Here is a 230,686-nt window from a genome sequence, read left to right as displayed (position 1 = left end):
GCTTGCTGTGCAGGCCGCCGAAAAGCTAGGCAAGTGCTTTATCGCACGCACATTCGAGATAAATGTTGAATAGCGGGATTTACTAAGAAATTAAGGTTTCTAGCATATCATATTTCTATGGATAAAATTGTAAGGCAGAGCTTAATGGGTAATAAAAGCACGGTACACAACAAAGCACTATCAAGTCTATCCGTAAACCGCTGTGTCGCACTACGTTTGGGAGGGGAATTTTTGGTTTAATAGGGCCTTATGCATTTCCCTGCCTTATAGGATGGCCTTACTTAGATTGTCAAGTTAAGAGAGCTTAAAGGCTCTTGCATGGCGGCACCCACCTTCATGCGCGGGCTTATTAGTAAAGCGCTTACTACATAAGATCAACTTTTTCAGTTTCAAGCTACAATTAGTAATTCTTGACTACTTGTTCGACTAGATATTCAAGTACCTGAACGGTATGTTCTAGGCTATTTGTTACTGCTGGACCAGTTTTATATTTGCCCTGAACAACTATTGTGGGCACGTTATCTATTTTATAGTCTTGCGCTAGCTGCAAGACACGCTGCAGTTCTGTTTTGACAAAGGATGAATGGTATGCATCCAGATACTTCTTTTCATTTACGCTTTTCTTGATTAGGAAATTTACTTGCTCATCCAGATTTAGAAGTCTATTTTTATTAATGTGAATCTCTCTAAAAATCGCTGGTGCAAGTTCATCACTTAGGCCAAGTACGTCAAGCGCGAGCAGCATTTTTGAATGTGGAATGAATCGCTTATTAAGCGCAACTGGTACACGCCGGAACACGATATTTGTACATTTCTGAGTTTTCCACTTCTCAAGATATAAGTCAAACTCCCTGCAATGCGGGCAGCTATACGACATGAATTCTATCACCTCTACTTTGCCTACCGGAACTTTGGCTGGCCGGGCTTGCGAAAGCATTATATAGTCTTTCTTACTAACTAGCGCTGAGGGTGATGCTTGAACAAGCGAGACTGTATTAGAGGCAGCAGCAGCAATCACAAGCAAAGCGACGCTAAAGATTTTTTTCATAGTGAATAGAAAAACAGAAATTAAATGTCTTTAAGCTGATACAAATACCGTTATTTAAGAGAGTGCGATACACCCGTATAACACAGGAGATAAGTCTATTATTTTGCAATGCGGATTATAATGCTATTAATATCAGCATCAGATAGTCGACGCTGGGCGTTATTCATATCTTCAAAAACTAAAAACGGGCCAATACGCACGCGGTAGTATACGACGTCTCCGGAAGTGCGCCGAGTGACCTTAGGCTCAAATCCCCTTAGCACTAGCTCTGCACGCTGTTTCTCGGCAGCCTGTTCCGTATGAAATGCGCCAACCTGCAGAAAATAGATAGTGTTAGATTTACTTGCATCATCTATATTTTGTGAGGTAACTGGGGGTTTAGCCAATGCAGAAAAGGCATGTGGTTTACTAATGCTACAAGACGCCGTCGGTTCGTCTGGACCCAAAAGTTCTTGGGATTTCGGCTGTGCTACAGTAACACTAGCTATAGATGGAATTTCAATAATCTGTGGTTCTGCTAGCAGCGCATTTGTAAGCTGTGATTGCAACTCTGTCTTACCTCGCGCCGTATTCGGCGGTACTGGTATAGCTGATAGAGTAGACAGCTGGCTAGGCCATTTACTAGCTAATGCCAGGTTCGGATCAAAAGACTCATTATTATTCACTATGCCGAACGTTGTTTCGGGTGCTTTGACTGTGGACATGAAGGGCGTTGGCGCTTCTCTAAAAAATATCTCTACGATAATTGCAATCGCTAGTCCGATGATCAATCCAAACACGATTCCAAGGAGCATACTACTATGCCTCCTCGAAGGTATCGAGGAGGCTCGTCGTGATTTTTGCATCGTGTTGATTAACCTATTTGCTTAAACCATACTCGTCGTGTCACTGTCACGGCTACATTAGCTGTATTAGAAAGAACCGATGTATACATTCTCTACATTTTGGTAGGCGCTGACACTCCGATTATTGCTAGTCCATTAGCTAATACTTGACGCGTCGCAGCCAAGAGTGCAGCCCTAGCTAGGCGCTCATGCGCATTGTCTACAAGCACCCGCTCCGCTCGGTCATTATAGAATGCATGAAACTCGCTTGCTAGATCGCGTAGATAAAATGCAACCATATGGGGGGCCAGTTCATTTGCTGCGTGTTCCAGCATCTGGGGATATTCAGATAGTTTTTGGAGCAATCTCTTAGATCGCTGAGTACTAAGAGGTGTTAATTTAACTTGCAACCAATCCTTAAGATCGTTTGCATAGCGCGCGCGTAATTCTGATAAAATCGAGCAGATTCGAGCATGAGCATATTGTATATAATATACTGGATTTTCTTCATTTTGCTTCAGTGCGAGATCGATATCAAACGAAAATTCGGTATCGGCTTTACGTGAAATAAGGAAGAATCTCACCATATCTCGACCCTTGCGTAGCAAGTTGTCATCTAGTTGCTTTATACTTAGCACGGAGGTAAGATGCTCCGGGCTTCCGCTACCAGACCAGACGATTAGATCTCGTACCGTTACGTAGCTACCCGCTCGCTTTGAGATCTTAATTTCGTGACCGTTTCGTATCACTGTGACCATCTTGTGCAGCACGTATTCTGGATAGCCACTTGGAATACCAATATCTAGCGCCTGTAGGCCAGCGCGTACACGCCCGATTGTTCCATGATGATCTGAGCCCTGCACGTTTATTGCTTTCGTGAAGCCACGCTCCCACTTCGTGACGTGATATACGATGTCAGGTACAAAATAAGTATAGGTTCCATCTTTTTTACGCATCACTCGGTTTTTATCATCACTGTAATCCGTAGTGCGTAGCCATAGAGCGCCATCGTCTTCATAGGTCTTACCGGTGGCGATAAGTGCGCGGACCGTGTGGTCGACGCGACCTTCGTCGTACAGTGACGACTCTAGGTAGTACTGATCAAATTGGACACCAAGTGCCTTCAAATCGATGTCTTGCTCATGTCGTAGGTAAGTTATAGAAAAACGGCAGATTTCATTAAGATTATAGATGTCACCTGTACCTGTCACAGGTGAACCATCGCTGGCTAATACTGTTTTTTGAGCGATATAGTCACGCGCGATATCGGCGATGTAGTTGCCATTATAGGCTGCTTCTGGCCACTGCGCATCGCCTGGCTTGAATCCGCGCGCTCGCGCCTGTACCGAAATTGCAAGCATGTTTATCTGCGCGCCGGCATCATTATAGTAAAACTCGCGGTATACGGTCCAGCCCTGCGTCTGCATTAGTTCGCCGAGCGCGTCGCCAAGCGCCGCCTGGCGGCCGTGTCCTACGTGTAGCGGCCCAGTTGGATTAGCTGATACGAATTCTATTAATACCTTCTTGCCGTGGCCGCAGTGGCCTGGCGGGGCGTATCCAAAGTGCTCGCGTTTTGCCAGTACAGCACGTACAGTTTCCTGTTTCGCAGTGTCGGTTAGGCATAAGTTTAGAAAACCCGCTCCGGCCACTTTCGCACTAGCAATTAGTCCTGGGGAAAGGGGGTGCGCAAGAGCGGCTTCGGCTAGTTGTTTTGCTAACACGCGTGAATCCGCGCCTAGGCGCTTGGCTAGCTGCATTGCTAAGTTCGATGCGACATCGCCATGCGTACTAATCTTAGGTCGCTGCAATGTAATGATTGGCAGTACGAAGGCTGAATCGTTGTTTTCTGACAACGTCTTGGTAATACTAGTGACAGCATCTGCCAGAATCGATTTAATGATGTGTTTCTGTGCGGGTAGCATGGAATAGTGGCAGTTCTCTAAATGGGCGAAAATAGAAGATTTGTTAGCCGCCCATTTCCGAGGCACGCTTTGAAGAAAATTAAAGATTTTAACAGGTGTTAAACTTCTTAATAGAGTGTTTGCTAGTGCGGTGAGCATGCAATGCCATGTTTCTACGTTATCGACGAAGCGGATAAAAGCCGCCATCTTCGTAAGATTTAATTCTAGGGTGATCGATTATGTAACGATGCTGAAAACTATATAGAAATTTCTTGTGATCAATAGTAAAAGCTACCTCAGCAAGCATAGTTCTACTGTATATAACAAATTGTGGTTAGCGGGGTTAGGTATTATAAGGATAAGTAATACAGCATTATCTGCTCAAACGGTAGGAGCATGCTGATTTCAGTCGGCTGTAGTGCTAAAATAAGCTACATTTAATTAGATGGTTCTAACACTTCTGGATATCAGAATATGCACTGATTTTTGGCCTGTAATGCTATAAACACTTGAGAGAGTTGCTTTATAAGTCTACTCTTAGCTTAATCATAAGTTTCTATAAATTCTATCGTGCTAGAAAAATAGAGGGAGAGGGGTCTAGAGGTAATTAGTATATGTTTTGACGTCTACACAAGACTTAAGTAAGAATCATATTGATACCACCAATTATCTTTATGGGTAATTCTTCTGAGATATACTCGATTATTTTTGAAGTTTAGAAGAATATACTTACGATCAGAGTGTGTCTTGTTAACCCTGTCTGATCTCAGTATTTTTACAAAGCTATGATGTTTTCATCGAGTCCTATATTTAACGTGCAAGATATACAACGCATAGTATTGCGTAACTTGGTAATGTATAGGTTTATTAACGCTGTTTGGAGTGCGTATTTTACTCAAAAGTTAAGAGCTTGATGCAGTGCTTTTTAAAAAGTCTAGATAGAGTATGTCTTAGACAAGATTAATTTAAGCTCTTACGTTCACCATGCTAGAAATCACGACGATAACACCTTGCTGCTATCAGCAAAAATTGATTAGGTGTAAAGAATGTGGTTTTTACTCGCTGATAAAAGTTTCTATTATCTAGAAGTTAGCTTGTGTATCGAACCTACTATAGCGTGATCAAGCGCTACTCCGGAATCTGTCAATGATCCAAAGCTGCATAATAGACATTGCTTATTGTAAAATTTATATGAAGACTAGTATAGAGAACTGTTTGCTACCAAATTAGACTTAGAATATCTTGTTTTGATAAATCAGAGCGCCCATTAGACTAGTTAGTGGAAGAATACTACATAATGTAGTAGAGTAGGCGGTCTGCAAATAACATAAAATTGATGCATAAATTTTGGCGGGTTGTAACGCCTTATTATGATGATTAATAGTACGTACACTAAAATATAATAGTGATCCAAATTAATGTATAACGACAGGTTGATTCATAAGCAAATTGAATTGCTCGAGAAATTCATCAACCTCCTCTAGCGAGGGTTGCTTTTGGAGAAGCTGATGTATGTTTTTACGAAAGCGAGCTGCTATCAGGCCTTCAATGAAAATCTCTCGCTGTGTATTTTTGTTAACAATCTCAAATCCGCCAGATAGCATAGTGCCGTGTTCAGCTTGAGGGGCGAATTCGACAACGCAATAGTTTGGGCTGTTGTAGATCATTTGCATGACGATACTCCTCAATACTATTGTTCTGCAACGGTTAGTACCGTAGAAATAGATCGGATCAGATATTTCAGGGGCCGATCAGGAAAAGATATATATGAGGGACATTACATTATGTTGTGTTTTAAACTAATGGACATTCTAAATTTACTGATTTGATTGTCAGTGTGAAAAATAAAGCTCTGATAGCAGCAACTAGAATAATTTCGTTACGACCCGCCCTGTTTTCATAGCAAAAATTTGGTGCAGCTAATGCTTAGCACGAGCAGTTATGCATCTAGAAATCTGAGATCTCTGGATGTATCTAAGCTAGCAGCTTGTTGTGCTACAGTAATTTGCTTACTAAGCTATTTAGCTTAGTATGTAATACATATGCGTATCGATTCGCTGCCAAGCAGCTCGATCGAGAAAATTGATTTAGTTGAAGAGAAGCCAGCATGTGACGCCCAGTATACAGATCGACACATACTTCTACACAAGGTTAGCTAATTACTGCCCAATGTTGAGAAGTCCTATGCACTGTCCGACAGTGGCGTAATTTAAAACGAGCATATAAATGAAATATCTTCCAGTAGGCGATCTTACTCAAGATATAACGCATCTATTCTCAATGCCCACATTCTTTTATACAGAGTTACAGTGCTCGCCCGGATAGAGTACCCGGAGCTCATTTATAATAAGGCCTGTATGAAAGCAGCCCCATCTATCGAGACAACTATCTGTTTATGGGTGCTATCAATAGTCTGATGTAAGGTGTTAGCATAAATTTTGCGTGCTGTTAAAAGCAGCATGCTGGATGTCTGTATATACGTGCCTTAAGCTTACGTAAAAATGGCGTTATTTGCTGGGTCGAACTATGCGGCGTCATGATGTTCATGACGAGTGCACAAGACAGTTTATGCTTTTAGGTTGATAGGTGGTATTTATGAACACCATGCTTTATCCAGAACTCTACCACTCACTCGAGGCAGTTCGCTGGAATATGGAACAAGATATTCCGTGGAACAAGTTCGCTGTCTCAAGTTTAACAGACATACAGGCAAATACGATTAAAATGAATGCTATCACCGAATGGTCGGCATTACCGGCAACGGAAATGTTCCTACGTGATAACTATAACGATAGCGACTTCTGCGCATTTATAAGTGTCTGGTTCTTCGAGGAACAAAAGCATGCGCTAGTATTAATGGAATATTTACGGCGCTTCCGACCAGAGTTCGTGCCAACTGAGCAGGAGTTGCACGCAGTACGCTTCCCATTTGATCCTGCGCCCCCTCTAGAAACACTGATGCTACATTTCTGCGGCGAGATCCGATTAAATCACTGGTACCGCCGTGCGGCTGTGTGGCATACGGAGCCGGTAATTAAGCATATCTACGAGACAATTTCACGTGATGAGGCTCGGCATGGTGGCGCCTATCTTCGATATATGAAGAAGGCTCTATCTACGGCTGGTGACGCAGCTCAAGCTGCATTTGCAAAGATCGGAGTACTGATGGCCTCGGCTCGACGTACAGAGAAGCCACTACACCCGACGAACTTACATGTGAACCAGAAATTGTTTCCGCGAGATACTGTTCAATCGCGACTTCCTGATCCTAAATGGTTAGAACGCTGGTTAGACGAACAGATAAAATTTGATAATATATGGGAAAAAAAGGTAATCGATCTGATTCTGTACAACCTCTCGCTTCTATTTGGGCGCACGTTTAAAACAGCACAGGAATTGAATCATTACCGCAAAGAGTTAGCGATGCGACTACAGAGTAATGCTGATATGAGCAAAAAAGTCTAGCGAGCGTAGGTTAATGTCAGCTTCATTCGAACGTAAAATTGTCAATTGTCAGGCCTTGCTTGCTCGCCGAGCTTCACTTGGCTCGGGCATCTTGTTCACTAACGGTGTGTTTGATATCCTACATCGTGGGCATGTGACGTATTTAGATAGTGCTCGATCGTTAGGCACATCTTTAGTGGTAGGCGTCAACAGCGATGCCTCTGCGCGCCAGCTCGGTAAAGGTTCTGATCGCCCAATCAACTTAGAGACAGACCGAATGGCGTTGCTTGCCGCGTTAGAAAGCGTTAATTATGTCGTGATGTTTAACGACTTAACACCGATTGAGTTGATACGCTCGTTACGTCCAGATATTCTAGTGAAAGGTGGCGACTACAGTATGGACGAGTTGCCAGAAGCAGTATTGGTACGCAGCTGGGGCGGCCGCACACTAGTAATTCCCTTCGAGCATGACCATTCGACAACAAAACTGTTGTGGCGTATATGCTCTACGGATTGCAGGAGTTAAGAGCATGGATAGCAACGACAGAGTCCCAGCTTACTCTACTAATAATAGGCTTCTACCTGCGCTGGGTCAAAAATCTAGACGGGCATTGCATCTAAACAAGCTATGAATCCTAATGCATTCAGCTCTAAAAATTCTAGCAATTAAACAGCGTATTATGTACGATTCCAGTTTCCAGAGAAGGTCTGAATCAGGCACCATGCTTATGAGTTTTTACCTCATCCTGTGCAATTAGCGCAAGACCGGATAATATCAAATGATCATGCCGCGTATATGGTACAGTTAACAGCGCTGCTACTACGTCGCCACCGCCTCCACCAAGAACTATACGTATCGGCGCACCATCTAGTTCGGCACGCCATATTAAATAAGCATGTTCAATTAAACCAGCTTGCGCAAGCGCGCATCCAGTAGACAGAGACGCTGGCGTATCCGTTCCAAATATCAGCTTTGGCTTGATAACTAGAGCCGAGCGTGCACTTGCTGGTGTCAGCGTCGGCAACTGTGCGGTATGCTCTCCAAGCGCGCGCATCATTAATGACCACCCCGGTGCAATTAAGCCGCCAATAAAAATTCCATCGGCACATAGTGCCTCAATCGTTGTTGCAGTGCCGAGTGTGACAATTAGCAGATGCTCATGCGGATAAGCTGCATGAGCACCAATCATACCAGCCCAACGATCTGTACCCAGTTGTGTCGGTTCGCTATATCCATTCCTCACTCCACACTGAGATGAGCGCGACACAATAGTAGTGCGTGTAATTCCTGGCCAGTGCGCATCAAGCATTGCCGACAACTGCCCAGCGACGTGCTTTCCGGCAGCGTTGGAGATCCAAATATCGGTTGGTGCTGGAAAATTGGACTCCTGTAGTCCGGCCATGCGCGCCCGGAAGTCTCCCGGCGTGTTTTCATACGAGAATGCACCGAGTTGTTGTAGATTACCATCAGCATGCACTAGTGCCCATTTAGTACGGCTATTGCCCGCATCGATTACTAGACGGTGACTAGTTGTGCCAGCAAGATTAGGATCGATCATTAGTCGATTACGCGTCATCGTTATACGTCTTTTTCGTGCGCGCATCTAGTAACTGGTAGCGCTCTGGGACTCGGGAGCACCGTGACTGATGGATGGGGCGCAGACGCGCCGCAGATAGGTAATCTAGGTGCATGCTGTTCTACTATGGATGCGTTAGCTGTCGACAGTCTATTTATATGCGCCTTATAAGAAAATAGATCAGAAGCTGGATGCGATAATGTAGTGATGTTTTGGGAAAGCCGTAGCGACACGTCGCCTGTAGTAATAGCCCGAATTTCTTGTGGCGTACGTATTAACAGTCGTCCCTTTTCATCAATGCCGTATGCGATACCTTGCGCTACTTCCCCTCCCTGTCCTAAGACGAGTACTTCCTGTCCTATATACGCATGCACGGCAATCCAGGTATCAAGGAACGGCTCGAAGCCATACTGGCCAAATCGCTCTAGACCAATTGCTAATGCATTAAGCACCGCGCCGAGTACGGGGGTCAGCGTAGCATGTGGCCATGCGCTAGATAGTGCGCTAGGCATAAGCGGGGAAGTAGTGCTAAACGCTTTATGCGACAATGCAATCTGCTGCGCTAAACTATCGGTACTAGTAATGTTCAGGCCAACTCCCACTACCAGTGCGGTAGCGTCGCAAGTATTCCATACGGTTTCTACTAGAACACCCGCTAGCTTCGCCCCATCTAACAAGATGTCATTTGGCCACTTGATCAAGAGCCGGCGGACATCATTGAGCGGTAAAGTACGTAATCCGTCTACGATTGTTGCGCCGAGAGCTAGGCTCAGCCCAGAAAGTTGATCTGGTGTGCGTGGCATCAAGTGACTAATGGAAAACAGCAGCGCATTACCCGGGGTAGCCAACCATGGCCGGCTGCGCCGGCCTCGTCCTGCTGTCTGAGAATAGGCAACACGTACATGGGGATCGAACGGTATCCTGCGTGCGGCTTTTAGCCGTGCAGCGAGATCTGCATTAGTCGATCCGGTCTCATAGACTACTTCAAGTGCCCAGCTAGAAGGCTGCGGGTCAAGCAGTTCGAGAAGCTGTTTATATTCTATACCGCCGGCTATTGCTAGTGGCAATCCATAACCAGCGCCGCTCTCGCCTAGAAGGCTAGACAGTTTTTTTGGGGAAGGATGATTGGACATTTTTCTATTGTAGCGAGGCGGTACTATGCCTTGCGATACATTGATAAAAGTTGGCACTTTGTTGTACCCGATTTAGACTTTGATCGCTGCTACTTAATCGCCAATTATCTTATAACCGTAGTCATTCTATGCTTCCCCAAATTCGATGATTTCTTCTATGAAGAATAGAAAGCTTTCTCTAGTGCTAGAACTAGATCCAAGTAGAAACAGCGTTGTGCTCAATGCTAAGCTCGATGCGAGACATATCATACCTACGCCGATGAACGTTGATACTTGTTGCCTTATTTAGCTAAGGAACTATTTCGGTATATATACTTTATAGTATTAAAATAACTATTTACTACTTAGACTCAGCTTGACTCGTATGTAGTGGAAATCTTTAGTCGGATCATGCTGCTGTAGGCAATATACGAATACCCCTGAGGGGGCGGTGGAAATTACTCCAATTGCATGGCTTTTCATATTTATGTTTCTAGGCACTGAAGCACTGCAATTATGCTGTGCAGTGTTTATGATAGAGAAACTAGGCTCTGTTATTCAATCTGCACTACATTGTGTACTACGAAATTTAAACGGGGTATCCCCTATATCGTCCTTTTATTCCGAGCGTTATTCTAGTGCCGGTGGCGAATTTAAATTGGCCTAGGCACGAGCGTAATAGAGTATAGTCAATCGCAAACTAATTATTGAAGAGACCGCTCCTCATAAATATCCATTACTCGTATGTATCACCCCCTTGATCTTGTATATTGTATAGTTAGTGTGTCTCACAGACTTTAATGTACCTTAATTTGCTTGATAAGCTACAATAGCGTAGCTGCATTTATACGCTAGCGAGAGCTGTCATGTACAATAAGCATTGCCCTCTGTGTGAAACACGCGGGGTTTGATCTGCCTATCAGTTTAATTGATTGCTACTATGCCTCCATAGCAGTTGGCTACTCGAACTCCTTATGTTTAATGTTAATTCGATTGCTATGCGTTTGATCTTTATCCGGAATGTTGCTGGACGCGCTGCAACGTTTACATGTGTGCTAGCTGCTGTACTCACCGCATCTGCTCCTATTATTTCGCAAGATGTGTTCGCGCAGGTGTCGCTTCCGACGGTTAATACGAGCTCCTGGGTACTTATTGATGTTAGCAGTATGCAGACACTCGCATCGGCTAATGCTAATAAGCGAGTTGAGCCCGCTTCGTTAACGAAATTGATGACGGCGTACTTGGTTTTCGATATGTTGAAGACCAAGAAAATTTCGATGGAGCAGATGGTAATACCAAGCCAGTCAGTCTACCAAATGCATACAGACGAATCACGCATGTTTATCGAGGCACAAAAGCCGGTGACTGTGCATGACCTAGTGTATGGAATGATCGTACAGTCTGGAAACGACGCGGCGATTGTGCTAGCAGAACTCATTGGCGGTAGCGAAGTAAACTTCGTGCGGATGATGAACGAGACAGCGCAGAAGCTGGGCATGAAAAATACGCATTATGCTGACGTAAGTGGCATGCCTCACTCTCTGCACTATACGAGTGCGGCTGACCTAGCTCTGCTATCGGCGCATTTAATGCTGGACTATCCTGAATATTATTCTATTTTTGCAGTCAAGGATTTTACTTACAATAAGATTAAACAGCTAAACCGCAATCGGTTACTGTGGATTGATCCAACAGTGGATGGAGTTAAGACTGGCTATACTAAGGCAGCAGGCTACTGCCTAATTGCCAGTGCAAAACGATTACTGCCAGGAGCATCAGGTGTACCGCGCCGGCTTTTAAGTGTGATTATGGGAGAATTAAAAGAACATGATCGCACGCAAGATAGCCTGAATATGCTTAATTACGGCTACACCGCGTATGACATGATAAGATTATATACAGCTAACCAGATTATTAGTTCGCCCCGCGTGTATAAAAGTCAAAAATATACGGTACCAGTTGGAGTTAAAAAAGACCAGTACATAACAGTTCCCCATGGTATGGGTGATAGAGTCCTATCGGTACTAGAGTGCTATCATCCGCTTGTTAGCCCGATTACTAATGGGCAAGTAGTAGGTACAGTAAAGGTTATCGTCGGAGATAAGGTGCTAAAGAAGTTCCCGGCTATAGCTCTGCAGACTGCTCCAGAAGCTGGTATCTTTAGACGCTTGTTAGATACAGTACTACTGATGTTTGCTAAGAAAACCTAAAGGTAGGAATAAAGTAATCAATCATTGAAACTACTGAGAGTACGCGTTGCATAAGTCAGAAAATTAGAGAACTGCAGTTATAAATTCACCGAATAAATCGCTATTGCAGTTCCCGTGTGACTTTCTAATAAAGATAATGAGCAAGTCACACCCGCAGTTTAAGCAAACTATTATTGAGGTAATTTGGAAAAATTCGAAAATCTAGTTTTAAATGCTGATGATGTACAAGTGCAAAGCCAAAAACGCCAACCATGTTAGCCTCACGGTGACTGTACGTGCGACTAGCCGTATGCAGCTAGATAATTTTACCATCTGCCTATCAGGCATCCGAAGTAAAATTCGTACTATGATAATAAAACTATCAAATTTTATATCGATAGCTTATAGCCCCTTATTCCTCCAACTTTATAGCGAGACCCGACGAGTCTCAAAATAGGTTTATTGCCACTATCACCTACTCTATCTAATTAGATCTGCCTACATGATGGTAGCTGGGTACTTTATATCTTGATACATAATGCAGATAGTATACGCTTATTAAGCCTATCAGTATTTTATGGTATGTGTAATGCCACGAAAGATTGCATCTAGAAAAGATGCTTTATTAAGCGATGTCCGGTGAGATATATAATCTGTGTCGTTATTTACTATACGGAAATCGGAAGGAGAAAATACCAATTTTTGGCTGGGATTACAGATCACTGACTCGACTTATATTATCAGTAGCTAGCGACATGTTAGCTTAGACTTTTAATGTGCAGACTTAATTTACTGATTATAGTATATATTAGAAAGCGCTTGTGTGAATTATGAAACAGTTTTGAGCTATAGAGGTGCATCTGGAAAGCCTTTAGCTTATCTAAGTTGATAATTAAGTTATCTATAGCAATTCTTCACTGAGAAACTACTTGTACATAGTGCTAGCATGTTCTTTATTAGCTATATTTTCAGCTAGCTGAAAATATAGTTTTTCGCTGTGACCGGCTATCGCCATGATTTTAGTTATCCCGATATATATTAAGCACAAGAATAATTGAATGATAAATCCTCTTGATTTCGGTATTAAATGCGCGATATAACTCGTTCAGATCATGTGGCTGTATGCTAGATGGCCTAGTTTCGAAAAGCATACTCACTTTAAGCTCGACTACTATATTTGCTCTGTATACATTATAACTATAGTAGTCGAGCTTGCTGTTCTAGACGGGATTATCTGGTATACTCAAATAGACTCCAAACTTTATCGGCGTAGTCGCTTGTAGCTAAAGCTAGTTTTCTGAAAACTAACGAAGTCATATCTGTGCCCTCGACTGATTTCAGCATAAAGCCGACCGTCTTAACAGAGATGTTAAATAATGTTATCGTGCGTTGGCGTAGTGTCGAGTCCTACGAGGTGAGCCTGCGCGCGATGCGTGTCTTCACTGCCGAACGCACACCGTGTACCCCAGACGAAATTTGGCTAGTCGAGCACCTTCCAGTCTACACGCTAGGCCAAGCAGGGAATCCTGCCCATCTACTTGCTTTACATAGTGGTATAGTGCTTATCCAGACCGATCGTGGTGGACAGATTACTTATCATGGGCCAGGCCAAGTTATTGCCTATCTTTTGGTTGATCTGCGACGCAGGCGGCTATGGGTTCGTGACCTTGTAATGCATATTGAGCAAGCGGTTATTGACACTCTGGCGACGTATGGTTTGGCTGGTAAGCGACAAGCCGGTGCGCCCGGCATCTATGTAGAGATCATATCTTCAAATCAAAATACTCTTGCGAAGATTGCCGCGATCGGTCTAAAAATCCGAAATAGTTGTTCATATCACGGTGTGAGCCTTAATCTGAAAATGGATCTCGAACCATTCCGCGATATCAACCCATGTGGCTACGTTGGTCTTGAAACGGTTGATATGGCCTCGTTTGGAGTATTACCAGATTGGCATGAAGTGGCGCAGACGCTTGCTAATCAACTGACTATTAATCTACCTCCGATCACTGTTGTTTCAGCCCCCTAATGGGGGGCATGCGAACATGCTAACTCCATAGATAGCTGAGTAAGACGTGGCCGCTAACCGAACTGAATTCAATATGACAACCGTCTCTTCCGATTCATTTCTTCCCTTATCCGCACCCAAGGTCAAGGTGCATATCTCTTACACCGCATCTAATCAGAGCGTGAAGCAAAAAGCTTGGGATAAAACCTCAAGAATTCCAATCAAGATTGTACCAATTAAGAAGCTGCAGAAGCCGGATTGGATCCGCGTGAAAGCAACAACTGACAACTCCCGCTTTTATGAGATTAAACATATCCTGCGCGAGCATAAGCTGCATACGGTCTGCGAAGAAGGTAGTTGCCCAAACATTGGAGAATGCTTTGGTAAGGGAACAGCAACATTCATGATCATGGGAGATAAATGCACGCGCCGCTGCCCGTTCTGTGATGTTGGGCATGGACGACCGAATCCTCTGGATGCAGACGAACCCCTGAAATTAGCGAGCATTATTACTATGCTGAAGCTGCGCTATATTGTGATTACTAGTGTGGACCGCGATGACTTACGAGACGGCGGCGCTGAACATTTTTCGGAATGTATCAGGCAGATTCGAAAGCTGTCGCCGAAAACCCAGATCGAGATACTAACCCCAGATTTCCGGGGGCGGTTAGAGCGTGCGTTAACCATTCTTAAGACGGCGCCGCCAGATGTAATGAATCATAATCTTGAAACCGTACCACGACTATATAAAGAAGCACGTCCAGGTTCTGACTATGCCCATTCTTTGAAGCTATTACGAGACTTTAAGACAATATATCCGAACATTGTAACAAAGTCTGGATTAATGGTTGGGCTGGGAGAAACTGAAGAAGAGATCTTACAGGTTATGCGCGATTTACGGGCACATGATGTTGATATGCTGACAATCGGTCAGTATTTACAACCTTCGGAATATCATCTTCCGGTGCGTGCCTATGTCCATCCAGATATATTTAAGATGTACGAGCAAGAAGCGTATACGATGGGTTTCTCACATGCGGCTGTGGGTGCAATGGTCCGCTCCAGTTATCACGCGGACATACAGGCACAGAGCGCAAGTATCGTCAAAGTTGATGGACGAGCGCAAATAGAACGCAGAAACCTATAGAAGTAGTGCTAAGCTAACCATTCGTTGTCTTAAAAATAGGCGAAAACGCGTCTGATTATAGTTACTTATTCTCTTGTGAGTCTATCGTAAGCTACTTCAGCTAATTGATAGCCAGATTAATAGTAATTATTCCGGGAATTAGCTAAATCTTTTCCACCTCGCTGGGACCAGGATGTATATTTTCCGCCAGGTTTAGTTAGAGGTTAATATAAATAAACATTAATAAATTTTGAGAAAAATATTATATATTGCCGGTTTAAACGGTGATTACTACATTTTTACAGGGCTAGATACATACATGTAATCGTATTCTGCTGTGTTAGCAACAAATTCAAATTTTAAAATAGGCGCGACAAATGTCAACCTCTCACTAATCGGATGGCAGTGTAAATTCGCTACGTGCTTGCCAGATATAAAGAAATGGGCAACTTAATATAGGTAAGTGCTACGCAATCTAAGTATAAGTTAGCTGAATCTAATAGAGCCGAATTATAATTATGCTTTTACATATATAGCCTACCATTTTAAATGAGTTGTAATAACTATGCAATTTTTATTCTTTTTTAAAAGAATCCACAGCGTGGTATAAATAATTCTTGAAAAATGCTCTGCGTACCATTACTTAGAAGTATTCTAGCTACAGAGATTCCCTATAATGTCAGATATTATATATTTTAATAAAGTTTTTCTAAAATTAAACGTATACTACTTTTAAAAGTAGTATATAAGTCAACTCTTTCTTTCTCTAAAAGCATAGCCTTCAGGATGAAATGTTGACGTGCTGTTACGTATAATAAAATGCGTATTTTCGAGGGTGTGCTCTTTTATCCCAAGTCAAATTAGATGGTTAATACCATACATAGCCACGCATACGGCTGGTCTTGTATAAACGTACCACCCCATATCTCTTCATCAAAAACATCAAAATTTGGATAGGTGAGTGCTGCTGGAACCTACTTAAGACTTCTATGTACTTTGTAATATTAAGTATCCTAATAATCAGAGGCTATCCGGGTGCAGATAGCCTGTTCTATAGCTCTGCCACCCCCCGCCCTAGATATTCGGATCTAAGACGAGGTGGGTTTTTGATATTTAGCCTAAGTTAGCTTTTAAATCACTGAACACGCTATTAGATTGTTTTAATGCTATTCCTTCCTAAAATGTGTCGCACAATTACATATTACCCCTAATTCTCTTAGATGTAATGATGAAGAGGTTAATAGCCTTAGTTTTCAAAAGGAGATGCTATGCTGTAAAGTCAGTATAATCTGTAGTCAAAGAAAACCATTCGGGTAGGAATTACATGCGATAGCAGATTTAATCTTGATGATAAATCTATCTTACTAATCTATTTAGTGGCATCAGTATATTGAGCATACCCATTATTGGTATTGCGGTCTACATACATTATTTTCAATGTCATTGAGCTTAAGAATAAGGTAGATTATGATAATCTGCCTAATCTAGTCAATCTATATCGCATTAATACGCATCATCAAAGCATTATCGGATCGGTAGCGTGAATTTTACAGCTTAAGATCGTAACTAACGCTAATTTATACACAACGGTCCATAGGTCCATATATAACTAGTAAGAAGAAATGCGGTCTTTAACCTGCTATTAATCAGGTTTTTATCTAATGTATATCAAGCAGGATTTAAGCCGTGTGGAATACTAGTACTCTCTTAAATCTCTAGGGGGGCTAGCTATACGTGCGCCCTAACTTAGTTCGTTGCTAAGTGAACCTAGCGCGTAACTTGGCACGTTGGAGAGTTTGTTAGGTTAGGGCTATCTGCTACTAGAATCCAGTAAGCAAGAGTACTCTAGCCTACGACAGAGAATCTATATGAGTAGTTCTAAGGGGCATCTCTGTGTGATAGACGAACGATAGAGTAAAAATCACACCATATTAAAATAAGTAAGAAGTTTTTCAGGTTTATCGGCGCTTTACCGAGCAGCTATCCCATCTAGTTCATACGCGTGTCCAATATAGATTGGACTTGTTGCTCACATAACGAAACGGTGTTAAAGCGTGTAGTATTCATATACGAGTGATTTCTGATTAGTTTATATCTTGTACTGTATCTATACGCTTATGTTCCTGATTAAAATCAGTACATATCAGATGTGCACCTCATATTGTTAATTTCGGCTCATTAGCGGATGTATGTGCCAGATATTCTGTTACACCATCGAATCGTCTCTATACATACGTTGTTACTGCGTTCCTAGCGCTACACTAGACACACCAAGTAAATTGGAGAGCACTAACGCGGCAGGTAGCCGCGCGTAACCTATTAAGTACGAAAGTATTTCGCTGTACGACAATACATCTAGATAGCTGTTTGCCGCTGGAACAATCCATGGATATTTTATTTATTTCTGACCCACTACTGCAGTTTAAAATTTATAAAGACACGACATACGCTATGATGGCTGAAATTGCACGCCGCGGCTATATTCTTTATACATGCGAGCCTCGGCAAATCGTATATACAGGGTGCAGTATCGAGGCTCAGGTACAGCGCTTTTCAATTATTGGCGATTATACAAACCCAGGCCAGTGGTACGATATAAAACGCTCGGAAAATCGTAGCCTAAGCACGTTTAGTTTCATTCTGATGCGAAAAAACCCGCCATTTGATATGGAGTATGTAACATCGACATGGCTTTTAGAAATTGCTGAGAGGCAGGGCGCGCGGATCTTTAATAAGCCAGGCGCTATCCGAGATCATTCTGAAAAGATAGCAATCAGTGAGTTCACGCAGTTCGCTGCCCCCACGCTAGTTACATGTGATATGGCGCGTCTACGGGCATTTCACAGAGAGCACTGCGATGTAATCTTTAAGCCATTAGATGGTATGGGCGGTAGAGGTGTATTCCGAATATGTGAGGACAGTATGAACTTAGGTTCAACGATTGAGATGCTTAGTAGAAATGGTACACGTACTGTGATGGCACAGAAGTATATTCCTCAAATTAAGGACGGTGATAAACGGATTCTATTAATCGGGGGGGAGCCAGTGCCCTATTCACTTGCTCGGATTCCTCAAGGCACCGAAATCCGGGGAAATCTAGCTGTTGGTGGGGTTGGGCGAGGGCAGTTGCTAGGGTCGCATGACCTTAAGATTGCCAGGGCGATAGGTCCTGTGCTGGCTGATCGCGGTCTTCTTCTAGTTGGTCTAGACGTGATTGGAGAATGGCTCACTGAGATTAATATCACAAGTCCAACATGTTTTCGGGAGATTACCGAGCAAACAGGGCTTGATGTCGCAGCAATATTTGTCGACGCTCTGGAACATTCAGTTAACTAACATAGGGTCCTAGACGATCCAAGTCAACCTAGTTAACTATTTATTATAGTGTACGGGTATTAATAACAATGTTAGGCAAGAAACGGCTAACATTAAGTCTAACCAGAGTCATTACTGTGTGTTCGATTGTAGGGGGGATAATCTGCCGATTCTAGTGCGCATAGTGTACCACTGTATGTGTTTTTGTAAGATAAAGCATTAAAGGTGGGTCGAAAGGCATATCTTACTGCCGCAGGTGTTTCCTACAGTACATGAATGCTATGCACTGTAATAGTTTTGACTACCCTAAATCTGCGTTGACATCGTATAGCCTCTGCCCGTCAGCAGATGCTGCGATGAGTGGGCTATGCTGGGATTACGTTTTCCCGATGTAAGCTCTCTGTCTTTTCAATTTTAACTAGCACATGATTCAAAAAAAAGCAACGATCGTTAATAAATTGGGGCTCCATGCACGAGCATCCGCTAAGTTGACTCAACTAGCGGGTAGCTTTCATTGTCAGATCTGGATAGCGCGTAATGACAGACGGATCAACGCAAAGAGCATTATAGGGGTCATGATGCTCGCAGTAGGTATTGGTAGTTCAATTACTATTGAGACTTCAGGTTCCGATGAGCAAGAGGCGATGGATGCGATCCTAGCACTAATCTCGGGCAAGTTCGGCGAATATCAATAATGATAGAGCTAATCGGCGATAATAGTTAAGTCACCTAGAAATATGTGCAGATTTCTGTCTGTGAAATTGTCGGCTGCGAAAGAATATAGAGTGGAACTTATGATGAGCCTAACCAGGTGAAGCTATATTAAATAGCTAATAGGCGTAAGTGGTAGCGGTCAGCGCGGGTGAATTTCTAAACACGTGTTCGATATTTTTAATTGCTCCAACATAAATAACTAGAGGAGGTGCGCGTGTCATTCACGCTGCATGGAATCCCTATATCTGGAGGTGTCGCGATCGGTCGAGCGTACCTGATTACACGTGCCGCATTAGATGTTATCTATTATCTAGTTGAGCCTAACTGTATTGAGGCCGAAGTGACCCGATTTATCGCTGCACAACAGTCCGTTTACAACGAACTAGTTATGTTGCATTCTGAGCTACCAGCAGATACGCCAGGTGAGATAGACGCATTCCTTAATGTTCAGATACTAATCCTCGTCGATGAAATGCTAGTAGAGGCGGTAATTGAATTAATACGTGTACGGGGCTACAACGCTGAGTGGGCGCTTACTGAGCAACTGGAACGTTTATCTAAGCACTTTGATAATATTAATGATGAGTATCTTCGAACACGCAAGACAGATCTAGAGCAAATTATCGAGCGCATACTGCAGGCTTTAGTCGCGTCAACGACAGACGACATAATGACCAACAGCGTACAGCATAACGCTGACAAGATGATTGTGGTCGCGCATGATATTGCACCATCAGATATATTAAAATTCAAAGCGCAGAAGTTTCTTGGGTTTGTCACAGACCTGGGTGGATGTACATCGCATACTGCGATTGTCGCGCGCAGCTTAGGCATTCCAGCAACAGTAGGTGTGCAGCAGGCAAGCTCGTTGATTCAGCAGAACGATATGATTATCGTCGATGGCGATCGTGGGGTAGTAATTGTTGATCCGACACCACTTGTTCTGGAGGAATATACATGTCGACAAAGCGAACAGTGGTTTGCACAACATAAACTGCAGCGCTTAAAGTTTTTGCCGGCACGGACTATATGCGGTACGAAGATAAATTTACTAGCAAATATTGAGATGCCAGATGATGCATGCGCCGCGTTAGATGCTGGCGCAGTTGGAATCGGGCTGTTCCGTACCGAATTTTTGTTTATGAACCCGATCGGCGAGCTGCCTCAAGAAGAGCAGCAATTCAACTCGTATCGGCGTGTTGTTCAGACGATGAATGGTTGGCCGGTGACAATCCGAACAATCGATATTGGTGCCGATAAATTAATCGATTCGACAAATGGGTTAGAAATAGCCTCTCACTCAGCACTTGGATTGCGTGCGATCCGATGGAGTTTATCTAAGCCGCAAATATTTCTCGCCCAGCTACGGCCTATTCTGCGTGCCTCAGCTTTTGGACCCGTTAGGATTCTTATCCCGATGCTCGCTCATGCATTGGAGATTGATCAAACACTAAATCTAATTGCCCAAGCTAAGAGGCAACTCGACGACGCAGGACTGGCATTTGATCCGAACGTACGAATTGGCGCAATGATTGAGATCCCAGCTGCCGTTATTGCGCTGCCCTTATTTCTGAAGCGGCTCGATTTCTTATCAATCGGTACTAATGACTTAATTCAATATACCTTAGCAATTGATAGAACAGACAATACGGTTACACATCTGTATGACCCACTGCATCCTGGAGTACTACAACTGATTAGTATGATACTTCGCGAGACCAAACAAGCTGGCGTGCCGGTATCAGTATGTGGAGAAATGGCGGGAGATCCAGCGCTAACACGGCTATTCCTAGGGATGGGGCTCACCGAGTTTTCGATGCATCCGAGTCAGTTACTTTTAGTTAAGAAAGAAGTATTACGCGCGCGGTTAAAAAGTCTGAGAAAGCCGGTTGAGGACGTATTAGCCTCATACGAGCCACAAGAAATCCGGGCGGCGCTCGACCGCTTGCTAAAAGTGTGACACGAGGCGCATTGAGCCACAAACGAGACAATCAGCTTGGCGGCCGATGCGTATCGTCTGCCAATGCATTATCATTGCGTCAAGCATCATTAACCGTCCAACTAACGTACATCCAACTTCTGCGATTACGCGCAATGCCTCAGCTGCTTGCATTGCCCCGATAATGCCGACTAACGGGGAAAAAATACCCATTGTCGAACACGCGACTTCATTAAAAAATAGTCGGTCTGTTGGAAAAATACACGCATAGCACGGTGAGGCTGGGTCGCGTGCATCGAAAGTACTAATCTGCCCGTCAAAGCGTAGTGCCGCACCAGATACTAGCGGTACTCGATGCTGAACGCATGCTCGATTTATTATATGACGAGTTATATAATTATCAGTGCAGTCAAGCACGATGTGAGCGCGGGACACCCATTTTTGTAGCAAAGTATCATCCGCGTGCGAATTGATTGCGTTAACACACACCTCTGGATTAAGGTGTGCAAGCGTTGCGCGCCCGGATTCAACCTTAGTTTGCCCGATGCTGTCGCTTGGATGCAGGATCTGGCGTTGAAGATTAGTTAGTTCGACAGTATCAGCATCGACTAGGGTTAGCGTACCAATGCCTGCCGCAGCCAAGTACATCGCTGCCGGAGAACCTAGTCCACCAACCCCGACAATCAATACATGTGCATTTAGAAAGCGATGTTGTGCCTCAATGCCAATTTCATCAAGCAGAATATGGCGCGAATAGCGCAGCAGTTGATCGTCGTTCAATATAGAGTTTATCACAGTTTACACCGCGGCGTGTTAGCGGTATCCACTCATAATATGAGCCCGGTGTGGCACAGATATTCCAAATTCTACATATAGCGTCTTCACTTCGACAAGCTTGGACGTGGAATGGCGGTCGATTTATTTTCGGACACTTCTTGCTCGGTCTGTAAGTTGGGGACTTGAACTGGTTCATTTTTGAGCTGGTGTATTGCTTGATGAAGCATGAAATCATTGCTCGTGCCGAATTCGATCGGTAAGCGATTGCATCCTTTATCGCATTGTTCGTGCGACTTCCTCAAATTCTGCTCCTCGAGCTGACGTAATTGATCGAGCCGGTTCTGCTTGTATTTTTCTTGCCCAGCTATTTCATTCGCATCCTGCTTATTAGCCAGGTGATTCGCATAATCGACCTCACGCATGATTAGAGCATCGTCCGGATCGCCATCTTTGAACTGGTCGACTAGAATGTCAGGAGAGATACCCTTATTTTGGATCGACCGCCCGCTCGGCGTATAATAGTAAGCAGTCGTTAGACGGAGTGCAGTATCAGCAGTCATCGGACGTACAGTCTGTACCGAGCCTTTTCCAAACGTAGTTTTACCCATAATCAGCGCACGATGCTGGTCTTGTAGTGCACCAGCAACAATTTCAGAGGCTGATGCTGAATATGCGTTAACCAATACTACTAACGGCACTGTCTTATATATGTTAGGTAGATTCTTCAGTGGGTCAACGCTGATAGTTGATAATCGATAGTTCTCAAACGTAGCATGATAGATCTGCTTAGCATCGGCTATCTGTCCATTAGTTGACACAATTACCGAATTTGGAATCAAGAAAACGCTAGCTACGCCAATCGCGCTCTGTAATAGGCCACCACCGTTATTACGTAGGTCAAGAATTAGACCATTGAGCTGCGGTTGCTGGAATGCAATTTTTTTAAGCTGGGTCGCTAACTCTGATACCGTGCGCTCTTGGAAGCTTGTGATTCGTACCCATGCATAGCCAGGCTGCACAATCTTAGCCTTCACACTTTGAACTTTGATCATCGCCCGGGTGATGGTGACTGGGAATATGCGCGCGTCACTTTTACGATAAAGCGTTAACGTGACCTTGCTATCCAGCTCACCGCGCATATATTTGACTGCTCGATCAAGCGTCATACCACGTACCGGCCTATCATTAATCTGTGTAATCAAGTCGCCAGGACGAATGCCAGCGCGAAACGCTGGTGTATCCTCGATCGGCGAGATAACTCTTATTAAGCCATCTTCTTGGGAGACTTCAATGCCTAACCCTATGAATTTCCCCTTAGTCTGCTCCTGTAGTTCTTGATAGTCAGTTTTATCTAGGTACGATGAATGTGGGTCTAAGCTCGACACCATACCTTTAATCGCTGGAATCCACAGCTTTCTATCATCGACCGGTTCAACATATTCGCGCTTAATCTGCTCGAATACTGCAGCGAATAGCCTCAACTGATCTAGCGGCAATAGTGCGGTCGTGCTGATTTCTGCCGATGCAGAGATTTGGAGCATAATAAACATGCCGATTATAAGACCGGCAGCAATTAACCCTGCGTTTTTCAGAGTCTTACGCATAAAGTAAGCAACAATTAATGGTATGTGCTATAAAACCTAGCTAGTAAGCAAATTAGTGTAAGTATAACCGTCTCTTAGAGAAGCTGCCGGCAGCATAGTTAATAAAAACCTACTTTCCGATATATCAGCTAGATAGTAAGTAGTGATTAATAGGTTTAAGCGCTTCATCTAGCTTATAGATGAGTGGTATACCGTTTGGGATATTTAGCCCAATAATATTGATATCCGATATTTCACTCAGGTACTTAACCAGTGCTCGTATTGAGTTTCCATGCGCAGTGATTAAAACGTTGCGGCCAGCCCGGATCGTTGGCGCAATAGATTTGTTCCAGATCGGTAGTACACGCACAACTGTGTCTTTAAGACTTTCTGTGAGGGGCAACAATTCGCGTGACACATTAGCATAGCGTACGTCATCGTACGACGTACGCGGATCAGACGGATCAAGTGCTGGTGGAGGTGTATCGTAGCTACGCCGCCATATTAAAACCTGTTTATCACCGTATTGGGCTGCCGTTTCAGCTTTGTTTAATCCGGAAAGCGCCCCATAGTGCCGTTCGTTCAGGCGCCATGAATGTACAACGGGAATATACATCAGATCCATTTCGTCCTGCACATGCCAAAGCGTACGGATAGCGCGCTTGAGTACGGAGGTATATGCAATATCAAAAGTATAGCCGGCCCGCTTAAGCAACACACCAGCTTGTCGCGCTTCGGCTATGCCTTTGTTAGTAAGGTCAACGTCGACCCAGCCAGTAAAGCGGTTTTCGTTGTTCCATGTCGATTGACCATGTCGGATAAAGATAAGCTTATACATAGCAATATAGACAGACTAGTAAGAAATTAGTTAACCGCCATCGTACGCAGACAATGTATTTTATAATAGATAAATTCTTTTCTTTTAATAAATTCTATCCGTGAAGTTTGTTACTGAACCAGCTAACCTTATATTGATCGCTACCGTTGTTATCTCCGGTATTCTATTACTATGGCCGTGTTGGTTATCACTCGGCTCGACCGGCGCATGTCCGCCGCAAGAGGCTGTACAGCTTATTAATCGTCGTAATGCGATTATCATTGACTTGCGAGACGATGATGAATTCGTGCGGGGCCATCTACCGCAGGCGCGGCATCTACTATTCCATGAATTGGAAAATAAAGTTGCTCAGATGGTCAAAAATAAGAAGACACCAGTACTTCTGGTCTGCCAAGATGGCAAGCATTCTGCCCAGGCGCGGAAGATTATGAGAGAAACTGGCTACGCAGAAGTGTTCACTTTGCAGGGCGGTATCAAAACCTGGCAGCACTCTAACATGCCAGTCATCAAGCAAGGAGCGGCGAAATGAGTAGAGTGGTAGTGTATAGCACACAAGTCTGCCCGTACTGCCAGATGGCAGTACGGTTATTACAGTCATACGGTGTTATACATGTCGAGAAAGTACTAATAGATCTCGATCCTAAGCGCCGGATAGAAATGATAGAACGTACTGGGCAACGTACAGTGCCGCAAATTTTTATAGGTTCGACCCATATCGGCGGCTATGCTGACTTAGCTGAGCTCGACCGTATCGGTAAGCTAACGCTTCTGCTTGAGGTAACCTGCACCTCTTTTAGACTAGACACTCCTTGCTAATAACTCTATAGCACCGTAGGGGGTAATATATACCCGCGCTCTCCTTTACGAGCTATACCCCCTACTCGCATAATGAGCAGTAGCAGCTCCGAATCGGGCATAATTGCCTTTTTCACTAAAGGAAAGCTTATGTCCGATCGACAGAACAAGCAATCGCACTTTAACATTCAGCGTATTTACTTGAAGGATTTATCACTCGAGCAGCCGAATTCGCCAACGATCTTCTTGGAACAGGAAATACCCGATGTTGAAGTTGAGGTAGACGTAGGCGTAGAGCGGCTTGCTGAGAGCATATTTGAGGTAGTTCTAACAAGCACTGTTACTGCAAAGCTATCCACTAGGATAGTCTTCCTGGTCGAAGCTAAGCAAGCCGGTATATTCGACATAAGCAATATGCTAAATGAGCAAATTGATACGTTGATGGGCATCGTTTGTCCGACGATTATTTTTCCATATTTACGCGCAAACATCGCTGATGTGATTACTCGTGCCGGCTTTCCCCCGATCCATTTATCTGAAATAAACTTTCAGGCGCTATATGAGCAGGACCTAGCTCAGGCTAATGACTAATAAGCGATAGCGAGTTTAATAGGGGTTCTTAAATTATACGTAAACACAGTGTAGACAATTTACAGTCTACTGCTTACTAGGTTGTAGTTAACAAAATCTTGTTCTATTATCTACGGGTCAGTTTTCTCTGCAAGAAATCATTTTACGTATGATTGTATTCGTATTTATAATTTATGACTTCAAAATATTTTAAAGTCGTACGTTCTATCTTAGCGATAATTGATTTACATTTAGCCTCAAACTGTCAGGTCTATGCAGCATAAGACTTTACTGCGGATTAGCAAGCCTAATACTAACCTAGGCAGTTTCATAAACACGCCTCATAAGCGCCACTCTAGTATTCAAAGCGTAGCAGCATGCATAGCTCTGATATGTTTAGCATACCATATCTCATGATATAATTAGTACGCTCACGGTCTAAGTATCATAATATGATCCCGTTAATCTGGAATTCGTACTCTAGAATCTGCTGTGAATTTTAAATTAGTTATGGTAGTTATAAGCATATTCTAGACTGGCACTTCCATTCTTAATATTAATATTTAACTCTAAAATAGAAAAGCTTATTTGATCAAATGTCTATGCTGTGTTTACGTTTAATTTAAGAACCTCCATTAAACTCGCTATCGCCTATTAGTCATTAGCCTGAATTTAGTCATAGCTTGCATCAGTAAACAGAGCCAGGCTGTACAGCATAGCTGCCCGAAGCGTTGCTAGATTGTTAATCAGATATATTATTGCAGATAAGAGTAGTCTATGAACAGCTCACCTCATTAAAGATGAAAGGACACTACTCATCTCAATAGTATGAGTAGACTGTGACTTTTCCTGCAAACCTTTTTATGTTAATCGATCACGACTATACAGAAGACCAAGATACAGATTTGTGTGCGGAGCGCATCCTAAGGTTGCGACAGCTCAGGATGATTTTTGATCGTCATGCAGCGCAATTCCCAGATGTAGCGTTTCTGTCACGCGAAATCGCACATCGCATGCATGAACGATTGCAATATATTAACCCTCAACTGAATCGGATACTCGACGCGGGGTGTGGCATGGGCGAAGATATAGCTGTACTACGCACGCGCTGCGTTCAGGCAACTATCTATGGAGTAGATCTATCGCGCTCAATGCTTCTTGGTGCAGGGCATGTATCGGATTGCAGTAATATCCCGAGATGGCGTCGTTTGTTGCTAGCCCCACTACGTTATTTTACGCTGGGACGCGTTCAACTACGAGACCTCGTACAGGCTGACTTTGGCGAACTCCCGTTTGCACCGGAATACTTTGATTTACTATGGTCAAATCTAGCGCTGCAGTGGAATGAGCGCCTTGATCTAGTGTTCCAAGAATGGAATCGGGTACTAAAAGCTGACGGGATGATGATGTTTTCTACGCTTGGCCCTGATACGCTGCGCGAGTTACGTAAAGCAAGAGAAGTTGCAGATGGTAGAGAATCGCCAAATATGCTTAACTTTGTCGATATGCATGACTACGGTGATATGCTAGTTGCTAACGGATTCGAAATTCCAGTGATAGATGCAGACACACTGATAATTATGTATTCGTCTCCAAAATCTTTGCTAGCGGATGTGCGCCGATGGGGAACAATGCCGAGGCAGAATCGATATAGCGACACATCATGCCATTCTATTTCACGAGGTACATATTATCGTCTAATCGATGCGCTAGAAGCGCAGCGTCGGCCTGACGGCACAATACCACTCACTTTTGAGGTGCTCTACGGTTATGCACGAAAAGCGGCAGCTAACATGACGCATGAAGGCTATAGCATCATTCGAATTAACGAGATTGGCCATAAGTTGCGTAATCCACACGTAAGCTCTTCCTGATGTATGAGATGCTTGAACAAGCGGCGAGAGCTAATACTGTATTCCCTCTGAAAGTACTACATAAACAACTTACGCATTCTCAAATAGAATGACGTAGATGCTTGTGAGATAAAATGCGAAACAGCTTAAGATTAATAATAGGGGGGGGTGAAGGCTATGAATATATTGAATGCACAGATATGATAAGCTGATGTAACTGTCCTCAAGCATACTAATATAACTCATTCCAAAGTTTATAACCCAAAAAGATCAGTAGCTTAGTGCTAAGAGCAGTGATAAATAAATCATATGCTTAGCCCGAGTGTCAAAGAATAAAATATAGAGCCTCATATAGAAGTGCTTTTGCAGCATTGTACTCTTCGGTAGGTAGTATAATTCTAAGAATCCTGGCATCGCATTAGAAGGTTCTTGGCCGAGTTATTAGATAGCTAGAGCGTGACTATTTAAACATGGATACGAACCTAGCAAGGAGAAGTTAGCACGCAAGGATTAATAACATGCCAGAGCCGATCTAGTAAATACTAGCTGTTTCCCCATTTACTAAATTAGCTAGATCGCACTAAGGACCTCTGCAACCTAGATACAAATCATCTACTAGACAATCTTTGTCGTTGTATGATGCCTCTATACTCCTATTTCATACATTTTATCTCTTAAATTTGGAGGCGAATACATAATTTCGAGAAGCCCCAAAACCTGCGTTTTATTAAAAAACCACATCACTCTACTTGGACTATTTCAATCTATTCTAACATCCATCACACTAATTAGTGTAACCTGCAAACAACGATCTCAGAAATTAAAATTACTAGCTGCCTTATAAATAAGATTGCGACTATATAAGAGGAATAATGAAAAGATCAGATGTTCTCATTTCAAATGAAATTACACTTTTTTATTAAGGTCGGGAAACTTTTTCCTAATATCTATAATCTATATTTCAGAAAAATAATTTTTCTTATATTGAATATTCAATAAATAGAATTATCATTTTTTATAAAAAAGTGATGATTTTTTGAGTGAGTATATCTCTACTCTGTAATCTGCAGACTCTATTTTATAAGTTTTACATCTATAAAAGATATGTATATATGCCAATTATTAAAATTCAGAATAAAAATGACTATATAAAATAAATCTCTTATAAAAAGGAATAAGCGAGTTTGTAAATAAATTACATAATAACCTCTTCGGAAGATAGAGCGAGCTCTCAGAAGACTTAAATACAATTGACTCTGATAGAATCTTACGAAGTATCTAAACAGATTACAGTTACTAGATTATATTCAAACGATAGATGAGCATCCCTAATCTTGTCCAAATAGGTTTTAGATTACTAACGTTTGTAATTACCATGCATTATATACCGGATTACTTAGTAACTGATCGGTTATATCTGGATCGCATAGCGTGTGCAATACTCATCTAATAACAGTCGATCACAAGCTGGTTCTTGACACTACAGCGCCGTACACCTCAGTAGTGAATATCTATTAGATTAATTTTCTTTATAAGATATTGGGTAACTTGCGAAGTTCTTTAGAATCATAACAGCGTAGAAGGGCTTAATATCTCGCATTGCTTCTGAGAAGCTTGACGTCATATCCTAAGCGCCGAATGAAAACGCTAGCAACCTAGCGTTAAATATACATGTGCTGTATACTTTTAGGAGTGATAATATCTAAAGTCTAGTAGCTATTTAAATCCGCACAACTTACCCAAGCGGATATAACTAGTTAGTATGAGGCGACATCTCTTCTGCTTTTTTGGACTCTCTTAGTTTTTCTGCGTCGTAATACGATTCAAACCACATCCCGTTAATGATGCCAAACGCAAGTGCAACATTAATGCCTAATATCCAGATAAAGTACCACATATTTTTTATTAGATGAGTCGGTTTAAATGGACGTTAATACATTAAGTGTGTATTCGTTTTTACTCCTTGTTCGGTTATTTTTCCTCGCATTACGCGATAGACCCAGCTAGTGTACAGGATGATTAGTGGCACGAATATAATTACCACACATAGCATAATACCTAGCGTTCGGTAGCTTGATGTTGAATCCCACAGTGTTAGGCTACTATTTGGATTAATTGAGGATGGCATAATAAACGGAAACATCGAGATACCTGCAGTAAGAATTATACCTATAACTAGTAGCCCCGTCATAATAAAATTTAATATCGTGAAGCACGACAAGGCAAGCAACAATGCAAGAATTCCGGCTACGATGCCAATCGTGGGAGCGAGCATCGTCCACGGATATACAATATAGTTAGACATCCATAAGCCAGGGGCAGTAACTACGCGCTTAAGCAGTGGGTTAGCTAATGCGTCTAGCGGTGCTGCCTGGGTAATCTTAAAGCCAGTGATCTGAGTAGCTACGAGGATACCAGCTATTATAAATAATATGACCGTAGTTAGTGCTGCTATAAATAACACATGCGCCGCACGGTCAGCTATTACCCCATCAGTTTTTATACGTAGAAATGCAGCGCCGTGGGCGACTAGCATACCGAGGCTAGTTGCCCCACATAGCAATGCAAACGGATTTAGGAGACCAAAAAAATTGCCCTGATAACTTGCACGCATCTCTTCGTCTAAATAAAATGGTACGCCTTGCAGCAGGTTGCCAAACGCGATACCAAACACTAGTGCCGGAATTGCGCTACCAGAGAATAAAGCCCAGTCCCAACTCGCACGCCACCGTGGATCATCGCGCTTAGCGCGATATTCAAAACCGACGGGTCGCATAAACAAGGCAAATAATACTAGAAGCATTGCGAAATAGAAGCCCGAAAAAGAGGCGGCATATACTAGTGGCCACGCAGCGAACATTGCGGCGCCAGCTGTAATCAGCCACACCTGGTTGCCTTCCCAGGTAGGACCAATTGCATTAATAATTACACGACGTTCGGTATCTGTCTTGCCAATAAAAGGTAGTAGTGTGCCGACACCCATATCAAATCCATCGGTGAGCGCAAAGCCAAGAAGCAAAAAGCCGATTAACGCCCACCAAATAATCTTCAAAGTTGGATAATCAATCATAGTTATTTTTTAGTAACAAAATTTGATCCATGACTATATAATTTTTGTTGTACCTATGTAAGATAACTGTTTAGTGTGGTTGTTCGTAGAAGTACCGTCCAGTATGTAATGCTGATGGTCCGAGCTTTGCATACTTAAACATTAGCATTATCTCAATAATAAATAATGCTGTGTAAAATAGGATGAACCCGCTAATACTAAGATATAGATCCAAAGGCGCTAGGCTAGAGGCTGATGAAAAAGTGGGTAGTACACCAGTAATCGTCCACGGCTGGCGTCCCATTTCAGCTACAATCCACCCAAACTCAGAGGCAAACCATGGCAACGGAATTGCCCAAACACACCAGCGTAGAAACCAGCGTCGGTTCTTCTGCTCTAGGCTACGCGTAGCACAAAACCAAAAAGCAAGTATAAATGTTATAAGGAATAAGATTCCTAGACCGACCATCAGACGGAATGACCAGAATACTGGTGCTACAAGAGGGATTGAATGCTTAGCCGTCTCGGCAATTTGTGCATTAGTCGCATTTAGTACATCCGGCGCATATTGCCTGACAAGCAGCCCGTAGCCGAGATTTTTCTTATGGGCATTAAACACTGCAAGTGTTGTATCAGACGTGTCGCCTTGTTTCATCTTTTTCAATGCCTGGTACGCGATGATGCCATCGCGTATACGTTCTTCATTCTGAGATATCACATCGCGAAGCCCAATAACAGGTTTATCGAGCGAGCGAGTAGCAATTAATCCTAGAACGTAAGGTATGCGCAGCGCGTAATCCGTGCATTGCTTTTCCTGGTTTGGAAGTCCAAATATAGTAAGCGTAGCTGGGGGCGTCTCAGTAGTCCATTCAGATTCAATTGCAGCAAGCTTCGCTTGCTGCACTTCGCCAATCGTGTAGCCCGACTCATCACCAAGCATAATCACGCTCAGAGTTGAAGCTAGGCCAAATCCAGCTGCGACGGCAAACGAGCGCAATGCAAAATTGACATCACGCTTTTTCAACAGGTACCACGAGGATACGCCGAGCACGAATATAGCTGCCGTTACATAGCCTGCAGACACGGTATGAACGAATTTAACCTGAGCAACTGGATTGAATACTACCTTAGATAGGCTAGTTAGTTCCATACGCATGGTCTCATAATTAAAGGCAGCACCAACTGGATTATTCATCCAACCATTAGCGATTAGAATCCACAATGCAGATAAGTTCGAGCCCAGTGCGACGAGGAAAGTGATAATCAGATGTCCGACGCGCGACAACCGGTTCCAGCTAAAGAACATTAGCCCAACGAAAGTCGATTCGAGGAAAAAAGCCATCAGACCCTCTACCGCGAGAGGTACTCCGAAAATATCTCCAACATAGTGCGAGTAATAAGACCAATTCGTACCGAACTGAAACTCTAATGTGATACCAGTCACTACACCCATCGCAAAGTTAATGCCGAACAGTTTAGACCAGAACTGAGACATGTCTTTGTAGACTTGTTTTTGGGTCATTACATACAGAGTTTCCATGATAACTAACAGCCAGGATAAACCCAGCGTTAGCGGAACGAAAAGGAAATGGTACAGCGCAGTAATAGCGAACTGCAGCCGCGAAAGATCAACGACTTCACTACTTATCATGATAATTACCTGAAGCTATCGGATGTAAGGCTGAGACAGACAACAGCGCTTGCGCGACCTGGGCTGGCGGCAGTTCCATATGAAGCGCCTGGGGATGACCAAACAACGTATACTTGAAGGCGAGCAAAATGATGAATTTAGCTATTACTACCGCCGTTAACTCGCAAACTAATCTGTAACGTTGCTGTATCCGTGTTAGCACACTAGGCCACCGCGAAAGGGCGGTATGATTGATATTAATATTATGACGGATATCATGACTGAGAATAGTATCTCGCGGACCGCTCGGCAAGCGCAACTTTAAAGAAACTTATTTTATAGCTAGGGTAGCAAAAGGTGGTGACTCTAACGCGTTAAACTACAGCATTTTTACAAAATTACGCTAGGCACCCATGCACTGTTGTTCTCTTAACTTATTGCAGCGCAAACAAAATCTTAGCTGAAGCTGATTCTAAAGAGAGAGCATGGAAAATGCTTATGCATAGTGCTGCAGCGCACTGCGCATCTTTTTCATCGCACTTGCTTCAATTTGACGGATACGCTCAGCAGAGACACCGAACTCATGAGCTAGCTCGTGTAGCGTCGCTCCGCCTGAACCGTCGTCCTTCACATGTAGCCAGCGTGCCTCTATAATACGACGGCTACGTGTATCAAGGGATTTCAGGGCATCAGACAGACCTTCAGTTTGTAGTAAGTCGCCATGTCGTGAGGCAAGCACCGTAGTTGGCTCAGTACGTGAGTCAGCTAAATAAGCAATCGGTGCGAATGATTCTTCACTGTTCTCGAACTGAATTTCAAGAGCGATATCGCCACCAGCCAGACGCGCCTCCATTTCGGTTACTTCTTCACGTTTGACGTTCAGCTCTTTCGCAAGTCCTGTGATCTCGTCCGGTGTGAATGGTTGAGTGCCTTGCTTATGGCTGCGCAGGTTAAAGAATAGCTTGCGTTGTGCTTTCGTCGTTGCAACTTTTACTATGCGCCAGTTACGCAGAATATATTCGTGGATCTCAGCTTTAATCCAATGAATCGCATAAGATACCAGCCGTACGTTTTGGCGCGGATCGAAACGTTTAACAGCTTTCATCAGACCAATATTGCCTTCTTGAATTAGGTCCGCATGAGGCAACCCGTAACCCATATAATTACGCGCAACTGACACAACTAGACGTAGATGTGATAACACAAGCTTACTTGCACTATCTAGATTGTTTTTCTCACGATATTCATTTGCAAGGCGTGTTTCATCAGCTTGAGATAGCAGCGAGATACGGTTGACAGCCTGAATATAAGAGTCCAAATTACCTAATGCACCCGGAAATATTGACTGCGTAGCAAGCGCTCGGCCCACTGGTACTAGGCTTTCGGAGGTTGTCGGTAGGGTCATCTCGTTGCTCACTCGTGTATTCCTTGTATGGTCAGCTTTCATGCTGCTAAGAAACGGGGCTTCCAGACATTTTAACACTCAATGCCACGGGGTTGCTAAACCGTTAGATAAATAAGGGTGTAGCAGGTTTTGCTTGCCAAGCATATAGAATTCTGGTGGTTATTATTTAAGGTACGGTCATAAGTACAAGCTCCTCTTTGCGTAGTCTGATAAAGAATATATAGCCTATAGATGCTTTTGTTATAATATGTTCATCATGCAAAAGCTGATACTAAGAAACTTAGGGCGTTGTGTAACTAATCTATAGTGATTAAAATACCTATTAATTCCATTCTTATCGTCTAGCCTGAGCTGCTTATGTCTATGTACGCCTCTCGTACTATATATATCTCCCCCAGCACCTAAAGAATATGATGAAAGTTAATGTATCCAAAAGATACGCGGTACCTCTGCTAAGCGCGAGCACGTTTAGCATAATAAGTATGTAATTACGAGAGTGCCCCTGTGTGGATAAATTAGCGATTAGCTATAGTCCAATTCCACACTATACATTTATGCAGCTAGAATAATATTCAGTATTTCTATGATTTAGCCTCGATTTAGAGTATTCCTCATAAGAGGATGTACACTGTATTATTTCTCTGTATTGCAATAAAGTTTTCTAGCGCTGTTGTTAAGATAGTTATAGAAATTTGCGAATGGATTAAAAATAAGTCTACACTAATATTTAATTTAGATAATTAATAGAAAGTTATATTTTTAGCGCTACACGCTTACCCGAGCAGTGCCTCAGCAAATTCGGTGGCGACGAAGGGTTGCAGATCTTCTGGATTTTCGCCAACGCCGATGAAATATACCGGCATAGGGCATTGGCGAGCAATTGCAGCTAATATTCCACCCTTAGCAGTGCCGTCTAACTTCGTGATAATAAGCCCGGTCAAACCCAGTGACTCATTGAACGCTTTTACTTGGGCTAGCGTATTTTGACCAGTATTTGCATCGAGCACTAGCAGTATTTCATGAGGAGCATTCTCCATCGCATTTCCAATAACTCGCTTAATTTTACGAAGTTCCCCCATCAGATGAGGCTGGGTGGGTAAGCGTCCAGCGGTATCCGCTAGCAGTACGTCTATACCGCGAGCACGCGCAGCATGGACTGCGTCGAAGATGACTGCAGCAGGGTCAGCGCTTTCCTGATGGATCACGGCGACATGATTGTGCTGACCCCAGATTACTAACTGTTCGCGTGCAGCAGCACGGAATGTATCGCCAGCAGCTAGCATTACTGACTGGTTAAACAACTGTAGGTGCTTAGTGAGCTTTCCAATACTCGTAGTCTTACCAGCCCCATTGACGCCAGCAATCATTATTACTAGTGGTTGTGCACGGCCAAGAACTATAGATAGTTCAAGTGGCATAAGCAATTCTATTAACAGTTGGCGCAATGCTTCTTTGACTTGTTGTGCGTCAGTTAGTTTCTCAATTCGAACCTTCTGGCGTAGCGCATTAAGTAAGTAGGTAGTAGCATCCAAACCGGTATCAGCTATCAATAACGCGGTTTCGAGCTCCTCGAATAACGATTCATTAAACTTTATACCAACAAAAATTCCGCTTAAGCTTGAGCTGGTTTTATTCAGCCCCGATTTCAATCGTTTAAACCACGATCGCTTCATAGATGATGCTGTAGCGGGGGGTGGAACGATCTTAATGATATCTTCATTTATACTGCTAACAGGTTGCTGCTCAGGAGTGTTGGATATTTTAAGGTGTGCGCCTTGCGGTACCACACTAGATGTTGATTGGATCGAGCCTTCTATAAGAGGCACTGAGAGTACAGACTTTATGTTTATAGTATTAGGTAAAGCGATAGGTGCTACGGTATCGGTAAAGGCTAAAGAGTCTAATGACGATGTAGAGGCTGCTGGTAGCGATGTAGGGTTAAGCGCTTGTGCGGCTATAGATTTAGATAACGTCTCTGATTCTAATAAGACATTTGGAGGCGTTGATCTGAGGGAGGAGGGCTTAGGTTCCAACGTTCCAGATGTGCAAAAGATCGAAGTAGAGTGCGATGTAGATACAGCTTTCTGTTCGGTAGATGTGTTATTTTTTCTAAAACGTTTTAGAAAACTAAACATATTTAATATAGGACGTATACGTATAGGTGAGAGATATCAAGTCCAGAAGCAGAGCACTAGAGGGCTAGAGTACGCATTTTAGTAGAGCACCAGAATTTTGGGCTTGATGCTAGGATGGTAAAGTTATCTCCTCTTAACGCTACGGCGTGAAAATAGTGACTTAATTTATGCTAGGATGGTAGTACATGCTTAAGAGCTACAACAGCAGAATGTAATAAATCCAGAGCCCTATGTTCCGTATGCACGGTTGTGTACCTTTTACTGCTTCTCCCACACCGCATAAGCACGTTTTGGATTCTCCGGGATCACGTCGTATTGCTATAACGCGTCATGTGCCCCAGAAGGTCCGTATTATTGGCGGTATCTGGAAGCGCACGCCTCTTCCAGTCCTTGATCTAGCGGTACTGAGGCCAACGCCGAATCACGTGCGTGAAACCCTATTTAACTGGCTAGGTCAGCAGCTGAGGGGTTTTGTATGCTTAGATCTATTTGCTGGCACTGGGGCTCTGGGCTTCGAAGCCGCCTCTCGGGGCGCACAGCGTGTGGTGATGGTTGAACACCATACGCAAATAATTACACAAATAAGCTCAATCCGAAAAAAATTGAATGCGCAGACAATTGAAATTGTACATGCTGACGCATTGCAGTTCTTAGCCAGATTGCCCTCAGCCGAGTTTGACATTGTATTCCTAGATCCACCATTCGATAGCAATTTGCTTAGGCACGCGCTACCATTTATATTCCCGCTTATAACACCTCGCGGTTCGATCTACGTCGAATCTAATGCCCCATTAGAGGAGGTATGGAACACTCAAACACAGCCAAAGCTTAGCTGGTCGCCCCCACAGGGGTGGCACATCGTACACTATGCACATACTGGCGCGGTGCATTATCATTTGCTTCGGCGCAAAAATAGTGAATAATGCCCATCTCCCCGAAAATAGGTTAGCTATATTTATATAGATGTTAGCTAGTTACCATTATTCTAGTTTTGCTTATACCTGTGTGTTGCCGTTAAACGCTAGCGTAACCACGTACATTATAACACTAGTTTATTAGGGGAGAGGAAGATATTGATGATAGTCGCCGTCTATCCCGGTACTTTTGATCCGCTTACCCGTGGTCACGAAGATCTTGTGCGCCGCGCTTCTAGCATTTTCGACATGTTAGTGGTTGGGGTGTCCGATAATCGAAACAAGAGGCCATTTTTCTTGTTGCGGGAGCGTTTAGAGATCGCGCAGGAAGTATTGGGTCATCATACAAACGTAAAAGTAATGAGTTTCTCTGGATTGCTTAAAGACTTTGTTCGTTCTAACAATGCCCGAGTAATTGTGCGTGGCTTGCGTGCTGTTTCAGACTTTGAGTATGAGTTCCAGATGGCGGGAATGAATCGCTATCTGCTGCCTGACGTTGAAATGATGTTTATGACGCCATCAGATCAATACCAATTTATTTCGGGTACACTTGTGCGCGAAATCGCACAATTAGGCGGAGACGTTAGTAAGTTTGTATTTCCTTCAGTTGAAAAGTGGCTTAAAAAGAAATGTACTCAAGCTTCTCATACCACAGCCCCTCATCCTAAGATCACTATTACCTCTTAACGCTATGCCCGCGCAGATTATTTAAACAGACAGATTTATCATACCTGCTTTGTAAGCCACTCAGAAAAATAATAACATTTGTATTTTTCTAGAAAGTTTGTGACTGTATGGCTTTGATGATTACCGACGAATGCATCAATTGCGATGTTTGTGAGCTAGAATGCCCCAATAGTGCTATTTCGATGGGTCCAGAGATCTATTTTATTAATCCAAATAAATGTACTGAGTGTGTTGGTCACTTCGATGAACCACAGTGTGTTCAGGTGTGTCCCGTCGAATGTATTCCAAAGAATCCACAGTGGATTGAAACTAACGATCAGCTACTAGAAAAGTACTACACGTTACTTACAGATAATGAGTAAGCTGCCAAAAAGCATTGAAATGCCCCCACAAACTATAGTCGCATAAGCACATACTATGTATGTGGCCTCTCTATTTTGTACTATGCGCGATGCATGGCGTGCGTCACGAGCGTTCTAACTTTCCGTTAACGATTAATGGCATTAGTTTAAGACTATCGTCAATAGCTGCGTCGATAAGTTTTTTTTCTTCTAAGCGAGGTGCTTTTAGCACGAAATCGACTACATCAAGTTTAGAGCTTGCGTGTGTGTTTTCTGAATCTGGAATTAGAGCTCGTGGATGGCCAATACCGATACGTAGCCGCCAATATTGCCAAGTTGATAGATGCGCAGCAATATTCTTCAAGCCATTATGGCCGCCACTGCTACCGCCTAACTTTAATTTAGCAGTGCCTGGCGGAAAATCTAACTCATCATGAACAATGAGAATAGATTGGGGCAAAATCTTGAAGAATTTTGCTAACGCCATCACAGATAGCCCAGACCGGTTCATAAATGTTTTAGGTTTTAACAAATAAACATCGTTTCTGTGCAGACGTATTTTTACATAATTGCCATGAAAACGATGATCATTATGTAGCTCTGCGCTAAGTTCTTGTGCAAGCCGATCAACAAACCAGAAGCCTATATTATGCCGCGTAGTTACATATTCGGCGCCTGGATTTCCAATTCCGACAATCAATTTTATCATGAAGGTTTTAGGTTTTGATATTCATGAATTTTGTCAAGATATTTTGACTACATGCAGCTATCAGACGGAACACCTAGCATCACTAATTAAATAAATCGCATTGCGCTAACGGATTAAAAGATCAATTTTTATATGATAAGCCTTACTACTAAGTCTTTATATAATACGAAGTATGCATAGACTATGCGACTGGTATGTTGCTTTTCAATGACTCACCTACGTTATCTGATACTGTATCGGCAGGCAGAGTCGCGGATACAATCACCGGATTTTCCTGCTCAGAATGCGGTGTTAGTTCGACACCAGATGGTAGCTTAATATTTTTTGCATGTAACGATTGGTTTAACTCAAAGTTGGTTAAGTCTACCTCGATAAACTCGGGCAGGTTGCTTGGAAAGCATGTTGCTTCAATTTCATTTAACACATGCATAATCACGCCACCACCAAGTCTTACTGCTGGTGATATTTCTTGGTTTATATAATGTAGCGGAACTTTTACTGTAATTTTTTTCTTTTCGTCAACACGTTGGAAGTCTACATGGAGAACTAGCCGACGGAATGGATGATACTGAACATCTCGCAATAGAACTTTTTCAGTTACACCAGAAATTTCTAGATCAAGGATCGATGAATGAAACGCTTCTTTATGCATTGCATAATACAGCGTATTATGATCTAACTCAATTAACTTCGGTTCAGTGCCCGCACCATATACAACACCCGGCATTTTTCCCGAATTTCGAAGACGGCGGCTTGCGCTCGTTCCCTGCTGACTACGCTCGAAAGCGACTACTTTCATGTTATCTCTCCAATAACTACCTAAGACTATTTAGTAGGTCCAGGCAAATTGCATGAGTTATTAAAATAGGCTATTTAATCTAGAGCGAACTTAATTCACCCTAAAATACATAGATAGAACAACATACTCTGGATTGAATATATTGGCTTTAATAGCAAACTCGCTGGCCTACTTGATAAAGTTTAGTGCTCAGCAAAGAGTGACATTACTGACTCACCCCGGCGAATTCGTGAGAAAGTTTCGGCAAGTAGGCCAGCGCATGATAAGGTACGAACCCGTAAGCACGCCAGCGCATGCCTGCTGAGTGGGATTGTATCTGTAACGACTAGCTCATCGAGTGCTGAGTCAGCAATGCTCTCGATCGCGCTACCAGACAGCACTGGATGCGTCGCATATGCAAAGACCTTCTTCGTGCCACGTTCTTTCAGTACTTGAGCGGCTTTGCATAGTGTACCGGCGGTGTCGACCATATCGTCCATAATCACACACGTGCGGCCCTCAACCTCACCGATGATGTTCATCACTTTAGCAACATTTGCTTTGGGGCGGCGTTTATCGATAATTGCTAGATCTGTATCGAGCTGCTTTGCTAGAGCACGCGCGCGTACTACGCCGCCGACATCTGGTGACACGACCAGAAGATCATCGTATGCCTGCTTGCGTAGATCGCCGAGCAGCATCGGTGTCGCATAAATATTATCGACTGGAATATCGAAAAAACCTTGAATCTGATCAGCATGTAGATCCATAGTGATGATTCGTTCAACACCAGCGATTTCCAGCATATTAGCAATAACTTTTGCAGAAATTGCAACGCGAGCTGAGCGTGGTCGGCGATCTTGTCGGGCATAACCAAAATATGGAATAGCTGCCGTGATCCGTCCAGCCGATGCACGCTTGAGTGCATCGACCATAATCATTAACTCCATCAGATTATCGTTCGTCGGCGCACAGGTCGATTGCAAAACAAATACATCTTTGCCACGAACGTTTTCTTGTATCTCGACTTGAATTTCTCCATCTGAGAAGCGACTAATCATCGCTTTACCAAGAGGAATACCCAAGATTTTGACAACCTCCTGCGCAAGCGATGGATTTGCGTTTCCAGTAAATACCATTAGGCCGTCACTATTCATCGTACATCCGCTACTCGGTAGGCGTGGCTATTGGCAGGGGAGGAAGGATTCGAACCTTCGAATGCCGGAATCAAAATCCGGTGCCTTAACCAACTTGGCGACTCCCCTCTACATACACATTATTTTCGCTACGAAAACTCTTGAGCTTAATACGGTGAAATCTTTATCAGGTTCCAGCGTGTTTACGGCATTTTATTAATCGACTATGAAGTATAATCATACAACGGATGGCAGTCCAGACTTGATACTATTATACTCTCCCAGCTAGTAGGAAGCTTTGCTTGTATTATCTTAGCCCCGCTAGAAAATGCTGTAAACACGCTGGAACCTGATCCAGTCATACGTGCTGGCCTGATTGTTGAAAACCAATCTAATACTTGCGCTACTTCTACGTATTTTTTAGAGACAACAGACTGCATATCGTTTTGGCCAAAATTATCTGGCCAACTTCCTTTGTGTGCTTGACTTGCATGAGCAGTGTTTTGTTGCGCAAGAAAGTCTATAATTTTTATGCGTTTGGTGTTTCTTGTCAACGCTTCGGAGCGGAAAATTTCAGCGGTTAGCACATGCACCGACGGTTTAACTACTAAGAACGTGCGTTTCGGCAGCTGCACTGATTGTAGTTTTTCACCTATTCCTTGTGCAAATGCATTTCGCCCAAATATAAAGAATGGAACATCTGCACCGAGTTTTAGTGCTAGAGCTTGTAGTGTCGTGCGCGGTAAGTACAGTCGCCACAGCTGGTTTAACGCAAGCAGCGTAGTTGCCGCATCCGAACTACCTCCGCCAATTCCCGCTCCTATCGGCAAGTACTTATCAATGTCGATCTCTACACCATAATGGCAACCGCTATGCTGTTGCAATAGCTTTGCTGCTCGAATACTAAGGTCAGTCTGCTCAGGGATTCCGTTCAGTGGTCGAAGATGGTGAACTTTCCCATCATTGCGGCGCCGGAAATGCAGCACGTCGCTCCAGTCCAGCAACTGGAATACGGTCTGCAATTCATGGTACCCATCGCCTCGCTGGCCAGTTATATGTAAGAAAAGATTAAGTTTCGCTGGAGCTGCACAGTTTCGCAGTGTCTCTTCAGTTTCAGTCATAGGAGTCTACGCTACATCGATCTACATTCAATTTATTAGTCGAGTACTAGCTTAATTGATAATCGTAATGCTTTCTGCGTCAGATGTATAATTTTGATACGGTTTTCCGGCGCGTCGGTGTAGGCTAAATATTTAATATTCCAACCGTCCTGATCAATACGCCTTAGGTGGTTGGCGCTGTCAGTTGACGTTAATGCATGCGAATCTGGCGACGCTAATGGCCGTAACCAATATCGAAGATCTTTAACTGGCAGTAAAAAGCCTAGCGTACTTCGCATTAGCTCCGATATGCTTGGCGCTATCTGTGGCCTCTCATTAGGCAACTCGAGAGAAGCTAGTTCTGATCCAGCTACAACAATAGCTAATACTTCATTGAACGGGTCTAGCAATTTCAGAGTAATAGTCTGATCGTTTTCATACCAATTAAAATTTCCATAGGCAGTGCGCGAGTTCCTACTCTGATCCTGGTATCTGACCGTGAAGCGTCCATGATACGTATACACAGTTTGCCTCGATTTCGCATCGCCTGTATCGGAAACTGTCTGAGCAGATTGTTGTAGGGTTGCGCATGAGGCTAGCAGCGCAATGAGACTGAGACTGAGCGTAACGCACGAGTAGCGCATGACAATCAACTACCCCAAGCCGCTATTAGTAAGTAGCGATACATAATGTACATTGTATAGACAAAATAATAAGCAATCGATGGCATACACTAGTCAGTAGTAGAGTACTATTTTCACAGGTTGTCGATGGGGTATCGCTGTAGTTTTTTTAGGTAACACCAATATTCACTTAATCTTCGTGATTGCTGCTATGCTGCCTGTGGCTTGCTCTAATCGCCGCTCTCTCGGTGCTTTGTATAAACGCGACCTGATCTCCAAATTTAGTTGAAAGTTATATGCGCGACACATTCAGTTCAACGCGTTAACCTTATCCACCTTAATCCAGATAGTGCTTTTCACTACGAAATTAGTGTCCTACGGCAATGATAATGCTTCCATGATCTATTATTACCCAGTTTTTGCTTGAGGATGCGCGAGCTTACTATAAGCCACCGGACTCTTCGGTTGCAGCAGAACCTGCATTCTAGTTACATTTTGGCCCTAACGTAATTTATACGATGCTAGATAGAGATATGTTTAACCTGGATTTAGTTCTATCCAGGCTTTTCCGTTGCGAGGTGCTATTGTGTAAGCTTTACCTCGAGTTTAATAATTTTCTCTAATCAAGCTTAATTAGTGAGAGCTGATTAATGAATTCTGACTTACATACGAATCCGAAGTGCAGTCTGCACTATACGTTATCAGAATTTTTGATGGGTAGCTTAATTCGGGGAAGACCTAGCAAATTTCTGATTTAAGTAGATAGAAAGTTTATATTTTAGCGCTTTCAGAACAATAAATAGTTAGGAATTACTTTGTATAGCTTGACTCGAGTATGTACTGTTTCAAATAGGTGTTGCATTGCACAGCAATAGAGATTTACGAGAGTAAAGCAATTTCTGCGACCTTGTCTATGCCTAGCAGGCTAACGTTTTTTAGCTTCGATTTCTGTAGAGTGATTAGAAGTCAATAGTCAACTTAATCTCGAACTTAAGCATAATCTCCAAAGTAGAAGGATGCGGAGGATATTCACTACTCACACTCGAGGATAAACAGCTTAATTACGCATTAATTTAAAGACTGGTTGATATCCAGCCCGCCGTGATTTCTTCGTAACTTGCTAGCAATTCCTACCCGCGCTTATTGAGTAGTAAGCTTAAGTATCAGGTACTGGTCAGGCTTAGGGTTAAGCTTTTTCAAGTGCGGCGCTGTCTAGATTACGGTATTGATAAAGAAAATGCTTATGACAACAATGAGATCATATCCTCATGGATACAACATCTATTAGATAGCCTGTTTACGCCTTCGTTTAAAGGGAAGGGCAGCGAGATAGAGGAAACAGTGAGAGAGAAGTTATTCTAAATTCATCTATTTTGTTTATATCCAACCTCTTATCTTATCCCTCATTTACATGGGCTTGCATATCGCGGGCAAAGTAGAACTATTGCTATTATTATAGAGTCTACTAGTACTAAATAAATATATTTAAGGGGACTAATATAGAACCATCTAACTTTGCACCGCATCTAATTGCATGGCAGCTTGCACATGGGCGGCATAACCTGCCGTGGCAACGCAGTCGAGATCCGTATCAAGTATGGTTATCCGAGATAATGTTGCAGCAAACGCAGGTCTCGACAGTGATTCCGTATTATGCTAGGTTCCTTACCCGGTTTCCGAATGTTCACGTATTAGCGGCTGCCTCATCTGATGACGTGATGACACTATGGAGTGGACTAGGCTACTACGCACGCGCGAGAAACTTACACCACTGCGCTCAGATAATTGTTCAGCCACAGTATGGCGGTTTGTTTCCGAAGACTGTTGAGCAACTTGCATTACTACCGGGAATCGGGCGATCAACGGCAGCGGCGATTGCTGCATTCTCATTTGGCATATACTCGCCTATTTTGGACGGCAATGTCAAACGAGTACTTGCACGGATTTTTGGGATTAATGGCTTTCCAGGAGATAAGCGCGTGGAGACTGAAATGTGGGCGCTGGCCGAATCATTGCTGCCCACAGTTCATAAAGTATCCAGGAGAGTATTCAATGAGGTAGAGAAATTCCATAATACACCGATTGAGCCTATCGTTTCGTATACTCAAGGGCTTATGGATCTAGGGGCAATACTATGTCTACGTATTCGCCCAGTTTGCGCTCGCTGCCCGTTCGAACACGTGTGCATAGCTAATTTAACGAACCGGCAGCACGAGTTACCGGTTTCTAGGCCAAGGAAGTCCATACCAATACGTCGTATAATGCTGCTAGTATTGCGCAGTGCTGATCAGGTTCTACTCGAAAAACGACCACCGTCTGGTATCTGGGGCGGGCTCTGGAGTTTGCCCGAGGCATATGACGTGAATAGGCTTGCTGCCCGTGCCGAGCAACTTGGAGGCGCGCCAGTCGTGCTATCGCCGCTTGCTTCGTTAGCGCACGCGTTTACACATTTTCTCTTAGAGATTGAAGTGCAGTCTGCAAAACTATCCAATAAACCACCCGCTATTGCTAACGCCGATACAGCATGGGTACGACTTGACGCTATTAGCAACTATGGCTTGCCGGCGCCGGTTCGAAAGCTTCTTAATAGAATTCTATCATAATCTACCATGGTAGTTTGTTCCGCAGCATGTGGTACGACCTTAATTTTGAACGTCTGACTAAGCCGGGTTCAAGCCAAAGAGATACCCAGATTAGATTGTTAAGCAAGCGTGCACAGTTTGATGAATATCGTGAACTAAGTTATTTATTATAGGGGAGCGATGATTTGTAGTCTAGGAAAGAGTACTGAAGTCGAAGGCAGTTGTCAAATAATAATTATACGTACAGCGAGTTATTGCAGTCTGTTTATCGGGTTTAGTCTGTTAAATTTAGCCTGATAAGACAACCGGAAGTGACGCATAACTCGCTTGGTACTAAATGATCTGAAATGCTCCGATTCAGGTGAGTAGGAGAGATACCTTCTAATCATATAGAAAAGTCGGGTATTATATGTGTCGGACTACTACAACACCACACGAAATCGAATCAGGAGAAATGCTTGGTTACATTTCTCGTTTTGTTACTAAACCGTTCGATAAAATTTTCTAAAAGCGATACTTCACAGCTATACAGGCCAAAAATATTGAGATGGCATAGCAGCACATCTGCCTCACGCGCGAAGCGGGCACTAAGCACCTTGGTGATATAAATGATCGATTCTATCTGACAATACACATGATTGATATGCTTAAGTAAGCGCGATTGTCATCTTGGAAATACGGCAACTACTTAGCTAGATATTCAGAAGTATTGTTCATCATCACGCCGACTAGTGGCGTAGCAGCAAGAAAGTCAACGCCGTCTAGTCGAGCCCAGTTAGTAAATAAAGCTGCTTATCCTAATAAGGATTAAGCAAATCCATATATCAAATGCTATCGGCATCTAGCGGAATACCGCATTTGAAGCTGGCTTATTGGAACATAAGCGTAAGACTAGTTTTGCTCATGCCTATAAACAGCCTAAACTAGGCACGCAGCCTATTTTCCGTTTATGTTTAGATTGCATCGGCTAACAAAGCCCTCGTGTCATTGAGCATGTTAGCTAAATATTAACGCAGATATAGGTGCTTACAGCGCGTCTCGGAAGGGTGTTGTATCAGAGATTGCCTGCTTATATTTAAGAAATGCACGCGAATGGTGTAGCTACCACTATTCATTACTAATTTTTAGTATTACATCTAGATGACGGTTTCTGATCGCACATTAATAGCAACACTGATTTGCCCTCGTTTTTTTATGCATTTCATGCTACAGTAGTGCTTTAGTCTGATTCGGGCAGCTTACTTAGAAGGTATCCGCCTAGATTCTGCCCTGTATAATTCATTGCCAACGTCTCATAAAATCGTGTAGCGCATCAGTATCGTACCATTTCAGAAATAGTATCTTTATCTAGCACGATCTGGGTTTTATCCAGCTGTAACCCAGATCGCGACCCTACTGATCGAAAAGCGAAGCATCTTAAAGTGACTCTAAAATTCAGTATCGGGGCAGCGTACTAGCTATACAATTAGCTTAAGCCTTGTTTTATTGGCATACCTCGGCTCCACAGAATATCGTTTTGATATTAAGCAGCCTAAGACTGCGTACTTCTATAGATTTTGTGGTAGCGGGGGGTAGCGGTCTTTTAAAATTCTAGACTAGGTTCGAGACTCATTAGCTTTAGCTATAGCTCGCTCTTGATAAGCCTTGAGTCGCTTATCAGCAGTACTTCTATGATAAGGATATCTAGGAACACACTATATAGTATCATATGCAGCGCATGGATGGGTAACATATATAATCGAGAGTTGTCGATTACTATAATAAAGTGCTAATTCTAGCAATGAAGATGTACCTCTTCTACAACAAGGAACGTTCGGGTGAACCTCATCGATTTGCAGCTGATGGCAATTGACCTCAATCCCGGGGAAATCCTAGATCCCGGTTAGATAGATTGGATTCTAAATAACCGGCCAGATCAGTTCTGGAAGTTACATTTTAGCGATTTCCATCGAAACACAACACAACCTCTCAGCCCTGATGACCCGTAAGATGACTTAGCTTAGTAGGGGTGGTATTTATTGAAGAGTTGGACGTATACATGTTTTTAGGGTTGTTTAATCTAGTTCTGCTTATTGTGATTACGTATATAATTAAATTTGTTGTATAAAACGTAAGAGTTTTAGAGGTCAGGGTTTACTAGGTGAGAATTAAATGTAGCGCACCAGGGTTTGTACCCTGAAGTTAGATTTGTACGTATAGGATAACTTTAATAACAACAATAGTGCTAGATAGAATTTAGAGATGTTCTTACAGGACTTCTCTAGCGAAGGCGGGAATATCAGAAATTTAGACTGCCGACCATCTTGCGACCTAAAAAACGATGCTATCAGGTAGATTTTGTTGTACAAGACAACTAAGTAAATGCCTAAAGTGGGCCTGATGCTTACCTGTAACACAATCGCCTTATAAACTAATTATTGCTTCAGAAGAATATTCTGCCAATGCCGTTTATTACGGGCAGTTTTCTATATCAGTTTAGCTTTCCGAGCAGGCGTTTTTATTTTTTACTCTTTTTACTTCTTCGAGCGAATTAGGATACGGCATTCACCCCTAGCCACCGAGATGGTGTGTTGCTAGGCTGATTCTTTTTAAAGAAGGAGTCAGGTCTAGAAATAGATTACATATGAAAATTTTCACCCAAGTAAACACGGCGTACACTTTCATTCGTAATAATCTCCTTGGGCGCGCCGGCCGCAAGCACACTACCGTCACTGATGATGTACGCGTGATTACAGATGCCGAGTGTCTCGCGCACATTATGATCTGTAATTAATACGCCAATGCCGCGCTCTTTCAAAAAGCTCACTATCTTCTGGATTTCTAGAACAGCTATAGGGTCTACGCCAGCAAAAGGTTCGTCTAACAGGATAAAAGTTGGGCGGGTGGCGAGAGCGCGTGCAATCTCGACACGACGTCGCTCGCCACCCGATAGCGAAACAGCAGAATTGTCGCGCAAGTGGCTGATTTGTAGCTCTTCAAGCAACGCGGTAGTGCGCATCGATACTTCTTGGTTAGACAGTAATTTTTTATTTTCGTCTAATTGAAACTCTAAAATAGCGCGGATGTTGTCGTTGACAGACAGTTTACGAAATACTGACGCTTCTTGAGGTAAATAAGACAATCCCAGTCGGGCACGCTTATGGATCGGTAGAAAGCTAATTGATTGGTCGTTTAGCATAATTTCACCAGCATCGATCGGCACCAGACCAACTATCATATAAAATGAGGTTGTCTTACCTGCACCGTTTGGTCCAAGTAGCCCGACTACTTCGCCACTTTTTACATTAAGCGAAACGTCCTTGACGACGGTGCGAGCGCCGTAACGTTTGCGCAAGTTTCGTACCGACAGCGTGCTTACTATAGTCTTATCAGATCCCGATGGAACTGATGTATTCATATGCGTTTATGTTTCTTGTGGAGTCTGGGTATAGGCATAAGCGCTATGTACTAGCCAGGTATATTGGCATGCTGTCTCCCCGTTTTAGGCGTAAGCATGGCGCGTACACGGCCACTTAAATTTCCTGGCCCTACGACATCCCTGCCTGATTGGGCGGTATAAAAATTCGTCTGGCAATTATAGGTTATTATACTGCCGTGTACTTCATCAAGGACTTCAGATAATCTATGTAAGCGTCGCACAGTGGCGCGCGTGGTTAGCGTCGTTAGGTTTTTATTGCTATCATAGTTGATGCGTACTGCAGTACCCTCAATATATTCATCTATATCGTCACGCTTTTTGCGGAAATATGACAGTATGTTGCCGTTACTGGTACCAGTAGCATTCTGGTTGCCTTTTGGATCTTGCCGAACATCTATTCGATCTGCGCGAATTAAAATCGAACCCTTAGTCGCGACAACATGGCCAGTGAAAACTGCTAGATGCTTTAGATCATCATATGTCATATAGTCCGCTTCGATATTAATCGTCTTATCACGATCTATATGTTCCGCGTGCGCAATTAGCGGCACTGTTGTAAGTAGTAGCAAGCTAATCAGCGCTCTTATAATCGATTTACTTACAGAGCTGGTACAGCTCATCGTGGCGAATTTCTTGGGGTATAGTGTATGCGTAAGGATCGGTTGATTAAAAATCAGATTCATGCATGTCGCGCGAGAAAAAAACCCCACTCACTAATTGAAGCGGTTTAGTAGCCGATAAGTTAGATGCGGAAATCATACCGTGTACTTTATTGAGTAGACGTATTTTCTGACTTACGTTGTCGTAGATCATGCCATAGGCTCTCATTTTTAATGGGCCCCGCTGCAGTTTAACTAACTTGTCTGTTTTAATAATATTATCATGCATAAGTACACGGAAATGTTGAGAGTTAGCTTGTATTGGAGGATCAGTCTGACTCGCTTCGCGCATAATACATGCGTCGTTATATAGATCTAAAATCAAACTATCTGCATTGATCAGCGCATACTTGCCAGTGGTGGTAACAACTGGCTGGCCTGGCGAGAACGCTCGTATTGAGAGTAGTGTCGCATGCGTTTCCGCATCGTTCTCATAATGGACCGCTGATGTAGCTGAAATTCGGTACTGCGTTATGCCACTTTCATCTAGTATCGAGATTGAGAACTGCTTAGCAAAGTAATCTGGCGCATGCGCCTTATTAGCGGATATTGCCTGTGGCGATCGCAATAGCGTATTTTGTAGAAGCCAGTACGTACCGGCGGTAAGAAATCCCATTAGTACAAGTGAAAACCAGGTATAGTTGCGTATCTCTAGCATTCTTTAATATATGATACGTGGATCTTACGTATTCGTCATTTCACGATTTTTTGCTGCGAGAGCTAATAATTACAGCCTCGCTGGCGTCCTATTCGAATGCTTTTAACTTATAGCTATCGATCAAGTTAAAACTTTTTCTTTTTTCGAAAATCACAAGATTTAGTCAGTTAACATGTCGTCCGATTACATCGAAGATTATAAGTTTGATACGAGTAATGCATTTAATCCCAGTGAAGACTGATAGTAGAATTAGATAACTTTAGCCGAGAAAAGATCGTGCATATTTAGCGCTCCGATTAGAGTGTCATCGGTAGCGGCAACTAAAATCTGGCTAATATGAAATCGCTCCATCAGTTCTACGGCCTCCACAGCTAGCCGTTCGACGCTGATTGTGCGTGGATTATGTGTCATCGTATCAGTAATTGGCAAATTACAAATATCACTTGTATTCGCTAACACACGCCGTAAATCACCATCGGTAAAAATGCCTAAAATCCGTGAATTTTCGTCCACGATTGCTGTCATACCTAGCCGTTTTTCCGTGATCTCAAACAGCGCGTCCCTTACCGTCGCAGATAGTGGCACGCTCGGTACCTGGTCGCCAGTGCGCATTATGTCGCTTACATAAGTGAGCAAACGCCGGCCTAATCTCCCACCGGGATGCGAGCGTGCAAAATCATCTCCGGAGAAGCCGCGTGCATCGAGCACTGCTATAGCTAACGCGTCACTAAGCGCGAGTTTAGCTGTAGTGCTAGCTGTTGGCGCTAGATTCAGTGGACAGGCTTCTTTATCCACATGTGCATTTAAGTGCGCGTCGGCCAACTTAGCCAGACTTGACTCTGGCTGTCCTGTTACCGCGATCAATTTTGCGCCAATCCTCTTAATTAGAGGCAAAATCGTAACTAGTTCCTCTGATTCTCCAGAATTAGACAAGCCGATAAATACGTCGTCAGCTGTAACCATGCCCAGATCACCATGACTCGCTTCGGCTGGATGTACAAAGAACGCAGGTGTACCAGTGCTCGCCAGCGTAGCTGCTAGTTTACGTGCAATATGCCCTGACTTACCAATACCGGAGACTACTACACGCCCTTTACAAGCTAGTAACATTTCCACGGCAACAACAAACTCGCAGTCTAGACGCGTACTTAAGCTGCGGATAGCATGTGCTTCGATATCAAGTACGTGCCGAGCTAGTCGCAACGCTCTATTTTCATCGATTTCTACTATCATATTTAGGGCATAGAAAACGTGTATTTAACATATATTACCTACAGAACACGAGAGCATTTAGATGAGGTTAGAGAGTACTAACTCACGTTTGATGTAGGCATAGAAGATCGGTGCGGCAATTACTCCAAACAGCCCAAACGCTGCTTCCATTACTAGCATTGCAATCAGCAGTTCCCATGCATTAGCCTCAATCTCGCTACCAACGATGCGCGCGCTTAAGAAGTATTCTAGCTTGTGGATTAGAATCAGGAACGCGAGTGAAGAAATCGCGATTCCGATCCCGGAGGCTAAAGAGATCATCACAATCACAGTATTCGAGATTAAGTTGCCAACAACCGGTAATAATCCGACTAGGAATGTGAAAATAACTAACGTCTTAGATAGAGGCAACCTCGAATGAAATAGAGGTAATACAACAAGCAGGTAAAGACCGGTAAAGATAGTATTGAGCGCTGAAACCTTAGCTTGTGCGAACACAATTCGCCGAAACGCATCAGAGAAACGCGACACTCTCGTGACTAGAGCCTCGGGTAGCGGTGCACGAGGCGCATTATGCTGTGTTCCAACGGCTACGATCGCGCCAAGAACCATACCGACTAGAACATGTACAATACCCCTCATCGCGGTCTTACCACTCTCCTGTAGCTGCGTTGCATGAGAGTACAGCAAGACAGCAATTTTCGATTCTATTTCAGAAGCATTGCTCGGTAGATATGTCAACATCCAGGCCGGAAATCGCGCACGACTCTTCTCGAAAAACCATACTGCATGCTCGAACATGCTCCGAAGGCAAGTAATATTTTTTTCGAGATGCTGAGAGATTCCCAGTGAGATACCAGTGAAGCTAGCAACTACAGCGCAGGCGACGAAGACGACTGCGAACCACCGAGAGCGCTGGCTAGATAGGTGACGCTCTAGGCTTGGTGAGATCTGAAGAACAACCTGATAGACAAGTAGCCCAGAAAGCAGCGCACCAAGCAGTTTTAGCTTAATGATCAATAGCATTGCTGCGATCATGAACAGGTGGCTAACAATATCTACTACAGCAACTTTATGTAACGGAAAGCCCAATGAATTTACATTTTTCGCTGGAAGTAGCCCTACTGAACGCTCGTGCAGTGAATTGTCTTGATCATTGCTTAAGTGCTTCGTTTCATATTCTGTTGCCATCCCCAATCCTATTTGTCTGCATACGCGTTGGCAGCTGCATAACGCGTGCGTCAGGCCTGCGTCTGCTGTGTATCAAGCCCGAGGCGCCAGGTTTTCTTCGGTAAAGCTTACCTGAGATTGTGCTACGTATTCGGATGTGCCTTGCGCAACAATCTAACCACCCCTGACGCTACCCTTTAATCCAAGGACCATAATCCAACCTACCGTCTTGATTACATCGAGACTGTGCTCGACAATAACAATCATATTTCTATAATCGCGCAAGCAGTAAATGACCTCTAGAGGAAGAGCGCTATCGTGGAAGTATAGGCCTGTCGTTAGCTTAACTAAATATATGAGCGTATGATCGGTATCGCACTTGTTTAGTTCCAGTGAAAGCTAGATTCATTAAGCTTCGCCACCAAATAATATGGTTGAGAACCAGCCCAGCTGGATGTAGTTGAGTCCCACATCGGGTAGCGTTTTGGGTTTGTGCGCAATTATTTATATCATTTGAAAAAAACTGATATGTGTGTTCAACTGTCATGTCAAGAACTTCCTTTACGTTTCTGACTTTGTAGTGAATTTCAGGCGCTTTCTGATTGTATTGATTGATATAGCATGATCGCATGGCCCGTAAATATTATGTACAGTACACCTCTACCTTGAGAGTACTGCCATTTAGTAAAGCTATTAGTTTCTAGTCTTGATATTGAACGAAAATCGTCCCGGATCATAGCTATGCTTTTTAGTCGTGGCATACTATAGAACAAGTTCTGAATTGGAGTGAACAGACCAGTGTAGGGAGTAGAGTTTGAACGAGGGGTATAGCTGATAGGAGAATAGTTAACATTTATTACCTTGTTAAGGGTACATCAACGGCATCATGCGGAATGGGTTCGACCGCTAAGCTGTATGATAAGTCTCCTTAATCAGCAAGCCCTTCCTGAGCCGGACACACCGAGTGCAATGGGTAGACCAACCGGTAGACCTAACGTTGTTCTTTAGGTTATCGCTATAGGCTTTCATGATTCTCGGACAGCTCACATTTCGTACATGACGCTGTCGTAGTACCACAATCTGCTCCACGCTATATAGTACTGTCTAATGCTCGCAGCAATACTATCCGAAATCTGTTGTAATATGCTCTGCGCAACTACTATACCACCGTGGTTCGTTAGCGCCCGGGCTATATCCACGATGTACTCGACTACTTTTATCATGATAACGTTGTACTCCCCGACGCCCACCGAGCTACCTAGATCGTGCACGCGCTTTAGTGTCTCGATTAACTGGTCATTGCTGTGTTTATGCAATCCGAGTGATAACTTATCTAGGGTATACCACACCGATTAGCTCCGAGCCTATCTATGACGCAAGGCAGATTTTCTGCGCTTCTCCACAAACAGCGTATTCATGCCACGATCTAATGATAGGCAATTAAGTCTAACATTTTTTATAAACATAAAGCATGCGATAATTTTTTAATTACTATATTAGTAATTTCGCGCTTGGTGCAATCTAGCCTAAGCGCCTAGAAATAATTTAGTGCATTACGCAGAAGTCAGCTGCCTACCTCGAAGATTACCCACGCATTGCCATCGCAGTCAATCTCCATATAGCGCCTCGCGCCATAGTCGGGCACCCCCGCATGCGGAGTACACTCAGGTATTTTAGTACTTAGCTAGTACTATCACTACCCCTGAATCGGTCTCTAGGTAGTGGCGCTCTAAGTTGCGAATCATACCTTCGAATGCATATTCTCGCGCTGCTGCACTGTCATACTGATTTATATATGTGAATTTAATCACTTGTTTGTCAGGGCTATCCAGTATGGATTTACGTACTGGATCAAGTAGACCCTCAAAAGCTGTTTCGATATCAATTTATAGAATGCTGCTAGGTTTTCTCCAATCTCTAAAAATAGAGATGATTTTTATATTTCACCGTACTAGAAGCTAATAATAGTGGGTTCGAATCACTAGCTTCGGGTCAAAAAAGTGATCTATTCTAGGCTATCGCATTTTTTACATGCACCTATCAGATTATTGAATGAGAACGAGCACAGCTTGAGTTCTTATAGTGAATACAAACAAACTGGGCATGCGAACTTAGCACTAAAGAGATGCTCTGAGTTGCTATCTATCTCTAGAAAGATCATTCGACCGGCGGCCAAGCTGCATCGTGATCTCAAACTACTCCGTAAAACGCTACTTCATTTTTGAGCACACCTTGAGCTAAGCCACGCCGATCTTGACCGTATGTTTGTCATTATTTTTAGATAGCGTGCCGACTTCATAGATTTGAGCTGCGCTTTTATGCATAGTACCAATTCCGGATTGCACGCGAAATCGGATAAAGATTTTCGCCCGTATCTAGTCGAACTGCTCAGCGTTTTCGCCCCTACGGTTAGTCACAGCCGGCAAGAAAATTATCAACCTTATGTTCTTAAGCAGTGCTAGCGCGGTGCTGACCATTTCAAATATGCTTTGTGCTTGCAAAGAGATGTAGTAACTTAGGCAGTATGGCGCATCTATAATCGCAGAAATCGTACATTTCTGTGACAGCACTAACCGTGAAGGTCAGACTATGGGATGCTTCTTTTGCTCGATCGAAATAGTTGGTGACAGACCCTCAATTAGATCAATATCAGACTTTTCCGTCAATTGTAGGAACTATCAAGCATACGTAGATAGGCTTTCGACATAGTGTCACTGGTTTTTCCGCGTATATGAAGACAAGCGACGACTTGTTAGAACCCAATAATCTAGTGACATATTTGGTTAAATCCGATTAAGGCCAACGTTTTTTAGATTATAGGTACGCGCTTTACGGATATAGTTTTTCCATTGAGCAATGGCGCCAGCTCTGCAAGCAGCCCGCCAAATCCGATACTATAATCATCCTGATTAGTCTATGCCACCTGTTGCTGCGCACAACCGCTTCACTTGCCCCAGTTTTTTCCTTATGTAGGCTCGGTTTATTTATAATTATTCCTGTATTCTCGATCTATGCCCGTACGATACCAAGGAGCGACAACGAAGTGTTTGTCAAGGTTGCGTTGAGCATCTATGGTCTTGCGCAGTCGTCGTTGTATATTTTCTACGGATAGTTATCGGATCGTATTGGGCATAAGCCAGTGATCGTTTCCGCATTGGCGATCTGACTGTATCATCGAACAAAAGAAATGATGATGATTAGCGGTAGCATTAGGAGCCCCCCCTTGGGGTAGCTATGATCGTCGCTCCATTGCAATATGTTGTCATCGGAATGAGAGGAATTTTTGCCGCATACGGGGTACTATCGGTGTTAATAATTGCGGTTGTGGGGGGGGTGGGATTATACCCAATCCCGTGTCACCGCCAGCCCCGTTAAAGCATTTTTCTTTGAGGTTTTACATCATTGAGAACTGCTAGGAATAAACTTCAGTGTGTTCGCGCTACATACGACACAAAGCGCATTGTTTGTTGTTGTGCCACAGATCCCAGTCAGTGCGGGATTGCCGGTCGCAGCGCACTGGAAGATTGATGTGCCGGTCATAGTATTAGCGTTCACATTAATGATGTCGACGATTATTGCTGCCGAGCAGCAAGGTTGTATGAAGGGAAGACTATGGTGCTTGGGAGCATCGTCGCTCTCTTGATCAGCCTTTTGCGCTATCTAAGGTCGTTCATACAATGATAGCTGTGGCTATTACATTGTTTATCTACTTTACTGGATTTAATCTCCTAGAGGTATTGCAATCGTCAATTCTGTTAAAGCTCGTACTAAGTACGAGCCAGGGCGCTGCGACGGGTGTCTATAATACAATGCAAGCTTTTAGGCTGGTGCTAGGTAGCCTAATCTAATAGGTGGTTGTCCATTCAAGCTGTATGGCGATATAGCGGTATTCTCCGCTTGTTCTATTCTAGAATTTGTATGGCTTATAATTACCTTCCCGATAAAAGTGCCACTAAAAAAGTAGCCATAGCGTAGCGTATTAATCGTGTATCCGATATCTTGTATAACAGGTTTCGAATGAAACTGGAGAAAAGTATAATATGGCATCCGTTAACAAAATAATTATCCTCGGCAATCTCGGCGCTGACCCAGAAACGCGCTATCTGTCAAGCGGAGATGCTATGACTAATATTCGTCTAGCAACAACAGAGCGGTATAAAGACAAGGCATCCGGTGAATTCAAGGAGCTAACCGAGTGGCACCGTGTAGTTTTTTTTGGCCGTTTGGCGGAGGTTGCTGCCGAATATTTAAAGAAGGGCTCATCCGTCTACGTTGAGGGACGTATCCGAACCCGAAAATGGCAGGATCAGAGTGGGCAAGATCGTTACTCGACGGAAATTATTGCGGATAATATGCAGTTGTTGGGTAGCCGGGGAGGGGATAAACTAAGTGGTGTTACTTCGAGTGGGCCTCCCCAGAGCGGGAGTGTGGCCTCTTCCTCTCGGGGAGGTAGCGCGCACCAAGGCGTGAACGTTGACAGAGGCCGGCCTGGCTCGACTGTCACCAGTGGATTTGAGGAGATGGATGATGATATTCCATTCTAAATGATTACCTTTCGTACCCCGCCTCTGTACAGAAAACCTGTAAACCCCGGGGTTAGAGGTTTACATAGCCTGCGACAAACCTGGCTTTGATGGCCCGGAAAAGATATAGGAGCTCAAAAAAGTAGCTTGTAACACGATCTATATACGATACTTATAAAAAATCGTGGGGTTGTAAAACTGAAAAAACGATCCGCTTTTCAACACTACACAAAGAGGTTCTATTCTGTACCTGAAGAATAACCTCTTTGATAATTCGAAGCCCCAAGCAATGCTAACCAATCTGCTAAATAATTGAGTCAATGAAGTTAGCATATATCAGCATGCGATCTGTGTGAGCCTGAAGACGGACTAGGATAGTTTCGATAGTCGGGCTCCCTGAGAACTATATTTGCTAATAAGTTCTTCTGCGTAACTAATGTGTCCGATGGCGTATTATATCTGTTTATATTTTCAGTAGTTTTCAACACTGAGAATATCTCCAGGGAGGCTTAGCTCAATCGAGATAACGAGCTGCTAGACGTATTAAGCAGGGTCTTCAATAATCTTTTAGAAAAACTTCGTGACGTGCAAGTTTATATAAAACGCCGCACTGGCTGGGTATATATTCCCTGTAGATCTAGCATGGTCCGATAGATTGAGAGTGGACAGTAATATCATGCGAATGTCAAAGAAAGAGGTGATATCGTGTAGAGCTACGCCTAATAGTCTTGTACAGTGGGAGGAGGATCGATCTGGATAGAATCTTATAAGGAGTTAGATGCAATAGTGTTAGCAGATGACATTTTAGATAAAGACTCGGGACAAGTTATACAGATATCACATCGCCAGAATCAAGAATAGCGAGGGTATTTAGAAATCTCACATATTGCTGTAGAGATATTAAGACTATAGAAGGGGCCGTCAAGCTAATCAGCGATCAAAAGCAGGGCTTTAGATCAATAAAAACGTGTCAAATCAAGAAGGATATCGACTATCTATCCTAAGGTATCTATGTAAGTATGATTTCGTAGGGGGGGGTGATGGGTAGCACACGTTACATAGTACTCTAGTCTAATCTAGCATCGCGGCCCGTTACGGTCGAATCGCTTGATAGTACTTAAGCTTTTCGAATCGCAATACGTAACCTACTGAGGCTTATGCATATAGTAATCTCGATCTAGTTTCTAGTATATCGCTAGATCAATATAAGACGCCAGTGCAGTTCTATGCAGAGAGCATTGATCAGGCAAACATCGAACCCGATAGAAAGGTATGCCATGGCGCAGATTCGAGAATCCTCGATATTACTGAGATGCCCGCTAACTTTAACATCGATGCATTTACGCGAGAAGCAAAGGTAGTATTCCTGCGGCCGCAAGCCGCTTGAGACGCCGGCAATCTTAGTGACATTTTCGAGTTTACGACACCTGAATGTTCGCTAAGATTAAACTAGTCTTGATGCCAGAAATAGCGTAAATCATACTGATGTAGTACAGCTGAACGCTGATTTAATGGGTATAGAAGACCGTGGTGATAATGAGTATGCTGCGTCGGTACGATTCCATAGTTTGCTACACGAAGTTCAGGATGGCGCGGCTGAGCCAGTAACTGAAATATGGAATTTAAGTCGTAATACGCGCAGCGTAAAATCTGGGTACTGGCCGGTATTCAGTAACTATCCTGACGACTAGGCATCAGGCTGTAAGGGCGATTCTGCAATAGGTATTGCAATATAACCGACGCGTAAGTATCGTTTTCGAAAATATTTCTTTCCACCCCCGATGACTATTGCTGCTAAATATTTTATTATCTTCGTCGACCGTTTGTTGATCCGTAAAGTGTGGGTGCGCCAGTGTTTACTTCCGTACACTGGAGAAACTGTACGCCTAGTGTTATTTCCGGGCTGTGCTCGAGGTTGACTGTGTGCGCCGATGGTACGCTAGATGAGCTAGCCGCTCGCTTTAACCTATTGGTCCTGCTACGGCGATATTAGTTGCGTTTTCCCTTGCACGATGCGAGTGAGATACTACAGGCCACAGTGCCTTTAACAGCTGATGTACTGATTACAGTATCAATATCAGCGATTCTTAAATACATTCGGATCTATGCTGACGCAGAATTCGAAGCGACGCTTGCGAAGCTTACAAAGTATTTGCGCTAGAATCTGGAGAATAATCTTTCATATCACCGCAGTGACGTGCCCGCTCACCATATTGCGTTGGTGGTGCGTTTATTGGTCTGCGTGTGCGGTGCTAGATCGGGCTTATCGGGTCATTAATTGAATATTTTCTGGATAAAAATCTACAACTAGTTCACCGCACACGATTTAATCGATTCAGTAGTGAACTCGCAGGTGTATGCGACACGCTTTTTAGGATAGAGCAGCATATTGCATATGTCATTACAGATACCGGAGTACAGTTATATTGTCCACGAGAGCACTCTTCTGCGCAACTGACGATAGCACTAATCCGGTCGCCCATGAGAGTCCTGCGCCTATTCAAAATATTATGAACTGTCTATCGCTTCGCCCCTTAAGAGGTCAGGCTGAGCTATATTGCTGACTAGTGTATGAAACTGCTGGTATACGTGATGACGTTCTGCCGCTCGATGCTAATTCCTCGCACGCAATGGCTTTGCCTAGTGGCATTGGAATGCCTGGAGCCGATTTTGTGAAGTTCTGGAAAGCCCTATCCACTCGACACGACTTGTTGCCGATGGATATTACAATCGACCTGTCAAGCCGCAGGAATCAGGTCCTACTATTTGATTCTGCAGTAGAAATTGCGTTGATTAAACACTCGCTAGGCCAGCTAGTTGATGTGTTATCAAAGAGTTTGAGCAAGTACCGGTGGCCACTGCTTCGATCGCATAGGTGTACTTTGTAAGTGCTAAAGAGTGGTACACACGCCGGTCAGCTTATAGCCATCAAGGTTCCACACCCAGGGATGTCTCCAATCATCGACTTGATCTCACGGATCCTATCTGAGCAGTGTATCAGCTATACTTTAGACGCGCTCTAAAGGATATTTCGCTTTGCGAAGTTCTGACACGACTGTTTTGCAACGTTGCAGCGCTTTAGCGTTGAAATTCAACCGCAATTGGTACTGCCTCAAAAGACGATGCTTAATGTCGGGGGGGCTGGGCTGTGCTCTTAATCTGGAACTTGATCTGTGGAAAACAGCTAAGCTGTATCTTGAGCACTGGATAAATGATCAGATCAGCTAGAGAGGTTAGGTGGATTGACTAAAAATAGAAACTTCTCAATAGAGAAAGATACTACCGCAAGTACCATACCTGATTCATCATATATTTTCTAAAAATTATGATGATTCGTCACATATAACTGCAGACATAATGCTTCAAATACTAGCTGAGCAGTGCAGGACTAACTATTTTATACAGGGATTATTAGTATTCGGGGTAGTATTTTCTGGTGCGTTTTAGCTCACTTTGGACTCGAGCCCCCAGGCAATATCGAGTCATGCATAAGAAGATTTCAATAGAACATGTAATATGTACTGAAGGATCTGGTCGATAAGGAGACATGCCATATTATAACTAGCGTTCCGAGTCTAAAGAGCGACTGAGTACAGCTTATGGCATTTCTTGTGAAGTTTTATTATTTAGTTTACTAGATTGACGAGCATACATTCTAAATAAGCATAGTATTGGTATAGGTCATAAGAAGACGAAATTATTCCAAGCCTTAATTACATAAAACTCTTTATAGATGACAAAGAAATAACAATTTGTATATTTTATTAAAGTTCTTCTTTTGTTGAGAAAGATGCATTGAAAGATTAATAACACTGCGACGTGTCTACATTTACAATGTAGCTGTAAGATATATTTTAGAAAGTTGCTAAAATTAGGGTCTTAATTGAAGATCCATGAGGCTAGTTTATAATAGTTTTCTAGGCTAGTAACATGGGTGACAAAATAGATCTAAAGTGAGCGATACGGAAAAACTAATAGGTAGAGATTTTATTGAGCGTCAATTCATAAAAATTATGATAACAAAGAAAGTAAATGTTCTTGTTCCTAATTTCTACTTTATACAGATGCATTTGGTGAGTTATCGACGGTATGTGATAAATAAAGTTCGATAACTGATAAAACGAGTGTTTATACACTATCTAGATGTATTGATCCTTAAATATGCGTTTATGATCGGTATATTGACTAGAATATAGTTAGAAGTAGATTCTCGTCAACCTATAGGAAAATCTGCTAGATTATATCCTAGGTACTGATACTGGTTACACCAGAGTCAATAGAAAAAGCATCTTCTAGCATGGAACCGTTATCGAGTGGTTATGTGTTCTATTAAATTTTTAGATTAAATATCCGCACATGTGATGCATGTGTCATTGATTTCCCGTTTGAGGTTCTGAGCGGCGATGTCTTCTATCGTTGAATTCAAAATGAAATAAGCATCTATATGTATGCCAAACTTAACTTAGCCTAGGGGCTACCATTTAAATAGGACCGAAAAGTGACCCAATAACTTTAGCTATGATGGTGCGTGTCATAAGCAAATAGATCATGGTAGTAAGGTGTGGTATGCGCCTACTATTTAATAACCTTAATAAAGCTAGCTTGTTGCAGCTGCTAATCTAATTATACGAATGCATCCCACGCTTATCATTAGGAATAAAAGATAAATATCATGTCCATGAGATCTGAGTATTGCGGTCTAGTGACTGAAAAACTGCTAGGTCAGTTAGTATCGCTATGTGGCTGGGTGCATCGCCGCCGCGATCATGGTGGTGTCATCTTTATCGACCTTCGCGATCGAGAAGGGTTTGTTCAGGTAGTGTGCGACCCCGATTATCCAGATATGTTTAAAACCGCCGAAGGAGTGCGGAATGAGTTTTGTGTACGCGTGGTTGGCGTTGTACTAGCACGTCCAGAAAACGCCTTTAATACGCATCTAACAAATGGGCAAATTGAGGTTCTCTGCCACGAGTTATCCGTGCTTAATACATCAATTACGCCACCAGTACAACTAGACGATGATAACCCGTCTGAGAGTGCGCGTTTGATACATCGTGTACTAGACTTACGCCGGCCGCAAATGCAGCATAATCTACGCCTGCGTTATCATGTTGCAATGGAATCGCGTAAGTACTTAGATGAGCAGGGGTTCATTGACATTGAGACACCGATGCTCACAAAGAGCACACCAGAGGGAGCGCGCGATTATCTGGTACCGTCGCGCGTGAATGCCGGGATGTTCTTTGCATTGCCGCAGTCACCGCAGCTGTTTAAACAGCTGCTGATGGTAGCAAATTTTGATCGGTATTATCAAATTACGAAGTGCTTTCGAGACGAAGATTTGCGCGCGGACCGGCAGCCAGAATTCACACAAATTGACTGTGAGACGTCATTTTTAGATGAACAGGAGATCCGTGATCTATTCGAGGCGATGATTCGCCATGTATTTAGGGCAACGATTAAAGTCCAACTTGCCGATCCATTTCCGGTTATGCAGCACGCGGAAGCGCTATGCCGATTCGGCTCAGATAAACCTGACCTGCGTGTGAAGCTAGAACTTACTGAGCTGACTGATGCTATGAGGGACGTCAATTTTAAAGTATTTAGTGTACCGGCAAATATGAAAGACGGCCGTGTGGCTGCGCTACGCGTGCCACACGGAGTAGAATTAACACGTCGAGATATTGATAACTATACAAATTTCGTAGGCATCTATGGCGCAAAAGGGCTTGCGTGGATTATCGTTAACGAAGTTGCTAAAGGACGCGAAGGCTTGCAAAGCACCATTATAAAAAACCTGCATAACACGTGTATTGCTACGATCCTTGAGCGTACTGGTGCGAAAGACGGCGATATTATTTTCTTCGGCGCGGGCCGTGCTAAGGTTGTTAACGATAGTCTTAGCGCTCTGCGGTTGAAAATTGGTCATTCAGAGTTTGGGCGCACTGTTGGACTTTTCAAAGAGGGTTGGGAACCGATTTGGATCAAAGATTTTCCAATGTTCGAGTATAACGAGGAGGAAAATCGCTGGGTTGCCACGCATCATCCGTTTACTAGTCCGAAAGATGAATACCTCAAATATCTGGAGATCGACCCAGGTCGTTGCCTTGCAAAGGCGTACGATATAGTCCTTAACGGCTGGGAAATTGGTGGTGGTTCAGTACGAATACATCGTGAAGACGTACAGAGCCGAGTATTCAGAGCGATGAAGATCAGTTCTGAAGAAGCGCATGCGAAATTTGGATTTTTTCTTGATGCATTGCAATATGGAGCGCCACCACACGGTGGTATTGCCTTCGGCCTAGATCGGATCGTTACGATCATGGCTGGTGTAGATTCTATTCGAGACGTGATTGCATTTCCGAAGACGCAACGCGCGCAGTGCCTGCTCACGCAGGCACCAAGCCAAGTAGATGAGCATCAGTTGCATGATTTGCATATTCGGTTTCGGAACACCGAGCTAGAAAATGTATAGTATGACGCGCGCCGAAGATTTAAATATCTCTGATGTCTTGCCCGTTTAAGATACCGGAATCAGTGTTGGTGGTGATTCATACTGTTACGCTTGACGTATTGCTTATCAAGCGTGCGGATTTCCCTTGTTTTTGGCAATCTGTGACTGGTTCAATCGATATCTCTGATGAACCGCTTCTACTAGCTGTAGGACGAGAAGTTTTTGAGGAGACGGGTATCGTAGTTAATACGGCTCAGATGCCGGATACACTACTTGATTGGCGGCATTCTGTCGAGTATGAAATCTACCCACAATGGCGCCATCGCTATGCGCCTGACGTCAGGCGTAATACTGAGCACTGGTTTAGCTTCTGCGTACCGGAAGATATCAATATCACGCTGTCACCATTCGAGCATGTCTCATATGCGTGGCTGCCCTATCGAGACGCGGCGGCGCGTTGTTTTTCCCAATCGAATAGGGATGCGATCCTACAGTTACCCGGGAGACTTACTACCAGGTAAACTAAATACTACTTAGTAGCGTATATGTTCAAGCTTTATTCGGCTGCACAAGGAAAATTTGTACGCTTGAAAATAAGATCTCGTTCTACAAGAATATTTTCTACGTGGTGCCGACACTTTTTCTCTATAAGAGAGGAAGCGTTCGCATGTAGCTGAGCTGCGAGCTAATATGGGTTTCCAGCGAAAAAACTGGTACGCGTATAGTATGCTTTAGCATTAAATGCTATACTTTTGCCTGAGTTCTGGCTTGGAATTGCATGATGTTTATTGTACTCTATTTAGAGTCAGCTTTACTCTTTCGATAAAAGAGTAAAAGGTTGATAAAAAGAAATAAGCTGCTTATTTCTTTTTATCAACCTTATAAACTAGCACCCATTCACTCAACATGCCCTATCTAATCAATAGGGTTATATAATGCTCAATAATACCTCTAACCGGCTACCGAATATAAGTCGCATAGCAGGTTGTAATGCATGAGTATTACTAATTATACGCAATACATTTACCCTGCTGGGTATGCGGTAGCGTTTTATAGTCATCGATACGTGTGGTTGTCTAGCTCACTATCGGTACTCGTATTTTAGTATCAGTGCATTAGCAGCTGGGCATCACATAAAATGTGTATGTACACATGTATCATGCAGATATGTTCAAGATCTAGTTAAATGCTAGTGGCACTTCTACTGGAAAGTAGATCTTATTATTTTACTCACTTCGAGTTTACAGATATATAATAGTAAACTAAATTTACTGACATCATAATTGATTTTATATTTAAATGCGTATCTGTATTAACATCTGAGTTAGCGCTCTTCAGCTAGAAAGAGTATTATTATCGGCAATAGCAGCTGTTTACCTCTAGCACTGCCTATAATATCCACATCTATCCTAGACCAGAAGAGTACAATATTAGGCTTAGCGCATAGGATAAATAAAGAAGGATTAATATAAAAATTATAGGTCTATCTCCCTATAGTACCTAAACATATGCTGCTGGCTATAGCACTGCGCATCTATACGTTATCTGTGCTATGTATTTATAACGTTCTATCCCCCCCCTAATACTTTGCGGGGCTCTACGCTATATCTGTTGCTTAATACTTTACTATTTTCGTAACCTTAAGATGATATGTTGCAAGAACTTTAGTGTATTTTCAGTCTACGCAGACTAGACCGCCTAAGTACGTGAATCTTGCTAACGTAATAAAGATATTGCGCTATGCAGATCGCTAACTACTGGCACACTACCCGCTAGACAGCGAATAGTGTATCCACACCACTTTGATAAAAAGCTTGATGATATACTTACTATACTCAATAGGATAGTACTATCCGAATAGTAATCTCGTTCTAGCGCATAACACAGTCGTCATAATAACATAAAAAAAATTTCTATTGGGCTGCTGTGTCATGGTGTAAACGCTATTTATTTAGTGCGGAGCATTAGTCGCAGAGGTAGTTTAATTGGTTTTTTAATATTTATTGCTAGGAAAGCTGACAAATCGATCGGCCGTGACTGTTGTTGATGCTAAGCTAGGGTAGCTTACAAGCTATTTTCTAAAATAGATCACTTTCTACTAGAAAGTGATCTAGAATATGCCAATATGCTGACTTTACTATATACCTAAGTCAGATGTACTAAAAATTGTCCCCCTTTTAAAGGGAGATGCCGGATTACACTACTAATAATTTTACATATACTAGAACAACTGTCGACGCCGAAGCACAATAAACTACATGCATTCACATTACTTAAGATAGCTCTAAACTATAGTTACGATATATCGTCGGTTCGAATGTGAGTGAGGCGACATAATTTCTACTAAACCGTATAATAAATACGGCGCGGTATGCGTCCCGAGTATGGCTATAATGGAGTCGCGCGATGCAACTAAAATAAAAAGTTATTTTATATTTCTGCGATCGTGTACCTAACATGCTCAATAGGATTTATGCTAATCAGACAAATGTTCATAAGTAAGCGACAATTAATCACGATAGCCGCTTTTATTGAGGCGCCTGCCGTGTTACCCTGCCGTGTTACATCACTCCAAGCGACCGGCGGCTGCGAGGATAAAATTTTACACTATATGAACTATGCACGATCTGTGTGAGATACAGTACTGTTACTAGTGTAGAATAGTACGACCTCATGGTAAGCTATCGCTGTTATATTCAATCTTATATTCTTATGGAATACCTATTCCAAGAGTCAACCTAATTAGCTAGCACGTCACAACCATATGCGCTTCACACTACGAAGCACAAGGGTATAGCCAGTTATTTATCTAAACAAGTATATAAACCGAAATGGATGATGGGATCAAAGCGATAATGCTTACTAGGTGCAACAGCGAGTTCCTGCTAGATAATATAGTGTTGGCTAAGCGACCCACGCAGTTCGACCGATTACCGCGAGGTGCGATAGCTGACTAGTTGACGCCTCGATAGAGAGCTGGTTAAATTACAGTAAGCTAGCGCGCTGTACAGGGATACAGTACGCAGCTAGCGGGAGGACACATTATAGTGTGTCACGCCTAGAATAATACGCCGCTGCATATTATTGCAAGAAAAAAATAGAGCATAATAATTCGGCATTAAAATCTTGCCGCTTTCTTACAATGGCGGCCTTCTTAATCGAAGAGGACCATTCATGTCCGCGCAGCAAACCGCTTTAAACGATTTATCAGTGCTTTATAAGCATACTTTACCTTCGTATTTACATACTGATTCGTTGGGCCCATGGAACTCTTACTTACAGCAAATTGATCGTGTAGCGCCTTATCTAGGTTCACTGTCTCGATGGATCGAGACACTTAAGCGACCTAAGCGTATATTGATCGTTGATGTACCAATTAAGATGGATGACGGTACGACATCTCATTTTGAGGGATATCGAGTCCAGCACAATACAGCGCGTGGCCCCGGAAAAGGTGGAGTTCGATATCACGAGGATGTGACGCTATCCGAAGTGATGGCGCTCTCCGCGTGGATGTCGATTAAGAATGCTGCGGTTAACGTGCCGTATGGCGGCGCGAAAGGTGGTATCCGCGTTAATCCACGTAAACTCTCTCGCAGTGAACTAGAGCGAGTTACGCGCCGGTATACAAGCGAAATTGGCATTATCATTGGTCCAAATACTGATATTCCAGCAACCGACGTTAACACCGATGAGCAGGTGATGGCATGGATGATGGATACGTACTCAATGAATATTGGCCAAATAACAACAGGTGTTGTAACCGGTAAGCCAGTCTCATTGGGTGGCTCACTAGGCCGTCGCGAAGCGACGGGGCGGGGAGTATTCACCGTTGGTTGCGAGGCAGCACGGCGTATCGGATTAAATATAAAATCGGCACGCACCGCGGTGCAAGGATTCGGTAACGTCGGCGGGATCGCTGCAAAGCTATTCGTCGAGGCGGGTGCAAAAGTAGTTGCCGTCCAGGATCATACTGGTACGCTCTATAAGCCATCCGGAATCGATGCGTATGCGTTGCTCGAGCATGTCACGGAAAAAGGTGGTGTAACTGGCTTCGCCGGCGCGGAGTCGATTGCCGATGATGATTTCTGGGGTATTGAAAGCGATATCTTAATTCCTGCAGCGCTCGAGAGTCAAATCAACGAGAAGAATGCATCGCGCATTCGAACAAAGATTGTAATAGAAGGAGCGAATGGCCCGACAACGCCTATTGCTGACGATATCCTTCGCGAGAATAATGTACTAGTCATCCCTGACGTAGTCGCTAATGCTGGTGGTGTTACAGTCTCTTACTTTGAATGGGTTCAGAATTTCTCTAATTTCTTTTGGACCGAGGATAAGATAAATAAGCGACTAGAGTGTGTAATGCGTGAAGCATTTTCTAGTGTCTGGCAGGTTGCACAGGAAAATAATGTATCCATTCGAACTGCAGCTTATATCATCGCATGTAAACGCATCTTGCTAACGTGTGAGATGCGCGGCTTATATCCGTGATTGACTAATTTTTACTTTACTGCTGTCATTAAAGGCAAACGTAGCGGTATAGCACCGTATAAAATGGTACAAGTAATTGGTGAAACTAAGGAATATAAGAGTTTCAGATTAATAACTTAGATCCTTTTATTTGTTTCTAGTTATTTTCTAATATTTAAACTAAAACAGAAGACATCCTATCTCTAGGCATGTCTTCTGTTTTTTCTATGAAGGTTCGGTCAGATGATAGCGTTACCATCGTAATTTGCATATTTCTATAATCTAATTCTAATTGATAAGTTAATAAATTTATCTAGACTAGCTAACATAAGACTAGGAATACGATTGTAGTGTTATTTATCTGTGTGAGTAATCTCGTCTTTTATTTGATGTTAATAGACGTCTGCATGAACAAATGGCTAACCGGGGATTATATGGCAGCCTAAGTAAATCTGGGCGCGTCGCGCGACGTACGCTTAGCGGTAGGTATTTTACCTTGCTACAGACCCTCAAATTTTAAAAATTTATTCATCATTCAAATATAGCGTTAACTATTGATTTTTGGATCTGCTATTTCGGAAAATGCTAAATATGTTTCTAACATTAATATTTATCTTATATCGACGATAGTTACCACTTCATAGGTCGAGATAAAGCATGACTGAAAATATCCAGCTTATTGCTAAGATATATAGTATAAAAGAAAGTGATGTTTGCTCAGCCTAGTATGCCTCGTGCTCGATAGCGCCTCCTTTACTGATGCTTGACATGTTGAAGGTGTTTTTCTGTCTTATATGATTGACGCTATAGATTTTTCGAGCTTCTGAAAATTATGAGCATCATAATAAGTATTATCGTCAAGATAATGCTGATATTTTGTGATTTTCATGGTGAAATCGGGGGTTACATAAAAGATCAATAGATGATTTCGATTAAGAATGTTTCAAAATGGTATAGCACTTTCCAGGTACTAAAAAATTGCTCGGCTGAGATCAAGAAAGGAGAGGTGATTGTTGTGTGTGGCCCGTCAGGATCAGGAAAATCGACGTTAATTAAGACATTTAATGGACTAGAACCTTTTCAGAGAGGCGAGATTAGAATCAATGAGCAATCAGTTAGTGATTCTAAGATAAGCCTATCAAGGCTACGCACAAAAATCGGGATGGTATTCCAGAATTTTGAACTGTTCCCGCACCTATCAATCACCGAAAATCTTGTGCTTGCTCAGATTAAGGTGCTTGGTCGATCGAAAGACAAAGCGATCTCTAAAGGACTAAAGTTGCTCGATCGCGTTGGTCTAAAGATGCATGCTAACAAATATCCCGGGAAATTATCGGGTGGTCAGCAGCAGCGCGTAGCGATCGCACGTGCTTTATCGATGGACCCGATCGCAATGTTGTTCGATGAACCGACCTCGGCTCTTTATACAGAGATAATCAATGAAGTCCTGGATGTGATAGTCGAACTAGCGCAAGAGGGAATGACAATGATATGCGTAACACACGAAATGGCCTTCGCAAAAAAGGTTGCGCATCGAGTTATTTTTATGGATCAAGGGATGATTGTTGAGGATAATCGTAAAGAAGACTTTTTTGCACATCCTAAATCAGCTCGCGCGAAAAGTTTTCTAGCTAAGATCCTAAATTAATTGTTATATCTTATGTGTATTCAGGTCAAGCATTAATGAGCTGAATATGATGCAATTAACAGGTGATAACTAGCTAATGAGTCTTGGCATACTGATGACAAATTTTCCTAATTTTCTGAATTTAGTATAGTGTACGGAACACAAACTACTGTTGCATTACTTCATCTAAATGAAGTAATAGCTGTTCGTCCGTTTAAATGCACGCTATAGGACCTTTATTAAAGATAATCCTATGTCGATTTTAGTATACCGTCACCCCCCCACTTCTATTTTACTAAAGAGAAATTAGGTGGAGTATTCTTAAGCGAATATTTGTATTGATCTAATTTTCTGAATAAAACTTATGTCTGTGTTATTCCTCAGTCTTCTTAAGCTGTTCTAAATTAAAACCATTGTTTTAGTCAAGTTTCCACTTGATGTAATGTGGGGCGATGCTGAACCGTGCGTAAAAATAGGAAAATTTTATATAGTGCTGATATTACTTGAAAATATAAAAAACGAGTAGAGACGCATCTGCTTCTAACAACGTATAAATCCGACAGCGCTGATATCCTCTAAGGAGTTTTTATCAGTAATTTTAAAACAGTGTCATACCACGCAAAATCTATAACCCTAAGGGCGTACTATTAGGATCGTGTCTTTAGTGATGAACTCTCGTTCCTGGTATTTCGCTACTTTAGTAGCACTGTTTGTTCGGCAGCTCTCTGAGCTTGTCTACTAGGCTGGTAAATACTATTTACTTTATGTCATATAGTAGTATCGATCTTCTAGTCTAAATACTCTATTAAATAAGCCGCTATATATGAGGTAATTTAATCATTTGAAATATCTACTACTTTAACATCGAGAAGTTAAATATGCTGCGATAAGAAATAGAGCGTATAAGATGTTTGAAATGTCTCAAACGACTTTTTTATAGTTTATTAGGATGATAAAACTCTTTCTTAGGTGCTGCAGAATCTGTATATAAAGCGCGTGTTTAATATTTGTATTGCATGCCGATTAACAAGTACATATAGAAAAGTTCTGACACATACTCTATAGATCACATTTGTGTCCGGAATATAATTCCTTGGCTTAATAGATCAAGCTAAAACAGATAATAGTGTAGTAAAGCTCTAACTAAATTCTTAGTAGCCATGAAATATGCGTGCTTCCATTTTATTTGTCAACCCGAAAGGTCTCTAACACCTGCAAGTCCATGAAGATTCTACAAAGATGCTCAATCCTTAAAACATAATGCCGAAAAACTTAAGACCTGCTAAAGTTACGTCTTGTAAAGCGCCGACAATACTCAATTTAAGGAGCCTAAGCTAGGGTGGCAGTATATGTTGCATGAGCAAAAGCGGGCCTTAGCACGCTCAATTGCAGATCGATATGAATAGCCTAGACCAATCCATCAAAGCTAGTTTCAGCTCCTCGGGCATGTCTGTGTTAAATCTCGCCCGTCCTGATGATTGGCATGTACATGTGCGTGATGGCGCGCTGCTTGAGACAGTGCTACCCCACACTGCTCGGCAGTTCGGCCGAGCGATTATCATGCCGAATCTAAATCCGCCAGTTACTACGACTGCGCAGGCTGCCTCTTATCGGCAGAGGATCCTTGCTGCGCGTCCCGCGCAAGGACCTGGTGTTGCGTTCGAACCTCTGATGACGCTATATCTGACTGATAATATGTCGCCGGATGAAGTGCGGCGAGCTTGCGAAAGTGGCTTCGTGCATGGCGTAAAGCTCTATCCGGCTGGCACAACAACTAATTCAAATGCCGGTGTCACAGACTTACGACACTGTGTAGTGACACTAGAGGCAATGCAGCAAAATAGTCTACCTTTACTAATTCATGGTGAGGTGACGGACCCGTCAATCGACGTGTTTGATCGTGAAGAGGTGTTTATAGACCAAGTACTTGAGCCATTGCGGCGTGATTTTCCTGCGCTTAAAGTAGTATTTGAACATATTACGACACGCAGCGCAGTGGAGTATGTGCGCGACGCAGATGCAGAACCGGGCATGCTAGGCGCAACTATAACCGCTCATCACTTACTACTAAATCGCAATGCAATACTAGTCGGTGGTATTCGACCACATTATTACTGTCTTCCCGTCTTTAAGAGAGAAACGCACCGCTTAGCACTCGTCGAGGCGGCTATTTCGGGTCATCCGAGATTTTTCCTTGGAACTGACAGCGCGCCACACCCGCAGAGCCTGAAGGAAAACCCATGTGGCTGTGCTGGTTGTTATACAGCACCACACGCGCTTGAGCTATACGCACAAGCCTTTGATAAAGCTGGTGCCTTACGTCGCTTAGAGGGTTTTGCAAGCTTTTATGGCTCCGACTTTTATGGATTACCACGCTCTACGGATACAGTAACTCTTGAGCGTACGAGTTGGGTATTGCCCGAAGATGTCGACGCAGATAGCCTTGGCGTGGTGGTGTTTAAGCCCGGTAAAGATCTCAGCTGGAAGTTGCGATAATAAGTATGTTGGTTAGTTATTGCTATGCAATATATAGAAAAATCTATGTCAAGACTATAGTTTAAGTTGTCTAAGATAGCATAGAGGCTTCTCCGGAAAAATGCCTAATATTCATAGATCAGCTTATTATTACTAGAATATACGAGATAAAAGCCGGAATAATCCCCCTGTGGCAATGTGGGTACCATGTAGATGTACTCTAAAGTCCGATATGTCGCATTTGACTACTTCTGCCGCGCTAGACTTAAATTCGCAGTTCTGCTTAGCTGTTAAGATATTTTTCATCAGCTAGGGCTAACTTATCCTATCTGTGTTAAAATGGAGGCTTGCAAAGTAGGCTAGACAGTCGCGTCTTCCACGCATCAAGTGAAGACGAGGAAAGTCCGGACTCCATAGGGCAGGGTGATGGCTAACAGCCATCCGTGGCAACACGCGGAATAGGGCAACAGAAAGCAAACCGCCGATGGCCTAGCAGGTTAGGATCAGGTAAGGGTGAAACGGTGCGGTAAAAGCGCACCGCGGCTGCGGCAACGCATTTCGGCAGTGTAACCTCCACCTGGAGCAATTCCAAATAAGCAGGTGCGCGCTACAGCAAAGCGCAAGAATAGGCCCTATTCTAGTCTGTGGGTAGGAAGCTTGAGCGCCTCAGTAATGAGGCGCCTAGAGGAATGGCTGTCACGCGCATTGGAATATTACTGGTGCGCGCACAGAATCCGGCTTACCGGTCTGCTTTGTGTCTTTTAAAAAAGTGCCGTCTTCATAAAAACTAAACTTTGCTTTCAGCGTGAAATTATACTTCTCTTATATAAGAGAAGTTGATAGTGTACTTCGTGATTGTTAGATGTAAGTATGGGATACATGGCCCTAACTATGATATTACAAACGCTAAAATCTAATGGCTTTTTGAAATTAATAATGTCGTACGTTATTTAACCCTAGCACTTTGGTTGAACTATTTCCATCTCTTAATTAATTTATAGGCGCTTTTAAAAAAGCGAATATCTGTTATTTGCTTCCATTTAGGAGGCATTAGTTACTTATTTTATCACGCATTTTGTGCTTTATTTACGTACTTTATAATTCTTAGTAATAAAGAACAAATTTTTATTATAGTTGCTATAAGCTAGGCTCTTTAAAAAAAGATGCCGCTCTACTATTAGAGTTTGAAATTTTTAGAGAAAAGCTTTACTTAGGGCCGCTCTATTGAGTGGAATTATTAGGTGGTTAATTAAAGATAAAACATTATATTTTTAGAGTAATACTCTAATATTACGCGTGATATCAGCAAGTCGAAATATAGTTTTTCTTGCGACTGCTTAGCGTAGGTTCTATAATGTCTAATATTAGTTAACCTAAAGTTTTTACCTTTGGTAAATCCAACGAAAGCGTTAAGGCCCTCTTTTATTTTCTAAGAAAGATTATAGCTGGGGTAGCAAATAACTTTCAATTTCCTTTATAGAACTTTTCCCTAAATTCCCATGGGGAAAATTATAGAAAACCTGAGCCATGCCATAATGCGCATCTATCAGTAGGACTAAAGAAAAGCAAAGCATCTAATTTGGAACGATCATGAAAACGTTTTCCGCCAAAGCCCATGAGGTAAAGCGTGAATGGTACGTGATTGACGCGACGGATAAGGTACTCGGCCGTATTGCTAGTAAGGTAGCACATCGCCTTCGTGGCAAGCATAAGCCTGAGTTCACGCCGCACGTTGATACCGGTGATTTTATTGTCGTCGTTAATGCTAGAAAGATAAAAGTTACTGGCAAAAAAATGACTAGCAAGAAGTACTACTGCCACTCTGGCTATCCGGGTGGCATCTATGAAACAGTTTTTAGCAAGATGCAAGAGCGTTTTCCGGGCAGAGCACTGGAAAAAGCTGTCAAGGGTATGCTACCGAGAGGTCCACTTGGATACGCAATGATTAAAAAATTAAAGGTCTACGCAGACGTGACGCACCCACATACCGCGCAACAACCGCAAGCACTCGAGATCTAAGGAGCCAAGGTCAGATGATCGGAAATTGGAACTACGGTACCGGCCGCAGAAAAAGCGCGGTGGCTCGCGTGTTTATTAAGTCGGGTAAAGGTGATATCGTTGTTAACGGCCAGCTTATTGCTGATTATTTCTCACGAGAGACATCGTTAATGATCGTATGTCAACCACTAAATCTTGTAAACTATATAAATACTTTTGATATTAAAGTCAACGTCATTGGTGGTGGTGAAACCGGCCAGGCTGGCGCTGTGCGCCATGGTATTACCCGGGCATTAATCGATTACGACGAGACGCTAAAGCCAATTTTGTCAAAAGCCGGCTTTGTGACCCGAGATGCGCGTGAAGTCGAACGTAAAAAAGTAGGTTTGCATAAAGCGCGGCGTCGTAAGCAGTTTTCTAAGCGCTAAGTAAGTACGCGTGCCATAATAAATCGCACGCAAAATTCTGGCGTCGCGTAAAAACTGCTGGTTTTATAGTCTAAATCGCTGTTATATAACAGCTCTAGACTAGAACAGCATTAAGACATTGGAGGAAGAGTTAATGAAAGCTATGACTGATATCCCCGTAATTGAGATACCAGTCCCACTTTTTTTTACAGATGCAGCCGCCGATAAAGTAAAACAGTTAATTGATGAAGAAGCTAACCCAGAACTAAAGCTTCGAGTATTTGTTCGAGGTGGTGGCTGTTCTGGGTTTCAATACGGTTTTACATTCGACGAGCAGGTTAACGAGGATGATACTGTAATAGATAAAAACGGTGTTCAACTGTTAATTGACTCGATGAGTTATCAGTACTTGATAGGTGCCGAAATCGATTATAAAGACGACTTAAACGGAGCTCAATTTATAATTAAGAACCCAAATGCGATCACTACTTGTGGTTGTGGTTCATCGTTCTCAGTATGATATACCTGCTTTACAGCAATAAGTCAGTCGGGCTATTTCGGTAAAAAAGATGTATACACCAAAGTTAAATTATCCTTAATGTTTTAATTTGGTCAAGAACACGTATTGTATAGAAAAGTTTATCAAGTAACGTCTTTAGCTACATAATATATAGCGTGAGTGCCCCCAAGTCTTATTTGGGGGCACTGTCCATTATCTCCTAGTGCTAAAAGTTTTACTTAGTTTTTTAAGAAAAAAGGCTTTAGAACTAATCTAGTGAATTCAAGTTCGCGCAAGATGCTGTGCTAATATCTAATGCCCTTCAATTCTGCTAGACATTAAGACTGTGAGCATTCTGGTGTAATATGCGACCGTGATAGGATATTGCTATCAGATAAAAGATTAGCTAAATATCGCTTAAATGCATGTAATGTAGTACCTCTCAATGCTGCAGGTTTACCAACTGATGCTGAGAGCGGGTTCAAGCGATGGCCTTGATGCCGTACCTCATAATGTAGATGCGGGCCAGTTGCGCGGCCAGTATTGCCAACGTAGCCAATCACATCACCACGAGCAATCTTCTTGCCAGCTTTTAGATTTAGAGGAGTTCGAGATAGATGGGCATACATAGTCTCGTATTGTTGAATATGGCGTATGACAACTGTCTTACCATAACCATGTCGCCACCCTAAAAATGTAACGATTCCAGATCCGCTTGCCCGTACTGGTGTACCACTTGGCGCAGCCCAATCAACACCACTGTGAAATGCGTGGCGTCCAGAAATTGGATGCATGCGCTCGCCGAAGCGCGATGACAATCTCGCCTTCGCAACAGGGCAGGGATTGAGTGCTCGCTGCAATGAGTGCCCATTAGTACTATAAAAACTGCCGTCACACTTGTTCGGTAGGCAGTACCAAATAGCGCGGATAGGCGGGCCGTTAATTGCCTTGGCCTCAAGAACGAGGATGCGTCGATGATAAGGTGGTTCACCGGCTACCGCACCAACTAGTACGCGATAGTGCTGCCCGCGAAAGGGTCCAGCTAGTGTACGTATGTTTGGCAGTGCGTCAATCGCAGCGTCGATCGAGCTACTTAAAACGCCAGCTTGCCTCATCACGCTAGCAAACCGACTATCAAGTACGCCAGATAAAATCTGTTTAGTCGGGAAAGTTAGTTTGGCGAGTGTGTAATCATAATACAAGCTTGGTGCTGCACTATGTTTGCTAATATTACATAACATGCTACTGTTAACTTGAGCTGGCATAGCTATTGAGTAAGCCGACGTATATACCGTATACGCGGGTATCGATAGCGTAGATGCCGCGGCGAAAAAATATGGGATTATTGTGTTTAAGCTCACGGATGCGGGGATATTTAAGTTAAAAATTATTTAATAGTGCTATGAAGTGAAGTAGAGTTGCAAATGCAATACTGTTGCACGTAAGTATAAGAACCTACCAAAAGCGGTGCTACATCACGTAGAATTTAGTTTCTATACGATAATACCCTTAAAAATTATGAGAGACGGGGTTGCGAGGTGCGATAGGTGACGCGACTCTGTACGTTATATTATGTATGTAATGAGTGCCGAGACCAATATTTCTGTTCCATACCTATCTATTCCCGATGAAATTCGCGCTATGCTAGCCGTGGCACAACATGGCTGCGAAGAGCTCCTTATTAAGGATGAATTTGCATGGAAACTAGCAAAGAGTGTCCAAACGGGAAGGCCGTTGCGCATCAAGCTTGGACTCGATCCAACTGCACCAGATATCCATATCGGACACACTGTAGTGCTTAACAAGCTGCGACAGTTTCAGGATCTTGGTCATACTATTATCTTCCTAATTGGTGACTTCACTTCGTTAATTGGTGATCCATCCGGGCGCAATCAGACGCGTCCGCCACTCACTTGTGAACAAATTGAGATCAATGCTAAAACTTATCTAGAACAAGCTGTGCGAGTTCTAGATTCTGAAAAAACAGAGATTCGCTATAATAGTGAATGGTCAATGCCACTAGGCGCTAATGGTATGATTAAGCTTGCATCTCGCTATACTGTAGCGCGTATGCTAGAACGTGAGGATTTTACTAAGCGCTTTAAAAGCGGAGTGCCAATTTCTATCCATGAATTTTTATATCCTCTGATGCAGGGGTATGATTCAGTTGTGCTACAGTCAGACCTTGAGATAGGCGGTACCGATCAGAAGTTTAATCTATTAATGGGCCGAGAATTGCAGAGGCAGTATGGGCAGGAGCCACAATGTATTATGACGATGCCGCTGCTCGAGGGGCTAGACGGTGTCAATAAAATGTCTAAATCTAAGAACAACTATATCGGTATTAATGAGAAACCATCTGAGATATTTGGAAAGCTAATGAGTATCTCAGATGCGCTAATGTGGCGTTATATTAAGCTTCTTTCATTTCGCAGTCTTGATGAGATTGTAGACCTCCAGAACAAGGTACGATCTGGTTATAACCCGCGCATACTAAAGGTTCTGTTCGCGCAAGAAATTGTTGCTCGTTTCCACTCTCAAGCTGCTGCACAGCGTGCTCTAGAAGACTTTAATCTTCGTGCAAAGGGGGGGATACCCGACGATATTTCGGAAATAAAGTTGAGTGGTGCACCCTTACTGATCGGACATTTACTCAAAAAAACTGGTCTAGTTTTATCTATCAGTGAAGCATTTCGAAATATAGAACAGTCTGGTGTAAAAATAAATGGCACTACGATTATTGACAAAGGGCTAAAGCTTGGGGCGGGCATATATATCATTCAGGTCGGAAAGCGACGTTTTATGCGTGTAATCCTATGCACCTAGTGCGCATTTTCGAAGAACATAATAACTTGAAATAAGATAAATAATCTACTGGGGCAGTATATATAGCAGATTACACAAAGCTTAATAATATTAAGCGTAGCAGAGTATGCATGGCTAGTTATATACGACTAGAGACTAAATACTTGCAAGTTTTGATAGCATTCTTACTTCGTAAGAAGAGAGGCAATACTGACTATTGAGGCATCATCAGTTACACTGTTAACCAGTAGCTAATAATCGATATCTTACTGTTCAAATTTTTAAAGCAGTCTATATATTGCTTACCACTCTCTAACTAGAGTCTGATAGTTCGTAAGGCCTGTAAGTTATGGATGTATCTTATGTGCGTCTAGTTCGCTAGGCCGAAATAACGATAGGCAAGTAATGTTGCAACCCGTCCTCGTGGCGTACGTTGAAGATAGCCCTGCTGAATCAGATAAGGTTCAACCATATCTTCAATCGTGTCGCGTTCTTCACCAATGGCGGCAGCCAAGTTATCTAAACCCACTGGTCCGCCATCAAACTTATGAAGGATCGAGTCCAGCAACTTACGATCCATTAAATCGAAACCAACCGGATCAACATCAAGCATCGTCAATCCGGCATCAGCTGTTAGTGCTGTGATGCAGCCATTAGACTTGACTTCAGCATAATCTCGTACACGACGCAATAGCCGGTTTGCAATACGTGGTGTACCACGCGAACGCTGTGCGATTTCTAGCGCGCCCTCGGGCTCAATTTTCGTACCCAGTAGGTAAGCCGATCGCTCGACGATTCGCGCTAACTCGCTCGCAGTATAAAACTCAAGTCGAGCACTAATACCAAAGCGATCCCGCAGCGGATTAGTAAGCATGCCAGCACGCGTAGTAGCCCCTACTAGTGTAAATGGCTTCAGGTCTAATTTGACGCTGCGTGCTGTCGGCCCTTCTCCGATCATAATATCGATTTGATAGTCTTCAAGCGCTGGATACAAGATTTCTTCAACGACTGGCGACAACCGGTGGATCTCGTCAATAAACAATATATCGTTCATCTCAAGATGGGTCAATAGCGCAGCTAAGTCGCCGGCTCGTTCAAGTATTGGCCCTGATGTCTGGCGTAGGTTGACGCCCATTTCTCGAGCTATTATATGTGCAAGTGTAGTCTTTCCTAGCCCTGGTGGAGCAAATAGTAGTACATGATCAAGCGCTTCTGAGCGACGCTTTGCCGCTTCGATAAAAATCTCGAGCTGCATGCAAACTTTTTCTTGCCCAATATATTCAGCTAAGAGCTGCGGGCGTAAAGCTCGTTCGAATATTTCTTCGTTAGGCGACGCAGGGATTTCTGAAATCAGGCGCTTTGAGACAATTTTATCAGTTTCGATCATGTATCGATTGTACTGCATACAGCCATTATTTATGCTAGTGTGCTGTAGTTATACTCACCTAGAATAAAGTTCATGTTTTCGATAAAACTTTTAAAGCGAGTTTGATACCGTCCGATATATCAATGCTAATTGGTATATTCTTGACTGCGGAAAGCGACTCTTTCTCAGAATAGCCAAGAGAAATAAGGGCGTGTAAAATGTCCGGCGTATAGTTGATTGATGATACACCCGAGGTAACTATACTGATATCGTTGGTCAATTTTCCCTTCAACTCGAGCAATAGTCGCTCGGCGATTTTCTTGCCAATACCCGGCACCCGTGTTAGGCGGGCAGTATCTTGCGATGCAACCGTATGCGAAAGATCAACTACACTCATCCCAGAGAGCACCGCGAGCGCTATGCGAGCTCCAATGCCACTAATTTTTAGTAGTTCTCGAAAGAGATGGCGCTCCTGTTGCGTGAGAAAACCATACAATAGGTGCGCGTCCTCACGTACAATTAGTTGAGTAAATAACGTAACTTTACTGCCAATTCCGGGTAGGTTATAAAACGTGCTCATCGGCACGTCAATCTCGTATCCGATACCACTGCAATCAGCTAATAGATGAGGTGGGGTTTTCTCAAGCAAGATGCCTGTAATACGCCCGATCATAGCAAATCAATATAAAGTTAGTGTGCAAGTATAGTGCATAGTAGAATGAAAAGTGTTCCAGATTATTCTATAAATCGCCCCAGGCGTATCCGACAACTTTTCTTTGTTAATATGGATGAAAACGCGCTGAGTGTATTTATTAACTTTCCACTATGTGCGTGGCAAATTGCTATACCGAGAGCGTCAGCAGCATCGGTACCGGGCAAGCCGATCAAGTTCAACAACCGAGCTACCATCTTCTGTACCTGGTCTTTGGTCGCACGTCCGTAACCAACTACTGCTTGCTTAAGCTGTAACGCAGTATATTCAGCTATCGGCATACGGCCAGCTACAAGTCCGCAAATTGCCGCACCACGTGCCTGACCCAGCAAAAGCGTCGACTGAGGATTAACATTGACGAATATTTTTTCGATCGCGGCCTGGTCAGGGCAATGCTCATGAATTAGTGTTACAACACCATCGAATATGGTACCTAACCGACTCGGTAGGTCAGCATTCGTAGTGCGAATAACCCCGCTAGTTACATAGGTAAGTATGTCTTTATGCTTGTCGATAATACCAAATCCAGTGATGCGTAATCCCGGATCAATTCCAATTATTCTCATACTACCACTATAATTGATTAGCATTATCTAAATGCAGCTTGCATCGTAAAACTTACTCGGCGTCAGTGACGGAAATGTCGTATGCCAGTAATAACCATCGCAATATTATACTCATTAGCTGCTGCAATTATCTGATTATCGCGCATCGAGCCGCCAGGTTGAATAACACAGGTCGCGCCAGCTGAAACGACGACATCAAGCCCATCTCGAAATGGAAAAAATGCATCAGAGGCAACCGCTGAGCCTCTCAATGAGAGATTTGCACTTTTCGCCTTAATGCCAGCAATGCGAGCTGAATCAACGCGACTCATTTGACCCGCACCAATACCCAGAGTCATACCATTCGCGCAAAATACTATCGCATTAGACTTAACAAACTTTGCGACACGCCAGGCGAATAACAGGTCATCCATTTCTTTAGAAATTGGATGCCGTTTCGTGACTACGCGTAACTCATGCGGCTGCACATTCTTTATATCCGGTGACTGCACTAATAAGCCACCTCCGACACGCTTTAAGTCATACGCGTTAGCTGTATTACTTAGCGGTATCTGAAGAATGCGTAAGTTCCGATTTTCGGTAAATACTTGGCGTGCTGAATCTGTCAAAGAGGGCGCAAGTAGAACTTCAACAAATTGACTGGAAACCTCCCGCGCTGTTGCCTCGTCAATTTCTCGATTAAACGCTATAACGCCGCCGAATGCAGAAGTTGGATCAGTCTGACACGCTTTAGCGTAGGCGTCGTATGGCGTCATCGCTACGCCGACCCCGCACGGGTTCATATGCTTGATAATCACGCATGTTGGGATATCAAATGCCTTAACGCATTCCCATGCAGTGTCGGCATCAGCAATATTATTGTAGGACAGTGCTTTACCTTGCAGTTGCCGATAGTTCGCTAGAGAGCTTTTAGCCGATTGCGGGTCGCGATAGAACGCTGCACTTTCATGCGGGTTTTCCCCATAGCGCAGGTCCTGCACTTTCGTGAAGGAAAGATTCAGCGTAGTTGGATATGTACTACGTGTTGCATGCTGCAGATCCTCGTTGAGGCTAGTTAGGTAGTTCGTAATTGCGCCGTCATATTGAGCGGTGTATGTAAAGACCTTAGTCGCTAGCCGGAAATTGGTTATGTAGCTGACTGCATTTCCATGCTCTCGCATTTCATCAAGAATCACTGCATAGTCGGCTGGATCAGTGATTACCGTTACATCACGGTGGTTTTTCGCAGCTGAGCGAAGCATAGTTGAGCCACCGATGTCGATGTTTTCAATGGCTTCATCTAATGAGCATTTTTCTCGCGAGACGGTTTCCGAAAACGGATAGAGATTAACTACAAGCATATCGATCGTTAGAATCCCATGCTGATCAAGTGTAGCTATATGGGCAGGTATATTGCGTCTTGCAAGAATGCCACCATGAACCTTAGGGTGTAGTGTTTTAACGCGGCCATCGAGTATTTCGGGGAATCCCGTATAGTCGGCTACCTCAGTAAATGGCAAGCCCACACTAGCAAACAGCTTTGATGTTCCCCCTGTAGACAATAAGATAACGCCAAGTTGACATAAGTTTTTAGCGAAATCAACAATACCTGTTTTATCAGAAACAGAAATCAGAGCGTGCTTAATCATGTTGAAAAAACCTTAAATCTACGCTCACGCGAGAATAAAAATATTCGAAAAGGCGGACACTGTGCTATGACAGGCCATACCCTTTCAGCTTTTTACAAATCGTGTCTCGATTAATATCGAAGACTTAGTCTCTAGAGACTGCTCGCCTAGCGACTATTCTAGAACGATTTCTAGCATAGGTTTCTAGAAACGGAATATCTCTATTTGATGGATATCGTGTGATCGGGATCTATCCAGATCACAGAAATATGTGCCGAGACTAGCGCGAATACATTGTTTAATATTATGCTCGCTCATGCAAATAATTGGTCAGTAGCGAAAGCATATCATGTGTCCGAGATTGCTTGTTCAAGATAGACGCTCTAATTGCGTCTTTTGGATGTTGCGGGGCGTAACTAATCCAGGCTAGTTGTTCGTAGATCGAATCTATTGTATTTATTCGACTTTAGAATATATTTTCTGCCGGAAAGACCGTGAGTGTACCTAGGCAATGTGCTTGGTATGCAGCGCGTACATTGGTAAACTGTTGCTAAATATACATAGTAACTCGTCTAGCTATTGGACATCGGATAGTAGCATACCTGTGCAGCTTGCGCTGGATTGTAACACTAGACGAGCACATAGTTTGTCTGCTGTGTTACCAAGAAGTAGTAGTGCAAGCATATACGATATGCCTTAGTGAACTGCGTAGTCGAATGCTGTATACCCTGCTTAACACAATCGATTATAGTGCGGCCGAAGTAACCTCTGTGCGACATATAGATATGCCTGATTATCGTTGTTTCGACTGGCTAAACAAGCGGTTCGAGTAGCATGAGTCTACCATGCGACAACGCAAGAATACGCGAATCGTCTAGCGCTGAATCCTGTTTGTGCTTACCGATTAACGCAATGCGTAGGTGCGCCTGCAGCGTGTGAATAAACTAGCAAGTGCAGTCCAGTTAGTCAGCGCCCACAATGCCATATCATAATCTTATCGCGCCTCCTCATTTGGAGGCGCATTCATACCGTATCATGCTTGAATAAAGTATTATTTGTTCTGTTGAGAGCTATCTTCCCGACAACATCTAGTGTATTAGGGTTCCAATATCGTCAACAAGAGCCCGAATATTTTCGGGTCATTAGCTCTGATTTAGAGGGTAGTACACTACTATAGTGCTCATTCATCTGTGCATATTCATATATCCCGCCACCGATATTGGGACATTAAGCTAACCTTAGTCCCGCACTAATCTTTTAGTACGCTTATTTCTGAAAAAGCAAGTTTATGGGCAGCAGTATATCCCCCTGGGAAGGACTGCCGTCTAAACCGTAGGGCGATGTTCTAATTTTAGACGGCCAGGATAGACTTTACCTTGTAATAGTCTTAGTTACTATAATCACGCACATTTATATCAATCTAGTAAATAGTTTTATACATATAGAAGTATGCATTAGGAGTAGCTAGCGCTCATATCATTAAAATACTCTTTGTGCCAGAACTCGCACCACTAACTTTGTACTGTATATTAAGTAGCAATCTAATACGTGTCGCCTTAATCTCAGTTTTCTGTGCCGATAATAAAAGCAAGCAGACCCTAATATCTTAAGCCGCTCTAATCAAATAGAGCCAGTAATGAAGCAAGCCCAGCTAGAGAGTAGAAGGAGTGAAAGAGTTGGATCAAATCATGCGAGTTATGATGATGCGAAAGGGTTTTACCGTATAATAATTTACGACTTTCTGATGCGACTGCCTGACACAGGGTAAGGATTTTGGGTGGAGTAGATAGCTTCCAAGAAATTACTAAGCCGGCCGTTTATGCCGATATAGTGTCGGCTCTGTCTATTGCATCTATGCAGACCAACATAGCTCGATCAAAAGAATTTGTCATCAGTCCTTAATTTAAGACATGTACCTCGCCTGATACGCACCGCTGCGTTGCTCGCGGTGCCGGGATTTTTTTCAGCGCTCTCTCATGCCCAATTGATAAATATAAGCACACCGCCGACTCAGTTGGATGTTCCCCGGGAACTGCGTATCGCACCTCAGCTTGAAAAGCATACTTTGCCATCAGGTGCACTACCCACAATGTTCGGGTTGAGTGAGATGGCTAGAGGCACAGTGGGTCATGACTCATTACTCGAGGGTAATGCTGAATTGCGGCGCTATATGTCAGTTATAAAAGCTGATTCAATCTATTACAACGCAGAGGCCGATCTCGCTGAGGCATTTGGGAATGTGCATATTATCAACAATGATAATGAATTCTCTGGATCGGATGCCCACTTAAAAATAGGATCCTCTACTGGCTATATCATGAAGCCAAAGTACTATTTTTATCTAACTGGTGGCTCTGGTTCAGCCGACAAGATCGACATAATTGACGATACACATCTGGTAGTGCACCATGGTACCTATACAGCATGCCCGTGCGACAGTGATCCAGATTGGTATGTGAAGGCTACGCGATTTAGCATAGATATCAAGACGGATCTGTGTATTGCACGCAATAGTGTGTTGTTCTTCCAAGGTGTTCCTATTTTTGCTAGTCCTTGGCTGTTGTTTTCGCTCTCTAAAAACCGCCACAGCGGTTTCACGATACCGCATGTCTCGATAAATTCGAGAGCTGGCATCATGATATCGATGCCGTATTCTTTCAATATTACACCTGATTATGATCTGGTGCTTACGCCCTGTATTATGTCGCAGCGTGGTGTACTAATTGCATCTAATTTTCACTACTCATCCCCAGCCTACTCGAGTAATTTCCTCGTCGAGTATCTGCCGCATGACTATATCATGAACACTAGTCGTTACAATGTGTTTTTCAACCATATCCAGAACTTTGGCAATGGTTTTGGTGGGTATATTTATTATAACCGAGTGTCCGATAAGACCTATCTAGAGGATCTTGCGTTGAGCAATTCGTTCCTATTGCGCGCTCAGATTTTATATCAGCAGGAGGTTGGTTTAACTTACAACAGCGGACCATGGTCTACATTTCTACGCTGGCAGAACTGGCAGACGTTTCGATCATCGATAGCACCATATGGCCGTGTACCACAGATAAATATGAAGTACAGTCGCTATAACATTGGTGGACTAGACTTCGGCGCTGAAGTTGACGCAACTTGTTTTTTAGTTAACACAACTGGTGCAGCGGAGGGTGCTCGCTTTGTTCTTAACCCTTACGTTTTATATCCAATTGTGCGACCCGGCTACTTTTTTACACCTAAAATACAGTGGCATTTTGCATTATATGATTTGTCTACGACAGACGTTAACACAGATAGTAGCCAGTTAAAGAGTTTCAATATCAATATACCGACACTAAGCCTCGACTCTGGCTTAATATTAAATCGCAGCCTTCGCCTCTTTAGCCGGGACTACATTCAGACTTTAGAACCGCGCCTGTACTATGTGTATACACCGTACCGAAATCAGCAGTTTGTACCATTTTTTGATACCGCCGAGGCAGATTTTAGTCTGACTCAGATTTTTACAGAGCGGGGTTTCATCGGCAATGATCGCATTGCCGATGCAAATCGGCTGACTGCAGCACTCACATCATGTTTTATAGATGCGGAATCTGGAGAGAAACGGGCATGCTTCGTGATCGCACAGCAATATTTTTTCAGAAACCAACGCGTAGTATTCACGCCATCTCGTTTAGCAGCGCAGACCCCGCACTCCGATGTGATTGTTGGCTCCTCATTTAAGATCGGCGACAGTTTTTCGACTGAACAGTCCTTCCAGTATAGTCAGAGTACCAATCGACTCATGCAAACGACCCTCGGGTTTTCATGGAAACCAGCGGAGCGTCGCGTGCTGAACGCGAGGTACTGGTATACGCGCTCGAATACACAGCTGTCTTACGAACCGATCAACCAGTTAGTAGTCTCGGCGCAGTGGCCGTTTACAAACCGTCTGTACGGAGTTGCTCGGGTGAATTATGACATTATCCAGAACCGCCTAATTGACGCGTTGACTGGATTCAAGTACGACGCGAAGTGCTGGTCATTAGGTATTGGATTGCAGAAATGCATAAACAGCACAAATATTTCGAATCAGGCGTTTCCCGGAGTACGGATACTTGCACAACTGCAACTCAAGGGTTTTTCAACAATAGAGAACAAGCTAGAGTCACAATTTCGGACGAATATACCAGGTTACGAGCCAGCGCCGTCTCTATCTGCTCCTCAGAGCCGATTTATCGACTATCAATAAAACTTTAATTAGTAGGAAACTATATTTCACGCGCGCCAGTTTTTAATTGAACGGAGTAACAATAGAAATGATAAGGCCGATACGTTCGGCACTGTTTCAATGCACGTTTTTACTTATTAACAGCGTATACGCACAAGCACTGCCGTCGCATCAAATTTCGCAGAAGATAGATCATATTGTTGCAGTCGTAAATAATGACGTAATAACGAGCCATGAGCTTGATTTACAGATGGAGTTAATTACACGGCGCCTGAAAAATCAGAATGCGCCATTACCAGCACCACATCAGATGCGACTACGGGTACTGAATCAGATGGTTCTTGGGTATATCCAATTACAGCAAGCAAGGGATAACGGCATCGTGGTTGATAATGCGACGCTACAAAACACACTAATACAACTCGCTCAGGTGAACAATATGTCGCTCGCCCAGTACCGTGCGCAACTAGAGAGTAAGGGTATTACCTGGTCGGCATTTAGTACCGATGTGCGTAATGAGTTAATGCTTTCGAAGCTTCACAATCAAGAAGTTAACAGCAGAATCATAGTATCAGATGCAGAAGTGCACGATTATATCGCTAGCCAGAATGGAATGATGGGGCGTATACAGCAGGACCAGGACTTGTGCTTTGAGCATATTCTAATTAAAGTCCGGCCGGACGCGTCGCCAACTGAAATTAGAGCCGCTCAGGAAAAAGCACTCGATCTTCTAAAGTACGCACTGTCTAACAAAGACTTCGAGCAGCTCGCAAAAGCTAATTCGCAGGCGCCTGATGCTTTACAAGGAGGGAATCTTGGCTTCCGTCCAGTTTCTTCGTTACCTAAAGTGATGACGCAGGCTGCGTTTCAGCTGCGGCCGGGACAGGTTAATCCAGAGGTATTACGCACTGCAGAAGGCTTCGAGATCGTTCGGCTTATAGATCGCCGGATGTCAAGCAATACCCACATAGACATGCCGAAGCTCGTGCAAACACATGCTCGGCATATTCTCATCCGAGTTAACGAGAAGCAGTCGGAGCTTTCGGTACAGCAGAAACTACTGAAACTGCGATCTCAGATTGAGGCAGGTGGCGACTTCGCAAATTTCGCCCGTATCTACTCGCAGGATAGTTCGGCGTCTCAGGGGGGGGACTTAGGATGGATTAACCCGGGTGAGACTGTACCGGAATTTGAGCAAGCGATGAACAACCTAGAGGATAACAAAATAAGCCAGCCGATCCATAGTAACTATGGTTATCACCTAGTTCAAGTAATTGAACGTCGAGTGGCACAAGGCTTCATTTCGAAACAAGAGGAAATTGTATATCAGATAATTGGCCAGCGTAAAGCAGAACAGGTCTATACAGACTGGCTTCTTCGGCTGTGCGATAGCTCATATGTACGATATAACTTAGATGAACCAACCTAAGACGACTGTCGGCACGGAGCATGACAATACCTATTAGCATTGCCATCACGACTGGTGAACCTGCCGGTATCGGTCCGGAACTGACTGCAGAGGTATTTGCATGCGGGACTAGCCGCTGGCACCATGAAATTTGTTTCACAGTTTTCGGAGACCGACGGCTGCTGATCGAGCGCGCGGAACAGATAGGTGTAGACTCTACCATATGGTCAACGGGAGTGGGGAGGAATATCGTACTGCGCGATGTGCCCCTCAGTGTGCCGAGTGTAGCTGGTGTGTTAGACGCGGCAAACGGACGCTATGTGCTCACAATGTTAGATGCGGCTATTGATGGCGCGCTCGATGGTATGTTCCACGCCATCGTAACTGCGCCGCTTCAAAAAAGTATTATTAACGACGCTGGCATGCTATTTACTGGCCATACCGAATATCTGGCTCAGCGTACTGGTGCGTCGCGTGTTGTGATGATGCTATCTGGAACCGGTAAGCAGCCACTGCGAGTGGCTCTTGCAACTACACATTTGTCACTTCGAGATGTGCCTGACGCATTAAGTATTGACGGTCTAGTAGACACTTTAGCTATTATTGATAGGGACTTACGTACACGTTTTTGTATTGCATCGCCTCGCATTCTTGTTACAGGCCTAAATCCCCATGCAGGTGAAAATGGCTATCTAGGTCGCGAAGAAATTGAGGTAATCACACCGGCGGTGCAGCGCTCATACGCATCCGGTATCCAGGTGCGCGGGCCGTATCCAGCCGATACACTCTTTCATCCACGCTACTTACGCGATGCTGAATGTGTATTAGTAATGTATCATGATCAAGGTTTACCAGTGCTTAAGTTTTCTACATTTGGTAAGAGTATCAATATTACACTAGGATTGCCTATCGTACGAACCTCCGTTGATCATGGCACGGCACTCGACTTAGCGGGTACTGGACGTGCCGATTGTGGTAGTTTAATAGCCGCGATTGAGGCCGCTATTTCAATGGCTTTTGCTATAGGCGGTCATGCATCTCACTGTACCTGATTCTTAATGAGTGACTTTATGAATCATAATAAGTACCAAGGCCACTTGGCACGAAAGCGATTTGGCCAGCATTTCCTTACCGATATAAACGTGATTGACAAAATCGTGGAAATAATCCGTCCGCAACCCGAAGATCGGATCGTTGAAATCGGTCCAGGCCTAGGCGCATTGACCGCTCCACTCCTCAACTACGTGAAAATATTGCACGCGATTGAACTAGATAACGATCTAATCACGCGTCTACGGCAGCGTTTTAGTAGTAGACTTGTTTTGTATGCAGGCGATACTCTAGCGTTTAATTTTTCTTCACTAGCTAATTTAGCACATATTGGTGCATCGCTCCGGGTGGTTGGGAATCTGCCGTATAACATTTCAAGCCCGCTATTATTCCATCTAGCATTATTTTCTGATAAGATAATTGATCAACACTTCATGCTTCAAGATGAAGTAGTAAATCGGATGATTGCTAAACCGGGCGGTAGAAACTACAGCCGCCTCACTGTAATGTTACAGTATCGATATACGATCAATAAATTAATTGAGGTATCTCCTGAATCATTCAGGCCATCGCCAAAGGTGGCTTCGTCAGTAGTACGGATGATTCCACGCACGACTGGCGACGTACCGTCAGTTAATATTTACCGCCTGAGTGAAATTGTGACGGCCGCTTTTTCAAAGCGGCGTAAGATATTACGAAATGCGCTTGCAGCTTATGGTAGTCAAGTCAATTTTGAAGCGCTTGGCTTTGATCTTACACGTCGCGCCGAGGATGTACCGCTGCTCGAATATGTTGCGCTGGCACAGCAGCTTAAAGATAATTCTGGACCTCAGGCTAGAAGGTTAGATCTCAGATCTATTAGTACGTTACTGCCTACGGCGTGCTGTGACTAACGGTTTATCTTAACGCGCTCTTATGAATATATAAATTAGATGAACTACGATTTCATATCAATCGATATGAAATAGATATCTGACATTAGACATAGGAATATCTTTGTTTATTCAAGAGGCCGCTCTATAGTCTAATAATTCAATTAGAGCTTACTGAGATTGCCTCAAATGACTACATCGAATTTCGGCATGCATTAAACGTTTACGATTGTGATAGATATGCATGCGTAGAAATACGACACATCTCAGTTTCAATCCACTCTTCAACGCGCATCATAACCTCATCAGCATTCAGATTAAAAGTATTAATTTGTTTACCAATTGAGACCGTAATTATCCCCGAATATTTTAGAAAAGAGTTGCGCGGCCACACGTATCCAGCATTGTGCGCAATTGGAACTACAGGTACTCCAGCAGATACCGCAAATCGTGTTCCACCGGTTTTATACGTGCCGCGCTCGCCCACTGGCATTCGTGTTCCCTCTGGAAATATGACCACCCATAAGCCTTCGGCTACCCGCTCTTTACCTTGCCGAATGACTGATCTAAATGAGCTATACCCTTTGTTGCGGTCAATGTGCAACATCTTTAGCCCTTTGAGGACCCATCCAAAAAATGGAATATACAGTAACTCACGCTTGAAGATATAACACAACGGATGGGGTATAATTACCGGGAGCGCTAGCGTTTCCCAGGCAGACTGGTGCTTTGGAAGAAGTACTGCCGGGCCTTTAGGAAGATTGCTTAAGCCTTCAATTCGCCAACCTATACCAACTAGGTAACGCAGCACCCATAGTGTCGAGTAGCACCAACCAATAGCCATTTGGTAGCGCCGGTATGCGTTTAAGAACGGGAAACAAATGCAGCATACGCATGCATACGGGACTGTATAGATAATTAGATAAATAAAAAATAGTATTGAGCGAATCACGTGCATGATAGTGCTATATAAATCTTTAAATAGTACTGGAGTCGTTAACTCAATTGCCTACGGTAGTACAAAAGTCGAGTACGAACGCATGCAAATCTGAATAGACTGTTGTACCTACTGGCAAATTACCTGTACCTAGTGTTTTAGAGCCTTTTCCGGTTAGCACTAGGTTCCGTCTGAGTCCTAGAGCCAAAGCAGCTTGTAAATCGTGTTGAGAATCACCTACCATCGGTGTACTAGCAGAATCGATCTGAAAGCGCTGGATGATCTGTATAAATAAGCCGAGTTTCGGTTTGCGGCAATCACAATGGTCGGCTGGAGTATGTGGACAAAAAAAGATAGCGGCGACTTGCCCACCCAGTGCTGCTAACTCATGATTCATCTTCTTATGTATTTCATTGAGTGTAGCCATGTTAAATAAGCCACGACCGATAGCCGACTGGTTGCTCGCAACTACAACATGGTAACCTGACTGATTCAGCCGTACGATTGCCTCTAGGCTACCTGGGATTGGGACCCACTCATCAGGTGACTTTATAAATGCGTCGGAGTCGTAATTAATAACACCGTCACGATCAAGGATCACAAGTTTTTTGGGCGTGGTTAATTTGCGTGGTCTACTAGAAAAAATGAAGCCCTCACTCATGATGCAAGCTTAGAAATATCAGCTACGCAGTTCATCTGAATATGCAACTGCATTAATAAGCTCAGTCGATTCTCTCGCAACGCGCTATTACTATCATTGACCAACACGTTATTGAAAAATATATCGACTGCATCACGCATTGACGCAAGCGCTAACAAAGCGCCTGTGTAGTCGCGTAAGCTTAATCGCTCCTGCACAATTGGCGTAATGCTCCGTAGCCGTTCGAACAGCATACGCTCTTCTAACTCTACTAATAGTTTTGTCTCGATGTGCCGGGGTGTGCTTCCCGTTTTTTTTAAAAAATTTATGATTCGCTTGTTAGCTACTGCTAGAGATACCGCTGCAGGTAGAGCAGAAAATTTGCGTACTGCATCGAGTCGACTAATGATGTCATCAATACGGGTCGGATTTTGGCTTAGTACTGCCTCTACCTCTTTCGCATTGTAGCCGTACTCATATAATAAACCGCGTAGGCGTTCGATAAAGAAGTCGTATAGTGCACTAGTAGGATCGGTAATTTGTATCTGAGTCGAAAATTGGGCATAGGCATATCGCAGCAAGTCTATCAGGTCTAGAGGTAGTTTCTTTTCAAGAATGATACGTAACAGGCCGAGTGCATGTCGTCGAAGTGCGTAGGGGTCTTTCTCCCCTGTGGGCTGTAAGCCAATACCCCAAATTCCTACTAGCATTTCAATCTTGTCGGCAACTGCGACCACGGTACTAATTTCGGTAGATGGTAGTGTGTCGCCTGAAAAGCGGGGCTGATAGTGCTCCAAGCACCCGATCGCAACATCTTCGGGCTCACCATTATATCGAGCGTAATAGGCGCCTATCGTACCCTGTAATTCTGGGAACTCGGTCACCATACTTGTAAGTAAGTCTGCCTTAGCTAGCCTCGCAGCGCGTGCAGTTAGCTTCGCATCTACGCCGACGATAAGTGCGATGAGTACTGATAGCGCCTCGAGGCGCTCAACACGCTGTAGTTGGGAGCCGAGTTTATTGTGGTATACGACGTTAGCTAGTAACGGCACGCGTTGCTCAAGTGTCTTTTTCTTATCCTGTTCGAAGAAAAACTGTGCATCTGTTAGTCGTGAGTGCACAACGCGTTCATTTCCCATTATGATCTGCTGTGGCGTGTCTGTCTGTAAATTCGAGACAACTAAAAAGCGTGATTTTAATTTACCGAAAGCATCAGTCAGCATAAAATGTTTATGGTTTGTTTGCATTGTTAGAATTAAGCATTCTTGGGGGATTTGCAAAAATGCTTGATCAAAATGGCACTCATAGACAATCGGCCACTCAACCAATGCATTCACTTCGTTAAGTAGTGCTTCAGGCATTAGTACATAGTCCATACCTGCACGCTCAAGCAATTGCATGCGAATCGTCTCTTTACGTTCCCGCATACTCGCAATAACCTTACCCCGATTCTTAAGCGTGTGACTATAGCTGTCTGCATGCAGGACGATATGACCCTCAGACAGAAACCTATGCCCAAGCGTGATACCACTAGCATCTAGCCCAAGTGCTGTAATCGGAACAATACAATTCGCGTGTAGTGCAACAATTCGGTGTATTGGGCGTACGAACTGAACGTTCGTACCATCTGCTCGCTGATATCTTAATACCTTCTGAGTGGGAAGGTTAGTAAGAGTTTCGTCCAGTGTGGCCTGTAGCCCATCTTTTAGGGTTATACCCGGCGCAACATACTTTAAAAAAAACGCTTCGATCTTGCCATCCATTATGCGCTCTAGTCTCTTGAGTGGCATATTTGGGAAGCCAAGAGCTGCGAGCTTTTTTATTAGTTGAGCACTTGGCCGCCCATTGGCGTCGAGCGCTACAGAAACTGGTAATACTCTTTTATGCACCTGCTGTTTCACCCCTACTGTTCGTACATTGTGGATTGCAACCGCTAGCCGACGTGGCGTGCTAAACGGCTCAAACGAAGGTGACCCGCTGTTGGGGATATCGATCAGGTCGCGTGCAGTAAGTCCTGTAACAAGACCTTCAGAAAAGACACTGGATAAGCGAGCAAGGGTTTTCGGCGGAAGCTCTTCAGTTAGTAGTTCAACGAGTAGAGTGTGTGATTGACTCATCAGGATAGCGTCTCTTCTATTGTTTTAAGTGTTGTCCTTAAGCTTATGTCTAAACCTTTATGGTATCTACTCAATCGAGTAAGCGGCGTTCTGCTAAGAAGCGATAGTATCGTGTTCATGCAAACGAGACCCCTTACCTAGCATCGGGAATCCAAGTGCTTTCCGTGAAAAATAGTATGCTTGCGCAACTAGTCTCGACAATGCACGAATTCGGCCAATATATGTAGTGCGCTCAGTTACAGAAATCGCCCCACGTGCCTCAAGCAAGTTAAAGATATGTGCGATTTTTAGGACTAATTCGTAGGCTGGTATCGAAAGGCGTTTTTCAACAATGCGTCGGGCTTCTCTCTCATAGGCATTAAAGAGCGTAAACAGCAGCTCGGCGTTCGATTGCTCAAAGTTGTATATCGATTGTTCGACTTCGTTTTGTCGAAACACGTCTCCATAGGTTAGCCTGTGTAGAATTTTGCCGGTTGGATGATTTTCTTCCCATTCGGACCATACTAAATCAAAAACATTCTCGACTTGCTGAACATACATAGCTAGGCGCTCGACACCATAAGTTATTTCGCTAAGCACTGGCTTACAGTCGAGCCCGCCAACTTGCTGGAAGTAAGTGAACTGCGTGATCTCCATCCCGTTAAGCCATACTTCCCATCCAAGTCCCCAAGCACCTAGAGTTGGGTTTTCCCAGTCATCTTCAACAAAGCGTACGTCGTTCTGTTTCAGGTTGAGTCCAAGTGCTTGGAGCGAGCCTAAGTACAGGTCCAGGATATCTTCTGGAGCTGGTTTAAATACTACCTGGTACTGGTAGTAGTGTTGTATTCGATTAGGATTCTCACCGTAGCGTCCATCTTTTGGGCGCCGGGAGGGCTGCACATAAGAGGCTCGCCATGGCTCAGGGCCAATCGCTCGCAGGAATGTAGCGGTATGCGACGTTCCTGCACCGACTTCCATATCGTACGGCTGTAGGAGCACACAGCCTTGTTTATTCCAATAGGACTGTAATATCAAAATGATTTTCTGGAACGTGAGCACGAAATTACCTTCAGAGAAAGCGAGTGGATATATATGCACTAACACACGCCGCTGCTCCAAAGTAAAAAGCACTAAAGGGGCAAATTTTATCGGAAAAATCATAAAATCGAGCCATGTTTGTGCATAACAGGGTTTGCTATTGATGCTAGTGAAACGTGGTGGTCACCTGAAGTGAATTGCCAGAAAGCACTTAATCAATTAATGCGCCAGCCACACCCTGTAGTTCAGTGTATATAGCACATAGGTTGATCGAGTAAAATCAGGTCAACCCTACTAAGAATGGCTCGAAAAATAAACGACTTCACAATTAGGAAAAATTATACTGCGCGTATCATCTGTTTAAACTTTTCTTATTGTCTTACAGTTTTTTTATCGTTTTATCCAGGTCAGATGATGCTGAGAGTTAAGAAGTGGAAGGCCTTGTAAGCCGACTATTGCCCGATATTATTTTAGAGAAAGGTTTTGCCGATCTGAGTAATATAGGCAATTCCTTTCCTTCTGAGGGATCAGTCAATAGACTGTAATTGATGATAAGCGTTTTACATAACCCGATATACCCCATATCGGAGCTTAAATAACAACCTCTAGAATAATTCACCTAGGCTACTTAGGTTTATAACTTCGCTTACAGAAGGGTGAGTTCAAGGGGGTTTTAAGTGTATTCTTGTAGACAAATAGTATAAAAGTGCGATAGTAACGAATATAATTAAGCTTATGCTTGATTCTCAAATAATATAATAATATTGTATTTTATAAAAATTTTTGTTTTCCGAAAGAGTATTATTAGACTCTTTCTAACTAACCTGTATCGGCGTATGGGGTATACAGGACTTTGATACTATCAAGGGCTACGGCATAGCTTCTGCACAGAGTAGAATCCTCATTGCTTTATTTTATGCCTCGAAAAGATTATGCACTTTCCAGCAGTGTAACTCAGCACAAAATTGCTTTACGTAATAGGGTACAGGTAATGCTAGATCAGGATTTATGTTAACCTGGTTTGGTGTTTAAAAAGCTTCGAAATTTTACTGTAGTCTCCTATCTCTCTTGCGGGAATAAATTAAGTGAATTTAACTTATTAAGTTACAAAAAATTTTTATAAAAAGGGGAGGGAACAACTTGAAATTCAAATTATTCTTGTATGGATAAAATATTATTGCTTGTTCGTGTACGGGAGTCTCTCACTCTGATTTCTGTCCAAAATGCGATCGGTAGTCCGACTAATGATGCTATTAATATAGTTATATTGCCAGTAACGATATAGGGTGTTGTACCACTGCGGCCCTGTATGCGCACATCGAGCGCACCTACAGTGAAGCGGTGTAACTGGGCTATTACCGAACCGTTTGTATCAATCATCGCGGTCACGCCGGTATTAGTAGCGCACAACATCGGCCGGCCAGTTTCCAGCGCCCGCATTTGTGCAATCTGTAGGTGATGTTCCTGCGCAATCGTATTACCAAACCAACCAAGATTTGTTGAATTAACTAGCAGATTAGCTTGGTACGGATTTCTGCGTAGCATGAGAGCGATCTCTTCGCCAAAGATATTCTCGTAGCAGATGTTCGGCGAGATTGACTGCCCGTGAACAATAAATGGCAATTGTATTGAATCGCCCCGTGAGCAGTTGCCTAATGGAATCTTCATCATATTTACAAACCATTGAAAGCCATACGGAACAAACTCACCGAACGGTACTAAATGATGTTTCTCATACTGGTACGGGATCGATGATCCGGGTATAATACCGTACAGTATATTTGTGAAATTTATTGACTCGTTTAAGCCTGTTTTTATCCCAACTGCACCGAATAAAACCGATGTGTGCGTAGTGTCTGCGAAGTTCTGTATCGCTCTGCAGAATTCGGGTGATACTTCATACGGCGGAAATGGAATGCTAGTTTCAGGTGTTATGATCAAATCGGCCGGCTTTTCTGTTATAAGCCTCTGATACAGCGAAATAGCGTGACACATACTAAGCATCTCAAATTTCGAATGCTGCTCGATATTGCCTTGAAGCAAACGCACTGAAAGCACAGGCCCGCACGGCTGGGTCCATATCACGTGCAAGAGTAGTGCGCCCCCAAAGAGCAGCGCGGCTGCAGCACTAGCGGGCAGGAACCACGTAGCTACGTCAGCTCCACTGAGAATACGTGTGGTTGTCTGTATAATCAATGCGCTGAAAAAAGCGAGGATCCAGCCAACTCCGTAAACGCCAAAGAGTGGAGCAAACCCGGCTAGCGGACCGTTAACCTGCGCATACCCACTGGCGAGCCAGGGAAATCCGGTAAAGAGGGTCCCGCGTAACCACTCTCCTAGTGTCCACGAACAGGCAAATGCTATGCTTGCATGCCAACTAGGCATAAATGTCGCCCACCTTCTACTCGGTGCACAGCATATATAACATAGTCCCGCCGAAAGCGCGGTATAAAGTGCTAGATAGAGTGAAAACAGAACAACTATGATAGCAGCTATAAGCGCAGGCGTATTGCCATAGAAGTGCATACTCACGTATAACCACCATACCCCGCTGACAAACTGCCCGAAACCAAATGTACCACCCACTAGTATTGCACTGCGCAGTGTACTGGTTTGTGAGAGCAGCCAGAACATACAGGGAAAGATTATTAACTCTAGCCAGCTTCCATATTGTGCGGGCGCAAATGCAAGTGTATTTAGTCCGCCTAGTATGCCTGCTAATGTTAAGTGCAGCCACATAGAATGGTATTTGCGTGCAGCGTGCTTTAACAACGTAGAATTAGGCAAGGAAGCCCACCGCACAAAATCGGAGATTCGCTTCTTAAGCATCTATCGATATAATGAAGCGCGCATGTGCACTGCTTTATATTTAATGATCATCACAATCTCGACGTGTGATTACACCAGATAGTATGCGCTTAGCGAGCAGCATATGAACCTGTCGCGCATCGCTTCGTAAAATCACGAATACGAAATCATCGATCCGCACCTTTTCGCCACGGTGGGGTACGCGACCTAAACGATGTGTGACTAAGCCACCGATCGTATCAGCCTCGTCATCGCAGTATCGCGTACTAAATGTCTCATTAAACTGTTCGATTTCAGTGAGTGCACGTACCCGGTAGCTACCATCTGGTGTTGCGATAATATTACCCTCCTCTTCGTCGAAATCATATTCGTCCTCGATATCACCAACAATTTGCTCGAGTACATCCTCGATGGTTATCAATCCGGCGACACCACCGTATTCATCTACGACGATAGCAATATGGTTATGGTTCTCACGAAAGTCGTGCAAGAGCACGTTCAGACGCTTTGATTCAGGAATAAACACAGCAGGACGTAACATGCCGCGCACGTCAAATTCCTCTTCTGCGTAGTAGCGCAAAAGGTCTTTCGCGAGCATGATGCCAATCACATTGTCGCGGTTTCCATCATATACTGGGTAGCGCGAGTGCGCTTTCTCTAGCACGAATGGAATGAACTGATCAGGTTTATCAGCGATATTAATCGCATCCATCTGGGCCCGAGGTACCATTACATCGCGCGCACATAAGTCAGCGACCTGAAATACACCCTCAATCATCGATAGCGAGTCGGCATCAATCAAGTTTCGTGTATGTGCATCCTGCAGAATTGCGAGTAACTGCGCACGAGATTCCGGCTCGGGCGAAATAAGATCAGTCAAGCGCTCAAGTAATGAGCGCGGTTTATCTGGATGTTTCGGGTGACTTTTCCGGGTAGGATACGGGTCGTTCATTTTCAAGCGTCCTGCGAGACCGGGCGCGCGATAAGGATAATCAAGGATACACTAAATGGCATATATATCTTCACGTTGCACGGTTTTGCTAGACGGGCAACCTAGTTTAATCATTATAAATAATATCGGAGGTCTCCGTTCTCGTGCAGAGTCTCGAGCACAATACGCGTACATTTCCGTAATACAGCCGGTATAAGCACGCTTTTTTATAATGTATATATAAATTACATCTCTGAAACTTTATTCTGTTGTATTCATAGATTCAGAACGCTCTCCCTAAGGGGGTCACTTTAGTGTTTTTAGCATAAGTACCGAGCTAGGGAGTTCAAGGGTTCTACTGTCTACATACGACTATAGATGTGTGTGATGGACCTAATGCGTGCACTATGCATAATGCGGATATTATTGGGCTGATGATTAAATATAACCGGCAGGTCATAAGCTGCTCATACAAGAGCGCGACGCTAGTACATGTAGAACCGATGCGCTAATTCTGCATCTTTTCATGACTAGACAAGGTTCACAGTGTGAAGGAATTAAACATAGAACTACGCCGGCAGAAGAAATGCTAACTCATCTAGCACGCCACGCGGTCAGCATATTCTCTGTAGTTTCAGCCTGTTTAGCCTGGTTGCATATATGGATCTAAATAACCCAGCTTAGCGAGAATATTTTTCTCAATTGACTCCATCTCATGAGCTAGCTTGTCATTCTTATGATCGAAACCTTGTGCGTGCAGCACACCGTGCACGATTAGATGTGCGTAATGGGCATCTAGTTGTTTATACTGTTCATATGCCTCTCTTTCAACTACCGGACAACAAATTATCAGATCCCCGCTGATTGCTTTATTGTGCAATCTTCCATATGAGAATGTAAGCACGTTAGTCGGGTAATTTTTGCCTCGGTAGCTATAATTTAGCAAGCGGCTTTCTTGCTCATCGACGAAACGGATTGTCAACACGGCATGTGCTAAGAGCGCGCTGCGGACCCAACTAGAGATCCTAGCGCGCGGTAACAATAGCTTATGGGTATCGAACATCTTAGCCTGGAACTGCACGCTGAGCGTAAGCTTCGGAAAACGGGGTGTATTCATACCAAATTTATCCCACTAGGTAGGATATATACTGCATTAGCGTATATGACATGCCTTAGCGCAATGTTGTACGCGTTGTACAATAACTGTAGTCGCATCGAGGTATATCAAACTTGATAGTATCGTCAGTAATTACCGACCGCGACCCAAAACTAATACATGTCACGAATATCGGAATCTGCTCAGGGCTGATGTTTTGTACCCTACTTAGAATGAGGAAAAGATAATACAGCTCGCATAAATTCCACGCGATCTTGATCATTCAGTATCCAAACATTTTTGTTATTTTATTCAAATTAAGCAAGTTTATGCAGTCATATAACATAGCAAGATTCTTTTTTGCCTCGTATGTAGTTTACTATTATAATAGCTACAACTTGCCGTAACCTTCTGTGACAACAGAAATTCGATAGGCTTTAATACTATGCAGCCATTAGACTATCCTAATTACGATAGTAATAGCCAATACATGGTTACATGGCGAATAAAGGGTCAGCGTAAATTTTTAAAATTAATAGTAGTAAGTTAGGTCCAGAGAGATCTTCAGTGACTTTAATCAATTTTATCACCCTACTTTGTATATGGAAGCCTTAGATCTTAATGTAGACTTTTGGTAAGGTAATATCTCTTGCAACTATTTATTATAAGAATAAGCTGAAACCAGCATTTTAGCTTAATGCCGCTGACGTTCTTTATGTCGGTTAAAGTTTGACTAAAACCATCTAGTAGAAAATTAACGGCACACATAGCCGTGACCGAAAGTAGTCGTGTTATAGCGATACTCAATCGTGTTTAGTACAAATTAAATAGCCAAGTTGCGCGCACATCAATATTTATAGGCTGCGCTGAGTCTAATTCTCATTGTAGATATCAATGAACTATCAACTCCAATTTAGATTAGACTATAGTCCTTCAGAAGCAAGGCCAGGCCTGATTCGCCTATAGCTCAGGCAAGCCTATAATCGCCCAGTTAAGAATAAAAATATAGAGATTCTTGTATCTTCCATTAGATGATTAGTTGGGTTATCACATGCATTGTTCGGTTAAAGGCGCTATAGATCTAGTGGTAGGAATGATCGCATAAGAATAGTTGCCAACTCGCTCGAACTAGGAGCGAACTTTAGTTACTTCCTGGGCGCTAAGTCGTAGACCAATATTAGGGCGACGCTATAGCGTATCGTCCGCACTATATGCCCATTCTTTTTCGTGTAAATAGGACAATTCAACTTCGTATAACCCAGGCGCAATTTCCATGCTTAGGTCGGATAACTCTTTCGCACCGTGCAAAAACCGTTCAACACGCGTGCCATATGTGTGTGCGTAGCTCAATGCAAGCGTATTAGGCAGCCACCGATAACGCTCTGAGAATTGTTTAGAAAACGCTGTAAAATTCGAGCCAGGAATATCGCCATCAGATAATGGCGTATCGCGGGTCCAGGTCGATCGTGTGATTGCTAGGGTCCTGTGAAGGCGATCTATTGCTTCTTCCGCAAGCTTTCGGAAAGTTGTAATCTTTCCATCAAGTACAGATAGGGTTGGCGCTTACCCTAGAGATATATTTAGATCTAATCGATAATCGTACGCGACCCCAGGGGCATCGCTGCCCTTATTGCCCTCTAGGAGAGGGCGTACACCGTCGTATGTCCATACGACGCAATTATGTGAGATTGAGATCTTGAAATAGCGGTTTACAGATTCGCATAAATATGTGATTTTGCTTTCATTGATCTGCACATGCGAGGTATTGTTATGGTATTCAACGTTAGTCGTTCTAATTAGCGTAAAGTCTTTCTGGTAGGGAATCGCGAAGATGATTCGTTTGTCTGCATTCTAGAAGATATAGGCGAAATTACGATCGAATAACTTTCTAGTAGCAACACGACTACCCTAACAAGACGAACGCGATGCTGTGCGCCTAGCTTTAATATATCAGTTAGCAACTAACCGTCCTACGGACCAGTGGCATTGACGATAGCACATGCGCGTATCTGTTTCAACCGTCCATTGTATAAGCGTAGTTTTGCGTTCCACCATGTGCTACAGCGCTGCGCGTTCATTAGACCTGTGCGCGTTAGAATGGATGCGCCGCGAATCTTCGCATCGAGTGCGTTAAGAACCACTAATCGTGCATCGTCGACGCAGCAATCCGAATAGATGGAGCCGCGTATGATTAAGTCTATCAGCGGTTCGCCGCCTGGATGAGTGCGTAGATCGACGCTTTTGAGCCTGATAGTATCTCTCGCCTAGCGAGGTAATAATATAGAAATAAACCGGCGCGGATTAGCTATGCTGGCCGTAGGTGAGGCATATGCGGCATTACGAAATTTATCGGGCGAATGATATGCAGGGCAATACGCAGAAGGACCTCTCTCCTGCAGAGCTTTTCTAACTAGACCAAGCTTATAGTATTCGAGATAGCGCAGACCACTATGAATCAATTTTGTACTAGCTGAAGGGGTATGGGCCGCAAGATCGTCTTGCTCACATAGCAGCACTCTCAGGCCGCGGCCTGTCGCTTCTCTAGCAATGCTCGCGCCATTGATTCCACCACCCCTGACCAGATAGATCGTAGTGATCTATCTCCTCCACTTTATTCCTCCGAATATAACGGCGCTGCTGTGCAAGCTTCACACTCTTTCTGTGCGCGTTTAGTAATATTAATGCTCAAATGAGAGTAGGACTAAGTCTGACAAACTCCCGCTTATCGGGTGGCTGTAAATACTAAGATAAGTAGGGGTCTAGCGGATTGCATTCTAGTTGAAGCTACAGTATTAGAATTTGAGGCGCAACAATAAAAGTCATTGAAAGTAGACCAGTAGATAGTGGTTATATAAGCGTAAAGCACTTATAGTGCATCTCGCTAAGTTCAGCTAGTCTGCATCTCGCCGGACGTCTGGCATTGGTAGTTGGTGAATATGGCATCACCTAGTTCAATGAACAAGGTGAACTAGAAAAGAGAGTCCAAACTTTGAGTAGCAGACCGCTAGGATTCGAATATTGCGCGTTCTACAATTGCGCAACGTGCCGTCTAATTCAATACTTCATACGTCAATTAGTACAGATCAATCTTATATTGAGGAATATAATTGATCTGCATTTTGTCAACCCTGCTTTAGTCTCGACGGTAATGATGCCTCCAGTAGATGACAAGAATCTCGCCCTTAACATACTTCCTCATGATCGCTGTAACGTTTAAGTCATTTTTATTACGCTTAGCTTACAAGTGCGGTAATACGTCGCCTCTTATAAGGAGGATGCTGTCGGGTGTTATATGGTACGTTTTCAAGATAATAGGAAAAATAATCCACACATAGTGGAATGCAGCTAATTAATTTTTCTGGGCTAGTTTGTATCCCATTAGATTGTCTAGAGCACGATATGAAAACGTGTCGCAAAGCGCGATACAATACAGAACTTTTTTGATAAACACAATTTAGTGATTTTTGCTGGCATGTATTCAATATTATCGAAGGTCTTGAGTATCTTCTTATCAAGAAGAGTCGCAAAGCGGGCCGGGTCTATGTGTATTATCAAGATCTAAATAATAATTTGTAGCGAATGTTTTTGCTTAGTATATTAGAACTCCCTATCAAATGTCTGGTCTTATTCGGGATAAGTAGCATTAGACGCGGCACGTTAAACTGCAATTGATGCTACGTAGTTTAACAGAAGCCTTAAACCTATACTCGGACTTACTACTTTGCGCATAGCGCGGTGATAACCGGGTACGCGCGCTTCGGAGGAAAAATGGAAGCCGATACTCAAACCATATTATCGTGGCGTATCGAGGATATCGATTTGTCACAGATTGTTCGTTTGCGTGCTGCCGTGAATGAGGATTTGCTGCTTCTGTTATGTGCGGCGTCGTTTATTGAAAGCGGCTCAGATTTGTATACTAGCAATCTCAGCGCATTTTTTGAAAGCGATCCAGAAGTGTTCGGCTGGTTGAACCAGCATTGGGAAAATGAGGAGTTGCAACACGGTCGTGCTCTGAAAGCTTATATCAATAATGTCTGGCCAGACTTTGATTGGGGTCTAGGATTTAAGAATTTTTTAGATGAGTATTCAAAAATATGCTCTTTGGAAGCTTTTGAAAAGACCTGGGCTCTGGAGATGGTCGCGCGTTGTGTTGTAGAGACTGGTACAGCTACATTATATCGCGCTATTAACGAGTATTCAGACGAGCCAGTTCTAAAGACGATCACTGATAATATCCGTAATGACGAGGTGCGGCATTATAAATACTTTCTTAAATTTTTTAAGAAGTACAACCAGATTGAGGGCAATAGTCGCTTTTCTGTATTAAGTGCATTAATACGCCGTGCGATGGAGATCAAGAATGAAGACTCGGAAATCGCGCTAAGACATGTGTTCTTAGTTAGATATCCCGCACAGGTTTATAATAAAACCTATATGCGCGAGAAAATAGCACGCGTGAATAAACTGATGCGCACACACATATCAATAGATATGTGTGTGAAAATGCTACTTAAGCCACTCGATCTACCTTCTAATATACAAACCGTTCTGCAGTATCCACTAGTTAAGATCGCTCGACATATATTCTTTCGTTAATTATTCCCGCTTATACTTATAAAATAATTATTAACAATCTGTTAGGCATACGAATACCTATCATTTTCTCCCGTAATAAGCTACCCGATGTAGCATTAAACAGTACATAAGCGCTTCGCGCTGACATTACAGGGAGACCTGTATGAGCTGTCTGTATTTACTACTTGATAGTGCGGCCTAGTTTTTCGGTGTGTGTCGACACAGACTTACATGTTTGTTCAGATCGTGTCTTAGTAATTATCTAAGACAGTAGTTTTTCTGATTTACTTGTTTGTAGTTGAAAGACTGCACGACAGAGTTTGCATGATAGCATACTCCGAATCGGATAACTAGGTTGCTGGATTAACGATAAATTAATACAGGATTGGAGGCATAAAGCTCGTAGTTTTGATAGTGCCAGTTTGTGCACTGGCCAACAGGTCACCGCCGCTAAGTACAGCTGGAATAGCTTTCTGCTGGATCGGCGTTAGTGTCGTATAACTGAGTTTATTGACTGCGCGTACTAAAGGTTCAGATAAGCCAAGATAATAAAATGACATATTAGGTGACATCATTACCGGCCCGCCCGGCGTGGAATGCGCATCAGTCTCGAACCATGTGGTAGAGGCCAAGAGATAGAAGGGGGGGTCAGACTGTCGCAATGCCCAAAGAAAATATCAGCATGTGATAACAAAGATAATGCCTAGTCTTTGATTTAGACCAACCCCATGAATATAGCATCGTATAGGAATGCTAATCGATAGGCACAGAGAATAGCTTCTTAACTTCCTATAGAGGACTTCTTAGTTTGACATTGATTGCTCAATCGGCAGCATATTAAATAGCTTATATGCTCGCTTATCAGACAGCTAGCCGTTTTCTATATAGCATATTACGCAATTAGTATATATCTCTTTACTATTAATAGAACAGTCTTTGCTAATCTATAGCTATCTTTTTAGTATAGATTTCAATAGAAGCCGACTATGATAGTACTATTCCCTCTGGGGTCGAGCCCCGAGACGGCCGAGATCAAAAAATTAAAAATGCTTATCATTGATAAGCCTAGAATGAAAAATATTTCATTGGTAAGATAAATATTTTATATTTAACCAATCAAGTCAATACTATTAAGTAACTGGGTACCGCGCTGCTCGAAATAGCTTCAGATTATAGATTAGCTTAATCGACATTCTAATATAACTTAGTAGAACAGCTTGCCTACGCTAAAATGCATGATAAATTAGGTAAGTTAAATTTTATCGTTACCACAACATCAGCAACGAATTGAATATTACTCTAACGGAAAGTATCTTATTCGTATAGAGACGCTTTTACTAGTTTTTGATCGTGTTTCGAACAAGTTGAATAACTTCGTAGCATTAATCGAAATGGTTTAAATCAGATTTAAGCATATAGAAATATGCTCGGCTAAGTTTCTTTTCCTCAATAAAACTCATTGTTTTTATCGAAAAAACTTAGAACATAGGTTTTCTAATAATGGAACATAAATTCAAACTCAAATGATATAGAGAACTAAAAATGAAATTATAGGGCTGTGTTTTTATATGTTCTAGTATATATTAGCTATTATACATTTCCAGATGAATAATCACGTAAATATTCATATTTCAAGAAAATATATAGCACAGAGTAAATTAAGAAATATATGTAATCAGCTCTCCCCATGAATGTAGGGGCATGATTGGAGAAATCTAGCAAAGATATCCCCGTGATAGAACAACGTACAGATGCATGAAGAAGAAAGGGTATATAGCGCCTAGTCAGCCAAGAAAAATAAGAAAGGTAGCGAAAATGGTAGCGAATCAGGGACTTGAACCCCGGACCTTCGGATTATGATTCCGCTGCTCTAACCGGCTGAGCTAATTCGCCAAAATGAAGTGAATTATGGGCATATAAAAATGTATTGTCAACTGTCTCCGCTTTTCTAGTTATTGGCCGGTTCAATAAACTATCTCGATATTTTTACACTTTCTATCTTGTTCTTTAATACTCATATCCCGAGTCTTTGTGTGAAAGTGAAAGCGGGTAATAACAAGATGCCGCACGCCTAAGTAGATGCGTAGTATCTTATATATTATATAATATACTACGTTCATATTAAAAATATAATAGAATTAAGACATCTAATCTATAATATTTTTTTATATAAAAATATCCCTAGCTTAACCATAGATCGTCGTCGCGTGGGCAGGTTAGACTATTAGAATAGTAACGTACTCATCAGTAAAATAAATCTGTGCTAGGTCCATTAGAAACAGGTAATTCCACTGAATTTGACTTATAAGTTCGAATTAATCATCATAGGGTCATTTTTTACTAAACAGAAATAGCTTAGTTAAGCTGTCATAATAATTTACATTAAAAAATAGATTGAATTGATAGAAAGCTCTTAAAATATAACAAGCGGATGCTTCCAAAAAGCCGGGGAGAAAATAGGGGGGGTAGAGTATTAATTTTCTATTTGTGGTAAGTTCCCACTTAAAATTGGGCGATATGCTCAGATACTGTTTCTATTAAATAGTTATTTCGATTAATACAGAAACGAATAATTTTAGCTTATTCCATGCCTTAATACTTTCGTAAGCAGTAACTTTGAAGGCTTAATTTTGCTGAGTAAAAAGCAATACTAGTGATTTATTCAACCACAGCAAAATTTACCCTGATATACCGCTCAGGGTGAGCGATGTATAGAGCAGTACGTGCTAATCCTAGTGCCTAGGGCTCTAATTTTGAACGCTTACTACAGTATAGTGATGAAAAAGCGCAGATCTAGCGCAGTTGTCTTCTAGACTTTATGCGAGCTTAATTTTGATAAATAGGGCCGATTTTGTTATTGAGTAACGCATGTATAGCAATAGTTAAGTCATACTTTAGATAATCTCTGAAAATTCTATTCTAGCTGCAAAGTTTACCCAGTCTTCAGCCCAAAAAGAATGTATAGAACAGATAAATCAACAGAGTAATTAAGCTATGTAAAGATAACATTCCACCCATAATCTATGTTCGGCATCTGAAAGCTTGATTTAAAGAGTTTACCATCTAGTCTAGTTTTCATAGTTTAGTTATCAGCACTGAAATTGACTTTATTCCGCAAATAGATGCAGATGGATGTCGATATTTATCGCTGCGTTAGTTGGACCAATATATAGTATTTACAGCATAAGAGTTATTGTATGCGCACAATTCATAGTAATGTGAGCCGATATGGGTAGGCTTTGAAACATTACACAGTCCTGTGATAAGTAATGACTAAATAAGATTCAGTTGTGTAACGGGTACTACGCGCTAATTATGCTTAGCAATATATAGCGCTCTTGATTTTTTAGCGTTGCAGAACCGCTAGAAAAGACGTATGTCTAGATTAGTTTCCAAGCTTAATACCGTGCATTATTATTATCTGCGTGATAGCTCACCTAAGCTTCTTATACAACTGCTATGTATATCATCGACTGCATTGTTATTTACGTCCTAACTCCCTTATCAGAAGTTATAGATGAGTTATTCTTTAGATATAAGACTTCCTATCTACTGCGGTAAGCTTTTTAGTAAGCCGATCCCCCACGAATAGATAAATTATCTAATTTAGATAGTTTTAGTCAATCTAAGTAAATAATAGCGAGCTGTTTAGTTAGTATAGTCACCGCCTACACTGCGTCAGTGGGCGTACAATACCTATTTAACTATCTATACAAGTCGCATAATGACAACTTTAGGTCTCTAAATTTACTTCTCGACTACTATTAATGGCAATTTAGATTAAACTAAGTGAATCAAAATCACACTATGCAATAGTACAGACAATCTGCCAATTCTACACATAGGACAGTACATGATTAACACTCGATAAGTCGAATAATTTTATCAACAATATAAAGTTATCCTTGGTCTTATTTAAGATAGACGACCACAGAAAGCTCGAATAGTAGACTAATTGTACTTAGTCATCGAGCAAGTATAAGCATAGACGTGTTCCGGTAAGAGCAGTACAAGTCTATCGCATTTTTTATAGGGTTCCATTATCCCAAATATAATGCAACAACACCTAGTATCTAGGGCACAATTTACGCTGATCTCTTCCACAAGTCTCAAGAAGTGCGCGCGGAATTAGGCATTCTAGCTGTGAGAAAGGTTTATGTATTGCATGCTTGCAAATAACATTATTCTTTTATACGGCATAGAAAGTCGGGCGGAGACAGCAGTGTCATTCAAGGATAGCCGGAATAGACACATGCAACCTAATGCCGTACAAGTAATGGACTGTCGCTCATCATAGCAAAGGACGATCCATGGAAGAAAAAAAGAAAGCCTCAGCTGGATTAGCTGCGGAGAAGAGCAAGGCACTAGCTGCCGCGCTATTGCAGATCGAGAAGCAGTTCGGAAAAGGGTCAATCATGCGGCTGGGTGATGGTGAGGTAGCCGAAGATATTCAGGTAGTATCAACAGGTTCACTAGGCTTGGATGTAGCCCTAGGCGTCGGTGGACTACCTCGTGGACGCGTTGTCGAGATCTACGGACCGGAATCATCCGGTAAGACTACGCTAACTCTACAGGTGATCGCAGAAATGCAGAAAATCGGTGGAATCTGTGCGTTCATTGATGCAGAACATGCACTCGATATTCATTATGCATCTAAGCTTGGTATCAGCGTGCCAGAATTGCTAATTTCTCAGCCTGATACCGGTGAGCAAGCGCTAGAAATCGCCGATGCACTTGTGCGTTCTGGATCAATTGATATGATCGTTATTGACTCGGTCGCAGCGCTTGTTCCAAAAGCTGAAATCGAGGGTGAAATGGGTGATACACTGCCCGGCCTACAGGCGAGGCTAATGTCGCAGGCGCTGCGTAAGCTGACTGGAACGATCAAGCGGGCTAATTGCCTGGTCATTTTTATTAATCAGATCCGCATGAAGATCGGCATAATATTTGGCAACCCAGAAACTACTACTGGTGGTAATGCGCTGAAATTCTACGCTTCAGTTCGACTTGATATCCGCCGGATTGGATCTATCAAGAAGAACGACGCAATTATTGGCAATGAAACGCGGGTTAAGGTCGTTAAAAATAAAGTATCTCCACCATTCCGCGAAGCAATTTTTGATATTTTATATGGTGAGGGGATTTCACGACAAGGTGAGATTATCGATCTTGGTGTACAAGCAAAGATTATTGACAAGGCCGGTGCGTGGTATAGCTACAACGGCGAGAAGATTGGGCAGGGTAGGGATAATGCGCGAGAATTCCTGCGTGAAAATATAAATCTTGCGCGAGAAATAGAAAATCGGGTCCGCGAGTCGCTCGGTGTCGTAACAATGCCGGCCTATGGGGTCGTTATTGATGGATAATCTTGATATTCTAGGGGTGTTTTAGCCTGCTGAAACAGTGTGCATCGTCTATATTTTTACCGCTTTATCGATATACAGACTATTTATAAATTAATGTGTTAGAGGAATAGATGGGGTAATCTAAGAAATTTGGGGGGTGTTTTCGTAAATTACTTTACCTACTTAGCGTATTACGCGCTGCTACCGATGTGCTACTTAAGCAGTAGTGCATTTTAGGGTGAATAGGGCCACCATCAATCTGATTAATCTGTATATTTAACTTGGCGAGCATACATTTTCATTACTTTTTTATATGCTATTTCCCTTTCCTCACTCATTATCGCTGTGCTATTAACAATATACGAGCGTTTAAGTGCGAAAAACCTTTTATCGAACTGGGAGTAGTTCTAACCGATTAGATCAGGAGTATTAGCCTGGAGGGGCTATCTACAAATTTCGGATACGTGTATCGATTAAGCGTCGAATAAAGACCGTCAATATGAGGTTATTGTCAGAATAAATCTCTTATCTTGAGGTGTTAAAAATACCAATCTAAGCTGTTTCGTATTGATTAGCATTGACCTACGATATAGCCCCGGCATGCAACTGCTAAGCAGTTTAGTGGTAAAAAGTATAGATCTAAGTGATCTCCACGTATTATTACTAGGGCAATTATTAAAGTTTACCTCTATGGGGTATTGTAAACAGACGTGTGTAGAATGTCAGCATTGCTTGCGAATCCGAGCAGCCTCTGCTTAATCGCAAACACGCAGGTTCATACCCTGCACGAGAAGGCTATCACCGCACTAAGTCTAGCCCCCCTTGCCAGGAACGAAGCTACGCCAATCTCAGCGTTACTCATTCTAACTCTCAGACTAAAGAGAACCGCGCATGAAGATTCACGAGTACCAGAGTAAAGAGATCCTGAGGAAATTTGGGGTCGCAGTGCCTATGGGTAAACCGGCTTTTTCAGCAGATGAAGCCGTTAACGTAGCTGAGGAACTTGGCGGCCGGGTTTGGGTAGTGAAGGCTCAGATCCATGCTGGTGGCCGCGGGAAAGGCGGTGGCATTAAAGTCGCCAGATCGCTAGATCAGGTGTATGCGTATTCGAACCAGATTCTGGGTATGCAACTTAAGACTAACCAGACTAGCCCTGAAGGCCAAAAAGTTAATCGGTTATTAATTGAAGAAAGCATAGAGATTAAAAAGGAACTGTATATTAGCTTCGTCGTCGATCGTACTTTACAGAGGGTTATGCTAATAGCCTCTAGCAGAGGAGGGGTAGATATTGAGGAAGTAGCTTTGAAGACACCCGATCTAATTCATAGGGTTACGGTTGATCCAACTAAGGGCTTACAGGATGAAAAATCAGACGACATTGCTAAAAAAATCGGCGTGCCGAGTACATCACTCAAGCAAGCTCGCTCAAATTTACAGGCTTTGTATAAGACGTTTTGGGAGACAGACGCATCACTAGTTGAAATCAATCCTTTAATCTTGAGCGGTGATAGCAAGGTCATTGCTCTAGATGCGAAGTTTAGCTTTGATCCGAATGCGCTATTCCGTCACCCGGAGATTGTTACATATCGTGACTTCGACGAAGAAGATCCCTCGGAAATCGAGGCATCAAAGTTCGATCTCGCGTATATCTCTCTTGACGGTAATATTGGCTGTTTAGTCAACGGCGCCGGCCTAGCGATGGCGACTATGGATGCAATTAAATTATTCGGCGGTGAGCCGGCTAATTTTCTCGATGTTGGTGGTGGTGCAACGACTGAAAAAGTAACTGAAGCATTTAAACTGATGCTGAAAAACCAAAAGCTAAAAGCTATTCTCGTGAATATCTTTGGGGGAATTATGCGTTGCGATATCATTGCGGAGGGTGTGATTGCAGCATCAAGAGCGCTACACTTGCGAGTACCGCTGATCGTGCGGATGAAGGGTACAAATGAGGACTGTGGTAAGAAAATGCTTTCTGATTCAAGATTACCAATTATTTCTGTGAACACCATGGAAGAGGCCGCACAGAAAGTAGTCTCCGCAGCGAAAGGCAACTAAGCTGTGTCTCTGATATTGAGGTATAAATGGTGGTATGCATCTTCTGAATTTGCGACACCGAATAAAAAAAATTAATAATGTCAATTCTAATCAATAAAAATACAAGAGTTATTACGCAAGGTATCACCGGTAAGAGCGGTCAGTTTCATACTCGTGCTTGCCGTGAGTACGCGAACGGCCGTGCCGCATATGTTGCTGGCGTGAACCCAAAGAAAGCTTGCGAAGATTTTGAGGGTATTCCAATTTTCGGAACCGTTAAAGAAGCTAGAGCACAGACAGGCGCGACCGTTTCAGTAGTTTATGTGCCTCCAGCTGCTGCAGCAGCTGCAATTTGGGAGGCGGTTGAAGCTGATCTAGATCTAGTAATCTGTATTACTGAAGGCATTCCGGTTCGGGATATGATCGAGGTACGCGACCGGATGCGACACGAAGATCGTAAGACGTTGCTGATTGGTCCAAATTGTCCTGGCGTGATTACGCCGGATGAGCTGAAGATTGGTATCATGCCCGGACACATTCATAAGAAAGGTCGGATTGGTGTTGTCTCTCGATCAGGTACACTGACATATGAAGCAGTTGCCCAACTGACGGATCTTGGCCTTGGACAATCGTCAGCTGTTGGAATCGGCGGTGACCCGATCAACGGGCTAAAACACATCGATATAATAAAGTTATTTAATAACGATCCAGCTACAGATGCTGTCATTATGATTGGCGAAATCGGCGGGCCAGACGAGGCAAATGCTTCGTATTGGATCAAAGATAATATGAAGAAGCCTGTCGTAGGCTTTATTGCTGGCGTGACAGCGCTTCCTGGTAAGCGAATGGGTCATGCTGGAGCGTTAATTTCGGGCGATGCCGATACTGCTGAAGCAAAACTCGAGATTATGAGGTCGTGCGGTATCAAGGTAACAAAAAATCCGTCTGAGATAGGCTGCTTATTGAAATCAGCACTTTAAGCAAAGTTGATATACACATATTATCTCCAGCGCTATTTTTTCAGCAGTGAAGCGAAAAATAACAGTAATAAATTTTATTAAACTAATTTCATTTGCTATGCTATGGCGCGAAACGCCTTTCTTGAGCCAAGTTGAAGTTATACTTATAAGTGCTATATCTTAGTAAGATTGATATAGCCTTAGCATGAGTTATACGCATATTAAATCTGTAAATGAAATATAGTTGTTCGCATCATCACCGTTATTAATTCCAAAATAAACCCGGATAACACATCACGGATGGCTAGCGTGCACACCCAATTCTGATGAGCTATGGTACAATTAGTCTGCTAGACTTCAGTTTTTTACTGTGAGGGCATGTTAATTATATCAAGCAAGCGTCTCGCTAACTTAGCTTTTTAGATATTTTTCTATCGGAATTAGCATGTTCTATATGTTTGGCTAGATTACTAGCTACTTTAGTATCACTTATGTTCCTTAAGGAGAGTTTTTTGGGGGGTATGCCAACGAGATTACGACGCTGCTTTCGTTGTTCAAATTAGAAAGTTTTTTTAGTATATCGACGCCGCTTTTTAGATAACTACTATGCTGGGTATAGTGAAACAAAAATTTAGATATGGTATGCGTCGAAAACTCGATAGATGTTAAACAGGCTGTTATATTTTAACTTATTCCAGCAGAACTAGGGCGTAAGCAATACAAAAGAGAGTTAGCATGCTTATGCTGCAGTGGTTACATTACTACTAATACACGTTTATATCTAGCGCAGACCAATATTGTACTAGGTAATGTAATCAGTGATATGATGCCCTTAAGCAGAGATGCGAGAACTTAAAATTCTCCATTAGAAAGAGTAAAGCGCGTCAAAATCTAGTTGACAGATCTCTCTTGGTTAGTTAATCGTAACTACGCGTATGCTACGTACTTGCGGTAAATCAGTTAAATTTTCTAAACTATATAAACCACGGCCTCTGAGGCTTATTACACGGGCACTATAAACTCTTATTTATCTAGGGTACCACATCTTTATATTTTATTCAGTTAGCCAGTCAGCATACCTTAATAAGGGTGTCGAAAAGCTACTGTGCTTTCAAGCTCTGATTTAACGAATATTAACTAATTCGATCGACACGCATGCCACCTCAAAGGGCTTTGAGCGAAATATGCAGTATAGTATCTTGTTGATAGATTCAATTTTTTCGTAGCGCTTATTTTGCATAGAAACCGCGTTGCGGCTTAGGTACAGTTCAGTAGTTATCAACTAGAATTGCACGAAGGTCATTAAATACTTGGTCAACAGACAGCTCGTGAAGACAATTTAAGTGATATAGCGGGCACTCGCGTGCAAAGCATGGGCTACATGCGAGATGCAACCACTGCACCTTCGCAAGACTGGATAGTGGGGGAGTGTATCGAGGATCAGTTGATCCGTAGAGTGCGACGAGTGGTCGGCACAATGCTGCAGCTACATGCATCAAGCCAGAGTCGTTTGTGACCACTACGCTCGCGATTGCAATTAGTGCACAGGCCTCGTCAAGTGACGTCTGGCCGCATAGATTGTAGATATTTGGCGCATTTTCTACGATAGCTTGAGCGGCTATCCGATCTTTAAATGAGCCAAGTGCAATAACTTGCATATACGGAAATGACTGTCTGATCATGTTAGCTAGTGCTGCAAAGTAATTTGGCGGCCAACGCTTAGCCGGTCCATATTCTGCGCCAGGGCAAAACACGATCAGGGGCGCCCGTGTATCAAGATTAAACCGGTGCAACACGCGAATCGACTCGTTTAAATCAATTGCCAGCTGCGGCGGTGGCAAATTGCTTGGCACCTTGGCGCCCGGGGCGTAGGCGAGAGCTGCATAATACAGAACCATCGATGCTCGCTTACCTCTTAGCGGATTAGGATGCCTGATATTTAGCAGCATATAGCGGCCCTCTCCGGTATAGCCGATACGCAGCGGAATACCGGAAAACCACGGAATAAGCCCTGATTTTAGCGAGTTTGGTAAAACATATGCTACGTTATAGACAGACTTTCGAAGATTGCCTGCTAATTTCCATCGTTGGTATAGCTGTAGCTTACTGTGTGTAAAGTTAGCTGAATAGATTTGGCGAATCTCTGGCATTCTCGCAAGAATCGGTGCTACCCACGCGGGCGCGACAGCATCGAGGATAATCCCCGGATATAGTCGCTTGATCAGTGCAAACAGTGGCTGAGCCATTAATGCATCGCCAATCCAATTGGGCGCGATTATAAGCGCGCAGCGCATCGAATTAGATCTATTTAATTGAGCTGCTATTTCAACTAGCTTACGCCGGCCGCATAGAGTGGTTTAACAAGCCTCAAGCGCTTTTTCATTTCGAAGTTTATAGCGTGTACCACAGTAAGGGCAACTCGACTCGCCATGCGTAACATCAATAAAAATACGCGGGTGAGCGCTCCAGCGAGGCATCGTCGCATTTGGGCAACAAGCGGGGAGCTCTTTCGCATTTAGTTCGTGAATCGGCATTTCTTTTAGTTCACTCATGAGATAGAGATTTTAAATTCGACAGTGGAAGACTTAGATTGGGGTTAGCCAGTGTGCATACCGCTTATTTTTTCCTGAGACGATATTGAAAAACGAGGACTGCAGCTTTTCGGTGACTGGTCCGCGGCGGCCAGTACTAATTATACGGTTGTCTAGTTCACGGATCGGTGTAACCTCCGCTGCGGTTCCGGTAAAAAATGCCTCGTCTGCTGTATATACTTCGTCGCGCGTGATTCGCTTTTCGATGATCTCGATACTAAGATCTTTCGCTAGCCTAATAATCGTATCACGTGTGATGCCGTTTAGGCATGATGATAGATCCGGAGTATATAATTTGTCGTTGTTGACGAGGAAGAAATTCTCGCCTGCGCCCTCAGATACATAGCCGTCTACATCTAGAAGTAGTGCTTCATCGTAACCATCAGAAATTGCTTCCTGGTTAGCAAGGATTGAATTTACATACCAGCCTGACGCCTTGGCACGTACCATCGATACGTTAACATGATGGCGTGTGAATGATGAAGTTTTTACACGAATGCCGTGAGATAGCCCTGTGGCGCCAAGGTAGGTACCCCATGGCCATGCTGCAATTGCAACATGGATTATGTTGCCTCTCGCTGAGAGGCCGAGCTTTTCGGAGCCGATCCAGATAATCGGACGCAAGTAACATGACTGGAGTTTATTCTCCCGTACGACGTTGCAGTGTGCATCGATAATTGTTCTTTGGTCAAATGGCACATTCATCTGGAAAATTTTTGCGGAGTTGAACAGGCGATTTGTATGTTCCCTTAGCCGGAAGATTGCAGTACCCTCACTAATCTGGTACGCACGCACTCCCTCGAATACACCCATGCCATAATGCAGTGTATGTGTTAGCACATGGATCTTCGCATTGCGCCAGTCAATTAGCTTGCCGTCCATCCAGATCTTACCCTCGCGGTCGGCCATAGACATAGAGATTTTTCTCCTAGCGATATCTGTCGTCGGCCGCATGCACAGAAAGTGCGATAGATCAGCCAAAAAATGTTATTTTAGCTTTAATTCGAGTCATTATGTACACAAGATACATATCTTGTGATGGCTGGCAAGCTGCCACTAGACTAGTTACAGATAATAAACTCATGGATGTATAAGCAAGCTGGTCATATAATCTATATTGTGACGTAGAAAAGACGCGCTGCAATTTCCTAGCGCTAGCTCGTTTCACTCAATTCACCGATGCTACCATGTTCTATCGCTTGTCCGATGTCGACCGCCCTGCCTTTTTAGATGGAATGCGCATTTATGCGCCGACGTGTGCTGCGATATTTTCTTGGGGGCTAGTGACCGGTATCGCTATGGGTAAGTCGATACTAACTGTGCCGCAGGCGCTTGGGATGTCCTTGCTCGTGTATGCTGGTTCCGCACAACTTGCAGTATTGCCATTGCTAGCCGTGAAGCTACCGATATGGACTGTATTATTAACTGCAGCGATGGTTAATACACGGTTTATCGTGTTCAGTGCTGGTTTAGCGCCACATTTTTCACATCTATCAATGCTGCGCCGTATCCTATTAGGCTACTTTAATAGCGACGTGCTCTATTTACTGTTCCAAGCGCGTAACTTCAGGCCAGGGTATGAGCCTGGTAAGGAAGCGTTTTTCTGGGGTATGGCACTATCAAGCTGGATTATATGGCAGTCGGCCTCAATTATCGGTATCCTGCTTTCTAGTCTTTTTCTAGACGTCTGGGGCTTAAGCTTAGCAGGCTCCCTCGCTTTAATTCCAATTATAGTATCAGCAATTATTGAGCGCTCGATGCTGGTGGCTGTGGTCATCGCAGCTGTTGTCGCACTTATTGGTAGCGATCTACCATATCGTCTGTCGCTACCGCTGGCGATTCTAGCTGCACTTCTCGCCGGGGTCGTCAGTGATGCCTGTGCCAATAATAAGTGGGTAAAGATTCTGCAATGCGCTAGACGAAACAGCAAGGCTTCAAAATGAGTTCAACCGAGATTTGGCTCACAATCATCGGATTGATGATTGTGACCGCTGTGACCCGTGCAGCTTTTTTGTTGGGTGGCAACAGAATTATGTTGCCAGAGCGTATGCTGCGTGCATTGCGTTATGCACCCGCAGCAGCTCTAATCGCGGTAGTTATTCCTGACGTTGCGATGACACCGAAAGGGCTATCTTTCGGGCTTGAAAACCATGCATGGTATAGCATGGTTGCCGGCACGTTTTGGTTTTTATGGCGTCGGAGTATGGTTCAAACAATCATTGTTGGAATGATAGTCTTTACAGCGCTTCGGTTAGGGTGTCTCTAACGAGACTACACTCTTATAGCCGAGCTAAGTAATATTTCTTAGAGAAAACCGCCGATATATAAATAAATGACTATTTTACAGGTGCCCTGTCTTGGGTAGGGGGGTATCAGTAGATATGCGATGGTTTAGTACTTTTTTACGCAAAAAATTTCGATATTTTCGAGGCATGTGCGATGCGATACGCATAACATGATATGCTTTCGGCTGGACACGTCTAGTTTGCTTTATCCGTTTGTCTAGTTGTCTAGTGGTTTCTGAGCACCTATCATGCGATGAACGGCATAATATACGTTGCTATATCCATGTAGCAGGTTTACTTTTTCTTAGCTTTATCAATTTAATCTCATGACTCAAGTTCTACGTCTAACTGATGTTATTGTGGACGGAAGGCTGCGTGGTCAGCGTGTATTTATCCGTGCAGATCTGAACGTACCCCAAGACAATGCCGGTAATATTACTGAGGATACTCGTATCCAGGCAGCGATCCCGGCAATCCGCCAGTCGCTTAATGCCGGTGCAGCGGTAATGGTAACATCGCATCTAGGGCGACCTATAGAGGGTCAGTTTAAGCCAGAGGACTCTCTCGCACCTGTGGCTAAGCGTCTTAGTAAGTTAATCGGTCTCGATGTGCCCTTAGTAGCTAACTGGGTTGAGCATGGTGTAAGCGTGTCGCCTGGCAGTGTCATTCTGCTCGAGAATTGCCGTGTTAATCTAGGCGAGAAAAACAATTCGGATGCGCTCGCGCAGAGGATGGCTTCACTATGTGACATCTATGTTAATGACGCATTCGGAACCGCGCACCGCGCAGAGGCAACTACATACGGTATCGCAAAGTACGTAAAAATTGCCTGTGCTGGCCCACTACTCATGGCGGAACTCGATGCGCTAGGTAAAGCCCTAGCTAATCCGAAACGCCCGCTTGTAGCAATCATTGCGGGTGCGAAAGTTTCGACAAAACTAAAAATTCTAAGATCGCTAGCTAAAAAAGTTGACCAACTAATCGTAGGTGGGGGCATCGCAAACACGTTTATGTTAGCAGCCGGGCTACCGATCGGAAAATCTCTAGCTGACGCGGCTTTAGTTATTGAGAGCAGATTGATCGTCGATGCTGCAAATACGCGAGGGGCGTCAGTGCCGATTCCGACTGATGTGGTAACCGCAAAGGCGCTTACACCCAGCGCCCAGGCAGAGACTAAACTGGTAAGCGAAGTAGCTGATAACGATATAATCTTAGATATTGGTCCGAAAACTGCAACTGAGCTAGCTCTGCAGCTAGAAAAAGCTGGCACCATCTTATGGAATGGGCCCGTCGGCGTGTTCGAGTTTGATCAGTTTGGAAACGGTACGAAAATACTTGCACAGGCCATTGCCAAGTCAAAAGCTTTCTCCATTGCTGGCGGGGGTGATACGCTGGCGGCAATTGCGAAGTATGGCATTCATAACAAGGTTAATTATATCTCAACCGGCGGTGGGGCTTTTCTTACATTCCTCGAGGGTGAAACGCTGCCTGCGATTGAGATTCTAAAAAGCCTTCATAATCTAGGAACGCTAGTGTATAACTAAAATCATCCCCCATACATAGTATGGGGGATGTAGTTGTTTGCGCACTCCATAGTGTTGCCCTAGTATTGTCTCGTTCGTTTTGGGTATCTCCCAGCGACGCAAATTTAATTCGGTTGAGAAAAACTTATGCATCGTGCCACTAAGATTGTTGCCACCATCGGACCCGCATCTAGCTCACTAGAGATCTTGTCAAAGATGATCGCAGCAGGATTAGATGTTGTGCGGCTGAATTTTTCGCACGGTACTGCAGATGATCATCGCCAGCGCGCTAAGTTTGTACGGGAAGCTGCGCGCCAAATAGGCCGTGAAGTAGCAATTATGGCGGACCTGCAAGGTCCGAAAATCCGCATCGGAAAGTTTAAGAACGGAAGTGCAATACTTACGCGTGGTGCCGCATTTATTCTAGATGCCACATGTAGATTAGGCGATAAAAATCGAGTCGGCTTAGACTATAAAGATCTACCGCATGATTTAAACGCTGGTGATATCTTGTTACTCAATGACGGTTTAATTGTGTTAAGCGTGCGGCGGGTGATAGGAAAAGAAATCTATACAAATGTGGAGGTTGGCGGTGAATTGTCAAATAACAAGGGGATTAACCGTCAGGGCGGTGGGTTGTCAGCTCCAGCTCTAACAGAGAAAGATAGGGAGGATATATCTATTGCCATGGCGCTAGGCGCAGATTTTATTGCTGTATCGTTCCCCAAAAATGCGACGGATATGGAAATGGCGCGGCAGCTCGCGGACGCTGCTGGTGCGCCATTCGGCTATAAGCCGAAGATGATAGCCAAAATCGAGCGTGCTGAGGCAATCCCATTATTACAGGAAATTCTTAACGCATCCGATGGCATCATGGTAGCACGGGGCGATTTGGCTGTAGAGGTTGGTAACGCAGCAGTGCCCGCACTGCAAAAGCGCATGATTCGGATGGCACGAGAGGCAAATAAGACTGTGATTACTGCTACACAGATGATGGAGTCAATGATTCAGAACCCGGTGCCAACACGGGCCGAAGTCTCGGACGTAGCTAATGCAGTACTAGACGGTACTGATGCGGTGATGTTGTCCGCAGAAACTGCGTCTGGCCGGTACCCGATCTCAACAATCGAGACGATGGCAGTCATCTGCCTAGAAGCGGAAAAGTCTGGGCGGGTCGAGCTAGATAAATACTTCTTAGATCACACGTTCACTCATATTGAGCAGTCAATTGCGATGGGGGCATTGTTTACTGCGTTTCACCTCGGTGCTAGAGCAATTGTTGCTCTAACTGAATCAGGCACTACTGCACTATGGATGAGCCGGCACTGGTTGCATATTCCCGTCTATGCTTTAACGCCATGTCTAGCTAGCGAGCGAATGATGGCGCTATATCGCAATGTAGTGCCACTTCATCTAGAATCGATTCGTGACCGCGATACAGCACTACGGGAGGCACTAAAAGTTTTAGTGAAGAATAACTATGCGGTGATCGGCGATGTTGTCGTCTTAACCATGGGTGAGCCTATGGGACAGACTGGAAGTACTAACACGCTAAAAATTGTTAAGGTTAGCGAGTGCGCTTAAGGTTTTAGTTGCTGCATCATGATTGTTTCCTCGGTCAACGTCTAATTATCTGAGATAAACCCAATACGATAGCATCTTATCTAAGGCAGTGCAGGCGCACAGCGTAATAGAAGAAAGCATAGGATCTATAATGGCGCGTCTAGTTCAGGGAAAATTATCATTAAAGGAGTAAAATATGCCTCTCGTATCTATGCGTCAGCTGTTGGACCATGCGGCTGAAAACGATTATGGATTGCCGGCGTTCAACGTTAATAATCTCGAGCAGGTTCAGGCGATCCTAGCGGCTGCAGATGAGGTAAATGCTCCAGTGATTATGCAAGCGTCAGCGGGTGCGCGTCGATATACAGGTAGCGTTTTCTTACGTCACTTAATTGAGGCAGCAGTCGAATCTTATCCTCATTTGCCGATTGTAATGCACCAGGACCACGGGAAATCGCCAGAAGTTTGTATAGCAGCAATTTGCAGTGGCTTTACTAGTGTGATGATGGATGGATCGCTACAGGCTGATGGCAAGACAGTCGCCAGTTATGAGTATAATGTTGCGGTGTCACGACAAGTAGTCGAATTTTCGCACTCGGTCGGCGTGACAACCGAGTGCGAACTTGGTGTACTCGGTTCGCTTGAAACGATGAAAGGCGACAAAGAAGATGGCCACGGTGCGGAAGGAGCAATGACACGAGATCAATTGCTCACTAATGTCGAACAGGCGGAAGACTTCGTGCGTGCGACGCAGTGCGATGCGCTAGCTATAGCAATTGGTACGTCCCACGGGGCTTATAAGTTTACGCAGAAGCCGACTGGCGATGTTTTAGCTATTGATCGAATTAAAAAAATTCATGCACGGATCCCAAATACGCATCTAGTGATGCATGGCTCTTCATCAGTACCACAAGAGCTACTAGCGGAGATCCGAGAATTTGGCGGCGATATAAAAGAGACGTATGGTGTGCCTATCGAAGAAATTCAAGAAGGTATCAAACACGGTGTACGTAAGATTAATATCGATACAGATCTACGCTTAGCAATCACAGGTGCAATTCGACGCTATTTTATCGAAAACCCGAGTAAGTTCGATCCGAGAGATTACCTGAAGCCAGCGCGTGAAGCCGCTAAAAAAGTATGCTTAGCACGCTATCGGCAGTTCGGCTGCGAAGGGCAAGCTAGCAAGATTAAACCGTTGCCACTGAATAAGATCGCCGAGAAATATAAGTTAGGTTTGCTCAAACAAACATAAGTTAATTTTCTGCTAAGAAAACCTATATATGTTGCATAGATTCCTTCGGCGCGTTCACAGGTCATTAACAGTATCATCATCTATATTGTTCCTGTATTGTAGCGGAATAGCTTTTTGCTTTATGGGACTCGACGATGCCTACTGTGCTCTATAAATCTACGCTGAAATCTCTATTACTAATAGATCGTGGTAAGGTTCGTGATAATTATGCAGTTGGTGATGATAAATATTTGATGGTAACAACTGACCGGTTATCGGCATTTGACGTGCTCATGAGCGAGCCGATTCCAGGTAAAGGTTGCGTGCTAAACCAAATGACTAATTTTTGGTTTGATAAGCTAGCTCACGTTGTACCAAACCACTTAACTGGTATAGCACCAGAAAGCATTGTTGCTCTTGATGAGGTGCCACAAGTTGTTGGCCGCGCAGTAGTAGTCCGTCGTCTCCAGCCAATTTTATTGGAGGCCGTGGTACGTGGATATCTTGCTGGTCGTATCTGGAAGGATTATCAAGCTAGCGGTTCGCTGTTCGGAATTGCGCTGCCAGCAGGTTTAAAAAACGCGCAACGGCTACCGGTGCCAATTTTTACTCCAACGTTGAAAGCGGATATCGGTTATCACGATGAAAATATAACATTTTCTGAAGTTGAGCGGCGTATTGGTACTGAACTAGCAGCATCCATTCGAGATGTTAGCATTTCGCTATACAAGATAGCTTCAGACTACGCAGCTACACGCGGGATTATTATTGCAGATACTAAATTTGAGTTCGGGCTCGATAACGACGGAACATTGTGTCTAATGGACGAAGTGTTAACCGCCGATTCTTCTCGATTTTGGCCTATAGATCAATACCGAGTAGGAAGCAATCCCCGGTCGTTCGATAAGCAGTTCGTACGTGACTGGCTAGAGAAGCAGCCTTGGAATAAGTTGCCACCGGCACCAATACTTCCGAATGAGATTATCAATAAGACTGCAGCGAAATACCGTGAAGCCCTTGAGCGGCTTACAGGTCGGTCACTGTTTCAATAGTGTAAGCGCGTAATGAATGAGGTTCAACCACAAGAAAAACAGCTAGCACAACCTAGCAGTGCACATCATAATCCAAGACCACTGGTTAGTGTAGTTATGGGGTCTTCATCAGACTGGGATACAATGCGGGATGCCGTAGCGATCCTGCGCGATTTCGGTGTTCCATACGAGGCACACGTTTTGTCTGCGCATCGAATGCCCGATGAGATGTTTAAGTATGCACAGGCCGCTCGGGCTCGCGGCTTATGTGCGATCATTGCAGGGGCGGGTTCTGCTGCCCATCTGCCCGGTATGCTTGCGGCTAAAACAACGGTACCAGTGCTGGGTGTGCCGGTAGATAGTAAATATATGCGAGGCGTAGACTCTTTATACTCAATCGTGCAGATGCCTAAAGGTGTGCCTGTTGCTACATTTGCTATTGGAGCAGCTGGTGCAGCCAATGCCGCGTTGTTCGCTGTTGCGTTGCTCGCGAACGTGCATAACGCTAATGTACTACTGGAGTCAGAAGACTTTGCATTTAAACTCGAGGAGTTCCGTGTGCGTCAGAATAATGAGGCACGGGCCATCATATTGCCATTAGATTGAGGTATTGCATAATACTGGTACTCGCTTTTGATTGATATCTCTATCTAGAGGTGGTTCTTTTGCCAACTTTCTTCTCTTAATAAGATGACAGATGCTCCTCTTTCTATGAGCAGCGCAAATTTGTTCTCGACAGAGAATGCCAGTGTGTCAATATTCGGCGCGCCAGCGTATGCTCATGAACCAATTATGCCGGGAAAATGGCTAGGTATAGTTGGCGGTGGGCAGCTTGGCCGGATGTTCTGTTTCGCTGCACAAGCGATGGGTTACCGTGTCGCTGTGTTAGATCCAGAGAGCACTTGTCCAGCAGGTGGCGTTGTTGATCGCCATCTGTGTGCTGAATATAATAATCGTGAGGCGCTTTCTGACATGGCGGGGTTATGCGCAGCAGTATCAACCGAGTTTGAGAATGTACCAGCCGCTAGCTTAGATTGGCTTGCGCGCTCAACCTGTGTGAGTCCGTCCGCGCAGTGTGTCGCTATCGCGCAGGATCGTATAGCAGAAAAGCGCTGTATTGAGCAGGCTGGCGTACCAGTTGCGCCATATATAGTGATCGAGTCGTCGGATGTTCTTCAGACTCTCTGCGACAAAGCCTTATTAGCAGTATTGCCGAGTATCCTGAAGACAGCAAGACTAGGCTATGATGGCAGGGGACAAAGAAACGTATGCAATCCAGATGAGGTGCGCGCCGCGTATATCGCTCTGGGCAGTGTTGCATGTATACTTGAACAGCGCTTGCCACTCGCGTACGAAATTTCGGTTATCATTGCTCGAAGCGCGGATGGCACGGCAGTAATGTTTCCAGTGGCGCAAAATATTCATCGTACTGGTATTTTGTCGCAGACAATTTCTCCGACCCCAGTTGGAGATGCCGCCCTTATCAAACGAGTGCAGGCTGCGGCACTATCAATTGCGATCAAACTAGATCATGTTGGCGTGCTATGTGTGGAGTTCTTTGTATTGCAAGACGGCTCACTCGTAGCCAATGAAATTGCGCCTCGCCCACACAACTCTGGCCACTATACAATTAATGCATGTGTATCTAACCAGTTTGAGCAGCAGGTTCGTGCGATGACTGGCATGCCTTTGGGTTGCACGCGCCAACATTCGCCTGCAGTCATGCTGAATTTACTTGGTGATGTATGGTTTTCAGATAAGATACTGCGCGTCCCACCATGGCATAAAGTTGCGGAGATACCAGGAGCACACCTGCATCTATATGCAAAGGCAGAAGTCCGTATTGGGCGCAAGATGGGTCATTTGACGCTGACTGCACCAACATTGTGCGAAGCACAGACAGCTGCTCGAACTTGCATGCATCTTTTGCATATCCCATCTGAATGAGTGATATCCAAAAACATAACGATGGATGCTGCACTCCACTGTTAATATCTGCTGACAGCAATGTATCTAATAGTCACCCGTTGGCTGAGATTAACAATGCCGTATATCGGCTGGATGCTGGGGAATTGGTTGCATTCCCGACTGAAACAGTGTACGGGTTAGGCGCAGATGCTTGTAATCCACAAGCCGTGGCGCGTATCTATGCAGCTAAGAATCGGCCTACCACCCATCCAATTATTGTGCATCTAGCGCTAGGTGACGATCCTGGTAATTGGGTTCGATCGATGGGTTTGGAGGCACAACGTCTGATTGATGCATTTTGGCCCGGGCCGTTAACGTTGATTCTAAAGAAAGCTATCGCGTTTACAAATGCGGTAAGCGGTGATCAGGACTCGATTGGGTTACGGTGTCCATCACATCCAGTCGCTCAAGCATTACTACGTGCATTCTCCGACTTACGGCGCGGTCATGGCAGCATAGCTGCGCCTTCTGCGAATAAGTTCGGCTATGTAAGCCCGACGACTGCGCAGCATGTACGCGATGAGTTTGGAGATAGCGTTTACCTGCTAGACGGTGGGGTATGCAATATTGGTATTGAGTCGACGATCATCGACCTATCTCGTGGCTTTCCAACACTGTTACGCCCCGGGAGAATTACACCACAACAGATTACAGACGTACTAGGCGTAGCACCGAGGCTGCCTGATAAAAATGATATTACGGAGCCACGCCCATCAGGTACGTTAAGAGCACACTATGCGACGCGTACACCGATCGTACTACTACCGTTGGAGAAAATTCTGAATGAAGTCGAGATGCATGCATCGCATAATCGACTAGCGGTTATCGCACGAGATAGCCTACCACAGGCTGATGTGCTGCGTATGAGGCCTAACTTATGGTTTATTATCGCCCCCAATGATCCGTATACATATGAGTACAAACTCTACGGGATGCTGCGAAGACTAGATAGTTTGAATATTCTGCGCATATTTATCGAACTGTTACCAGATACCTCTGAATGGATCGCAGTTAACGACCGATTGCACCGTGCAGAAGCAGCATTTAAAGTCGGCGTCTAATTATGCTTAGGCAGCTTAATTCGATGCTCAATAGCTGTCGATGGCAGCACTGAATAAATTTAAATTTCGAGAATAAATCGTGTGTGAGTTTTTAAATAAATTAAATCTTTAAATCTTAGCACAGCTATATTACGTGTCGGACTATTTCGCCCGTTAATCACTTTTATTGAGAATTGTCTTTAACACCATCTTGAATCCAGTGAGTTGCTGTTATGAGAACGGGTCTTTGCTATTGAATCTGAACAACTTGAGCAATTTTATACTAAGATAAATATAGTTTGAGATAGATTACTTTAGGTATAGTCGGTCAGTCTTCAAAATGTTAGAGCATAGAGATAATCTGTATAATGTTTTATATCGCCTCTAATTAAGTGATTTACTAGCTGCCAGTGCTTCCGCTCTGCTTGTCAACTTTAGCTTAGGTATATACAGGGTAGTATATTAAAGCCGCTATGCTCCTATAACTTAACTATGTCGGATAAAACTACGACCTATTGCAGGCGATTTTAGTCGAATCGCCGTAATGAAGTGCAATTGTATTTTATGCGTCATCCAAATACCCGTCGTGACTGAGGTCTATGTATGAGATTGAGAGCTAGCGTATAAGATATGTATCGCGCATTAGTGCCTATACTGAACGGGCATTTTCCATAAAATGTTGATACTAACAAGTTACCGTATAGATAACAGTATTGAAATTACTTTAATAAAATAATCGGATTTATATCCGAATATCCCTTGCCAAGGTCTATATTCATGGGGCGCAGCTAGTACAAAACATTTACTGAGAATTTGATATATAAAATTTCTGTACACGCAGAATGCTGAAATATGTTTTGTTGATTCTTGATTGAGTCTTTTGATGCCATGTTGTTAAGTAAGATAGGCTTGAGCTTCTGCGCTTTGAGAAGGGATGTTATTTTGGGCGGGATCTCGCTAATGCTATTCTTTCTCCATTTTCGACGGAAATATTTCTAGCAATCGCATACATATCGCGTGGTGTGCTAGTCTTAATATGCGTATGCTATTCACCATCTCTCCAAGGGAGCCTGTAATTTATTAATGTATTTGTTGCACGACAAACTAGAGCTATTAACCAGTTGTAACTCCGGTATCTCTAGCCCGTTTCTAGCTAGAAAGTTACAAACTAACTTAGCACTACGAGCAGTCGTAGAGTGCACCAGTAGAATAGAAGCAACAAAGATCTGCAATGTAATTAGGCATGTTCCAATTACACCGATATAGATTGCGCGTCATTATGTTATTGGAGGGCTGATTAATATCTTTAATTTTATGGATAATCCTATGCTGTGATGAATAACTCTAGCTGAGCGTTAACCGGTGTCACACTTTCTAGTGTAGTGCTAGGAAAGTACCCCCGCTTGCTTGCAAAGTGCTATGAAACTATTCGAAAAAGAGTGATAGTTGAAGATATACTTTGAAATAGTTCAGAACTATCTGCTGTCTGTCTTGCGTAACTGGTTAACAATTTTTAGATGTACAAGCGCAGGTGTCACCTGAATAAAAGATCTGGGTAGACATTGTCTGGTAAATCAGTTTAGTCGTCGAACACAGGTGTATACATCAAACTATTGCTTATCTAAGACTAGATCACCGTCTAGGGTAGTGATGCCTTGTTTATGAATCTTATCTACCAGATCAATTAATTTTTCTGGAATGAGTTTCCGATTGATTGCACCTTGAATATATAGGTTTCCGTGTAACCTATTCGTTTAGACAAAGAATCTAAAAAATGATAACGGTACTCTCACATATGAGAGACTAGCTATAACAGACGTAGATAGCAGATTAGCCTGCTATTCCTCATTCTGAGGCTTTGAATTGGTGTGGGTTAGCACTGACTTAACGAAAGTAGAATAAGCGCGTAGGATTAAGAGTGACGATGTATTTATAGTTTAATTATAGATTAATAAATAGTTTATACTACTAGCGTTTTACTGATTGAAGATGACTCTGAGGTCACCCAAAACTTAATACGCTATATATCTGCTTATCTGATTAAGCATGACCAATTTAGATTGTCTTGACCATGGTGGCCTACATGTATAAAAGGCAGTGAGCTATAAACAATATAAGTTCGCTCTGATTGCGATATAGTTACATACGACTATTTCCTTGGGTCCTTAATCTAAATAAAATTGAGGCGACATGCGTATGTTAGTAGGCCGCTAGACCAGTAAAACTGCAAAGATAACCTAGTATTAATGGCCGATTTGAGAGGTGCACGAGTATAGTTTACACGCTTTCTAATTTGTGCGACTTGTTGATGCGGCGCTAATCTATATTGAGAAAAATTTTTTTAAAATAGAGAGTTACATGGGTCGACAGCAGCTATTTTTAGAAGCTAATTTTTCTGATCGCAGTGTTGCTAATAAGTTCTGACGTAGAAAATCTACCTAATCTGAGAATAGTAAACCTGAGAATAGTAAACTTGCCAATTTTAATTATTAAGAACCCCTGCTGCGAGAGAGAACCTGATTAACTCTACACTTTACACTGAGCGTACAAACCGTTTACTCAGGAGAGTACGTTGAATCAGCAGTTAATCTAGTAATTTTTAGATAAGCAATTTCTGGCGTTTTATGCGTGTTGAACTATGAGATAACTCGAACAAGACATGTTGATAAATGTCGACGGATTCTGCTCAACAGTTAGCGTATGTATCTCCTGATACCCCAAAGTTGGCATTGTAACATAAAGCATGATCGTTTGCAGTCGCTTCTATGTATACACTCATACACAACAAAATCAGCCCCTGACGAATTTATAGTAGCGGGTTTTCTGTAAGAAGAGAGTTTTTATTCAACGGAATAAAAGTATATATTGCGCTTGCGATTAAACAATACATCGGGGTTTAATATATACCACTCTAACTGAATCGAGTGCCAATAGTTCGCGATTTAAGCGCATGATTCAAGAATGTTTCTTGCGTACCAGGGTACTAGCAGTACAAAATCTCGCTTGAGGGCGGCATCTTACAACGCACTCACAAGTTAAGCTATTTTATAGCCGCCGCAGTAGTACAAATCAGCTAATACATAGTTAAGTTATTTTTTATTAACAGGTATTATAGATCACTGGCTTTAGATAAGATGGTAAATCTTAACTCATAGTCTAAATTATGTCAGAAAAACAGAGATATATTGCCCTTATATAGAACACAGACAATATTAGATGTAATGTACAGGGGCTAACTTACATAAAACACTTAATCTTTAGCAGTCAATAGCTATTAACATATTTTCAGCTGCTACTAAAAATTGGAGTGATTCTAGTAATTAGATTGAGACGTCGATTGCAATCTGTTATAGCGGACGTCTATCATCGCACTAGTAGACTAGCACTATATACTATAGCAGATAGCGCACTGATCCAAAAGCTCGTTGGCCAGTCAGTATAGAATGCTAACGTAATGCCGATCCATGCCTGCGCAAGCGCGAACAGAGCTGCACACACCATACCGGAACCGATTCGTGTTGTGAGGTTCTGTGCGGCAGCAGCTGGCCCTACCATCAGTGTAAACACAAGTAGCATACCAACAATTTGTGTACATTGTGCAGCTGCTATAGCAACAATTGCCAGGAATAGCATCGACACTATGCGTAGAGACACGCCCTTAGCTTCAGCTAATTCAGGTTGTAAGCTTGAGAAGATTAGAGGCCGTGCAATTGTCGCTAACGCGGCTAGGACTAACAGTGCTAGCCAGCTGAGCGATATAAGCATACTGGTGCTTACACCCAGCACATTGCCAAAGAGCAGCATAGTAACCTGCGTCGCATAGGCGGTGAAGAAGTGCAGAAAAAGCAGGCCAGAGCCAAGAGACAATGATAGCGTAATACTAATAGCAGTGTCGCATCTAGACAAACGACTGCCGAACGCACCCATTGCAATGCCGGCCATGACCGTGAAAGCAAGCATACCCCAAAGCGGTGAAATACCAAGTAGTGCTGCACCAGTAGCGCCAGTAAATCCGAGATGCGCCAACGCATGTCCAGCAAAAGTCTGCTGACGCAGTACCAGAAAGAAGCCAACGATTCCGGAAATAATCGCAGTGATACCAGACGCTACGAAAGCGTTAATCATGAACTCATATTCAAACATTGTATACTCTACATCCCGTGATATGATGTCGATCTAGCACGCTATCTCGACAAGTGATCGGAGTCCGGGACTGATGTAGTGCTATGCCGATCATCGTAGCCGCCGTTATTATTGTGCGAATGATGAGATTTCTCTATTTCTATGCCGCCCAACATTACAAAGATCCGCCCAGAAAGTCGCATGACGTCGATTGGTACGTCTCCGTACAACCGTGATAGTATTGGTGGCGTAATGACTTCATCAACGGTGCCCAGCGCGGCACGACCGTTACCCAAGTAGAGAACACGATCAATAACATTAAGTAGTGGATTAAGTTCATGAGCACTAAACAATACGGTGATGCCTAATTGACGTTGTACTCGCCGTACTAATTCGACTACGCTAGCTTGGTGGTTGAGATCTAAACTTATCAATGGCTCATCTAGCAATAGCAGTCTGGGTTGGCCAAGCAGGCATTGGGCTAGAAGGAGGCGCTGACGTTCTCCACCAGATAATTCTATAAGGGGGCGATCAGCTAGTGATAACGCACCGACAATCGATAGCACGTCATTTATTATTCTACGTTTTCGGCCCCGAGCTAGCGTAATTCCCCAGCGATTCCCATCAAACGCGCATGCTATAAAGTCCCGACCGGAAAGACGTCGTGCCGTTGATATATTACGCACTTGCGGCATGTAGCCGATTTCCGCATTACCGGGTGTGACTGGCTTCCTAAGCACGCGTAGCCTGCCGCAAGAAAGAGGCGAGAGCCCGAGTAACGCACGCATTAGAGTGGTTTTTCCTGCACCGTTAGGACCTAATACACCGATAAATTCGCCCGCACTCACAGTAAAGCTAATATCGTTAAGCACACACCGTGTGCCTAATTTGAGCGTCACGCAATTTAGCTCAATCGCCAGCTCACTCATTGAACTTGTCCTTCCAATGCTCGTTGCAAGGCATTGAGTTGCTCCAGCATCCATTGATGATACGTTTTGCCATCTGGCTCTGTTTCGGTAACATGCACTATTGGTACATGTGACTGCTGTGCAATCTTTAGCATCCGTTGAGTTGACATATCGCTAGCTTGATTGTTATAAATCAGTACCCTCACTTGCCGTGTTCTTAAGTCGTGCTCGAAGGCCGCGACATCGGCCGCGCTAGGCTCCGTTTCGTTCATTGCAGCAAGCTGAAAACGTTTGTTATGCATTGTTAGGCCAATAGCCTCAGCCATATAACCGAATACAGATTCGGTAGCTGTAACGGGCTCACCTTGATAGTATTGCCTCAATTCTGCAATTTTTTGATCAATCGGCTTTATCGAGTCGATAAAGCGGGTTAACCGGACAGCGTAGTCAGCTTTATGCGCTGGATCTGTTTGTACGAGGAATGCGCTAACTGCACGAGCTACTGCCGGCATAGTCGCAGGTAAATACCACAGATGTGGATTGTCGCCTGGCTTCTTACCAACTAGATCGGCAGCAACAATTTCTGTATGCGGCTTACGGTTTTTTCGTGAGCTAGAAAGTAGCCTAGGCAACCATGGATTATAGTTTGCTCCGTTGTAAACAAGTAGTTGTGCAGAGGCGTATGTGCGTGCAATCTTAGGGCTAGCCTCCAGAAGATGTGGATCTTGGTTAGGGTTGCTGAGGATGCTTATAACCGACACATAGGGGCCGCCTAGCATTTTTACTAGTTCTCCATAAAAATTTTCGACCGCAATAACTTGGATCGTCTGATGGCTAGTAGCCTGTGACGACGTCGGGGAGAATAGTGAAATATAGAGAATGATTAATGCACTGACGGTTGCAATAAGGCGTTTCATAAAACGGTTCAAAACGGTTCCAGGGAGATCCGCATCATAATAGTAAGAAGGCTAGTATAAGTGTATATTATAATATAACAATGTGCTATTTTCTCGTATCGAAATTACAGATGATGTGTTTTCGAAGAGAGTTGAGGCTGAAAAAAACAATAGCTTCTGCTATTGTCCAGGGCATGCAAACGATTCTTTCTATATCTAACCTCTCAAAGACGTATGCGTCCGGATTCCGAGCGCTGAACGATATTAACCTTGATATCCAACGTAGCGAGATCTTCGCGCTTCTTGGATCAAACGGTGCTGGCAAGACGACGCTAATCAGTATTATCTGCGGCATTGTCAATCCTAGCGAAGGGCGCGTTACGGTTGACGGCCATGACATAATTACCAATTACCGTGCTGCCCGCTCAACTATTGGATTATTGCCACAAGAGTTGACTACCGATACATTCGAATCGGTATGGCGTACAGTGTCATTTAGTCGCGGTTTGTTCGGTAAGCCAGCTAATCCTGTATATATTGAAAAAGTGCTAAAGGCACTATCGCTCTGGGATAAGAAAGATAATAAGATCCGCACGTTATCCGGCGGTATGAAGCGCCGCGTAATGATCGCTAAGGCACTGTCGCACGAACCGCGTATATTATTCCTAGATGAGCCAACTGCTGGTGTAGATGTCGAGTTACGACGTGATATGTGGAGACTTGTGCGCTCTTTGCGAGACAGCGGTGTGACAATTATCTTAACCACACACTATATTGATGAAGCTGAAGAGATGGCTGATCGCATTGGCGTCATCCGTAATGGTGAGATCATTCTTGTTGACCAGAAAACCGAGTTGATACGTAAGCTGGGTAAAAAGCGACTTACACTTCAGTTACATGTGGCACTACAGCGTATTCCGCGCCGGCTTGCTGTATACGGGCTCGAGCTAGCTCGTGGAGGTAACGAGCTCATCTACACCTATGATAAGCGAGCAGAGCATGCCGGTATCATCGAATTACTGCGAGATCTAGATAACGAAAATATCGCTTTTAAAGACTTACAAACGACACAAAGCTCCTTGGAAGATATCTTCGTGAACCTCATGGAAGAGTGTCGCGAACCACCCAGAAAGGAAGCGCCATAATGAATATATATGCAATTCGTGCAATTTACTGCTTTGAGATGGCGCGCACGTGGCGGACTCTGATGCAAAGTGTCGTGTCACCTGTAATTTCGACGTCACTGTATTTTATCGTGTTTGGTACAACCATCGGCTCGCGCATACAATATGTTAACGGCATAAGCTACGGAGCATTTATTGTGCCCGGACTAATCATGCTATCACTTCTTACGCAAAGTATCTCAAATGCCTCGTTCGGTATCTACTTCCCGCGTTTCACTGGAACTATATACGAGCTTCTATCTGCACCAGTATCTTATATCGAGATTGTAATTGGCTATGTCGGCGCGGCTTCTACTAAGTCGGTTATGTTGGGACTGATCATCCTCGCTACGGCTCATCTGTTTGTTCCAGTCCAGATTAATCATCCTGGTTTCATGCTACTGTTTTTGCTTCTGACTGCATTCACATTTGCATTATTCGGCTTTATTATCGGCGTGTGGGCCGATAACTTTGAGAAGTTACAGTTTGTGCCATTGCTAATTATTACGCCGTTGACGTTTCTTGGGGGCAGTTTTTATTCGATTGACATGCTACCGGCGTTTTGGCGCACGGTAGCACTATTTAACCCGGTAGTGTACCTAGTGAATGGATTTCGCTGGAGCTTCCAAGCCGAAACTCAAGTGAATATTAGAATCTGCCTAGGTGTGACATTCTCATGTCTAGCTCTATTTATAGGCATTGTCGCGTGGATCTTCAAGACTGGATATCGGTTAAAAAGCTAGGCATTCTGGTTGCTAGTTAGTCATAGATACTCATGAATATATATATAATGCACCACGAACAACGTCTTAATTATTTAGCACACTAAATAGCTACCCTCTATACTAGATCAAACCTCAGATCATTCACGCCCCACCTCGTAGAAGCTGCTATAGGTATAGTATGCTTAGAACTTCTACGCTGAAGCTAAAAATCGCTGGGGTATGTTTCTTAAATAGAGATGTTATTTTTGCGGTAAGAGCCTGCACTTAGATAACAGAATCCCACGGCTCGGAAAGCCGCATTGCACAATTAATAATACCAACCATTGAATAGGTTTGCGGAAAGTTTCCCCACATCTCGCCAGTAATTGGATGTGTATCTTCAGATAGCAAACCTAGGTGGTTCCGCGCTGCTAGCATTGCCTCAAAAATTGAGCGTGCTTCTTTACGACGACCAATTCTAGCTAATGCATCGATACGCCAAAATGTGCAGATATTAAATGCAGTTTCTGGTTTACCAAAGTCGTCCGGTGCTTCATAGCGTCGCATGTAGGGGCCATCGCATAGCGATTTCTCTAGTGCTTCAACAGTGGATATGAAGCGCGGATCTTGAGCATTAATTATATTGACCTCAGCCATCAATAGCACGCTTGCGTCCAGATCTCGTCCGCCAATGCTTTCAGCAAATGCGCCTCGCTCTTTATTCCATGCGTTATTTAGCAGATATTCTCGGATTGAGTCAGCGCGCTTACGCCATAGCATTTCACGCTCAGGTAGCCTAAGCGTACTCGCGATTTTTGAAAGCCGATCGCAAGCTGCCCAGTTCATTAGTACCGACGAGGTATGGATTCGAGCGCGCGAGCGCAGCTCCCACATACCTGCATCTGGTTTTCTATATATTTGATAGGCATTCTCTCCAACAGCCTCTAGATGCTTAAACTCAAATAGACCGGCGGGGCGTATTAAACGTCGATCATAAAAAGCCTGTGCTGCACCCAGGATAATATTACCGTACACATCATGCTGGAAGTGTTCGTATGCCTGATTCCCTACGCGTACTGGTGTCTGGCCGCGGTATCCACTCAGATGCTGGACAATCGATTCTGGAAGTGATTCTTCCAGACCAATACCATAGAGTGGTTTGATATGCCCTCCTTTAGAACGCAATATGATATTGCGTAACCAGCGTAGGTAGTCTTCCATAGTGCTAACTTCAGATAAACTATTTAGAGCGCGCACGACAAAAAATGCATCGCGGAGCCAGCAATAGCGGTAGTCCCAGTTACGACTACTATTTGGCGCTTCCGGGATGCTAGTGGTCATTGCAGCGATGATTGCACCAGTATCCTCAAAAAGTGATAGCTTTAGCGTGATCGCTGCACGTATTACTGCATCCTGCCATTCAAGTGATATCGCAAGCCGGCTGCTCCACATTCGCCAGTACTGAATAGTGTCTTGCTCAAAATCGTGTGCCGTATTCTCGATGCTTTTGGCGAGTACTTCATCCGAACCCAGAATAAAATTAACTTTACGATCAAGTAGAAACTTCTGTTCTGAGACGATGTACGACAAGGGTGCGTCAGTCGTGAGCCGTAGCATTTGGGAGGAGCCAACATAGCGGATATGCTGGCTGTCTTGCGTAATCATGGGTATCAAGCGGCCCCAGTTAAAACGAGGGCGTAGCTGAATCGTAATGCGCACTGCGCCTTCTAACGGCTTCACACGGCGCACAATTGTTATAGGGCGGAAATGCTGACCGCGTGAATAGAAGCGTGGTGCGAAGTCAGTAATTTCAATACCCTGTCCCTTGGTATCGTACAAACGCGTCCGCAGCACAGCGGTGTTTGGTTCGTAAAACTGCTCGCTATATGCATAGTTCTCGAGCTTAATACTCCATAAGCCAGCGTGATCTGAAGTATCGATTAGTGCATTGAAGACTGGATCGCTATCAAAGCGCGGCAGGCAGCTCCAGACAACACAGCCCATCTTATCGATCAGAGCGCTAAACGCGCAATTGCCGATAACGCCGAGATCAAGCGAGTGATAGGAGGCGGCACAGAGGGGAGGGGTCGGGGATGACTCGGTAGAAGACAGGATCATCGTGAAATACCTTAGCGTTCTAAGTTTGGATGGGGCGGATGCGTCCGAGATACGTGAAGCTATACCGCGTGCAGTGTGCTGTCTGTGCTAACTCTACAGTGTTGCACAAGATTGCACACTGTATCGATTGTAAAACTGACATGCATACGCACGATGCACACTTGATATATATAGAACGAATGTACTACTAACACAGCACAAAGCCACTACTAGCGACGGTGACGACACGATAATCGTGGGGGGCACGTTGAGTCGCACTATGCCGACGCTTTGTACCCTATTCAAAGAGCATCAGCAAGTATTCAGACTTATGAAAGCAGATTATCATTGACATAAATATGATAGGCTATTTAGCTGTTTCGATGAAGCGAAGAGTCAAAGTCTATTGTACCGGCCCTGTATCTTTGTACAAGGATATAACAATATCCAGTTAATTAAGTAAGCTGGCCATACAGCAGCTAGGCAATTAGGAAGAATCCAGGGAAATAAGAGAAGTTGCTGTAATTCTTAAACCGAAAAAATTGATGCTCCTAAGAATTTTGCGTGGTCTAATAAAGCTTAGAATCAAGTTTGGTTTCGGGGGGGATATGTATGACATAGAGACTAATCTGACTCGAAAGTCGCCGATATCAGCACTTTCTTTTCGAGCTAATAACTGAGAAGGCTATTTAGAAGTTTTTATAGCCTCGTATTGCAAGCTCGTGCAGCATACTGTTCCCATAAATGTGCACAAATAAACAGGCTGATACCAGCAAACAGCACGAGAACTAGCATGTCGGGGCTATTCATGCGCATTAGCGTGCCAGAAACTATCATCCCCAAGAAACTCGCTACGCCCCATGATGCGCTGATTAAAGAGCTAGCAGCAACTAGCGATGGACCACGAAAACGCTCTCCAATTGTCGATAGAGACAGCGTGTAGACTCCCCCTGAAGCTGCACCAAGAATAATCAGAACGGGCCAACATAGACACGGCTGCGCGGCTACCGCCGGCAATGTTGGTAGCAACAGAGTAACAACCAGTGCAGCACCAAAGTGTATACGTTCTCGGCCGAACTGATCAGCCAGCCACCCAAGGAAGAATGTACACAGCGTGTCGCCAAGAAGGATTGCGGACCCAAACATGACAGCTAGTTCTGTTGAGATGCCATGATAGAGCGCAAACAATGGCAGCAATGATAGGGATAAAGTATCAAATAATGCAAAAAATCCTACACCGATTACGGGTGCAAGCATGCGTGGTAATATCGTCTTCCAGATCCCATGAGAATTTTCATCGGCTGGACTAATAGCGTGGGTGATGCGCATCATTGACAGACCTGGCAGAGCTAGCAGGAAAATTACAGCGCATAATGCAAAACGTAATCCAGGATATCGAGCGATTAAAGTAACTAGTAGCGGGCCAGCCATTTGGAACAGGGTAAAGTTAGTCGTATATAGCGCGACGATGCGCCCACGCGATCGATCCTGAGTGAGTTGATGTACCCAGACTTCAGTGATCGTGAACAACAGCATCAAAGCGGCACCTGAGATCGCCCTCAGGAGGGTCCACGCAATAAGGTTAACAGTCAATTGCATCGCAAGCGTTGCAATCGATATTATCCACACCATGCTGATAATAGCGCGATGTGCGCCAATGCGAGATGTGATGCGCCCTACGAATGGAATGATTGCGAGTCCCCCGCCCGCCTGCGCAGCGGTCAGAACACCAATTACATGTGAACCATAGCCGGCTTGCATTAACGCTATGGCTGTGAGCGGCAACGTAGTGCCAATGCCTAGTCCAACGATAGCAACGCTAGTGATTAACGCGTAGAAGTCGCGTGTAAAGATAACTTTCATTCGAGTATGATAAGGTTAGTGCACCAGTAGTGAAATCTCTATTTTTGTCACGCTGCGTTCGTATATAATCGCACTAACCTTCGCGGGTTACTTGAGTGCTGATGTGTATTTACACTAGAAAAACAGTTGCTGTTTCAAGTGTATTCACTATAAAACCAACCTAAGTACACTGATCTCTATCAGGTAATCATGTAGAGTAAGCTAGCGTAATAATTAGCCCTCGAAAATCATATTAGTGTTCGCAGTAGCTTCACCCCCAATAAGTAAACTAGCAGAACATTGCAGAATCAAAGTTACTTTAAAAAAGTGCTCTAGCCAGAAGACACGACTAGTACGCCAGTAACTGGCAAGTCATAGACCAAATAGTAAAAATATCAATATTATTGAATGCAGCGTTAGCCTAATTATGTCTTTGAAGACCGCTCTTTTTATCTAGATTTACGATAGTAAGTTATACCTAGCGCGCGCCCCCATCAGATTCGCTAATCTGATGGAAGTTAAGGTCTAAACAGCCGACTATGTTCAGCTGTTTGTAGTGATGCGTCATGAAGAAAAAAGTCGAAGTGACATTACTAAATGCGATCAGATATAAACACACTGAGTACGATTATTATCGTACTTGCTAAGTAAGTTTGCTATTATGAGCATCGATACGATCAATCTCCCTAATTGCAATGTCAGCACATATCTAATGACAGCATGCTAACAACTGTAATCTATTCAACAGGTCAAGTACAAATTTAGAAAAATCTAGTAATTGCTAAGTTCATGGTATCAAGAACGATAAGTGCTAGAGACATAGGTGAACCGGAAAGTCTGAAAGCTCAATGCGTAGCGGTAAAACCGTGTATGACACGGGTATACGCGTGTGCCGTTTATCGATTAGTATACCCAAATAGGTGCCTGTCTCTTTACGTATAAGTATAACTCAGTTCTAGTGGCGGTAGGGCATTATAAGCTAAATTGTAGTCCGCGTACGGTATGACCAGTAGAAAAATATAATATCTGTAGAGGAAGCAGCGTCTTTATTATGTAATAAACATAAATTGTTAATGTTTGTAATGCGTATTAGAAATGCTAGTAGAGCTGGACATTTAGATTATGCTATTGATATACACTATAGGTTCACTGTAAGTGGACATTTATCGAAATCGCTTACGGGTATTGAGGAGGACGTAACAGTATTTTCGCCGTATCGATTTTAGTCTAGGGGGGGTACACGGGGGATATACCAGCCAAGTACCGAGGCTCTTACGCTGATGCTGAGGCTACTTGCTGCCATCACATCACGAATTAGCGCGGCTATTTTAGTACACTGGGTATGACTTTGTTATACGCAGAACAGTGGATAAACTGACTTGCTATTCCGTTATCTCAAAAAATTAACAACGCTGTAACGAGCAGACTCTCGTCCTATCGGATAATCTACCTTAAGTAGCTGTATTTCATTTTATCGCATTGGACAAATGTTTGATTTGAGCATGCTGGTATCTTGTGTTGTAAGGGTGCTTTTAGAGAAGTGTGGCTCTTAATATCATCTGACATCTCATCGATGTTGTGTCAGTTAACACTTACCGTATACGGTCTAGACAACAAAATACTAGAAAGCAAATCTCGGCATTGGTGGTGCGTTTTAGCTAACGCTGAATCGCGCTATATAGAGATCTCTCTCTAAATAACAAAGACTAAAACAGCAGAGGCTAGATATGAACCATAGCAGAGAATAGGCAAGACTTATAACATCTTCGTTTGATTAATTTGCGTGCCGTGCCGATAACATTTATATGCCAAAATCAGCATGAGTTATTGGTTTAACCGTATATGTATAAAGGAGGCCTTAATAGTACTCCAGTGTTAAAGCTGCTCGCCGAGTTAATTTTTGACAGCTTAGATTGAGATTTACTGAGATTACATGTCATAAACATGACACTTTGCATGAATGAGATCTACTATAAGCTTCTTGGCTACCTAAGGCTAGATTGCTCATTCAGATAATTTTTTATCGATTGAAAATATCAGATCCGATTAACTGTATTCTTGAGCAGGACAGCGCTAGCTGTACAAAAGATTGCCAGGTGTAAAATGAGTTCGAACTATAATAAAAAGTGATAGGTATGGTTTTCTATTTAAGGTGCTAAAAATGAACCAGTAAATCGGTAAGTTAGGTACCTTAATTAAGATGTGTTTTAATAATGAGTGCTCAGCAACATATTAGAAAGCTACGGGCTTGTATTTTACAGAAAAAATATACTAGAAATACTCCAGTACCCTGGCTATATGTATTTGAGCGTTATGTTTGGTTGATGCGGCTTATTCGTCAGTTTTAATCTTTGTATTACGCATGAATAAGTAATCAGGTTAAAGTACTATCATTTTTTCTGCAACTAATTTTATCGGTAGCTATCACTTAAAAAGTGAACGTCATGCTAACGTTAGATAACTTATTTGAGTATCATCATACTATGATGAAAAATTCCCATGTAAAGATTGTAATATTTCTACATAAGCTTTGTACAATAACAGTCACGTTTTTAACGTATGGCATCTATAAGTGCTTTCTGTTCTCTAGAGAAAGTTTGGGTTCTTGAAATAGTCTTCACCTGTCCATATAATTGGCTCTATCCGCACGTGAGTACTAACAACCCGTGCCACCAAGGCGCCTAGTTTATCGGGCGTCAACGTTAAAGCGTTCTTTAGCCTAAAACACAAAAGGAGTGTGTATGAACCTTCGTCCTTTGCACGATCGCGTTATCGTCAAGCGTCTGGATCAGGAAACCAAGACGGCGTCGGGCATCGTAATTCCCGATGCAGCGGCTGAAAAGCCTGATCAAGGTGAAGTCCTGGCTATTGGTCCAGGAAAACGTGATGACAAGGGCGCGAAAATTGCGCTTGATATTAAAGTGGGCGACCGTGTGTTATTCGGTAAGTATGCCGGTCAGACGGTCAAAGTTGATGGGCAAGAGTTGCTCGTCATGCGCGAAGAAGACATTATGGCAGCCGTCCAGAAGTAACGGTCGTCGTTCGTTCGACTTTTCAGAGATTTTAAGGAGTAAAAAATGGCAGCTAAAGACGTCGTATTTGGCGATTCCGCTCGTGCAAAGATGGTTGAGGGTGTGAATATTCTTGCCAATGCAGTGAAAGTGACGCTTGGCCCAAAAGGCCGCAATGTTGTGTTAGAACGCAGCTTTGGCGGTCCGATGGTGACTAAGGATGGTGTGTCTGTTGCGAAAGAAATCGAGCTAAAAGACAAGCTACAGAACATGGGCGCCCAAATGGTGAAGGAAGTAGCTTCCAAAACTAGCGACAATGCCGGAGATGGTACGACTACAGCGACTGTACTTGCACAGTCAATTGTGCGCGAAGGTATGAGGTATGTTGCATCGGGCATGAATCCGATGGATTTAAAGCGTGGTATCGATAAAGCAGTTACAGCTACAGTCAATGAACTGCGTAAGATCAGTAAGCCATGTACAACGAGTAAAGAAATTGCGCAGGTCGGTTCAATCTCTGCTAACAGCGATACATCAATCGGTGAGCGTATCGCCGAAGCGATGAATAAAGTCGGTAAAGAAGGTGTAATCACCGTCGAAGACGGGAAATCACTTGCCGACGAGCTTGAGGTAGTCGAAGGTATGCAGTTTGATCGCGGATACCTGTCACCGTACTTCATTAATAATCCGGATAAGCAGGTTGCTATTCTAGAGAACCCGTATGTATTGCTTTTCGATAAAAAGATTTCGAATATTCGTGACCTGTTAGCTATACTTGAGCAAGTAGCTAAGGCTAGCCGTCCATTGTTAATTATTGCAGAGGACGTCGAAGGTGAAGCTCTTGCGACACTAGTAGTAAACAATATACGCGGTATTTTAAAGACTGTAGCAGTAAAAGCACCTGGTTTTGGCGATCGCCGCAAAGCGATGCTAGAAGATATTGCGATCCTAACTGGTGGTCAAGTTATTGCTGAAGAAACCGGCCTATCTCTTGAAAAAGCTACGCTGCAAGAGTTAGGTCAAGCTAAGCGGATCGAAGTTGCAAAGGAAAACACAACAATTATAGATGGAGCTGGCGAAGCGAAAAACATTGAAGGGCGTGTGAAACAAATCCGCACGCAAATCGAAGAATCAACCTCAGACTACGATCGCGAAAAACTGCAAGAACGTGTCGCAAAGCTCGCGGGCGGTGTAGCAGTAATTAAGGTAGGTGCGGCCACTGAAGTCGAAATGAAAGAAAAAAAGGCGCGTGTTGAAGACGCACTACATGCTACACGTGCAGCCGTTGAGGAAGGAATCGTAGCAGGTGGCGGCGTTGCACTAATCCGTGCCCGCACTGCAATCACCAGTATTAAAGGCGAAAATGCTGATCAAGAAGCCGGCATTAAAATCGTGCTGCGTGCGATAGAAGAGCCGCTTCGTCAAATTGTACTAAATGGCGGAGAAGAAGGCAGTGTGGTGGTCGCTGCTGTAGCTGCTGGTAAAGGTAACTATGGCTACAATGCGACAAAAGGCGAGTACGGTGACCTTGTTGAAGCCGGGGTTGTTGATCCAACGAAAGTTACGCGAACCGCGCTGCAAAATGCGGCTTCCGTTGCTGGTCTGCTACTTACAACTGACGCAGCAGTATGTGAGCTAGCGAAAGAGGACGCACCAGCACCAGCTGGTATGCCAGGCGGTATGGGTGGTATGGGTATGGACATGTAATTCAGCCTGTTCCTCAGATAGGTCTTGAACAACGCGCCCCTAGACGCGTTGTTCATTGGACTCTAAAATCCAAGTATGTAAATTAATTGTTGCTAACAGACCCTATGTTTTTATAAACATAGGGTCTGTTTTTATAGAGCTAAGCTCTGAGTATGTGATATGGTGATGATCTATTTAAATAGCTAGCGAGATCTATAATGAGTCGCTACAAAGGTAGATAATACATAGATCACTATTCTTGGCTTGCTCACAAAGCCTGAAATGCAGGAACAGTTTATCTCGTCTGAGCTCGCCTAGTTTCATCTTAAAAAGTAATCTAAAAATTATCTGCTTATACTTGCTATAGATATAGATTACTTAGTATATATCCTTCTGTGATGTCTTAAGAATTTCCGTGCCCCATCAAAGTAGAATCGTATATCGATGGTTATATTGATAAGCCTGATTGGTTGCTGAGTAGTGATAAAAATCATGTATCTTGGTACGTAATGTATATTCGCAGCCCAGACGCTAATAACAAGGCAGAATTACTAGGCATAATTAGATAGTGCCGCACAAACTAACTAATTTGTATCTTTAAATGGATAGACTATGTTGAATAACCCCTGCTAGGTAATGATGCACTGACCAAGTGTTATATCTTACATTTTATTCTAATAGGCTATTGTTTCGACGCGGCAATAAGATGGAATACAAAAGTTGGATGTGTTTGATTTGTGGTTGGATTTATAACGAGGCAGCGGGTTTTCCTGAAGAGGGGCTATCGCCTGGTACACGTTGGGAGAATATTCCCATTAATTGGACATGCCCTGAGTGCGGAGCACGAAAGGAAGATTTCGAGATGGTTCAAATTTGAATTATCGAATGGTAATTCAGTAGCTTTTCTACAACTAAACAGAGTTGTCTGGATATAGGGTTCCATCTAAGCATGTAATTAATGTGTCTGATTGACTAATGCTCTTCAAGAATACTGGCGTATACCTAAACAAGTTGTAGGAATACGTTATAGAAGTGATATCTTGGAGGATTTAACCTGAGCAGTTAGTTTCCGATACCTTATGTGCGCCTCTACTTTCTATCTTAGTAGGATAAATAGTTTTTAAGCGCATCACATTAACTTACTGTAAGTTTGTATGTGCGGTGTTGATAATATTTTTAATACTTTAATGTAAAAGTGAATTAGACGCAGTTAGCTGTACGTTACTAGGTGTTACGTATTTATTATACTATTTTGACATAGAAAAGCGAGCTATTTGGAATGTGATGGGGGCTTGTGCGACGGATACGTTTCTAGTCTAGAGACGTACATACTGCTTGTGAATTGTACTTTGGTAAGCTAAGAATATCTGCTGTGTCGTAAGCAGGTGAAGCTCTTAACCGGCTGTTGCTTCGGGTCTTTTTAGGTATTTCTCTTAATTAATTCGGCTTACTATCCTAGTAGAGCTAAGCAACTTAAAGGAAGCAGGCTACTGGTAGCCGGATTATAGTAAAGGTGCTATCGGTGAAATCTCTAGAGATCTACCAGGTCTTTTCTAAAATTTCAAACATGTTAAAGACCATGGATCCCATAAACTTAACTAACCAGTTCCTGATTGCTATGCCGCGTATAGCCGATTCTACTTTTTTTAAGACAGTAGTATATCTCTGTGAGCACAATGAGCGCGGGGCGTTCGGGCTTGTGATTAACAGGCCAACTAATATTGACCTTCAAACATTGTTTTCTCGTATAGAGCTAAATCTAGAAATAGAGCCGCTATTGCATATACCTGTTTATTTTGGTGGGCCGGTTCAGACTGAACGCGGGTTTGTGCTACATGACTCCGTTCGTGATGCTAACTATACCTCGTCAATATCAATGCCTAGTGGGCTTGATATGACCACATCAAAGGATGTGCTTGAATCAGTCGCAAATGGTAATGGGCCTAAGCGCTTTTTGCTAACGCTGGGGCATGCTGGTTGGAGTGCGGGCCAGCTGGAAGAAGAGATTTCGAGAAATAGCTGGCTAACTGTCGAAGGGGACCCAAAGATTGTGTTCGATGTACCAGCTGAGCAACGTTTTGATGCGGCACTCGAGTTGCTAGGTATCTCGTCAATGATGCTTTCTGGCGAAGCAGGGAATGCATGAATATAGCAGAGGGGACACTTCTTGCGTTCGATTACGGGCACAAGCGTATCGGCGTGGCGATTGGAAATACACTGACTCGTTGCGCACGAGCACTTACCACTGTTGAAAACCGAAATCGAGAACACCGTTTTGTAGTAGTAGGTAAATTAATTAACACATGGCAGCCGCTATGGCTGGTTGTAGGGATGCCAATGCACCCCGACGGGACGCCACATAAGCTGACACAGCAAGCGCTACGTTTTGGCAATCAGCTCCGTGGGCGCTTTAACTTACCAGTAATTTGGGTTGACGAACGATATTCATCAGTTGAAGCTGAATCGACAGGCGCCCGCGGCCCTGTTCTAGACAAACTAGCGGCATGTATTATTCTCCAGCAGTATTTTCATGAAAATTTATTTGAGTGCTGATAATAAGTATTGCAATACTATTACTTTATGGAGAATAGTGCGTAGCACGCAATGCCCGATCTAGACGATGCGATATGCTCGAGCGTAACCCATCTAGCTAGGGGGGGTATATGGTAACGGCGCCTAGGATGTAGGTCAGCCTGCATTTGGCATAGTTAATATTGTACTACGTCGCCCATACAAAAAGAGGACTCTATGGCCAGCTATGCGTAGCCTACTTCATTGCTTTGTCGGGTTGAGAGATATACTACATTATGTTAGCAAATGACGTACTATTTATGAGCGACCGGCATGCATTAAATTAATTGTACTAGTTAACTGAGGTTGCTAAAAGCTATCCATTACTGTTCTTTTTGTTGATGCGGTACTTAATATGCCAGAGACAGAAAGGCTTATACTCTAGTGTGATAGTCGAGGTGTACTAGCTTTTGTCACCGAAGCACCTGCGTGATAATACTATAGCGCTTCAGCTGGTATTGCATTGCTTATTCCATCTGTTGTGATGGCGAAGTGATTATTATCACCTTTATGACAGGAACGGGTTACCTATGAATACCGCCTCCCCAGAGCGCGCTGAACCGACATGCGAAGCTGTATTGCATAATGCTAATGAGCAAGGTCCGCCTTTGCCTAAATCTGCGGTTTTCCGGCCAAGTTTTCTGCGCGGCCACCCACAGTTAAACAATCACGGCGAACTTAAGCATCTATTAACTATTGAAGGTCTTCCCCACGCAGTGATTACATATATTCTAGATACTGCGGGGCAGTTTCTAAGTATGGCAGACCGCGATATAAAAAAAGTGCCATTGTTACGTGGAAAATCGGTATTTAATCTATTCTTTGAGAATTCAACGCGAACTCGAACAACGTTTGAAATTGCTGCAAAACGGCTATTTGCAGACGTGCTTAATTTTAATATTAACGCATTATCTACAAGCAAAGGAGAATCGCTACTAGACACAATTAATAATTTGTCAGCAATGCACGCAGATATGTTTATTGTTCGACATGCACAAAGCGGTGCGCCGTACCTGATTGCACAGCACTGCGCCCCGCATGTGCATGTTATTAATGCTGGAGATGGTCGTCATGCACATCCAACACAAGGACTGTTAGATATGTATACGATTCGCCACTACAAGCGTGACTTTACGAAGTTACGGGTAGCTATTGTCGGCGACATCTTACATTCGCGAGTCGCACGCTCTGATATTCATGCACTAACTGCGCTTGGTGTGCCTGAGATTCATGCAATTGGACCCCGAACACTTTTGCCTTCTGGGTTAGAGCATCTTGGCGTACGCGTTTTTCATAGCACACAGCAGGGCTTACGAGACGTCGACGTGATTATTGTGTTGCGTCTACAAAACGAGCGCATGAACGGTGCATTAATGCCATCTGCGCAGGAGTATTTCAAGACATGGGGCCTAACATCGGAGCGACTTTCGTATGCTAAGCCTGATGCAATTGTAATGCACCCAGGACCGATGAACCGTGGCGTCGAGATCGAATCGAGTGTTGCGGATGGACCACAGGCTGTAATTCTGCATCAAGTCACATTTGGTATAGCGGTACGTATGGCAGTAATGAGTATTATCGCGGGTAACAACGACTAAAATGCATTAGTGGGCATTGTAAATATCTACAAGAATGAAGATTTATATCAAAGGCGGGCGTGTCGTTGACCCGGTAGCCGGAACCGAGCAGCAGGCAGACATCTGGATTGCTAATGGTCGTATTGTATCAATCGGCGACACTACAGCGCCGATATGTGATGCTAAAACCTTTGACGCTACGGGACTAGTGATCACCCCTGGACTAGTTGATTTATGCGCGCGGCTACGCGAGCCAGGATATGAGTATCGAGCGACGCTAGAGTCGGAGATATCGGCAGCATTAGCCGGGGGTGTAACAAGCCTTGTATGTCCACCCGATACTGAACCGCCACTAGATGAGCCAGGGTTAGTCGAGATGCTTAAGTTTCGTGCTCATAACTTAGACCAAGTCCACGTATACCCTCTGGGGGCATTAACAGTAGACCTGAAAGGTGAGGTTATCACCGAAATGGCCGAATTAACTGAGGCAGGGTGCATCGGTTTCACGCAAGCGGGCCGGCCGATCATCGATACTATGGTGCTGCTTCGGGCTCTACAATATGCAAACACATTTGGCTATATGGTCTGGTTTCGGCCGCAAGATCCGCACTTGCGACGCGGGGGTATCGCTGCTAGCGGACCGGTCGCGTCTCGGCTCGGACTACCGGGAGTGCCCGTAGCCTCGGAGACGATTGCGCTGCATACTATTTTCGAGTTGATACGAGCGACAGGTGCGCGGGTTCATATTCAGCATTTATCTTCGTCAGCAGGCCTTGAACTAGTACGCGCAGCCCGGCGTGAAGAGCTGCCGATCACATGCGATGTGACAATTAATCATGTTCACCTAATCGATGTAGATATTGGTTACTTCGACGCTCAGTTCCGTGTTGATCCGCCTCTACGGGCACGACGTGATCGCGATGCAATTCGCGCTGCGCTCGCTGACGGTACTATCGATGCAATTTGCTCAGATCATACGCCCTTAGATGACGACGAAAAACTAAGGCCATTCGGTGAAGCATCTCCTGGAGCGACTGGGCTAGAGCTATTGTTATCGTTAACACTTAAGTGGGCAGTCGAGGAGAGGCAGTCACTAGCACGCGCGCTAGCCAAGATTACCTGTGCACCAGCTTCACTACTAGGGTTACCAGCGGGCAGGCTTGAGCCCGGCGCTATTGCAGACCTCTGCGTATTTGATCCTACTGCATATTGGCATGTTGAGCCCCAGACGTTAAAAAGCCAGGGACACAATACGCCGTTTCTAGGCTGCAAATTGCCAGCAAGGGTACGCGCTACAATTATAGCCGGGCGTGTTGCGTATGATAGCCACAACCAGCAGGCGTGACTCACTTTTAGACAAGATAGTTAATCCTATTTAATAGAGAACACGACACCCCAAGATCTAAAGTTATTTCTTTCACTGTGCACCCATTCTCAGCTAGAACGTTGAAATAAGTAATGTATAAAGCCTGATAAGTAATGTGCAGAAAGAATTACGGAAAAGTATAAGAGGATACCGATGACTTATATAAAATAATAAGTATGACGCGGAATCATGCGATCTAGTGTCGGACGAGTTTTTCTATAAATGCATTAGCGTTTCTTGCTACAGTCAACCTGAGCTATGATGACTCGGTTTTCTGGGGTGACATCTAATCGTACGGCGGATAGCTTCCCCCCCCAGATACAGCCCGAATCTAATGCAATTAGAGAATTATTCATTACTAGCCCAAGCGCTGCCCAGTGGCCGAACACCACTAACGTGTCAGCGCTGCGGCGCTGTGGTACATCGAACCATGGCATAAACCCAGATGGTGCTGTATTTGGAGATCCTTTTGCTTTAAACTCCATTCGCCCATGTTCATCGCAGAAGCGTATGCGTGTCATAGCATTAACAACTACACGCGCACGCGCTTCACCTTGTAGTGAATTATGCCATGTGTCCGGCTCGTTGCCACGCAGCGCCCGCAGGAATATTTTCCAATCTTTACCTCGTAGCTTCGTCTCAATCTCTCGGGCTAGCCGGAGAGTTACATCGATATTCCATTGAGGCAGCACGCCGGCATGTACAAGTAATCGCCATCCATCATAGTAAGCAAGTGGCCGATATCGCAACCAGTCGATCAAATCAATAGCATCTGGTGCAGCAAGGATCTCATCAAGCGTATCGTTGTGTTTAGGACGATTTCCGCTAGCCGCGATCGCTAACAAGTGAATATCATGATTACCAAGTACGGTCACAGCACGTTCACCGAGTCCGATAATACGGCGCAGTACAGCAAGCGATGTAGGGCCACGATTGACCAGGTCGCCAGTGAACCAAAGTGGTGTTTCTTTTGTCAGTTCAAGCTTAATAAGAAGCCGATCTAGCGCATTGCAGCAACCCTGAATATCGCCAATTCCTATTGGTACGGGGCTAATAACGTTAGAACGAAATCCAGAAACGGTATTCGCCTTGACTACGTAGTGCATCAGAGATGATGATTGGTATGTGTAAATACTTTATCAAGAGGCTGCTGCATAAGCGCTAGAACACTGATTTGTTGCTTATTTTAAATAATGTGAGATATAAGTATCTCGTATTTCTATATCTTCCTCAAGCAGACAGCACTAGCACTCTTACTTTATTGTTAGAAAGGCTTCATATAACTCAATAACTAGCATGCTGTTTTCAACTCTTTATTAGGAAGGAACGGTGACATAATAAAACACGCTAAAACTTTTAAAACACTATATAAATTTGTAGAATACGGTGCATCCTAAATTTTAGGCTGTTATTGATTTAAATATAGTTTGATATTAATCGTTCATCCTAGCTGTCTTAGACAAGAGTAGCCGCACAACTCTAAAAGAGCATTAAAAATTTTGCTTCATTGAGATCTTTATGATGCACAAGATATCCTTAGCTTGTGCAAGCCCTTTCAAGTTCGAAAATATCGACATATATTCACACTGTGTAATTACTTACGGAACTTTTTTCGGGCCAAGTAAATTACTTTCTCGCTCTTTTATAATCTACACTTGAATATTTATTTCGTGTATTGATTCACATTCAAACTTTGATAGAAGTGGCTGGATCACGCACGTCTATTAGCACTCAAATCAAAGGTGGTTCAATGATCCTTGTAACGGGAGGTGCTGGTTTTATTGGTGCTAATTTTGTCCTTGATTGGCTACAACACAGCGAAGAAGCTGTAATTAATGTAGATAAATTAACGTATGCCGGAAATCTGTGCACACTGAAGTCTCTCCAAGGAAACTCATTGCATTGCTTTGCCCAAGTCGATATTAATGATCGATGTGCATTGGATGCGTTGTTTTTGCGCTATGAGCCACGTGCAGTGATCCATTTTGCCGCAGAAAGCCATGTAGACCGATCTATCCATAGTCCAGAAGTGTTTATACAAACTAACGTAATGGGTACATTTACGCTGCTCGATGCGGCGCGTGCATATTGGGATCGACTTGACGATGATGCGAGGACTGCATTTCGTTTTCTGCATATATCAACTGACGAAGTATTCGGGTCATTGTTGCCAGGTGATCCACATTTCTGTGAAATAACGCCATATGCGCCGAATAGTCCGTATTCGGCTACTAAAGCTGCGTCGGATCATCTTGTACGTGCATATCATTACACATATGGCCTACCTGTTCTTACAGTTCACTGTTCAAACAATTACGGGCCTTATCATTTTCCAGAAAAGCTTATTCCATTGACAATTGTAAAAGCACTAGAAAGTGAATCCATTCCCGTTTATGGGAATGGACAGAACACGCGTGACTGGCTGTATGTTTATGACCACTGTTCGGCGATACGCAAGGTGCTTTCACATGGTAAGCCTGGCCAAACCTATAATATAGGTGGCCAGAACGAAAAGAAGAATATTGAAGTCGTACAGACTGTATGCGACTTGCTTGATTTATTGAATCCAAGGCCTAGTAGTTCATATCGTGATCTGATTGTATCCGTTTCAGATCGCCTAGGCCACGATCAGAGATATGCAGTCAACTCGAGTAAAATTAAGACCGAACTTAGCTGGGAACCTGCAGAGACATTCGAAACCGGTTTGAGAAAAACGGTTCAGTGGTACCTTGATAACAAGAATTGGGTCAAAGAAGTACAGTCCGGCGAGTACCAAAAGCAGGTCAAGTTAAAAAGTAGGTTGAGTTAAAACATACCAATACGTGTAAGAGTCGGGGTAGTTAAGCATGAGGAAAATTAAACGCAAGGGAATTATTCTTGCCGGCGGATTTGGAACACGTCTATATCCTATTACGCTTGCGCTTTCCAAACAATTGTTACCGGTGTATGACAAGCCAATGATCTACTATCCGCTCTCGACACTGATGATGTCTGGAATCCGAGATGTACTTTTAATTTTATCGCCCAATGATACGGCGCATTTCGAGGTTTTGCTGGGAGACGGTAGACAGTGGGGGATAAATATACAGTATGCCGTACAACCATTCCCCGGTGGCCTCGCTCAAGCGTTTGTTATCGGTCGACGTTTTATTGGTAATGATGATTCGGCCCTCATTCTAGGTGACAATATTTTTTATGGTCATGACCTAATGAAGAAATTAGCGTGTGCTAATGCACATCAGGAAGGGGCTACGGTGTTTGCGTATCATGTACATGCTCCGGAACGTTATGGTGTTGTAGACTTTGATAGTAACTTCCGTGCACTGTCAATCGAAGAGAAGCCAGCAAAACCTCGTTCTCACTATGCTGTTACTGGGTTATATTTCTATGACAATAATGTCTGCGATATTGCAGCATCAATCAGGCCTTCGGCGCGCCGTGAGCTTGAAATTACTGATGTGAATTGTGCATATCTTAACTCTGGTAAGCTTAACGTTGAAGTAATGGGACGTGGTTTTGCGTGGCTTGATGCCGGAACGCACGAGTCGCTTATCGACGCTTCGACATTCGTCGCGATGGTGCAAAAGCGTCAGGGGTTGATTGTTGCATGCTTAGAAGAGATTGCATATCGGCTAGGATGGATTGAAAAAGAGCAATTGAATAAGCTAGCAGAAACTCTTTCTAACAACGAGTATGGGCAATATTTACGAACAGTACTGAATGATGAGATCGTATGGCAATCCAAGTAAGTCCTACTTCACTACCCGATGTCAAACTTATTGACATGCAAGTTTTTAATGACGAGCGTGGTTTTTTATTTGAGAGTTTCAATACGCGTGATTTTGAACGGCTAGTTGATGCTAACGTAGTTTTCGTACAGGATAATCACTCTCATTCAGTAAAAGATGTTTTACGCGGACTGCATTACCAGATTAAGCATATGCAGGGAAAACTTGTACGTGTTGTGTATGGAGAAGTCTTTGACGTCGCGGTAGATATTCGGCAAAGCTCTCCTACATTTGGCCAATGGGTTGGGGTATACTTGTCCGCCGTTAATCGGCGACAACTATGGGTTCCTCCTGGGTTTGCTCATGGTTTTTTAACGCTGTCAGACAGAGCCGAATGTTTATATAAGACTACCGATTACCGGTATCCTAATTTTGAGCGCAGCATTTTGTGGAACGACCCTGAACTGTGGATTAAATGGCCCCTACAAGGTAGGCCTATTGTTTCCCAAAAAGATGCAGATGGTCAGCGATTAAGCAAAGCAGATTTATATGTATGATAGTCGGTAAGCAAAAACAGCATGACAGATCGGCGATTTTGGTAACAGGTGCGATGGGGCAGATTGGCTTTGAATTAGTCCGCACTATGCAGAATATAGGAAAAGTTATTGCCCTTGACAGGGCTGCTTTTGATTTATGCCAACCAGATCAAATATGTGCTGTCATACGCACCATTAAACCAGTGATAATTATAAACGCGGCCGCCTACACGGACGTCAATGCAGCGGAAAACAATCCCGACTTAGCAATGCAGATCAATGCGCAAGCTCTCAGTGTGTTAGTTGACGAAGCAAAGCGGGTAAGAGCTTCGATAATTCACTATTCTACAGACTATGTTTTCAATGGAAAAAAAGACCTGCCATACACCGAGGAAGATAAAGCTGATCCGATAAATTTCTATGGAGTAAGTAAGCTAGCTGGGGAACAGGTGATTTCAAGCGCTGGCGGGCATCATATAATCCTACGCACGAGCTGGGTCTACGGAATGCGTGGAAAAAATTTTTTATTGAAAATACTTCGTCTTGGAAAAGAACAAGATACAATTAAAGTTGTATCTGATCAGATTGGCTCGCCAACGTGGAGTAATACTGTTGCGACGATGACTACACATATTGTAGTTCAAGCGCTGCATGCACGTGATATACGACAATGGTGGCAAGAGAATTCAGGGATCTATCATTTGACTGCAGCTGGATCGACTTCATGGTATGGTTTTGCCAAAGCTATTTTTGATATGATAGCTATAGGGAGTGTACCTACTATCATACCAACGCTTACATCAGAATTTCCTGCACAGGTAGAGCGCCCTACCAATTCTTGTTTGTCTAATGATAAATTGGAGCGCGTTTTTTGCTTGCGACCACCGAGATGGGATCAAGCTTTAAAGGTGTTTCTTCGATTTTGTAGAAAGTACAAAATAAGTTACTACAATAACCCCTAACAAAGTTCCTTCATAGGAGCGTAGCAATTCTCTTAGATTTATTAAAAAGATAAATTTACAAAGGCCCTTTAAGGGCGGGGTGTGGTATGTAGACTGTGAAAGTACCGCATTATGCAATAAAAGTTCGATAATAGTGCATAAACATACGGTACACTGTGAAGCTATTTTTTAATATCATCGTTCTTTCATTATTATGTTAGTCGGCAGTCGTTTCTATGAAACTACATAATGTAGATGACAGTATGGTGCAAAGTCGAACATAGCTGTAGTAAATGTTTTAAAGGCATATAGTTCTTTAACTGTCTTTTCTCTAATCTCTTATATTATATTTCTAGTGGTTCTTAAAGTTGGTTATACAGATATGGTTAGTCTATATCTGTCAACTAGCTCTAACTGATTGCATGCCTGGATTATTAGTAGCTTCAGAAGTTATAGACTGGCACTAAATAGTTCAGATGAATTGTCATCGGGTTAAGTTAAACCAGGATGATCGCCAAGTACTATCAGCTATAACTCTTGTATTTAAGAGTACGTTCACTCTTAACTTCTTCATGGAGAAGAAGTGCCAAAATGAGAAAATTATATATCTATTGCTTTTTTTCTTTCAAGGAGGAAAGACGTTTATGTCTAGCTGTCATGTCAAATAGCAATTTCTATCTAGATAATCTATAAGGTATGCTTAATAAGATATTCTGGCATACTCAACAGTATTAAACCCGTCAAGAGGATCTACGACGAGCAGAATAATCTATATATTATTGAAATTAATGCTTATCTCGATTTCGATTGTTATTTATTGGCCACAAAAGCAGAGGCTTTATGAGACTTTAAGAAGTTTAGGTGTTGCTCTTAAGTTCTTAAAAGCATTAATTTCTGAAACGGGTAATCAGCTCTGTTCAATCTTGAGACTTGTTGATAATGGCTCAGATTTAAGCAAGCGTGATTATTGTGAGGCTCTTGCAAATTCAGATGTTGAGATTATAGTCTTATCTGGACATGGTAATGTGGGTTACGGACAGGGCCATAACCTTGCAATTGCTGGGGTTCAATCACAATATCATTTAGTATTGAATCCTGATGTTAGGATCGACAAGAATGCGCTGTGGAGAGCAATCCATTTTTTCAATAATCATGTAGATATAGGTCTTGTCACGCCACTTATCCTTGATGACGAAGGAAACTTACAGCACCTTTGTCGACAGTACCCTACTGTCGCAGATCTTCTTCTTCGTGGTTTTATTCCAGAGCCGCTTAAGAAGCACTTCTATTCGAGGCTTGCGCGTTATGAAATGCACGATGCTCTCGGCGGATATAACATTGTCTGGGACCCCCTGATAGTTAGCGGTTGTTTTATGCTATTTCGTACGGATGTTTTTAAAAAACTCCACGGTTTTGACTCGAGATATTTCTTATATTTTGAAGATTATGATCTGAGTTTGCGCACTCATGCTGTTACGCGTATAGCTTACGTGCCATCAGTTCGAATAGTGCACTACGGTGGAAGAGCAACACGCAAGGGTTTTAAACATATTAGAATGTTTGCTTTATCGGCCTTTAAATTCTTTAATCGATTTGGCTGGAAGTGGTTATGACCCGTTTTATTGTCACTGGTGCGAAAGGTTTTATTGGTCAAAGACTATGCCATATGCTGGTCTCACACGGTGGATTTGTTATCGGTCTAACGCGCCGAAGACAGCTCCCCTGCAAGGGAATTCACAAATGGGTGAAAGTTAGCGCGGATTTTGTCGGTCTTGATCGTGCGTGGCCCCGTAATATATATGGCGACTGCGTGATTCATTTAGCAGCCCGTGTTCATGTGATGCGAGATAAAATCACCGATCCATTGTCAGTCTATCGAAAAACTAATGTTGATGGTACGTTGCGCATCGCTAAGATTGCCTATGATACTGGTGGGCGTCGCTTTGTTTTCGTTAGTAGTATAAAAGCAGTGGCAGAAACTGACCGTGGTAAACCATTGAAGGAAACAGATTCGCCGTTGCCGAGTGATCCTTATGGTTTATCTAAGCTTGAGGCTGAGCGCGCTCTCCTCCAATTTGGCCACGATACTGGAATGGAGATTGTGATCGTAAGATCGCCATTGGTTTATGGACCAGAAGTGCGTGCCAACTTCTTAAAATTAATACATGCTGTTGCTCGGAGTATTCCATTACCACTAGGTGCAATTAATACCCGTCGCAGTATGGTATTCGTGGATAATCTCGCGCATGCACTCATGTGCTGTGCAATTCATCCGCTTGCGTCTGGTCAGACGTTTCATGTAAGCGATGGTCAGGATCTTACACTCAGAGAGTTGATCCAAATACTATCGCGGCAATTAAACGTGACTATGCGACTTATTTCTGTACCAGTGCCAGTATTAAAAGCCACTGGCTGGTTAGTGGGACGATCTGCAGCAATTGACCGTCTGGTCAATAGCCTACAGCTTGATACATCGCATCTTATGGGCAAGCTTGGTTGGAATCCTCCGCACTCAGTTGAAGAAGGGTTACTACAAACTATCTTATGGTATTGCACAGCGCACAGAAAAAATAATGAACTATGCCGATCCTAATTCTGCATTATGCGGTCGTATGTCTGTTTCTTGCGGCAATAGCATTTGCCGGCGTAGTTACACTTCTGTCTTTTCTTCTCAAGACCGGATTAGCATGGTATCTGGCTACTGATCTACCAAACGAGCGAACATTGCACTTTAAACCAACACCACGAATCGGTGGATTAGGTGTTGTTCCAGTGGTAGCAGTCCTTATTTGGCTAGTCGCGCCCATATTGTGGCTAATAGCGCTCGCCGCTTTACTGCTTTCGGCTTTGTCTCAAATTGATGACTGTCGTGGATTGTCTGCTCGCGTACGTTTCGCAGCACATCTGGTTGCCGTTTCTATGCTAGTAATTACTTATCGCGTGCCTATGCCAGGATTAATACTGATAATTATCGTATTCTTCTTAGCCTGGACAGTTAATTTATATAATTTTATGGATGGAGCCGACGGATTAGCGGGGGGTATGACATTGTTAGGTTTTGGAGGTTATACCGTTGGAGCTCTTATTAGTAAACAATCTGACGTTCAGCTTTCGATGGCTTGCAGTGCTGTTACGGGGGCGGCAGCGGGATTTCTACTTTTCAATTTTCATCCAGCTAAGGTTTTCCTGGGAGATTCCGGATCTATTCCATTAGGTTTTCTTGCGGGGGCATTTGGCTACTGGGGCTATAAAGGGGGAGTGTGGCCCGCCTGGTTCCCAATGCTTACATTTTTACCATTTATAGGAGATGCTTCTGTTACTTTAATAAAACGTGTTATGCGTAGAGAGTTATTCTGGATTCCACACCGAGAGCACTACTATCAACGGATGGTGCGTTCCGGACTGGGGCATACTATTACAGTATTAATTTGGTATTGCGTGATAGCGGTTGGCATAATATTCTCAGTAATTGCTTTGCGCTTTGACCCTATTTATCAGTGGATTATTGTGATGGGTTGGATATTGGTGATTATTGTGATCGGGGTTGAAATTGATAGGCGCTGGCACTGCCATATGTCTAAATTTAGCCACCGAATATAGACGCTGATGCTTAACCTTAAAGCTCGATGTCTTTCGTTTACCGTTTTTGCATTTGATTTATGCTCGGTAGTGCTTGCTTGGACTTGCGCATATATTATTCGGTTTAATGGGGCGGTGCCTCTAGAAGTTGTGGCTGGTGGGCTGCGCGCTTTAGTCTGGGTTCTACCGTTCTACGCCAGCATGTTTTGCCTGCTTGGTTTATATCGTGGTATGTGGGTTTTTGCTAGCTTGCCAGATTTGGTACGTATTGCTAAAGCAATCTTAGCTGGATCTCTTCTGGTTATGATCAGCTCTATAATTATTCAACCACTATCGATTATTCCACATTTAGTATTAGTGATTTCTCCAATGCCGCTTTTTCTTAGCATGGGTGGCGCCCGGGCCATCTATCGCGCGTCAAAAGAGTTTTTCCTATATGGCGGGCTAGTAGGACTAGGTAAACCTATTTTCGTGTTAGGTGCAGGTAATGCCGGTGCCAGCATTGTACGTGAGTTAAAGCATTCTGGAGAGTGGCGTCTTGTAGGTTTGCTAGACGATGATCCAATTAAGCACGGCCGAGAATTGTATGGTTATCAGGTACTCGGTTCAATTAGTGAACTACAAAAATTTTCTCATAACTTTAAAGTTGAACACGTCATTATTGCGATTCCATCTGCATCTGTAGAAGCCCATCGGCGCATTGCCACAATCTGTGTGCGCGCCGGGGTTCGTACGCTAGTGCTACCTCGGCTCACTACATTGACTCAGGGTCAAGCATCGTTGTCTAGAGTTCGTCAAATCGATCTCGAAGACTTGCTTGGACGGGAGCCGATATTGATTGATTCACTGAACGTAGAGCCTCTTCTAAAAGGACGTGTCGTAATGGTAAGCGGCGCTGGCGGCTCAATAGGTTCAGAACTTTGCCGCCAAATTCTTCGGTTTAAACCCATGAAATTAGTAGCTGTAGATATATCAGAATATGCAATCTACAGACTTAATGAGGAGTTATGCGAGCAATATCCTGGGGTGTCATTCATAGCGGTAGTAGGTGATGCAAAAGATTCTTTATTTATTGAACAAGTGATGTCTCTTTATATGCCTCAGATTGTGTTCCATGCAGCCGCATATAAACATGTTCCACTAATGGAAGAGCTGAACGTATGGCAAGCTGTACGAAATAATGTGTTAGGAACATACCGCGTTGCACGCGCGGCTATTCAGCATGGAGCGCACCGTTTCGTACTAATCTCAACCGACAAAGCGGTTAATCCCACGAGTGTAATGGGAGCAAGTAAGAGAATGGCAGAGATGGTTTGCCAGGCAATGCAACAAGAAACTAAGCTAACGAAGCTTGAAACAGTGCGTTTTGGCAATGTTCTCGGCAGCACTGGTAGCGTTATTCCCAAATTCCAGGATCAGATTACAAGCGGTGGCCCAGTAACAGTAACACATCCTAAAGTGACACGCTTTTTCATGACTATTCCCGAGGCATCTCAGCTTGTGCTTCAGGCTTCCAGCATGGGACAAGGTGGGGAGATTTTCTTACTCGATATGGGCCAACCAGTACGAATTGTCGATTTGGCACGCGATCTAATTCGGCTGTATGGCTTTAGTGAGGAGCAGATTAAAATTGTTTTCACAGGTTTGAGACCCGGTGAAAAACTTTATGAGGAACTTCTTGCTGATGAAGAAACAACAGCCCGCACACCTCACCCGAAGCTGCGAATTGCTAAGGCGCGCGAAGTACCCGCAAATTTTCTAGATACACTACTCCCGTGGTTGACACAACATCGCGTGCCGTCTGATGACGAGGTACGTTGGGATTTGCGATACTGGATACCCGAATATTGCTCAACGCCAAACTCCGCAGTTAATTACTTTATTACTCCCCCTAGTGGGGAGGGCTCTATCATAACGTGATATTAAATGCATCCAGTAGAAGCGACTTTATATTGCTGTAGCAATAAAATAAAGTGCTATTAATATAGTAGCCTTCTTTTTCTATTTTAGCCGAACATAGAATAATAAATATCTTGTAGCTAAAGTAGTTATGTTTTATATCTATTTTACTTTTAATCGAAACTTTTTCGTGTGTTTGCTTTTTTAGGTATTATTTAGAGACTTTAGCGCTGAAGTATACAAATATAATCGACCGATAACAGACTGTAAGGATTAAGGTTTACCTCGAGCAATGGCAAGGTTGATGCGCTTAATTATGCTATCTAGATTTAGATTAGGTGGTAATATCTCTTTTCGCTTATATGCGTGATACACTTTTGTATAAATTGAAGCGCTCCTATGTGCTGATAAAAGCTGTGTTCATTTTATAAGTAATATAGATGTTAGGAACCCTTAAGGCTAAGTTAATAATGTTTATAAATTACACTACATTTTAAATGTGATACTAGTTAATTTATATTCTAGCTGATTCAGCAAACTATCTAGTGTCGTCATTTAGCGATGCTAATTCTCTTTTTTGGCTAGCGATAGTCGCGAGTAAAACAGCTGATATAAGAGCAAAGAATGTTGCATTCATCACGATCGGCAGTACATCAATTGTCAGTCCAAAAATGACTGTTCCACCAACTAAAACTAGACCAAGATAAGCAGCTGTAGAAATTGTCGTGTTGTTATGTTTACGCTCACGCCAAAACGATAGGAATGTTCCGACGTAGAGTAACAATAATGATATTGTGCCAAATATTCCAGTTTCTGCCAACATTGATAAAAGCTCATTATGCGCATGTTCATTGGCAATAATACGTGAAGCTTTACCGTGATTAGCTAGTATAATCAATGCGGGTTTCAGGTGGCCTTTTCCGACTCCAAGTATCGGGTGTTCAACAAAAATCTGCAGTGAAGCCCGCCATAGTGCGAGACGTTGCCCCGTCGAGGTCATCACTTGACCTTGCTTAAATTTATATAGATCAGTACCAATTTCTTTGAATCGTTCACGGATTAACGGGGTCATGCTAGTTGCTATAAGGCAGCTAGCCAAAACAGCTCCAATAACAATGCGCGAGCGTATGGATAACATCCAGCGCCGGCCACTTACAGTTGCCCAGATTAGCCACGGCAGCGCGATCCATCCGCCCCGCGAGCCAGAGAAATACGATGCTAAGCATCCCGCTAAAAGAGCTAGTATCTTCAGACTTAGTTCTAGGCCGTCTACAGAATTACCCCGGTCAATCGACGCAAATGCTAGGAATCCCAGGAGAAGGGCTGTATCACCAAATGGAATTGGGTTTGTAAACGTATTACTAAGGCGCCCAGGTTGCTGCCATGCGCCGGGATTAACTAACATGTATAGTACCCACACGCCAGTGAGCAGCGCACCAGCTACGAAACCCCATTCAATACGGCGTAGAAAGTGCGCCGGCAAGGATGTAAGGAATAGAAAGCTGGGGATGACGAACACAAGACGTAGCATCGGATCGAGAGCAGCAAGTCGGCCCTCATGCAGCAGGAGTATCTGGAGCGTAATAACTACTGGTAAGGCAGACATACCGACAGCATAAAATCGATATGTCTGTAGCATTGTTAGCGCATATCGGCGATTTTCTGCTATGACTAGATGGGTTAGCGCTATTGCAAGAATAGCAAAGAAGCAGTAACCTGTTCCGCCTTGTATTGATAGTATCAGGGTCGCGGAAAGAATAATCGCAATTGTATTAACCCATATGATAAATCTGTTTGGGTTCATTAATACGAGTGAATTGTGTTTTTCGGCATGGAATGCGTATACTAAATACGTCTGACTTACGCATTCCTCGAGTACTTATTATAACTAAGGCTAATATCTATACCCCGTAGCAAGTTTTCTTTATTGAAAGTGCTGATATACTCCAGCATTTTTCAATGCCTTAAGCATTAAGTAATACATGCATACGCATGCATTACTAGGTTTAGTTTTTAAAGTTACGCTAAGGATAGATATAACCTAGCGCATGCAATACGCAAAACTACAGCTCGCGCAGATTGTAACACTTTTCTTAGAAGAAGTTCGTATGTATACATATGTATAATATATACATTAGCTAGTATCTATTATTCTTAAGCTAAGAAATCTTACTTTACTCAAAGCAATACTAATTATTATTAGTAATAAGTTTTATAGAGTACAGATTATGCAATTAGTACCATACAGACTAGATATAACAGCCCGTGCTGGAAACATTGTTACGCATAAATTAAAAAAGCAACTTTTTATTTAAATTACAAACCGCTGGAGAATAGTAGGGCAGGGTAGTGTTTGTAGCTAGACTGCTAATAAGTTGCATTCTATAGTGTAATCACTATACGTATTAGACGCATCGCTTTGCGATCGTGTATTCAAAGAATTATAAAACATCAGATAGATACGAGAAAATAACGGCCACATTGCAGCATAGCGATCGGCTTAGGGTGCGCATGAGTGTGTACTCATGTATAACCATATATAAGTGAACACGAATTACCTGATAGAATAGGCAAGCATATATTAACAGCACAATGTTTCTAAGATCACAGCTATCAGGCAAAATAACTAACCATAAATATAATGGGATTAAGAAATTTCTCTAGATCAATTCTTGTGGTACATACATCGCTCACTAAGTGTATAAGCCGTCTATTAGAAAGGTAGAGTACCAAGTAAAAGATTTTTGATTGTGTGTTAAGAAGAACACTTGCACATAAAGCTAAAGAAATACGTGCCGCTGTTACCCAAAAAGTAAGTCTACCTAGAAAGTTCCATAAAAAGCCAATAATTTTTCCCCATTATAGCTATCGAGCCGCATAGAACGATTAAGGCATAAACTTAGTAGCGACATATGCAATGGAAGCAAACATTATGAAGCTAATCATTAAGTCGAGCCTGTTAAAGCTATTAATCATGGATCGTATTGGAAAGTCTGGAGACTGCAAGTATCTAGATTGTCATAAATATAAACGGACACGCAAATACAAAATATAAAACAGTAAGCTAATATAAGTAATAGCTACCGAGTAGCTAAATACGAGAGCTGCGGCAAGGATTGTTGAAACGAGCTGTATTAAAGCGCTTGCGCGATTAGTCAAATCTTAATCAACCCAGATGTGAACACTGGAAGGCCGCCGACGGCGAGCAGTAAAATGCTATCGGCTACCGACGGATATACACTATAAAGCTGCTCAGCTCTTCCGGATAGCCTGGATACAATGGCAAAATGCTGATATGTAGAACGGGGCAAATATAGAATTTAGCGCCCCTATAAATTAGTCTCTGTCGAGAAACAGACAGTTCCCGTTTGCGTAATAGACAATGACAAGTGTGATTAATAAAAAAATTAAGCAAAAATCAAAATTTGAATAGATATTTCGTAGGGCTTAGGAATAGCCATTTGGGTTTTTTTCCTGCCAACGCCAATGATCTATACACATTCTTTCGATGCCATACGCTGAACGCCAACCTATTATTCGCTCGGCAGCTTCGGAATTAGCATAACAAACAGCAACGTCTCCGAAGCGTCGGTTAACGATCTCATACGGAACCTCGCGTTTGCTGGCTCGCGAAAAAGCGCTCACAACTTCTAGTACACTATACCCTTTTCCAGTGCCCAAGTTTACAGTAAAACTAATGCCTTGATTGAACAGGGTATCAAGTGCAGCAAGATGCCCCCGTGCAATGTCAACCACATGAATGTAATCGCGGACGCCAGTTCCGTCTGGCGTATCATAGTCTCCACCGAAGACCAAAAGGCGCGGTAACTTACCGACCGCCACCTGTGCGACAAACGGCATCAGGTTATTCGGGATGCCGTTTGGATCTTCACCAATTAACCCGCTTTTATGCGCACCGACCGGATTGAAATAGCGTAGCGTAGCGACTTTCCAGCTAGCATTAGCACACACCAAATCACGTAGAATCTGTTCGGCTATTATTTTCGTGTGTCCGTACGGATTAGTTGCAGATAACGGGAATGACTCGTTAATCGGCACGCTTTGTGGCTTTCCGTATACAGTAGCTGATGAACTAAACACGATATATTGTACGTTATACTCATTCATTACGCGCAGCAGCGCCAGCAGACTGTTTAAGTTGTTCGAATAGTACTCTAGTGGTTTTTTTGTCGATTCACTGACTGCTTTGAACGCCGCAATATGAATTGCCGCATGGATTGGGCATTGTTCAAACACTTTTCGAAGTGCCTGATCATCACAAGAATCAACTTGATAGAATCGAACTATCTTGCCAGTGATCTGCTCGACGCGCCGAATCGCGTCGACTTTGCTATTGACTAGGTTATCGACTACTAAAATATCATAGCCCGCGTTGAGCAATTCGACGCAGGTATGTGAGCCGATAAAGCCGGCACCGCCGGTAACTAGAATCATGCGTTGATTTGCCATCATTGTTATTCATATGCTTAATGCGTATAAAGCAGCACACGTTTAATGAGTTATAACATTGGATACATTATTAAATAATATGCTAAATTCTTGTTTAGTCTGAGCTACTCAGTAAAGAGTATCCAGTTCGAGTAGACAAACTTGAGTTCCGTAGTGTTGAAACGATCTATATGCGCCTCCTTGTAGAGCTAATGCTACGTTTGTTTAGTTCCTAAATTAATTTTATATCAGGTAGATTTGCATATCTATAGCCACACTTTAACCAAAAAACAAGTCTAGATTTTCTGTTGCATAGCATGCTACTCGATAGTTTCTTGCCTGCCTAACTGCATCTACACGGGGTATTGTAGCTGGATAGTGATCCAAGCAAAACTCCAGCATATATCGATTGGTTGACTTGGCAGGGTTAACGCGAAAAAGGTGATTCGTTTTCAGGCGAGGGGCCACTGCAGGTACGTGTGATGCTTACCTAGGTAGTTGACTTGCTTTACAAGAATGTTGGCAGAGCCACTCGCACTAGCAGTTAGACGTTGCTAGATTGAGCTAATGCCGCGGGCATGATTGTAATCAACTGTAGTTTGGCACAGGTATGTTTTGTAGCTATAGATTAGCCGTCTCTATCAGTACTCACGAGATAGCATTGTCATAGCTAAAATAGCTAGATTGTTCTAACGGTTAGATCTCAGCTAGGCTAGCCTACATCAGCACGAGCGCGAGCTCTCCGATGCCGTCAGCGTAGCGCGAATACACTGCAAAGAATTATGCCTAACCACCCCTTTCTACAATGCCCAATTATTGGGATTGAAAGCAGCAGCGCATACCGCAAGGCAGCGGTGCCAGTACGAGTAGCAATGGTGTATGCACGTTAACTGCTTACTAATTAATTCTGCGCCAAAACAGCAAGCAAGCCGATGATTATGATAGAAGTACTTATTGTAAAGCCACGCCACTCTGCAGGCTAAGCGAATACAGATTAGCGAGAATGTGGTCTATATTCGAATTACTATTAATTTACTCATTATACGCGGAATGTGGCGGAGCGGGAAAGTACGAATCCTAATCTAATGCGGACAGCCATCTTATCGATTTCGGCTATAACTCTACTAAATAAAATTTTACCTATGATTTCTAAATCGATTTTCAAGGCCTACGATATTCGGGGTATCATCGGTAAGACACTCGATAATAATATCGCTAGGCAGATTGGTCGCGCGTTCGGAAGCGAAATACGTGCGCAAGGTGCTAATGCGGTAATAATTGGTCGTGATGGGCGTTTGTCAAGTCCGCAATTATCTTCTGCTCTAGCAGATGGTCTATGCGCTACAGGTATAGATGTGATTGATATTGGCCTGGTGCCGACGCCCCTCGGCTATTTCGCAGCCAGTGTGTCACTCGCGGGGCGGTATGTAGATTCGTGCATTATCGTCACGGGTAGCCATAATCCCCCAGACTATAATGGTTTTAAGATGGTGTTACGCGGTGTTGCAATCTATGGTGAGCAAATTCAGGTATTATACAAGCGTATAGTCGATAGAGAGTTTGCTGCCGCTAGTGGAAGCTATAAAGAGTATAATATACTCGACGCCTACGTCGAGAGGGTCTTGTCTGACATCAAGTTAGCTCGCCCACTAAAACTCGTTATCGATGCAGGCAATGGCGCTGCAGGATTGCTTGCACCGAGATTATTTAGAGCGCTCGGATGCAAGTTGGTTGAACTCTTCTGTGACATAGATGGCAATTTTCCAAATCACCACCCAGATCCAGCCCATCCAGAAAATCTAAAAGATGTTATTCGTGCGCTAAAAGAGACGGATGCGGAGATTGGCTTTGCATTCGATGGAGACGGAGATCGGCTTGGTGTGGTAACTAAGGACGGTCAAATCATTTATCCGGATAGGCAGTTGATGTTATTCGCGCAGGATGTATTATCACGTAATCCAGGTGGGAAGATCATCTATGACGTGAAATGCACACGCAACCTAGCTCGATGGATACACGAGCAGGGTGGTGAGCCGGTGATGTGGAAAACCGGCCACTCTTTAGTAAAAGCGAAGTTACGCGAAACTGGCGCGCTTCTCGCTGGAGAAATGAGCGGCCACGTATTTTTCAAAGATCGCTGGTACGGTTTTGACGACGGTCTCTATACTGGTGCACGACTGCTAGAAATCCTATCGCGCGTAGCTGACCCCAGTCAGTTACTCAACAGCTTGCCGAATTCAGTCTCGACGCCTGAGTTGCAACTCAGACTCAATGAGGGTGAGAACTTTGATTTGATGGGCAAACTTCAAAAGTTTTCGACATTTTGTGGTGCTAACGAAGTCATTTCGATCGATGGCCTGCGCGTAGAATATTCGGACGGTTTTGGGCTTGCACGTGCATCTAATACTACACCCGCAGTTGTGATGCGTTTCGAAGCCGATAATAATGCGGCGCTTCAGCGAATCCAAAAAGACTTTCAGCGTGCAATCATTGAGCAGAAGCCTGGCATCGAGCTTCCGTTTTAAGAGAACTAGTTATACGCCTAGCTACTAATCTCAGAGATTGACTCTCTGCGGCATTTAGGTTAAATGCTATAGACTTACTAATCATACTACAACCTTCTATTTAGGAGGTAGTCAAGAGACTGCCGTAGTTTTCCTGACTTATTGATTCGCGTGCAAAAAATTCTGATCGTTCGATTGTCATCACTAGGTGATATTGTTCACAATATGCCATTGGTTGCCGATATCCATCGGCTTCATCCAGATGCGATTATTGACTGGTTAGTTGAAGAAAACTTCGTCGAATTTGTCAACCTTGTTCGAGGTGTGCGCAGTGTTATCCCATTTTCTTTACGTCGCTGGCGAAGGCAGCTGCTTTCGCCAGCGACGTGGCGTGAAGTGCGAAAATTCAGACGTTCATTATCAATCGAAGAATATGATCTAGTGATCGATTGCCATGGGTTAATCAAAAGCGCATGGGTTGCAAGCTGGGCTCGCGGCGAGCTTATCGGATTAAGTAATCGCACTGAGGGAGCTGGTTATGAGTGTCTGGTGCGATGGTTTTATCAGACGAAGGTATGGATTCAACCGCATACGCACGTCGTTGAGCGCTCCCGCCAATTAGCTGCCTGTGCGCTTGGTGATCCGCTGCCACGAGCCGATGAACAGAATATAGATTTCGGTATTGATCGGTGCCAAGCGGCTCGAGAACTGGCGCACACAGGGCTAAATTTACCAGTTCTATACGTGGTGTTCGTGCATGCGACCTCACGTGAGGACAAGCAATGGCCAGAGAGCTGCTGGATTGAGTTAGGTCAGTCGCTTATTCACCGCGGCATATCGATTATACTGCCCTGGGGCAGCACTGTTGAGCATGCGAAAAGCAAGCGCCTGGCACAGAAACTTGGTGTTGCTGCGCTCGTGCCACCACGCTTGTCGCTGCCAGCGGTTACGGGGTTGATTGATAGCGCAGCAGTGACTGTTGGCGTGGATACAGGACTAGTTCATATAGCTGCGGCGCTTAAGCGACCAACGATTGAGTTATATAATTTTGCAACGGCATGGCGCACTGGTGGATATTGGTCACCAAATATTGTTAACCTAGGAAAGGGGGGATCCCCACCAAACCTTGTTGAAGTTAAGAGTGTGCTAGCTGGCTTCGGATTGTTATAGCGATATTTTGATGAGAGCATCACAAATTATTGAGATTCATTTCGTAGATTGTCGGGGACAACACCGGTCCGTATCAGGTGAGACATGTCTAGCTGCAGTAGAGTCTGGAAAAGTGCTGTATTTTCCACGCTTAAAATTTATAATAGAAGACAGTGAACAAATTCTGCTGGATCCTAAAATAGCTGATCCTAACCGTAAAAATATTAGTCTGGAAGCCAATGCCGGTGCGTTACGTGGCATATCAGGTGATGCAGCTATACAGTCCGCTGTACGTATCTTATTGACGCGCTACCGACTTCATGCGCTCAAATTAGTCGGGCAACTTATTCCCGAATATAAAAGTAAGCTTCGGATCGCATCTAGTAGCTTACGATTGCATCGCGTAGAAACACGTAAAACATCATGGCATAAAGATGACAGCCGGTTGCACGTGGATACGTTTCCATCGCAGCCAAATTATGGTGAACGAATACTTCGTGTGTTTACAAACGTTAACGGATATGGCGAGCCCCGCGTGTGGCGAGTTGGCGAGCCATTCGAGGACGTCGCGCATCGGTTCTTCTCTCGTATCCCGAAACCAATTCCTGGGGTTGCATCGCTATTGAAGCTACTAAATATAACTAAGACTAAGCGTAGCAAGTATGATCATTTTATGCTACATATTCATGATGCGATGAAAGCGGATCTAGATTACCAGCGCAACGCACGGCAGCAGGCAGTGTGGTTTTTACCGGGTAGCGCCTGGATTTGCTTTTCAGACCAGATATCACATGCTGTGATGTCTGGTCAATTTATGCTTGAACAGACCTTTTTCTTGCCAGTACGCTCAATGGTACAGCCGCAGAGTTCCCCGTTAAGTATCCTAGAACGCCTTGCAGGTAGCACACTCGTCTGATTTATTAGACAGATAGACTGATGCTAAAAATTTTATATCGAATACTCTGGTATATAGCTGCTCCGCTAGCCGTACTACGTTTATTAGCACGTGCGCGGCATGAGCGAGGCTATATTCAGCATATTCCTGAACGATTCGGTTATCTAGCAAGCTACTCGGCACATAATAATGCCCCTTTGATTTGGATTCATGCAGTGTCGCTTGGAGAGACACGGGCAGCTCAACCTCTAGTGCAGGTGCTACTTGATAAGTGTTATAACGTGCAGGTGCTGCTTACGCATATGACACCGAGTGGGCGAGCACTCGGAGAGCAGCTATTTGGCTCACGTGTATTGCGATGCTATTTGCCCTATGATATGCGCGGGCCAGTTCGGCGGTTTCTTCGCGCGTGGCGCCCTGTATTAGGCATTATCATGGAAACTGAGGTATGGCCAACGCTAATTAATGAGTGTCGCTATGCAGGCGTGCCGTTAGTACTAACTAATGCAAGAATGTCAGAACGTTCATACCATCGCGCTTTACGTTTTGGAGCAGAAGTACGTCAAGTATTCGGTAGCTTCACGCATGTGCTCGCACAGAGCTCGGTTGATGCACAGCGTTTAGGCGCGCTTGGCGCACGTGATGTTACAGTGGTTGGAAATTTAAAGTTTGATATAAAGGCTCTGCCCGAATTAGCTAAGCTGGGCCGAGCTTGGAATATGGCAATTGGTCACCGGCCAGTGTGGATAGCAGGCAGTACGAGAGAGGGTGAAGAAGCTTTTGTATTAGATGCATACTACCAACTTGGTATTACTAATATCCTTCTGATAATAGTACCTAGACATCCTCAGCGCTTTGATGAGGTTGCCGAGCTAATCAAGCATAGGGGGCTGAAGTTAGCGCGTCGTTCAGAGTGGGCCTCTGCATCAACTATACAGAGCGTACATAAGACGACTACTATTGCGCCTCTTCCGGACGACGTACGGGTGCTGCTTGGTGATTCTATGGGGGAAATGCAAGCCTACTACGCTGCATCGGACGTAGCTTTTATAGGCGGAAGTTTGCTGCCATTCGGTGGACATAATCTGATTGAAGCCTGTGCCGTCGGTGTGCCGATTGTGATCGGACCACATACATTTAATTTTGAACAGGCAAGCATCGACGCGATAACTTCTGGCGCTGCACTACGGGTACGAGACTCAACTACGCTAGCGCGGGCTGTACGTATAGTTCTTACGGATCGCACACGCCGCGTAGCAATGGGAACTGCTGGTTCTGCATTCGCAGCACGGCACCGTGGCGCAATACATCACACGGTTGATATGCTAAGTGCGCTTCTGCCACCCATGAAGCCATGACTATGCCAGTCTTCTCAAGAAAATAGAAGCTAATGCTTTAAGTTACTTGCGTTTTCATCAATTTTATAAAAAATTCTCATAGTAATATTAATCGCATACATATTAAATTTTATAAAAATTACCCATGTAGTATGCTATTAATCTAATCAATAAACTTTTTACTAGTTACCCGCTATGTGCGGTAGCACCCCTTTCTTTTCAGATTGCTAATGCGATAGCTTTTATTATTAATCCTAAGTATAGGATCACATTAATTTAATTAAAAAATATTGCTTTTATAAGCAAATTAGAGCACATAATAGATTATTCACTCAAATTCTATTATTTTAGAGAATTAAACATAGCTAATTAAGAATAGCTGGATAATTAAAAATTAAATTTTAGGCGCTTTTTTGAGCTCAGAATCGTCCTGATAAGGGGAAAGAATAATTATAAAATTAATGTTTTTTAATTATTATTTATAGATAAAATATATCTATATACTAGTTATAGTATATAGATATATTTTAAATAATTTTTTATTATAAATCACACGCTAATTTACACATAAATATAGTATTGTCTGCAAGTATACTTATACTAAGATTATTTAAGATAGTTATCGAATAACCTCGACTAATTTTAGTAGAGGGCACGAATATTTTTTATTAGTATTTAATCTGTTAGTGATATTCTTTTATTATATTTTATTTCTACTTTTTTAGATAGTAGTATCGTAATTTTTTATAAAGTCTCGGTGATACTGCTGTAGTAATTTTAAGCTGTATATTAGGCAAAAGCGTGTTTGCTGGATGCTTGAGTTATGTCTATCTTGTAAGCCCCTTAATAGGCAGCTTCGTGCATTTTACCCCTAAAACAATAAACTTTAAATAATACGTTATCTATAACGGAGTTAGTTTAGTACTATTTAAAATCTGAATTTAAGTTCACCGAATAAGTCTACTAGTATAAGGCTAGGATAAATGAAATAATAAAAATATTTTGTCATAGGTTGCATTCTATAAAGATGTAATACTCAGTAGTGTTTCTGGCTATATTAGGTCCTAGGTATTAGGACGAACACCCGGAATCTTAGTGATTAAGACAATCGATGGCTTTCGTTTTTTATTACTTTAAAAGCGATAAGTCTCTATTTAAGATGGCGTGTTGTAATAATATGTACCCCCTCTTTATTAGAGGGCATGGTATAAACATAATGTACTTTTGATAGAGACATTTAGAGATTAGTATAGGTTAATCTCTAGATTCGGAAAGATGGATGAACGTTGCTATAACTACGTTGTAATACTGTCAAAGTTCCTGAGATTTTAAGCTTCGTATTCGCATTACGATCGCCTGATAACAAAATGCAGATAATCTATCGTTATGCCAGTATTTTTTATTAGGGGGAATATATTTAATGCTACTGAGTTGAGCTGTCGATACCTATCGAAGATGCGAATAACGCGCATATATTACATACCTTTGTAAAGAGGTGAGACAAACATGGAGAGAATCCCGCGGATTAGACGTTACTTATTATCGACACGAGCAATTCTTACGTGCATATGAGTATCGTTATACTAATAAATACCACTGCAGTTCATTTTTTTAAAGAGGAAGATAGTAGTTTAGTGTAGAGAGCCTGTCTTCTAATCCAACATACTTTTTCGCTGCAGCGTACTACGCAGCTTGTGTGTTAAGGCACGAGCGCTGTACATACAATATTCTTCTGGCACAGTAATAGCCTTAGCCCTGCTATAAGCGAAGTATTCATTCACAATTCAATTTCACATATTTCAGTCTAGACAACTAGAATTTTTTGGACAGAAATATAAACGTTTTAGAGATTGAAACCTATATACTGAGATGAAGTATAGAGATTGTTGAGAAATAGTAAAGCTGGGTGCTACCGCTTGTGTTTAGGTTGCCTTTTCAAGGAATGCTTAGATGAATCCACTTTTGTTGCTTAAAGCGTTAATGCTTGGCTTGGTGGAGGGCCTGACTGAATTCCTTCCTATATCCAGTACAGGACATTTGATCCTAATAGGCACACTAATTAATTTCACTAGTGATAGCAGTAAGGTTTTCTATATTTCGATCCAGCTTGGTTCTATTTTTGCGGTATGCTGGGAATATCGAAAGCGTATTAGCCAAGTTTTTCATGGGTTAGCTACCGAGCAGCTAACCCGGTATTTTATTATTAATATAATGGTTGCTTCTCTGCCCGCCGCTGTTATAGGATTACTGTTCGAGAAGCCTATTAAAGCGCTGCTATTTTCGCCGGTTTCAGTGGCAATTATGCTAATCGTAGGTGGCATTATTCTGCTGTGGGTAGAGGCAGCATATCATTGTTGCGATAGCGATATGCATGGTGCCCGGGTACAATCGATCTATGAACTAACCATCATCGATGCATTAAAAATAGGTCTCGTTCAATGCTTTTCACTAATCCCTGGCACGTCACGCTCTGGAGCTGCGATTGTTGGGGGATTGCTTACGGGTTTAGATCGGCGTGTTGCGACCGAATTCTCTTTTTTACTCGCTATTCCATTAATCTTTGGCGCTACCCTATGCGAATATACTAAAGTATATGATGTGCTAAGTGCATTAGATACTAGGTTATTTGCAGTTGGATTCATGACTGCATTCGCCAGCGCATTCGTATCTGTGCGTTGGCTGCTATACTATATTTCGACGCACAGCCTTACTTTGTTTGCATGGTATCGCATTAGTTTTGGTTTACTGGTGCTAGTTGTAAGTTCTTTAGAAATACTCGGGTTTAATCGCTAACTAGGATGTTATACGTTTTATGAACAGAAAATCCCATACACCATGACCAAGACAAAGTCCGCGCCGCTCAAATTTTGTCATCGGACGATAGGCCGGGCGTGGTATATAACTATTTGCTTGCTTCGCGACATTGACGAGCGTCGGTTCCATGTATAGCACATTGAGCATGTGCTCTGCGTAGTTTTGCCAATCCGTTGCTAGATGCAAGTAGCCACCAAAACGAAGGCGGGATGCAAGTAGCTTAACGAATGGCAATTGTATTAAACGACGTTTATAGTGACGCGCTTTGTGCCATGGGTCGGGGAAAAAGATATGTGCACCGTCTACGCTATCTTTAGTGAGCATATGATCAATAACCTCAACAGCATCATGTTGAATAATGCGTATATTGCTTAATTGTTTTTCTTCAATTAACTTTAGAAGTCTTACTATACCTGGCTCATACACCTCAATACCGAGAAAGTTATCACCTAGACGCTGTTCGGCGATATCGACAGTTGTTGTACCTATGCCAAAGCCAATCTCGAGAATGAGTGGCGCTTCGCGACCAAAAATTACCCTATGGTCAAGCTGCGCATCGGTGTAGGGTAGTTTAAATTTCGGGCCTAGCTCGTCTAGTGCCCGACGCTGGGCGTTAGATAAACTTCTCGCTCGAGTTACAAAGCTTCGAATATGAGGTGGGGTTACATAGGTGGGGTGGGTCATACTGTAGTATTCGTTTAGGCTTCAGTGTTGGCACATTTGCCCGAATTCAACGATCCGCTACATAATAATCTACGGCGGGTAAACTGTGGTTCGTTTAGAGGTTGAACGACATTATTATCTTTGAGTCTCCGATAGAACTAGATATCTAGCCCCAGTTATTCTGATAGAAGCGAAACTCCTCTAAAAATAGAGTTTCTTATTTAGATTGACTCTTTTTTAACCGAACAGTTTTATTTATTTTAGATAACTAGTTTATCATGATATAAGCCGCTTATTCTGAGGCGTAATAGAAACAGATAACACCAGCTAATTTAATCCACATAGTAATCTGATGGCATGCAAATAACCCTGCATAAGACTGACTATGTTGCGGTTAGTGTACCGTATTTTAGACGAAGTCATGTAGCTTGTAGTACGTAAAGCACCTAAGACTATCCTAGTCATATACAAGAGAGAGCTGTTTCTGATTTTCAATCTCTCTCTTCTTAGATAATATATAAATAACAATCTGAGAAGTGGTTTTTCCGAAGCAGTATAGGTCTGCATCTAAAGTATAGATTACAGTATGCTGATATATTGAGAAGTCGATGGAAGTCAAACCCACGTTTTCAGTTTAGGAAGTTAAAATAAAAGCTTTATACGGCGCCTACAAAAACCTAAATTCAATAGAGTTTTTTCAGTGTAGAAGCGCGAGTAACAGCACATGCTGCATGCTCCGAGTTTATAGGATGTTACATGCTCTTTTATTGATGATTAAGCCTCTTCTTAGCTAGGTACATATTACAGCTAAGTACATATTACATATATATAAGTAATGGAAATTTAGAAAATCTCATAGAGCTTAAACAGTCTACTGAGACTAGCAGAGTAAACATCGAGGCGCAAGTGATGTAGTGATTAACTAATTATAGAACTCGTCTTTCAATAAAAGATTAATTTGCGAAAGCAATAACCCACAAAATAGTTGATAAGAATCTAGATTAAAGTTTTTCACAAACGCAGAGATACGAAGCAGTTATCTTTCTTGCGAAGCTATTCTAGGTATTTCACTAACTAGAATGTTTTATATTTATCCGTATTGCATAATACAGTATCAAGCTCAGCCTCCATATAGGCTAGATGGTTAAGCATACCGATAACATGCATACTACTAAGGTAGTGCGCAGAGCACGGCTAAACGATTTATATCATGTATTTATATAACACAAGCCAAAAGCGTCAATGTCACGCTAGAGCCACTAGCACGAAATACTTAGAGTCCAAATATTGTTACCGACATCGTAATATGTGTGACTATTATTAATAATATCTCGACAATTGTAAGCAGTATCAACGGAGACAGGTCGATCCCGCCTAGCGGGGGTACTATACGGCGCAGCGGGTTCAATAATGGAGCAGTCAATTTCATAAGGATCTCTGCTCCTAGGGAGCGCAGGTTAAACCACGAGATCAGTACCATAATTAGCGTCAACCAAATTGACAGATTTAACGCCCACTTAATCATCGTCAATATCGCGATTATAAATCCGGCAGGTAAAAGCGAGCCGAGGCTACCACCAGAGACAGCTACCATTAGAATGATAAATATAATCGCGGCGAGCCAGGTAGCGAATAGACTCGTCCAGTCGATGGAACGTGAGGCTGGAATTATTCGGCGTAACGGTAGAACTAACCAGTTGGTAGCCTGTAAAATGGCTTCCATAAGTGGATTGTCGGGCGCTATTCTAGCTATAAAAAGCCACGCACGCAGCAGCAGAGCAGCGCCGAATAACGTGAAAATCGTATTTAGTAAAAAACGAGCAATATCTCCGAACATTTTATTTTCCATGAGATTAACACAGCCGATGAGTTGGAAGATAGCAACAAGCAGTGTTAGGAACGACAGTATCCGGCCGGTAGCTGTACCACGTATCCTCCAGTAACTGGTGTATCTATGCCATGATGCAGAAGTTGCCTGAATCATAGTCTCAATTTCAAGACAGGTTTCACCGGCAAATATTAGTAAGCCAGTTCTATACTCTAAGCTCAAACTCTGTAAGAACGCTTGAGTATAGGTAGGTGAGATGACCTTCGTGTAGAGTTCTTATCTAAGCTAATATACTTCTGCACTCGTGACTTTTTTATGGTAGCGCTACCAGGAAACTCATGCTGACATGCTAGAGCATTCGCGTATCAGATTTAATAGTAGGTACGCCAGTCTGAGTAAAATAATAGATACAGCAGACAGAAGATACCTGTCAAGCCCCTAAGCTATAGTCCTCATCTAACGCAGTAGCATAGAAAAGTAGTTAGTCTTTCGGACGCATTATTTAAATATCGTCACAAAGATCAGCGGGATAGTCTAGAAATATATTTCAGATCCCACACGATTTAGCTTCATTTCCATTTTTTTGGTATATCGATCGGACCTGTATGCGCAGAAATTCATACTACGTTAATAACTTAACTTCCGTAGGGAGCTAAGTGTATTGTCTAGCAATGCTAAAATCAATGATTAATTAAAATAGAAAAATCTTAATTTATACATACGCTACGATTACAATACATTTAATAATTAGCTTATAATGCTTTGTATTAAACTCTACAGTACTGCATCCGCGTGTTTTCTCTTCCTGCTACTCTCCTATCTCTATCTTGACACTTGCTATCTCTTAGAGCAGGTTATCTGCATGCTTTTATTGAGAAAAAATAGCCTGACACCGCGCGCGCGATCCCAGAATTTAGGTATGAGCTAATATTCACTATACAAAGCAGGTAGATTAACATCGCACACCCGACAGGCTAGTGTGCAGTAGATACCTAGAAAGTACCTCGGGATGTTACAGGCTACGACGTATATTCGGATAAGTCCAGCGCACAGATCACAACGACAACACTTAGAAGAAACAAAGCATTCTCAGATAACAGGGCCGTCACCTATAAAGTGGGGCAGTATAAAAGTTAAGATAGACTAAACTGCTATCAGTAGCACCTATAATCAATCTATCCTATTAGATATCTACCTATGAAAACAATGGGTATTATGCTTGGTTTGTTCTTTATTATATCTAAGTTTTGGGGTGTTAGATAGGTAACATATGGCTTTTTAACACTATTAATAGCATTTTCTTAACTTCACTGAATCCTGATATTAAACTAGTGAGTTTTATAAACCTAATGTAAACCTTATTATAATTTTAGCAATTAAGCTGAGCTGTCCGGAGATATTTTCGGGCAAGACTCGCAGTGCGATTTTATAAGGATGCTTACAGCTGTTAAGCGTAACTTTTATGACAGATATTAACAGCAGCAGTACACCAATCCTTCGATTGCTATCGGTGTTAGACTGGACCAGTATGTCTTCCTAATAGGAGGAGATTGCCTATCATAATATTCCCTGGTGTCACGCTTACTACCCTAGACTGTTTCCGCTCCCAGTACATCGATGCGCTCCTGTATGGCTGGGTCCATTACAATTGCATAGCCTCATTCACGAGAAGTTTATCCGGGCCACTTATTTATCGTATCAATTCTTATCTTATAACCTAGTCCTGCCACTAGTAGTGCAAAATAAAGATAGTTAATTAGTCTATTATTAATTAATAGTATGTTACGGGCTGGATCTGCACATGTCGTTAGGGTCTGAAATTGTCTTTCAAGTTGCGTATATTTATGTCATTATCTACCATGATAATGGATTTTGTATACGTAAATTACTGAAAAGTTCCAGATGCTAAACACTACACGCTTAGCGTGGCTAGTAATTTTTTGTTGTCTGCACGACAGTTATTCTATAGCTGCACTCCTACCAGAGGTAGATAGAAATTAGTGATTTCTAGAAACTGTTTTTGCAGCAGGGGAACGAATACCTTATTTAGAGCAACTCCTAGAACAGCTGATTTGTCTGATAGCCTTTCAGTATATGTTGAATAGTAAATCGCGGCACGACATATCGTAATGCATTCAACAGTAAATACTAGAAACTACCCCCGCTCTTTGTAATAACTGGTATGACGTCATGCGGACCTTCTAATACGTACTCATAGCAGCTTGTTTCGGTTGATATAAGCGCGCCGTGACGTCGAAGTGCCCGGCTATGCTAAGACCTTTGTGCTTTGCTTATCGGAATAAATAGATCCCTCTAATATAATTTCTACGCAGGCTAGCACCTGTAAATATGCTAATCCAGGTGTCAAACATTTAGCTAGCTTAGTTTTTCCGCCACGCGGTAGGCTAGAAAATTGATATGTTGATAATGATAGGGAGCTGGCATAACAGCACCGAGAATCGTTGCTGGATCAGAGCTAAGCTAAGCATAACAGAGATTAAATAAGGCTGCCGGAAGGAGCTAGTGCGCATTTTCGGAAGCCCAGTGTACTACCGAGATGTATGAGCCAGCGCATTATAAGCTTGTTGTGCCAGATCACTTGTTATCGATAGATGCTGAGGTTCTAACGCGGCTTATTTCGGCCACTCATGACAGCGAGGCCTTAGGTGATTAGAGGTGATTGTCCTATGGCCAGTAGGTTTCAATGGGCAGCTGCGCTAGGTCGATATTGCTAACTTCAATTACCTTGATAAAGCGGGGCGTAACTGTACGGGGTGCCATATCTCAGACGGCCTTAGCCTAAAAAATCAGATGTGTCACATCCTTAAGATTTTAAGTAGCTCCGGCTTTTGAGGGATGTTAATAGGTGATTGCTATCGAACAGTGATGTTAAGGCTGCGTCATCCGCATTGACCCCTATACCTAGCCGAACACGGCACGACCTATCGTGCTAAATAAATTTCCAGGCATCGGGATTCTATGCCCAACTGGACTCTTAAGCAGTAGCGTGCTCCGACCATATTAAGCGCACGGGGTTGCGTAGCTCGGTCATTGGCGGCTCTCTTAATGCTTTAATCTGGTTTGAAAGGTTACAAAGATTTTTATAAATTATCGTAATATACAAACTTTTGCCAGCTTATGACGAGCATAAGAGCTAATATTTTTTCTTGTACGCGCATGCCCTGATTTTCGGGGTCCGTAGACCGTTACTTAATAACTAATATATGCATTTCCATTAGATTTTAGTATTGATAGTTTGTAAGACTCCTCTAAAAACATTCAATGCTGCCATTTATGAGACTCTTGTCACTAAAAGTAGTGTATCGCTTAATATTGCTGGATATGGCACCGCACGTTTAAGTGCAAGCTTTAACTTCGTTATGGCGCACGGTGACTGCAATTTTGTCTAGGACGCCGTTTACATATTTATAACCGTCGTCACTGCCAAATGTTTTAGCCAATTCTACGGCTTCATTGATCACAACCCGGTACGGGATTTCGAGATGATACTGAAATTCGTATACTGCTATTAGTAGCACTGCTTGTTCAACCGGAGATAGCTGTTTGAACGGGCGATCCAGGAACAGTATAAGTGCTTTAGTTAGCGTTTTGGTTTGCTTAATCACACCATGTAGCAACGCATTAAAATGATCAAAGTCCGCTTTATTAAAGCCGGGTTGCTCACGCATGGAGGCATTAATTTCACTCTCTGCTGAACCTGACAACAACCACTGATACACACCTTGTGTAGCCAACTCGCGCGAGCGGCGACGAGCATTCCGCGTTGTCATATTTGACCCTCTGCTATTATCTCGTTTTCCTCGTTTCCATCCTGATTAAGATGATCAAGAGCGGATGATAGATTTCCCATTTCTACCGCAACACGTGCTGCACTACGGCCCTTCTCGTTTACTCGTACGAGTGCTTGCTCGTCATTCTCGGCAGTTAAGACTGCATTTGCGATTGGTAGACCAAAGTCCAGTGCAATTCGACTAATGCATGAGCTACTCTCATTAGATACAAGTTCGAAATGATAAGTTTCACCGCGAATCACTGCGCCAAGAGCAATCAGTGCGTCGAACTGACCAGTCTCAGCAAGCTTTTGTAGTGCAAGTGGAATCTCTAGTGCACCGGGCACTGTGACAAGTAGGACATCTTCGCCTGTGACGCCAAGATGCTCGAGTTCTGCAAGGCAGATGTCGATCAGCCCATTACAAATGGTCTTGTTAAAGCGAGATTGGACGATGCCGATACGTAGTCCATTACCATCGTGATTCGGTTTATATTGTCCAATTTCCATAAATGCTCCATTAATGCGTTTAGTAAAGCGATCCGCTAGTCGGCGGGTAAAGATCCAGAATAGAGGGATATCATATGTATTGCTTTATTTATATGAGTTAGTTCCGCTGCCCAAGAATCCGTGTTCAGCTGTTAGCATAGGCTCAAAACCAGTTATCTCAAGACCATATCTCGACATGCCACCTATATGGTGTGGGTTCGACAACAGCCGAATTTTTCCAACATGTAATTCATGCAAAATTTGCGCACCGACACTGTACGTCTTAAAGTCAAGTGGGCGGCACTTGAGTACAGTTCCATTATTTTTATGCTCGAATGTTTCAAACTTGCTCAGCAACCGCTCGCCGGACTCGTGAACGTTTAGTAATACTACAACTCCTATTTCACGCTGAGCAATTTCACGCAGCGCTGCATCTAATGTCCAGGAGTGTGTGTTTATACCTGTTTCAATCAGGTCTAGGATGGATAGGGGCTCATGTATGCGTACTAGTGTCTCGACTTCGGGTGACGGTTTACCACGTACTAGCGCTAGATGCGGTGCGCCGTTTGACTTATCGTGGAACAGCACTACATTGAATAGTCCGTGCGCAGTATGCATCGTGCGCTGTGTTACGCGATCGATGATCGATTCGGTACGACTTCGGTACTCAATCAGGTCTGCAATCGTACCGACCTTTAATCCATGCTGTGCAGCAAACCCAATGAGGTCATTCCATCGTGCCATCGTGCCATCATCTTTGATTATTTCGCAGATCACTGACGCCGGCGTGAGTCCGGCTAGCTCTGTGAGGTCGCAACCTGCCTCGGTATGTCCGGCGCGAAAAAGAACCCCGCCAGGCTGCGCCATAATCGGAAACACGTGCCCAGGTTGAACGATATCCTCGGCTCGGGCATCACGTGCGACGGCCGCCTGGACCGTACGAGCACGGTCAGCGGCAGAAATGCCAGTAGTTACACCTTCCGCGGCTTCTATACTAACCGTGAATGCTGTGCCGTATCGCGTACCATTTCGATACGTCATTAGCGGCAAATTCAATCTGCGGCAGCGTTCTTGCGTTAGCGTTAAGCAGATCAAACCGCGACCATAACGAGCCATGAAGTTGATTGCTGCTGGCGTAACAAAATCAGCGGCCAGCACTAAGTCGCCCTCGTTCTCGCGGTCTTCTTCATCAAAAAGGATGACCATTCTACCGGCCTTGAGTTCGGTAATGATCTCTTGCGTGGAAGCGAGTGTCATGATGGGCAATGATGGCACAATAATAAAACTACTATTTTACGTCAGCCTGGTCTCAAGGGTTAATTTCTTGCCGGTGATGCACCGATTTTATGTTAGTTTGTGCTCGTACATTGGTATAAAACTCATAGAGTTCCACGAGGATTGGTAACGTCACCCAGCGCTGGGATACATATTGTACAGAACAGGCGCAAATGATGGTGGAGAGGTGTAGATATAATCTCTTATATTGTTTTTTGAATATTCTATCCACGCGGATTATGATTGCGATTCTAGTGTGAATATGCGTTTATACAGACCATCCTTAAAAAGGTATTGGTGTGGCTAGCGCATATAGGATTTTTTTTCTAACGTAATTTAGTGGAGCTTCTGAGTCAGAATAAGGCAAGAATGATTAGTGACTCAAAAACCTACTAGATAGCTATCCAGTAGTAGAAAACCAGCTGCAAGATCAGCTTATATAACAATTAGCAAAGATTAGTGCTGTAAAATCGGATGAGATGTCAAATATTTAATCTAGGCGTATCTAGTTATCAGACTATAGTCGTTTTCAGCGATCGATTAGCCAAGAAGCTAAAAACACGATATTTCCTGAGTTGGTATGATTGGGAGCAACAACTTGCTAATAAAGCAAACACGTTAGACAACAGAAGCGGCGCACGTTTTAAAATCCTAAATAAGTTTAAAATATAAACATCTTAATTATTCTACTAAAAATTAGTCGGAGTTCAGCAATAATTTTGTACTAGCGCTACGCTAAAAATAGCGAGAACACGTTTTTACCAGAATTCATCTCTATGAATTTAGTGCCCCGATAAGCGCGGTGAGCGATAAAAGCTCACAAGCATGGATGATATTAAGAATATAAAGTAGCTGATGCACAGTCTGAAATGCTGTTATATAATATTTTTATAGAAAAACGTCGATAGACGCTAACCGTATGTTAAGTAGTTAGCATTTTAACTAGTTCTCGTATCCCGGAAGATGCGATGTCTGTTCTTCTAGCTCAACTTGCAGGAGCCGTCAATCAAACGCTAATGCTAATCGCTAGATATCGAGGAGATCAGTTACAACGCACATAAATAATACGAAAGTCTATTTTACTAGACATGCTAATAAATTAAGTATGTGTGTTGTATCATTGAAAGAAATACCAAATCAGAGTATGATATCAGCCTACAGGATTCTTCTTTCAGGGTCTGACAAACCTGAGTCTATTTTGTGCTGCGCTTTTTGCAAAATGCATATTCAAATATGAATTAAACGCATATCCGCGGGGATAGATAGAGCGCTAAGTATAAAGATTAGAAGCCGTCTATTGCATCTTGAATCACCTTAAAATAATACTCACTATTAAACGGTAAATATTTACTTAATTCTAAGTTGTATGCGACATATATGTAACGTCTTGAGCCTGTCAGGCTAAGAAGCGACTCATAGAGTGAACCTATATAATGTAACCGTAGAGCAGCACAGTAATATAGAATAGGGCACCAGCTCCTATTACGACTCGAAGCTATTCAGTAATCTTATTATCTTTTGGGGCGGTTTTAGTATACTGCCCATAAATTTTATAAATTCTTAAATAGTAGATTTACTTCATGATTTATAGCGGTCCCAATATGCACTAAGCATCCGCTCAACATAACGCGCGATAATATCAACTTCGATATTAAGTTTATCACCTACCCGTAAATGCCGCAGTGTAGTCATCTCTATCGTATACGGGATTAGGTTAATTGAGAATTCGCATCCATCGATCCGATCTTGTATAGAATTAACTGTTAAGCTAACACCATTGAGTGTGACCGACCCCTTGCTTGCGAAATATTTCGCAAGCAAGGGGGGGGCGATGATGCGTAATTCATGCGATTCGCCTATCGGATCGAAACGACTAACTTGCCCCAGACCATCGATATGCCCACTCACTACATGGCCGCTCAAACGCTTATCCGCACGCAGTGCTTTTTCTAAGTTCACTTCGCCCGGCTGGGTGAGCCCGGCCGCGCAGTTCAGTGTTTCTCGCGAGACGTTGACATCGAACTGGGTTTCTCTTTTTTCGACGACTGTCAAGCAAGCACCTTGCACTGCAATGCTATCACCTAAACCAACATCAGATAGATCAAGCATGTCAGCGGCGATGGACAGACGCAAACCCTCTTCAATAGAAGAGCCTATTGGAGTGACTAATTCAATCCAGCCTATCGTTGTAACAATGCCCGTGAACATACGATAGAACCCCTTCATTATGAGCGCACATCACCTATTTGCGGTGCGTTATTAAACTCAGCTGCTGATATAATCCTAGCTAGGACCCTTAGATCTTCACCAATCAGTTTAACTGAATGATAGCTTAGTCGTACCCGCTGATCGAGTACTGAAGGCGAATCAAAGTTAAACATGCTTATCGCATTGCCGATAAAAGACGGGTTAATATAGAGTAACAGCTCATTAACGCAGCCCTCACGTAATAATGAGCTGTTCAGTCTATAGCCAGCTTCAACATGCAACTCGTTAACGCCGCGCGCTGCAAGCATCCGTAGTGTCGCCTTCAGATCAACCTTTCCGGACAGATTCGGTAAGGCAATCACTTCAGCACCGGCATCTCGTAACATATGCGCCCGCTGTCTGCATTCTCTATCGTCGCGCTCGCATATAATAAGCGGCGGTACTCCGGATAAGATTTTCGAATCTAACGGCACGTTTAGACGACTATCCACTAGCACGCGTAGCGGTTGACGAGACGTTGACACTGCGCGCACGTTCATCCGTGGATTATCCACTCGCACTGTACCAATGCCAGTGCACACCGCGCACGCACGGGCTCGCCATGCATGTCCGTCTATGCGAGACGCGTTAGATGTGATCCACTGGCTTTGGCCATTTGGTAATGCGATGCAACCGTCTAATGTAGCGGCGATCTTAAGGCGCACCCATGGCACACCCTGAGTCATCCTGGATACGAAGCCGATGTTCAGCTCCTGTGCTTCTTTCAAAAGTAATCCACAGTGTACCTCTATGCCTGCGTCGCACAGCATGTCTAATCCACGCCCGCTGATCTGTGGGTTTGGATCTTCCATCGCAGCTATTACCCGGACAATTCCAGCCTCGATTAACATATTAGCGCAGGGAGGCGTATATCCGAAATGGCTGCAAGGTTCCAGCGTTATATAGGCAGTAGAGCCTATAGGAGTGTGTCCATGTAACAGAGCATCTTTTAGTGCGCAAATTTCTGCATGGGCTTGCCCAGCAGGCTGAGTAAAGCCTTCTCCAATAATTTTGCCATCCTTGACAAGTACACATCCGACACGCGGGTTGGGCGATGTTGTATATAATCCGCGCTCCGCAAGCGCAAGCGCGTGCCGCATCTGTAAGCAATCAAAGTCTGAGAACATGGTAGAGTTAAGTTAGTGTTTAGTGTTGCAGTGCAGTGTTAGGTGTAATCAACATGAAACCAGATTTGTATAAAATGCATGCTAGTACCAAGTATGTATCAGGGCATGTATTAGAAATACGTATTAAGCAAGACATATCATGGCATATGATGTAGGTAAAGCCTACGCAGTACTTCAGATACGAACATAGACCAGGCATAGAGTCTAGAGAATCTACGTTGAACGTTCTGACACCTAGACCAACTGGCTGTACAATGTGGGGAAAAGTTAGCTCACATTGCGTGAGATGCATGTCTCTTTAAGACTAAGTCGACGATAACCGACGCGGTTTTAGTGCCGGATACGCTAAATATTTCGTTTAATTGATGAACGTTAATATGCACATACGCTATGTAATGTGTGATGTCGATCATCAGACCAGCTTAGAAAAAACAACTAAGAGTTAACAGTCTGGATCCGGTTTTTATAAAAAGGCTACTGATATGACTGCAATCATAATCTTAGGTCTGAACAATGAAATAGGGCTGGAAAACCTATGAGTGAGCCCAGAACGCATTTATCGAGTCTTAGTACCGCTCGAGATAATACAGATCGATTGGTCAACGGTATTATGCGGAAAATCTTTTGGGTAGTTGGAATCTTAGCGTTTGTCGTTGCACTAAATAAAAACTCGAGGCGAAGGCGCACTAATAGGTTGACGCTACTCAGAAGTAAGAGAGTCAGCTTTGAATGCTTGGAATATCTTATGCATTCTATATGGTAAATAATTCCCTATTTTTTGATACCTGTAGCGCATTATTCAACGTCTTATTACTTGACTTATTGTTAATAGCAGCGTTTATTCCATATTACCGTATCTCGGTAAACCCTCGGTCGAGGGATCGCTTATTTGGGCGATTGCTAGCCCACCGATTCGGCGAGATGCTACCGCTGGCAGCAGACGCATTGTAGGAAGCGTCTCGATTGGAGAGACTCATAAGGTAAGAGGCTTAGGAAAGTATACGTATGTCAACCTTACTTTCTAATGAGAGGTTGTGTTAGTTAATTAGTGGGATAATCTACTTAATCTGTGCCCGACTATGCAGCGTTAGATTCAGATCACTTTACACTGATCTGACGCGATACTTGAATGGTGGATCAACTCATACCGGCTGACCCGTTCAAGCATTCCCGCGAGACTCAGACTAAGGATGGAGCATACTTATGCCATCGCCCAGTTGCTATTTCTTGACACGTATTCTCATTTAGAGCACGTAAATTTTTCACTGCTGCTCAAGAGGCAAAAATTTTTAAGCGCAGGTAGAAGCATGCCTATAATGTTTGCGTGAACCTAGAGTAAGAGCATCATAATTGACTAATCATCATCTATAGAGACGGGCATGTGATGAAATATATGTTATACTCATTACACGCGATGCACGTGAACAATACGTAATCTACTACTGAGCGTTCGAAAGTAATGCTCTACAAAAAATGCGTGCAGAGAGGCATGCTTGTGTTGTTATCCAACTAGTTTTCGCATAATATCTTGCTTGCTCTTCGTTTGTAACGAGGTCTCTTTTTAAGATTCTGGGCAGAATAGATATTGACTCTTGCAGGCGCGGGAGTCAGATGACACATTCCTATATCAATTCGTTATATATTTTCATAGCGTGACCTGAGTTACAATAGTACGTTGAGAGAATCCCGCGGATTAGACGTTACTTATTATCGACACGAGCAATTCTTACGTGCATATGAGTATCGTTATACTAATAAATACCACTGCAGTTCATTTTTTTAAAGAGGAAGATAGTAGTTTAGTGACTTGCTATTGCAATGATGCGTCTACGAATAAGTGCAGCGTCAAATTTTAGATGTCTTCACGCAAGTGATTGTCTTGCTTATAAGAAGGTTATCATCCTGCTTTTCTAGCGTTTCCCAATAAATAATTTGGTATTAAGTTCTGAGTAGTGATTCGTTGAACAAAAGTGTCAAGCGGGCACGTACAAGATACCCCATCATGTTGCTTCTAGCGTCTCCCCGAGAATGCATGAAGACCCCCAATAGAGCGGGTGCGAAATCTGAGCATTTCTAATGTTCCGATATAACTTCTTCTGATTAGACACCTGTTTTAGATGATTGGCATAAAAAATGTTCTAAGGCTGTTTAAAAAAATATAGTGCATAAGAGAAATCTCTCTTAAGCAGCCGATATCTTTCGTTAAAAATTGATTGATTACTCTAGTAATAATCAACAATCTCGCCGCAAATTATAGTTTGCACTAGCAAACACATTCGACAGAGTGAATCTGATGAAGATAGATCCATTGATTAAGGTCGGCATTCTAGCCGTTCTTAATTATTACCCCTATACGGCATACACACCGGCGTTGCGTTGAGATGGATTTTACGGATGTTTAGATCGACGAAAGAAATTTATCTCCCTAAAATTTAGCCCATTACTAAGTAAATAGTAAAACATCAAAAATACAGTGCGCTATTCATTAACAACTCGAATGTATTAGGGCGAGGCTAATGACGATAAATAAAATTGTTATCAGATATAAAAATACAGTATGCAACGTCTTTTTATCATAAATAAGCCAATCTAGAAAAATCATCGTAAATAGTTCTAGAGCGAGATAAACATGATTAGCGGGGTACCTAACTAAACTGCTGCTATTACTCTTCGGCTAGATCTAAGAATAAGTTACTAGCGAATAGTACTTTTAGCGGATTGAGGCATTTGAGCTAGTAGCTAGGGTATTAGATTAAAAAAGGGTAACTTATCACCATATGATGGATGTAGACAAATTCTACACAGAATTTATTACATTACTTGCTGGCATAGTCTCGGAATTAATTAATTGTCTAACCCCTCTATCAAGAGAATTCTCTGCACAAAGCTTGTCAGTGCGAATAGCTTAAACCTGCACTATCTAAGGCTAGGAAAACATATGATGGTCTCGATAACATATAACAGGGGAGTTTGAAAAAGAGAGAGAGCTACCTACTTCGAGTATTGCACCTATTCTACGCCTTTAGAGTTTCAGATTAGATTGGATAAATATAGCAATATTATCGATAATTATACTTACGATGAGGTTAGGCCGCACTGCATCATACAATAAAAAAGACATATAACTTTCACTTTAATTAAAGTTTTATTTCGGGCATCTCTTATAGAGCCGTCTAATTTGGGTATTAGTGCAACCATATTCAGACAATTTTCTAATTTTTAGGTTCGCTAACAACTGACTAGACATTGTATCGCTCTAACTTTGTTCTAGAGGGATAGAGAGAATAGATGTGAAATATATGACTTGATCTGTTAGATTCTTCAAGTTTTAAAACTTGTCTTTAATCTAATCGCTGGTATACAGCAGTCAGTCTAGTTTTTAGCCAACTACTGCCTGCTTTACCTTATTCACCTATAGCTAGTTTTCTTAGTATGTAGAGAAAAGCCTAGTGAGATAATAGCTCTTTGGATAGACAGTCTTATTGATTTATAGTGGCAGGTTCTATTTCTAATCGCCGGCAGCTTAATTGGATACCTAGCATGTTTAGACAAAATTGGAACGTCTTATCCGCCATGGTATTGCACATTAAACTAGCAGTATACAGTGCGGCGATAATCGCTAGAAATCTTATGTTTATTCCCTGTAGAGAACTGGATTCATCAGATATAAGTGTCAAGTGTATAGACCATAAAATAATTAATTAGTGCCAATCCCAGGCAACGCGTAGATACATATGTATATCTCTCTCTTGAATATGAAGGTGTTTCTGCATAGTGTCTATCATATAATTATGAAGAAGATGTAGATGGAGCTTGCTTACTCTTGATAATCCGGAAGATTACATTACAACTTATTGATACAAAGCAGTTTCTCTTCACACTAAATGTACCGTTTTATTCGGATTGTAGTTAAACTACACAGTGTCAAAAATATTTGTATCGGACTAGGATAATTGCGCACTTTGCGCGATGGCCTACTAGAGCTATACATCACAACGTCACCATTAGCATACAATGCAAGTTGATACAGGCTTTACATTTGTCCTTTTTGGCGGCACCGGCGATCTGGCGATGCGCAAGATTTTGCCAGGGTTGTACCAAGCTCACCGTAGCGGATTGCTGCCCGCAGCAGGCCGGATCGCTGCAGTCGCGCGAGGCTTTTGTAACCGTGAGGCGTATATACAGTGGATGCATACGCATGTACGACATCATGTGAAGCCAGCTAGCGATGATGTCTCGTGGAACGATTTTCTCGAGCGAATCTTATTTGTGAGGATCGATCTCGGACAGCCAGAGGATTATACGGTGCTGCGCGATACAATCTCACCGCTGCCTGGTATTCGAGTATTTTATCTGGCTACTAGGCCATCTCTGTTCGTTCCAATCTGCCGTGCATTAGCGTGCATGGGATTAAGTAATGGTGCACGAATCGTGTTAGAAAAGCCGCTTGGCTATGATCTAAAGTCATCTAGCGCGATTAATGACGCGGTCGGAGAGATCTTTGAAGAAGGTCATATATACCGGATCGATCATTACCTAGGCAAAGAGCCGGTTCAAAACCTACTAGCGTTACGTTTTGGAAACGCACTCTTTGAGCCACTATGGCGCCGCGAGTGGGTCGATAGCATTCAAATAACAATCGCTGAAGAATTAGGGGTCGAAGGACGAGGCGATTTCTATGACAATACTGGCGCGTTGCGTGATATGGTGCAGAACCACCTGTTGCAGCTGCTGTCTATCGTAGCAATGGAGCCGCCTCATTCGATGCATACTGACGCGTTACGCGATGAAAAACTGCGTGTACTACGTGCACTCAAGCCTATTGAGCTCTGCAATATTAGTCGCGTCGCTGTACGGGGGCAGTACTATACTGGTGTGCTTAAAGGTGTTGCTGTGCCCGCTTATGTGACTGAGCATGGCGTGAGTGCATCTAGTACAACTGAGACTTTTGTTGCCTTAAAAGTCGAGATCGAGAATTGGCGTTGGGCCGGCGTGCCGTTTTTCCTACGTACTGGCAAGCGTCTTTCTGATCGAGTTGCGGAGATCGTTGTTAACTTCCGCGCAGTTCCGCACTCAGTTTTCGGTTCAATGACGCTACGTAATAGCTCTAATCGTTTAGTGATTCGTCTACAGCCTAACGAATCGATCCGGTTATATTGCCTTGCTAAACAGCCTGGTGAGGGGATGAACTTACAAAGCGTACACCTGGATCTAGCTTTTGATGAGTTCTTTAAAGAAGATCGTATGGAAGCATACCAGCGCTTATTATTGGATGTGATCAACGGCCGACTAGCGTTATTTGTACATCGAGATGAACAGGAGGCAGCGTGGAAATGGGTCGAGCCGATTCTGTCCGAGTGGGCTCGACTTGGCACCCCTCCTAGAAGATACGCGGCAGGGACGTGGGGACCAGCTGCGGCTAGTGCATTACTAGCCCGGCATGGTACATGCTGGCTTGAAGAAGAAAACTAGAAAGCACGTCGTCGTACCAGCTTATTTGAACAGGACCCGTCTGCATGAAATGTTAGCGGGTAGTAGTTGAGGGAAGTATGGAGGAGAGGTGATCAGACTTCACGCTTTTGACAATATGCGCGCCCAACAGGACGCGCTCGTACAGGCGGTTAGCGATGCATTGCAGTCGTCCCTAACTACACGCACAGACGCTGCTCACGTTACGTTCGCAGTATCAGGTGGAACGAGTCCATGCTTATTTTTTCAGGCTCTATCGCGCCGAGCACTTGACTGGGCACATGTTAACGTCACTCTAGTCGATGATCGTTGGGTTCCCCTTATACATCCAGATAGTAATGCAAGACTTGTCCAGAATACACTGCTACAGAACGCAGCGCGAGAGGCGACATTCCAGCCGTTAGTCAATGTTGATCAGGCTCCTAACGCCTATGTTGTGGGGCTGAATGAGAATACCTCTCGCACGCTTCCAGATGTAGCCGTGCTTGGTATGGGCGAAGATGGTCATATTGCATCAATTTTTTCTGACGCGCCACAATGGGATTTAGCTACGCTAACTAGCGAGCGCTATATTCTAGTCCAACCACGGAAAGCGCCACATCTACGGATCAGCTTATCATTGTCGGCACTGAAGCAAATTAGTCGTTTGTTTCTATTGATCTCCGGGCAACCAAAGCTAGACGTTCTACGTGCTGCGATCCAGTATCCACAACATAATGCCATCTCCAAGCTGGCTAATGATATAGGAGTTAATGTCGATGCTTACTGGTGCGCCTAAAGCAGTAGTGGCTTGTGAGAGTCCACATCCAGATGGGCCGCGTCTGCTTGCTGACATAGGCGGAACCAATGCGCGTTTTGCGTTAGAATTTAGACCGGGAAAAATTGACGATATACGTGTATATCCTTGCTCGGACTATCCTTGTATTGCTGCTGCGATCCAAAAATTTCTGAAAGATAGTAAGATCATACGTGTAAGTCATGCAGCCATTGCAATTGCCAACCCCGTAGATGGCGACCAGGTGCAGATGACTAATCGCAACTGGAGTTTTTCGATCGAGGCTACGCGTTGCGCATTAGGTTTTGATACACTGTTAGTGGTTAACGACTTTACTGCATTGGCAATGGCTTTGCCATGCCTATTTGATGCACAACGTAGGCAGATTGGCGGCGGCGTGCGACGGCAGAATAGTATAATTGGGTTAGTCGGGCCAGGTACAGGTTTGGGTGTGTCAGGTTTGATTCCTGCAAACGACCGCTGGATTGCATTGAGTAGTGAGGGCGGGCATGCCACATTTTCTCCTCAGGATGAGCGTGAGGATCAAGTACTACACTATGCGCGCAAGAAATGGCGGCATGTGTCATTCGAGCGGATTTGTGCAGGACCAGGATTGGCGCTTATATACAGCGCCCTAGCTGCATATGATCAGAGGTCGCCTGGTCTACAACTTGAGCCAGCCGATGTAGTGCGGCGTGCTCAGGCGTCTGAGCCATTCGCACTAGAAGCTGTAGAGTGTTTCTGTGCGGTTCTTGGTACATTTACTGGCAATATTGCAGTGACACTCGGCGCCTTAGGTGGAATTTATATCGGGGGAGGTGTCATCTCTCATCTGGGAGAGTTATTTTCAACTTCTCCGTTTCGTACACGTTTCCAAGAGAAAGGCCGTTCCAAGACGTATCTATCAAATATACCGACCTTCGTAATTACTGCGCAATATCCAGCTTTCCTAGGCGTGTCTGCGATTTTAGCGGAGCAACTCTGGCATCGTGCTAGTGGAGAATCAGCTGTGTTCGGGCGTATCTGGCAGCCGCGCGATGTACTCACACCAGCTGATAGCATGTAGCCAATCTGGTGTTGCATTACCCGTTCTCAATCGGTTATCAATCGGTTATCAATCCAATCGTTGCTTCTCGGCTAAGCTGAAGTCGGTTAGCTAACTCATAAATCTCTTCTGTCGCGCGCTTGGTAACTATAGGATTAGCTAATTAATAGATAGAGCTTCTATAGCTAAGTTTTTAGGTGAATCGAAGCCAATTGTAACAAAAAGTGTTTAAACCTCAACAACCTTGAGTTGCGCCATATACTCCCTAAAAAGCTTGCCGCCGCATATATCTCGCATAATTTAAGGGTTATTGCGCAGGATTCATACTGGGAGCATCTTCTTATGCAGTGTGAAACTATTGCTTCAAGCGATGTCGTGTATATTTACATAACGTCTTTAGCTATCTAGGCAAAGGTGTGTATTGTTTGCCGTATCTAAATTTGGAGGGATGCAGAGCTACCTGACATTCTAAAAACGAAAATATAAGTTAGCGCTCAAGTCAAACTGATATAAAATTTATCACCTAAATATAGCCTATAGTATCTGTGGGGGAACATTAATAATAACCGCTTTGGTAGAATTAATTAAAATGCTGAACGTTTATAGAATGTTATAAAGAAATAGTTTTTACCAAACAGGGCTATACTATAGCTGATATTAAACCGTGCCCAGAGAGTTAAATTAATAGACTAAAAAACGTTCTAGAGACTGGCTTTCTACCATGCATTAGTTAGGCTGATGTCAAAATAAGACGACGCTTTGTTATAGTATCTATCTTTTAATTTTTTAAAATCTACGGGCTTGTACTGTATCCTAACGCGATGTACCACAATCTTTTGTGGTCTTAAGATATATTGAGTAATGCAATCTAGATAGTGATACGACAGCAAGATGGTCGATATATATGTACTGTTTTCTACAGTTGTTAGTAAAGAGTTATAGTGAGTTCGAGTTAGTATTCAACGCTCAGCTGACGAATCAGCTGAGCGTTGAATACCTCAGAGATTGATAATCATAAAGATAGAGGCCTGTGCATTGAATGTATAGATGTTTCTAGGCAAGTGGAATTCTTGCACGGGGCCTGACTTGTAGCGTGTATATTATTACATTAGAATAGCCTATTCTTAATTACTGAATAGCGTATTTAATGCGGCAGCGGCTTCGCTATCGATTGTGTTATATGTCACGCTATTAGCTTCAAAGATGTAGTACGTAGTATATTTGCCTAGTCGTCCTAGGATCTCTTCCCGTATTACCTCAAGCGACTCATCAATCTTCAAATACCACGCGGTTGACGATAATCTAGTCTGAAAAACGCCATATTCACTCATTAGCGTATCGAACTCATGAGCGTCTTGGTCACGGCAAATAATAACAAGATTTCCCTTCATGCGGCCTCCTGCATTTATTAAAAGCCCACCATGATAACGGTTAACAGTCACTGGACCAGGCGTTCGTCGCAAAGGTACTTAGTTAGACCTAACTAATAAATTAAGCTAGATTGATGAGTTAAATAAGTAACAAAGTTATAATAATAGTATTGCTGAGTATCGTATTAAGATTCATAAATATATATTTAGTTTCTAGCCGAGTTCCTAGCCTGTTATTCATAGTCTCCATGTTTTAATCATGTGTTTCAAGATAAACTCGGATATCTATCTTTCCCCACCGATAATATTTGATACTTAGTAGTATATCTTATCAAACTAAAAGTTAGCACTAGTGCATATCCTAATGATTTTAAGGGAGCTATAGCCAACTTTTGTATTTATAGTTAATAATGATAGCATCTGGAAATCTTGACAGGTATTCTCATACCATAAGATAACAGAGACAATCACCGTTTTGTCGGTTTATAGAAGCAAGACTTGTATCCCGGGTGGTTCATAGGAGCGATATAGTGTATTCACATTTCGGGCTCTGTGCCTAAGATACGAAAATAACTATAGATATCGATTCTCTTAAATTATTCTCAGTATTAGGGCGTATTGCTATTCAACACATTCTTAATCTCTTGTTAAGGTGTCCGATGTATGTTTACACTAAAAACAAGCATATAAATCAATACTATCAGTCTTCAGAGGAAGGAATTGTTGGCCTGTTTAAATATTCTAATTTAGATGATCTGTGTTGCTACATTATTGTTAGGCTGACCTTTCCACCCAGGGCAGAGCTACCTGCTACGAACGACGACAGCCTGCGAGTTCTGAGGCTAATTCTAACAAATGCCTAGTATGTGAAGCTACATTGTAGTCGTATAGAATATACTGATCGGGCTGAGTAAGCCGTACAGTGCTAGAGCGCCATCTCGAAAGTGCTTGTTCGATTGCTGCTGAGAAGCTTCCGGCATTTAGGTGCGAAAAGCGCCACTGCGCGTCCTTGCGTATGACTTCCGCACATCCGACGTTTTCAGCAGTAAGCACTGGCGTTCCACATAAGATCGATTCGATACCCACTAGCCCAAACGGCTCATAGGGCGATGGCACGATCGTGAAATCAGCTGCACCGAACACATGTTGCATATCCGTGCGATAGCCAAGCGAACAGATCCGCGGCGATAGACTAGTAACAGGGCGACCCGTAACTAAGAGATAAACTGGTTCTGAGGTCTTTTCAAAGTATGTTCGTAACAACTCAAATCCTTTTCCGGTATTGGCCACGAACACAAATGCAGCATATCCTTCCGGAATGCCGAGCTTCGCCCGCATCGTGTCACGATGTACTGGTATCATCGGCGAGAAGCGGTCGCTACGTACCGGGGGGTAAATAATACGAATCTTATTTGGTGCGATGCCAAAATACTGACGAATTTCTTGCTCCATCATCTTAGAGTGAGCAACGATTACACCTGCGTTTTGATATATTCGACGCTCCAGTGCGATTTGCAAGCCGTCGTTCCACTTTGGCTTGTTTCGCCCATAGCGCAATGCGCCCGGATGAGTTCCACCGCATATAACGATATCGCCTGAGTCGACCCGGTTACAGGCGATCACAATATCTGCTAGGCTACGTATACGGCGCGTCTGTAGCCTCCATGAAAACACTGTATCACGCAGCGCACGCGGCAGCCAGTTAACCTGGATAGCCTGTGCGTCGACAAGTTTATACTCAGGTAGCGTTTTATCAAATTTTCGGGCGAATACAATAGGGTATATATGTCTCTCCGCCATTGCACCAATGACGTCGCGTGCATAGCGCTCAAAGCCACCTGAATGACCTAAAACTTGGCATGACAACCCAATGCGTAGCCCCCGCCAAGTTTCATGCATCTCACTAGTATTATCATTACTATGCGCTGAAGGATCAGCGCACCGCGCATAGTAGTATTTTAGAAACGTTGCTCTCGCATTCATCCGCGCAATTTCCAAACCTGTTAATCCATCAAGAAATCCAGCTCGTAATATAAGCGTACGTACGAAAGCAAAGCCCCCATGTATAAAGGGGGTTAATACACTAATGCGATGAGTATGTAACTTTTGAGCAGCAGCACGAGCATAAGCTATCGTCTTCTCTGCTACTTCTTTTTTAGATCGATAGCTATAGTGCAATAACTGACCATCAAGGCGCCCAATAGGGCCATCAAAGATTAGCCGCTCGTGTACAATATCATCCGAGAATCTAGCTGTTCCACGGCGGAATAACCGGACTACCCAATCTGGTGACCAGCCAGAGTAATTAGCCCAGCAGCCGCAGAATTGTGAGCGGCGAGACATTGCATAGGCTATGCGGCTAGATTGGCCTTGCCCAGATAGTACCTTTTCGATAGATTTCCTTAATCGTAGTGTCACACGCTCGTCTGCATCTAGAGATAGGACCCATGGGCGGCTCGCGAGCGCTAGCGCCCGATTTTTCTGGGGGCCAAAACCTGGCCAATTTGCTGTGACAACTAGTGCACCGAAAGACTTGCAGATTTTCACCGTCGAATCGGTGCTGCCAGCGTCGACGACGATAATCTCATCGGCCAAGCTACTCACAACTGAAAGACATGCTTCGATGTCGTGAGCCTCATTGAGTGTAATAATGATCACAGTGAGCGCTTCGCGATACGCAGTCATAATAATGATCTAACTGTAGAAGGTAACATCGCACGACTATAGGTATAACACGGATCTATATTGGTTTATTTAGCAATACTTATCATTAATTTACTTACTTAATAATCTAGTTTTAACGACATTACTTTTGTGAAGAAGGTGATATTAGCGCAATATGGACGAGTATCACTAATGCAGAAAAGCTAGTAAATTATAGTAACTACTGTGGCGAGAAAGATAATCACGCTATCCTTAGAACAGCGTACGGCAGCGTACTTAAACCATCTAGATGAAAGATAGCACTACTGTCTGACTTTCCCGTCCCCCGTTCTCTAAAGCCGACCCTACTGACGTAAAGCGCGCTGTACGTTTTTTAGCCATCTTAGTGTCGTATGCGCTATAGAGTGAATATATCGAGTTAACACTAGCACTGAAATAATGTTTTTGCCAACTCCAGGTTGTTGATCCAGACTTATCACGCGCTTAAGCGTATATTAATCTACTAGCTCTTTCGCTTTAGTTTAGTATGACAGATACATAACGTATCTTTAATGCAGCTCTACAATAGCTCTTTGAATGAGAATATCTAAGATCACAGGTTTATGAAAGATGACAGTCATCTTCATCTTACTGCACTAGTATGTAGTATGGTCCCGCCGTCAGGATTCGAACCTGAATCTCACGCTTAGGAGGCGCGTGCACTATCCATTGTGCTACAGCGAGCAGGTTCTTCTATTTATTGTTAATAGCATATGATCTAGAGACCGGCATAAAATTAATGCACCAGCAGTATGGCGGTATATGCAGAAACTTCAAGATTTAGTGGCCATCATGATAGCATGAGTACGATCTAGGGACGCACCGATTCCTCACTCAAGATCACTATAACGTTGGTTTTATAAGATTTCTAACCAATAGCACTAATGGGCTTGGATTTCCTAAAACCCATCCGCTGAGCTATAAAACACCCAATAGAGAGTATTATTTATTATAAAATTTGTGATAGATCTACCGGATAATTAGACGGATATAAATCGTGTATCTAATCATCTCAAACGCGGCTAAAACCGTTAACTTTTTACTCAGCAAAACATATTCTTTACACTATAAGCATAGTGTATCCGTATCGCCTAACCGCTGAATGCGGGCTCATAATCCAGGGTTTGTCTCGAAGAGAGTATAATGGGTATTATGTATTCTTTTCTGCCTTAATGTCGCTGTTTTCTATTACAGACGCGCAACTCGCGTTCGGCCATGTCGCATTGCTCGACCACACGAATTTTTTAATCGACCCAGGTGAACGAGTAGGTCTAATTGGCTACAACGGTGTGGGTAAGTCTTCCTTGCTAAAGATCGTCTCCGGCCTAATTCAACCTGACGATGGTTTAATTAATCGTGCACGGGCACTCACTACTGTTTACGTGCCTCAAGAGCCAGTCTTTTGCCCTGGCATGTGCGTATTTGATATAGTTGCCTCAGGGCTTGAGCGTACCCGTATGCTTCTTGATGAATATAATAGCGTTTTATGTTCTCTAGCTGATATGCCCGAAGGGCCATCACAATATCCATTATTAGTGCGTATGAATATGCTCCAATCTGAGCTGGATGCGAACGACGGATGGACCTGGCGCACTCAGGTTGAGACTACGATTGCGCAATTGGGTCTAAAGAGCAATACGTTGGTGGACCAGCTCTCTGGCGGTATGCATAAACGTGTTGCCTTAGCGCGCGCACTAGTGATGCAAAGCGATATCTTATTATTAGATGAACCTACTAATCATCTTGATTTTGATTCGATACGCTGGCTTGAGACGCTGTTATTGTCACTAAGAAGTAGTATATTGTTTGTTACTCATGATCGTGTATTCCTCGACCGCGTTGCTACCCGCATTGTCGAACTCGACCGCGGGCGCTTATTATCGTATATGGGTAACTTTTCATTCTATCAAGCACGCAAGGAAAAGCATCTCAAAGAGGAGTCTGTTGAGAATGAAAAGTTTGATAAGTTGCTTGCCCAAGAGGAGATCTGGATACGTAAGAGTATTGAGGCACGTCGTACTCGCAGCATCGGGCGTATCGCACGTCTCGTGCAGATGCGCAACAAGCTCGCAAAACGACGCACAGTGCAAGATAATGCATGCTTTAACCTTAAGCAAGCTGACAGGTCCGGTAAGACCGTTGCCGAACTCATTAATGTAAGCAAGTATTACGGTGAGCATCCGATTGTTACGTGCTTCTCGACTACGGTAATGCGCGGTGATAAAACTGGCTTTGTCGGCGCAAATGGAGCAGGTAAGACTACGTTACTTAAGCTGCTTCTCGGTAAGATTATGCCAGACGAAGGCCAGGTACACATCGGTACGAAGCTGCATATTAGATATTTCGACCAGATGCGCACACAGTTAGACCCTGAACGTAGCCTGATAGATACGATTAGTCCGGGCGGAGACTGGATACAGATCAATGGCGCTCGTAAGCATGTAATAAGCTACCTACGTGATTTCCTATTTCCTGCGGAACGTGCTGTTTCGATGGTTAAATCACTATCCGGCGGTGAGCGCAACCGGCTATTGCTAGCGCGCCTTTTTGCACAGCCTTCAAACGTTCTGGTCTTAGATGAGCCGACGAACGATCTCGATATCCCAACTCTGGAACTCCTTGAAGAATTATTAATTGCTTATACTGGCACAGTGCTACTAGTAAGCCATGATCGCGCATTCCTAGATAACGTTGTTACGTCGGTGATAGCAGCAGAAGGAAGCGGTCGGTGGTGCAAGTATATTGGCAATTTTAGCGATTGGCAGATACAGAGGACGCGCGCTAATTTTCTATTAAAGGGCAGTGTAAATATTCAGCCTAAACAGAACGAAAACTTTATATTAGACGCTAATCCTAGTGCTGTCGCAGGACGCAACCAGAGGCGCAGCAGCAAGTTAACTTTTAATGAACAACGTGAACTAGATTCATTGCCCGATCAGATTACATGGCTCGAAGCAGAGCAGCAGTCCATCAGCGCCCGTCTAAGAGATGGGTCAATTTTCATTACGGATCTAGCTGAGAGCATTCGGCTGACCGAGCAATATTCAGAGATTGATACTAATCTGTTAGATGCGCTTGAGCGCTGGCAGATTCTAGAGGCTAAGCGCAAGCCGGTAAAATAGTGCGGCCGGAGACCATATCGTACCTCGACAGCTCTGCTTTCTTATAAGAGTCGATTATTTTCAGGGGCTAGGTAAACGAATTATTTAATGTTTGTTTATAACAATAGCGACATTTATTCGAAATATGGCTACTAGAAAATCTAGTTCTTCATACGGTGAAGCATCTATCCAAGTGCTAACAGGACTTGAGCCGGTAAAACAAAGGCCAGGAATGTATACGCGCACTCAGAATCCGCTGCAGATCGTGCAAGAAATTATCGACAATGCGGCGGATGAAGCGCTTGTCGGATTTGGCTCGAAAATTATTGTAACATTGCATACTGACGATTCGGTCAGTGTTGAGGATGATGGGCGTGGTATTCCATTTGGTGCCCACCCTGAAGAAGGGGAGCTAGTATTAGAGATTGTCTTCACCCGCTTGCACGCGGGGGGTAAGTTTAGTAAAGATAAGGGTAGCGCTTATACCTTCTCCGGAGGTTTGCATGGTGTGGGTGCATCTGTAACTAATGCATTGTCAAAGCGATTCGACGTTATCGTATGGCGGGACGGCAAAGTAGCTGACATTAGCTTCTCACATGGCGATGTGATACGAGCCCCTACCATACGAGAGGCTAATAGCCGCGTAGATAAAAAATCGGGAACTCGTATCACTACATGGCCTGACTCGAAATACTTTGACTCTATTAACGTACCACAATCTGAATTAAGGCGTTTATTGCGTTCTAAAGCAGTGCTACTACCTGGTATTGAGGTGGTGTTGATCATTGAAGAAACTGGCGAGCAGCAGTCATGGAAATATGGAAATGGACTGCGCAGCTATTTGCTCGAGGGTCTGGCCGGATACGACATGTTGATCCCGCTATTTGAGGATGAGCGATACGCTGAATCGTCATGTATAACTAATACTATGTTTGCTAAAGGCGAAGGCGCATCCTGGGTTGTCGCATGGGTTGAGGAGGGTCCGCTCTTGCGAGAGTCATATGTTAACCTTATTCCAACACCAGCAGGCGGAACCCATGAGTTCGGGCTACGCGATGGTCTTTTCAGAGCACTCAAGAGCTTTATTGAGATTCATAACTTGCGCCTTAAGGGCGTTAAAGTCCTTGCAGAGGACGTGTTTGCAAGAGTTTCATTTGTATTATCAGCGAAAGTTCTTGATCCGCAATTCCAGGGTCAGATTAAAGAGCAACTTAATAATCGGGATGTCGTTCGGTTAATATCTTCATTGGTGCGATTGAGCCTCGAGCTATGGCTTAATAGGAACGTTGAGCATGGACGAAAATTAGCCGAGTTAGTAATCCAGCGGGCACAAGCACGCACTTGTGTCGTCCAGAAGGTTGGGAAACGCAAAAGTTGTAGTGTAGCAATCTTGCCAGGTAAGTTAGTTGACTGCGAATCACGTGATGTAACTCGGAATGAGTTGTTCCTAGTTGAGGGCGATTCTGCGGGAGGATCCGCGAAAATGGGGCGCGATAAAGAGTTTCAGGCGATTCTGCCGCTGCGTGGCAAGATCCTTAACACTTGGGAAACTACACGTGACCGCCTTTTCGAAAATAATGAAGTGTACAATATTGCAGTAGCAATTGGCGTTAATCCGCATGCAAACAATGATGTACTTGACTTATCGAATATGCGTTACGGCAAGATTTGCATTCTTGCAGATGCAGACGTAGATGGCTTACATATCCAAGTACTTCTGCTTACGCTATTCTTTCGTCATTTCCCCCAGCTTATTAAGCGTGGGCATGTATATGTAGCACGCCCGCCATTGTTTCGTGTAGATACGCCAGCACGTGGTAAGAATCCATCGAAGAAACTCTATGCGCTAGACGAAAGCGAGCTTAAGGCGATAGTAGATAAACTCCGAAAGGATAGCGTACCTGGAGCTGCCTGGACAATTTCGCGCTTTAAGGGACTGGGTGAAATGAATTCTAATCAATTGTGGGACACGACGATGAACCCGGATATTCGACGTCTAATTCCTGTGCAACTGGGCTGCCTAGATTTCGATGCGACTATCGAGCGTATGACGATGTTAGTAGGCAAGGGGGAAGTTGCCGCGCGGCGTGCGTGGCTCGAAGACAAGAGCAATGAGGTGCAGGGCACTATTTAGCGAATAGTGCAACATACGACGTTATAGGGTGCTACCGCAGCATGCTATTCAGCGGACTTGGATCTGAGACTGCCACCCGATGAGTAAAGAATTAAAGCTAGATTTTTCACCGTCCTCCGATGGCGAATACCTGACGCTAGGTGATTATGCTGAGCACGCCTATCTTAACTATGCAGTATCAGTTGTCAAGAGTCGTGCCCTGCCTAATATAACTGATGGTCAGAAGCCAGTGCAGCGTCGTATCTTGTATGCAATGTATGAGATGGGGCTAGTAGCAGATGCGAAGCCGGTTAAGTCAGCGCGTGTAATTGGCGACGTTCTTGGAAAGTATCATCCGCATGGAGATTCATCTTCGTATGACGCCTTAGTACGGCTAGCCCAAGATTTTTCGATGCGCTACCCGTTAATCGACGGACAAGGAAATTTCGGCTCGCGCGATGGTGACCGCGCCGCGGCAATGCGCTATACCGAAGCGAGACTCACGCCAATTGCACACTTACTGCTTAATGAGATAAACCAGGGCACGGTTGACTTCATTCCCAATTATGATAACTCATTTAAGGAGCCTAAGTCATTGCCGGTACGCTTGCCATTCGTATTGCTTAATGGCGCATCTGGAATTGCAGTCGGTATGGCTACTGAGATTCCCTCGCATAACTTGCGCGAAGTTGCGCGGGCTGTTATCAAATTAATCCACAATCCATATCTAAATCGCGGAGACTTAATAGAGCAAATACCGGGTCCGGACTTCTCGGGGGGGGGGCAAATCATCTCAAGTCCATCAGAAATTTTCTCTGTATACGAAAGCGGGCGTGGTAGTTTAAGGGTACGCGCGCGTTGGACGATTGAAAGGTTAGCGCGCAGGCAATGGCAACTAGTAATCACGGAGCTACCACCTGGTACGTCATCGCAGAAGCTCCTGGAAGAAATTGAGGAGTTAACTAATCCAAAACTTAAACTTCGCAAAAAAACATTGACGCTCGAACAACTTCAGAGCAAGCAGAATCTGCTTGCTCTGCTTGACACAGTACGTGATGAATCTGGCAAGGATTTACCAGTACGACTTATATTCGAACCAAAATCTAGTCGTATCGATCAGACTGACTTTATTCATACATTGCTCGCGTACACCAGCCTAGAATCTAGTGTGCCAATTAACCTAGTGATGGTCGGCTCTGATAGTCGGCCGCAACAGAAAGGGCTGATCGAGATTCTCCGAGAATGGATTAGCTACCGTTTCACGACTGTAACGCGGAGAACGCAGTTTGAGCTATCCAAAGTACAGGATCGGATATATATCCTCGAGGGCCGGATGACTGTCTTTCTTAACCTAGATTCGGTGATTCATATCATTCGTGCGTCGGACAAACCACAAGCAACACTTATCACATCCTTCGGATTATCAAAGCAGCAAGTGAACGACATTCTCGATCTTCGTTTTCGTCAAGTGGCGGGACTAGAAAAGAATAAAATTGATAAGGAGTTGGGCAAGCTTCATGCAGAAAAGACACGGCTTGAAGAGTTACTAGGTAGTGACATAACCATGAAGCAGCTGATTATCAAGGAAATTCAGACAGATGCGAAGCGGTTCGGCGATGCTCGGCGAACGCTAATACAGCAAGATAAGCGCACAGCGTTCGAGTCGAATATTGTTGATGAACCGGTGACTGTTATTGTCTTGCAGAGTGGTTGGGTCCGTATCCTGAAAGGACATGGGCTAGATGCATCAGGTTTTATATTTAAGGCCAGCGATAGTTTATATGCAGCTTTCCAGTGCCGAACGACTGATACACTAATAGTATTGGGCAGTAATGGACGCGTCTATTCAGTGCCAGTTACATTGCTTCCCGGCGGTCGTAGCGATGGAGTTCCGGTCACTGCGTTAATTAGGTTAGAGTCTGGGACTCATCTAATACACTATTTTGCTGCGCCGCACGAACAGTTATTGCTGCTCACATCAAGTAATGGCTTTGGTTTTATCGCACGAATAGCCGATATGTTCAGCCGCGTGAAAGCTGGAAAGTTATTCATGACGATTAACGACGGCACGAAGCTATTAGCTCCAATGCCCGTGTACCCGAATGCTTTGCAGATTGCATGTTTAGCACGTGGGCTAAAGGGTGAGACGCGGCTTTTAGTGTTCGGGTTGAATGAGATGAAAACGTTATCAAACGGTGGACGTGGCCTAATATTAATTAGGCTAGATAGCGATGATCAGTTGATCCAAGCACTGGGGATTAGCCAAACCGGGTTAATGCTTAACGGCATTGGGCGAAGCGGAAAGCCGAAACAGAAGAAGCTAGTTGGTAATACACTTACCCCTTATATTAGGGCGCGCGCGCACTATGGTAAGGTACCAGCGGTCAAATTTAAGGTGTTGAGCATGTTTTCAGTATAGTCTGAGGAGATGGTCTGAAGATTAGGGGAGAATAAATGTATCAAAAGAGTATCGGCCTATGCTGTTTTGCACATTACCGTAATCGGTATTATAGGTTATCTACATGCTACCCTATAAATTTTATGCGCTTAGCTATTTTAATATATCGTCTTAATCTTTGTTACCATTACTTAATTTAATCTTTGTCTAGATTTTATGACTTTATTCTATTGATGCTTACTCAGTGATCCCGTCTATATCTCAGATAAACTATTACTACCGTACGCAAAACTTGTATCATAGACTTTAAGCACGGGTACTATATAAGTTTTTCTAGCCTACTCTACATCATTGTTGGAGTAATGGGTATAAATATAATCAGCGATCGACAGCCTGAATGCTTTATGCTTAAATAGGCGGCGATACAACCGGAAACAGTGCAAAATAACTATATATTTTATTTGTTATCAGAAATATACGAAGTTTTCGAAAGACAATATTTTAAATTGAAATCCGAATAGCCTAGCAAGTTAGGCTAGGCAAAAGTTTATTTGTGTAGAAATGGTACTGCGCACATTTCATCTACCAATCAGTACTAGTCTTACAAACTAGTCTAATATAAAGTTAGCTCGCTGACCAGGAAAACATAAGCTTCTAGCTTATTTAGAGATGGTACGTGTTACTTACGATAGCCACGGCTAAAGCGGATAGGTCTTATATTAGTATGTGCGTTCGCCAGTCTAGACTGTGGTAATTAATTATGGTTCAATCCTACTGAAGTAGCGCAGCTACAATCTTAATGTGCAATAAGATATTGCGATTCTAGCCATAACAATTTATAGACTAGTGCGCCAGAAAGACGGATATCCACATCTATATTAAGTCCCGCCGCCGATATTGTATCTGACCCTAGACAGACAGGTAACTATATCAGTGTAGTATCCGATATTCAGGTAATTAAGAAAATTGAAGAGTTGCTTATGTTAAATGGAGCACTTTTCTAGTTGAAAATCAGTGATAAAACCTACCTTTACGAAGTAGACAAGGTCTCTCCCACGATGAAGAGCGGTAGAGATCCATAGAAATTTTATCGTTTTAGTACATTTCGCCTTACTATCACAACCCAGGGTAGTTTCCTATTAACTCCAATAAAAACGAGAGCACTAGCAAATACCGATAACTATATAGTCTAAGTCACTGAGCCTTTATAAGGCAAAAACGCCAAAGCGCTTGAGCAGTACACGCATCTGTTAGAGGTAAATAAAGAATGAAAATCAAAAACTTGGCTCCCCTAATGCTATTCAGTCCTGGATAGCACACTATCTAATTTACAGATACTCAATGACAGATATCAACGCTTAGAAGGCGTTGTCACACTTAGTCTACTGTGACTCAGATATCTCAATTCATAAGAATATCTCGAGCGTGCGAAGAGCCTATGTTGCGTGTATCAATAGTAAAAGATAGAAGTAAAAAGTGGATAATAATCAGCTCTAAAAGAGCACACCTTAAGATAAGCTAGATCGAAATAAATCTAATGATTAGTATACTGTAGTCGGCTTGAAGTACTAATAATAAAATAACTCGTTCTAGCAGAAACATTTATCCGACTGTAGCAATAAATGCGATTTCCATGCAAGCACCTAACGGAATTTGCACAACGCCGAACGCTGAACAGGGCATGCTTGCCGCGCTTACTAAATATCGCTATGAACAACTCCGATGCCTTGTTCATTACCAAGTACTGTTCGAAGAAGTCTGGTGTCGAATTAATTGGGCTCATAATCTTGACGATACGCTCGACATGGTTTAGATCACCCAAGTGTTCATACAATGTTGCAGGCAAGTCAATGGCAATACTGCGGGCCGCTTATTGCTTTTCTTCTATACCTATAGTATTACCTAGCTTACCGGTCTAAACTCTTCCGTTTTTAGCGATATGGCTGGATAAGAATACTATTTTCCTGCTTGCACACTCATAATATAAAAAGATACTGGTGTGTATTAAGCCTTTTCGGTTAGACATATATATTTGACATGAAACCTCCAAGGGGATAGCAGATAATAAGAAGTCAGATCCGACAAATTCAGCTTAGAGAATTCTAGCTATGAGCGCGATTTTTATCTATTTAGACGGGCAGCAGATGCATAAGTTACACCGAGGCGTCACCTATATAGAATAAACTATTTTCAGTACGAGACTTATCCTGAATGCATATTATGCATGAGAATCTAATTATTATTAGTGTTATGCTGAGTATATTACACTGACTAATTTAGCACCAACGCTATACACTTCGCATATTTTTGCCTGATTGACACCTAGAAAACTGCATATTGGCATATCGCGCTTTCTGTTATTACCGAATTAATATTACCGTAACGACGGTATAATCGTAAGGCATGAGTAATGCGGTGTGTCTAACCCTCGCCTAATAATCTCTATTCTGGAGAATATTCTCCAATACTGGAGTGATATTAGCCTAGAATTACCAGAACTTATAGGGTAGCTCTAATTTTATATAACAAGCAAACTACAGTGATACTTAGATATTACATGTTTCTACATGCAAGTTCCTAGTCAAGTCTTGATTCCTCGCGGGTTATCCCCATTATCGGAGATAACAAATAGGCTGGCATTGCGTCTGTTGACTTCAACTCGCTGAAAGGATTCAGAATATGGCACAAGAAACTATGAGCTTCCAGGCAGAAGTCAAGCAGCTCCTGCAACTCATGATTCACTCATTGTACAGTAACAAAGAGATTTTCCTACGTGAGCTGATTTCAAATGCATCCGACGCAGCAGACAAGCTGCGTTTCGAGGCAATTGTCGATACTAGATTATACGAAGACGACCCGGACTTACATATCCGAATTGCGTACGATAAAGCTGCACGCACGATCATTATCAGCGATAACGGAATTGGCATGAGTCGTGACGAGGCGGTCTCACACTTAGGCACCATCGCACGATCAGGAACTAAAGAGTTTTTTGCTAAGCTATCCGGGGATCAGCAAAAAGATGCGACATTAATTGGCCAGTTCGGTGTCGGCTTCTATTCAGGCTTTATTGTCGCGGATCGAATTGTCGTAGAATCGCGTCGCGCTGGCTTGCTTGCTGAGCATGGAGTACGCTGGGAAAGCACTGGCGACGGCGAATTTAGCGTTGAGAAAATTGAACGAACCCAGCGTGGCACATCTATTACGCTATATTTGCGCGATAGTGAGGATGAACTTTTATCCTCACATAGAATAAAGTCTATCATACAGAAGTACTCAGACCATATTGATCTACCAATCCTAATGAAAAAAGAGGAGTGGAACGCCGAAAAGAGTGAGATAGTTACTAAAGATGAAGATGAAACTATCAACCAAGCCTGCGCAATCTGGACACGCGCAAAGAACCAGATTAGCGATGAGCAATATAAAAGCTTCTACGAGCATTTATCTCACGATCATGAGGCTCCACTTACCTGGACGCATAATCGCGTTGAAGGGCGTAGTGAATATATACAGTTGCTATATGTTCCTAGTCACGCTCCATTCGATATGTGGAACCGCAGCCATCGTGGCGGTCTAAAACTATATGTAAAGCGCATCTTTATCATGGATGAAGCAGAGCAGTTGTTGCCTAACTACCTGCGCTTTATCAAAGGTGTGGTCGACTCAAATGATCTACCCCTGAACGTATCACGTGAGATTCTGCAGGAGAGCCGTGATGTCAAGGCAATCCGAGATGGTGTGACTAAGCGAGTGCTGTCAATGCTCGAAGAGCTGGCTGATACCAGCGCTGACAAGCAAAAATACACGAAGTTCTGGTGCGAATTCGGGCAGGTATTTAAGGAGGGTCTAGGTGAAGACTTCTCGAACCAGGAGCGTATCGCTAAGTTACTTCGCTTCGCGTCGACACGAAGCAATAGCCCAGAACAGAATGTGTCTCTTAGTGATTACGTCGAGCGGATGCAGCCTGAGCAAACAAAAATTTATTATGTGACAGCTGATAGTTGGCAAGGAGCGCGTAATAGTCCACACTTGGAAGTATTCATCAAAAAAAATATCGAAGTGCTTTTGTTGATTGATCGCGTTGACGAATGGATGATGTCATTTTTGCGTGAATTTAACGGTAAACCGCTGGCGAGCGTTGCTCGTGGCGATCTAGATCTGGGTGCTTCATATAACGAAGAAAAAAATGTGCAGGAAAAGGTTCGTGAAGACCTAAAACCTCTAGTCGATCAGATAAAAGATGTGCTTAAGGAAAAAGCCAAAGATGTTCGCCTTACTTCCCGCTTAACTGAGTCGCCAAGTTGCCTTGTAGCTGATGAAGGAGAGATGAGCGGCTATCTACAACGCTTATTAAAAGCGGCCGGGCAGAAAGCACCAGATTTTCATCCGATACTTGAAGTAAATCCGGAGCATGCACTAGTCAACCGACTATCGCCGACTATGACAAATTTTGTCGATTGGTGTCATTTACTATTTGATCAAGCGCTATTAGCAGAGGGAGGGGTACTCGACGACCCAGCGAGTTTCGTCAAGCGCATTAATATGTTATTAATATCTAGTAAACATTAAACAGTATGTTTAAGCGGCTATCCTAATGAATAAGTATACAGGCACGTTCGGCTTTCTGCTCCAGATTATAAGATGTGGTAATACGCGTCAGCATATTCACAAATTATTTATCACATTCGATCAAGTAACTATAGGGGCCTGTTTGTAATAAAGTTAGTGTTAAATGCTGACGTATATTTACACTATGATAGTCGCAATAGATAATGTGTCGAGATAGCGCTTATTTAATTAAGATCGGATCCACTAAGATACAGCTCAAGCAGTTATTTTAATGTTTACCTATCTTAGTGGCTTCCAATAATAACAGCTAAGTATTCTCTGTAGGCTATTTAACCAAGTAATCTTTAATGTTTTCTAACGGCAAATGAGTTTAATGCAGCTGTTCCAGTACTAAGTAGATTTTTAGCAGGATATCGCTTAGTAACATTAAAAAATCCACAGAATTTGTTCTATCACTCAGTACTAAACAGGCCTGAGTTATATAGTCTTATATAGGCTATGTAGCGAACACATTTTCACTTACCATGGAGTCAATATACAGGATATACCTGTAGCATTTCATTGTAAAAATAGTCATTATTAGATTACCAAAAAATGACAAGTTATTTATAGCTAGGGTAATTAGTGCTAATAAGCCTAAAAAAGCTATTCTCATTTTTATTAAAAAAATGTAATACTATTGTTTTAGCAAAGGTTTTCTGTAGAAACAGTCAAACCACTTAAAATATAGAGTGGGTAAAGAAATTGTTAGCTAACAGCGAGTACGATAAATACATCAGATTTTCTGTTATGACACTTTTTAATAAGCGCATGCCGGTACAAGCACTAGCGCTCCAGCGAGCTAGACGGATTACGCAGCAGTCGCTTACAGAAGAGCGCCGACCAGTATTTAATAAGCAAGATACTAAAATTCAGCATAATAGCGGGCTGAATAAAGCCTGTTTTATGCCAGTGACATTTTCTGAGAAATTTGGAGTTCGCTATTTGCATTTCGGGACTGAATGGATTCAAGGCGCGATGCGCTTGAAAAACCCATTTGATATTGAGTTTGAATATGTCCGGCAGATGATGGCGTGGCTACTCTTTCTTAGACCACCCAGGCGCATTGTACAATTAGGCCTCGGGGTAGCGGCTTTGACCAAGTTCTGCTACAAATATTTTCCGCACTCGCATATTGATGCGGTAGAATTAAATCCAGAAGTAATCGTTGCTGCGCGAAGTATGTTTGAATTACCGCCTGATGATCAGCGTTTGCATGTACTTCAGATTAATGCATGGGATTTTGTAAATGATTGCACAAACCACGGCACCATCGGTGTGATGCAGATTGATCTGTATGATCAGAACGGATATGGTCCGACGCTTGATTCTATCGCATTTTATCGGAGGTGCTTAGCGTGCCTCAGAAACCCCGCTATATTAACAGTCAACCTGTTTGGAGAACATCTAAACTTTGCGCGAAATATGCATCATTTACGCGTAGTATTTGGTACGCGAGTTATTGCGTTGCCTAAGTTATATGAAGGGAATCGCGTTGTTCTGGCTTTCTCGGGACCTGCGTTATCTATTGACTGGAGCTTTCTTGTTAATCGTGCGCAAGTGATAGAGAAAACTTATAGATTAAGCGCTAGTAATTGGATTGATGCGTTACAAATGACAACTAATGCTCCACATCATAGGACTTTACCTAATAGCCTTATCGGGCAGCGCTTTATGATCTGAATGCGGATTACCCTTATCTAAAAATTCTAGATTTATTTTTAGATAAGCAATATATTATACTGTAACCGGGTGGGTATTAAGCTGCTTATCAACAGGGAATAGGTCTCGATATTAAGAACTACTCCTAGGTTATTTTTATATACTATAAAAATAGCGTATAAATAATTAAATAGTACAATGTAGCTAAATTTGAAATTTCCAAAATAAATCTAGCATGTATAGTTTTAAAGTAAAGGCTAGCTTGAAAAGTATGTAAGTAAGGAAGATGCAGTGCTTGTTTAGCTATACCTAATCTAGGATTTAATCCTAAAATATATCGGAATAAATAAAAAAATCGAGCGGCACGCAATTCGTTATAGTCAAAATTCATACTTTTATATAGTATTTTTTTAAAATCGACCTTGCCGATCTTAATTTACAGCGCCAATCCAAATACTAATAAATACTATAGATCAGCTTTATCATCGAAGTAAGAAGAATTAACACTAGTTTATACTAGTGTATATGCCGTAGATTGACCAGTGTTAGGCATGATGATTCGCCCTGCTGATATTTTCAGACCAACATTAACACACTTATGAATTAATATCTTCTAAAGAAAAAGTTTTATTAAATTAGAATACTTTTCATCTCTGAAATGCTGTGCATAGTATAGCTATATACGTGTTGCTTAAGTATAAAGTTATACGAGCTTAATAGATTTGATCAGCGACTAAATATAGATACAGTCGTCCGTATCAGAGATACTAGCTAATATTAATTAGCTAAATCTGCTATCTAGATTCAAAGGATAGCCTTAATGCTTTGATAAATAGTAATTATGTACTATCATTTTAAAGTAAAAAACCGTGGAATTTATAACGCCCGCACAAGCAGTTATTTAGTGAGAACAGTGCTTAAGGCTATAACACGCTTAGCAGATATTGCTTATATGCATAAGCTATGGTAGTTTAGCTTAATTTTGCAGCTACAATCTCCTAAAAACTATCGAATAAATCTAATATTGATGTATTAATACATAGTACGCACGCCCTAAATATAAGTCTTCCAGAATCTCTTCTGAGAAAAGAAATTACATTGCAAATAAAGAAAGTCTTAGAGAAGTAGCTTAAATATAGATACTGTAATTATTGTTAACTGTAAAGCAAAATTGCCTGACACAGGCGTCAAAATAACTTCTACTCGAATAATAAGTAGAAATAACGTTACGTGCGGGTTCTAAGTTACACTAACGCACCAAGAGCTTCTTCTCGGCAGAGAGTGTTAAGCTTCCATGGTAATTTTTTATATTATTCGAATTATTTATAGTATATCTTATCGTGTACTGGCACTATATAGATGCTTCGGATAAGAGAATGCCAATATTACTATTGAGAATCAGCTATATAAAAAGAAAAATTAAAACAAAAAAATTATAAAATACAGAGTTTATCGAATTAAATTTGTGGTGCCGGAGAGAAGACTCGAACTTCTGACCTTCGCATTACGAATGCGCTGCTCTACCAACTGAGCTACACCGGCAAGAGAGACGAAATTATAAGAATGGATAAGAAAGGTGGCAACTTTTATATTTATGTAATTTTACCGGCTGCCAGTTTCTGAGTACTGTTTAGTTTCAGAAACTGAGTGTCTAATACTCTAGCCCTTAAGATGATATCGCGTCACACGGTCAACTTCATTCTTAGAGCCAAGGAATACAGCAACGCGCTCATGGAGACTTTGGGGGTAAATATCTAAAATTCTATTTTTCCCGTTAGTCGCAGCGCCACCCGCTTGTTCAATAATAAACGCTATCGGATTTGCCTCATACATAAGACGAAGCTTACCGGGTCTTCTGGGCATTCGCTTATCAGCTGGATACATAAATATACCACCGCGATGTAGGATGCGATGCACGTCCGAGACCATTGATGCAATCCAGCGCATATTGAAATCTGCTTTTCTAGTGCCGTCCGCACCATCTATCATTTCACTAACATAACGCTGAACCGGTGTGTACCAGTGTCGCTGGTTCGAAGAATTAATCGCATACTCGCGTGTTTCAAGCGGGATGCGCAGATCGCGATGCGTCAATATCCATGAACCCAGCTCTCGATCAAGGGTGAAACAGTTGACGCCGTATCCTGTAGTTAGAACGAGCGATGTTTGCGGCCCGTATACGGCATAACCGGCCACTACCTGATGAGAACCTTGTTGTAGGAATGATTGTTCGGTTGGAGTGCGACTATCTGAGCATCGAAGAACCGAAAATATTGTACCGATCGATACGTTTACATCGATATTAGACGAGCCATCAAGCGGATCAAATAGCAATAAATAGTTTCCCCTTGGAAAAGAGTCGGGGATCAGATAAATTCCTTCCATTTCCTCCGATGCCATTGCAGCAAGGTTACCACCCCATTCGTTAGCTGTAAGAAAAATATTATTAGATAGGATATCTAGTTTCTTCTGTATTTCTCCATGGATATTCTCTCTATCTGTACTGCCGTAGGCTTCGCCTAACGCACCTCTGCTAACATGATAACCAATGAGCTTACAGGCGTGTGAGATAGCCTCAATCAATAGACAAAGATCAGCCGTGATGCTGTTGTGTTTGCGCTGTTCTTCGATTAGGTGTTGGGTAAGAGTTATGTAGTGAGACATAAGCTGAGTCGCTTCCATAATAAGTCTGAAAATACTGTTCGAGAGGTACGATTATTGTTTTATCAGCCCGCTTTCTAGTACCGCGCCGTGATTTATTACATGCCATAATTTTACAGGGGCGGTATAGCGCTTTGGTAACAACCTCTTTCTATAAAAATCTAATTGGAGATTGGGTTTCTGTAGACCTGATTTCGCCCATTATCTATGGGGAGTCGGCAACGCGTAGCCGTCTGGTAGACTCAGATATAGCATTACTTTGACCAACTCGGAAGTGTTGCGCTTTGAATTTATACCGACTTATGCCTTAAGTATAGTCTAAATATAAAGACAATCATAACCTACATTAACCCAACATGGATCGCTCTATCACTATTCGCATACAGGGTTAAGTAAAATTCTAGCATTGTATTGCGCGATCAATGCTAGAGATCCGATTTTTAAATGTCTGCGTTTTTGCGGGATAGAGATAACCGACACAACCGTATCAGAATCAAAGATAAGTGATGTATTATGTGTGCTAGCCGTAATTTCTAGAGGTGTACAATTTTATCGACGCTGTACTCCTAATGCGCCTTACTCAGGTTCGAGTATATTATGGACATAGCAGCTATCGTGGGCGTTGACCGGGTCTCCTCTTGGCCTTTGTCCCCAACAATAGTTGGGATCACAGTGATAGCACTTGTATCCAGTATGAGGCGATGGGTCTTATAGAGCTAGCACGGATTTTATCCGGTCACCTGTTACAATATTTTTGATAAGGGTAAAGTTAGTAGCGCATCAGTTTATAGGCTAAAGGCCAGATAAATAATGGGTATAAGGCGCAGATACCCTGCTTAGTTGGCTGCTTAACGTTCTATTTCTGTGCTTAATCTAGAAATTATTGAGAGAGACCGCCGAGTTTTTAGCATGAGTAGCGCCCGACAATGAGCAAGGTTTCATCTCAATAGTCGTGAGCTAGAGCGCCGGTTATTTCTAGCATAGACTTAGTCATTATCATTATAGTGTCTCTAATATATATGCCTACTTTTGGCACGAAAGTGATTAATTTATTGGCTGCGTATCGCTCCTGGTAACAATTTTTACTTGCCCATTAATTTAGTTGCTAAATAGTGGCGCACTGTCAAACCCGATCAGGCGTCGTCTGGTCCCAGTTGTATTTAAGTTGATCGTATTAGTAATAACATATCCGATAACGCGATAGTTAGTTGTGCATCTTTTAATCAAATACACCTTTCAATCAAACGATTTCTAGGATGTAGCTTTGCCTTGCGTTTATATACATATGCTACAACAGTGTAATGGTAGTCAGTTAGCTTAACAAAAGTGATGTTATTCGGCATCCATATTGCGAGTTTTTACTTTATTGAAGCTTAGCTTCGACTATAGTCGAATCAACACCAGCAATTCAATTCACCTAATCTATAAATAAATCACGACAGATTATCGAGATGTAGCCATTAAACTATAATTACATAGTGCTGATTATATGCTACTACGATGCATTTTCATGTAATAGTGTGCGCGTAGGACTCCCTATGGGAGTACCTGTTTCGAATTGTATTGTGTCCCCCAACATGCGCCAGAAATGCTACTAGAGTGCCATAGCGTGAGCTTGAGCGGAGTTCAGTGGAAGCACATTAGATCTAACTAAGTATGCCTGGTTAGATTAAATATTGGTGGAGCCGGCGGGAATCGAACCCGCGTCCGCAAGCACTTTGCAATTAGTTCTACATACTTAGTCCAGTCTTTTAATTTAACCGTATCGATGCGGACGAACACGCCTCGCTATGGCGAGCCACTAAATTTTTGGCCACAGCACCGTGACTCTGCTGTGGATTAGCTGATGTAATGACCTCGCATGGTTTAACCCTAGTCCATCAGCGATCTAGCGCGAGGCTAGCCGGTGTTAAGCGGCTAGTGCGTACGTTTCGTCGTTCGCAGTTACTTAAAGTCCCATTGATTTACGAGATAACGGGTCCTCGGTATGCCCTAAATTACTTCGCTACCCACGTCGAAACCAGGTCGGCCCCTGTAAGGTACGTATTTATTATCTCACAAAACATGGGCACAGTCGATCGGTCAGTTTTCTAGTTAGCCGGTAAATTAGTAGTTTACATAACGTGTCGACATGTAGTCATATAATTGATATAGGTATTATTAGTTAACACGAAGCGTTGACTAGTTGTGCATATGCACGAACGATACCTGGTGGCTGCAGAACATGCTCTAGCACTTCTATTTAGGTGACTACGTCTATGACGTCGGCTCGCGAGCATCAAGCGCCTCTGCAGAATTTTTTATACTCGACGTTTATAACATTATTCTTTAACCTATGCAGATCGGCGATACGGGGTGTTTTCTCACATAAATAAGTTCCCTTAACTTAGACAGTGCCTAGCCGTTCGATCAATTTGGACAAAATGTCCCCGCCTCAGCCAATATCAAGTACTCGTTTATTAAGTACATGAACGCGTAAAGTCAATTTTTCTTAAGCTCATGTAAATCAACGTTAGTCATGCATAATATGCTGTGGGCTAGAAAAGCACACGTCACGCCAATAAAGCGTCAAGCCATAGGGCTTTTCCTCGACTGACGTAAAACGCGATATACGGCAGCTACTTATTATAGCTTGAAAGCTGTACCCATCTCGCTTAGTTATCTCGACTGTAGGCGAGATAATCCATCCCCAGGATAGATTGTAGTTGCAATAACTTGCACTTCTACACGGAGGCTGGATATTAGACACAGGATCAACACCTTACCATCTTTATGGTGGCAGATTATTGTTAAGGGATTACAGCTATTCCTATAATCTGTACAAGTGTAGTTGTTAAGGATACCCTTGCTAATTAGGTACATTTTTACGGCTTGTGCCTGGTGCAGTGCTAGATGATTACCGTACTTATCTAAGATAGATTTACTATACAGCCTTTAGCTACAATCTTTTAAGGGTTTGAACCCCAAGTCTTTATGGCTAAAAGGGTTTGAACCCCAAGTCTTTATGGCTAAATTGTCAATCTTTTCTTATCCAGGAAGATAGCACAGTCTTATTGAGGACAAATGGTATATTTGTCTTATAGATGACTTTCTGACTTCTTATGATCGGAGTCGCTACGACCACCGACAGGTGGTGATTACAGCGGCGCGTGTGTTTAATCCACTAAACAGGCCGTTAACTTCATATACTACGGTGGCAGGAGTCCAAAAAAAGCATCATACTGGCAAAGATCGCCTGGGCCGTCTATCCATATGAATTCTTCAGTGATATTTGCCCGTTTGTCGTAGTAACTTATTGCGAAGCAAGAAACGAGTGTACTGATATCAGCACAGATATAACCGAAGTAGATTCAATGAACGCTAGCTTTTTTAAAGCTTATTCATATTTTTCTCTTTAAATTAAAACCGCCGCAGTCTTACTATGCATCCTTTAATAAAGACAAGTTAGAGATTATGTGGCGTTTAGCACGATGGCATGACTAGATTTACTACAAAACTTTGTTGCTCTATCATGATTACTAATAATAAATTTTACTCTTTGCTAAATCTCGGTCAGACTATTGAAATTAGATATCAATAGTTACCATTGAGAATTTTCTAGCTCATACTTACGGAATTAATATGGGAGTTTGTAACACCGTTGTCAGGCTTGCATGAGTTATGGCAACAGATGCTCCCAGTGCTATATCTAGGGGCGTGCTAAAATGGGGTGATGTAAATCATCCACTATTGCTAGGTATGATGTATGCCGTATACACCATGCCTGAAGATCAGCCCTGGACTACTAGAGTGTATCAAAGACGTTAATAAATGGATCAATTCGCCAAAGAGACTCTACCTATCTCCCTTGAAGAGGAAATGCGCCGATCCTACCTTGACTACGCAATGAGCGTAATAGTGGGTCGTGCGTTGCCCGACGCTCGAGATGGACTTAAACCAGTGCATCGCCGTGTACTCTATGCGATGCATGAGCTCGGCAACACCTGGAATAGAGCATACAAGAAGTCCGCACGCATTGTTGGAGACGTAATTGGTAAATACCATCCACACGGCGATAGTGCAGTCTACGAGACAATCGTGCGCATGGCGCAGGATTTCTCGCTTCGCTATATGTTAGTAGACGGGCAGGGCAACTTTGGTTCAGTTGATGGCGATAATGCAGCGGCGATGCGCTACACTGAGATCCGGCTCTCGAAAATTGGCCATGAATTACTAACTGATATTGATAAGGAAACCGTTGATTTTGAATTAAACTACGATGGTAGTGAGACCCAACCACGGGTACTGCCAGCGAGAATCCCGAATCTGTTGATCAATGGCTCATCGGGTATTGCAGTCGGCATGGCAACAAATATTCCTCCACATAATTTGGATGAAGTTGTCAACGCGTGTCAGCATCTTCTAAACCATCCACAAGCGTCAATCGATGAGTTAATTGAACTCCTTCCCGCACCAGATTTCCCGACGGCAGGAATTATATACGGCGTGCAGGGTGTGCGTGACGGCTATCGCACTGGCCGAGGACGCATTGTGATGCGCGCCAGGGTTCATTTTGAGGATATCGACCATACACAGCGCACGGCAATCATCGTTGATGAATTGCCGTACCAGGTAAATAAACGTTCCCTACTTGAGCGCATCGCTGAGCTGGTCAATGAGAAGAAGATAGAGGGCATATCCGATATCCGTGATGAGTCTGATAAGAGTGGTATGCGCGTAGTAATTGAGCTTAAGCGAGCTGAAGTTCCAGAAGTTGTGCTTAATAATTTGTATAAAAACACGCAGCTGCAGGATACGTTTGGCATGAATATGGTTTCGCTGGTTGACGGGCAACCAAAGCTATTAAACTTACGCGAGTTGCTAGAGTGCTTCTTATCGCACCGGCGTGAGGTCGTTACACGCCGTACATTTTATGAGTTACGGCGCGCGCGAGAACGATGCCATGTTCTAGAGGGCCTTGCAGTCGCGCTCTCAAACATCGATAAGTTTATTGAGATCATCCAGGCAGCCCAGACGCCACCAATCGCAAAGCAGAATTTAATGACACGAGGATGGAACTCGGGACTAGTACGCGATATGCTATCGCATACACACAGCGAAAATCAGGGCGGGCATAAGGCGTTCCGCCCTGATGGGTTAGCACCTGCTTTTGGTATGCAATCTAAAGGACTCTATAAGCTCTCGGACACGCAAGCGCAGGAAACTTTACAGATGCGCCTACAAAAGTTAACCGGTCTAGAAAAAAATCGGATTACTACCGAATATCGAGCGGTGACGGCACAGATTACAGATTTCTTAAATATTCTAGCTAAGCCCGAACGAATCCGAACGATTATTACTGACGAGCTAGTTTCGATTAAAGCAGAATTTGGAAACTCAAGGCGCTCTCAGATTGAGTTAAACGCTATCGAGCTTGGCACTGAGGACCTGATCACGCCGCAGGATATGGTTGTTACGATGTCACACGCCGGCTACATTAAATCACAGCCGCTGTCCGAGTACTATGCGCAAAAGCGAGGTGGCCGCGGTAAGCAGGCTATCCTAATAAAGGACGATGATTGGGTCGAAACGTTATTTATCGCAAATACGCACGACCATATCTTATGCTTCTCAAATCGCGGACGTGTGTATTGGATAAAGGTCTATGAGGTACCGCAAGGCTCTCGAAACTCAAGGGGACGGCCCATTATAAATATGTTCCCGCTGCGAGAAAGAGAGAAAATCAACGTGGTGCTACCAGTTAAAGAATTTTCAGACGATAAGTTCGTATTTCTTGCTACCTCCCTTGGAACGGTAAAGAAGACACCGCTTGAAGCATTTTCCAGACCGCTCAAGAAAGGTATCATCGCAGTAGGGCTTGATGATAAAGATTTTCTAGTGGGTGCGAAGATTACTAATGGGCATCATGACGTGATGCTGTTTTCGGACGCTGGTAAGGCAGTGCGGTTCGAAGAGAACGATGTTCGCCCGATGGGGCGAGAAGCACGCGGCGTGCGTGGCATGCAGCTAGAGAATGGTCAGCAGGTTATCGCATTACTAGTGGCCGGAAGTGAGTCGCAATCGGTTCTAACCGCGACCGAGAACGGCTATGGCAAGCGTACACCGATTGCTGAATACACTCGGCATGGACGTGGTACAAAGGGTATGATTGCGATTCAGACTTCAGAGCGCAATGGCAGAGTAGTCGCCGCGACGTTAGTCGAACCAGATAGCGAGATTATGCTAATTACAACTGCTGGTGTTCTCATTCGTACTCGCGTTACCGAAATTCGCGAGATGAGCCGAGCAACGCAAGGTGTTACACTAATTGCTCTAGACAAAGGTACTAAGCTATCAGGCTTGCAGCAAATTGCTGAGACTGATATAGAAGATAGCATCGGGTCCATCCCTGAGGTAGAGTCAGGCTCAGATACTTAATGGAACTACTAATGACTGCTGGATAATAGATGCGTGTTGCCCAAGTTTAACTACTAAGTCGGCGTTAAGTTGACGGAACAATTTTTTAATGGGAATCGTAATGAAAAGACAATTTAAGCAATGGATACTAGTAGCTACTATCGTGCCGACGCTAGCGATAGCACAGGCATTGCCTTCCCAAAACAGTGCAACTTCTACATCCGCTATAGCACCAGTTGATCTAGTCAAACAGGCTGCTATTCAAGATCTGCTCGACGCGATCGATGCTCCTAAAATAATTAGTGCCATTGCTAATGGAGCACAAATGCAGGCTAAGCAACTAGTGCCAGCGATTCTATCCAATGCATTAACTGAAAGCAAGTTGCTGAACGATAAACAAAAGCAAGCTGCTGTGCCCACTCTGCAAAAGAGCGCTATACCAAAACTCTTAGAATCTGCTGGCACTGTATTCAAAAGTGAACAATTCCGACAAGCAGCGATGCAAGCGCAGTATGATGCATATGCAAAGTACTATTCAGTGTCAGAAATAAAAGATCTACTAAAGTTTTATAAGAGTCCAGCTGGCCATAAGTTTATTGAGGTACAGGATCAGATTAGTCGTGATATAGTTGGCAATCTGATGCAGAAGTGCATGCCTACATCGATCAAAGAGACGCGTAATCAGGCTGATAAAGAAGTAGCTTCGCTTAAGATGAAGTAATATGCGCTGTGTATGCACAGCATATCATTTTTAGTGGTACTGCGATAGCGATGCGATCATGGCCTGTTCGATGCCTAAATATACCTATCATATTTTTTGAATGAGAAAGTTTAATTTTTGGACACTCCCTCCGCACGCGAAATACTACCTGACAACATACTTAACAACCTAATAATTAGATTTAATAACATGAGTAAGATTAAAAATAAATTGCATAATAGTCATCATTAATTTCGAAAAGTGTCATTTTATCTGCTAGATACTGCATACTACTCCTGTAAATAATTAAACTTAGTGCAACCGCGCTTAAGCTATACGCAGTGTCTTTCAATGTCCAGAATAAAGGTGTTATTGTTTACTTAATCTTGCAAGCAATTTATTACGTTCTCGCAAGGGAGCTTTTTCTCTTTTAATAAACTGGCTCGGTAGTGTTGAGCTAACTGGTAACGCATTGGTTAGCGCTAGTATAGCTCCTTAGTATTGCTCTACAAGCGTAAAAGTGTGTCAGTTTTATAACAGCTCGGTTCGCACAATGATCATCGTTGACGATAAACTTTGAGCTAGTTAGCACGTCGTCTATTAAGAATATTCTTGTATTTATGGACTTATCGCACAAATACCTATTGCTATTCCCTGTGAATTAGGCTACTCAAATAAGCATTACTGGCATAAAGTTTCCATAGTTTTTAGACTAGCCTTCGCTTCGATCTCTAGTTGTGAATCTTAATGGATGTGTCTCTCGTGTGCCTTAGGTCGTCTATGTAACATTGGTATTTAAGTCTAATATAATATTGAAATAAAAAACGTCTATTATAAAATTCCCTGATATTTTAAATTCCCTAAAAGGGTTTCAAACAGTATATTGATACTAGTGTCATTAGCTAGTATCGGTCAGGTATTACTCAAGAATTTATGTGTAGGACAGGAAATAATGTTATGTCTACTAATTAGTAACCCAATATAATTGGGGAATTGAGTTAGCCACGATCCCAAAGATGTTAGTAGCTAACTATACGCAATAACTATAAAAATAGTTTGATAGAATTCCCTTTCACTTTAGCTATTTTGTTACATACGTAGTCGTTTGTGTTTCATAAAATGTTTTATGAGCGCTAATTACATGATAGAGAGGCTTATACAACTACTACATTGCAGATTGAGGTATAGCAGAGATGCACATAAAATCTCCCGCGGATAACTATAATATGCGCTAGATTACATCGATGCCTACCTGACTATGTGCTTGATGAGATTAAGATGATTGAAGATGTATTCAATTCGGATAATATTCCATTATACGGAACAGCTATTCGAACAGCTGGGTATTATTCTGCAATACACTGCAGCATAATTGCGTTACAATGTGACAGGACGCTAAAAATCTTTTTTTAATAAAAGCGAGCGGTATTATTTTTCATTTCTAAAACTGCTAGGCGCCCATTAACTTCTGCGTAATCAGTTATGAGCATCAAGAACAATTTCATTGTTTCCGAAATAGAAAAGCTCTCACTGAAAATACCTTATCCAGAATCTCCGCGGGAGCTCTTAAGAATTCAAATGAATTATGGGAGTGAGACATTTTCATATTATTTCGATAAATTTTTCAAAATTTTGTATTTTTAGTACGAAGCTATGTAGCCAGCTGCGAGCCGTTTGAAGTATTCACCCTCTGAATAGAGTAATGGAGTTTAATCATTTATTTCACAGATGCGTTCCAGTTATTACAATTGACGGACCCACAGCATCAGGTAAAGGCACAGTTGCACAACTCGTGGCAGCGCATCTTGGCTTTCATTTCCTAGATAGTGGCGCTTTGTACCGTCTAGCGGGTCTAGCAGCACAACGTTACCACGTGGATAAAGACGACGTTACTGCGCTTGTATGGTTGATTGATAGCATCCATATCTCCTTTAGAAAAAGCTGCGTGCAATTAGATGGGGTAGATGTCTCGACTGAAATGCGGCATGAAGCTATTAGCAAACTAGCTTCGTCGATTGCAGTTCATGCGCCAGTGCGCGTCGCGCTTCTAGCCCGACAGCATGCGTTCCGAAAGCCGCCTGGCTTAGTTGCGGATGGGCGCGATATGGGTACAGTAATTTTTACTGATGCAGTATTAAAAGTATTTTTGACAGCAAGTGTTCAGAACCGTGCGCAGAGACGTTATAAGCAATTGATACATAAAGGGTTTCCTGCTAAAATAGAGAAAATTTTGTACGACTTACTTGAGCGTGACGTCAGAGATGCGAATCGCGCTAGCGCCCCGTTAAAACCAGCACTAGACGCCCGCCTGCTTGATACATCGACGATGTCGATTAGCGAAGCAGTTAATCATGTAGTGGTCTGGTATCAGCAGATCAAGCCGTATGCCAGTATCGAGAAGAAGTGAATATAGACAAAAAGCTCCGCTCTCGAGCGAGATGTTGTATGTAGCGCAGGAAATAATGCCTTAACAGCTTTGCGGCGCCTGATATGACCATAGTAAAATAGTATTGTATGTAAGTGTTCCTCGATAACGTGGGACGTGTTTTCAACCTTAACTTCGCATGTAGCCGCCGGCGCTTATAAAGCCGAGTCTGACTATATGCGCTATTCGATTTTATGTCTGACCTGCAAACTTCTAATCCGAATATCGAATCTTTTGCGGCTCTCTTCGAGGAGTCGCTAACCCGCCAAGACATGCGTACAGGCGAAGTCATTTCCGCCGAAGTTGTGCGTGTTGACCATAATTTTGTGGTTGTTAACGCTGGTTTAAAGTCTGAAGCTTACATTCCGATTGAAGAGTTTCTAAACGATCAGGGTGAGGTTGAGGTACGAGAAGGTGATTTTGTGTCGGTCGCGATCGATGCTCTTGAGAACGGTTATGGCGATACGGTCCTATCACGCGATAAGGCTAAGCGTCTTGCTTCGTGGCTTGCACTTGAAAAAGCACTAGATAATAATGAACTTGTAATTGGTACAATCACAAGTAAAGTCAAAGGTGGCATGACTGTGATGGTTAACAGCATTCGCGCCTTTTTACCCGGATCTTTAGTTGATACTCGCCCGGTCAAGGATACAACGCCGTACGAAGGTAAGACGCTCGAGTTTCGCGTAATCAAGTTAGATCGTAAACGCAATAATGTTGTGCTGTCGCGCCGCGCAGTGATTGAAGCTACGCAGGGCGAAGAGCGTGCAAAGCTCCTCGAGACGCTAATGGAGGGCGCTGTCCTCAATGGTGTCGTAAAAAATATCACTGACTATGGTGCATTCGTCGATCTTGGCGGTATTGATGGCTTGTTACATATTACCGACATTGCGTGGCGGCGAGTGCGTCACCCGAGCGAAGTACTGTCTGTAGGCCAAGAAGTGACTGCAAAAATCTTAAAGTTTGACCAGGAGAAGAATCGAGTGTCGCTTGGTATAAAGCAGCTTGGTGATGATCCGTGGGAAGGCATTTCCCGGCGCTATCCGTCAGGCACACGGCTATTTGGTAAGGTTACGAATATTACTGACTATGGTGCATTTGTTGAGGTTGAATCTGGCATCGAGGGTCTCGTGCACGTGTCAGAGATGGATTGGACTAACAAAAACGTCGCGCCGAATAAAGTAGTACAGCTTGGTGACGAAGTTGAAGTTATGGTACTTGAAATTGACGAAGCTCGCAGACGTATCAGCCTTGGTATGAAGCAGTGTAAGCCGAACCCCTGGGATGACTTCAGTCGCAATTTTAAGAAAGGTGATAAGATTACCGGCGCAATTAGATCTATTACCGATTTCGGCGTGTTTGTTGGCTTACCAGGCGGGATTGATGGTCTTGTGCATTTATCAGACTTATCATGGAATGAATCTGGTGAAGAGGCGGTCCGAAAATATAAAAAGGGGGACGAAGTTGAGTCCACAGTACTTGGTATCGACGTCGAGAAAGAACGTATTTCGCTAGGTATCAAGCAGTTGGAGGGCGATCCATTTAGTAATTTTATAGCCTTAAATGATAAAGGCTCTGTTGTTAACGGTACTGTCAAAGCTGTTGATGCAAAAGGGGTTGTAATTCAGTTAAGCACTGAAGTAGAGGGCTATCTGCGGGCATCAGAAATTATGCAAGACCGCGTGGAGGATGCGCGCAATATTCTAAGAGAGGGCGAAAAAGTCAATGCAATAATTATTAATGTTGACCGCAAGTCACGCAGTATTCAACTATCGATTAAGGTCAAAGATTCTGCAGAACAACAGCAGGTGATACGTGGCTCGCAAGCTGACAACAGCGTGGCGACTAGCGGCACGACCAACTTTGGCGCGTTGCTCAAAGCAAAGCTGGACGGGCAACAAAATCAGTAAAGCAGTATGACCAAATCCGAGTTGGTCGCTCAACTAGCGCTGCGATTTCCAAAGCTTGTCTTAAAAGATACAGATCTGGCAGTTAAGACAATGCTGGATACGATGTCTGACGCGCTTGCTACTAATCATCGTATCGAGATACGCGGCTTTGGTAGTTTTGTGCTAAATTGTCGTCCAGCCCGGATCGGACGCAATCCAAAGTCTGGTCAAAGTGTCCGGGTCTTAGAAAAATGGGTGCCTCATTTTAAGCCGGGTAAAGAATTACGCGAGCGGGTTAATAGCAAAGTGAACCAACTGACAAAGTCTAATATAGGCGATTTATCGGGTAATGTATAAAAGCAATAATCTAGACAAAGCCTACTATTTAGTGCTGTAGAAATATTATTCTTCACTTTTTCTGAAATTAATATACTAATAACCTACGTAACTGTGTATAACAAAATATATGCCGCTTCAAGCGCATCAATGCGTAAGTGCGTTCTTCTCTCGCCTGCAGCTTATCCAGATAAAATATGAGTTTAAGTCATTGATATCAATTTATAGCGATTTACTATCTAGTTACCGCTGCTATTAAGCTTATTGATGAAGCGCATTATATGGCTCATTATGTCATTATATAACACTAAACTTCCTAGCTAGCTGCATATGGCATACGTTGCTGATCGTGATTAGGCTCGTATACTTAATGTTTGGCATTTTTGCTTAGGCAAATATCAATACTACTAACGGTGTTGAGCTATGAAATCGATAGTTTAAGCTTAGATTAAAAAACGAATAGTTAGTGCCGATAATTAATAGATAAGTCTTAGATGCCAACAATCGATCTAATCGACTTCTAGCATATGTATGCTTAATAAAGCACATTCATGGATTTTGATTTCTGCTGGTTGTTTATTATCTCGGTAGTCTTCGGGCTAGGCTGGAGTGCTGCCCGCTATGACTTGAAACACTTTTTGTCTAAGAGCGCACGCCGGTCGCGCTCTTATCTACAGGGATTGAATTTCTTGCTTAATGAGGAAACGGATCAGGCAATCAATATACTTATCGAAGTAGCGAGACTAGATCCAGAGACAACTGAACTTTACTTTGCTCTAGGAAACTTATTTCGCCGACGGGGCGAGATGGAGCGGGCAATCCGAGTTCACCAAAACTTGCTTGCGCGTGAAAACTTGCGGGCGAATGAACAAAATCACGCGCTGTATGAACTTGGCCAGGACTTCTTAAAAGCTGGGCTGCTTGACCGGGCTGAAGAGATTTTTCGGCAGTTGCATGGTAGCGACTACGCACTCAGAGCATTACAGGCATTACTAACTATTTTCAAGATTGAAAAAGAATGGCATAAAGCAATCATAGCAGCAAAAAAGATCGAAGAAATAGGAGCATTATCCCTTGGAAAAGAAATTTCTCAATTTCACTGCGAGCTTGCGCAAGAAGCATTACGGCATAAGCGAATAGATGATGCACGTGAAGCATTACAGCAGGCGCTGCAGTCTAACCCAAAGAATGTGCGCGCAACGCTTTTAAGCGGCGATATCGAGTTGGCTTGTAACGAGCCGATGCAGGCTATTAGTCATTGGCGGCAGGTTGAGCAAAAGAATCCTGCCTGCTTGCCACTAGTCGCTCATAAACTAATGCAAGCATATATAACGACAGGTCAGTCACAGCAAGGTGCTTCGTTATTAGCCTACTATGTTAAAACGTACTACTCAAACGATCTACTTGACGTTGCTTATAAGCATATTGCTGAGTTACATGGCGTAGATGCTGCACATGCGCTAGCACGTATGCAAATGCTAAAGTTACCAAACTTAATAAGCATGAAGAGACTACTTGAGACGCATATTATAGTTGCTGAAGAGCCTCGTAGGGGCGAATTAGTGCTAATGCGTACATTAATCTGCCAACATGCGAAAAACCTACCAAGATATATATGCCGGAATTGTGGTTTCCGGGCAAGATTATTCTATTGGCAGTGCCCCGGCTGCAGCGGATGGGAAACTTATGTACCACAGCAGCCTGAGCCGGTCACAGTAATACGCTGACAGCGCGTAATCTACCGCTTCTAATCCGCTCTCGGCCCCGACAAAAAGGACCGTAAACTTTATCCAACTTAACATGAAAACCACTATCATCGGCACTGGCTATGTTGGTCTTGTCACTGGCGCGTGCCTAGCGGAGTTGGGTAATGATGTGTTCTGCCTAGATATAGATCCACATAAGATTGAGATCTTAAACACTGGGGGGGTGACGATATACGAGCCAGGTCTGAAAGACCTGATTGATCGAAACCGTGCAGCGGGGCGATTACAGTTCTCAACACAGATAGAGACAAGCGTAACTCATGGAGATATACAGTTTATCGCAGTGGACACACCAGCAGACGAAGCTGGCTCAGCAGATCTACATTATGTATTAACATCAGCACGTAATATTGGGCGATATATGCAGGACTTTAAAGTGATTGTAAATAAGTCCACAGTACCAGTAGGCACAGCTGAGCGGGTAGCTGCAGTAGTAGCTAAAGAGTTATCTCAACGAGAGGTCGAGCATAGTTTTTCAGTAGTTTCGAATCCGGAGTTTTTAAAGGAAGGTGCAGCCGTGGATGATTTTATGCATCCTGACCGGATCGTGATTGGTAGTGAAGATGATGAAGCTGGTGAGTACGCTCGTGAACAGATGAGACGGCTATATAAACCGCTTAATCAGAATTATGAGCGCACAATGTACATGAATATTCGCTCCGCAGAATTTACTAAATATGCAGCCAATGCGATGCTGGCTACGCGGATATCATTTATGAATGAGTTAGCAAACTTAGCGGAGCAGGTTGGGGTAGATATAGAAGCAGTACGCCGCGGGGTTGGATCAGATCCCCGTATTGGTTATGGCTTTCTATACGCAGGAGCAGGCTATGGTGGTTCATGCTTTCCAAAAGATATACAAGCATTAATGTGTACAGCAGAAGAGTATAAACGCCCACTGAAAATTTTAGAAGCAGTAGAAGCAGTGAATGAAGCACAAAAAAGCGTGCTCGTAAACAAGATTACAGCACGTCTGGGACCCAATTTAAATGGGCGCACGGTCGCAGTATGGGGGCTAGCGTTCAAACCAAATACAGATGATATGCGCGAGGCACCAAGCCGTAGATTGATTATAGCACTGCTTAGACGAGGGGCAATGGTGCGTGCTTATGACCCGGTAGCGATGCAAGAGGCGCAACGCGTATTTGCATTAGATCTACGAAATGAATTACAAGTACAGGCACGGTTATCGTTTGTTTCTACGCAAGCTGAGGCAGTATCTGGTGCGGATGCGCTCGCAATTATGACTGAATGGAAAGCTTTTAAAAGTCCGGACTTTAGTGCACTCAAACGTGCATTAAAGGTACCGCTAGTGTTCGACGGACGTAATCTCTACGAACCTAATGAGATGGCCGAGTTTGGTATTGAATACTATGCGATTGGACGCGCTTCTGTGCTCACTAATGTTTCGTCTAGCGATTCGCGTCGTGTCTAAAAAGTCGATTGTGCGCTTAGTGCCGCATATAGAGAGTAAAGCTGCCGATGTTGGTAGAGCATTCGAGTTGAAGCAGACGCCCACTATGCGACCACCACAAGTCTCTGCCTCTCGTGTGCTAGTTATAGGCGATGTGATGCTAGATCGCTATTGGTTTGGCGATGTAACGCGAATCTCGCCAGAGGCACCGGTGCCCGTTGTCCATGTGCAGAGCACTGATGATCGTCTAGGCGGCGCGGCTAACGTTGCGTGCAATGTATCTACACTCGGCGCTCAGGCGGGATTGCTATGCGTAGTAGGATATGATGAACCGGGTGACCGCATCGTTGAGCTTCTGAAAGAGAGCGACGTACACGCATATCTGGAACGCGATCCATCGTTGCTGACGACAATTAAACTTCGCATACTATCTCGCCGGCAACAATTGCTACGTATCGATTTCGAGAAGACGCCAGCGCAAGAAATATTGCTAGCTGGGTTGTTACAGTTCGAGACACTGCTTCCAGACTATGATGTCATATTACTATCCGACTACGCGAAAGGTAGCCTCACATACGTGAGGCGGATGATCGAAACTGCACGCGCAGCTGGAAAACCTGTGCTAGTCGACCCTAAGGGAAATAACTGGGATCGCTACCGTGGCGCGACATTGATTACGCCAAATCAGGGGGAATTAATTAAAGCTGTTGGCTACTGGAAATCTGAGGCAGACCTGCATACGCGTGTAGAGGCATTGCGCTCCTCATTACAGTTCTCTGCATTATTACTAACTCGCTCAGAGGAGGGTATGACACTGTTCAGTGACGCTGGTGTGTTGTATGAATCAGCCCTTGCGCGCGAAGTGTATGATGTATCCGGCGCAGGCGATACGGTCATTGCGACGTTAGCGACTATGACCGGGGCTGGTATTCCGCTTACTGAGGCAGTTCATTATGCGAACCGAGCCGCTGGTATTGTGGTTGGAAAACTTGGCATCGCTACCGTAAGCTACAAAGAGCTTTTCCAATAACCGATAAAATATGTTTGATTGCGATACATACCTAAACACGTTTTGTGGGTGAGAGTTTATGACTATTATCGTTACCGGCGCTGCAGGTTTTATCGGAAGTAATATCGTTAAAGCATTAAACGAGCGCGGAGAACGTCGAATCATCGCTGTCGATAACCTGACACACGCAGAAAAATTCCATAACCTTATCGATTGCGAGATTGATGACTATATCGATAAGCATGAATTTATCGAGCGCTTACGCCGCCGTGACTTTGGAAAAGTGCGTGCGATATTCCATGAAGGCGCCTGTTCTGACACATTGGAAACAAACGGACGCTATATAATGTACAATAATTTCACATACGCCCGCACAGTATTAGAAGCCAGCATTATGCTGGGTGTACGCTTTTTATACGCATCATCCGCTGCGATTTATGGTGGCTTAACAGGTTTTATCGAAGAGCGGAGTTCAGAAAGCCCATTAAATATTTACGGCTATTCGAAATTTCTATTTGATCAAATCGTAAGACATATCCTGCCCGATGCAACAAGCCAGATTGTTGGCTTGCGATATTTTAATGTCTATGGTCCTCGCGAGAGACATAAGAAACGTATGACATCGGTGGCATTTAATAGTTTCAATGAGTTTCGCACACAACATTCTGTTAAACTATTCGGAGAATATAACGGCTATGCTGCCGGCGAGCAAACACGGGATTTTATATCTGTTGAAGATGTTGTTAAAGTAAATCTATTTTTCTTCGATCATCCTGAGAAGTCAGGCATTTTTAATCTTGGTACAGGTCGCGCGCAAACGTTTAATAATATTGCAGTAACTGTCGTAAATACGCTGCGAGAACTTGATAAAAAGCCAGCGTTGCTACTTTCTGAGCTAATCAAAAACGGCACAATAAAGTACATTACATTTCCAACTGCACTGCACGGTAAGTATCAGTGTTTTACACAGGCTAATCTTACTAAGCTACGTAGAGCCGGCTACAAAGCTCCTTTTTTGAGTGTGCAAAAAGGCGTAGCACGATACGTGCGTTGGCTGAATAGATAACTACAGCCGGCATACTAGTTTTTATAAACTGATCTCCTCTAATTAGAATTAGTCACTTAAATATAAGTTAAAAAGAGATAGTAGGTGCGTATTATAGGTTCGAACACTACCATGTATAGTGACATGCTAGTTTAACGTAGTTCAACTACTGCATTACCCTGCATAGGGATAGTAGACTTTGTGAGTGATACTATATTATAGGCAACTAGGGAATCAGTGGGTCCGCTGTATAGATAATCTGCGCAGGTAAGTACAATCTGATATGACATAGAGTGATAAACTGAGGCGTAGCTTCAATACGGTACTCTCATTACAGGCAATACATGCAAACGATCTAGAAACAACTTACATTATAGCAATATACGAGTAAGCTTCTGATTAAAAACGATATTTCGACTTCTCTTATAGAGAAGATTATTAATAATCTGTAATTCAACTTTTAATTAAACCCTTATAAAATAATCCGCTTAGAGTTAGAAAAGAACTCTGCTGTTACAGCGAAATCCGAATATTCTAGAAGTTATTATTACTAATAGTAGTAGTGATTAGATCAATGCTAGAATATTAGGCGGGTCGTCTGTAGAGACGTATGGAAGTGCTGCGGTGTATGCGCTCGACTAATTTCTAGATTTAGATCGCCTGACAATACTCTAAAACTTACTAAGTCCAAGAAATTAACACACTATATTTCTGTAATCTACAGGATTACAGGTGTTTCGAAAAATATAAAGTAGCAAATACATGTATCATACACTCGATATTTTTAAGTTAACAGATACATATCAACCCAACATTTTAGGGAAAATGTGTAAACTGCTTCGAGACTATATGCTAATCAGGCCCGTAGAGAATAACATAAAATCAATATCGAAAGCATTGATGAGTTTTATGTTAAGTCAAGCCTGCGAAGTTCTGATGCGTATCGCGAAATAAACGCGAAACGCAGTTAGTATTTTCAATACTTAGAGACCAGCACTTATACTTATTAACAATAGATATATTTTAGGCGTAACTACTTATAGTATAGCTAGTGCGCCGGATTCCTCAGTCAAGGCATTGCTGAAGAAAAGGCTTGCATCTGTGTCTTTATCCGTTCGCCTAGTTGATGCACTGCTAGTGCATAAAAAAAGCTGCGATTGTATCGGGTTAACACATAAAAATTTTGTAACCCGAGTATGTACTGCGTAGGCTGTTCAGGGGTAGGCAGTTCGATTACGGCTACGAGTGTTCCGGCTTCTCTTGCTATATCAACGCTATCTTCATCGAGAAGCATACCGGCTTGCAACAGTTTTTGGAGCGCCCAGCGAGGCTCAGCCTGACTATTTACAGCAGCTTGCGCAATGCCACTGCTTCCAGCATCTCCAAGAATCCGCCATACGACTGGTCGTCCGCTTTCCCAGCCATGCTGCTTAAGATAGTTCGCAACGCTACCGATTGCATCGGCCGGACTATTACGTAAGTCAATACGATGATCACCTTCGTAATCAACCGCGTATTCAATGATACTGCTCGGTAAGAACTGTGGGATGCCGATTGCCCCACTGTAGGAGCCTAGTACTGTAGTTGGCTCAATGCCGGTACTCTGTGTCCAGAGCAAGAAATCTTCTAGGTTCTTACGGAATAGAGCTGAGCGGCGTGCGTGATTAGAAGTTTCCGGATAATCGAATGCGAGAGTAGTTAACGCGTCTAGCACGTGGAAGTTTCCCATGTGCTGCCCATATATTGTTTCAATCCCGATAATACCAACGATTACTTCTGGTGGAACACCGAATTCTTCACTAGCCCGTTGCAGTGCAGACTTGTTCTGTTTCCAGAATTTTACACCCGCGTTAATGCGCAGCGGTTCAATGAACTGTGCCTGGTATGCCTGCCAACTCTTGAGTGCTGACGTTGGAGTAGAAAGAGTCAACTTAACAGCAGTTTTTGAATATGCAACTTGGTTGAACAGCACTTTCAATGCTTTCACATCGAAATCGTACTGAGCAACCATATTATTGATGAATGCATCGATATTCGGGTTATCAGCATAGCGCTGGGGTACAATTTCTTCTTCAAATGTCTGGCCTTGTAGCGACGATGCCTCTAGTTGCATTTCAGAGGCGATCATACGGCAGGAGCCCCTTGCCATAACGCTATGCGAGGAAATAGCGAGAATAAACAATAGAAACGGTGTCCAGCAAGTCATCAATTAGTTAAGTCTTAATTATCAGCGGAGAAAGAATAGTAGCAAGACAGTAAGATCAAAAAACGACGCTCGCAAAGCATAGAAAAATAAGGACGGGATATTGCGCTACCCTAGTACAGCTGAGGTATGAAGAGCATTCTGTCAGGATTAGATGAGATTAGCTTAGTATAACTGATAGTGGTGTGATATTTAACTAAAAAGTCGCTACATATGGTATGCAAGCCTTAATAAAAGCGATGCATCGTAAGAGGACTTTGTTTCGAAACAATTATTCTATTGCGATAGCAATAGATTTCTTCGTCCACATGGATTTTTCCTATGAAATAGGATACTAGATCTTAGAATGTCTAATGAGCTTGTTTACGACCTAACATCAGTTGAGTATTACTAGTACTAATTCCGCCTAGAAAATTCTCAATCTTGCTCTTTTCAGAGATGAGACGATGCTCGTGTGGATTAACTACCCGAAAATTGATACTGATATGTAGACGAACACTTATATGCTCCTTGGCGTTAGTATTTCAGTAGAGATCTAGATTTAAAAATTGCGGCCTGAGCTCTAGGTTAATATACTAAATTCTATTTTGTTTTAATAACCTTGCGTTTGCAGCGCGCTATCATTAAACGTTAATAAGCTAGCACGCAGGGTATCTCATAAATTTAATATTTACTATAGCAATAGAACTAGAGCGGCATTTACCGCAGCTTAACAGGTAACTATATAGAGCTTCTCTTGGAATTGTTCTTCTATGCTCGTTAGCCCAAAAGAATTAAGTACAAATAGTGAGTCTAGCTACCTCAGCCTTGCGGAGAGACATAGAGATATATGAAACTCACTTTGATATGACCGACACGACACGTGCATAGCACAGATAAGATAATATCTATATGGACTAGTTTTGCGGTGTACCATACTGTGAGAGCAAACACTTAGAAACATGAGTTTCTTAAAAACATGAATTACACAGAAACTGTGTGATATAGGTATGCGTTACATAAATCGATGCGTTATTGATAGTCTAGAGCTTTCGTACAACCCTAAATATTTTCCTGCTTAGATTACCGCTTTCGATCACTTCAATCAGTTTTCTACCAATTAAAGATTGCTAAAGAAAGCTATCGTATCTCTAGAGCCGAAAGCAGCTTGATCATGAACGATTTATTACTTTCTATCTTCCTCGGCTAGGATAATGTTTGCCGGGCATATAAAGACACAGCGCAGACATGCATGACATATTCCTAGCGTGCTTCAATATGAAGATAAGGTAATATATAAAATAATTGTCAAAAACTATATTATAAACAACTTTCTAGATTGGCAACAGAACACTGCGGCTAAGTATTGATGATTATATCTAATTTCTTATACAGTAAGTTAACAATAGAGTATATTATATCCATAGATATTCGAAGCCTCTAAATTGCGTTCAATATATTGAATAGCTATAACCAACTGCTAAATCACCGCTGGAAAACCTATACAGAGATTAAATCAATGAAGAACCTACCTAATAGCGTAGGCGAATACTTAGCGCTTAATAATTTGACTAAAAGCGCACTGGTGGTTGTTTTTACCAAAATATTTGTAGCTAAGCACTATCAAAATCTAGAAGAGAATCTGACGCTCGCCAGCCGATATTGATATAGCCGTAATAAATACAAATTCTTCGATAGAAGAACTACGCAATAGAGATATAAACTTCAATAAAAGAAAATACTATTGTCTTTAAAAGATGCCGATAGTTTATGTATAGCTATCCTAGTTAAAATAACGGTTTAAGTACAGTAAGTTACAGATTAGGAGGCTTATTAATACAGATAATTTACTATATAT

At 43.1% G+C, this 230,686-nt stretch carries 154 protein-coding genes, 4 tRNA genes, 2 other RNA genes and 7 pseudogenes; 94 read left to right on the top strand and 73 right to left on the bottom strand.

All coding sequences use genetic code 11. From position 1 onward, the window contains the following. Nucleotides 1-400: 400 nt before the first annotated feature. From K0T93_RS03705 to K0T93_RS03690, 4 genes are all read right to left on the bottom strand, one after another. Nucleotides 401-1,048 carry a thiol:disulfide interchange protein DsbA/DsbL gene (locus tag K0T93_RS03705; RefSeq protein WP_225721334.1) on the bottom strand — a complete coding sequence of 216 codons (648 nt, stop codon included), beginning with the start codon at nt 1,046-1,048 and terminating at the stop codon, nt 401-403. A 98-nt stretch (nt 1,049-1,146) separates the two neighbouring features. Continuing rightward, nucleotides 1,147-1,842, bottom strand: a complete 696-nt coding sequence (locus tag K0T93_RS03700) for an SPOR domain-containing protein (RefSeq protein ID WP_225721333.1) — start codon at nt 1,840-1,842, stop codon at nt 1,147-1,149. A 143-nt stretch (nt 1,843-1,985) separates the two neighbouring features. Next, complete coding sequence (argS, locus tag K0T93_RS03695; RefSeq protein WP_225721810.1) at nt 1,986-3,794, bottom strand: arginine--tRNA ligase; 1,809 nt, start codon at nt 3,792-3,794, stop codon at nt 1,986-1,988. A 1,394-nt stretch (nt 3,795-5,188) separates the two neighbouring features. Next, on the bottom strand, nt 5,189-5,446 hold the full coding sequence (locus tag K0T93_RS03690; protein WP_225721332.1) for a BTH_I0359 family protein: 258 nt from the start codon (nt 5,444-5,446) through the stop codon (nt 5,189-5,191). 922 nt (nt 5,447-6,368) lie between these two features. Between K0T93_RS03690 and K0T93_RS03685 the strand changes: the two genes are divergently transcribed. Together K0T93_RS03685 and rfaE2 are read left to right on the top strand one after the other, a co-directional pair. Then, nucleotides 6,369-7,238 carry a ferritin-like domain-containing protein gene (locus tag K0T93_RS03685; RefSeq protein WP_225721331.1) on the top strand — a complete coding sequence of 290 codons (870 nt, stop codon included), beginning with the start codon at nt 6,369-6,371 and terminating at the stop codon, nt 7,236-7,238. A gap of 13 nt (nt 7,239-7,251) precedes the next feature. Beyond that, complete coding sequence (gene rfaE2 / locus K0T93_RS03680) at nt 7,252-7,743, top strand: D-glycero-beta-D-manno-heptose 1-phosphate adenylyltransferase (RefSeq protein WP_225721330.1); 492 nt, start codon at nt 7,252-7,254, stop codon at nt 7,741-7,743. Between the two features lie 187 nt (nt 7,744-7,930). Here rfaE2 and K0T93_RS03675 read toward each other — a convergent pair whose 3' ends face one another. Both K0T93_RS03675 and K0T93_RS03670 read right to left on the bottom strand, forming a co-directional pair. Continuing rightward, nucleotides 7,931-8,794, bottom strand: a complete 864-nt coding sequence (locus K0T93_RS03675; RefSeq protein ID WP_225721329.1) for a type III pantothenate kinase — start codon at nt 8,792-8,794, stop codon at nt 7,931-7,933. 2 nt (nt 8,795-8,796) lie between these two features. Next, entirely contained in the window at nt 8,797-9,927 is a 1,131-nt protein-coding gene (locus tag K0T93_RS03670) for a biotin--[acetyl-CoA-carboxylase] ligase (protein ID WP_225721328.1), read from the bottom strand. A gap of 977 nt (nt 9,928-10,904) precedes the next feature. Between K0T93_RS03670 and K0T93_RS03665 the strand changes: the two genes are divergently transcribed. The 7 genes and pseudogenes from K0T93_RS03665 (at nt 10,905) to ptsP (ending at nt 21,218) form a co-directional block, all read left to right on the top strand. After that, on the top strand, nt 10,905-12,116 hold the full coding sequence (locus tag K0T93_RS03665) for a D-alanyl-D-alanine carboxypeptidase family protein (RefSeq protein ID WP_225721327.1): 1,212 nt from the start codon (nt 10,905-10,907) through the stop codon (nt 12,114-12,116). A 136-nt stretch (nt 12,117-12,252) separates the two neighbouring features. Next, nucleotides 12,253-12,298: pseudogene (locus tag K0T93_RS04550) on the top strand (hypothetical protein); the annotation flags it as partial. A gap of 1,163 nt (nt 12,299-13,461) precedes the next feature. Then, nucleotides 13,462-14,124, top strand: coding sequence for a lipoyl(octanoyl) transferase LipB (gene lipB / locus K0T93_RS03655; protein ID WP_225721325.1), 663 nt, complete (start codon nt 13,462-13,464; stop codon nt 14,122-14,124). A gap of 73 nt (nt 14,125-14,197) precedes the next feature. Next, nucleotides 14,198-15,250, top strand: a complete 1,053-nt coding sequence (gene lipA / locus K0T93_RS03650) for a lipoyl synthase (RefSeq protein WP_225721324.1) — start codon at nt 14,198-14,200, stop codon at nt 15,248-15,250. Nucleotides 15,251-17,614: 2,364 nt separating this feature from the next. Next, nucleotides 17,615-18,565 (top strand): glutathione synthase, encoded by a 951-nt coding sequence (gene gshB / locus K0T93_RS03645; RefSeq protein WP_225721323.1) that lies wholly within the window; start codon nt 17,615-17,617, stop codon nt 18,563-18,565. 404 nt (nt 18,566-18,969) lie between these two features. After that, nucleotides 18,970-19,239, top strand: coding sequence for an HPr family phosphocarrier protein (locus tag K0T93_RS03640; protein ID WP_225721322.1), 270 nt, complete (start codon nt 18,970-18,972; stop codon nt 19,237-19,239). A 233-nt stretch (nt 19,240-19,472) separates the two neighbouring features. Next, nucleotides 19,473-21,218 (top strand): phosphoenolpyruvate--protein phosphotransferase, encoded by a 1,746-nt coding sequence (ptsP, locus tag K0T93_RS03635; protein ID WP_225721321.1) that lies wholly within the window; start codon nt 19,473-19,475, stop codon nt 21,216-21,218. On the opposite strand, the gene K0T93_RS03630 is transcribed toward ptsP, so the two are convergent. From K0T93_RS03630 to gpmA, 3 genes are all read right to left on the bottom strand, one after another. Continuing rightward, on the bottom strand, nt 21,207-21,977 hold the full coding sequence (locus K0T93_RS03630; RefSeq protein WP_225721809.1) for a HesA/MoeB/ThiF family protein: 771 nt from the start codon (nt 21,975-21,977) through the stop codon (nt 21,207-21,209). The genes ptsP and K0T93_RS03630 overlap by 12 nt on opposite strands. A 101-nt stretch (nt 21,978-22,078) precedes the next feature. Then, nucleotides 22,079-23,578: a S41 family peptidase gene (locus K0T93_RS03625; protein ID WP_225721320.1), complete on the bottom strand. Its 1,500-nt coding sequence runs from the start codon at nt 23,576-23,578 to the stop codon at nt 22,079-22,081. A 124-nt stretch (nt 23,579-23,702) separates the two neighbouring features. After that, nucleotides 23,703-24,395 (bottom strand): 2,3-diphosphoglycerate-dependent phosphoglycerate mutase, encoded by a 693-nt coding sequence (gpmA, locus tag K0T93_RS03620; protein WP_225721319.1) that lies wholly within the window; start codon nt 24,393-24,395, stop codon nt 23,703-23,705. Between the two features lie 100 nt (nt 24,396-24,495). Here gpmA and K0T93_RS03615 point away from each other — a divergent pair, with 100 nt between their 5' ends. The 4 genes from K0T93_RS03615 to K0T93_RS03600 all read left to right on the top strand — a co-directional run bounded on the left by K0T93_RS03615 (nt 24,496) and on the right by K0T93_RS03600 (nt 27,634). Beyond that, complete coding sequence (locus tag K0T93_RS03615; RefSeq protein ID WP_225721318.1) at nt 24,496-24,924, top strand: rhodanese-like domain-containing protein; 429 nt, start codon at nt 24,496-24,498, stop codon at nt 24,922-24,924. Continuing rightward, nucleotides 24,921-25,211 carry a glutaredoxin 3 gene (gene grxC / locus K0T93_RS03610; RefSeq protein WP_225721317.1) on the top strand — a complete coding sequence of 97 codons (291 nt, stop codon included), beginning with the start codon at nt 24,921-24,923 and terminating at the stop codon, nt 25,209-25,211. The genes K0T93_RS03615 and grxC overlap by 4 nt, the downstream gene beginning before the upstream one ends. Nucleotides 25,212-25,340: 129 nt before the next feature. Further along, entirely contained in the window at nt 25,341-25,781 is a 441-nt protein-coding gene (secB, locus tag K0T93_RS03605; RefSeq protein WP_225721808.1) for a protein-export chaperone SecB, read from the top strand. 923 nt (nt 25,782-26,704) lie between these two features. After that, a complete protein-coding gene (locus K0T93_RS03600; protein WP_225721807.1) occupies nt 26,705-27,634 on the top strand; it encodes a methyltransferase domain-containing protein in 930 nt (309 codons plus the stop codon). 1,732 nt (nt 27,635-29,366) lie between these two features. Here K0T93_RS03600 and cydX read toward each other — a convergent pair. The 6 genes from cydX to ftsY all read right to left on the bottom strand — a co-directional run bounded on the left by cydX (nt 29,367) and on the right by ftsY (nt 35,541). Then, complete coding sequence (cydX, locus tag K0T93_RS03595) at nt 29,367-29,510, bottom strand: cytochrome bd-I oxidase subunit CydX (protein ID WP_225721316.1); 144 nt, start codon at nt 29,508-29,510, stop codon at nt 29,367-29,369. 33 nt (nt 29,511-29,543) lie between these two features. Then, nucleotides 29,544-30,680, bottom strand: a complete 1,137-nt coding sequence (cydB, locus tag K0T93_RS03590) for a cytochrome d ubiquinol oxidase subunit II (protein WP_225721806.1) — start codon at nt 30,678-30,680, stop codon at nt 29,544-29,546. A gap of 73 nt (nt 30,681-30,753) precedes the next feature. After that, nucleotides 30,754-32,313 carry a cytochrome ubiquinol oxidase subunit I gene (locus K0T93_RS03585; RefSeq protein ID WP_225721315.1) on the bottom strand — a complete coding sequence of 520 codons (1,560 nt, stop codon included), beginning with the start codon at nt 32,311-32,313 and terminating at the stop codon, nt 30,754-30,756. Continuing rightward, the gene (gene cydP, locus K0T93_RS03580) at nt 32,303-32,605 is read right to left on the bottom strand and encodes a cytochrome oxidase putative small subunit CydP (RefSeq protein WP_225721314.1); all 303 of its coding nucleotides are present in this window, start codon (nt 32,603-32,605) and stop codon (nt 32,303-32,305) included. Before cydP ends, K0T93_RS03585 begins: the two co-directional genes overlap by 11 nt. A gap of 183 nt (nt 32,606-32,788) precedes the next feature. After that, nucleotides 32,789-33,709 carry an RNA polymerase sigma factor RpoH gene (rpoH, locus tag K0T93_RS03575; protein ID WP_445082788.1) on the bottom strand — a complete coding sequence of 307 codons (921 nt, stop codon included), beginning with the start codon at nt 33,707-33,709 and terminating at the stop codon, nt 32,789-32,791. Between the two features lie 761 nt (nt 33,710-34,470). Further along, the gene (gene ftsY, locus K0T93_RS03570) at nt 34,471-35,541 is read right to left on the bottom strand and encodes a signal recognition particle-docking protein FtsY (RefSeq protein ID WP_225721805.1); all 1,071 of its coding nucleotides are present in this window, start codon (nt 35,539-35,541) and stop codon (nt 34,471-34,473) included. On the opposite strand from ftsY, the gene K0T93_RS03565 reads away from it, so the two are divergent. The 4 genes from K0T93_RS03565 (at nt 35,540) to K0T93_RS03550 (ending at nt 37,795) form a co-directional block, all read left to right on the top strand. Next, nucleotides 35,540-35,914, top strand: coding sequence for a hypothetical protein (locus K0T93_RS03565; RefSeq protein WP_225721822.1), 375 nt, complete (start codon nt 35,540-35,542; stop codon nt 35,912-35,914). The two genes, ftsY and K0T93_RS03565, sit on opposite strands and share 2 nt — an antisense overlap. A 157-nt stretch (nt 35,915-36,071) precedes the next feature. Further along, the gene (gene rsmD / locus K0T93_RS03560) at nt 36,072-36,755 is read left to right on the top strand and encodes a 16S rRNA (guanine(966)-N(2))-methyltransferase RsmD (protein WP_445082807.1); all 684 of its coding nucleotides are present in this window, start codon (nt 36,072-36,074) and stop codon (nt 36,753-36,755) included. Nucleotides 36,756-36,908: 153 nt separating this feature from the next. Next, the gene (gene coaD / locus K0T93_RS03555; protein ID WP_225721311.1) at nt 36,909-37,433 is read left to right on the top strand and encodes a pantetheine-phosphate adenylyltransferase; all 525 of its coding nucleotides are present in this window, start codon (nt 36,909-36,911) and stop codon (nt 37,431-37,433) included. A gap of 107 nt (nt 37,434-37,540) precedes the next feature. Then, nucleotides 37,541-37,795, top strand: a complete 255-nt coding sequence (locus K0T93_RS03550) for a YfhL family 4Fe-4S dicluster ferredoxin (protein WP_225721310.1) — start codon at nt 37,541-37,543, stop codon at nt 37,793-37,795. Between the two features lie 103 nt (nt 37,796-37,898). Here the strand turns inward: K0T93_RS03550 and pth are convergent, their stop codons facing one another. The 6 genes from pth to K0T93_RS03520 form a co-directional block, all read right to left on the bottom strand. After that, complete coding sequence (gene pth / locus K0T93_RS03545; protein WP_225721309.1) at nt 37,899-38,483, bottom strand: aminoacyl-tRNA hydrolase; 585 nt, start codon at nt 38,481-38,483, stop codon at nt 37,899-37,901. Between the two features lie 181 nt (nt 38,484-38,664). After that, nucleotides 38,665-39,282 (bottom strand): 50S ribosomal protein L25/general stress protein Ctc, encoded by a 618-nt coding sequence (locus tag K0T93_RS03540; RefSeq protein ID WP_225721308.1) that lies wholly within the window; start codon nt 39,280-39,282, stop codon nt 38,665-38,667. Nucleotides 39,283-39,464: 182 nt separating this feature from the next. Further along, the gene (locus K0T93_RS03535; protein ID WP_225721307.1) at nt 39,465-40,418 is read right to left on the bottom strand and encodes a ribose-phosphate pyrophosphokinase; all 954 of its coding nucleotides are present in this window, start codon (nt 40,416-40,418) and stop codon (nt 39,465-39,467) included. 31 nt (nt 40,419-40,449) lie between these two features. Next, nucleotides 40,450-40,526, bottom strand: a tRNA-Gln gene (locus tag K0T93_RS03530). Between the two features lie 95 nt (nt 40,527-40,621). Further along, nucleotides 40,622-41,518 (bottom strand): 4-(cytidine 5'-diphospho)-2-C-methyl-D-erythritol kinase, encoded by an 897-nt coding sequence (gene ispE / locus K0T93_RS03525; protein ID WP_225721306.1) that lies wholly within the window; start codon nt 41,516-41,518, stop codon nt 40,622-40,624. A gap of 35 nt (nt 41,519-41,553) precedes the next feature. After that, nucleotides 41,554-42,141, bottom strand: coding sequence for an outer membrane lipoprotein LolB (locus K0T93_RS03520; RefSeq protein WP_225721305.1), 588 nt, complete (start codon nt 42,139-42,141; stop codon nt 41,554-41,556). A 1,454-nt stretch (nt 42,142-43,595) separates the two neighbouring features. Here K0T93_RS03520 and mutY point away from each other — a divergent pair. After that, on the top strand, nt 43,596-44,723 hold the full coding sequence (gene mutY / locus K0T93_RS03515) for an A/G-specific adenine glycosylase (protein WP_225721804.1): 1,128 nt from the start codon (nt 43,596-43,598) through the stop codon (nt 44,721-44,723). Between the two features lie 2,596 nt (nt 44,724-47,319). On the opposite strand, the gene lptB is transcribed toward mutY, so the two are convergent. The 7 genes from lptB to K0T93_RS03480 all read right to left on the bottom strand — a co-directional run bounded on the left by lptB (nt 47,320) and on the right by K0T93_RS03480 (nt 53,651). Beyond that, nucleotides 47,320-48,099: an LPS export ABC transporter ATP-binding protein gene (lptB, locus tag K0T93_RS03510; RefSeq protein WP_225721304.1), complete on the bottom strand. Its 780-nt coding sequence runs from the start codon at nt 48,097-48,099 to the stop codon at nt 47,320-47,322. Nucleotides 48,100-48,149: 50 nt separating this feature from the next. Next, entirely contained in the window at nt 48,150-48,803 is a 654-nt protein-coding gene (lptA, locus tag K0T93_RS03505; protein WP_225721303.1) for a lipopolysaccharide transport periplasmic protein LptA, read from the bottom strand. Next, the gene (gene lptC / locus K0T93_RS03500; protein WP_225721302.1) at nt 48,787-49,437 is read right to left on the bottom strand and encodes an LPS export ABC transporter periplasmic protein LptC; all 651 of its coding nucleotides are present in this window, start codon (nt 49,435-49,437) and stop codon (nt 48,787-48,789) included. Before lptC ends, lptA begins: the two co-directional genes overlap by 17 nt. A 249-nt stretch (nt 49,438-49,686) precedes the next feature. Beyond that, on the bottom strand, nt 49,687-50,670 hold the full coding sequence (locus K0T93_RS03495) for a KpsF/GutQ family sugar-phosphate isomerase (RefSeq protein WP_225721301.1): 984 nt from the start codon (nt 50,668-50,670) through the stop codon (nt 49,687-49,689). Nucleotides 50,671-50,727: 57 nt separating this feature from the next. After that, entirely contained in the window at nt 50,728-51,840 is a 1,113-nt protein-coding gene (locus K0T93_RS03490; RefSeq protein ID WP_225721300.1) for an AI-2E family transporter, read from the bottom strand. A 1,022-nt stretch (nt 51,841-52,862) separates the two neighbouring features. Then, a complete protein-coding gene (locus K0T93_RS03485; protein ID WP_225721299.1) occupies nt 52,863-53,168 on the bottom strand; it encodes a hypothetical protein in 306 nt (101 codons plus the stop codon). A gap of 324 nt (nt 53,169-53,492) precedes the next feature. Next, nucleotides 53,493-53,651, bottom strand: a complete 159-nt coding sequence (locus K0T93_RS03480) for a hypothetical protein (protein WP_239025398.1) — start codon at nt 53,649-53,651, stop codon at nt 53,493-53,495. A 1,598-nt stretch (nt 53,652-55,249) separates the two neighbouring features. On the opposite strand from K0T93_RS03480, the gene K0T93_RS04545 reads away from it, so the two are divergent. The 17 genes and pseudogenes from K0T93_RS04545 to erpA all read left to right on the top strand — a co-directional run bounded on the left by K0T93_RS04545 (nt 55,250) and on the right by erpA (nt 74,296). Next, complete coding sequence (locus tag K0T93_RS04545; RefSeq protein WP_445082787.1) at nt 55,250-55,462, top strand: hypothetical protein; 213 nt, start codon at nt 55,250-55,252, stop codon at nt 55,460-55,462. 397 nt (nt 55,463-55,859) lie between these two features. After that, nucleotides 55,860-56,363: a single-stranded DNA-binding protein gene (gene ssb, locus K0T93_RS03470; protein ID WP_225721298.1), complete on the top strand. Its 504-nt coding sequence runs from the start codon at nt 55,860-55,862 to the stop codon at nt 56,361-56,363. A gap of 1,490 nt (nt 56,364-57,853) precedes the next feature. After that, complete coding sequence (locus tag K0T93_RS03465) at nt 57,854-58,033, top strand: hypothetical protein (protein ID WP_225721297.1); 180 nt, start codon at nt 57,854-57,856, stop codon at nt 58,031-58,033. Nucleotides 58,034-58,335: 302 nt separating this feature from the next. Further along, nucleotides 58,336-58,503 carry a hypothetical protein gene (locus tag K0T93_RS03460; RefSeq protein WP_225721296.1) on the top strand — a complete coding sequence of 56 codons (168 nt, stop codon included), beginning with the start codon at nt 58,336-58,338 and terminating at the stop codon, nt 58,501-58,503. Nucleotides 58,504-58,909: 406 nt separating this feature from the next. Further along, nucleotides 58,910-59,230 (top strand): hypothetical protein, encoded by a 321-nt coding sequence (locus K0T93_RS03455; protein ID WP_225721295.1) that lies wholly within the window; start codon nt 58,910-58,912, stop codon nt 59,228-59,230. Then, the gene (locus K0T93_RS04320; protein WP_255601738.1) at nt 59,231-59,365 is read left to right on the top strand and encodes a hypothetical protein; all 135 of its coding nucleotides are present in this window, start codon (nt 59,231-59,233) and stop codon (nt 59,363-59,365) included. Beyond that, a pseudogene (locus K0T93_RS04540) lies at nt 59,332-59,789 on the top strand (ubiquinone biosynthesis regulatory protein kinase UbiB); the annotation flags it as partial. The gene K0T93_RS04320 and the pseudogene K0T93_RS04540, both read left to right, overlap by 34 nt. 1,225 nt (nt 59,790-61,014) lie before the next feature. Further along, nucleotides 61,015-62,817, top strand: a complete 1,803-nt coding sequence (aspS, locus tag K0T93_RS03450; protein WP_225721294.1) for an aspartate--tRNA ligase — start codon at nt 61,015-61,017, stop codon at nt 62,815-62,817. 32 nt (nt 62,818-62,849) lie between these two features. After that, on the top strand, nt 62,850-63,317 hold the full coding sequence (gene nudB, locus K0T93_RS03445; RefSeq protein WP_225721293.1) for a dihydroneopterin triphosphate diphosphatase: 468 nt from the start codon (nt 62,850-62,852) through the stop codon (nt 63,315-63,317). Between the two features lie 1,952 nt (nt 63,318-65,269). After that, nucleotides 65,270-65,431: a hypothetical protein gene (locus K0T93_RS03440; RefSeq protein ID WP_225721292.1), complete on the top strand. Its 162-nt coding sequence runs from the start codon at nt 65,270-65,272 to the stop codon at nt 65,429-65,431. A gap of 539 nt (nt 65,432-65,970) precedes the next feature. Next, on the top strand, nt 65,971-67,290 hold the full coding sequence (locus K0T93_RS03435; protein WP_225721291.1) for a Glu/Leu/Phe/Val family dehydrogenase: 1,320 nt from the start codon (nt 65,971-65,973) through the stop codon (nt 67,288-67,290). 901 nt (nt 67,291-68,191) lie between these two features. Then, entirely contained in the window at nt 68,192-68,917 is a 726-nt protein-coding gene (locus K0T93_RS03430) for an amino acid ABC transporter ATP-binding protein (protein ID WP_225721290.1), read from the top strand. A 1,377-nt stretch (nt 68,918-70,294) separates the two neighbouring features. Continuing rightward, complete coding sequence (pyrC, locus tag K0T93_RS03425; protein WP_445082786.1) at nt 70,295-71,392, top strand: dihydroorotase; 1,098 nt, start codon at nt 70,295-70,297, stop codon at nt 71,390-71,392. A 330-nt stretch (nt 71,393-71,722) separates the two neighbouring features. Next, nucleotides 71,723-72,129, top strand: an RNA gene (gene rnpB, locus K0T93_RS03420) — RNase P RNA component class A. An 832-nt stretch (nt 72,130-72,961) separates the two neighbouring features. Continuing rightward, entirely contained in the window at nt 72,962-73,390 is a 429-nt protein-coding gene (rplM, locus tag K0T93_RS03415; RefSeq protein WP_225721288.1) for a 50S ribosomal protein L13, read from the top strand. 14 nt (nt 73,391-73,404) lie between these two features. After that, a complete protein-coding gene (rpsI, locus tag K0T93_RS03410; protein ID WP_225721287.1) occupies nt 73,405-73,797 on the top strand; it encodes a 30S ribosomal protein S9 in 393 nt (130 codons plus the stop codon). Nucleotides 73,798-73,930: 133 nt separating this feature from the next. Continuing rightward, nucleotides 73,931-74,296 carry an iron-sulfur cluster insertion protein ErpA gene (gene erpA, locus K0T93_RS03405; RefSeq protein WP_225721286.1) on the top strand — a complete coding sequence of 122 codons (366 nt, stop codon included), beginning with the start codon at nt 73,931-73,933 and terminating at the stop codon, nt 74,294-74,296. A gap of 317 nt (nt 74,297-74,613) precedes the next feature. Here the strand turns inward: erpA and K0T93_RS03400 are convergent, their stop codons facing one another. Continuing rightward, on the bottom strand, nt 74,614-75,516 hold the full coding sequence (locus K0T93_RS03400) for a M23 family metallopeptidase (protein WP_225721285.1): 903 nt from the start codon (nt 75,514-75,516) through the stop codon (nt 74,614-74,616). Between the two features lie 340 nt (nt 75,517-75,856). Here K0T93_RS03400 and tyrS point away from each other — a divergent pair, with 340 nt between their 5' ends. After that, the gene (tyrS, locus tag K0T93_RS03395; protein ID WP_225721284.1) at nt 75,857-77,101 is read left to right on the top strand and encodes a tyrosine--tRNA ligase; all 1,245 of its coding nucleotides are present in this window, start codon (nt 75,857-75,859) and stop codon (nt 77,099-77,101) included. A gap of 349 nt (nt 77,102-77,450) precedes the next feature. Here tyrS and ruvB read toward each other — a convergent pair whose 3' ends face one another. From ruvB to purH, 4 genes are all read right to left on the bottom strand, one after another. Beyond that, a complete protein-coding gene (ruvB, locus tag K0T93_RS03390; protein WP_225721283.1) occupies nt 77,451-78,467 on the bottom strand; it encodes a Holliday junction branch migration DNA helicase RuvB in 1,017 nt (338 codons plus the stop codon). Between the two features lie 70 nt (nt 78,468-78,537). Further along, nucleotides 78,538-79,119 (bottom strand): Holliday junction branch migration protein RuvA, encoded by a 582-nt coding sequence (gene ruvA, locus K0T93_RS03385; protein ID WP_225721282.1) that lies wholly within the window; start codon nt 79,117-79,119, stop codon nt 78,538-78,540. Nucleotides 79,120-79,181: 62 nt separating this feature from the next. Further along, nucleotides 79,182-79,724 carry a crossover junction endodeoxyribonuclease RuvC gene (gene ruvC, locus K0T93_RS03380; protein WP_225721802.1) on the bottom strand — a complete coding sequence of 181 codons (543 nt, stop codon included), beginning with the start codon at nt 79,722-79,724 and terminating at the stop codon, nt 79,182-79,184. 62 nt (nt 79,725-79,786) lie between these two features. After that, nucleotides 79,787-81,352, bottom strand: a complete 1,566-nt coding sequence (purH, locus tag K0T93_RS03375; RefSeq protein ID WP_225721281.1) for a bifunctional phosphoribosylaminoimidazolecarboxamide formyltransferase/IMP cyclohydrolase — start codon at nt 81,350-81,352, stop codon at nt 79,787-79,789. A gap of 1,864 nt (nt 81,353-83,216) precedes the next feature. Here purH and K0T93_RS03370 point away from each other — a divergent pair. From K0T93_RS03370 to rsmA, 4 genes are all read left to right on the top strand, one after another. After that, nucleotides 83,217-85,559, top strand: a complete 2,343-nt coding sequence (locus K0T93_RS03370; protein WP_225721280.1) for an LPS-assembly protein LptD — start codon at nt 83,217-83,219, stop codon at nt 85,557-85,559. Between the two features lie 67 nt (nt 85,560-85,626). After that, complete coding sequence (locus tag K0T93_RS03365) at nt 85,627-86,967, top strand: peptidylprolyl isomerase (protein ID WP_225721279.1); 1,341 nt, start codon at nt 85,627-85,629, stop codon at nt 86,965-86,967. Nucleotides 86,968-86,987: 20 nt separating this feature from the next. After that, nucleotides 86,988-87,998, top strand: a complete 1,011-nt coding sequence (pdxA, locus tag K0T93_RS03360; protein ID WP_225721278.1) for a 4-hydroxythreonine-4-phosphate dehydrogenase PdxA — start codon at nt 86,988-86,990, stop codon at nt 87,996-87,998. Between the two features lie 6 nt (nt 87,999-88,004). Further along, nucleotides 88,005-88,889 carry a 16S rRNA (adenine(1518)-N(6)/adenine(1519)-N(6))-dimethyltransferase RsmA gene (rsmA, locus tag K0T93_RS03355; RefSeq protein ID WP_225721277.1) on the top strand — a complete coding sequence of 295 codons (885 nt, stop codon included), beginning with the start codon at nt 88,005-88,007 and terminating at the stop codon, nt 88,887-88,889. A 202-nt stretch (nt 88,890-89,091) separates the two neighbouring features. Here the strand turns inward: rsmA and K0T93_RS03350 are convergent, their stop codons facing one another. The 10 genes and pseudogenes from K0T93_RS03350 to K0T93_RS03300 form a co-directional block, all read right to left on the bottom strand. Beyond that, nucleotides 89,092-89,826, bottom strand: coding sequence for a lysophospholipid acyltransferase family protein (locus K0T93_RS03350; RefSeq protein ID WP_225721276.1), 735 nt, complete (start codon nt 89,824-89,826; stop codon nt 89,092-89,094). Nucleotides 89,827-89,869: 43 nt separating this feature from the next. Next, nucleotides 89,870-90,466 (bottom strand): D-glycero-beta-D-manno-heptose 1,7-bisphosphate 7-phosphatase, encoded by a 597-nt coding sequence (gmhB, locus tag K0T93_RS03345; RefSeq protein WP_225721275.1) that lies wholly within the window; start codon nt 90,464-90,466, stop codon nt 89,870-89,872. After that, complete coding sequence (glyS, locus tag K0T93_RS03340) at nt 90,463-92,562, bottom strand: glycine--tRNA ligase subunit beta (protein WP_225721274.1); 2,100 nt, start codon at nt 92,560-92,562, stop codon at nt 90,463-90,465. The genes gmhB and glyS overlap by 4 nt, the downstream gene beginning before the upstream one ends. Before the next feature lie 93 nt (nt 92,563-92,655). Continuing rightward, complete coding sequence (gene glyQ, locus K0T93_RS03335; protein ID WP_225721801.1) at nt 92,656-93,600, bottom strand: glycine--tRNA ligase subunit alpha; 945 nt, start codon at nt 93,598-93,600, stop codon at nt 92,656-92,658. Between the two features lie 1,131 nt (nt 93,601-94,731). Next, the gene (gene lnt, locus K0T93_RS03330) at nt 94,732-96,318 is read right to left on the bottom strand and encodes an apolipoprotein N-acyltransferase (protein ID WP_225721273.1); all 1,587 of its coding nucleotides are present in this window, start codon (nt 96,316-96,318) and stop codon (nt 94,732-94,734) included. Between the two features lie 130 nt (nt 96,319-96,448). Then, complete coding sequence (locus K0T93_RS03325; protein ID WP_225721272.1) at nt 96,449-97,339, bottom strand: HlyC/CorC family transporter; 891 nt, start codon at nt 97,337-97,339, stop codon at nt 96,449-96,451. 622 nt (nt 97,340-97,961) lie between these two features. Then, a complete protein-coding gene (gene ybeY / locus K0T93_RS03320) occupies nt 97,962-98,435 on the bottom strand; it encodes an rRNA maturation RNase YbeY (RefSeq protein WP_225721271.1) in 474 nt (157 codons plus the stop codon). Nucleotides 98,436-99,602: 1,167 nt separating this feature from the next. Continuing rightward, nucleotides 99,603-99,764, bottom strand: coding sequence for a hypothetical protein (locus K0T93_RS03310; protein ID WP_225721269.1), 162 nt, complete (start codon nt 99,762-99,764; stop codon nt 99,603-99,605). Between the two features lie 620 nt (nt 99,765-100,384). After that, nucleotides 100,385-100,555, bottom strand: coding sequence for a hypothetical protein (locus tag K0T93_RS03305; RefSeq protein WP_225721268.1), 171 nt, complete (start codon nt 100,553-100,555; stop codon nt 100,385-100,387). 98 nt (nt 100,556-100,653) lie between these two features. Continuing rightward, nucleotides 100,654-101,002 (bottom strand): annotated as a pseudogene (locus K0T93_RS03300) (FAD-dependent oxidoreductase); the annotation flags it as partial. 1,180 nt (nt 101,003-102,182) lie between these two features. Between K0T93_RS03300 and K0T93_RS03295 the strand changes: the two are divergent. Continuing rightward, on the top strand, nt 102,183-103,010 hold the full coding sequence (locus K0T93_RS03295; RefSeq protein ID WP_225721267.1) for a ferritin-like domain-containing protein: 828 nt from the start codon (nt 102,183-102,185) through the stop codon (nt 103,008-103,010). A gap of 359 nt (nt 103,011-103,369) precedes the next feature. Here K0T93_RS03295 and K0T93_RS03290 read toward each other — a convergent pair. Both K0T93_RS03290 and K0T93_RS03285 read right to left on the bottom strand, forming a co-directional pair. Then, nucleotides 103,370-103,549 (bottom strand): annotated as a pseudogene (locus K0T93_RS03290) (DEAD/DEAH box helicase); the annotation flags it as partial. Nucleotides 103,550-104,805: 1,256 nt separating this feature from the next. Further along, a tRNA-Met gene (locus tag K0T93_RS03285) sits at nt 104,806-104,882 on the bottom strand. A gap of 2,417 nt (nt 104,883-107,299) precedes the next feature. Here K0T93_RS03285 and recA point away from each other — a divergent pair. The 4 genes from recA (at nt 107,300) to sucD (ending at nt 111,351) form a co-directional block, all read left to right on the top strand. Beyond that, a complete protein-coding gene (gene recA / locus K0T93_RS03280) occupies nt 107,300-108,355 on the top strand; it encodes a recombinase RecA (RefSeq protein WP_225721266.1) in 1,056 nt (351 codons plus the stop codon). A 698-nt stretch (nt 108,356-109,053) separates the two neighbouring features. Continuing rightward, nucleotides 109,054-109,251, top strand: coding sequence for a hypothetical protein (locus K0T93_RS03275; RefSeq protein WP_225721265.1), 198 nt, complete (start codon nt 109,054-109,056; stop codon nt 109,249-109,251). Further along, the gene (sucC, locus tag K0T93_RS03270) at nt 109,226-110,392 is read left to right on the top strand and encodes an ADP-forming succinate--CoA ligase subunit beta (protein ID WP_225721264.1); all 1,167 of its coding nucleotides are present in this window, start codon (nt 109,226-109,228) and stop codon (nt 110,390-110,392) included. The genes K0T93_RS03275 and sucC overlap by 26 nt, the downstream gene beginning before the upstream one ends. Nucleotides 110,393-110,469: 77 nt before the next feature. Beyond that, a complete protein-coding gene (sucD, locus tag K0T93_RS03265; protein ID WP_225721263.1) occupies nt 110,470-111,351 on the top strand; it encodes a succinate--CoA ligase subunit alpha in 882 nt (293 codons plus the stop codon). 1,247 nt (nt 111,352-112,598) lie between these two features. Here sucD and waaF read toward each other — a convergent pair. From waaF to K0T93_RS03250, 3 genes are all read right to left on the bottom strand, one after another. Then, nucleotides 112,599-113,624, bottom strand: a complete 1,026-nt coding sequence (waaF, locus tag K0T93_RS03260) for a lipopolysaccharide heptosyltransferase II (protein WP_225721262.1) — start codon at nt 113,622-113,624, stop codon at nt 112,599-112,601. A gap of 63 nt (nt 113,625-113,687) precedes the next feature. Then, on the bottom strand, nt 113,688-113,882 hold the full coding sequence (locus K0T93_RS03255) for a zinc-finger domain-containing protein (protein WP_225721261.1): 195 nt from the start codon (nt 113,880-113,882) through the stop codon (nt 113,688-113,690). A 33-nt stretch (nt 113,883-113,915) separates the two neighbouring features. After that, the gene (locus K0T93_RS03250; RefSeq protein WP_225721260.1) at nt 113,916-114,836 is read right to left on the bottom strand and encodes a branched-chain amino acid transaminase; all 921 of its coding nucleotides are present in this window, start codon (nt 114,834-114,836) and stop codon (nt 113,916-113,918) included. Nucleotides 114,837-115,108: 272 nt separating this feature from the next. Between K0T93_RS03250 and K0T93_RS03245 the strand changes: the two genes are divergently transcribed. The 9 genes from K0T93_RS03245 (at nt 115,109) to K0T93_RS03205 (ending at nt 124,586) form a co-directional block, all read left to right on the top strand. Then, nucleotides 115,109-115,864: an AzlC family ABC transporter permease gene (locus K0T93_RS03245; RefSeq protein WP_225721259.1), complete on the top strand. Its 756-nt coding sequence runs from the start codon at nt 115,109-115,111 to the stop codon at nt 115,862-115,864. Further along, nucleotides 115,861-116,187: an AzlD domain-containing protein gene (locus K0T93_RS03240; RefSeq protein WP_225721258.1), complete on the top strand. Its 327-nt coding sequence runs from the start codon at nt 115,861-115,863 to the stop codon at nt 116,185-116,187. Before K0T93_RS03245 ends, K0T93_RS03240 begins: the two co-directional genes overlap by 4 nt. 345 nt (nt 116,188-116,532) lie before the next feature. Beyond that, a complete protein-coding gene (locus tag K0T93_RS03235; RefSeq protein ID WP_225721257.1) occupies nt 116,533-117,750 on the top strand; it encodes a phosphoglycerate kinase in 1,218 nt (405 codons plus the stop codon). A gap of 126 nt (nt 117,751-117,876) precedes the next feature. Then, nucleotides 117,877-119,313 (top strand): pyruvate kinase, encoded by a 1,437-nt coding sequence (gene pyk, locus K0T93_RS03230; protein ID WP_225721256.1) that lies wholly within the window; start codon nt 117,877-117,879, stop codon nt 119,311-119,313. 175 nt (nt 119,314-119,488) lie between these two features. Next, nucleotides 119,489-120,547 (top strand): class II fructose-bisphosphate aldolase, encoded by a 1,059-nt coding sequence (gene fba / locus K0T93_RS03225; protein ID WP_225721255.1) that lies wholly within the window; start codon nt 119,489-119,491, stop codon nt 120,545-120,547. 134 nt (nt 120,548-120,681) lie between these two features. After that, nucleotides 120,682-121,578, top strand: coding sequence for a phosphoribosylaminoimidazolesuccinocarboxamide synthase (locus tag K0T93_RS03220; protein ID WP_225721254.1), 897 nt, complete (start codon nt 120,682-120,684; stop codon nt 121,576-121,578). Nucleotides 121,579-121,590: 12 nt separating this feature from the next. Further along, nucleotides 121,591-122,163 (top strand): 5-(carboxyamino)imidazole ribonucleotide mutase, encoded by a 573-nt coding sequence (gene purE / locus K0T93_RS03215; RefSeq protein ID WP_225721253.1) that lies wholly within the window; start codon nt 121,591-121,593, stop codon nt 122,161-122,163. A gap of 186 nt (nt 122,164-122,349) precedes the next feature. Then, entirely contained in the window at nt 122,350-123,504 is a 1,155-nt protein-coding gene (locus tag K0T93_RS03210) for a 5-(carboxyamino)imidazole ribonucleotide synthase (protein WP_225721799.1), read from the top strand. Next, the gene (locus K0T93_RS03205) at nt 123,501-124,586 is read left to right on the top strand and encodes an L-threonylcarbamoyladenylate synthase (RefSeq protein WP_225721252.1); all 1,086 of its coding nucleotides are present in this window, start codon (nt 123,501-123,503) and stop codon (nt 124,584-124,586) included. Before K0T93_RS03210 ends, K0T93_RS03205 begins: the two co-directional genes overlap by 4 nt. A 1,592-nt stretch (nt 124,587-126,178) precedes the next feature. Here the strand turns inward: K0T93_RS03205 and K0T93_RS03200 are convergent. From K0T93_RS03200 to K0T93_RS03185, 4 genes and pseudogenes are all read right to left on the bottom strand, one after another. Next, nucleotides 126,179-126,310: pseudogene (locus tag K0T93_RS03200) on the bottom strand (hypothetical protein); the annotation flags it as partial. A gap of 1,618 nt (nt 126,311-127,928) precedes the next feature. Beyond that, the gene (locus K0T93_RS03195; RefSeq protein ID WP_225721251.1) at nt 127,929-128,708 is read right to left on the bottom strand and encodes a metal ABC transporter permease; all 780 of its coding nucleotides are present in this window, start codon (nt 128,706-128,708) and stop codon (nt 127,929-127,931) included. A 41-nt stretch (nt 128,709-128,749) separates the two neighbouring features. Continuing rightward, the gene (locus K0T93_RS03190) at nt 128,750-129,616 is read right to left on the bottom strand and encodes a metal ABC transporter ATP-binding protein (RefSeq protein ID WP_225721250.1); all 867 of its coding nucleotides are present in this window, start codon (nt 129,614-129,616) and stop codon (nt 128,750-128,752) included. Next, the gene (locus K0T93_RS03185; protein ID WP_225721249.1) at nt 129,613-130,512 is read right to left on the bottom strand and encodes a metal ABC transporter solute-binding protein, Zn/Mn family; all 900 of its coding nucleotides are present in this window, start codon (nt 130,510-130,512) and stop codon (nt 129,613-129,615) included. The genes K0T93_RS03190 and K0T93_RS03185 overlap by 4 nt, the downstream gene beginning before the upstream one ends. Before the next feature lie 173 nt (nt 130,513-130,685). On the opposite strand from K0T93_RS03185, the gene K0T93_RS03180 reads away from it, so the two are divergent. After that, entirely contained in the window at nt 130,686-131,636 is a 951-nt protein-coding gene (locus K0T93_RS03180; RefSeq protein ID WP_225721248.1) for an ABC transporter ATP-binding protein, read from the top strand. Continuing rightward, the gene (locus tag K0T93_RS03175) at nt 131,636-132,397 is read left to right on the top strand and encodes an ABC transporter permease (RefSeq protein ID WP_225721247.1); all 762 of its coding nucleotides are present in this window, start codon (nt 131,636-131,638) and stop codon (nt 132,395-132,397) included. The genes K0T93_RS03180 and K0T93_RS03175 overlap by 1 nt, the downstream gene beginning before the upstream one ends. Before the next feature lie 246 nt (nt 132,398-132,643). Here the strand turns inward: K0T93_RS03175 and K0T93_RS03170 are convergent, their stop codons facing one another. After that, nucleotides 132,644-134,476, bottom strand: a complete 1,833-nt coding sequence (locus K0T93_RS03170) for a glycoside hydrolase family 15 protein (RefSeq protein WP_225721246.1) — start codon at nt 134,474-134,476, stop codon at nt 132,644-132,646. Between the two features lie 678 nt (nt 134,477-135,154). Next, complete coding sequence (locus tag K0T93_RS03165) at nt 135,155-136,318, bottom strand: MFS transporter (RefSeq protein WP_225721245.1); 1,164 nt, start codon at nt 136,316-136,318, stop codon at nt 135,155-135,157. Nucleotides 136,319-139,038: 2,720 nt separating this feature from the next. On the opposite strand from K0T93_RS03165, the gene K0T93_RS03160 reads away from it, so the two are divergent. The 7 genes from K0T93_RS03160 (at nt 139,039) to K0T93_RS03130 (ending at nt 146,487) form a co-directional block, all read left to right on the top strand. Beyond that, nucleotides 139,039-139,329, top strand: a complete 291-nt coding sequence (locus tag K0T93_RS03160) for a co-chaperone GroES (RefSeq protein WP_216796473.1) — start codon at nt 139,039-139,041, stop codon at nt 139,327-139,329. A gap of 45 nt (nt 139,330-139,374) precedes the next feature. Further along, on the top strand, nt 139,375-141,015 hold the full coding sequence (groL, locus tag K0T93_RS03155) for a chaperonin GroEL (protein WP_225721244.1): 1,641 nt from the start codon (nt 139,375-139,377) through the stop codon (nt 141,013-141,015). 685 nt (nt 141,016-141,700) lie between these two features. After that, complete coding sequence (locus K0T93_RS03150; RefSeq protein ID WP_225721243.1) at nt 141,701-141,871, top strand: rubredoxin; 171 nt, start codon at nt 141,701-141,703, stop codon at nt 141,869-141,871. Nucleotides 141,872-142,561: 690 nt separating this feature from the next. Continuing rightward, nucleotides 142,562-143,140, top strand: a complete 579-nt coding sequence (locus K0T93_RS03145; RefSeq protein ID WP_225721242.1) for a YqgE/AlgH family protein — start codon at nt 142,562-142,564, stop codon at nt 143,138-143,140. Then, a complete protein-coding gene (gene ruvX / locus K0T93_RS03140; RefSeq protein ID WP_225721241.1) occupies nt 143,137-143,547 on the top strand; it encodes a Holliday junction resolvase RuvX in 411 nt (136 codons plus the stop codon). Before K0T93_RS03145 ends, ruvX begins: the two co-directional genes overlap by 4 nt. A gap of 548 nt (nt 143,548-144,095) precedes the next feature. Beyond that, complete coding sequence (locus K0T93_RS03135; RefSeq protein WP_225721240.1) at nt 144,096-145,163, top strand: aspartate carbamoyltransferase catalytic subunit; 1,068 nt, start codon at nt 144,096-144,098, stop codon at nt 145,161-145,163. A 34-nt stretch (nt 145,164-145,197) separates the two neighbouring features. Beyond that, on the top strand, nt 145,198-146,487 hold the full coding sequence (locus K0T93_RS03130; protein ID WP_225721239.1) for a dihydroorotase: 1,290 nt from the start codon (nt 145,198-145,200) through the stop codon (nt 146,485-146,487). A gap of 248 nt (nt 146,488-146,735) precedes the next feature. Here K0T93_RS03130 and K0T93_RS03125 read toward each other — a convergent pair whose 3' ends face one another. Continuing rightward, nucleotides 146,736-147,614: a symmetrical bis(5'-nucleosyl)-tetraphosphatase gene (locus K0T93_RS03125; protein WP_225721238.1), complete on the bottom strand. Its 879-nt coding sequence runs from the start codon at nt 147,612-147,614 to the stop codon at nt 146,736-146,738. 644 nt (nt 147,615-148,258) lie between these two features. Between K0T93_RS03125 and rfbB the strand changes: the two genes are divergently transcribed. The 8 genes from rfbB to K0T93_RS03085 all read left to right on the top strand — a co-directional run bounded on the left by rfbB (nt 148,259) and on the right by K0T93_RS03085 (nt 157,212). After that, the gene (gene rfbB / locus K0T93_RS03120; RefSeq protein ID WP_225721237.1) at nt 148,259-149,317 is read left to right on the top strand and encodes a dTDP-glucose 4,6-dehydratase; all 1,059 of its coding nucleotides are present in this window, start codon (nt 148,259-148,261) and stop codon (nt 149,315-149,317) included. A 46-nt stretch (nt 149,318-149,363) separates the two neighbouring features. Then, nucleotides 149,364-150,257 carry a glucose-1-phosphate thymidylyltransferase RfbA gene (rfbA, locus tag K0T93_RS03115; RefSeq protein ID WP_225721798.1) on the top strand — a complete coding sequence of 298 codons (894 nt, stop codon included), beginning with the start codon at nt 149,364-149,366 and terminating at the stop codon, nt 150,255-150,257. Next, the gene (gene rfbC / locus K0T93_RS03110) at nt 150,242-150,793 is read left to right on the top strand and encodes a dTDP-4-dehydrorhamnose 3,5-epimerase (RefSeq protein WP_225721236.1); all 552 of its coding nucleotides are present in this window, start codon (nt 150,242-150,244) and stop codon (nt 150,791-150,793) included. Before rfbA ends, rfbC begins: the two co-directional genes overlap by 16 nt. Further along, on the top strand, nt 150,790-151,734 hold the full coding sequence (gene rfbD / locus K0T93_RS03105) for a dTDP-4-dehydrorhamnose reductase (protein ID WP_225721235.1): 945 nt from the start codon (nt 150,790-150,792) through the stop codon (nt 151,732-151,734). The genes rfbC and rfbD overlap by 4 nt, the downstream gene beginning before the upstream one ends. Nucleotides 151,735-152,501: 767 nt before the next feature. Then, the gene (locus tag K0T93_RS03100) at nt 152,502-153,326 is read left to right on the top strand and encodes a glycosyltransferase (protein ID WP_225721797.1); all 825 of its coding nucleotides are present in this window, start codon (nt 152,502-152,504) and stop codon (nt 153,324-153,326) included. Further along, nucleotides 153,323-154,306 (top strand): NAD-dependent epimerase/dehydratase family protein, encoded by a 984-nt coding sequence (locus K0T93_RS03095; protein ID WP_225721234.1) that lies wholly within the window; start codon nt 153,323-153,325, stop codon nt 154,304-154,306. The genes K0T93_RS03100 and K0T93_RS03095 overlap by 4 nt, the downstream gene beginning before the upstream one ends. Further along, nucleotides 154,294-155,313, top strand: coding sequence for an MraY family glycosyltransferase (locus K0T93_RS03090; protein WP_225721233.1), 1,020 nt, complete (start codon nt 154,294-154,296; stop codon nt 155,311-155,313). The genes K0T93_RS03095 and K0T93_RS03090 overlap by 13 nt, the downstream gene beginning before the upstream one ends. A 6-nt stretch (nt 155,314-155,319) precedes the next feature. Further along, complete coding sequence (locus K0T93_RS03085) at nt 155,320-157,212, top strand: polysaccharide biosynthesis protein (RefSeq protein WP_225721232.1); 1,893 nt, start codon at nt 155,320-155,322, stop codon at nt 157,210-157,212. 517 nt (nt 157,213-157,729) lie between these two features. Here the strand turns inward: K0T93_RS03085 and K0T93_RS03080 are convergent. The 3 genes from K0T93_RS03080 to galE all read right to left on the bottom strand — a co-directional run bounded on the left by K0T93_RS03080 (nt 157,730) and on the right by galE (nt 161,661). After that, nucleotides 157,730-158,995 carry an O-antigen ligase family protein gene (locus tag K0T93_RS03080; RefSeq protein WP_225721231.1) on the bottom strand — a complete coding sequence of 422 codons (1,266 nt, stop codon included), beginning with the start codon at nt 158,993-158,995 and terminating at the stop codon, nt 157,730-157,732. Nucleotides 158,996-160,346: 1,351 nt separating this feature from the next. After that, nucleotides 160,347-160,502: a hypothetical protein gene (locus K0T93_RS03075; protein ID WP_225721230.1), complete on the bottom strand. Its 156-nt coding sequence runs from the start codon at nt 160,500-160,502 to the stop codon at nt 160,347-160,349. 136 nt (nt 160,503-160,638) lie between these two features. After that, the gene (galE, locus tag K0T93_RS03070; RefSeq protein WP_225721796.1) at nt 160,639-161,661 is read right to left on the bottom strand and encodes a UDP-glucose 4-epimerase GalE; all 1,023 of its coding nucleotides are present in this window, start codon (nt 161,659-161,661) and stop codon (nt 160,639-160,641) included. Nucleotides 161,662-162,782: 1,121 nt separating this feature from the next. Between galE and K0T93_RS03065 the strand changes: the two genes are divergently transcribed. From K0T93_RS03065 to K0T93_RS03045, 5 genes are all read left to right on the top strand, one after another. Continuing rightward, nucleotides 162,783-164,165 carry a phosphomannomutase/phosphoglucomutase gene (locus tag K0T93_RS03065; RefSeq protein WP_225721229.1) on the top strand — a complete coding sequence of 461 codons (1,383 nt, stop codon included), beginning with the start codon at nt 162,783-162,785 and terminating at the stop codon, nt 164,163-164,165. A gap of 150 nt (nt 164,166-164,315) precedes the next feature. After that, nucleotides 164,316-165,314, top strand: a complete 999-nt coding sequence (waaC, locus tag K0T93_RS03060; RefSeq protein WP_225721228.1) for a lipopolysaccharide heptosyltransferase I — start codon at nt 164,316-164,318, stop codon at nt 165,312-165,314. 10 nt (nt 165,315-165,324) lie between these two features. Further along, nucleotides 165,325-166,209: a Kdo hydroxylase family protein gene (locus K0T93_RS03055; RefSeq protein ID WP_225721227.1), complete on the top strand. Its 885-nt coding sequence runs from the start codon at nt 165,325-165,327 to the stop codon at nt 166,207-166,209. A gap of 20 nt (nt 166,210-166,229) precedes the next feature. Further along, the gene (gene waaA, locus K0T93_RS03050; RefSeq protein WP_225721226.1) at nt 166,230-167,546 is read left to right on the top strand and encodes a lipid IV(A) 3-deoxy-D-manno-octulosonic acid transferase; all 1,317 of its coding nucleotides are present in this window, start codon (nt 166,230-166,232) and stop codon (nt 167,544-167,546) included. A 1,929-nt stretch (nt 167,547-169,475) separates the two neighbouring features. Further along, a complete protein-coding gene (locus tag K0T93_RS03045) occupies nt 169,476-170,318 on the top strand; it encodes an undecaprenyl-diphosphate phosphatase (protein ID WP_225721225.1) in 843 nt (280 codons plus the stop codon). Here K0T93_RS03045 and trmB read toward each other — a convergent pair whose 3' ends face one another. The 7 genes from trmB to ribD all read right to left on the bottom strand — a co-directional run bounded on the left by trmB (nt 170,319) and on the right by ribD (nt 181,758). Continuing rightward, complete coding sequence (trmB, locus tag K0T93_RS03040) at nt 170,319-171,023, bottom strand: tRNA (guanosine(46)-N7)-methyltransferase TrmB (RefSeq protein ID WP_225721224.1); 705 nt, start codon at nt 171,021-171,023, stop codon at nt 170,319-170,321. It lies immediately after the preceding gene. Between the two features lie 1,252 nt (nt 171,024-172,275). Further along, nucleotides 172,276-172,839, bottom strand: a complete 564-nt coding sequence (locus K0T93_RS03035) for a YggT family protein (protein ID WP_225721795.1) — start codon at nt 172,837-172,839, stop codon at nt 172,276-172,278. A gap of 3,347 nt (nt 172,840-176,186) precedes the next feature. Continuing rightward, complete coding sequence (nusB, locus tag K0T93_RS03025) at nt 176,187-176,621, bottom strand: transcription antitermination factor NusB (RefSeq protein ID WP_225721223.1); 435 nt, start codon at nt 176,619-176,621, stop codon at nt 176,187-176,189. Beyond that, nucleotides 176,618-177,130 (bottom strand): 6,7-dimethyl-8-ribityllumazine synthase, encoded by a 513-nt coding sequence (gene ribH, locus K0T93_RS03020; protein ID WP_225721222.1) that lies wholly within the window; start codon nt 177,128-177,130, stop codon nt 176,618-176,620. Before ribH ends, nusB begins: the two co-directional genes overlap by 4 nt. An 84-nt stretch (nt 177,131-177,214) precedes the next feature. Next, complete coding sequence (gene ribBA / locus K0T93_RS03015; protein WP_225721221.1) at nt 177,215-178,366, bottom strand: bifunctional 3,4-dihydroxy-2-butanone-4-phosphate synthase/GTP cyclohydrolase II; 1,152 nt, start codon at nt 178,364-178,366, stop codon at nt 177,215-177,217. A gap of 1,596 nt (nt 178,367-179,962) precedes the next feature. Continuing rightward, a complete protein-coding gene (locus K0T93_RS03010) occupies nt 179,963-180,592 on the bottom strand; it encodes a riboflavin synthase (protein WP_225721793.1) in 630 nt (209 codons plus the stop codon). Nucleotides 180,593-180,609: 17 nt separating this feature from the next. Next, entirely contained in the window at nt 180,610-181,758 is a 1,149-nt protein-coding gene (ribD, locus tag K0T93_RS03005) for a bifunctional diaminohydroxyphosphoribosylaminopyrimidine deaminase/5-amino-6-(5-phosphoribosylamino)uracil reductase RibD (protein WP_225721220.1), read from the bottom strand. A 756-nt stretch (nt 181,759-182,514) separates the two neighbouring features. Here ribD and K0T93_RS03000 point away from each other — a divergent pair. The 4 genes and pseudogenes from K0T93_RS03000 to K0T93_RS02985 form a co-directional block, all read left to right on the top strand. Then, nucleotides 182,515-182,709 (top strand): hypothetical protein, encoded by a 195-nt coding sequence (locus K0T93_RS03000; protein WP_225721219.1) that lies wholly within the window; start codon nt 182,515-182,517, stop codon nt 182,707-182,709. A 3,063-nt stretch (nt 182,710-185,772) separates the two neighbouring features. Then, a complete protein-coding gene (gene zwf / locus K0T93_RS02995; RefSeq protein WP_225721218.1) occupies nt 185,773-187,230 on the top strand; it encodes a glucose-6-phosphate dehydrogenase in 1,458 nt (485 codons plus the stop codon). An 88-nt stretch (nt 187,231-187,318) separates the two neighbouring features. After that, nucleotides 187,319-188,005 carry a 6-phosphogluconolactonase gene (gene pgl / locus K0T93_RS02990; protein WP_225721217.1) on the top strand — a complete coding sequence of 229 codons (687 nt, stop codon included), beginning with the start codon at nt 187,319-187,321 and terminating at the stop codon, nt 188,003-188,005. Further along, nucleotides 187,986-189,130: pseudogene (locus tag K0T93_RS02985) on the top strand (glucokinase); the annotation flags it as partial. The gene pgl and the pseudogene K0T93_RS02985, both read left to right, overlap by 20 nt. A gap of 1,041 nt (nt 189,131-190,171) precedes the next feature. Here K0T93_RS02985 and K0T93_RS02980 read toward each other — a convergent pair. The 3 genes from K0T93_RS02980 to K0T93_RS02965 form a co-directional block, all read right to left on the bottom strand. After that, entirely contained in the window at nt 190,172-190,438 is a 267-nt protein-coding gene (locus tag K0T93_RS02980; RefSeq protein WP_225721216.1) for a double-stranded DNA-specific endonuclease, read from the bottom strand. 789 nt (nt 190,439-191,227) lie between these two features. Next, nucleotides 191,228-193,102 (bottom strand): glycosyltransferase, encoded by a 1,875-nt coding sequence (locus K0T93_RS04400; RefSeq protein WP_320412654.1) that lies wholly within the window; start codon nt 193,100-193,102, stop codon nt 191,228-191,230. A 627-nt stretch (nt 193,103-193,729) separates the two neighbouring features. Next, a tRNA-Arg gene (locus K0T93_RS02965) sits at nt 193,730-193,804 on the bottom strand. Between the two features lie 488 nt (nt 193,805-194,292). On the opposite strand from K0T93_RS02965, the gene K0T93_RS02960 reads away from it, so the two are divergent. The 3 genes from K0T93_RS02960 (at nt 194,293) to parC (ending at nt 200,753) form a co-directional block, all read left to right on the top strand. Next, entirely contained in the window at nt 194,293-196,242 is a 1,950-nt protein-coding gene (locus K0T93_RS02960; RefSeq protein WP_225721215.1) for an ATP-binding cassette domain-containing protein, read from the top strand. A gap of 124 nt (nt 196,243-196,366) precedes the next feature. Continuing rightward, nucleotides 196,367-198,355 (top strand): DNA topoisomerase IV subunit B, encoded by a 1,989-nt coding sequence (locus tag K0T93_RS02955; protein WP_225721214.1) that lies wholly within the window; start codon nt 196,367-196,369, stop codon nt 198,353-198,355. A gap of 79 nt (nt 198,356-198,434) precedes the next feature. Further along, nucleotides 198,435-200,753: a DNA topoisomerase IV subunit A gene (gene parC, locus K0T93_RS02950; protein WP_225721213.1), complete on the top strand. Its 2,319-nt coding sequence runs from the start codon at nt 198,435-198,437 to the stop codon at nt 200,751-200,753. A gap of 1,581 nt (nt 200,754-202,334) precedes the next feature. Here parC and K0T93_RS02945 read toward each other — a convergent pair. Next, nucleotides 202,335-202,730: pseudogene (locus K0T93_RS02945) on the bottom strand (RidA family protein); the annotation flags it as partial. 681 nt (nt 202,731-203,411) lie between these two features. Here K0T93_RS02945 and htpG point away from each other — a divergent pair. Both htpG and K0T93_RS02935 read left to right on the top strand, forming a co-directional pair. Next, nucleotides 203,412-205,304 carry a molecular chaperone HtpG gene (htpG, locus tag K0T93_RS02940; RefSeq protein ID WP_225721212.1) on the top strand — a complete coding sequence of 631 codons (1,893 nt, stop codon included), beginning with the start codon at nt 203,412-203,414 and terminating at the stop codon, nt 205,302-205,304. A gap of 789 nt (nt 205,305-206,093) precedes the next feature. Beyond that, on the top strand, nt 206,094-207,026 hold the full coding sequence (locus K0T93_RS02935; RefSeq protein ID WP_225721211.1) for a spermidine synthase: 933 nt from the start codon (nt 206,094-206,096) through the stop codon (nt 207,024-207,026). A 1,445-nt stretch (nt 207,027-208,471) separates the two neighbouring features. Here K0T93_RS02935 and K0T93_RS02930 read toward each other — a convergent pair. From K0T93_RS02930 to ssrA, 3 genes are all read right to left on the bottom strand, one after another. Further along, nucleotides 208,472-208,547 (bottom strand) — tRNA-Thr (locus K0T93_RS02930). Between the two features lie 117 nt (nt 208,548-208,664). After that, nucleotides 208,665-209,687, bottom strand: a complete 1,023-nt coding sequence (locus K0T93_RS02925; protein WP_225721210.1) for a class 1 fructose-bisphosphatase — start codon at nt 209,685-209,687, stop codon at nt 208,665-208,667. A gap of 1,656 nt (nt 209,688-211,343) precedes the next feature. Next, nucleotides 211,344-211,699: a transfer-messenger RNA gene (gene ssrA / locus K0T93_RS02920) on the bottom strand. Nucleotides 211,700-213,476: 1,777 nt separating this feature from the next. Here ssrA and gyrA point away from each other — a divergent pair. From gyrA to rfaD, 9 genes are all read left to right on the top strand, one after another. After that, nucleotides 213,477-216,083 carry a DNA gyrase subunit A gene (gene gyrA / locus K0T93_RS02915; RefSeq protein WP_225721209.1) on the top strand — a complete coding sequence of 869 codons (2,607 nt, stop codon included), beginning with the start codon at nt 213,477-213,479 and terminating at the stop codon, nt 216,081-216,083. Between the two features lie 100 nt (nt 216,084-216,183). Further along, nucleotides 216,184-216,783, top strand: coding sequence for a DUF2059 domain-containing protein (locus tag K0T93_RS02910; protein WP_225721208.1), 600 nt, complete (start codon nt 216,184-216,186; stop codon nt 216,781-216,783). Between the two features lie 1,681 nt (nt 216,784-218,464). Then, nucleotides 218,465-219,169 (top strand): (d)CMP kinase, encoded by a 705-nt coding sequence (cmk, locus tag K0T93_RS02905; protein ID WP_225721207.1) that lies wholly within the window; start codon nt 218,465-218,467, stop codon nt 219,167-219,169. A gap of 212 nt (nt 219,170-219,381) precedes the next feature. After that, entirely contained in the window at nt 219,382-221,097 is a 1,716-nt protein-coding gene (gene rpsA, locus K0T93_RS02900) for a 30S ribosomal protein S1 (protein WP_225721206.1), read from the top strand. Between the two features lie 6 nt (nt 221,098-221,103). Continuing rightward, nucleotides 221,104-221,433 (top strand): integration host factor subunit beta, encoded by a 330-nt coding sequence (locus K0T93_RS02895; RefSeq protein ID WP_225721205.1) that lies wholly within the window; start codon nt 221,104-221,106, stop codon nt 221,431-221,433. Between the two features lie 530 nt (nt 221,434-221,963). After that, on the top strand, nt 221,964-223,139 hold the full coding sequence (gene lapB / locus K0T93_RS02890) for a lipopolysaccharide assembly protein LapB (RefSeq protein ID WP_225721204.1): 1,176 nt from the start codon (nt 221,964-221,966) through the stop codon (nt 223,137-223,139). Nucleotides 223,140-223,212: 73 nt separating this feature from the next. Then, nucleotides 223,213-224,613 carry a UDP-glucose dehydrogenase family protein gene (locus K0T93_RS02885; protein ID WP_225721203.1) on the top strand — a complete coding sequence of 467 codons (1,401 nt, stop codon included), beginning with the start codon at nt 223,213-223,215 and terminating at the stop codon, nt 224,611-224,613. Between the two features lie 85 nt (nt 224,614-224,698). Beyond that, entirely contained in the window at nt 224,699-225,622 is a 924-nt protein-coding gene (gene rfaE1, locus K0T93_RS02880) for a D-glycero-beta-D-manno-heptose-7-phosphate kinase (protein WP_225721791.1), read from the top strand. 58 nt (nt 225,623-225,680) lie between these two features. Then, nucleotides 225,681-226,667 (top strand): ADP-glyceromanno-heptose 6-epimerase, encoded by a 987-nt coding sequence (rfaD, locus tag K0T93_RS02875; RefSeq protein ID WP_225721202.1) that lies wholly within the window; start codon nt 225,681-225,683, stop codon nt 226,665-226,667. A 1,048-nt stretch (nt 226,668-227,715) separates the two neighbouring features. Here rfaD and mltB read toward each other — a convergent pair. Continuing rightward, the gene (gene mltB / locus K0T93_RS02870; protein WP_445082785.1) at nt 227,716-228,795 is read right to left on the bottom strand and encodes a lytic murein transglycosylase B; all 1,080 of its coding nucleotides are present in this window, start codon (nt 228,793-228,795) and stop codon (nt 227,716-227,718) included. Nucleotides 228,796-230,686: the final 1,891 nt, after the last annotated feature.

It is taken from the genome of Candidatus Vallotiella sp. (ex Adelges kitamiensis) (assembly GCF_020342435.1).
In the GTDB taxonomy this organism is placed as follows: Bacteria; Pseudomonadota; Gammaproteobacteria; order Burkholderiales; family Burkholderiaceae; genus Mycetohabitans.
Note: the sequence above shows the minus strand (reverse complement) of the source record. Positions and strands in the feature narration are given on the sequence as shown.

What these genes read in the sequence shown, in the direction of transcription:
- ribH (WP_225721222.1), bottom strand. Translation starts at nt 177,130, where the DNA reads ATGGAAATTGGACAATATAAACCGAATCACGATGGTAATGGACTACGT.
- lptA (WP_225721303.1), bottom strand. Translation starts at nt 48,803, where the DNA reads ATGAATCTGATTTTTAATCAACCGATCCTTACGCATACACTATACCCC.
- waaF (WP_225721262.1), bottom strand. Translation starts at nt 113,624, where the DNA reads ATGCGCTGCGCGCTTATAATCGCGCCCAATTGGATTGGCGATGCATTA.
- K0T93_RS03350 (WP_225721276.1), bottom strand. Translation starts at nt 89,826, where the DNA reads ATGCACGTGATTCGCTCAATACTATTTTTTATTTATCTAATTATCTAT.
- rpsA (WP_225721206.1), top strand. Translation starts at nt 219,382, where the DNA reads ATGTCTGACCTGCAAACTTCTAATCCGAATATCGAATCTTTTGCGGCT.
- rfaE2 (WP_225721330.1), top strand. Translation starts at nt 7,252, where the DNA reads ATGTCAGCTTCATTCGAACGTAAAATTGTCAATTGTCAGGCCTTGCTT.
- K0T93_RS03325 (WP_225721272.1), bottom strand. Translation starts at nt 97,339, where the DNA reads ATGAACGACCCGTATCCTACCCGGAAAAGTCACCCGAAACATCCAGAT.
- K0T93_RS03160 (WP_216796473.1), top strand. Translation starts at nt 139,039, where the DNA reads ATGAACCTTCGTCCTTTGCACGATCGCGTTATCGTCAAGCGTCTGGAT.
- tyrS (WP_225721284.1), top strand. Translation starts at nt 75,857, where the DNA reads ATGAGTGCCGAGACCAATATTTCTGTTCCATACCTATCTATTCCCGAT.
- K0T93_RS03495 (WP_225721301.1), bottom strand. Translation starts at nt 50,670, where the DNA reads ATGATAGTAGAAATCGATGAAAATAGAGCGTTGCGACTAGCTCGGCAC.
- K0T93_RS03205 (WP_225721252.1), top strand. Translation starts at nt 123,501, where the DNA reads ATGAGTGATATCCAAAAACATAACGATGGATGCTGCACTCCACTGTTA.
- K0T93_RS03100 (WP_225721797.1), top strand. Translation starts at nt 152,502, where the DNA reads ATGCTTATCTCGATTTCGATTGTTATTTATTGGCCACAAAAGCAGAGG.
- sucC (WP_225721264.1), top strand. Translation starts at nt 109,226, where the DNA reads ATGAAGATTCACGAGTACCAGAGTAAAGAGATCCTGAGGAAATTTGGG.
- K0T93_RS03275 (WP_225721265.1), top strand. Translation starts at nt 109,054, where the DNA reads ATGTCAGCATTGCTTGCGAATCCGAGCAGCCTCTGCTTAATCGCAAAC.
- lnt (WP_225721273.1), bottom strand. Translation starts at nt 96,318, where the DNA reads ATGTGGCTGCACTTAACATTAGCAGGCATACTAGGCGGACTAAATACA.
- rfbD (WP_225721235.1), top strand. Translation starts at nt 150,790, where the DNA reads ATGATAGTCGGTAAGCAAAAACAGCATGACAGATCGGCGATTTTGGTA.
- K0T93_RS03180 (WP_225721248.1), top strand. Translation starts at nt 130,686, where the DNA reads ATGCAAACGATTCTTTCTATATCTAACCTCTCAAAGACGTATGCGTCC.
- waaA (WP_225721226.1), top strand. Translation starts at nt 166,230, where the DNA reads ATGCTAAAAATTTTATATCGAATACTCTGGTATATAGCTGCTCCGCTA.
- cmk (WP_225721207.1), top strand. Translation starts at nt 218,465, where the DNA reads ATGGAGTTTAATCATTTATTTCACAGATGCGTTCCAGTTATTACAATT.
- ribD (WP_225721220.1), bottom strand. Translation starts at nt 181,758, where the DNA reads ATGTTCTCAGACTTTGATTGCTTACAGATGCGGCACGCGCTTGCGCTT.
- zwf (WP_225721218.1), top strand. Translation starts at nt 185,773, where the DNA reads ATGCAAGTTGATACAGGCTTTACATTTGTCCTTTTTGGCGGCACCGGC.
- parC (WP_225721213.1), top strand. Translation starts at nt 198,435, where the DNA reads ATGAGTAAAGAATTAAAGCTAGATTTTTCACCGTCCTCCGATGGCGAA.
- lipA (WP_225721324.1), top strand. Translation starts at nt 14,198, where the DNA reads ATGACAACCGTCTCTTCCGATTCATTTCTTCCCTTATCCGCACCCAAG.
- ribBA (WP_225721221.1), bottom strand. Translation starts at nt 178,366, where the DNA reads ATGACACTCGCTTCCACGCAAGAGATCATTACCGAACTCAAGGCCGGT.
- K0T93_RS03565 (WP_225721822.1), top strand. Translation starts at nt 35,540, where the DNA reads ATGTTTATAGTATTAGGTAAAGCGATAGGTGCTACGGTATCGGTAAAG.
- K0T93_RS03145 (WP_225721242.1), top strand. Translation starts at nt 142,562, where the DNA reads ATGTTAAAGACCATGGATCCCATAAACTTAACTAACCAGTTCCTGATT.
- K0T93_RS03365 (WP_225721279.1), top strand. Translation starts at nt 85,627, where the DNA reads ATGATAAGGCCGATACGTTCGGCACTGTTTCAATGCACGTTTTTACTT.
- K0T93_RS03685 (WP_225721331.1), top strand. Translation starts at nt 6,369, where the DNA reads ATGAACACCATGCTTTATCCAGAACTCTACCACTCACTCGAGGCAGTT.
- rfbC (WP_225721236.1), top strand. Translation starts at nt 150,242, where the DNA reads ATGGCAATCCAAGTAAGTCCTACTTCACTACCCGATGTCAAACTTATT.
- K0T93_RS03065 (WP_225721229.1), top strand. Translation starts at nt 162,783, where the DNA reads ATGATTTCTAAATCGATTTTCAAGGCCTACGATATTCGGGGTATCATC.
- K0T93_RS03640 (WP_225721322.1), top strand. Translation starts at nt 18,970, where the DNA reads ATGATTCAAAAAAAAGCAACGATCGTTAATAAATTGGGGCTCCATGCA.
- groL (WP_225721244.1), top strand. Translation starts at nt 139,375, where the DNA reads ATGGCAGCTAAAGACGTCGTATTTGGCGATTCCGCTCGTGCAAAGATG.
- K0T93_RS03670 (WP_225721328.1), bottom strand. Translation starts at nt 9,927, where the DNA reads ATGTCCAATCATCCTTCCCCAAAAAAACTGTCTAGCCTTCTAGGCGAG.
- lptC (WP_225721302.1), bottom strand. Translation starts at nt 49,437, where the DNA reads ATGCTAGAGATACGCAACTATACCTGGTTTTCACTTGTACTAATGGGA.
- galE (WP_225721796.1), bottom strand. Translation starts at nt 161,661, where the DNA reads ATGGCAAATCAACGCATGATTCTAGTTACCGGCGGTGCCGGCTTTATC.
- ssb (WP_225721298.1), top strand. Translation starts at nt 55,860, where the DNA reads ATGGCATCCGTTAACAAAATAATTATCCTCGGCAATCTCGGCGCTGAC.
- K0T93_RS03700 (WP_225721333.1), bottom strand. Translation starts at nt 1,842, where the DNA reads ATGCTCCTTGGAATCGTGTTTGGATTGATCATCGGACTAGCGATTGCA.
- K0T93_RS03440 (WP_225721292.1), top strand. Translation starts at nt 65,270, where the DNA reads ATGCTAATCAGACAAATGTTCATAAGTAAGCGACAATTAATCACGATA.
- rsmA (WP_225721277.1), top strand. Translation starts at nt 88,005, where the DNA reads ATGAGTGACTTTATGAATCATAATAAGTACCAAGGCCACTTGGCACGA.
- K0T93_RS03090 (WP_225721233.1), top strand. Translation starts at nt 154,294, where the DNA reads ATGCCGATCCTAATTCTGCATTATGCGGTCGTATGTCTGTTTCTTGCG.
- K0T93_RS03010 (WP_225721793.1), bottom strand. Translation starts at nt 180,592, where the DNA reads ATGTTCACGGGCATTGTTACAACGATAGGCTGGATTGAATTAGTCACT.
- secB (WP_225721808.1), top strand. Translation starts at nt 25,341, where the DNA reads ATGTCCGATCGACAGAACAAGCAATCGCACTTTAACATTCAGCGTATT.
- K0T93_RS03665 (WP_225721327.1), top strand. Translation starts at nt 10,905, where the DNA reads ATGCGTTTGATCTTTATCCGGAATGTTGCTGGACGCGCTGCAACGTTT.
- pyrC (WP_445082786.1), top strand. Translation starts at nt 70,295, where the DNA reads ATGAATAGCCTAGACCAATCCATCAAAGCTAGTTTCAGCTCCTCGGGC.
- K0T93_RS03245 (WP_225721259.1), top strand. Translation starts at nt 115,109, where the DNA reads ATGTTCTATCGCTTGTCCGATGTCGACCGCCCTGCCTTTTTAGATGGA.
- sucD (WP_225721263.1), top strand. Translation starts at nt 110,470, where the DNA reads ATGTCAATTCTAATCAATAAAAATACAAGAGTTATTACGCAAGGTATC.
- K0T93_RS03235 (WP_225721257.1), top strand. Translation starts at nt 116,533, where the DNA reads ATGACTCAAGTTCTACGTCTAACTGATGTTATTGTGGACGGAAGGCTG.
- K0T93_RS04400 (WP_320412654.1), bottom strand. Translation starts at nt 193,102, where the DNA reads ATGACTGCGTATCGCGAAGCGCTCACTGTGATCATTATTACACTCAAT.
- mltB (WP_445082785.1), bottom strand. Translation starts at nt 228,795, where the DNA reads ATGGCAAGGGGCTCCTGCCGTATGATCGCCTCTGAAATGCAACTAGAG.
- K0T93_RS03125 (WP_225721238.1), bottom strand. Translation starts at nt 147,614, where the DNA reads ATGCACTACGTAGTCAAGGCGAATACCGTTTCTGGATTTCGTTCTAAC.
- trmB (WP_225721224.1), bottom strand. Translation starts at nt 171,023, where the DNA reads ATGACCCACCCCACCTATGTAACCCCACCTCATATTCGAAGCTTTGTA.
- glyS (WP_225721274.1), bottom strand. Translation starts at nt 92,562, where the DNA reads ATGAGTCAATCACACACTCTACTCGTTGAACTACTAACTGAAGAGCTT.
- K0T93_RS03150 (WP_225721243.1), top strand. Translation starts at nt 141,701, where the DNA reads ATGGAATACAAAAGTTGGATGTGTTTGATTTGTGGTTGGATTTATAAC.
- grxC (WP_225721317.1), top strand. Translation starts at nt 24,921, where the DNA reads ATGAGTAGAGTGGTAGTGTATAGCACACAAGTCTGCCCGTACTGCCAG.
- rplM (WP_225721288.1), top strand. Translation starts at nt 72,962, where the DNA reads ATGAAAACGTTTTCCGCCAAAGCCCATGAGGTAAAGCGTGAATGGTAC.
- fba (WP_225721255.1), top strand. Translation starts at nt 119,489, where the DNA reads ATGCCTCTCGTATCTATGCGTCAGCTGTTGGACCATGCGGCTGAAAAC.
- ruvA (WP_225721282.1), bottom strand. Translation starts at nt 79,119, where the DNA reads ATGATCGGGCGTATTACAGGCATCTTGCTTGAGAAAACCCCACCTCAT.
- K0T93_RS02980 (WP_225721216.1), bottom strand. Translation starts at nt 190,438, where the DNA reads ATGAAGGGAAATCTTGTTATTATTTGCCGTGACCAAGACGCTCATGAG.
- purE (WP_225721253.1), top strand. Translation starts at nt 121,591, where the DNA reads ATGAATGAGGTTCAACCACAAGAAAAACAGCTAGCACAACCTAGCAGT.
- K0T93_RS03250 (WP_225721260.1), bottom strand. Translation starts at nt 114,836, where the DNA reads ATGTCTATGGCCGACCGCGAGGGTAAGATCTGGATGGACGGCAAGCTA.
- K0T93_RS02885 (WP_225721203.1), top strand. Translation starts at nt 223,213, where the DNA reads ATGAAAACCACTATCATCGGCACTGGCTATGTTGGTCTTGTCACTGGC.
- ispE (WP_225721306.1), bottom strand. Translation starts at nt 41,518, where the DNA reads ATGACTGAAACTGAAGAGACACTGCGAAACTGTGCAGCTCCAGCGAAA.
- purH (WP_225721281.1), bottom strand. Translation starts at nt 81,352, where the DNA reads ATGATTAAGCACGCTCTGATTTCTGTTTCTGATAAAACAGGTATTGTT.
- nusB (WP_225721223.1), bottom strand. Translation starts at nt 176,621, where the DNA reads ATGACAACGCGGAATGCTCGTCGCCGCTCGCGCGAGTTGGCTACACAA.
- K0T93_RS03400 (WP_225721285.1), bottom strand. Translation starts at nt 75,516, where the DNA reads ATGTTATGTAATATTAGCAAACATAGTGCAGCACCAAGCTTGTATTAT.
- K0T93_RS02895 (WP_225721205.1), top strand. Translation starts at nt 221,104, where the DNA reads ATGACCAAATCCGAGTTGGTCGCTCAACTAGCGCTGCGATTTCCAAAG.
- gshB (WP_225721323.1), top strand. Translation starts at nt 17,615, where the DNA reads ATGGATATTTTATTTATTTCTGACCCACTACTGCAGTTTAAAATTTAT.
- gpmA (WP_225721319.1), bottom strand. Translation starts at nt 24,395, where the DNA reads ATGTATAAGCTTATCTTTATCCGACATGGTCAATCGACATGGAACAAC.
- rfaD (WP_225721202.1), top strand. Translation starts at nt 225,681, where the DNA reads ATGACTATTATCGTTACCGGCGCTGCAGGTTTTATCGGAAGTAATATC.
- K0T93_RS03600 (WP_225721807.1), top strand. Translation starts at nt 26,705, where the DNA reads ATGATTTTTGATCGTCATGCAGCGCAATTCCCAGATGTAGCGTTTCTG.
- ruvX (WP_225721241.1), top strand. Translation starts at nt 143,137, where the DNA reads ATGAATATAGCAGAGGGGACACTTCTTGCGTTCGATTACGGGCACAAG.
- ruvB (WP_225721283.1), bottom strand. Translation starts at nt 78,467, where the DNA reads ATGATCGAAACTGATAAAATTGTCTCAAAGCGCCTGATTTCAGAAATC.
- K0T93_RS02960 (WP_225721215.1), top strand. Translation starts at nt 194,293, where the DNA reads ATGTCGCTGTTTTCTATTACAGACGCGCAACTCGCGTTCGGCCATGTC.
- K0T93_RS03550 (WP_225721310.1), top strand. Translation starts at nt 37,541, where the DNA reads ATGGCTTTGATGATTACCGACGAATGCATCAATTGCGATGTTTGTGAG.
- coaD (WP_225721311.1), top strand. Translation starts at nt 36,909, where the DNA reads ATGATAGTCGCCGTCTATCCCGGTACTTTTGATCCGCTTACCCGTGGT.
- aspS (WP_225721294.1), top strand. Translation starts at nt 61,015, where the DNA reads ATGTCCATGAGATCTGAGTATTGCGGTCTAGTGACTGAAAAACTGCTA.
- K0T93_RS03085 (WP_225721232.1), top strand. Translation starts at nt 155,320, where the DNA reads ATGCTTAACCTTAAAGCTCGATGTCTTTCGTTTACCGTTTTTGCATTT.
- pth (WP_225721309.1), bottom strand. Translation starts at nt 38,483, where the DNA reads ATGATAAAATTGATTGTCGGAATTGGAAATCCAGGCGCCGAATATGTA.
- K0T93_RS03240 (WP_225721258.1), top strand. Translation starts at nt 115,861, where the DNA reads ATGAGTTCAACCGAGATTTGGCTCACAATCATCGGATTGATGATTGTG.
- pdxA (WP_225721278.1), top strand. Translation starts at nt 86,988, where the DNA reads ATGACAATACCTATTAGCATTGCCATCACGACTGGTGAACCTGCCGGT.
- K0T93_RS03055 (WP_225721227.1), top strand. Translation starts at nt 165,325, where the DNA reads ATGAGAGCATCACAAATTATTGAGATTCATTTCGTAGATTGTCGGGGA.
- K0T93_RS03130 (WP_225721239.1), top strand. Translation starts at nt 145,198, where the DNA reads ATGAAGATTTATATCAAAGGCGGGCGTGTCGTTGACCCGGTAGCCGGA.
- lapB (WP_225721204.1), top strand. Translation starts at nt 221,964, where the DNA reads ATGGATTTTGATTTCTGCTGGTTGTTTATTATCTCGGTAGTCTTCGGG.
- K0T93_RS03690 (WP_225721332.1), bottom strand. Translation starts at nt 5,446, where the DNA reads ATGCAAATGATCTACAACAGCCCAAACTATTGCGTTGTCGAATTCGCC.
- K0T93_RS02925 (WP_225721210.1), bottom strand. Translation starts at nt 209,687, where the DNA reads ATGGAAGCGACTCAGCTTATGTCTCACTACATAACTCTTACCCAACAC.
- recA (WP_225721266.1), top strand. Translation starts at nt 107,300, where the DNA reads ATGGAAGAAAAAAAGAAAGCCTCAGCTGGATTAGCTGCGGAGAAGAGC.
- gmhB (WP_225721275.1), bottom strand. Translation starts at nt 90,466, where the DNA reads ATGAGTGAGGGCTTCATTTTTTCTAGTAGACCACGCAAATTAACCACG.
- K0T93_RS03175 (WP_225721247.1), top strand. Translation starts at nt 131,636, where the DNA reads ATGAATATATATGCAATTCGTGCAATTTACTGCTTTGAGATGGCGCGC.
- K0T93_RS03190 (WP_225721250.1), bottom strand. Translation starts at nt 129,616, where the DNA reads ATGAGTGAGCTGGCGATTGAGCTAAATTGCGTGACGCTCAAATTAGGC.
- K0T93_RS03165 (WP_225721245.1), bottom strand. Translation starts at nt 136,318, where the DNA reads ATGAAAGTTATCTTTACACGCGACTTCTACGCGTTAATCACTAGCGTT.
- erpA (WP_225721286.1), top strand. Translation starts at nt 73,931, where the DNA reads ATGAAAGCTATGACTGATATCCCCGTAATTGAGATACCAGTCCCACTT.
- K0T93_RS03185 (WP_225721249.1), bottom strand. Translation starts at nt 130,512, where the DNA reads ATGAAACGCCTTATTGCAACCGTCAGTGCATTAATCATTCTCTATATT.
- K0T93_RS03255 (WP_225721261.1), bottom strand. Translation starts at nt 113,882, where the DNA reads ATGAGTGAACTAAAAGAAATGCCGATTCACGAACTAAATGCGAAAGAG.
- htpG (WP_225721212.1), top strand. Translation starts at nt 203,412, where the DNA reads ATGGCACAAGAAACTATGAGCTTCCAGGCAGAAGTCAAGCAGCTCCTG.
- rfaE1 (WP_225721791.1), top strand. Translation starts at nt 224,699, where the DNA reads ATGCGACCACCACAAGTCTCTGCCTCTCGTGTGCTAGTTATAGGCGAT.
- K0T93_RS03135 (WP_225721240.1), top strand. Translation starts at nt 144,096, where the DNA reads ATGAATACCGCCTCCCCAGAGCGCGCTGAACCGACATGCGAAGCTGTA.
- nudB (WP_225721293.1), top strand. Translation starts at nt 62,850, where the DNA reads ATGTCTTGCCCGTTTAAGATACCGGAATCAGTGTTGGTGGTGATTCAT.
- K0T93_RS03675 (WP_225721329.1), bottom strand. Translation starts at nt 8,794, where the DNA reads ATGACGCGTAATCGACTAATGATCGATCCTAATCTTGCTGGCACAACT.
- K0T93_RS03625 (WP_225721320.1), bottom strand. Translation starts at nt 23,578, where the DNA reads ATGCGTAAGACTCTGAAAAACGCAGGGTTAATTGCTGCCGGTCTTATA.
- K0T93_RS03535 (WP_225721307.1), bottom strand. Translation starts at nt 40,418, where the DNA reads ATGAATAGTGACGGCCTAATGGTATTTACTGGAAACGCAAATCCATCG.
- lipB (WP_225721325.1), top strand. Translation starts at nt 13,462, where the DNA reads ATGTTAAATAATGTTATCGTGCGTTGGCGTAGTGTCGAGTCCTACGAG.
- K0T93_RS03000 (WP_225721219.1), top strand. Translation starts at nt 182,515, where the DNA reads ATGGTAAATAATTCCCTATTTTTTGATACCTGTAGCGCATTATTCAAC.
- K0T93_RS03195 (WP_225721251.1), bottom strand. Translation starts at nt 128,708, where the DNA reads ATGTTTGAATATGAGTTCATGATTAACGCTTTCGTAGCGTCTGGTATC.
- K0T93_RS03220 (WP_225721254.1), top strand. Translation starts at nt 120,682, where the DNA reads ATGCCTACTGTGCTCTATAAATCTACGCTGAAATCTCTATTACTAATA.
- rpsI (WP_225721287.1), top strand. Translation starts at nt 73,405, where the DNA reads ATGATCGGAAATTGGAACTACGGTACCGGCCGCAGAAAAAGCGCGGTG.
- lptB (WP_225721304.1), bottom strand. Translation starts at nt 48,099, where the DNA reads ATGAATACATCAGTTCCATCGGGATCTGATAAGACTATAGTAAGCACG.
- gyrA (WP_225721209.1), top strand. Translation starts at nt 213,477, where the DNA reads ATGGATCAATTCGCCAAAGAGACTCTACCTATCTCCCTTGAAGAGGAA.
- rsmD (WP_445082807.1), top strand. Translation starts at nt 36,072, where the DNA reads ATGCACGGTTGTGTACCTTTTACTGCTTCTCCCACACCGCATAAGCAC.
- K0T93_RS03210 (WP_225721799.1), top strand. Translation starts at nt 122,350, where the DNA reads ATGCCGGGAAAATGGCTAGGTATAGTTGGCGGTGGGCAGCTTGGCCGG.
- pyk (WP_225721256.1), top strand. Translation starts at nt 117,877, where the DNA reads ATGCATCGTGCCACTAAGATTGTTGCCACCATCGGACCCGCATCTAGC.
- rfbB (WP_225721237.1), top strand. Translation starts at nt 148,259, where the DNA reads ATGATCCTTGTAACGGGAGGTGCTGGTTTTATTGGTGCTAATTTTGTC.
- K0T93_RS03490 (WP_225721300.1), bottom strand. Translation starts at nt 51,840, where the DNA reads ATGGCAACAGAATATGAAACGAAGCACTTAAGCAATGATCAAGACAAT.
- K0T93_RS03520 (WP_225721305.1), bottom strand. Translation starts at nt 42,141, where the DNA reads ATGCGCTACTCGTGCGTTACGCTCAGTCTCAGTCTCATTGCGCTGCTA.
- K0T93_RS03095 (WP_225721234.1), top strand. Translation starts at nt 153,323, where the DNA reads ATGACCCGTTTTATTGTCACTGGTGCGAAAGGTTTTATTGGTCAAAGA.
- K0T93_RS03045 (WP_225721225.1), top strand. Translation starts at nt 169,476, where the DNA reads ATGAATCCACTTTTGTTGCTTAAAGCGTTAATGCTTGGCTTGGTGGAG.
- K0T93_RS03705 (WP_225721334.1), bottom strand. Translation starts at nt 1,048, where the DNA reads ATGAAAAAAATCTTTAGCGTCGCTTTGCTTGTGATTGCTGCTGCTGCC.
- K0T93_RS03585 (WP_225721315.1), bottom strand. Translation starts at nt 32,313, where the DNA reads ATGATAAGTAGTGAAGTCGTTGATCTTTCGCGGCTGCAGTTCGCTATT.
- K0T93_RS02910 (WP_225721208.1), top strand. Translation starts at nt 216,184, where the DNA reads ATGAAAAGACAATTTAAGCAATGGATACTAGTAGCTACTATCGTGCCG.
- ybeY (WP_225721271.1), bottom strand. Translation starts at nt 98,435, where the DNA reads ATGAATACACCCCGTTTTCCGAAGCTTACGCTCAGCGTGCAGTTCCAG.
- K0T93_RS03435 (WP_225721291.1), top strand. Translation starts at nt 65,971, where the DNA reads ATGTCCGCGCAGCAAACCGCTTTAAACGATTTATCAGTGCTTTATAAG.
- K0T93_RS03465 (WP_225721297.1), top strand. Translation starts at nt 57,854, where the DNA reads ATGGGTATAGAAGACCGTGGTGATAATGAGTATGCTGCGTCGGTACGA.
- K0T93_RS03170 (WP_225721246.1), bottom strand. Translation starts at nt 134,476, where the DNA reads ATGATCCTGTCTTCTACCGAGTCATCCCCGACCCCTCCCCTCTGTGCC.
- cydX (WP_225721316.1), bottom strand. Translation starts at nt 29,510, where the DNA reads ATGTGGTACTTTATCTGGATATTAGGCATTAATGTTGCACTTGCGTTT.
- K0T93_RS02935 (WP_225721211.1), top strand. Translation starts at nt 206,094, where the DNA reads ATGACACTTTTTAATAAGCGCATGCCGGTACAAGCACTAGCGCTCCAG.
- K0T93_RS03540 (WP_225721308.1), bottom strand. Translation starts at nt 39,282, where the DNA reads ATGAAAGTAGTCGCTTTCGAGCGTAGTCAGCAGGGAACGAGCGCAAGC.
- argS (WP_225721810.1), bottom strand. Translation starts at nt 3,794, where the DNA reads ATGCTACCCGCACAGAAACACATCATTAAATCGATTCTGGCAGATGCT.
- K0T93_RS03430 (WP_225721290.1), top strand. Translation starts at nt 68,192, where the DNA reads ATGATTTCGATTAAGAATGTTTCAAAATGGTATAGCACTTTCCAGGTA.
- ruvC (WP_225721802.1), bottom strand. Translation starts at nt 79,724, where the DNA reads ATGAGAATAATTGGAATTGATCCGGGATTACGCATCACTGGATTTGGT.
- K0T93_RS03080 (WP_225721231.1), bottom strand. Translation starts at nt 158,995, where the DNA reads ATGAACCCAAACAGATTTATCATATGGGTTAATACAATTGCGATTATT.
- K0T93_RS02955 (WP_225721214.1), top strand. Translation starts at nt 196,367, where the DNA reads ATGGCTACTAGAAAATCTAGTTCTTCATACGGTGAAGCATCTATCCAA.
- K0T93_RS03035 (WP_225721795.1), bottom strand. Translation starts at nt 172,839, where the DNA reads ATGTTCGGAGATATTGCTCGTTTTTTACTAAATACGATTTTCACGTTA.
- K0T93_RS03295 (WP_225721267.1), top strand. Translation starts at nt 102,183, where the DNA reads ATGGAAGCCGATACTCAAACCATATTATCGTGGCGTATCGAGGATATC.